Below are 219,087 nucleotides of genomic sequence, written 5' to 3'. Positions count from 1 at the left end.
ACAAGCTCAAGCAGTACCGACGGGTGGCTACTCGCTACGATAAGACAGCCAGCAGCTTTGCTGGATTTATTTACATAGCGTCAGCTTTGATTTTGTTAGCTTGAATGTCAACACGCCCTAAGCTGATTGTTAGTCCCTTACATCAATTGCCAGTGATTGATACGGCTATTGTGGTCAATCGACACGCCCGCTTTACAATTAACATCCCGGAACCATGCCCGGCCTACATTTGGATTGAGGGCAATAAAGATGATGTTAATTTTCTTCTCGACTCACCTCAGATTGATATCGCTTTTGACCCCTATGCCACAGTTCAAACCGTGATTTCAGGTTCTTTAAGTAGTGATTTGTGGCTACAGCAGCGTAGTGTGCTGAACCAACTCATTGAATCACAAACTGAATTGAGGGTAGAGTTTAGGGAAACTATTAACTTAACGGATTCGCTTTCTGTATATGAGCAGGCGGCCGATTCTTTACACATGGTTTATCAGAATACGGTAGTCAAACTGATTGACGAGAATCCGCTGTCGGCCTCCAGTTGGCACTTATTTGCGTCTAATTTCAGTAGCTTACCTTATGCAACAACGTTAACGCTATTCGACAAGCTGTCTTCATTCAGTTCGTACCCTTCCTATAAAAAAATCAGGGAGCACCTGTCCTATAAGCAGGTGGGAGGAAGCGCCATTGATTTTACGTTACCTACTCTATCAGAGAACCTTGTCACTTTATCGAAGCTCAAAAACAAGTATATTCTAATAGATTTTTCTAACACGTTTATGGCATCATGCCAGCGAAGACATCGTGCATTAAGAGAATTATATAAAACCTATCACCCGCTTGGGTTGGAAATAATTACCATTTCTCATGAGTTTGAGAAGCAATCCGGCAAAGCAGCATTGACGAAGGAAAATCTGCCGTGGGTAGTGGTCCTGGATGTGGCAGGAACTTCCAAAATAACCGAAGCCTACAAAGTTGACCGGGTACCAGATAATTTACTGATAGATGCTCATAAAACGGTTATTGGAAGGGATATGTCAATTGAAGAGCTTACGTCCAGACTACAGGACCGATTGAAGTAAAGAACGTCGCTCAGCCAGGTGTAAACGAGGGTAGAAAGCATCAGCCCTACCGTCACCGTACTTAAACTACCAGACCGCCTGGCTTACATTTGTCTTGTAGCTGGGTGGTCTGGTAGTTTTGTTCAATCAATTACATTTAAACTCCACAATGGCCCCTCTAAAGGCAAGATCACCACATTTGCAGGTAAATCGACCACCGGGGCACATCATCTTTTTTGTATCAAAGACAGGTGTAGGACCACTGTTGTCTATAATTTGGCAGGAACAGGTCACCTCTTTTGGCACATTAGGATCAAGATTATGATCAGCACATGCCCAGGGGAAAACGGCCAGTAGCAGCAGGCAAAGGGAACTGAGGGCTTTGCGGGTAAATAAAGTTTTCATGGTGATAAAGGGAGAAGTTAGTGCATGCAACATCTGAAGAGCGGAAGCCGAAAAATCGGCCAACAAGAAGAGCGACCTACTATCAGGAGTAGGTCGTAAATAACTATAAAAATACGATTACTATATAGTATTTATTTACTAAAAGGTCATTAGTTGGACTGGTCAATTTAGGGTTCAACAGCATAGAAAACAGGACCCAAAAACCAGTTCCAAAGCAACACCTTTATTCCTCTACGTAATCCAACTCTTTGGTAAACGTTTCTTCCAGAGCACTCAGGGCTGTTAACGCGACCGTTATCGTCAGAACGCCCACCGCCAGGGCGCTGTAAACTGTTCCTAATGAAGGTTTAAGCAGGATGAAAAGGGCACTTAGGGGAATGGTTGCCCCCCGAACAAAGTTTGGTACGGTGGTGGCAACGGTGGCGCGCAGGTTGGTGCCAAACAGTTCGGCGGCAATGGTCACAAACAGCGTCCAGTAGCCGTTGGCGAAACCAAGACAGATGCATACGGCATAAAAGAGGGTGGTGTCATGCACCGGGGCGAGTAAATAAACCAGCATGAACGACAGCGAAAGCAGCATGAACAGCCGGATAACTTTCTTGCGGCTTTGCATCGACTGGCTCAGAAACCCACTCACCAAATCGCCCAGCACCTGTCCCGAAAAGCTCAGCATCACCGCTTTTCCAGCCACAATCGGCTCGCTCAGGCCGAGGGCTTTGCCCAGTTCGGGGGAGAAGGTAATCAGGATACCCACCACAAACCAGATGGGCAGCCCAACCAGAATGCACTGGACATATTTGGCCAGCCGGGTTTTGTCGGAAACCAGCAATAGAACACTGCCGCGCGTCAGGGCGCGGCTCTTCGATTTGAGGAACATCCCGGATTCCAGTACATTGACCCGTAAAAGAAGCAGCAGCAACCCAAGCCCACCGCCAATGAAGTACGAAATGCGCCAATCGAACCGGTCGGCCATGAAGTACGCCAAAATAGCTCCCAGTACGCCCATGGTAGCTACGAGTGTGGTGCCGTATCCACGGATTTGTTTCGGCAGAATCTCCGCTACGAGGGTGATACCGGCCCCCAATTCACCCGCCAGCCCCAGCCCGGCCACAAACCGAAGCAGGACATACTGGTTCAGCGACGTAACAAACCCGTTGGCGATGTTTGCCAGTGAATAAAGCAGAATAGAGCCGAACAGGACCGAAAGCCGCCCTCGTTTGTCGCCCAAAATACCCCAGAATAGCCCGCCAATCAGCAAACCGGCCGTCTGCGCGTTGAGTAGCAGCAGACCGTCGCTGAGCATCCGGTCGCCATCGATACCGAGCGCTTTCAAACTCGGCATACGCACCACGCTGAACAGAAACAGGTCATACATATCGACTAAGTAGCCCAGAGCCGCCACCAGCACCGGCAGTTGCAGGAGTTGAACGATGACGGGGCGATTCGTGGACGAGGGTTCAGGCGTAATGATTGGTTTCATGAGGGAGAGAAAAAAATTAGTGCGGTTAAAACCTAAAAGGTCTAAAATAAAGACCTTTTAGGTTTAGAATTACACCTTTTCCGGCACCACAAACGGAGCGCGGTATTTGCGGGTAAGCATCTGATTCGCTTCCTTATCGCCTACAAATACTTCGTTCTTCGGGTCGAAATGCAACGTGCGGCCTAAGCGATAGGCGATGTTGCCCAGATGGGCGATCCCCGACGACAGGTGCGCCGTTTCGACCGGGCCGTTTTGCTTCGATTTGTCCCGCGACCGAACGGCTTCGATGAAATTGGCGTAGTGATCGCCCCCTTCATTGCGGGCCGGACCAGGGGCGCGCTCTTTTCCCAAAAAAGTTTTGTAATCGGAATAGCCGTTGATGACCATGTAGCCCTTGTCGCCGTAAAAGATGTTGCCAATCTCGACCCCGTCTTCTTTATTGGTCATCCAGGGGCGCACCTCAAACTGAATCACTTTTCCAGACGAGGGGTATTTATAGACAGACGTAAGTGTTTCGGGCGTTTCCTTGCAGTCTTTCCAGAGAAACTTGCCCCCTGCCGATGTAATTTCTTCGGGCAGGCCCACGTTTAAGCCCCACATGCAGAGGTCGGTTTCGTGAATGCCCTGGTTGCCAATGTCGCCGTTGCCATAGTCCCAGAACCAGTGCCAGTTGTAGTGGACGTAGTTTTTGCTGAACTCCCGCGTCTGCGCCGGGCCTTGCCACTGATTCCAGTTTAGCTCGGATGGAACGGGCGACGTGCCTTTGTTGCCGATGTCGGGCCGCCATTTATAAACTAATCCCCGCGCCATGTAGACATTACCAATGAGGCCATCGCGCAGGTGTTTGATGGCCTCCTGAATGGCCACCGAACTCCGCAACTGCACCCCATGCTGCACAATCCGGTTGTAGCGATGGGCCGCTTCCACCAGTTTCCGGCCTTCGTAGAGATTGTGGGCGCCGGGCTTTTCGACGTACACGTCCTTACCCGCCTGACACGCCCAGATAGCCGCCAGCGCGTGCCAGTGGTTGGGTGTGGCAATGCTTACGGCGTCGATGTTTTTGTCGTCGTACACTTGCCGCAGATCGGCGATGGTCTGGACTTTTTTGTTGTATTTCTTCTCGAACTCAGCGGCTCCGTTTTGCAGGACCGTGCTGTCGACATCGCAGAGCGTGGCCACCTCCACATCTTTCTGTTTTGAAAACCCCTGAATATGGTCTTTACCGCGGCCGTTGATACCGATAACGGCCACCCGAACGCGGTCGTTGGCGCCAAAAGCACGCGCGGGAATGTACGTCGGCAGACCAATGGCGGCCAGCGAACCGACGGCGCCTGCCTTCAGGACATCGCGCCGGGAAATGGGATTGGTGTTCATGGAATTGAGTTGGTTTAGAAAGAGTTTACAGTTTTCAGTTTACGGTTTACAGTTGGCTGACGCAAGAACTGCTGGCTCGTCAGCCAACTGTAAACCGTAAACTGAAAACTGTAAACTGTTAAAGTCTCGGCAGCGTCAGTCCCCCATCGACCAGGATTACCTGACCGGTCGAATACGGAAAATCACCTTTTGCCAGCGAAGCAACGGCCCGGCCCACATCGTTGGGGAAACCCCAGCGTTTCTGCACACAAAGCCCGGCTTCGATGAGGGCGTCGTATTTGGCAGTTACACCCGCCGTCATATCCGTTTTAATAACGCCCGGCCGCACTTCATAGACCGGAATGTCGTACTCACCAAGTCGGGCGGCAAACAGTTGCGTTGCCATACTTAACCCTGCTTTCGCTACGCAATATTCGCCCCGATTTACCGAGGCTACCGTCGCCGAAATCGAGGATACGTTTATGATACATCCCCAGAAACCGGCCTGTTCGGCGCGTTGGGCAATCATCCAGTTGGCTGTGGCCTGCGTCAGAAAATACGCCCCCTGCAGGTTCGTTGCCAGCACATACTGAAAACTTTCTTCCGTCGCTTCCAGAATATCCCGGCGCTCTTTCGGGGCCACGCCCGCATTGTTGACCAGCACGTTTAACCGCCCGAAATGTGCCCTGATGGTTTGCATCATGTTGGCGCGGGCGGTTGCCGAGGCAATGTCGCCGGGACAATAAATCACCTCACTTCCCCGGTTTCTCAACGCATCCAGCGCATCCTCAACGGCTCCTTCGGGCCGTATCCCATTGATGGCGAGGTCGAATCCGGCATCGGCTAACTGCCCGGCAATGCCATAGCCAATGCCCCGGCTCCCGCCCGTTATAAACGCTACTTTTTTCATCCGTCAGCGATTGGGGTTTTGCCAGAAATAATTATAAATCCGGCACATCAACCCAGCACCGTTTGGCCCAGCTTTCCAGGCCTTTTTCGGCCAATTGAACGCCCTTGGCTCCCTCGCGCAAATCCCACGGGAACGGCTCGTCGGCGACCACGTGTTTCAGGAATAACTCCCACTGTACTTTAAAGGCATTCTCGTACAGTTCCTGCTCCGGCACTTTGGCCCAGCCCTCAAAAAACGGAATCGTTTGCGGAATGTCGGGGTTCCAGACGGGCTTGGGCGTGTTGCCGTAATGCTGCGTGTAGCACTCGCGCAGCCCCGCCACCGCCGAACCTTTGGTGCCATCGACCTGCAGCGTCAGCAAATCGTCGCGCCGGACGCGCACCGCCCAGGAGGAATTAAAGTGAGCGACAACGCCGTTCGCTAACTCGAAGGTCGCGTAGGCGGCATCGTCGGCGGTGCATTTGTATGCACGGCCCTGCTCGTCAATTCGTTCGGGTATATGTGTAGCGCCCAGGCAGGAAACTGCTTTCACGTTGCCAAAAATGTTATCGAGCACATACCGCCAGTGGCAAAGCATATCCACAATGATACCCCCGTCGTCTTCCTTGCGGTAATTCCACGACGGGCGCTGCGCCGGAATCGTGTGCCCCTCAAACACCCAATAGCCAAACTCCCCGCGCACAGACAGGATTTCACCAAAGAAACCGTTCTGAATCAACCGCTTGAGTTTCAACAAACCAGGTAACCATAGCTTATCCTGCACGACCCCATTTTTCAATCCGGCATCCCGACAAAGCTGATACAGTTCCAGGGCAACCTCAGCGCTGACGGCGGTAGGTTTCTCGCAGTACACATGCTTACCGGCTTTCACAGCTTTGCGAACACCTTCGGCCCGTCGGCCCGTGGTTTGGGCATCAAAATAGATGCTGTTGTGCGGGTCGGCGAGGGCTTCGTCTACGTCGGTTGTCATTTTCTGAACACCGGAAAGCTGACAAAGTTTTTCTAATTTGTTCCGGTCGCGGCCCACCAGAATCGGGTCGGGCATGATGGTTTCGCCGGGACCGAGTTTTACCCCACCCTGTTTAATGATATCGACAATTGACCGCATCAGGTGCTGATTCGTACCCATCCGGCCCGTCACGCCGTTCATGATAATGCCAATTTTGTGTTCCGTCATAAAGAGCGAAAGAGTGAATGAGTGTCAAACCGAAAAGGTCTCTAAAACTTTTCGGTTTTTTGTTAGGCATGATGCAGATACCCCTGCTTGATTTTTTCCAGAAAAACTGTCTGATCTGCTGACCAGTAATTGGTTGAAAATATCTCGACTTCGTTGAAGCCGGTAAAACCCGCTCTCTCGACCCAGCCGCGAATTTGCCGAACGTTGATACAGCCTTCCCCCATGAGTCCCCGGTCATTGAGGAAATCGGTAGTCGGGGTTTTCCAGTCGCAGATGTGAAAAGCAGAAAGATGGCCGTTTTTACCGCACCGGGCAATCTCGGCTTCGAGTGTGGGGTCCCACCACAAATGATACACATCGACCGCTACGCCAACCCAGGGCGAATTCAGCGCTTCGGCCATGTCGTTGGCCTGACTTAATGTGCTGATGGCTGAGCGACTATCAGCATACATCGGGTGCAGTGGCTCAATTGCCAGTTTCACTCCGGCAGCCTGAGCGTGGGGCAGTACGGCGGCAATTCCATCCTGAATTTGCTTGCGGGATTCGGTGAGCGGCTGGCCCGGCACGGCCCCGCACACCAGCACAATCAGGGGCGCACCCAACGCAACCGCTTCATCGACGGCCCGTTTGTTATCATCGATGGCTATTTGTCGACCACCGGCTTCGGCATGAGGAAAGAACCCGCCCCGGCAAAGCGAAACCACATGCAGATCAAGGTCTCGCAGGAACTGACCCATTTTCTGAATATCCCGGCCAGCCAGCGCATCACGCCAGACGGTGATGCCACCGATACCGGCTTCGGCAAACCTACGGGCGGATTCTTCAATCGGCCAGGGCCTGGTCGTGATGGTATGAATACAACACTTCGTTAAGTCGCTTAATGGGTTCGCGCTCATGGCAGGTCCGGTCCGGCGATCCGGTTGAAAAAAGTGTAATAGCGCTCAGAACGAATGATTCGCTGTACATAAAGTGCCACTTCACGAATATGATAATCACCCCACATACTCGATTCGCCGTTGGCAATGGCACTACCCGCTGGCACATAATCCCACCCGTTGGGCTGGTGGTAAATGGAGTGCAACAGCAGGCCCTGATGCGCTGGATTCGTGCTCAGATACGGTTCCTCGAACAAGGTATTGAGCACAGTTAACCCTGCCTGCCAATACCGCTTCCCGGCCTCCTCATTGCCTTCGTCAGTCAGGTATTTCCCTAAGCGCAGCAGCCCCTGTGCACCAATGGCCGCAGCCGAACTATCAACCGGCTCATACGCATTGTAGGGGTCAGCGATTCGGTTGAGGTAGTCGCCTAAGCGGTGGAGCGTGGGCGCGCCTGTGTCCCAGTACGGAATGCCGTCTGTGGGCGTGTTGTCGATGTAAAAATCGCAGGTAGCGGTGGCCGCTTTCAGCATGAAGGCTTCGATGCTCGCCCTACCGCCAAAAGGTTCGAGTTCGGCCTCCTCACGTGTGGCAAGCCATTCGAGTTGTTCGGCAAAGCCACACATGGCCCAGGCCAGGCCGCGCGTCCAGGTCGTGAAGCCCGAATAGCCCTGCTGCGAATTGGGGCACCGAAAATTACCGTCTTTCACATTGAAAACGCTTTCGTGCGCCGTGCGGCCCCAGCGATCATACGCATCGCGGCCTTCGCCGTAAAACACCGAATAATTGGCAGTGGCTCTGATGTGTTGCAGGGCACGTTCCAGCAAATTGATTTTTACGTCGCCCTCCCCCTGAAACACATGCCCCAGTGCGTGGCTCAGCACCAACGCCCGGCATGAGCGAATGGTATCGACAAATAACGAATGCGGCCCGTTGAATGAACTGATGAACCCTCCAGTTTTGATGGTCGTCCAGCGGCTGGCCTGCACAGCGCCGGATATTTTCAGCGCGAGTTCGTAGAAATTCCGTTCCCACTCATTGTCGGGGATGCGGCCTTCGCGCATGAGCCGGAGCAGGTTGCCGTAGGTGCTGACGTTGTTAAAGCCATGATCATGCACGCCGACATGGCTGATGTGGGGCGCCATAACGGCCAGCGTTTTCTGGCGCCCCAGTTCCAGAAAGTCATTCTCATTGGTCGCATCGAACTGCAAAATGGCCGACCCGAACTGGAATCCCTGCGTCCACTCGGTCCAGCCGCGTGTCGAGTATTTTCCGGCAACGGTAAAAACAGGCGACCCGTTGGTTACGTCGTATTCGGTGTCGATGAGTCGGATTTTCTGGCCGGATAATTCCCAGAACCGGGCAAGTTTTGTGGTGAGGTCGGCGGGTTGTAGGGCGTTGTCAATCTGCATTGATAAGGAAAGGCTACGGGTTTAGTCGTCGGATAATACTCTACGGGAAAGTCATTCTGAAGGGGAAAGAAAGAGAAGACAGGACGTTACTGTATGAATTGACGAAAAGGTTTTTTTCTCGCCAACCTAACAGGCAGCAATGGAGGCTGATATCCACAGAAAAAAGAATCTGCGAAAATCAGCCTCCATTGCTGCCTGTTAGGTTGGCGAGAAGGAATGAACGTCGAAAAAAAAACAATCAGAACAAGCCCTGCCCGAGTAACTGTTCGAGCGCAATGGGATCGTTGTGAAGAATAAAGAAGTAGATTAGTCCCGCTAATACTAAATAGCTGAATGCCAGCCACTTGCGCTTATGAGCAAACTCGGCGGGATGATGGTAGTAATCATAAATCATGGAGGCTGAAAGCCCCAGGACCATCAAAAAGAACGAGAATACACCGAAATCTGTTCGATACATACGCACTGACTGCATAAACCGCGCGCCCGATAAAATGTACAGCAGCCAGGCGCCAAAGCCCGCCCGATATAAGTAAACACTCAACCGCCGGTCGTTTTTAAGATCGAAAAGATCGTCGGTGAATTTTTCGGACATGGTTATTTTTGTTAGCGCAGTTGGGTCGCGGTAGCGGTGAAAATACGAATTCTTTGATATAAACGCAAAAAAGACAATGCTTGATACACAACCAGTTGCCCCCATTCAGGAATTTAACACCATGCAGGTTGACCTTGTGCGCGTCGATAACGCCTTTCATTTTGAAGCCATAGGCAAGTCGGAGGTGGTGCAGCACATTGACGGAGCCGTTGACATTGGCGGACATAACGCCGGTGCCCGCCCAATGGAAATGTTGCTGATGGGCCTGGCGGGTTGTACGGCCATCGACATTATTCTTATTCTTCAAAAACAAAAGCAGGTGATTGACGATTTCCGGCTGAAAGTCGACGGTCTGCGCGAGAAAGGGGCCATGCCCGCGCCGTTCAAAAAAATTCACATTACCTATCTGCTCAAAGGTTCTTTAGACAGTAGTAAAGTGAAGCGGGCCATCGACCTCTCGATGGATAAATATTGCTCGGCTACTGCCCAGTTTCGTTCGTCGGCTGAGATTACCTACTCGTTTGACATTGAGGGGCAAACGCAGGGGGCGAGGAGCAGGGAGTAGGTTATCCATTTTACGCTGCGCTCCCTGCCCCTTGCTCCCTGCGTTTAAAACGACTGGCGCAGTTTTTGCATAAATTCGGGTGAAGCGCGTTAATGCGTTACGAACTCTAACAACTGCACGTACCATGAAAAAAGCCCTGCTCGGTCTGGCTCTGCTGACCACCCTCACAACGGTTACTTTTGCTGGCGAGGTTCGCACTGAAAAGAAGGCCAAAAAGGCTAAATCAGCCAAATGCGAAAAAGGCACCCATGCCTGCTGCATGAAGAAAGCCCAGGCCTAAGTGCCAGCATTAGGTAGCAATGGTGTACCCCCACAGGGACGGTCCGCCGTTGCGGTCAGTTATTTATAGCGAGATTAATTTTCTATAAACATCTGACCGCAACGGCGGACCGTCCCTGTGGGGTCATACTACGATAAGATAATCTACTTCACCACGTTCAGGTGCGGTCTATTTTTAAAGCAGCGTGTACCGCAAGCCAAAAAAGGCCCGAATTCCCTGGTTAGGTGCATACACGTAACTGGGGTCGAACGTTAGCCGGTTTGGGTTGTCGGGCGTAGCCAAAACCTGTCCGCCAGCATCGAATTTCACCTGTTTGTCGAACGGATCGAAGGGGCGGGTAATGGAGTTGGCCGGGGGGCGAAAGTTAAGGAGGTTTTTCACCCCACCATACACTTCCATGCCATTATGAAACTTCTTTGTCAGTTGAATATTCTGTAATGAATATGTTGACGAGTACTCAGCACGGGGGTCCGACTCGCCTAATATCGGCAGGCGCATTGGCCCATAGAAGTTGCCCGTATAATCGACCGATAAGCCAGCTTTGGCAAACTCATACGAGATTGTCCAGACAGCCATAAACCGTTCGGTGAGAACAGGCCGGATGCTAACGCCATTTTCGACCTGCCGGTTATCGGTGTAGGTAGCGCCGGTAATGATCTTCAGCGGCACCGAAAAGTTAAAGTCCAGGTTCAGGCTTGCTCCGCGCGAGAAGGCGTAGCCCGCCAGGTTGTCGTAGATAATCTTATTGGGGTCGGTGTCGTAGTCGGGAAGAATGCGGTTGGAGAAATACGTATAGAATAGTTGGGCATCGAATCCCACGAAGGAGTTGCCCGTTACGATTTTCTTAACCAGATTAAGATTGACATTCCAGCTTTGTTCGGGCTTTAGGGCTTCCCGAATAACTACTTCCCGCGCCCCGGTCAGGGCCGCGTGATCTTCGGTGAACAGATTGACGACTCGATATCCCCGCCCGATATTGATCCTGAACGCATCAGTCTGGTTCAGCGCCAGTTTGTAAGCCATGCGGGGCGTAAAGATGCTGCCGTGCCGGGAGTTGTAGTCATAGCGGATACCCAGCAGCAGTTTACTGGGGCCAACATTGATTTCATCCTGCACGAATACCCCCGGCAACGCCGTTCGGTCGGGTTTGTCCATCCCCTCGATAGTGGCCGTGGCGCTTGTGTTGTCGTTGTAGTAGGTATAGCGGAAGGGCGCACCAAACAGCAGACTGTGGTGCCCGGCCTGTTTGTCCCACAGCAATTGCGCGAAGGCGATGTTCTGGTCGGCCATGTAGGACGTAGTGCCATAATATGAGTCCTGGTTGTGGGTATTGATCGAGTATTGCAGGGTTATCTTTTCGGTTGTGGGTAACTGGTACGTTCCCAGCAACTCCAGTCGCTTGGTATAAATACTCTCGCCATACACCCGGTCGCGGCCGCGCTCGGCAGCCGTCCAGTTCGTTTGGCCACCCCAGCGATCTTCGTAGAAATAACGCGCCGAAATGGATGCCTGCCGGTTCTCGCGCCGGTTGAACGACCACTTGTTGAACAGGGAGATGCGGTGTTGTAAGGTCAAATCGGTGAACCCGTCGCCATTGCGGTCAATTGGGTTCTGGAAATTATAATAATTGATGCCTACCAGCGCATTGGCCTTATTCCCGGCCCGCACCCGAATACCCAGGTCAGCATTCACTTCGCCCCAGTCCGTAGCAAATACATCTGCCGAGAGCCGGGGGGCTTTGCTGGGGTTTTTGGTAATGATGTTGATGAGACCTCCCACCGCTTCGGAGCCGTAGAGCGTTGAAGCCGGGCCTTTCACAATCTCCACCCGCTCGATAAGGCTGTTGGGAATACCCGTCAGCCCATACACCGTCGACAGCCCGCTCACAATCGGCGTACCGTCGATGAGCACCATCGTATAGGGGCCTTCCAGCCCGTTAATGTGGATATCTCCGGTGTTGCAAACGTTGCAGTTAAGTTGGGGCCGAACGCCGTTAACGTAGGACAGCCCTTCGAAAATGCTGGGTACGGGGTTTTTATAGATGAATTTGGGCGTGATAATATCGACCGGAACGGCGCTTTCCAGTTTGGAAACTTCTTTCATGGTTCCCGTAACCACGACCTCCTCAAGGGAATTGGCGGTGGATGTCAGGGCCAGATCGAGCGAAAGCGACTGCCCATCGCGCAGGGTGACAATGCGTTTAGCAGGCGCATAACCGACCGACGAGGCCAGCAGTTCGTATCGCCCGGCCGGTATGCCCGTAAGGACAAAACGGCCAACAGAATCAGTTTGGGTGCCAAAGCGCGTTTTGGACAAGGCAACCGAAGCAAATTCATGGGGTTTGCCATCCGAGCGGACTATGCCCGAAATCGAACCGGTCTGGGCATGTACGTGAGCAAGGGTGGTCAGCACAGCGATCAATAGAAGGATATATAGTTTCATGTAGACAGAGACAGGTTGGTTGAGTAAACGAGGAATAGCCTACTGTCGTCATACGCCAAAACCGGTTTGCAACAGGTGCAACCGGCCACTAAACGCGTAGAACAGGCAGTGGTAAATTAGCCAATCGGGCTGGGGGCCCGCGCAGGAAGTGAAACATAAAGCGTTGCCCGCCTTCCATTTCGACGTAACTGTAGGCAAGCCGGGGCGCCAGCAAAACCGCAGCGGAAGGGCAGACAACATCGGGCAGTGGCGCATCAAAAGCAGGGTTGCCGATGCAGTCTAACCAGGTCAGTTCCGATAACGTGTGCTGATGATTTGGAAATGGGCACTTGCTGCCAAACTCGGTGTAAAAATGCGTATGGCTCACAATACGCCCGTTGGGCAGGCGGTGGGCGTGGCGAAACACGATGTTACTCAGGCAGATTAGCCCCCAAAACACCAGCAGAAAGCGGGCAATTTGTCGTCGTGTTGTCTTTGTGTGCATCAGGCAATGGCGCATGTAGACCGTAGCAGTACAGACATTCGTCGTTTCCTTTAGATAGAGTCTAAAGATAGAACTGTAGTTTAAGCAGCAATGTTCCGTAGTATCGGTAGAGGGCCAGTCAATAGTCGAATAATTGTTACTGCTGAGAATATCTAATGGATAGTCATTAACCCGATTTCTCCTAATTCACATTATCGTTAGATTTGCGTAATTAACTGACGTTACGGCTGCTAATTTCCTAACTATGGAATGGCTTATACTTTCTCAAAAAATTCTGGCCAGCATTTTTGTCAGTCTACTGTGTATTCTGTTGTTATTTTGGTGCCTTCCCGAAGGTTATTTCTTTCGCGAGGTTTTGCACCGGAAACTGGGGAAATATATCTGCTGGGCGGGTCTCGATAATTACTGGGCCTTGTTTGCGCCCCGTCCCGTGTCGAAGAATTTTTTGATCGGGTTTGAGATCGAGTTGGCAGACGGCACTTTCCTGGCCTGGAAACTGCCGGAATATACGATTCGAGACGACTATCAGGCCACCCCTCATTTCCGGTTTATTAAGATGCACAATCAGTTGTTATCGCAAAAAGATCCTATTCCTAAAGAAGCCATCTGCAAATACATTACCAGGGAATTTTATAAGCGTCATACGGCAGAAAGCGAGCCTATCAGGGTCCATATTATCCAGTATTACGAGCCAGCTCCTACGGGATCCTTCCTGCTGCTTCCCTGGCTCAGCCGTCATGTTTATACCTACGACGTGGTAGAACAGCCCCTTAAACCAGCCTTATGACTCTTTTATTCGTACCTATAGATGATTTGCTGACACGTTGGGATACGGCCTTATTCAGTGAACAGCCGACCTTAACGATTTGTGTCTTTCGTCTGCTGACGGGCATCCTGGTGCTGACAGAAACCCGAAACTGGCTGAGTATCTACAAAACACTTCTATCGCCCGATGGCTGGTTTGGGTACGAGGATTATACCAAAAATCTACGACCGCTGCGTTTCTCGCTCCTCAACTACATGCCCGCCACAAACCGGTCTGTCGAACGGATTTTCCTGATTCAGGCAATAGCAGGAGTTTGTCTTACCCTCGGCGTTCTGCCTCAGCTTGCTGCCCTCGTCTGTTTCATTACACTTGTTTCGATTCATAACCGCAATCTGTATGTGTTAAGCTCCGGTGACTCGATCTATCGCTATTTCTGCCTCTTTCTGATTTTTGCGCCTTCAGCCACACAGCTATCCCTTCCCGATTTTCCGTATCTACTCCATCCCGAAGCACTCGGTTACTCCTGGACGCTGCTGATGATTCGTCTGTTTATGGCGAACATCTACCTGAAAAACGTCTTTTTTAAGCTGCACGGCGACCGCTGGCTCGATGGAACGGCTACCCAACTGGTTCTGAATGTTCGGATATGGAATCGACGGGAGGTGCCTTCTGTGCTGAATCACCGGTGGTTTTACCGAGCCACCACCTATGGCACATTAGTTATTGAAACGACGCTCTTTACGCTGATCTGGATTGAGGAATTCAGGTTACCTGTTCTGGCACTGGGCATCCTGTTTCATCTGGGACTCTGGTACTTTCTACGGATAGGCTTTTTCCAGATAGCCATGATCGTTGGCCTGGGGGCCTTTCTTACGCCCCGGGAATATGCTGTCGTTTTCGACACAATCGAACGGTTGTGGACGTCATGTATCAGCCACCCCGCATAGGCTCGGTTTGGGCTTTGCTCTTGTCGCTAAGCTTGCGGATGGCGTTCTGAGTAATCTTTATGAATTCGTCAGACGGATATAACTTACCCGCCTGCAACCCATAGAAGTAGGGCGGGAGCGCAATAAAGTAATCGTTTTTCCGATCGGCGGCCCGCAGCCAGACGGCGGTAATCTTGAGGGCAAACAGCCGCAGGGACGCGTGCTCATACTCCTCATGCTGCAGTTCTTCCCGGTTCGTTAAGTTAGCAAATAAGTCCTTGTGCTCATCGACCATAGGGCCGGAGTGAGCCTCATGAAACAGGTACTTTCCGTGCTCATCGACTTTGGTTTCTACAGCCGTGCTGCCCTGCTTATCCGTATGCAGATGCCGCCACGCTACCACCCACGCATTAGCAAATCCCTGGCCGGAAACAATGTCGCTTAGTTTGACATGAAAGATTCTATGGGGTAAAAATCTTCTGTTAGTTAACAAGCGCGTATTGGGTTTGCGTTTGGCAAGCCAGCTTTTGAATTCGTTCACAGACTCCTGGGGAGCATCAACATGACGGATTGGCATGGGTCAGGATTTTTTAGCGGGGATTGAGAAAAAAGTATATTCCACTAAACTACGGGTTATCTTATGCCCGTCAACGGAATCGCCCTGGCATTTATAATTTGTTACAAACTCTTTATACGCCATTTCCGATTTCCCAAAATAGGAATCATAGATGATAACATTCTGCTCAGTATCCGTAGATTCATAACCGGCAATAACCATAAAATGAGAAAATTTAGTCATGTTCGCTATCTCCCCGTCAATATCCATTTCCAGCAAATAAGCCACCACGCGACCCTGATCCAGTTCATTCATTAATTGAGAAAACGGGATAAATCCTTTATGAAAATTATGGGCAATTTTAGCGGTCACAAACGAGCCTATATCTTCTTTATTTTGAAGATACCAGGTAATATCGCAGGGTGAGTTTTCAGGGTTAGCACAGCAATCACCCGGAGAAGGCGTAATGGATGCACTTGCCAGTTTACATTGCGTCCATCCACTGGTTGGGTCATAGAAAAGCGCACAACTCGCCCCTACCGCTGCCCAGCACATAGCGTGGCCCAACTGTGGTTCCATTGCAAAAGTAAGCGCCACTTTTTTTTTAGTAGTTGTAGCCATATATAATCCGTTAAGCGAGGCAACTATCAATTTTTAGCCAGGTGATTATCGTTGTCTTCTGTGTTGCGAACAAGATAATTACCCGGCCAAAAGTTAACAGTCGTCTCAGTGGTAGAAATGGTTAGAGTAGCAGCCGATCACCAGACTCCCCCGCCCATATGGTCGTCGGCGTCATTATTTTCAATACCTTCCATCTTTTCGTATGGAAAAATACTTTTTCCATCACGCATGCGTTGCTTGGCAAATTTTCGCAGCGATTGAACTGTGGCCAGACTGACAGTATGAGTCGCTTTGCTATTCATAAAATCGGTGATTTTGGCCTTAGTCATTGCCTGCGCTTCCGCAGATAATAAAGGAACATACTGAGCATCACCTACCCGGGTAAGCGCATCTTTCAATGTTTCTGATGATTTCATGGTTTGGCTAAAATTAAGTGGTTAATTCATTATGGAAAGCAAGACGTTTAAAACAGGCTGGAATAGCCTGACAATTTAGCTACTCGAAGAGACTGCCTGAAAATACCCCTAACCGACGGGTCGGTTAGGGGTATTTTCAGGGCATTTGAAAAATTATTTTAAGGTAGTTTATAAGGAAAAGGGAGTTCCATTTTCTCCGCGCAGAGACAGGTCAAAGCCATGAATCAACGTTAATCCTAAACCTGTTCTTTCCCTTAATTTTAGTCGGCCTACAGTGCGTTCAGGTAGTGAGAAACTACGACTCGTCCACGTTAGCTTCTATTGATTCTGTTGAGGCTATTGTAGCTGACAACCAGGGCAATAGAATGCAGAGAATCGACAGGAACCATAGCATCTATTTTGGTGAATCACCAGTAGTGATCGGATGCACGAAGTACCAATTTTTTGCCCTTGTCAATACCCGCCTATAGGCGTTGATAAGGGCAAAAAACGACAATCACCAGGTACCTCCGCCCATATGATCGTCGGCATCATTATGCTCAATACCTTCCATCTTTTCGTATGGAAAAATACTTTTTCCATCACGCATGCGCTGCTTGGCAAACTTTCGCAGCGATTTAACCGTATCCATGCTAACGGTATGAGTCGATTTACTATTCATAAAATCGGTGATTTTGGCCTTGGTCAGTTTCTGGGCCTCCGCAGATAATAAAGGAATGTATTCAGCATCACCTACCCGGGTAAGCGCATCTTTCAATGTTTCTGATGATTTCATGGTTTGGCTAAAATTAAGTGGTTAATTCATTATGGAAAGCAAGACGTTTAAAAACAGGTTACCCCTTCTTTATCCGTTGGTCACTATAAAGGGAAAGGTCTCTCCATTTTCTACTCGCGGAGGCAGTTCAACGTAATAAATGAACGTTGATGACCAAATATATTCTTTTTTCCTTACTTTAGTCATTGATAGTTCCTGCCTGTATTGGGAGAATCCTTGTAATTGAGCGAACGGTGGTTGAAGTCAGCATTATAGCTGTAAGCGGCCACACGGCACGTTAACGGTAACGTTACGTTTTAGGCAAACCCGGTATGCATACTGATGTCCTGTAGGAGGACAGTGCAACCACAGCGTAGTGCCTCACCCGTCATGCTGACAGGCCTATGGGTTCATCAATAACCTGCTCAGCAACGAATTAGCAACGGATGCTGCTTTAATTCAATTCCTATTTTATCACTATGCGCTATATCCACATCCTGCTATTTTCATTTACGGTTCTGCCTATTACTTTATACGCACAATCAATCATATTAAAAAGCGATCAGACACTAAATGTATCTTCTGGTTTTTTATTTCTGGAGGACAGCTCAAAAAAATTAAGCATTACAGAGGTTACCAAACCGGGTATCGACCGCCAGTTTCGCCTGGCTGACAGCACCACCTGGAATGATCATATACAAGTTTACTGGCTTAAATTTTCGGTTAAAAACAATCGGGAATTTGATACAGAATGGATAATTGATTTTGAAAACTGGGCTTTTGTCGACTTCTACGGCCAGGCCAATAATTACTCTATACCGAAGAAAACCGGTTATCTTTATCCTTACTCGAAAAGAGACTATCCTCACGCCAATAAATGCTACATTAAATTGGCCTTAAAGTCTGGCCAAACACAAGACTGTTTTGTTCGGCTGGAATCGCGTTTCGATGCTGAAAAGATTCCCAAAAACCTGAATTTTACGATAACTTCCAGAGCGGTAAGTGATGCAAATGATGCTTTTTCCGGGCAGATCATATTCACTTTCCTGGGAATTTTTCTGGTTATGTTTATTTATAACACATTTATTTTTATCTCGACACGTTTAAAAAGTTATTCGTATTACCTACTGGTTTTATTATTTGCCTTATTCTTTACGGCGGGCAATTCTGGATTTATTATTTCAATTTTCAGCTTTATTGACTCCCTGCCAGTTTGGTATTCGCTTTTCGACGTTGTTGCGTCAAACCTGTTAGGCATTGTTTATACATTATTCGTTCAAAATTTCCTGAACGTCAAAGAGCGATATCCCATCTGGAATAAAATTTTAAATGCCCAAATTATTGCCTATATCGTCTCAGGCATAGTAAACTATATTAATTTCGATATAGGTTTTGCCATCACTGAGTTATTGGGGTTAGCCACATTCCCGTGCGTTATCTACATAGGCATACGTAGCATCAGAGATCGCTATCCGTCGGCACTGTTTTTTTCGATTGGGTTTTCGTTCATGTTTTTAGGAATCCTTTGCATCATATTTTCGCTGATGGGTATTCTGCCCAAGAATGATTTTACCTTTAAATATGCCCTTCCCACCGGCTCAACAATAGAAGTCATTTTATTAGCCTTTGCACTGGCGAACATGATAAATGTGCTTCGCCGGGAAAACGAAGAAAAGCAGGCGCGCATTATTCGTCAGCTTGAGGAGCATCACCAGCTTCAGACAACCTTAAATCAGGAACTGGAGCAAAAAGTACAGGAGCGCACGCTTGAACTGAACCAATCGCTTAGCCAGCTCCGCGCTACCCAGGACCAGCTCATTATGCGCGAGAAAATGGCTTCGCTGGGCGAACTGACGGCGGGCGTTGCCCATGAGATTCAGAATCCACTGAACTTTGTCAATAATTTCTCCGAAGTCAGCACTGAGTTAATCGAAGAAATTCAGCACGAGCTGACGAAGGGGGATATCGCTGAAGCGGGGTTTATCCTGGAAGATTTGAAGGGAAATATGAAGCGGATTACGGCACACGGCTATCGGGCCGACGCCATCGTGAAGGGGATGCTGGAACATAGCCGCACGGGAACCGGCGAAAAGCGGCTTACCGACCTCAATGCATTGGCAGAGGAGTATTTAAACGTTGCCTATCAAGGCCAAAAGGCTAAAAATCACTTGTTTAACGCCGAACTAATCACCAAATTCACGCCAGAGCTAAATAAGATTGAGGTCGTACCGCAGGAGATCGGTCAGGTATTACTTAACTTGTATACCAACGCTTTCTACGCCGTCAACGAAAAAACGCAGCAACAGAAGAATGGCTATCAACCGCAGATATGGGTGAGTACACACCTGGACAACGGAACGGTTAAACTTCAGATAAAAGACAACGGAACGGGGATACCCGCTGACATTTTAAGTAAAATATACCAGCCTTTTTTCACCACTAAGCCTGCGGGCCAGGGCACGGGTCTTGGGCTGTTTTTAATCTACGATATTATTACAAAAGGGCATGGTGGCGAGGTAGCCGTGCGAACCGAAGCGGGTAGTTACGCTGAGTTTACCATTAGTCTCCCCTATTCGCGCTAAGTTGCTTTTGCGCTGTTCTCAATGGCTGTTTAGCAACCGATCAAAGTAGAGATACCCTTTGGCTACCAACGGCTTGCCTGGCTCGTATATGAATTTAACATAGTGAGCCATGCGCCTGATAACCACGCGTTGGAATGCGCGGGTAGTTGCCGGGAGCAGATGGTCGGGCCATGACCAAAGCATTGGGCTGGTTTCCGTTTCAAACCTGCCGTTCCAGGTCAGAAGCGCTGCTCGTTTTTGTGCCGAACACAGCCCATCTTCCACCAGGTAGTTCGTAAAATTCATTAATTTAGTTTGCGTGTCGGTTTCATTAAACCAACATTCGATGCCAATTTTTGGCTGTATGCCTGGGTTTAGGTCGATCAATAACGCATAAAAGTCGCAATGGCCAACCAGGTGGCTCATCTGCTGGTGTAGCTCGTTTACATCACCCGGCCATTGCTGGTCGGTTAAAACACGCAGCAAGTCGGCATAGGTTTTCGTTAGTAAATAAAGCCGAAGCAGCTTACCGCCCCGTCCTGTTGGCGTTCCTATAGCGCTGATTTGAACCGCCGGAGAAATGGTCTGAATAAAGACCCGAAAAGATTCCCGTTCCTCAGTGGAATAGTGACTGTCTAACAGCGTGAGCGTGTGAAGAAGAATATCCGGCCGCACCACCGCATCGCTCAGAAATACGTTCTCGCGGAAATGCGTGTATAGCCAGGGAACCGGAGTTGTGCCGATTGGGTCGGGAATATCATAGACCAGCCATACTATTCTGATTTGAGACTCAAGAAAGGAACGGCTATCGCTCCAGGCGCTGCAGATGGTTCGCAGCTTTTTCAAGACTGCCCTATGCTGCTCACCACCAGGCTCAGGGAGCCGCTCCAACCAGTGCAGGATTGTTTTCGGTTCGTTTAGCCTGCCCGTTATCCCAATGTTAAAATCGACGCGTGGTTCGCTGGAGGCCAGCCAGCACTCGAAACAGCCGAACGAGAGTGCGGGCAATTGCCGACCGATCAGCCGGATACGGTTAAGGTACGTTTCCGAAATTAAATCAGTTGGAATATAGGGAGTCAGCAGGTCGATGTAGGACGTCAGGTTTCGGTTCATCGGGTGGAAAGTATCGGGCTAACGTACAAAATTATCCGCTGAATTTTAGGAAATTTAGCGGTTGGGCCACCATCGTTCAGCCAACGCTTCTCGTTCAGGTGTGCTGCTTGATTAGGTTGTAACTCCCGTCGCTGTGAGGACACAGCGACGGGAGTTACAACCTAATCACTTAATACAGTTCAGCTACATGAGTCAATTTGATTTTCCGCGCATCAACTTTTCGGGTCAGGCCGTCATCAACCCCAGCACCGCCAATAATAATGTGCTGCTCCCATTAGTCACCTATGACCCAATTCAGGTAAGCGCATTGTTGCCGCCCAGACTTTATTTTTCGCAGGACCTGCTGATCCTTCACAAGCTGGGGGACTTGCCAATTCCCCAGGATCAGGTAATTTGGGAGGACGACGATCTGCGTTATATCGAAATTGACCCGGTTAATTCCCGCCAAACGTTCATCGACTGGGCAACAACTCCGCTGGGGAAAAGCCCTCTGGACGAAGCCTACCATGCCCTTTATGAATTGGTCACCGTTAAACGTACCGGAAAACCGCTAACAGGCCATTTGCCCGCCAACTGGAATTATTACGGTGGGATGGAATTCGGGTTTAAGGACGTGGTTGTGCAAAGCGTAGCCACCGCCGACAACCAGTTCATTACGCCCGAAACCCCAGCCTGCCCGCCCGATGTGGCCGACATGCTGGGGGCGACACTGTGCATGGAAAATGAAAAAGGACAAAACACGGCGGTCATGATCGACGTGTTGCCCAGTCTGGCCATGTTCAGTCAGGTATTTTGCGACCTGCTTCAGCTACAAAAGCACGAGTCGGTATTGATGAGCGGCAAGCCCGTGAAAGGCTCACTTCGGTTTTTGAACCTGAATCGGGTTGTGAATCAGGAAGGCGTTTTCAGCAGCTCCGGCACGTTCTTTTCGGCAATTCCGGTGGAGGAACTGGCGGGCGGACTGCACGCACCCGTGATGCGCCTGTTTCAGCGATACAGTCAAAAGAAAAAACCACTCAAGGGCATTTTCATTCGCTACAATCTATTCGAGGTGAACGAAAACCAGACCCCCGACTATTCGGTCATCGGCCCAGCAGCCAACCCGGCTACGGCAACCGTTGCGGGCAGCCTGACCCCCTGGTATGAAGGGGAAATGAGGTCTATTACGATGGGCAGACAGTTAACCCCCGAAGCGCCTTTCGCCAGGGATAACGTTTTTGCCCCCATTGTTTGCCAGGTGGATGTTAAGGAGGGAATGGTGCGTTTAGACGTTATAGGGAGCATTCCCGAAGAACGTACTGGCAATCAGGTCCCCGCTTATGAAACGTATCCGGTAGGGCCACTACGGCTGATGCTGTTAACGGAGGGAAAGCCGGAGGTCCCGATTGGCACGTTTCAGATAGATGCCACTCACTTTAGCCGCGACCGGTTGTTGAAAACGGGCGGCATCATTGATCTTCCTGTCGACGCCCGTACAGGATTAACTGAGGAGGCATTTGACGCTGGCAGGCTGGCCCTGTATAGCCAGTCAATACCAGCAGCCGATGGGGCAGGCGACATTCTGGTTATGCAGGAGAGTGAGTTTATGGTTGCTTCTGATCAGGCTGGTTTATACGCAAACCAGGGTCAGAAAGCCGACGACGGGTATCTGTGTTACACATCGGCAACAGAGCCTTGTCAGGTTAGGGTTTACCGAAAAGGCAGGCCCTGTACCGAACCGGTACCCATGACGATTATGGAGCTAACGATTACCAAATCAGGTGTTTCGGCTTCGGTGAATCAATTTCTCAGGACAACTACGTTTCGGGATGGGCAAACAATGACTTTTCCCACCAATCGGGCGGCTAATAGTATGTATGTATTTTATCCGGGACTGCCCGCCGTTATCTCCCAAAATTTAGTGGCTGATTTGATTAAAACCGGATTTTTTGTCAGCCTTCGCGTATTGCCCACCCCCGACTACGGAAAATACCTGGACCCGGACCACCCGGATTATCCAACCCCGGTATCGTTTGAGGTTGTTTATCAGGAACTGCTTCATGCCTATGATTTTGTGTTTCCAAAAGCGTCGCTCATCACGCCGTTTACCGAAGCCTATTTTCAGCGAGGCTGGCAATTCATCTGGCAGCGCATGGCGCCCACGAATTGGGGATCAGCCAGTTATATGCCGTCGAGCCGGGATATGCCAGCCGCGAAGTGGGCCTTGTTTTGCAAATGGGCAACAGACATGGCAACCAACACTGATGGCTAAAACCCCTAAATCCCCTGAAGGGGACTTTGCTCAAGAGCGGATAAAGTCCCCTTTAGGGGATTTAGGGGTTTCAGGCAGTTTCTTATTTCTGATAGGTAAATTTCATGATCGTTCCTTTCTTTCCGTCGCCTTCGCTGGCAATGAATAAATCACCGTTGGGCGCAAAACAGATGCCTTCGGGCTGGCGAAACTGCTTGGGGTCGAGGGGTTCCGAATAAAGAATTTTCGCCTGTCGGCTGGTGATGAGCAGGCGCTTCCCGGCGGAAGTCAGCACATACCACTCCCCCGTTATCGGATGCACGGCAATGCCCGATGGCTTGTAGGTTTTGGGGTCGATGCCCGCCCCCTGGAGTTGTTCGTCGTTCAGGCTCATGTCTTTAAACACCGCCCGGTTCAGCAAATCGAATGAGTACACCGCTTTATCGCTCGACGCACCCCCACTTTTGACCGCAATGAGCAGCCGTTTCACTTTCGGGTCGTAGCCCAATCCTTCCACTTCGGTCTTTTTGGGCAAGTCGGTTTTGGTGCGTCTGATTTTGCTGGCTACCTCGGTCTCCACGGCGTCTGTATTCGCAGGCGGTTCGAAGCGGAACAAATCGCCGTTGCTTTCCAGCACATATACCTCGTCGTTGACATACTCGATGCCCTCGAAGTCGCCGTAACCGCCGAAGCCAAAATCCTGCGTAACTTTTTCCTTTTTCGTATCGAACACGTACACCACCGCTTTTTCGTCCTGCACACACAGGAGTTTATCGTCTTTATAATACGTAAGCCCCGACACTTCTTTCAGTTCTTTGGGGAGGGTGTAGGTTTCGGCGGGGGTCTTGAGCTGATACGGCAGGATGAAGTCAGCCGTGCGGCTTCCGGCTTCCGGCTGGCGTTCTTTGTTTGACGATGAAGGCCCGCAACCGGCGAAGAGCAGCAGGATTCCGAAAAGAAAACGAGTCATACAGGAGTAAGAATTTGGGATAAAAGTAGGCGTTTCGCCTGGGCATCGTATGCCTGAATCGAAAAAAATCAGGACGTCATCTTCGTCACACTGCCGGCGTACACCGGAGCGCAGTGGCCATTCCGAGAGGAAAACGGCGTTGTAAAGCGTTCGGGTAAAAGGTGCTTAGATGCCTGAAAACCAGACTCATGGGCCAAAATTCGGCATTCAGCATTATTTCTTTTTGGACGCCCTGGTAAGGCTGCACCTTTGTTGTGTTCAAACGAAACTAAAAACACAGGAAGCCATGAAAAAAATCTTTATTCTGATGCTGGGGCTGGTAGCCGGAACCGCATCATTCGCTCAATCAACGGACAGCACAACCCCCGCAACGACCGTTACGATTACCAACGATCAGAAACTCAAACTCATCGTCGGCAAGGAAGAAGCCACCGCCACCATCACCCTGCGCGATGCTGCGGGGCATGTGCTGTATAGCAACACGCTTAGTCTGCGCGATGGCCTTCAGCAAAAATTCAACCTCACTCAACTGGACGAAGGCTCGTATCAACTGGCCGTAGTGGTTGGTAAAGAAACCGTTGTGAAGGCGTTTTCGATTGCCAATCAACCTGCTCAGAAATTGATTGCCTTCGGCTCGTAATCGAATTGGCGGCACTCCCGCTCCCGAAACCGGCATTCCGCCGGTTTCTTTTTTATTGAGTGGCCACCTTTATTAGCTTTGTATAGTGACGAACTCAATCATGACATACCGCCTGACGGCCCGGCAAAAATGGCAACTCGCCGTAAGCGTGTTTGTCATTTACTGGCCCTTACGGCTGTATGCCAATATACCGACCTTCAATGGGCCAATGATTGTCCGTAGCATTCCCTTCTGGACACTCGAAATACTCCTTAGTGTTTTGTTCTTTTATGCCTGGATCAGCGTTACTGAGTGGATTCAGCAACGACTTTCCCATCGGTATGGCGCGGGATTTCTGATCGAATTCAAAATACCGGCTCAGTTGGCTACTTTATTGGTTGCCAGCGCGTTGGCGGTCGTTTTTAACATCGGCTTTTACGCCATCTGGCATACTGTTGACGACGTTCTCGAACAGCGTTTTGGCATTTACCGCGAACAGGAGGCTCGCCCGCCGTTGGCTGACCAACAACGCCCCCCGAAGGAGGAACGCCACCGAAGCCGCGACCAGCGTCGGCGTGTTAACAACGCACTGACCGTGATGGCGATGCTGTCGGCCTTTTATTTAGCGGCCAATCGCCGGGCCTATCGTCGGCTGGAGGCTGTGCAGGTGCGGGCCGAACGGTCAGAAAAAGAAAACGTGCAGGCTCAGTTTGCAGCCCTCAAGAGCCAGGTCAACCCGCATTTTCTGTTCAATAGCCTGAGTATTTTGTCGTCACTGGTTCATACCGATGCCGATTTATCCGAAAAATTCATCGACCAGTTATCCCGTGCCTACCGCTACATTCTGGAGCAGAAAGACAATGAACGGGTACTGCTGAAAACCGAACTGGAGTTTATTCAAGCCTATCGATTCCTGCTGAATATCCGCTTTGAAAATAAATTTGACATTCTGATCAACGTTCCTGAAGCGGATCAAACCCGCTATAGTATTGCCCCGCTCACGCTGCAACTGCTGGTCGAAAACGCCGTGAAACACAACCGAATGTCGGCCAAAGAACCGCTGCAGGTGCATATTCGGCTTGATACCGATTGTTTGATTGTTGAAAACAATCTACAGTCACGGCCTCAATCAGAAGCCTCAACGGGTGTTGGGCTGCAAAACATCATTACCCGGTATACCCTCCTTACCAACCGTCCGGTGTGGGTTGGCGAAAGCGACGGACGTTTTGTTGTGAAAATTCCATTACTTAATGGCGAACGAGTGAATGGGTGAACGAGCGAAAAACCGCAGGCCGGCTTTCACCCGTTCACTCATTCACTCGTTCGCTCTTTAAACCATGAACGTAGTTATCATTGAAGACGAGAACCTAACGGCCAAACGGCTCGAAAGTTTGCTGCACAAATACGATCCGGACATTACCGTACTGGCCCGGATTCCGTCGGTAGCAGAAGCCGTTGCCTGGCTGGGGCAGCCTCACCCGGCCCTTGATTTGGTATTTATGGATATTCACCTCGAAGATGATCTGGGATTCCGCATCTTTGAGTTGACTCAACTCACCACGCCCGTTATTTTTACGACCGCCTACGATGAATACATGATTCAGGCATTTAAAGTCAACAGCATCGACTATTTGCTTAAGCCAATCAACTACAACGAGCTGGTAGCGGCAATTGAAAAATTTAAAGCGTTGAAAAATCAGTTTGGGCAAGCCATCCCGACCACGTCCGACCTGGAAACGCTGCTGAATCTGCTCGGCAAATCGAAACAAACCGACTTCAAAGAGCGGTTCATGATTACCGTCGGCACTAAAATCCGCAGCATCGAAACGAGCGACATTGCGTATTTTTACCTCGAAGAAAAAGTGGTCTTTCTGGTGACGAAAGAGGGGCTGACGCTGCCCGTCGACTATAGCCTGGATAAGTTAACTCAACTGCTCAATCCCCGCCAGTTTTTCCGCGTTAGCCGCCAGTTTTTGGTAGCCTTGCCCGCGATCCAGACCATTCATGCGTTTTCGGCGGGGAAACTCAAACTCGATATGTCGCCCAAATCCCGCCATGAGGTGTTCGTTAGTGGCGACCGAATGACCGAGTTTAAAGAATGGCTGGGCAAATGATTGTCAGTTGGTTAGCCATAGACCCGATCCGTTAAATCCGCGTTTCCCTTTCTTTTCTTCCCCCCATGAATCATCTTCTAACGTTCCTCCTTTCACTGGTGGCTATTCTGACCAAAGCTCAGGACACAACCCTATATCAAAAACGCGAGTTTGTCGGAACAAACGGCCTGCGGCTTCCCTATCGAATTCTGTACCCTGAAAATTATGACGCCACCCGCACCTATCCGCTGATTCTGTTTCTGCACGGGGCGGGCGAACGGGGCAGCGATAACACCAAACAACTCACGCATGGTGCGAAACTATTTATAACCCCTGAGAATCGACGCAACTTTCCGGGCATCGTGCTGATGCCGCAATGCCCGGCCAATGGCTATTGGGGTTCGGTGAAGGTGGGCCGGTCAACCTCGCCCCTTACGCTCGATTTCGACTACTCGCGGGAACCAACACCTGCCCTGTCGTCGGCGCTGGCGCTGTTCAGGCATGTGGCGCAGACGGAACACGTCGACCCGAAGCGTCTGTATATCATGGGGCTTTCAATGGGCGGCATGGGTACGTTCGAGGCTGTATATCGCAACCCGGACTTGTTTGCCGCAGCGATCCCAATTTGTGGCGGTGGCGATACGGTCCGCTACGACCGCCGGGTAAGGAAAATGCCTTTCCGGCTTTTTCACGGCGACAGCGACGACGTGGTGGGGGTTAATAACTCGCGGGCAATGGTTCGGCGGTTGAACCAGGTGAAGGCCCGCGTTGAGTACACCGAATACCCCGGCGTTAAGCACAATAGCTGGGACACTGCCTTTGCCGAGCCTGATTTGCTACCCTGGCTCTTCGACAAAAAACGGAAGCGGGCCGGGCAGTGAGTTCAGTTACGAAGCCCTACCTTTGCTGAATGGACAAACCCGATCAACCCCGCCGGCAGCGCGGACAGCGTACCGACCAGAAACTCACCGTTGCGGAACCTGCCGAATTGATGGCGTTTCTGGTGGCTCAGTTGCCGCACAAAAACCGGAATAACATCAAATCGTTACTCAGCAATAAACAAATCCTGATCGACGGCAAGGTCTATACCCAATTTAACCACCCGCTGTTGCCGGGGCAAACGGTCACCGTAGCGGGTACACGCGCACCCGAAACCACGCAGTATCGGGGCCTGACCATGCTTTATGAAGATACACACCTGATCGTCATCAACAAGCAGGCGGGGCTGCTTTCGATGGCCACCAACAAAGAGCGCGACCGCACGGCGTATGGCATTTTAAGCGATTTCGTGAAGAAAGCGGATCCCAAAAACAAAATATTCATCATCCACCGACTCGACCGCGAAACATCGGGCGTGATGATGTTTGCCAAAAGCGAGAAGGTGCAGCAACGGATGCAGGAATCCTGGAATGCCACCACAAAAGAACGAACCTATGTAGCCCTGGTTGAGGGCGTTCCCGAACCGCCAACGGGTACGGTTACGTCGTATCTGCATGAGAGCAAAGCCCTGATCGTGTATTCGAGCCAGAACCCCGATAGTGGCCAGTTCTCCATTACCAACTACAAGGTTCTGAAAGCGGCCAACGGCTATGCGCTGCTGGAACTGGAGTTGGAAACAGGCCGCAAAAATCAGATTCGGGTGCACATGCAGGACATTGGTCACCCCATTGCGGGCGATGCCAAATATGGCGCAGCCACCGACCCAATTGGGCGGCTGGGGCTGCACGCCGAGGTGCTGGCCTTCGAGCACCCCATCACGGGCGAACCCATGCGGTTCGACGCCCCCGTGCCGAAATTGTTTTTGAGTATGATGAAGGTCAGGGATGAGTAGTCAATAGTCATCAGCAGCCACTACCGGCTGACAACTATTAACTCATAATCCGGTACCGCAGCAAGACCCAAATGGCTTCGATGCCATCCAGCCAGGAAATCTTCTTACCCTCGGCAATGGAGCGTGGGTAATAGCTGATGGGCAGTTCTTTAATGCGAATGCCCCGTTTAGCCACTTTGGCCGTCACCTCCGGGCAAAACTCAAAGCGGGTGCATTCAAGCGGAATTGAGCGCAGGAACGCCGTGTCGAATACTTTATAGCAGGTAGGCTCGTCGGTTAGCCGTTGGTTGTAAAGAAGATTGGTTAGAAACGTAACGACCTGGCCCCCAATATAAAAGCTATAATACGAGTGGCGATTTTCGGGTTTCAAAAAGCGTGAACCGTAGACTACCTTCTCCTTCCCGTCGGCAATGGGTTGAACTAAGGCGATGTAATCCTGTGGTTCGTATTCCAGATCGGCGTCCTGAACAATGGCAATGTCACCGGTCATGTGATCAATAGCGGTACGAATAGCCGCGCCTTTCCCCTGATTGTGCTCATGAAAGACAACGGTAATGTTCGGAACCGACTTGTAGGTGGCTAACCGCTCGCGGGTGCCATCGGTTGAGCCATCATCGACAATAATGATCTCTTTGGGGAGGGGCACAGCCTGAACTTTGTCAAGCAGTGCATCAATTGATTTAATCTCGTTGTAGGCGGGAATCAGAACGGAAAGCAACATAAAACAAAGATAAGCAGAAACAGAGAGTTTATTTTCGCACCCAGTACGCTAACGGGAAACGAGGATTTTTGACCGGCACGAAGTGAGTTTGTAACCCAGTCCGCAACTGCCGGAGTGCATACACATTGGATGGTTTGGTGAGTGCGGTGCTGTCATCGACAAGGCTGGATCGGTTGCCAAAGACAACTAATTTCAGGCTTGTGTCGGCTAAGGCCTTTGCATATGCGTTGGGGTGCGATTCAAGGTAATGCGTTGTCTGCATTTCGGTGTTGATAAACGGAACGTTCGGCTCCCGATCCGAGAGATAATACAAACTCATGCCATTGTCGATCAGCAGCGCATGGCTCCGGGGGCCAACCTGCTCCCGAATAAACGCCCCCGCCTGCTCTTCACCGGCATAATCGGTTAAGGAGACAAAACGCCGAACGGCGTTGGGCCGGTATAACAACACGCTGATAAGCAACAAAATACCGATACCGCCACCCATTGATACCACGAATTTGGTGGGCAACTGCTGATGCCGTTTTTCATACAACCCGAGCCACTGATCGGCGATGAAGCCCAGATGCAGCACAAAAAAGACAGCCGCCTGAAAAAAGTAATGACTGGCCTGGGTTTTCAACAGGGCAATGCAGGAAAAAAAGGCGAGAAATAACGCCAGCCACAAGGCTGGTGTTTGCCCATACACGTCCCGATAAGGCCGTTGACCCACCAGCACGAACGAGAGCAGCAACAGCAGCAACAGCCAGCTTAGTTTCAGCAGAAATTTGGTCAGAAACAGCGTGTGCGACGGATACCCGCCAAACGGGTAAATGTACGTCCATTCAAGATGAACCGCCAGGCGATTGGTCGCGTGAAAATACCAGGCCGACAGCAGCAACGGTATGGCAAAGCCCAGCAACACCAGCAAGCCCCGAACGACCATTGGCCAGAATTTTAGCCTGCCCTTTAGCCATAACGTAAAAATAAACGCGCCAAATCCCGCTACGTAGAACGCTGCCACGCTTTTGAAGCACATTGCCACGCCCAGCAGCAGCCCCGCCCCGACCCAGCGCCAGGGGGCCGCCCGATTCAGGTTGGCTGCCAGCGCGAAGGCGTTGAGGCCAAGCAGGGCAATCCAGCTTTCAGGCTCCAGGAAATTCATTTCCATGAAAAAGCAACAGACCGCCGTCAGCCCTGTCGTTATCAGGGCCGCGCGTTGGCCAAACAGGCTTGCCGCCCGCCAGGCCGACACCAACACGCCCGCAGCCAGCAACGTAATCAACCCCGACACACTAACATGATTGTAGCCTCCCAGCAGGTTCAGCAATACGTTCGTAGAGGAGTAAAGCAGGTAGGATTTAGACGGAATGAAATCGTATAACCCATAGCCTTCATTGAGGGAACGGGCAATAACCAAGTACTCATAGGCATCGTAACCATAGCCGGAATTGTAGGCAAACAGATAGAAAACAGGACAGAATACGGCCAGAATTAAAAAAAATCGCGCCATCGAACTCCAATACAGCGTTTTATAAGTTAAGTGTAGTATTAAGTGGACAAATGTACTGGTTTACGAACAAGCTGTCACGCACGTCGAAGCCTTTTATTCACTGCCTGCGCCATTCGGGTGTAGCTAAGCAGGCTGGCAGGGTGAAAACAGACAGGAAGCAGTCCGTAGGTTCCCCCGTCTATTTCCCGCCTTCGACGCCTAAAAAACGGCATTCCGCCAGATTGTTTTTTCGGTTCGGTTATCTAACCGGACTTTTGAGTACTTAATTTAGATTGTTATGAAAGCGCTGCTACTCTCTCTACTCATCTTTGGCTCAACAAGGGCATTTGCTCAAGACCCGGCTGCGCCCGCTGCGCCTGCCAGTGGAACCGCAACGGGGCCTGCTACAACAACACCCGGCAGCGCTACCGCCCTGCCCACACCCGTTGCCGACCCGTTTGGCAAGGTTCCGGCCAGTACCGCTCCCAATACATTCACGGCGCCAGCGGGTTCCACACCCAGCACCATTGAAGTACCCACGGGCGTAGCGGCTCAACCGGGAGCCACGCCTTCAGAAGCTGAGCCAATTGTTCGTGGAAACGGCAAAATCACCGGCGTACTCATGGACTCGGCCAGCAACAAACCGGTTGAGTTTGCCACCATTGCCCTGCTGAACACCGCTACCAATAAGCCTATCGATGGCACAACCGCCGATGCGAAGGGAAACTTCACGCTGGCCCGGCTATCGCCCGGCAAATACCGGCTGCTGTACTCATTTATTGGCTATAAAGATAAACGAAGCAACCTGATCACGATAGATCGCGGGACGACGCTGAACCTCGGCACCGTTAAGTTATCGTCCGATGTTCGCACCCTGAGCGAAGTGAACGTGGTGGGGCAGGCAGCCATGATTGAAGAAAAAGTGGACCGGCTGGTCTATAACGCCGATAAGGACCTGACCGCCAAAGGGGGCGACGCAGGCGATATTCTGCGAAAAGTGCCGATGTTATCGGTCGATTTAGATGGCAACGTGAGTCTGCGGGGCAGCAGCAACGTGCGGGTCCTGATTAACAACAAACCCTCCACCATTGTGGCCAGCAGCGTGGCCGATGCCCTCAAACAGATTCCGGCCGACATGATTAAGACGGTTGAGGTGATCACCTCACCCTCGGCCAAGTATGATGCCGAAGGCTCGGCGGGCATCATCAACATCATCACCAAAAAAACAACCCTGCAGGGCGCTACCCTCGACGTAAACGGGGGCGCGGGCAACCGGGGAGCCAACCTGGGCCTGAATGGCAACTACCGCAGCGGCAAAATGGGTTTTTCGCTCGGCGGCTTCGGGCGGGCTGAGTACAACGTGCGGGGGGCCTTCCGAAACGACCAGACAACCCTTTCGTCAACGGGCAATAGCCGAACCATTCAAACGGCCAATACCCTGAGTCAGCGCTTGTTCGGTAATTATCAGTTAGGCTGGGATTACGACATCAATAAGAGCACGTCGCTCACGGCCAGCCTGCGCTACGGCGCCAGAAACGGCACGAATAGTCAGAATAACCTGCTGACCCAGACGACTTCACCAACGAGCTACTTCCCAATCATCAATAATCGGAACGTGGAAGTTAAAGACCTGTCGGGAACGGTCGATGCGAACCTGACCTACACCAAAATTTACAAACCCCAGCAGGAATTCAGCGTACTTGGTGTGTATAGCCGAAATAACCGGACCAATAATTTCGTGGCCGATATTCTTGGTGGTACTGATTTCCAAACCATTACGGCCCGCCAGAAAAACGATAACCTTAGCTACAATCAGGAATCGACACTCCAGATCGATTACCAGACACCGTTAAAAGCGAACCAACTCCTCGAATTTGGGGGAAAAGGCATTTTTCGGCAGGTCAATAGCCAGTACCAGTATTTCTTTGCGAACGGGTCTGAAGGCGGTTTCCAACTCGATGAGAGCCGTCCAGCCAACACCTTATTTTACGACCAGAACATCGCCGGAACGTATTTATCGTACACGGTATCGACCAAAAGCAAGTTTACCATTAAAGCCGGGGCACGGTATGAATACACGTACATCAATGCCCGGTTCAGTAACGAAACGGCGGGAGCCGCCACCTCGATTCCCGATTATGGCAATCTGGTACCGAGCATCAACGTCTCGAAAAGTATCAAAGGTGGAAAAATCATCAAACTGGCTTACAACCGCCGGATTCAGCGGCCCGGTATTCAGTTCCTGAATCCGAACGTGAATGCCGCCAACCCCACCAACATTACTATCGGAAACCCGTATCTGAAACCCGAACTAACCGACAATGTCGAGTTCAGTACCAGCGGAAATCTGAAAGGGTTGTACCTGAACGCGTCCATCTTTGCCCGGCGAACGAACAACGAAATCACCTCCGTTAAGGATGTATCGGAGCAGCCCTTTGGCGACCCAACCAACCCGGTTTTGCAACAGGTCATCCGCACCACTTATCAGAACGTGGGCCGCCAGGATGCCATTGGCCTGAATCTGTTCGGCAACGGAACCCTGTTCTCGAAACTACAACTCGGCGGGGGCATCGATTTGTACCACGTCAACCTGACCAACAACAATGCAAACCCGATTTATTCGGCGTCCAACTCAGGCTGGGTCATTGGAGGCCGGGTCATGAGCAGCCTGTCGCTCAGCAACGGCTGGGGTTTCCAGCTTTTCGGTGGCGCACGGGGTCGGCAGGTTCAGTTGCAGGGTAGTCAGAGCACCATGTACTTCTACAGCTTTGGCCTGCGGAAAGAATTTAGCAACAAAAAAGCCAGTTTAGGTATAGCAGGTGAAAATTTCCTGAACCACCCGTTTGTGCAACGGTCCGAGTTCAGTTCGCCCGTGCTGAATCAGAATTCGGAGACGAGTTTCTACAACGCCGGGGTTCGGCTGACATTCAGCTATAAACTTGGTAAGATGAGTTTCGACCAGCCACAAAAACGTCGCAAATCAATTAATAACGACGACGTGAAAGGCGATGACGGTGGTGGCGACAACGGCGGTCAGCAGCAACAGGCAGCACCAGCGGCTCCGGCGGGTGGTGGTAGCCGTAGTGGTGGTGGCCGCCCCCGGTCGTAGCCGCATCAATAACGCCAGACATTAATTAGAATAGGTTGACGACAATTCCTCCTGCTTTGCGGGAGGAATTTCTTTTTTGGATAGTTTCAGGCTCGTCCTTTCGGGTTCTATTCGGCGGCATCCTGAAACCCTGAACCGAATGAAACTAATAGGAACTCTTTGCCAATACCTCCTCCAACGTCAGGTTTTCCAGCGACGGGGCCACTAAATCGGCCTGGGTGAGTACGTCCGGCAATCCCAGCCCAACCACAAACATACCGGCCCGCTTACCTGCTTCAACACCCGCTACCGCATCCTCAAACACCACACATTGGTCGGGCCTGACATTCAGTTCAATTGCGCCTTTCATAAACACTTCCGGGTCGGGCTTGCCTTTGCTGATTTTGTTGCCGTCAATAAGGGCATCGAAAACATCAGTCATACCAATCCGCTCCAGAATCATAGGCGCATTTTTACTGACAGACCCCAACGCCGTTTGCAGACCGGCTTTGCGTACCTGCGCGAAGAAGGTAGCCACGCCGGGCAGAATTTCATCGGAGGTCATGCGGCTAACCAGGTCCAGATACCACTGGTTCTTCTGCGCTGCCAGTTCATTTTTTCTCTCGTCGGGCATCGCCAGGCCGCCATGGGCCAGAATCAGGTCTAAGGATTCCATACGGCTAACCCCTTTGAGCTGCTCATTAAATTCCGGCGACAGATCGAAGCCGAGTTCGTTGGCTAACCGTTTCCAGGCCTGGTAGTGATAAATAGCGGTGTCGACAATGACACCATCAAGATCGAAAAGGAAAGCTTTTATCTGTCTCATTTATGCTTAATTGGCTGAATAACGCACAAATGTAGCCAGATTTAGGCAGGTACGGCCACGGAAATGGGCGGCTGAAGCCGTAAAAACCTCACGCCGACAACCATCAGCCAGATTAACCAGAGCGTACTTCCCAATAAACCAGCCAGTTTCCAAACCGGGAAACCCGGAATCACCGTGGCAAATAAGTCCCCCTGCGCCAGCAGATAAATAGCTGAGGCTGCGTAGCCAAACCCACTCACCCATTTCGGAAACAGGCGCAGCTCAGCGAACGCCCGTGCGATCATAACCGTCCAGGCAATGGTTAGCAACTGGCCCAGATGTTCGCCCAGCACGACTCCACCATACTGGTGAATGGCCTGAAAAACGACTACGCTGGCCGCCCGAATAGCCGGGTCGCTGGTGGTTACGTAGTTATCCGCCAGAACCGGCACCACAAACGTCCAGCGCAGCAGGCCAATTATCTGCACCACTCCCGACACAATACCCAACGTGGTTGCCAGGCGCACAAAGTAGACCTGGCCTTCAAGCCGCTGGCCAATGAGTTTGTAGGCAATCACCAGAGGAAAGCCGGTGATGGCAAACGCCCACCAGACAAAAATCAGGGTTGAGCCGCCTGCCTGAAACTGAGTCAACACCAGGCCGGGGTCTTGCCGCAGCACGTCGGGATAGTTGAACAGGCTGGTCAGCAGGGTGTACGGAATAAACACGAACACCGCACCAAGAATCAGTAACAGGCCAATCAGTCGATTAGAAGCCATCAGCGTTGATTTCATTAACGTACATTTTTAGAGATCGATTGAGTTAATTACCAGGCGAAGGAATAGCTGATGCCCGGCGTCGGATTTAGTTTAAGTGTTTCGCCGGGAGCCGCCAGCACAGCCGCACCCAGCCGCAGATTCAACCCCTTCCAGACCATCCAGCGAAAGCCAGCCTCACCCATTACCCCGTTTTTGGCTTCATAGTCGCGATTCAGCCCCCGGACGTAGGAAAGGGAGGTATAAAATGAGGATGGATTTGGTTGTTGGCCGACGGGCAGAAACCAGTAGGTCAGCCCCGTTCTGATGAAAGAGGTGGTAACCCCCGATGTAAAGTTGGTCGGGTAATAGCCCGCGTGAAGGGAAATGTGGCTCCGGCGGTATTCCAGCCCAATGGAGGGATTACGAAAGCCATTGATGCTGATCTCGTGGCGCGAAAAGCGTTGGGCAATCAGGGGGCCTGACAACAGCAGTAGTCCAGCCAGAATGAATTGTTTCATATCGTCTTTTAGTTGTGATTGACGATACAAAGGTCATTGGCGGTTAGGCGAATCTTATGGACAAATGTCTAAATCGCTATAAGACAGAGTTCACATTGACAAAGTTTTGAACTTTGTCAATGTTATTCGCACCTATCGAATGTTGCCGCGAATACGACTCAGATGACGGGGCGTAACGCCCAGAATAGACGCTAAATGCTGAAGGGGCACTGCCTGCAATAAATGCGGTTCGTCGGTCATTAATTTCTGATACCGCTCTTCAGCGGTTAGGATTAGCAAATTAAACCGGCTGTCCTCAATGCAGTTGATCTGGTCTTCGAGCAGCCCAATATAGAAGGACTCGAAGGGCGGAAGGTCACGGCGAAGTTGTTCGAATGCAGGCTTATTGATAACCCAAATCACGCCGTCGGTCAGGGCGCGGATGGTTTCGCGGGCGGGCTTCTGTTTTAGAAAACTGCTTAAGGAAACCAGAAATCCGCCGGGTCCGGGGGTGTAAGTCGTCATTTCGTCGCCGTCGCGGGTGCAGAAGTACTGAAAAACCCCTTTTTCGACGAATCCCAACTGCTGACTGATCTGACCCTCCTGTAAATAGAGGTCTCCCTTACGAAGCGTCTGCCGACGAAACTGCTGCACAATGGCGTTTTGCTGAGTAGTATCAAAACCACTTTCCCCAAAAAATGCGCTTAATCCCTCCATTGTATTATCGGTTTATAAAGCGTTGCTATGGATGCTGTTGCGCGTGACTGGCTGTCAAAATAATTGCTTCTACAACCTCTAATTGGCTCGCGTAGTCAGGCTGCCTGACCCTGTCGGAGTCAAACAGCCTGATAAAAATAGATTAATGTGAATCCGCCTGGTTTAGAAGCTGTCTAAATTTCTTAAAATTACCTGCGGATTCCCCTTGCTGTGTCCTCACGGCGACCTGTGCCGGTCCGCCGGTGCGGTCAGCCATTGTTTGGCCTACCGGGGAGGTTGCTGCCTCCGTGGCGCGGTGAGGACACAGCAACGGGGAAAGTACACGATTCTAATTTTTAGACAGCCTCTTATAGTTACAGAAAAAATAGAATCCACGGCATTTAACAGGCCTTCACGAAGCAAAACGTGCTGTACATTAACAGTTCCTGAGCACCAACGCAAAAAAAGTTACGCTAAAAATTGCAAAGTCAGGTAATTATCATTTTACTTTGCATCACAAAGTACTTTTAATTTATCAAAAAAAATGGAACAATCGCCTTTGCCCGTTCAGTCCGATTCGTTAATCGACCGCATCAATCGCTGGCTTCGTACCTCTACGATGCTCAAATTAGTTGTTATTGGCATTTTAGTATTGGTGCTGCTGATTCCTACCAATATGCTGCAATCATTGATTCAGGAACGGGAATCCACCCGTAATCAGGCCATTGCGGAGGTCAGCGCCAAATGGGGTGGCGAACAAACGATTGGCGGTCCGGTGCTGTCGGTTCCATATGAAGTCGTCAGCAAAGACGCGAAAGGGCAGGTAGAAAGCCATACGGCCTATGCCCATTTCTTACCCGACGATTTATCGTTCGACGGCGCTATCCGCCCCGAACAGCGAAACCGGGGCATTTTTGTTGTTATGCTCTACAACACACGATTGACAATTCGGGGCAGTTTCAAAAAGCCATCGGTTACCTCGCTGGGCTTATCGCCCGACCTCATGCAGTGGAACAAGGCGTTTATCTCGCTGGGCGTCAGCGATATGAAAGGCATTCGCGACGCCATCACCTTTCGGGTCAACAACAAAATGCTGGCCGTTGAGCCGGGTATTCCGAGCAATGACCTTCTCCCGTCGGGCGTTAACGTTCCCATTGCGCTGGATGCCGAAACGTTCCAGTTTGAATCGGTTATCAACCTGAACGGGAGCACTCAGTTGAGTTTTCTGCCGTTTGGCAAAGAAACGCGGGTACGGCTCCAATCGCCCTGGCCAACGCCGAGTTTCACGGGGTCTTTTCTGCCTGATCAGCGCAGCCTGACACCGCAGGGTTTCCAGGCGTCGTGGAAAGTGCTGCAGGTCAACCGGAATTTCCCTCAGCAGGGCATCGGCAAATTTCTGAGCAATGCCGAAAACACAGCGGGCGGAATACCCGCCTTTGGGGTTAAGTTGCTTTTGCCCGTCGATGAATACCAGAAAACGATGCGCTCGGCCAAGTACGGCGTCATGTTTATTATGCTGACGTTTGTTGCCTTTTTCTTTGTCGAAATCCTTGACCGCCGACGCATCCATCCCATTCAGTATCTGCTGGTTGGCTTTGCCATCTGCCTGTTCTACCTATTGCTGCTGTCCATCTCCGAACACATATCGTTCGACTGGGCATACCTGATTGGGAGCGGGATTATCCTGACGCTGATTACGTTTTATGTCCGCTATGTTTTCCAGAATCTCCGCCTGACAATACTCTTCAGCACGGTGCTGGCTTTGCTCTACGGGTTCTTCTACTCGCTGCTTCAGTTGGAAGATTATTCGTTGCTGCTGGGCAGTTTCGGTCTGTTGCTGATATTGGGCATTATTATGTATCTGACCCGCCACATTGACTGGTACCGGGCCTATGAAGCGGAAGCAACGAGGGTTTGAACGCCTGTTTGAAGCACTACTCACTGTACCCCCACATCCCCTGAAAGGGACTTTGCTTAAAAGTGAACAAAATCTCTTTCAGGGGATGTGGGGGTATGTGAAACCGGAAGAATATAGAGCTACTCTGCCATCTACCGGATTACTTACTTCACCAACTCCAGTACCACCGCCGATTTAGCGGGCAATTTCACGAAGGCCAGGTCGGTGAGCGTTTCGTCGGTAACGACATTGCGGGCCGACTTTGTGCCCTTCATTCGCTCGGCGAACCGGGCTGTATCGAGCGAAATCTCTTTGTCGCCGGTGTTCGTCGCAACCATAACGGTTTTGGCGTTATCATACCGAAAATACACATACGTTCCCTCCTGGGGCACAAACTGCATGAGTTTGCCCGACTGCACAACCGGATTGTTACGCCGATACGTCGCTAATTTCCTGACATACTGAACTGCTTCATTCTCGCGGTTATTTCGCCCGGCCGTCTCAAACTTGTTGGCCCTATCACCCGGAAAACCGCCCGGAAAATCTTTCCGAACTTCGGCATCCGTTGGGTTTTTGGTGCCGTTCATCAGAATTTCGGTACCGTAGTACCAGTGCGGAATGCCGCGCATCGTCAGCAGCCAGGTAACGCCGATTTTGAATTTATCGAAATCATCGCCAATGACCGACAGGAAGCGGTCCGTATCGTGGTTTTCCAGGAACGTTACCAGCTTATTCGGATCGGCATATACATCGTCCTGAGCCAGTACCTGATGAATCCGGTTCACCCCCGAATCCCAGTTATACGGTTGATTCAGGGCATCGTTAAACGCATTATAGAGCACGAAATCCAGCGCTCCCGGCTGGTTGCTTTTGAAGGGAAAGCCAACCGTGTTCTTCACAAAAAAAGCCTGCCCAACCGGGTTGTTCACCACCGATTCGCCGAAGAGGTGAATTTTCGGGTACTCGTCCATCAGCGCCTGGTTACAGCGGTTCAGGAACGCAAGATCGTTGTATTTATAGGTATCAATCCGCCACGCATCGAGGTTGAACATCTCCGTCGACCAGATGGCGTGCTGAATCAGGAAGTTGGCAACGAACGGGTTGCGCTGGTTCAGATCGGGCAGAAAGGGCGTAAACCAGCCATCGAGCACACCTTTCCGGTCTGCAACCGACCCGTTCGGATCGTAGAGCGACTGTTCTTTATGGGTCGAGCCGGTATAGGAAGGCCACTGATTGAGCCAGTCTTTGGCAGGTTGATCTTTAAACAAAAAGTGGTCGTCGCTGATGTGGTTATAGACCGCGTCCTGCACTAATTTCATGCCCCGTTTGTGCAGAGCCGCTGCCAGTTCAATGTAGCCTTCGTTGCCGCCAAAGCGTTTGTCGATCTGGTAATGATCGGTAAAGTGATAGCCGTGATACCCCGCCTGATTGCGGTCGGGGCCTTCTTTTTTCAGCGTTTCGTCGTTATTGATGACCGGCGTCAGCCAGAGCGCCGTTACGCCGAGGTCCTGCAAATAATCGAGGTGGTTGATAATGCCTTTGAAGTCGCCCCCATGCCGCAGATACGGGCTTTTCGTGTCGGCCTGTGCATCGAGCATATCCGGGAATTTATCATTGGCCGGATCGCCGTTGGCAAAGCGGTCGGGCATGATGAGGTAGATAAAATCGGCGGCCGTAACCCCCTGCCCTTTCGGCGTTCTGGTGCGTGCTCTGAGTTCAAACGGCTGGCTGAGGGTCTGGTTGCCGCGCTTACCCACCACCCGCACCGTGCCGGGTTTTGTAGCGGGTGCAATGGTCAGGTCCAGAAGCGCATAGTTGGGACTTTCGACCGTATGTGTTTTCACTAATTTCACCCCGGCATAACTGATTGTATACGTCAGTTTGCCTGCATTAGGCCCATAGACAAGCAGTTGCAGCGTTGGATTTTTCATGCCTACCCACCAGTTTGTGGGATTAATACGCTGAATCTGCGCCTGTTGGGCGAAAGCTGGACAGCATAGCAATAGCAATGCCAGGAGAATACCCGGATAATTTCGTTTCATAGGTTTGATCATTGGAAATAGACGATATGTTCGTTTTGACTACGAATAATGCAACAAGAACGCAAAAATAACGCAGTATTTTCGCCGAAAAAGGCCATAGTTTTGCGGGTACCAATCCAATAGCTTCCGTAGCCTGAATTTTACCTGACCGCATGTACACGTCCTCTGTCGTCCCGGTGATGGATAAACTGATTATCTATCAGATTTTTACGCGTCTGTTTGGCAACCAGACAACCACCAACCGCATTAACGGCTCCCGCGACGAAAATGGCGTTGGTAAATTCAACGATATCAACCACGAGGCTCTTCAGGCTATCCGGCAATTCGGCGCGTCGCATATCTGGTACACGGGTGTTATTGAACACGCCACTCAAACCGACTACTCCGCCGAGGGCATTCGCCCCGACGATCCGGCGGTGGTGAAAGGCCGGGCCGGTTCGCCCTATGCCATCAAAGATTATTACGATGTTGACCCCGATCTGGCCGTGAGCGTGCCCGACCGGATGGCCGAGTTTGAGGCTCTGGTGCACCGAACGCACGCCTGTGGTCTAAAGGTTATCCTTGATTTTGTGCCGAACCATGTGGCCCGGCAGTATGCCTCCGATGCCAAACCAGCCGGGGTTGTCGACCTGGGGCAGAACGACGACACAACGGTTGGTTTCTCGCCCAGCAACAATTTTTATTACCTGCCGGGGCAAACGTTCATCCCCCCAACCCCCAATGGGGGAGACGTGAACGCCCCCGTTGGGGGTTGGGGGGATGAGTACCCGGCTAAAATCACCGGTAGTGGGTCGATTACCGCAATGCCCGACATCAACGACTGGTACGAAACGGTTAAGCTGAATTATGGACTCAACCTGTTCGATTGGAGTCAGCATTTCGACCCCATTCCGGCTACCTGGCAGCAAATGCTCGACATTCTGCTGTTCTGGGCCGGCAAAGGCATCGACGGCTTTCGGTGCGACATGGCCCATCTGGTGCCGGTCGAGTTTTGGCGGTGGGCCATCGGGCGCGTCAAACAACAGCATCCCCGCCTGATTTTTATTGCCGAGATTTACGATCCGGGCTTATACCGTTCCTTTATTTTTGAGGGCGGATTTGATTATCTGTACGATAAAGTCGGGCTTTACGATGCTGTCCGGCGATTGATGGAAGGGCATGGTTCCTGCTACGAACTCACCCGCGTATGGCAGCAGGAATCGGGCGATTTCGCCCAGCACATGCTTCGCTTCCTGGAAACGCACGATGAGCAGCGCATTGCCTCACGCTTCTTTACCAATGATCCCTGGGCGGCTGTGCCGGGCATGACCCTGGTGGCGACCATGCACACCGGACCAATGCTGCTGTATTTTGGCCAGGAAGCCGGCGTTCGGGCCGAGGGCGCAGAAGGGTTCAGTGGTGATGATGGCCGTACAACTATCTTCGATTACTGGGGGCTTCCCGACTGGCAGGGGTGGATAAATAAAGGCCGGTATGATGGCGCCGGGCTAACCGATAACCAGCGCAGTTTGCGGGCTTTCTACCAGAGTCTCAATCATTTGGTCAGCAATTCCGATGCGATTCAGAACGGATATTTCTACGATTTGCAATATGCCAACGATAACGGGCAAAGTGCAGGATACGACGCCCAGCAGCTATATAGTTACCTGCGCTTTACGGACCGACAGAAATTACTGATTATCTGCAATTTTTCGTCGCAGAACACCTATACTACGTCTATTCGAATTCCCAGTCACGCGTTTGGTTTGCTGGGACTGAAGGCTGACCAGACGCTCAGTTTCACGGATATTTTCCTGTCGAACACTAATGTCGAAGGCATTGGTCAGGCGGGTATTTTTTTGTTGCTGCCCCCGCGAAGTGTACGGGTACTGGAAATTAAACAGTAGCTTATGGTACTTTTCCGTTCCAGCTACGTCTACAGACTATCGTTGAACCTATCCAGCCGTCTATGATGAACCGATTTACGCTGTTTTTAGTAGTATTGACACCGCTGGCCGGACAAACTCAGGATGTATTGTTCACCAATCTGACGAATGCAGGTGGTAGAACACCCATTGAAACATCCGTTCAGTTGGGCAAGCGGTTTCTGGGTAAACCCTACGTTTCGCATACGCTCGACCAAAACCCAACGGAGCAACTGGTAGTGAATGTTGGGGCATTCGATTGCACAACGTATATAGAAACCGTGCTGGCTTTATCGCTGGCCTGGCATGGCGTATCGGACCGGCAGAATCAGAAACTTCTGGAGCAGTCATTTCGCAGCTACCTAACCAAACTTCGCTACCGGGATAGCCGGGTCGATGGTTATGGCAGTCGTCTGCACTATTTCTCAGACTGGCTCCGCACGAATGAACGCAAGGGGCTGCTGAGCGACGTGACCCATGAATTACCGGGTAACATCCTGGTGGCCAAGCCACTTTCGTACATGACCTCGGCCGTCTATAACTACCCGCAATTGCACGATTCGACCATTTTCAAACAGGTGGCCCTCACAGAAGCCTCGCTTAGCCAGCAATCCTTTTCGTTTATCCCCAAGAAAAACATCCGGCAGGCTGAAGCACAACTTCAGGAGGGCGACATTGTGATGCTGACGGCCGCCCGGCCCGGCCTGGATATGAAGCATGTTGGCCTGGCCGTGCGGCAACCCAACGGCCGGATTCACCTGATGCACGCATCCTCCGATCAGGGCGCAGTGGTCGTAACGAGGTATCCGCTGAGTAATTATGTGCTTTGGCATAAGCAACTATCGGGAATTCGGGTAGCCCGACTTCGGCCTGGAGGGGCCTTAACAACAATAGTTTTACAAGATAGGTAATAGACGTAAACGGAGCGATATGAGGATAGCCCGAGTGCGCGTAGGCGACCCCGCATGGGGTTTTTCATACCCCACTGATACCCCTTAAACGACGGGCTACAAATGGCTCGCTCCTTGTCGTTAATTAAGCGAACGGGTTTTGTGACTAATTACGGAGTTCAGCGTCTTAAGCCTGAATTTTGAGTAGACACTCTAGTCACATCGGGCTGCTCGCTATTCTGGTCTATTTGGTACACCTCCGTAATCCTTCGTATTGTGTCTACTCGTAAAAAATCCTTATTGCCCGGTCCCTGGACATTGATATTTCTCGTTGGTGGTTTGTTATTTATCCTCACAGTGCGGCTGATCTGGCAGGCACTTTTTTAGGTGGTCTTACTTCTGCGGCCAATATACGACACAGGGAGCCAAACAGGCTTTTTAGTTGGTTGACCGGCAAACGGTCTGCACCGTTTTGGTGAGTGTATAGGTTCCACCGAGCGGTTCGCTGGCTGAGAACTTCTGCTCCAGATTCGCTTTTTCAGCCTGATCACAGGTGGAGTGGTCGATACGATACGGGGCTGGGATCTTGTAGGTTGGCGAATTGGTCTTGTAGGTAACCGAAGAGGTGCAGGTGTAACAGGTCTGCGCGTCTGGCTTCTGACAGCTATAGCATGAACTCAGTAAGAGCAGGAGAAGAAAACATGTCTTCATAGCTATGTCCCATTATTGTTCTAAGAGAAGCGAACTGGCTACGGCTCCAATGAACTGCTAATTAAGGATCAGGCTCGTTGTAGAGCACCCGCAGTTTAGGAGCCAGTATGACCCAGTCAGGTCTACACGCTGCAATTAGTATGCCAATAATTGATCATTTACCCATAAATCATTATGGGAGCGCTCCCGATAAATTATCCGACTTAGTAGACCTGCGGCACCCAGACGGCATAGTTGCCAGGCTCGACCCTGAACGAACCGGTTCCGCTGTTATCCGTCCGGACAGTGCCCGTGCTGTTGCCGGTTTTGTCTACCAGCGTAGCATTCAGAAACGGCGTCCGAACGGCACGAGTGGCGGCAGTGCGGCCATCGTTGAGCAACATGAGCAGGCCGGCATGGGTACTATCGCCCGAGCGGGAGAAAACATACACATCGGCGTCGTTGATTGTGGTGTACTCATAGGCGGCACCGTAGGCGTTCTCACGCCGAATCTGCATCAGCTTCCTGATTTTGCTTCCCAAACCATACTCGTAGAAGTCGCGGTAAAAAACACACGGATACCCTTTGTGCCGGAGCAGGATATACGAGTAGGCCAGCATCTTCAGATTAACCACCGGCGAATACAGCGCCCCTGTTTTATCGTCGGTGTCATGATTATCGACAAAGGAGACGGCCTGGTCGCCATTGGATTCGATAAAACCGGCAAATTGGAGCCCCCGCATATCCCAGGCTCCGTTGCCGTCGCTCATCTTTTTGAAGAGGTAATGCAGCGGAACATCGAACAGACTCATCCGGTTGCCGGTGCGGGCAGCATAATCCTGTAAGTTCGCAATGTTGTTAAGCCAGGCCTCGCCCACCGCAAACCGCGACGGACCTTTAACCCGGTCGAGCCATTCGTTCACAAAGGGCGTATGGATGTGCTTGACGGCGTCGAGCCGGTAGCCATCCAGCCCAAGACTGGTGGTTAGCAGGTTGCCCCACTTCACCAGCTCTTCTACCTGAGTCCGGTCGGTATAACGGATTTCGCAACCCATCAGGTTGTCATACGCATCTCCGTTATAATAGGGTTGAAAATCCCAGTTGGGGCCGTTGAGCTTGTACCATTGGTTGTACTGCTGCACACCGTTGAAATTTGCCGCCGACCACTTAAAGGAGCTGTATTTATTGCCCCGCCCCGGAAACGTAAAGCCCGTCCAGAGCAGTTGACCGTTGATGTTCTCCTGATAGTCGGCAAACATCTGGTGGTTCATGACGATATCAGCATAGACGGCGACGCCCTTGGTTTTAAAGGCCGAAATTGTTGACACGAGTTGATTCAGCGTACCGTAGCGGGTGGGAACGGAGCCTTTCTGGTTAAACTCACCGAGGTCGTAGCGGTCATAGACATCATAGCCAACAGATGAGGCCCCACCGCCACCCTTGTGCAGGGGTGGTAGCCAGATAGCCGTGAAGCCAGCCTGTGCCAGCTCGGCCGATTTAACCTGTAGGTTTTGCCACCAGCTACCAGCCGGCGTTTGAGCTGGTACGTTCCAGTAGAAACCCTGAAGCATGACGCCAGCCGGGTTAACGGTAGTGGCTGCCAGCCGCCCGGCTTTCTGGGGCGCGTTCTGGTCGACGAGAGCAACGGGTTCGCAGGCCGAGATCGCGGCTAAAGTGTAAATGCAGAAACAGCAGTGGAAAATGCGGGACGTTTTCAAGAGTAGTACGGCAGAAAAATAAGGTTCAGAAAGAGGACTTCAGTCAAGTGTAAATCGCAATCATACTAAATAAAGCGCACAGTTGCAAAGCACACTCGGAATGCACGTCAAAAAGGCCGCTGCTGCGGTCGTAGCATCTGTAGCGAATAAAGGCTGTTACGACCAGGCTGCCGCCAGGCCGTTGGCCACCGATGATTTTATAGAACGACTCGCTTACGATTATTCCGTTTCTACGGGTTAAATTCAGGCACCGTTGAGTACATCCTGCATCCGTGGTGCTTCACCAAAATAGATACTGTGGATTCTGCGGATCGTATTACCCTGATTGTCAGACACAATAACATTAACAGAATCGATAGAAACTAATTTGGCCGAGTAGTAGTAATGTAAATGAGTATACTTTACTGGAAAAATCAAGGTAGCAGGAGGTTCGACCCTGGCTACCTACAGGAGATGTTTCTGTTGGCAAAACAGGGATACCGGGGCGAGCCGATATACCGGGCTTAACTTATCAAACCAGCTTTATGAGTGAACCACCTACTGGCTTATTAAGCAAAGTGCCAACCAACATTAAGCTTCCCGGCATTGGCAGGTCGATTGGTAATGTTCTAACTTTTCTGATTCTGATTTCTGTACTAACCGCAGGTTGTACCATCCTTTGGAAACCCTTAGGCTACCTGGTTCCATGGCTATTTGTTGGCCGGGTCTATCGACCTTTATTCAGCGAATATACCTATGGATGGAAGCTTCAGGGCGTCTACAAAAGGGATATCTGGGCTAAGTATGGGCAACGGTATCTTAAAAATCAACTTGTTGTCGACAAAGCCAATAAAATCTATTACACCCCTCAACAGCGGGCCATTGCCCGAATTGAAGGAACGATTAAGGCCGTTATTTTTGGGGTTGCCATTATGCTGGTTGCCATGAGCAAAGAAAAAGTAAAAACAGTACCAAAAGCCCCCTTAACCATTAAAAACCTAACTATTGGCTCGTCAGTAAGCACGCTTAAACAGCAGGAAAACGATAAACTTCAGGCCATCGGGGATTCCTGGTTTTATGTTGACAATACGGTGTATGCTCAGGAGCGGGGAAACCTGGATTATCATGTTGAGCAGGGCGTTATCGAGGCAATAAAGTTTACACCAGCCGATGCCACAGCCTACCCACGGCTGGCCACGTTGCTCTACGCTAAATACGGTGCGGCTCAGGACACATCAGGTCAGACCCTGACCTGGGCAACGGATTCAGTACGGCTGGAGTTGAGCAAACCGCCTTTCCTGAAGTTGCAGCTACATAAAGCTGGCCTGTTTCGTTAACTGACAAACGCACCTGAGTAGCCGATAATAGGTACGGCCAAGACACATTTGACTCTATTGAGCCATTTGCACCGCATCTGGATTAGACGAGGTTCAGTGCTACTACCAGACCGGTCATGAAGTAGGGGTGTATGTAGTCGACACCTGCAACTTCACCAACTCGCTCAGTGCCTGCGCTAACGGCGCTGGCTGGTCAGATTTATGAATCAGAACGTGCTGAATAACAATCTGTTTGAAGGGCGTTCCATCGGCGTTGAGGATAGGCATCGATAGCAGATGGGGTTCCTGCTGTAAATCGAGCGAAGCCGGGATGAACGCAATCCCTTTCCCCAGCCGAACCATACTTTTCAGCAGGTCGAAGGAGGGCACAATCTGCACGATATTGCTCTCGCGATTAACGTTAGCCTGACGACAAATCTCCTCGATTTGCCCGAAAAACAGCCCGGCTTCCCGTCCGTGGTCAATCCACTTTTCGTGTTGGAGTTGCTCCAGCCGGACCGCCTGTTGGGTAGCCAGCGGGTGGTCCCGATTCATTAGAATCATGTAATCAGCTTCGGCATAAGGCGTTGCCGTTAAGCCTTCGCAGACTAACGGCAGTACGGTCATGCCCAAATCAACCCGGTCGTTAGCCACCCATTCCTGCACCTGAACTGTATTGGGCAACTCAACAAGTTTGATGTCAACGGTCGGGAAGTGGGTCGAGAACAGTTCGAGCATCCCCATAATCCGTTCGGGTAGAATCAGTTTGAAAACGCCCAGCGTAACCACCTGCTGTTTAGCCCCGGCCTGGCGGACATTTCGGATGGCTTTCTCACTCAGTTGCAGAATTCGCTTAGCTTCGAGTAGAAAGATAGCCCCGGCATCGGTCAGTTCTACCTTATGCCATTGCGTGCGCTTGATGGCGTCGAACAGGTCCACCCCAAGTTCAGCTTCCAGCAACTTAATCTGCTGACTAAGGGCGGGTTGTGAAATGAATAGCCGCTGGGCGGCACGGCCAAAGTGCAGTTCTTCAGCTACGCTTATGAAGTACTTTAACTGCCGTAATTCCATAATGAAAAACAGGATGAAATGGGAAATGGGACGCGGATTAATAAGCTCTACTTATCACAAGGTAAGAAAGAACGATTAGACTTTACCGATATTATTTTGTCTTTTTGTTACGTCATACCCGAAGACAGTCGATGAAGAAAAAGGCGCTATTTTCCAATGGTCTGCTGGTTTGCCTGCTCGTTTTCCAATCGTCGGTTCAGAGTTGGGCACAGCAGCCGTCAGCACCTGTCAGTCCGCAGGCTCCTCAATTAGAATTCGTTTGTGAGTTGAAGGTCAAAATTGCCCCGGCCTTAACGGTTGGCGAAACCCCACACGGCACCCGGCGCATCATTCCCATAACGGGCGGTACGTTCAGCGGCCCCAATCTGAAAGGAACGATTATCAATGGTGGGGCCGACTGGCAGATTCTCCGCAAAGACGGAACCACCGAATTGAACGCCCTCTATACACTCCAAACCGACGATGGCACCCTTATTTACGTCAACAACAAAGGCATTCGGGTTGCCACGCCCGAAGTAGCTGCCCGCATTGCACGGGGCGAAAAAGTCAGTCCCGATGCCTATTATTTCCGGGCCGTCCCCAGCTTTGAAACCCCGCCCGGCAAATACGAATGGCTGATGCAAACGCTGTTTATCTCGAAAGGCATTCGCGACCCGGACGGGGTGATTATTCAGGTATGGAAAATTCTTTAAATTAATGGATAATGAATAATGAACAGTATGCAACAGCCATGCACCTGACAGCTAATGGGATTGCTGTGCATTATTCATTTCCCATTATCCATTCCCTTTTATGAACACTAACTCCTCTCTCCGTACTGCCTGGTATGCTGTCTTCATTCTGACGCTGGCCAATATTTCATCCTTCATCGACCGGCAAATTTTGAGCCTGCTGGTGAAGCCCATCAAGCGCGATTTACACCTGAGCGATACAGAGATGAGCCTGTTGATGGGACTTAGCTTTGCTATTTTTTATACGGTTTTTGGTGTGCTCATTGGTCGTTTGGCCGACCGCCACAGCCGCCGGAACATTATCATTGGCGGCATTGCGGTCTGGAGTCTGATGACCACCTTTTGCGGGGGTGTCCGTTCGTATGGGCAGTTTTTTCTGGCCCGGATGGGTGTCGGCGTCGGCGAGGCTACCTTGTCGCCCTCGGCCTATTCCATCATTGCCGACTACTTTCCCAAAAACCGGCTGGCTACGGCCCTAAGCGTTTTTTCGCTGGGGGTTTTTCTGGGGTCTGGCCTGGCTATGCTGATTGGCTCCGGCATTGTGGCCAAAATCCCCACCGAAGGCATGGTACAGGTGCCCATTCTGGGGTCTATTTTCCCGTGGCAGCTTATTTTTCTGTATATCGGTTTGCCAGGTTTATTCGTAGCGGGGCTGTTGTTCACCGTCCGGGAACCCACCCGCACCAATACCCTGCAAAAAGGCGGTGAACGGGTTACCTTATCGCTGGGCGAATCGATGTCCATTATTTTTCGGCACCGCACGGCCTACCTGCTCATCTGTTTTGCCACGGCCTTTGGCGCATTAGTCAATTACGGCTGCAACGCCTGGATTCCCACATTCGTGGCCCGCACTTACGGGTGGGAGATTTCCAAAGCGGGCGCTTATTATGGGCTGGTGCTGGTGGCTTCTTCCATATCAGGAGCTCTGTTTGGCGGCTGGTACGCCGATAAATTAGTGAAACGGGGCATATCCGATGGTCGTTTGCGGGTAGGGCTGCTGGGCGGCATTGGCTGTTTGCTGGCTGCTGGACTGCCGTTACTACCCCGCGCCGAATGGGCACTGCTGATGGTTTTCATCCCAAGCTTTGCCCTGGCGGCTCCGTTTGGGGCTGCAACGGCGGCTATTCAGGAAATCATGCCAAATCAGGTGCGGGCGCTGGCCTCCTCTATTTTCCTGTTTATTCTCAATCTCATCGGAATCGGCTTAGGGCCAACGTCAGTAGCGCTCTTTACCGATTATATTTTCCACAACGAACAGGATATCCGGTACTCATTAGTGCTGCTCTACCTGATTGGCGGAGTAATGATGCTGTCACTAACCTATTTAGCCTTGAAACCCTATCGGAAGGCGATTTTAAGCTCCCAACCCGTTATTCAACCGATAGCATGACCCCTTTTTTAACCACCAAAATCCAGGACAACATTCTGCTGGTCAAGCTCAACCGGCCCGAAAAGCGGAATGCGCTGAATGACGAACTAATTCTGGGTATCGAGCAACTATTTGCCAACATACCGGCTGGGGTCGGCTGTGCCATCCTCTACGGCGAAGGCCAGCATTTCAGTGCCGGTCTCGACCTGTCAGCCCTCACCGAACGCGATGCGGTGCAGGGGCTGCATCATTCCCGGATGTGGCACCGGGCCTTAGACCGCGTGCAATTTGGCACCGTCCCCGTGATTGCTGTGCTGCACGGGGCCTGCGTAGGGGGAGGACTGGAATTAGCCAGTGCCTGCCATATCCGGGTGGCCGAAACCTCCACGTTTTATGCCCTGCCCGAAGGACAGCGCGGCATTTTTGTGGGTGGGGGCGCTTCGGTTCGCGTGCCGAAATTAATTGGCCTGGCCCGCATGACCGACATGATGCTCACGGGTCGGGTCTATCCGGCTGAGGAAGGCATGGCGATTGGCTTGTCGCAGTACGTGGTTGAGGAAGGCAAGGGACTGGAACACGCGCTGGAGTTGGCCCGGAAAGTGGCTTCCAACGTCGGTATGACCAATTACGCGCTCATGCACATTTTGCCACGCATCGTTGATTCAGCGCAGGACCAGGGATTGATGATGGAATCACTAACAGCGGCTATTGCCCAGAATGCGCCCGAAGCGAAAGCGCGATTAAAGGAGTTTTTGGATGGTAAGGCTAAGAAAGTAGGCGAATCATAAATAGAACGCAGATTTTTATGATTCTTATGGTTTATCATGATCTTAAAAAACCATATCAATCATAAAAATCTGCGTTCCATCTCATCTGATGATGACTGGAACAGAAACTAAAACATTCGGCCCGACCGCTACTCGAAAAACGATTCGGGCTGATGGCTCTATGTTACTTCAATCAGAACAACCTTTAGCCGCATTCCCCCAAAAACTGACCGAAAAGCTACTTTACTGGGCCGCCCAAACGCCCGATAAACCGTTCCTTGCCCGCCGTAATTTAGCCGGACCGGTCCGGCGTTCCGGCTGGCAGAAACTGACGTATCATCAAACGTTACAAAAAGTAGAACGCATTGCCCAATACCTACTTAATCAGAAGTTTTCGAGCGGGCAAACCATTGCCATACTGTCCGAAAACAGCCTCGAACATGCGCTGCTGGCGTTGGCGGCCGTTCATGTTGGCATACCCTATTCCCCGATTTCGCCCCCATACTCACTGGTTTCCGACGACTTTGGGAAACTCAAACACACATTGCAGGCCCTCACGCCAAAATTAATTTTCGCCCAAAACGGAAGGGTGTACGGCAAGGCATTAGCGTTGGCAAAAGAACGTTTCCCCGATGCTATCATCGTATCGGTTGATGAAGCTACTGAAGTTTCGTTTGCCGAATTGACTGACACTCAGCCCACCCAGGCCGTTCAACTGGCCCACGAGCGTGTAACGGCCGATACCGTCGCCAAGATTCTGTTCACGTCTGGTTCAACGGGTTTGCCCAAGGGCGTTATCAATACGCAGCGGATGTGGTGCGCCAATCTACAGCAGATTACGCAGGCGTTTCCGTGTATGGCTACCGAACCGCCCGTTTTTGTGGACTGGCTACCCTGGAATCACACCTTTGGCGGAAACCATAATTTTGGCCTGACGCTCTACAACGGGGGAACCCTGTACATCGACGACGGGAAGCCGACCCCAAAAGGCATTGAAGCGACTGTCCAAAACCTGCGGGAGATTTCCCCAACGGCCTATTTCAACGTACCGAAGGGCTTCGAGATGCTGATTCCGTATCTGGAAAAAGAACCTGAACTGCGAAGGACGTTTTTTAAAAATCTCCAGTTCTTTTTCTACGCTGGTGCCAGCCTGGCCCAACCGGTTTGGAATCGGCTGGAACAATTCGCCCAGGAAACAACGGGGCAGGTTGTCCCCATCGTCACTGGCTTAGGCTGTACCGAGTCCGGCCCATCGGCGCTGTTTGCCAACTGGGCGGGGAGTTATTCGGGGCTGTTGGGCGTACCCATCGCAGGCATGACCGTGAAATTGGTGCCCGATGGCGACAAACTGGAAATTCGTTACCGAGGTCCCAACGTAACGCCCGGCTACTGGCGCAATCCCGAAGCCTCCGCTGCCGCGTTTGATGCCGAGGGTTTCTACAAAACGGGTGATGCCGTTCGGTTTGTGGATGAAAATGAGCCAGATAAGGGCTTACTGTTTGACGGGCGTATCGCCGAAGATTTCAAACTCTCGACGGGCACCTGGGTAAACGTGGGCAGTTTGAAGGCAAAAGTCCTCTCGGCGGGGTCGCCCGTGGTGCAGGATGTGGTCATTGCGGGGCTGGACAAAGAATATGTCAGTGCGATTTTGTTTCTGAATCCCCACGCGTGCCGGGAACTGGCCAATCTGTCGCCCGACTGTTCAGCGACGGAAGCTTTTTTGCACGAGCGCGTTCAGCAGTACATTGACCAGTTGCTGCTGACATTGGGTGAAACGGCTACCGGAAGCGCCAATCGAATTGCCAAAGCGGTGATTGCCCTTGAGCCTCCCTCGATTGACCGGGGCGAAATCACCGATAAAGGCTCGTTGAATCAACGAGCGGTTCTGAAACACCGGGCTAAATTGGTGGACGAATTATATACATAACTTATCAGAAAGCCGGGTCATACATTTTTCATTGTACATTTTTCATTAATCTTATGAAACCACCCTTTCGTGCCGACCATGTTGGCAGTTTATTACGAACCCCGGCTGTCAAAGAAAACCGCCTGAAATGGAAAAAAGGCGAGATTTCAGCCGATGAACTACGGGCCATCGAAGACGCGGCTATTGCCGAAACGGTCAGAAAAGTAGAATCGACGGGCATGAAATCCATCACCGATGGGGAGTTCCGCCGGGATTATTTCCACCTCGATTTCCTGAAAGAACTGGCGGGTGTCACCGTAACGGGTGGCATCGACGCGAATCCGGCTGCCAAAGCCGCTGAAGATGGCTTTACCCCGCCCAAACTGAGCGTAACGGGCAAACTGAAACATGTCCACGACATTCAGGTGGCTGATTTCAACTACCTGAAATCGGTGGTAAGCCAAACGCCCAAAGTGTCGATTCCGTCGCCGACGATGGTGCATTTTCGGGGCGGGCGCAAGTCTATCGACATCAATTCGTATCCGGACATGGACGAGTTTTTCCATGATTTAGCCGCAGCCTATCGGGAGGAAATTGACCATTTGTACCAGGCCGGACTGCGGTATCTGCAATTGGACGATACGAACCTGGCTTACCTGTGTGACCCCAACATGCGGGCGGCTGCCGCTGAGCGGGGTGAAGACCCCGACGAACTTCCCCGGACGTATGCGGCCCTGATAAATTCGGTAATCGATGGTCGGCCCGATGATTTAACGGTGGGCATTCACCTTTGCCGGGGTAACTACCGGAGCACCTGGTTTGCCGAAGGGGGGTATGAGCCGGTAGCCGAAATCCTGTTCAATTCTATCAATGTCGATGCGTATTTCCTGGAATATGACGACGAACGAAGTGGTGATTTTGCGCCGTTGCGATTTGTTCCCGATAACAAAATGGTGGTGCTGGGCATCGTTTCCTCAAAATTGAAGCAGTTGGAAAGCGTGGAGGAGATGGCCAAACGCATCGACGAAGCGGCTAAATACATGCCCCTCGACAATATGTGTGTCAGTCCGCAATGCGGCTTTTCCAGTACGCACCACGGCAACGACCTAACTGCTGACGACCAATGGCGAAAACTGGAATTGGTTGTTGATACGGCTATAAAGGTGTGGGGTGAATCTTAAGGATGGCACGCGGATTAGGCGGATGCTACGCAGCGCGGATTTCCGCTGATTTCTTTAAAAATCCGTGTTAATCCGCGCTGCGTAGCATCCGCCTAATCCGCGTGCTATTTAAATCTATAAACCATGAATAAACTGCTTTTAATTTTCGTCTTTCTCTCAACGGGTGTATTCGCCCAGAATGCCGTATCGAAAATAGATTCGGGCAGCATCAACGGCGCGAAATACCGGATTCTTTTCCCCGAAAACTGGAAAGGGAAATTCATCCTGTATGCCCACGGCTACGAGTTTATGGGTGCCAAACCAGCCCAAAGTCAGAATCCTGATTTTGCGGAACGAATGACGCCTTTTTTGGAGCGCGGCTATGCCGTAGCGGCTTCGGATTATCAGTATCAGGGCTTTGCGCTGGCTCAGGGTGTCGATGATACCGAAGCGCTCAGGGCTTATTTCGTCCAAAAATACGGCAAGCCCGACTCACTGTTTATGGTCGGCCATTCGATGGGGGGCGGGGTGACGCTGGCAACCCTCGAAAACTTTGGGGCTAATTACAACGGCGGTTTGCCCCTTTGTCCGCTGTCGAGTCGCCCCTATCTGCAATGCCGGAAAGAGTTCGATATGTATGCGACCTTCAATGGCTTATTTCCGGGCGTCGTTACATCGCTTGCCGACATCTTCGACGTCTCGAAACCGTATCAGGCGCAAAATTCGAGGAATATGGTTGCCAAAGCGAAGGAAATCCGAAAAGCCATTGTCGGGAAAGATTCGCTGCTGGCCCTGGCGTTTGCGAAGCGATTCGATTTAAAATTAGATGATTTACCGTTCTCATTGTTCTTCAACGAAAACGTGCTCCGGGATTTAGCGCAGAAGGCAAAGGGCAATCCCTTCGACAATACCAATACCGTCTATACTGGTTTCCCCGATGACTTAGCCGTAAACCAAAAAGCCGAACGACTGACGGCAACGGTCAGTCCCGACGGGCTTTTCGGCAAATACGACCGCACGGGTAGTATCAGCAAACCGGTGGTGTTGATGCACACGATTTACGACCAACTGATTCCGCCTGCCTATGGCGTCGTCAATTTTGAAAATATGGTGCACCAGAAAGGCAACGACCGTTATTTCAGTGTCCTGTACACCAACGGGCAGGCTCATTGCGCCTTTACGCCCCAGCAAACCGGAAAGGCATTCGATGCCCTGCGAGCCTGGGTGAAAACCGGCCAGAAAGCCAAACCGGGCTATATTAGGTGACAGGGCTTTTTCATAAAAAAATGGAACGCGGATTTCCGCTGATTTAAAAATCCGTTTTTATCCGCGCTGCGAAGCATCCGCCCAATCCGCGTCCCATTATTTTCACGATTCCCATATGATTGATATTGAAAAAATTGTCGCTATCGACGTACATACCCACGCGGAAGTGTCGTGCCGCCAACCGCACGACGACTATCGGCCGGAATTCGATGAGGCTTTTGCCCGATACTTTAAGTCTGGGCACCGGCCTACTATTCAGGAAACAGTCGCCTATTACCGGGAGCAGAATATGGCGTTTATCATGTTTACCATTGACTCGGAGCACGAGACCGGCAAACGACGGATTCCCAACGAGGAAGTCGCCGAAGCCGCGCTCGAACACCCCGACGTGATGATTGCCTTCGCCAGCATCGACCCTCACAAAGGGAGGATGGGTGCCCGCGAAGCCAAACGGCTCATTGAGGACTATGGCGTAAAAGGCTTTAAGTTTCACCCAACCGTGCAGGGGTTTTACCCCAACGACCGCATGGCCTATCACCTCTACGAAGTGATTGCAGCGGCCGGGTTGCCGATGCTGTTTCATTCGGGTCATTCGGGGTTTGGGTCGGGGGTGCGGGGTGGGGGCGGCTTGCGGCTCGAATACTCCAACCCCATTCACTTAGACGACGTGGCGATTGACTTCCCCGACGCACCCATCATCATCGCCCACCCGTCGTGGCCCTGGCAGGACGAAGCCCTGTCGGTGGCGATGCATAAACCCAATGTCTATATCGACCTGTCGGGCTGGTCGCCGAAATACTTTCCGCCCCAATTGGTGCAGTACGCCAACACGCAACTCAAACACCGGATGCTGTTCGGTACGGATTTTCCCCTGATTACGCCGGAACGCTGGCTAAAGGATTTCGAGGGGGCAGGGTTTAAAGAGGAAGTAAAGCCCCTGATTTTGAAGGAAAACGCGATAAAAATGCTGGGGTTGAAAACGTGAACCATTCTACGTTATGAACCGATTTTGACAACTTTTATAACCAATTAGCTTATGCGTACCCTATCGTACCAGTGGATGACCTGCATCGTCCTGGCGTGTTTACTGGCGGTTCCCTATTGGGCATTGGCCCAGCCCGGTCAGCCAACCAACACACCGAATGATACCCTAACCTCACCTAAGTTTTTAGCTGACGGGCGGGTACAACTTCGTATTTACGCCCCAAAAGCGTCCGACGTGACCGTTTCCGGCGATTTTCCCGGCGGCTTCCCGAACCAGAAATTGGTGAAAGAATCAACCGGTGTTTGGTCATTAACCCTCGGACCACTTACCCCCAATGTGTATACGTATGATTTAAGGGTCGATGGCGTCAAAACATTCGACCCGAAAAATCCTCAGTTCAAAGAATCACAAAACGGGGTATCGAACCTGTTCAGGCTGCCGGGTAGCGAAGTCGATTATTTAGCCATTAAAGACGTCCCCCATGGAACGGTAGAACTGGTGTGGTACCCATCTGCGTCGTTGGGTATTACGCGTCGGATGCATGTTTACACGCCACCGGGCTACGCGACCATGACGGATAAGTTGCCGGTTCTCTATTTGCTTCATGGTGGAGGTGATAACGACGCATCCTGGACGACGGTCGGGCAGGCGAACTTCATTTTAGATAACCTTTTGGCGGAAGGAAAGATGAAGCCGATGGTGGTGGTCATGCCCGCCGGTCATACTTCAAAGCCGGGCTTAGCGATGGGCGCTGGCCCCCAGCAGGACCCGTTTGCCCAGGACTTTTTAGGTGATATTATCCCCTACGTAGAAAAACACTTTCGCGTATCGACCGGGCGCAATGGACGGGCCATCGCGGGCTTGTCGATGGGTGGTATTCAGACGCTGAATATTGCCCTGTGGCACCCCGACTTATTCAACGATGTAGTGGCCCTGAGCACCGGCTATTTTCCGCCGGTTTTATCCGAATTGGAGACCAAGTATGCTTCGCTGCTGAAAAGTCCGCAAATTAACCAATGGAAGCATTTTTGGATTGCTCAGGGAGGTCCGACCGATATTGCTTACCAGAACAATAAGAATATGATGGCGCTCTTCGATAAAAACGGGATTAAGTACCAGTACACCGAAGTGCCGGGCGGCCACTCGTTTTTGGCCTGGCGAAACAACCTGCGTCAGTTCGTTCCCTTACTGTTTCAATAGTCGGCCAGGGCGCGCCTACCTAAATTCTGTCGCGCATCGCATTTCCCTTACGAAGACGAGTACACCGGTTTCTGTTCGTATCGCTGAGGTGGCGTAAGCTGTAGCATACGATCGGTCACGATTACCCACATCGGTCCCGCCGAGAAACCGACTGCGGTCGCAGTTGGATTAGTTGAGCGGTTTACGACTGTCTTAGCAGGCGTAGCACACCTCTGAAGTGATCATCAGGAAACACAGGCTGAATTACCTTTGGAAGTTTATGCACGGATATTGCCTGCTCAAAAAGGTATCTATGGTTTCGCATGACGCAGCTCCAGCCCTACAGACATGCGGGCTTTGAAGCCGGTCCATGGGCCAGCCGTGTCTGTTTCGGGCAGAGTCAAATAGCGCTCATAATCAAGTTTTTTGAGGTGAAGCCCCAAAAATGCCGTTACGAAGTGCTGGTTGATGTTATTGATCCGATGCTCATTCCAGGCTGGCTCGGCATAGTGCATATAGTCCTCAACTGATACACCGGGCAATAGTGACGCCAGTGGGGGTGGATTGGGGGCCACGTTGTGTCGGGCATTCACATACGTCAACAGATAGCGATCGGCGTTGACGGCCCCTTCATAAATGGCTTTTATGCCCTTTTCGTAGCCTGATACGTCATCTTTACTTCCTGCAACAAACAACGTCGGCAGGGTTAACCCCGCCAGTCCGGCGGCATCCCAAACTCCACGCTCCATACCCCAGGGCGCAAAGGCAACCACAGCCTTTATCCGGGGATCTAAGGATGCTTTGTATAGTGGTGAATCCATTGAGCGGGCTTCAAGGGCCGTACTGCCCCCGGTCATTTGTCCGAACAGTTTCGTAGCTTGTGAACTATAACCCGCCCCGGCCACGTTGAGTGCCCCATAGCCACCCATCGAGTAGCCAACCAACGCCGTATTGTCTGTATTGACTAACCCGGCCAGGAAACTCGTACTGGTTCCGGCACCCAGCCGAGCCAGTTCGTTCAGCACAAACAAATCATCCAGGGAGCGGTTCAACAACGTACTGGGAAAGCCAGCCAGATCGCTGTAGGTCGATTCCGTATGGTCGATGGCTACGACGACGTATCCTTTCGAAGCCAGATTTTCGGTCAGGTAGGTCAGTAACAGGCGTGAGCCGGGGTAGCCATGCGAAACGATAATGAGTGGATAGGGCCCCTCACGGGAGTCGGGTAAGGCATCGCGAACCGCCCGCCCCGGAAATGTAAACGGAATAAGGGGTCGTTTGGGGTCATTGAATCGGCCGAGTACGGATTCATAGGTTACCTTAGCCAGTTGGTTAGTCGAACTACGAGCCGGATACCAGACTTCAACGGTCAACGGACGGTCATAGAGCGGAGGCTTGCTCTCTTTGGTGTGTAGCACATCAAGTTGTGCGTGGTGAATCAGTTTCAGTGTACGCACCCCCACCCCATAGCTTCCCCGAGCCGCCAGATCGGGCGCATTGGGTAATAGATCCCCATTGACAAAGCCATCGCCAGCGGTTTGGGCCGTACCCTGTATGGCCGCTCCCAGCGTCAGCAGCAGACCTACCAGGTAACCAATCGAATTGATTTTCATAGAGTTGAAGGATGGAGTCGGGTGAATTGAGCCGCTCAGTGCCAGCGTACCAGATGGCTACCAGGTACGCTGGCACTGAGGTCAGTTAATTCTATATACATTTAAACGCATTGCACCTTACTTTGTACATAAACAAAAACAGCCACTCAGCATAGTTGCTAAGTGGCTGTTTTCACTGAGCCAGTGGAGGGATTCGAACCCCCGACGCGCTTGCGCATCCTGATTACAAATCAGGCGGAATCGACCGCTATCCGACACTGGCAAATAAATTAGTTTGTTTCCCAATGATACTGCAAAAGTAGCAATTCTAAGCCTTTAGTGCAAACCGACTCCGTAAAAAAGGCAAAAAGTGACCTAATTTTTAGGTCACTTTTTGCCTTTACATTCCTGTTAGGCTTGTGCTACCCGTAGCTGATGCCGTAGTTCTTCCAGTTGTTTTTCGGCATCAGCAATTTTCCGGTCGATCTCGGCACGGAGTTTATCTGCATTTTTCGAGCGAGCAAAAAACTCAATGTTATTCCGGTACGTAGCGATATCATTTTCGATAGCCGTAATCCGCCGGCGAATATCGCTTTCGCGCTTATTGCCACCGCCATCGCGATCACCCCGATTGAAATCCCGGTCCCGGCCACCGGTTCTTGGCCCATCCGTCCGGGGGCTCCCAGGCCGCGCATCTCCAGTCCGGGAGCCTCCAGTCCGGGTCGCTTCGGCTTCGCTTTGCAGCATGATACGCTCTTTATCCTTTGCCGGAATCTTCCCGGTTGCACCAACCAGCGCGTTTACAGCATTGATATAGCGTTTCTGGGTCGACTGCATGTCTTTCTTCGGAACAAACCCGATGCTGTTCCATTCCTGCTTGAATTCGTTAAGCTGCGAGAGGTCGGCGTTGGCCGTAGCGGCTGCTTCGATTCGCTCAATCAGCGTAATTTTCTTCGTCAGGTTGCCTTCAAACTCTCGCTCAGTCTCCTGATTCTTCGAGCGTTTTTTAGTAAAGAACGCGTCACAGGCCGCTTTAAACCGGTCGAAGATGGTATTCTTCTGCTTTTCCGGTACCTGACCAATGTTCTTCCACTGGCGTTGTAATTCTATAACTGTCTGCGTGATTTCGGGCGATTCCTCGCCAGCAGCCAAAATGGCTTCTACCTGTTCGCAGAGGTTGGTTTTAGCTCGCAGGTTCTCTTCCCGCTTGCTTTCCAACTGCTTGAAAAACTCCCCTTTGTTGTGAAAGAACGTCTTTAGGGCAGCCCAGAATTTTTTACTCAGTTCTTTCCCTTCCTCGCGGGGCATTGGCCCTTTAATGGCATTCCAGCGATCCTGTAGGGTCATTACCGCCTTCGTTTTGTCGTTCCAGTCGTTGATGCTGTTCGATGCGAACGAGGTAATCGGCACTAATTCTTCATAAATAGCCGACTTTTCTTCGTACAACTGTGCCGACTCTTTCCGCTGCTCGTTGGTTTGACCCCGGCGTTTGTCATAAAGTACGTCCAAAGCAGCTTTCATACGGCCCCATAGCACTTCCTGCTCGGCTTTAGGCGCCGGGCCAATGTGTTTGTATTCTTCAAACAGGGCGTTCGCTTCGTCGATGGTCTGGCGCGTAACGGGCGTCTCATCCGACCCTTTCGCCATCGCTTCAACTTTCTCGATCACCTCCGTTTTAAGGGTGGTATTGCGCTTACGGTCAAGTTCTTTTAACTCAAAATAAATATTCCGGTTGCTGTAGTATCGATCAACGAGCGCGTGATAGGTAGCCCAAAGCGTGGCGTTATGTGGCGAGTTGATATTTCCGGCACCTTTCCAGTCGTCCTGAATTTTCTTGAACTCATTCCAGCTAATTTTCGGATCACCCGCGTTGTTTTCGTCGGTTTCAACCAATTCGCGCAGGCGGGTCAGCAGCTCTGTTTTCGACGCGAAATTGGTATCTTTTGCTTTATCTAAATTCTGGAAGTACGTGTTCTTCTGGCTTTTAATCTGCTTATACAACTCATCGAACCGACTAACCGAATCGTCGTATTTGTATTCAAATCCTTCGTCGGCCCCGGTTTCGCCGATGTAGGCTTGCAGAGCAGCCTCCCGTTCGGCCCGTTTCATCTGGTCGAACAGGGGCTTTACCTCTTTTAGTAGCAGGTCGGCCTTTTTAAAATCGCCGGGCGTTACCGAAGCAACTCTGATGGCGGCCATTTGCGTTTCGAGCAGATTTACAAAATCCTGTTTCGAGAACTGGCTGTAATCAACGGCAGGTTGCGCGTGCGTTTCATCTTCCAGTTCATGCAGTTCATGCACATCAGCATATTGAGCCGTAATATCGTCACCAAGAGCAGGCTCGATGGCTTCTTCAGAAGCGTTGACTTCTGCCACTGGCTGTTCGGCTACGTCAGCAGTGGGTAGTTCCGAAACAGGCTCTGCAACGTCCTGAATTTGTTTTTCGGTAGCCGCTTCGCCAACAGGCTCGTCTGTGCCTGCAACTTCAGTAGTTCCTACCCCAGCCGATTCGTCCGTTTGTTGAGCAATCGGTTCGTCGTCGGTTGATACGTCAGCCATCGGCTCCTGAACTGCAACGGGAGCCTCCAATGGAACGTCTGTTGCTTCGGGCAATTCTGCAGCAGGAACATCCGGCGCTGCCGATGTGATGTGCTCAGACGTTTCTGACGTAGCGGCCGGCTCATCCATTGGCAGTTCAGGGAATGTGCCGGCGGTTGACATAGTCACGGATGTAGTGCTATCAGCCTCAGCGACTTCCGGCTGTAGTTCGGCAGTTGGTGCAGCCGATGCCTCCGCCGATTCGGGCGTGGTGGCGGTGTCCTCAGCCGTAGATTCAGAATTTACGTCCATAGCAGCGGGAGCCGCAACGGATGTTGTGGTATCTTCGGGCGTATTCACTGCCAGCGTGTCGGTTGCCTGATTGGTGGTTTCCGGCTGCTGGTTAATTTCCTGTTCTTGGTTTGCCATGTTGGGAACGTACCGATTACTTTTGCAAAAGTACAATAAAAAGCGGATTTTATTGCAGTACGGCCTCTGAAAAGCCGTTAAACAAACACATCAAATGCCTTCAGCTATTAGTGATTTACGCAATGAATATACGCTAAACGGATTAGACATAACCGATGTTCTGACCAACCCGTTTGCTCAGTTCCGGCAGTGGTTCGATGCGGTACTCGCTGCGGCTGTTCCCGAACCGAACGCCATGCACCTCAGCACCATTACGGCGGAAGGTCGCCCGGATAGCCGGATTGTGCTGCTGAAAGACGTGTCGGACGCGGGTTTTGTTTTCTATACAAACTATGAAAGCCGGAAGGGACGTGAACTCACCGAACGCCCCGTTGCCTGCCTTACGTTCTTCTACCCCGAACTTGAACGCCAGATTCGGGTGGAGGGACGGGTGGAAAAAGTAAGTGCAGACGAGTCGGATGCCTATTTCAGCAGTCGCCCGCGGGGCAGCCAGATTGGGGCCTGGGTATCGCACCAGAGTACCGTTATCGAGAGCCGTGCCGTGCTGGAAAGCCGTCAGCGCGAACTCGAAGCCCAATTTGCCGGTCAGCCCGTGCCGCGCCCGGCTTACTGGGGTGGGTTCCGGGTCGTGCCCGATGCGCTGGAATTCTGGCAGGGCCGCCCCAGCCGCCTGCACGACCGCATTCGATACCGAAAAGAAGGCGAAAACTGGCTGGTTGAGCGACTGTCGCCGTAATAAAGGCGAAACCGGGCCGCCGGAGCGGAGCGAACGAGCGAAAGAGCGAAAATCATCCAGTACATTCACTCGTTCACTCCGCTCCGGCGGCCCGGTTTCGCCTTTAGTAAGGTAAAAATGGCTCATTAACCGCTTTAGCTGACAAGACCCTCCCCTCCCCTTGATTTATGATCGGCAAGAAAGCCAACGCCCAACAGGCCGTTTCTAACCGCACACTCTTCAGCGTGATTTCGGCCTCGTCGGTCGGAACACTCATCGAGTGGTACGATTTTTATATTTTTGGTAGTTTAGCGGCCATTCTTTCGTCGCAGTTTTTCCCGAAAACTAACCCTACAGCCGCCCTGCTGTCAACCCTGGCGACCTTTGCCGCCGGGTTCGTCGTGCGTCCGTTCGGGGCATTGGTTTTTGGACGGTTAGGCGATCTGGTGGGTCGAAAATACACGTTTCTGGTAACGCTCGTGCTAATGGGCGGCTCAACCTTCGCCATCGGCCTGATTCCCGGCTATGCGACAATTGGCTTCTGGGCACCCTTGCTGGTCTTACTGCTCCGGTTAATTCAGGGTCTGGCCCTCGGGGGCGAGTACGGTGGAGCGGCTACCTATGTGGCTGAGTACGCGCCCGAAGGCCGACGCGGGTACTACACGAGTTTTATTCAGACCACCGCCACACTGGGCCTGTTCGTCTCGCTGGGCGTGATTCTGCTCACGCGCGAGTCGCTGGGCGTCGACAAATTTGCGGACTGGGGCTGGCGGGTACCGTTTCTGCTGTCGATTGTGCTGGTGGCTGTGTCTATTGTAATTCGGCTGCGTATGGCTGAGTCGCCGTTATTTTCCAAGTTAAAAACCGAAGGAACCCTCTCAAAGAATCCGCTGGCCGAGAGCTTTGGCAAAAAACAAAACCTGAAAATGGTGTTGCTCGCCTTATTCGGAGCGACGGCGGGGCAAGGGGTCATCTGGTACACAGGACAGTTTTACGCGCTCTCGTTTATCCAGAAAGCCTGCAACGTAGAGTTTGTGCAGTCGAACGTGATAGTGGCCATTGCCTTGTTAGCCGCCACGCCGTTCTTTATCGTTTTTGGCGGATTGTCGGACCGCATTGGCCGCAAGCACATCATGCTGGCCGGGATGCTGCTGGGCATTCTCACCTACCGCCCAATCTACGAGAAGATGTACAGCCTGAGCAATTTAACCACCAGACAGGAGATTACCGATGCCCGCACCATCGACCGGAAACAGGCAAAGCAACCCAACGGCGATGTGCTGACAACAACGACCACAACTCATTTTTTTACTGATGGTTTACTGGCAAAAGACATTGACAGAACCGTCACGTCTACGAATCCGGCAAGTAACCCCGCCAAACCCGAACGGACCAAAGCAGTTAGTTTACCGACGGGCAGTTTCTGGCTGATGATTTTGCTGGTGTTCGTGCAGGTGCTGTATGTCACGATGGTGTACGGCCCGATTGCCGCTTTTCTGGTCGAGTTGTTTCCTACCCGCATTCGCTACACGTCGATGTCGCTGCCCTATCACATTGGCAACGGCATTTTCGGCGGATTAACGCCGTTCATTGCAACAGCTTTAGTAGCAACGGCAACCAAAGCCAACGAAGCCGTGCCGGGTTCGGTGGCCAAGCCCTATCTCGAAGGACTCTGGTATCCGATTCTGGTCGCGGGCGTTTGCTTTGTAATTGGGTTGTTGTATTTGAACAACAAGAGAGTAATGAATAATGAATAATGCACAATGGATAATGTGCCCTGTAGCATAATCCATAATCCGTTCATTATCCTTTATTCATTGTACATTATTCATTACCTAAATGGAAACTCTCAAAAAATACCTCGGCTTCCTCTGGATATTACTTGGCATCTACGTCGGCTATGAACGCATTACCGACAGCCTGACAAAAATTGGCAGTCCCAACCTCGAAGACCGCGTGTTCGGCTGGGTGGTGCTGTGCGTGCTGGTACCCATTGTAGTTGGCGGGCTGATTCTGTTTGGGAAATATGCCCTGGAGGGGGAATATAAATCTAATGAGTGAATGATAGAATTTTGAATGAGTGAATAGTTTTGCAGAATCCATTTCACTTCTTCTTACTACCAACGCCCAATTCAATCATTCACTCATTCAAAATTCTATCATTGAAAATGCGTATCCGAACCTTTGACGACTATCAGACCGCTTACCAGAAAAGTGTTGACGACCCCGAAGCGTTCTGGGCCGAAGTGGCGCAGGAATTTCAGTGGCGCAAACCCTGGACCAAAACCCTGTACTGGAACTTCACCGAACCAAACGTGAAGTGGTTCGTTGGCGGCAAACTCAACATCACCGAAAATTGCCTCGACCGGCACCTCGCCACGCGGGCCGACCAACCGGCCATTATCTGGGAACCCAACGACCCCGATGAAGCGGGCGTGACGCTCACCTACCAGATGCTCCACGACCAGGTCTGTCGATTCGCCAACGTGCTGAAACGCAATGGCGTGGTGAAGGGTGATCGCGTCTGTATCTACATGCCGATGGTGCCCGAATTAGCCATTTCGGTGTTGGCCTGCGCCCGCATTGGGGCCGTGCATTCGGTGGTGTTCGGTGGGTTTTCGGCGCAGAGCATCGCCGACCGCATCAACGACGCGCAGTGCAAAGTTGTCGTTACGGCCGATGGCGCCTACCGGGGTAATAAGGAAATTCCTCTCAAAAGCACGGTCGATGACGCCCTGATTGGCTGTCCGAGTGTGCAAAAAGTGATTGTGCTCACCCGCACCCGAACGCCGGTGTCGATGCTGAAAGGCCGCGACATCTGGTGGGAACAGGAACTCAAGCAGGTCACCGCCGACTGCCCCGCCGAAGAGATGGACGCCGAAGATATGCTGTTCATTTTGTACACGTCCGGCAGCACAGGCAAGCCCAAAGGGGTGGTGCATACCTGTGGGGGCTACATGGTGTTCACGGCTTATACCTTCCAGAATGTGTTTCAATATGAGGAAGGCCAAACCTTCTTCTGCACGGCTGACATTGGCTGGATTACAGGCCACAGCTACATCGTGTATGGACCACTGGCCTGCGGAGCCACGTCGCTGATTTTTGAAGGCATCCCGACCTATCCCGATGCCGGGCGTTTCTGGGACATTACGGACAAGCATAAGGTCAATATTTTGTACACCGCCCCAACCGCCATCCGGTCGCTGATGGGCTTTGGTCTGGAGAAAGTCGAGCACCACGACCTGAGCAGTTTGCAGGTGCTGGGTTCCGTAGGCGAACCAATTAACGAGGAAGCCTGGCACTGGTACGACGAAAATATCGGCAAAAAACGCTGCCCGATTGTCGATACGTGGTGGCAAACCGAAACAGCGGGCATCCTGATTTCGCCCATCGCCGGGATTACCAAAACCAAACCGACCTATGCCACGCTCCCACTGCCGGGCATTCAGCCGGTGCTGGTGGACGAAGCGGGGAAAGAAATTGAAGGCAACGGCGTCAGCGGAAACCTCTGCATGAAATTCCCCTGGCCGGGTATCCTCCGCACAACCTATGGCGACCACGAACGCTGCCGCCAAACCTATTTCGCCACCTATCCGGGGCTGTACTTCACCGGCGACGGTTGCCTGCGCGACGAAGACGGCTACTACCGCATCACGGGCCGCGTCGACGACGTACTGAACGTATCGGGGCACCGCATCGGTACGGCGGAGGTCGAAAATGCGATCAACATGCACACGGGCGTGGTTGAAAGTGCGGTGGTGGGCTATCCGCACGACATCAAAGGGCAAGGCATTTACGCCTACGTCATCACCGACCAATTACCCGATGGCCACGACGCCGACCTGACCAAGCGCGACATTCTGGCGACCGTTAGCCGGGTGATTGGCCCCATTGCCAAGCCCGACAAAATTCAGTTCGTAACGGGCCTGCCCAAAACGCGCTCCGGCAAAATCATGCGCCGAATCCTCCGCAAAATCGCCGAAGGTGACACGGGTAATTTAGGGGATATAACGACATTGCTGGACCCGGCAGTGGTCGATGAGATTAGGGCGGGAGTGGTTTGAGGGTTACGGTTTTTGATGTATGGTTTTCGATTGCGCCGGATCGCTTAGGTCCGGCGTTTTTGCTATCTTTGGGTAAAACACACGCTATGGAAACGCAGACGATAGTGCATAGTGAGCGATACGGAATCCCCAGATACGCTGGCCACCGCCTGACAAAAACTGAATTTTTGCGCTGGGAGTCAGATGACAACTACGTGTATGAATTCAACAACGGTGTGCTCGAACCCACCACCAGTATGCGACAGGATGAAATTTTGTTATTCAAACGATTGACCCGGCGTTTCGCTCAGACCCAGGCTTATCAACAAGAGGGTGAACTATTGGCAGAAGTAGATGTATGGATCAGGGAGAAGCAGATGCGTCGTCCAGATGTTGCTTATTATACAGCCGATCAGGTAAGTCTGGTAGCTACTGGCAGGTTAGTTATTCCCGGCTTTGTGGTTGAATTTGCTTCCGAAAGTGATAACGAACGGGTTAGCCTTACCAAACGTCACGAGTATTTTGATGCGGGAGTACAGGTTATTTGGTGGGTGTACCCCGAGTTCAAAGAAGTCTACGTATACACCTCACCAAAAATCGTTACGATCTGTACGGACGATGATGTTTTGAGTGCGGCCCCGGTTTTGCCCGAATTACAGATGGCTGTGGCAGAGTTATTTAAAAAATGACAGCAACCAATTACCGAACCTTCACAATCTCCCCGAAGTAGTTCATAAACAGCGTGTAATCCGTAATTTTCCGGTTGCCCGGCTCCAGCAGCCGCATGCTGAGGGTAATGTATTTCTGACCGTTGAAGGTGGGTTTGTAGATCGTGTTTTGCAGGACAGACCGCTCCACAACGGCGTCACTCTTGATAAAATAGAGCAGGTCATCTTTGAGCAGCGTCCGCTTGAACAACGGACTCCCCGATTTTTTCGTGGCCAGCACCGTAACCGTATAATTATAATAACAGCCGCTGGCAATCTCAGTCGTACTGGTATCCTGATCTAATGTCAGGGCGACTTTTATGGGTTTCGCTGATTCCTGATAGACATTGGCTTTGCCCAGTTTGTCGGGCTCTACAATCGACTGGCAGTTCCGGGGCTTGGGCGATGTTGCTGTCACTGAATCGGTAGTAGTGGTGGATTGGGTCGTGTTGTCCTGCGTTTTTTCGGTACGGCCACAGGTGGTTAGCAGGCTGGCCGTCAGCAGGAGTAAATAGGCGATTTTCATGTTGTGCTTATCTTAACGCAAAGAGCGCAAAGGTATCGCAAAGAGCGCAAAGGAGTAATAGCTTGCGAACTTCGCGCTAATCTTTGCGGTCTTTGCGTTTAAACTTGACCCAAAACGACCTGTTCTTTGTTACAGTAAAAGAATCCGTTCGGCCCTTATCACGCCGGAGTAACAACAAGTATCCACTATTTTCCCTACCACCAACTCAGTTTATGAAGCTTCTTTACAGTTATTTACGGCGCTATTGGGGCTTGCTGGCCCTCGCGTTACTGCTGGCCGCCATCAACCAGATTTTCTCGCTGCTGGACCCGTACATTTTTCGAAAAATCATTGACCAGTACGTTGTCAAGCCGGGCGGCACGCTGCGGACAATCGACTTTTGGGACTTTCTGGGAAACGGGGCGGGCCTCCTGATTTTGCAGGCCCTCGGTGTGGCGATGGTGAGCCGCATTGCCAAGAATTTCCAGGATTATTATGTCAACGTGATTACCCAGCGGCTGGGGGCACGGCTCTATACCGACGGCCTGCGTCACTCGCTCGAACTGCCCTATCAGGTGTTTGAAGACCAGCGGTCGGGCGAAACGCTGGGCAAGTTGCAGAAAGTACGGTCGGATGTTGAAAAGCTGATTCAATCGTTTGTCAATGTGCTCTTTACGTCGGTGGTGGGCATTGTGTTTGTGATGTGGTATGCCGCCACCGTGTACTGGCCCATCGCGCCGGCCTATTTCCTGACCATTCCGCTGCTGGGGTTTGTGAGTTCGCTGCTGAGCAAAAAAATCAAGACCGTTCAGAAAACCATTGTGGCCGAAACCACCGCTTTAGCCGGTTCAACGACGGAGAGCCTCCGCAACATCGAGCTGGTGAAAAGCCTCGGCCTGGCGCAGCAGGAAACCGAACGGCTGAACACTACAACCGAAAAAATCCTGAAGCTCGAACTCAAAAAAGTGCGCTATATCCGGTCGCTGTCGTTTGTGCAGGGCACGTTTGTAAACCTGCTCCGCAACGCCATCATGCTGCTGATGCTGTTTCTGGTGGTGCGGGGCGAAATTACGGTGGGCGAGTTTTTCTCGCTGTTCATTTACTCGTTCGCCATTTTCGGCCCGTTGCAGGAGTTGGGCAACATCATCAACATCTACCGCGAAACCGAAGCCTCACTCGCTAATTTTCAGCAGATTCTGGATACGCCCCGCGACGTAAAACCAATTCATCCGCAACCGGTCGAAAGCCTCAAAACGCTGGCCTTCGAAAATGTCCGCTTCAAACACCTCACCGCCCCTAACCCCGCCCTCGATGGCATTTCGTTTGAGGCCGAAGTCGGTGAAACCATCGCGTTTGTCGGGCCCAGTGGTTCCGGCAAAACCACGCTCGTGAAATTGCTGGTCGGGTTGTATAAACCCCTAAGTGGTCAGATTTTGTACAATGATATTCCCGGCGACGAGGTGAACTTAGACGAACTTCGGGAGCAAATCGGCTTTGTAACGCAGGATACGCAGCTTTTTGCCGGAACTATCCGCGAAAATCTCCGCTTCGTAGCCCCTAACGCTACCGATGCCGAATGCCTGACGGCACTGCATCAGGCAGCCGCTAACTCGCTGCTGTCCCGTGCTCCGCAAGGTCTCGATACGGTGATTGGCGAAGGCGGGGTGAAAGTATCCGGGGGCGAAAAGCAACGGCTGAGTATTGCCCGCGCCCTGCTCCGCAAACCCGCGCTGTTAGTATTTGATGAGGCCACGTCGGCCCTGGATTCGCTGACCGAAGAAGAAATTGGCCGGACGGTACGCGAATTATCCGGTTCGCGCCGACACATCACCATCCTGATTGCCCACCGCCTGAGCACAATTCTCCACGCCGACCGGATTTTCGTGCTGGAGCAGGGCCATGTAGTCGAGCAGGGTCGCCATGAGGAGTTATTGGATCGCAAGGGCCTCTATTATGCCATGTGGCGGCAACAAATCGGGGAGCGCAAAGAGTTGGTCGCGGTTTGAGTTGTCATGCTGACCCAATCCTGTTCCGAATCCGTATGCCATATCTCCAAGATATGGCATACGGATTCGGAACAGGATTGGGTCAGCCTTTCTAACGATTAAACCCATCAGCGACGGGCCGTTACCGCTTCATTTTTTCCCACCATTTCCAAATGGGGGCAACCCAATCGGGAGCCTCCAGGTGGCTTGGGTGTTCGATACGTTCCAGCACCTGATGCGCTGTGAGTCGGTGTTCGGGTGCCACCATCAGCAGCCTGTCAATCAGCCGAATGCTGGCGCGGGACAAGGCCGGATTCAGCCGGGCGGGGGCCAGATAATCCGCTTTTTGAATCAGCCGGCCAATTTCCGACTCGGTGCTTCCCCCAAAGGGTGAATAGCCCGTTACCATCTCATAAAGCAAAACACCCAGCGCCCAGCAGTCGGACGCTGCACTGCTTTCGCCCGCAAACTGTTCTGGAGCCATCGACGAGGCCGTACCTACCAGATGCCCCTGGCGCGTGAGTCGGGGTGAATGGGCCAGCCGGGCCAGGCCGAAATCCAGCAGTTTGGCTTTGTCAGGTCGGGGTAGTTTAATATTACCCGCTTTCAAATCGCGGTGAACGATGCCCCGGTCGTTCAGGTAGGCGAGGGCAGCGGCAATCTGACCCAGCAGTTTCCAGGCAGTCGCTTCCGGAAGCGGGCCATTTTTGCGGATAGTCTGCTCGATAGTTGGCCCTTCGATGTATTCCATCACTAAGCAGGAAAGGCCATTTTCCACGAAAAACTCGTAGAGCAGCCCAATGTGCGGGTGCCGCAGCGATGCCTGCACAGCCGCTTCGTTGCGAAAGCGTTCGGCCTGCTCCACCTGACGGAGCAACTTGATGGCCACGGTGCGTTGCGTACCCGCCTGATGCGCCTGGTACACCTCACCCATACCGCCCGAACCCAGCCACTGAGTTAGCGTATAGCCTCGAATCGTCTGGTTCATGTTTTTAGTTTCAACGTTCAGGTTCCATGTTTCAGGTTCCATATTTCACAAGGCAAGGCCCTGCTTGAAACGTGAAACATGGAAGCTGAAGCAAACATTTACCCAAGCACCGTAGCCGCTAACCGGCTGATATTGAGCGTTCGGGCGTTGGAATCAATAATGTCGCGGTAAAGGCCACCCGACTGGTAAAGCGATTCGTGCGTACCCTGCCCGACCACTTCGCCATCCTGAAGTACGTAAATCTTGTCGGCATCCATTATCTGGCTGATGTTGTGCGAGATAATCAGCACCGTTCGGTCCTGCTTGATGGCGTCTAAACTGTCTTTGATTTGCTCGGCGGTGATGGCATCGAGGCTGGCCGTTGGTTCGTCGAGCAGCAGCACGGGTGGATTTTTCAGGAACAGCCGCGCAATGGCGATGCGCTGTTGCTGCCCGCCCGATAAGGCCCGTGCTTCGGTCTGGTAACCCTGCGGTAACTGCAGCACCTGTTCATGCAGGCTGGCCTTCCGGGCCGCTTCCACCACCTCCTCGTGGGTGGCTTCGAGCCGACCGTAGCGGATGTTTTCTTCGACGGTTCCGGCAAAAATGTGATTTTTCTGAAGCACCAACCCCACGTTTTCCCGCACAAATTCGCTGTCGTAGTCGGCTAAGGGTTGCCCGTCGAGTAGAACGCTGCCGTGCGTGGGGTTGTAAAAACCGGCCAGCAGGTTCAGCGCGGAGCTTTTACCGGCTCCCGACAAGCCAATCAAGGCCGTCACCTTTCCCGGTTCGAGGTCGAGCGTTACGTTGCGGAGGGCCTGCTTGCCGTTGGGATACACAAAATCAACGTTGCGGAGCGCGAAATGCCCCTTCCAGGTGGTTGTCGTGAGCGACCCGCGCTGGTGCAGGTAGGTATCATTCTCAATCATGTCGAAAAACCCTTCGGCATAGACCAACGCTTCGGTGTATTCGTCGTAGATGCGGTGCAGATGCCGAACCGGAGCCGACACGTTATTGAACAGCATGATGTGCAGCAGAATAGCTCCAACGCTCATCTGGCGGTTCAGCACGAAATAAATCGTTACCACAAACACCAGCACAATACCGATTTGCTCAGCCACACTTTTCAGCCCGTCGAACAGGTAGTTCGTGCGGTGATGCCGGATTTCGTTCTCGCTCAGGCTAACATTCAGCGCGTGCTGACGGCCCTGTTCATAGCCTTCCCGAACGAATGATTTTACGACGAAAATGGATTCCAGCAGGCCAAAAAGCGCGTTGGCTTTATTCTCCCGCACTTCCTGAATGTTTCGGCGGATTTGTTTCTGGCGGTTGGTCTGCTCCCGGCTGATGTAGGCATACAGCGGCAGCACCAGTGTCGCCACAACCCCAACGCCGATGTTCTTGTTGTAAATCAGCACCAACGCAAAGGCGGCATTGGCAATCATCGGCACAATGTCGACAAACAGATTCTTGACCGTTTTGGTCAGGCTCTCGATGCCCTTGTCGATGCGCTTTTCGAGCTTACCAATCTGGTTGTGGCTCTGGGCGAAAAACGACAGGTGGTACGAAACAATCCGGCGAATGGTGTAGTCGTAGAGGTCGGCGGCCATCCGAAACCGAATGCGGTCGCTTAGGAATTTCTGCCCCAACTGAACCAGCAGACTCAGCAATTCCTTCGTCAGCAGAATACCAACCAAACTACCAACCACCCAGGTCACTTCGGCCTTGTCGATGGGTCGTTTGAGCAACTGCTGCACGGTATTAACCGAGTACTCCATCACCAACGGCGTCACCTGCGCCAGCATCGCCCCAACCATCGTCAGGAAGAGTGCCAGCACTAAACTACCCCGGTAGCTACGCACAAAAGGCCAGAGTTTGCGGATCAGTAAGAGGGTAGACATAAGCGTAGGTATCTGTCTAAAAGCCGATTCCGGCGTGAATGGCAATCGTTAGTGAAGGCCCATTGCCCGTTCCCCACCGCAGCGGAGTGGCTACATCGACGTAGGTACTGGCGCCCTTGATTTTAAACCCTTTGGTCAGCGAAGGCGTAAACCCCCATACACCGGCCAGTTCAAAGGCAGCCCGCGTTGCCAGGGTATAGTTGTTTTTTAATCCCCACAACACACCCGGATGAATCAGTAAATTTTTGACACCCCGGCTGCCCCACACGAACGGAACCATTTCCAGATCGAAGGCGACCCGGTCACTCTTTTGCACGGAGATACCCGTCGGGAAACCAATAACATAGTTATCCAGAATGGACGTTGTTCCCTCACGCTGGAAGGTGGTCAGGGGATGCACAAACCCCAGATGCCCCCCAACCCGGTTTTGAGCCTGGGTGAATTCTATACGCATTCCAAAAACGATTATCCAGACAATCAGCAGCGTTTTCATGATTTCTCGGTGATATGACCCACAAATTCCTGGGTGTTGAGTTTGCCGTCGGTCTGGTAATCGTAGAACAGCTCGGTCATGGAGGCCACAATGTGCGGGTCTTCGGTGAGGAAGGCGGTCAGTTTAGTTGCCCGTCCGCTCGCACTCGATCCACTGCCGAGAATGCAGACGCACAAGCCCCGAAAAATACCGGGTTTGTTTTCGCGGGGCGCGCTGATGAACAGTTGCACGGGCAGGGTTTTGTTGACCTTCGAGACCCGGATGCCCAACTCCTGCATCTCCTGGATGGCCTGCGAATGATCTCGATATAACTGGTTCACCAACAGCGATTTTGGTTCAGCCGCATCATCAGCCGACGACGGCACCAGAAACCGGTTGTGGTGCGGGATGTCTTCGCGCTGGCTCAGGAGGGCGTTACTGCCAGGGCGGTAGGTTTCTACCGACACGTGTTCATTAACCACTTTGCCGAGGTATTTCAGAAAGGCGTGGGTGGCGCCTTCGTTCTGGTCGTTGAGTGTCACAAACTCAACGTGGGCGTCGCTGCCTATGTTCTGAAGGTAGAGGGCCGCACCCTTCAGCTTGTTTTCAACGTCCATCCGGTCGCGCTGGAGGGCTTCGGCTTTGCGGGCGTAATCGAACTGAGTGGCGTTGCGTAACTCGTGGGGTTTCAGGTCGGCATGTTTGGCAACGTACTCCATCCGAAAGGGAGCAATGCCTTCTACCCGCGCCGTATTCGACAGCACCAGCAGGTCGTTCCCCTGCGACTGCGCCGAATCGACAACCTTGCTGATACCATTCAGGAGTTCGTCGGCGCCTTCCATCAGCAGGACTTTCTCGTTGACCTTGCCGCTCACGTCCATCATCAGCGTATTGAGCGACTGCGTGGCCTGAACCAGCAGGTTGGTCTGGGTTTTGATGTGGTCCATCTCCTGCTGATTCACTTTTTCCTTCTGGCGGTTGGCCTTCTCGGTCGAGACGGTCACGAACAGCCCGATAAAAATCCCGACGATGCCGCCCAGCAACCCGGCAATATCGAGTTCGCGAATGTAGCGGTCGATGCCGGGGCTGAAAAAACGCTGCTGGTCGGACCAGGTGCCGGTTTTGGGGTCAATCTGGTAATTGGAAAGATAATGCGCGGAGTCATAAAAGACATAGAACCATTTCAGGCCCATCGAGATCAATAGAGCCACAAACGGAATCATAAACAGCACCGTGAATAAAACCGGGTGCCGCCGGATGATTTCATAAAGCACACCAAAGAACCCTTCATCCTGCGAAGTCGGGGCAGTGGTGTGAAGGGCGTCAGAAGCGGAGGTAGAGGAGTTAGCGATCATGGTTGTGTTTGATTAACAGGACGATACAAAGGTCTGCCGGAGGTAGTTGCGGTACCATCCACAAAGACCTACATTCGGGCTATAGGTTTACCTATAAATTGAGGAGAATCAGGGCTGGTTGGGGAAGAAAACCGATGGCCTCTATAGCTGCCGGATTAAGTACTCAGGCAGAATTAACCTGTGTTACTTAGCCTTGATTTGACCCCTGCGGGGTCAGATGTTTATAGCAAATGGGGCTTCTCTATAAACATCTGACCCCGCAGGGGTCACACAAACATAGTTCAGTTTAAATCTGCCGGATAACTTACCGTTGGAACAGCGAAGCGAGAGGACTATGAGAACCACCGTTTTGAACAGAGTACGTTGCTGGCCCTGCTTAAACGGAGCCGGGTTTCAGTATATAAAAAAAGAGGATGACTTCTATAAGAAAAGTAGAAGCAGTAACTTTCGTTTTCACTCGCCAACCTCACAACTATGCTCAGGATTACTATCGGCACGGCGTTCCTCACCGTGTTTTTATTAAGCAGCTTTTTCATCGAAACGAAGCCCAGTATGGACTCGCCCGTTGCCAATTCAGCGGTTCCCCGCCGGGACCGGGCCAAGACCGCCCGCGAAAATTACCAGACCTATTGCTCTTCCTGTCATGGCGAAAAAGTTGAAGCGTTCGTTGACCGCCAATGGAAGCACGGCAACACTAAACCCGATCTGACTAAAAGCATTTCAGAGGGCCACCCCGACCTGGGCATGCCGTCCTGGAAAGCCACGCTGAGTCCAGCCGAAATCGACCAGATGGCCGACCTGATTCTGGAAAGCCTCAAAAATGTAGACCAGTATAAATTCGCCGGCAAACCAACGTCGAACGTGTTTTCCTCGGAGGGACAAACGGTTAAGTTAGACACCGTTGTGGCTGGTCTTGGCTCACCCTGGGGCCTGGCATTCCTGCCCGAAGGCGACATGCTGATTACCGACCGCTCCGGCGACATCTACCGGGTCGGTAAAAATGGGCAAAAGACCAAACTTTCGGGTGGGCCAAGCGTCTTGGCCGAGGGGCAGGGCGGTTTGTTGGATGTGACATTACACCCGGACTTCGCGAAGAACCAACTCGTTTATTTCTCGTATTCGGCGTTTAAGACCGAGGGCGATCAGAAATTATCGACGACGGCCATCATGCGGGCCAAATTAGCGGGCAACGCCCTCACCGACCAGAAAATCATTTTTGAGGCCCTCCCCTACGCCAAAACCCGCCACCACTACGGTTCGCGCATTGTGTTCGACAAACAGGGGTATCTGTACGTGTCGGTGGGCGACCGGGGTAGCGAGAAAGAAAATCCGCAGTCGTTAGACAGAGATGCGGGTAAAATTCACCGCCTGCACGACGATGGCCGCATTCCCGCCGATAACCCATTTGTGAAGGACAAGAGCGCTCACCCATCGGTGTATTCCTACGGCCACCGGAATCCGCAGGGCATGGTCAGGCACCCGACTACGGGCGCTATCTGGGCACACGAACACGGCCCGCGCGGGGGCGATGAGCTGAACATGATTAAGAAAGGCAGCAATTACGGCTGGCCGGTCATTTGCTATGGCATCAATTACGACGGCAAACCCATTACCAACCTCACGGCCAAAGAGGGTATGGAGCAGCCGGTTACCTACTGGCTTCCATCCATTGGCCCATCGGGGATGGCCTTCATCGAGGGGGCTAAATACCCCGGCTGGAAAGACAATCTGCTGATTGGCTCGCTGCGGTTTCAGTACCTCAACCGGGTAGTCATGGACGGCAATAAAGTCGTGAAACAGGAGAACCTGCTGAAAAACATCGGGCGTGTTCGAAACGTGGAAATGGGGCCTGATGGCTACGTGTATGTATCGGTCGAAACGCCCGGTTACGTATTCCGGCTGATGCCGGTGAACCAGTAAACCAGCATGAGTTTTGAGAAAGCGCCGGGCCGGGAGGTTCGGCGCTTTTGTTTATCTTTGGTAAAAATAGCCGCACAAGCCGAACGATGATAGCCGAAGTACACAACGACCGTTATGGGGTTCCCAAATACGCTGGTCAGACGATGAGCAAGGCCGATTTTCTGCGTTGGGAATCGGACGACAACTACGTCTATGAGTTTAACGACGGCGTACTTGAACCCACCACTGGAATGAGACAGGATGAGAACTACCTTTTAACGAATCTCGAAAATCTGTTTGTTAAAACATCTGCTTTTCAAAACGGGTGGCGACTACGTCCAGAAATGGATTCGTGGGTAACGAACAGGCAACTGCGCCGACCGGACGTTTCATTCTTCGACAATGAACAACTCCGGCAAATGAACGCTGATGTTAAAGTGGTTCCCAGGTTCGTGGTGGAGTTTGCTTCCGAGAGCGACAGTGAGCACAAAGGCATTGTAAAACTTCATGAATACTTTGATGCCGGTGTGCAGGTTGTCTGGTGGGTGTACCCATTGTACAAGGAGGTTTACGTTTATACCTCCCCCAAAACCGTTACCATCTGCACCGACGACGATATGCTGAGTGCGGCCCCCGCCCTACCCGAATTGCAGATGACCGTGGAAGAATTGTTTCAGCGGTGATTGATTATCAGAATACCAAAGAAAGTTACTCCTCCAGTATCTCCGCCAGCACCGTCTCAATTTCAACCCTCACACATACCGCAGCCACCCAATTTCCGGGTGAGACGGTTTGTAGCGGCCATACCACTTGCAGGCTGGATACAGCAGCAACACCAGACCTGCCCAGACAACATATACCCAACCAAGCGAAACGCCCGCGCCATCGGGTCGGCCAAAATTCATAGGGCCCGACGGAACATCGGCCCAGGAATACCCTTGCCCAAACGCCATTACCAGCATTGACAGATGCACCAGATACCAGTGCAGGATGTAATAAAACATCGGCACTTTTCCGTACACCATCAGCCAGCGCGTGAGAGCGTTGTTGACCCCATCGGCCGCCGACAGAATTAGGAACATAATGCCCAACAGCAGCAGGGCATACTGCAGCGAGGGCGGGTACTTGGTGACGTTGATAAACGACAGGAAGGTAAACAATTCGGTTTTCTGAGTGGTCCAGGGGGCTGGGTCGCCGTATAGATTGACGAAGCGGAGCAGGACAAACAGACCCAGTGCGACCAGCCCAAACCGTAGCAGCCAGGGTTTTCGTTGCTCAATGGGGCGTTCCATAAGTTGCCCGCAGGCAAAGCCCACCAGCATAATTCCCAGCCAGGGAATCACAGGATAGTTTATTAACAGGGCAAACGCCGGACTAACCGGAAAAAAATCCGGTCGGAACAGCAAGGCCCACCCCAGCCGGGCTGCCGGATTGGTAAACGCAGGCACAAGTTGCAGGAGATTATGGCCAAACACAATTACCAACCCGATAATCATTAGCCATCTGACGGGCAATCGCGTCAGTAAGGAAAGCAGAACCAGGCCACCACCGATGGCATAAATGACCTGTAACATAATGGTTTGAATGCGAATGTCGAACCAGAAAGCAAAGTTGATAATCGTTAGTTCGAGCACAATTAACACCAGGCCCCGTTTCAGCATGAACTGCCGGGCCGATGCGTTGGACCCCGCAGTCGTATTTCGTTGTTTCAGCGATAGGTAGGCCGACGTTCCCGACAAGAAAACAAAGGTTGGCGCGCACAGGTGCGTAATCCACCGGGTCATGAACAGGGCGGGTGTTGTGGTATTGAAATCGGTGGGGTTCTGGGTTAAGGCCGGAATATGCAGCAGGTCGCGGACGTGGTCTAACGCCATGATGACCATGACTAAGCCGCGCGTTACGTCAATGGTAGTTACTCGCTTCATGCAGGAAGGACGTCTAAGGTGAGGAAAATCAAGCTGCCGGGTGGCTTATAGCACTAAAAACTGGCCCAGGTAGTTCCGGGCGGTCAGAATGGCAGATTTTACGTCGTCGGGGCTGCCTTCAAACGCCTTATCTTCCACCTCAATGCATACTGGCCCCCGATAGCCAACATCGGTCAGAGCCGCAAAGAAATCACGCCAGCGCACATCGCCCAAACCGGGCAATTTGGGCGAGTGATACTCCAGCGGATTCGCCATGATGCCCACCCGGTTAAGTTTGTCAGGATAGAGTTTAGCGTCTTTGAGGTGAATGTGGTGCAGCCGGTCGCGGTAATCATAAATGGGCCGGACTTCGTCCATCATCTGCCAGATCAGATGGCTGGGGTCGTAGTTGAGCCCCAGCGCCCGCGAGGGAATAATCTCAAACATGCGGTCCCAGATGGCGGGTGTGGTGGCGAGGTTTTTGCCACCCGGCCACTCGTCGCCGGTAAACCACATGGGGCAGTTTTCGATACCAATTTTCACGTTACACTCCTCGGCTACCTTCACAATGCCGGGCCAGTGTTCGGCATACAATTTCAGGTTATCGGCAATATTGAGCAACGGATTCCGGCCAATGAAGGTGTTGACGACCGGAACACTCAGTTTGGCAGCCGTCCGAATGACTTTTTTGAGGTGTTCGCGGTAAAATTCGGCCTGCTCCCGGTTCGGGTCGAGCGGGTTGGGGTAGTAGCCCAGCCCCGAAATCGACACGTGATGCAGTCGCGTTAAGGTGCGAATCTGCTCAGGGTGCAGATCGTCGACATCTACATGGGTCACGCCCGCATACCGGCGGGCGTCGGCATTGTTGGTGGGCCAGCACATCAGTTCAACGCACTTGAACTGGTACTCCGACGCGAATTTCAGAACGCCATTCAGGTCATAATCAGCGAGAATGGCCGAAACAAAGCCGAGGTTTAGCATAAGGCAGGGTTGTTGGAATGGGCAAAATAAGCAAAATTCCGGCGGACTGCCTGCTCCTGCGCTAATAAGCGCTATACAAGTTTTTTTCTGGACTAAAAAGGGTGTTTTTACGCTTGCATAGGCTAAACCGGTTTCTCAACTTTACTGACCACTCGCTTTAGATGCCACTTAGTTTAGTCAGTTTATCCTTAACTCTTTCCAGATGATGAACATCAATGTATTTACTCTGCTGGATGTAGCTATTGCGCTGATTTTTATTTTTTTCGTTTTCAGCATTTTTGTTTCGGGCATTGTCGAATTGATTAACACTGTTCTTGAACAGCGGGCAAAATTGCTTCGACTTGCTCTTGATAAATTACTGGGAACAACCATAGCCGGCGATTTCTTTAGCCACAAACTGACGAGTGTCAAAGAAGGCAAATTCTGGCGTGTTTCCAAGCCCATTACCTATCTTTCTGCCGACTCATTTTCAACGGTGCTGATTGATCTGTTAGTAAAAGCAGGAGGGCCTGCGTCGCGTAGATTAACCGCCACGCAGCAGACGATGAAATCCATTCAACTGGCGCTACTCAAGCCTAAATACCAACCTATCAATGAGTTAATCGAACCCATCCTTGCCAAATCCGACGATTTTCAAACCTTCAAAGCTGAGTTGGAAAAATGGTACAACGGCTACATGGAGCAAGTGTCGGGCTGGTTCAAGCAGAATGCGTTATGGGTTGTGCGGATTGTATCGGCTCTGGTAGCGTTGCTTCTAAATGTGGATACGATTCACCTGGCCAGCCGGATTTTCAATGATAATGGACTGCGTGAACGGCTGGTAGCTGAAGCTATTAACACGACTAAAACGGGTGGAGAATCATTTGGAAAAGACACTACATTTGGAAAATATCTTCACAGCTATGACAGTACATTAGTGAAGCCCGATTCCGCTACGTCAAAAACAGGAAATACTGATTCCCTATTTGTTATAAAATCTAACCTGACTGGTGCAGATAGTTTAGCCGTACAATCTTATTATATAAAGTTCGTACAAAGTCGTATAGCTGATCTCAAACTACCCATTGGCTGGGAGTGGCCAACTGATAAATCAAGCTCATTGACATGGCCGAAATTGCAGCCCGGACAAAGCGGTTTGCTTGCTTTGTTCGGCTGGCTGCTCACCGCTGCAGCCCTTTCGTTCGGTGCTCCGTTCTGGTTCGATTTATTGCTTAAACTGGTCAATATCCGCAATACGGCCCGTCGCCCGCCGGGTAATCCCGACCCGGCTAAGTAGAGGAAGGAACGCGTTTAAGCCCCTATTAACAGATGAGCTTAAACGCGTCCGCTCTCACAACACCACCACGCCCGTCCGCACTGCCCACAATGCCAGGCCGACCCGGCTCTTCACATTGACGCGGGTAAATAAGGCTTCCCGGTAGCCATCTATCGTGCGGGGGCTGACACACATGCGGTCGGCGATTTGGACGTAGGTCAATTCGGAGCAGGCAAACCGTAGAAATTCACGTTCACGAGGATTTAGCCGAACGGAGTTCAGGCTACAGGGCGTAGATAGGGTGTTCATAGTGGAAGGTTAGTGGATATTAACTACTTGTTAACTATTGGTTTAGCTAACTGCCTGAAAGTAAACAAATCCACACCCTTCCTCCAAATGAAGTGAGTTAACGGTAGTTGTTCACGAATCGACTAATTAAATCCCAGCTTTTCCCGAACGCGTGCAATGGTTTGTCCGGCAACGGCACGGGCTTTTTCTTCACCTGCCCGAAGTTCGGCTTCGAGGGCGTCGGGGTTTTCAATCGTATAATAATTAAAGCGTTCGCGCTCGGCAGCAAACTGTTCGATGATAAGTTCGTAAAACGCTTTTTTCGCTGTTCCGTAGCCGTAATTTCCGCCTTCATACAAGCTGCGTAGTTCGGCAACCTGCCCGTCGGAGGCCAGCAGCGAATACAACTGGAAGGTGATGTCAGTGTCGGGGTTTTTCGGTTCTTCGAGGGGTGTTGAATCCGATTTAATTTTCTTAATCACCTTCCATAACTCATTGGCGGGCAGAAAGATATCAATGTAGTTGTTGTAGGACTTGCTCATCTTGGCCCCGTCGATGCCGGGAATGGTCATCAGCCGCTCGTCGATGCGGGGTTCGGGCAGCACAAACACCTCGCTGTCATACTGCCGGTTGACCGCACTGGCAATGTCGCGGGTCATTTCGATATGCTGCCGCTGATCTTTGCCAACGGGAATGATTTCGGCATCATACAGCAGAATATCAGCCGCCTGCAACACCGGATAGACAAATAAACCGGTATTGACTGCCCCGGTAGCCCGGTCTGATTTTTCCTTGAATGAGGTTGCATTGTTGAGCATCGGCATGGGCGTGAAGCAGCTTAAATGCCAGGCCAGTTCGGTATGCTCCGCCACCCGCGACTGCCGCCAGAACGTGTTCTTGACCGTATCTAACCCAAAGGCCAGCCAGGTTGCGGCCACCGCCCGTGTGAACTCCCGGCGTGTCGGCCCATCCTTAATAGAGACTAAGGAATGAAGGTCGGCAATGAACAGAAACGACTCGTTATCAGGCTGTTTCGATAACTCAATAGCGGGCCTGATAGCCCCCAGAATATTGCCTAAGTGCGGTCGCCCGCTGGATTGGATACCGGTTAAGATGCGTGCCATATTAGAAATGAATAATGAATAATGTACAATGAATGCTGCGGCTGTGACTTGAGTCATTAGCCATTCTTCATTGTACATTATTCATTCATAATTATTTACCCTGTGCTTCGACCACGGCGATGGCCACCATGTTAACGATTTCGCGTTCAGATGACCCTAACTGCAACACGTAAACCGGCTTGCGAATGCCGAGTAAAATTGGGCCGATGGCGTCGAAACCAGCAGCTTCGCTCATCAGGTTGTACGCAATGTTAGCCGCCGACAGATTCGGGAAAATAAGCGTGTTGGCACCTTCGCCCGCCAACTTGCTGAACGGGTGATTCTGTTGCAGCAACTCTGTATTGAAGGCTAAGTGTGCCTGAATTTCGCCATCCACAACCATGTCGGGGTGTTTGTGTTGCAAAATCTCAACGGCGCGGTTCATTTTCTCGGCATCGTCGCCTTTGGCGCTGCCGAAGTTCGAGTAGGCCACTAAGGCAACGCGCGGCTTAATGTTGAACCGCTCTACGGTGCGGGCGGTTAGTTCAGTTATTTCAACAATTTCCTCGGCAGTCGGGTTGAAGTTTACCGTCGTGTCGGAGAAGAACAGCGGCCCGCGTTTGGTGAGCAGGATGTACATCCCGGCTACTTTTTTCACGCCCGGCTCTTTGCCAATTATCTGCAACGCAGGTCGGATGGTGTCGGGATAGGAGCGCGTTAATCCCGAAATCAGCGCATCAGCCTCGCCCGTTTCGACCATCATGGCACCGAAATAGTTGCGGTAATACATCATCTTCCGTGCTTCGACCGTGCTCACTCCTTTGCGTTTGCGCTTGTCGAAATACACGTCACTGAATCGATCAATCAGATGCTCCTGCTCCGGGGCACGCAGATCGACAATAGGAATAGTCCCTAAATCAAGGCTGTTTTCCTGAATAAGCTGTTCAATTTTGGCCCGTTCGCCCAGCAGAATTGGATGAGCAATGCCCTCATCCCGAACCTGTTGCGCGGCTTTCAGTACCTTCAGGTTTTCGGCATCGGCAAACACCACCCGCTTCGGGCTGGCTTTGGCTTTGGTCAGGATAACCCGCGAAATCTGGTTGTCCTGCCCCAGCCGCCGGGCCAGTTGCTGCTCATACGCATCCCAGTCCGTAATGGGCAATCGCGCCATGCCCGACTCGATAGCCGCTTTGGCCACCGCCGGGGCCACCGTCGACAGCAAACGTGGGTCAACGGGTTTGGGTAAAATGTACGTCCGCCCGAAAATCATGTTCGATTCGCCATAGGCCAGATTAACCAAATCCGGCACGGGTTTTTTCGCTAAGTCGGCCAGCGCGTAGGTAGCCGCTAATTTCATGGCTTCGTTGATCTCGGTCGCCCGAACGTCGAGCGCACCCCGGAAAATGTAGGGAAATCCGAGGACGTTATTGACCTGATTGGGGTAATCGGAGCGGCCCGTAGCCATGATGATGTCGGGCCGGGCAGCCATTGCATCGTCGTAGCTGATTTCGGGGTTCGGGTTGGCCATCGCAAACACAATGGCGTCGGTTGCCATCAGCCGAATCAGGTCCTGACTCACGATGTTTCCCTTCGATAAGCCCACAAACACATCGGCCCCGGCGAAAGCATCGGCCAGCGACTGAATGTTTCGGGTCGTCGCGAACGGGCGCATAATCTCACTCAGATCGGTGCGGTCGGTGCGGAGCGGGCCGTTCACGTCGAACATCACCATGTTTTCGTATTTAGCGCCCAGGGCCACATACTGGCGGGCGCACGAAATGGCGGCTGCTCCGGCGCCTAAGATCACAAACTGCGCGGTTTCGATGGGCTTATGCACCAGTTCGAGGGCGTTGAGCAGGGCCGCCCCGCTCACGATGGCCGTGCCGTGCTGGTCGTCGTGCATGACCGGAATGTTCATGTCGCGCTTGAGCCGTTCCTCAATCTCGAAACATTCCGGGGCTTTGATGTCCTCCAGGTTTACGCCACCAAACGTGGGTTCCATAATCGTTACCGTCCGAACAAATTCGTCGATGTTCGTGGTATTCAGTTCAATGTCGAATACGTCGATGTCGGCATAAATCTTGAACAGCAGCCCCTTACCTTCCATAACGGGTTTGCTGGCGGCAGGGCCAATGTTGCCTAAGCCAAGCACGGCAGTACCGTTGCTGATCACGGCTACGAGATTTCCTTTGGCCGTGTATTTATACGCATCGTCGGGGTTGATTTCGATGGCCAGACACGGCTCGGCCACACCCGGCGAGTAAGCTAAGGAAAGGTCGCGCTGGGTGCTGTATTCTTTGGAAGGAACGACTTCGAGTTTGCCTGGACGACCCTTGGCGTGGTAGTCGAGGGCATCTTCGCGCCGGATTTTTTGCTGCATACGGGTTATGCTGTTGAGGCTGGTTTTGTTGCGTAGTTTGGGAGGGCGAAGGTACGGAAAGGGGTTGACTATCGAAACTCGTGTAGACTGGCAAGGCTATGTTAGAACAGGAATACGAATGGACAGACCCTAAAAATGGCGATGCCGGATAACGTACTGACTTATTCCAAACGGTCTCTGTGGGCACATTTTGAAAAAAGCGAACCGGGAGGGTAGCCCTGCTACCCCCCAATTACAGCAATCGTCAAACGGCTTACACACACGAGTTTACCTTACCTATCGGTAATGCAAATGGCGTAGACATAAACTATTTAGTGATTATTGATGGACTCGTCAAGCATTCAGAATCTGACGAAACCCGCCTAAACTAACTACATTAACTTTGGGGAAGTCAATTTCTGCCAGTACGTCGAAATGCTTGTCTTCCGTCACTAAATAGTCAGCACCAGAGGCTATGGCGCAGTCAGAAAATTTGTTATCGTCAGGGTCAACGTTAATAAACCACCAGAAGAAAGACACATTTATCTTTTCTACAAACGGCGAATTGATCAAGGCTTCAAGCACATTGTCTGCTACGTCGCGTCGGCGAAATCCCCACTCAATAATCTCGTCGTATTCTTCTAATATATCAGTCGTTACGCAGAGCGTAAATCGTCCAGAAAAAATAGCTTCGTACAACCAGTGAGATGTAGATTTTGGCGAAATAGAACTAAGTAGTTGATTTGTATCAATCACGACTCTCATGATTGAGCATCGTCTTTTTGGCGAGCTTTATAGTCAGTACGTAAGTGTCTTTGCCGCCATTCGTTCATTTTTTCTTCCGTAAAGCCTTCTTGGTCCCAAACGTCATCAGCTAACTGTGCCGCTTTCTGAGCAAAGTAGTTGGATAATAACGCCTTAATTGCCTTTAAATCCTCATCAGGAACATTACGGGAGAAGACCTTTAGCAATTCTAACTGAAGATTGGAAAGGGGCTGGCTGGTTTGCATCACAGTATGATTAATAGGTAAACAAAGTTAACCAAATCGAAATGTATTCGGCAGGGTCTATACTTATTACATATCTTCCTAACTCCCAATTACAGCAATCGTCAGGCGGCTCACGCACACGAGTTTGCCCAGCTCGTCGGTGATGCGGATGTCCCAGACGTGGGTGGTGCGACCCGTATGAATGGGCGTGCAGCGGCCATATACCCAGCCCTGGCGTACCGAACGGATGTGGTTGGCGTTGATTTCCAGCCCCACCGCCCGCTGGGTGTTCGGGTCGTCTAACAGCATCCAGGAGGCCACACTGCCCAGCGTTTCGGCCAGCACCACCGATGCCCCCCCGTGCAAAATACCAAACGGCTGTTGGGTGCGCTTATCGACCGGCATCCGGGCAATCAGGTAGCCTTCGCCCGCTTCCACGAACTCGATGCCGAGGTGTTTGCCCATGGAATCAGTATCAATAAACGAAAGGGTAGTTAAGTCGAAGCCAGCTTTCATGCATAGTAGGGTTAAACTGTTTCATGTTCCAGGTTTCAGGTTTCATCCAGTAAACCTGAAACCTGGAACATGAAACAAATAAATGCGTAATTTTGAGGGTCAAATTTGGGGAAATTTGCCCATTGACGCTGCATTACGCTTGACACATAAAACAATTTATCTGATTCGCCACGGCGAAACCGACTACAACCGGCGGGGCGTGGTGCAGGGCAGCGGGGTCGATTCGGACCTGAACGAGATGGGAAGGGCACAGGCAATGGCCTTTTTTCTGGCCTACCAGCATGTGCCCTTCAACAAGATTTATATATCGGGTCTAAAACGTACCTATCAGACCGCCGAACCATTTATCGACCTCGGCCTGCCCTACGAGAAACTTACCGGCCTGAACGAAATTAGCTGGGGGGTAATGGAAGGGAAAGCGCCCGGCAATCTGGAGAACGAATATTACCGCAGCCTGATTGACGCCTGGGCGTCGGGCAATTCGGCCCAAACCACCGACGGGGGCGAAAGCCCCGACCAGGTCAGCGTTCGGCAAAAAGTGGCTATGGACATAATTCTTTCGCATCCCGACGAAGAAACCATCCTGATTACCATGCACGGGCGAGCCATGCGTATCTTACTGTGCTGGCTCACCAACCAGCCCCTGTCGATAATGGACCACTTTGAGCACAGTAATCTATGTCTCTACAAACTCCGGTACGACTACGATTCGGCAACGTTCACCATCGAACTGGCCAACGACACCGCTCACCTGCTCTCGCTGGCCATGGCCTGAAAAAGGAGGAAGGCAGAGAAGGGGCGGAACAGAATTGCTTCCGGTCTGTCTTCCTGCTTTTTTCCTTTCCTCCTCCTTTTTCTCCATTAGTGTATTATCTAATCCGTTTACTGGAGCATCCCGTATATTCGCTTATTGTCCGGTAGTGACGGTTAAATGACATCGGGATGTCGAAGCAGAGAATCTATTGGTTTTGTCAACTTTTTGGCTGGTCACTCCTGATTTTAGTGGAGTATCTGGCCTATGTACTGGAGGGCGGCTTTGATCCCGACTTTCTTTACTTAGCCATCGCCAATATTTTTCTGGGTATAACCCTTACTCACCTCTATCGGCTGATGATTCGGCGGTGGAACTGGGTGCGGCTGCCGTTCTTTCGGCTGGCTCCCCGGGTGCTCATGTCCGTGTTTATCATGTCCCTTATTATGACCATGCTGAACCTGCCCATTGATCGGATACTGGTTCCGCAGCGGATGGTCGACGAACCCTGGCTGGTCATTGGCTACATCATTAGCTGGGGCAAAACCATACTGGCGTGGGTACTCGGCTATACGGCCTACCACTACGTTGAGGAGAACCGGAATGCCGAAATCGAACGTATCCTTCTGAAAACCAGCATCCGCGAAACAGAAGCGAAAGTCCTGCGCTCGCAGTTAAATCCGCACTTTGTGTTCAACGCCCTCAACAGCATCCGGGCGTTAATCTACGAAAACCCCACCAAGGCTCAGCAGGGCATCACGCAGCTCTCCAATCTGCTCCGCAACTCGCTGCTCGCCGACCGGCGAAAAACGGTCGAACTGCGCGAAGAAATCAAAACGGTAGAGGATTATTTAGCCCTCGAAAAAATCCGCTACGAAGACCGGCTGACCTGCCGGATCGACCTCGACGGGCGAACGCTGTTCTGGCAGGTGCCCCCCATGATGCTCCAGACGCTGGTCGAGAACGCCATCAAGCATGGCGTTTCGACGGCCATTGGGGGTGGATTCGTTGAAATCAAATCCAGTATTCTAACCGATAAATTGCACATTACCATCCGAAATACGGGTGTTCTGGGCGACAAGGAAGCCTCCGGTGGGTTTGGCCTGGCGAACACCGCCCAGCGCCTTGAATTACTCTACGGCCCAGATGCCCAGTTTCATATTTTTCAAGAAGACACCAACTACACCGGATTGCCGGAACACGATGGGCCGACCGTTTGTGCTGATATAACCATTCCTGCCCAGTCGGAGGGCATTTTCCGACGAGAAAAAGTGAAGAATGAAGACCGGGCCGCCCGTGCGGTGAAAAGTGAAGAATAAACCCATCTTCTTCATTCCTTTTTATTCTTCACTCTCTCGCTCTTCATTTATGTATGAAAACACTCATTATTGACGACGAACGTTTAGCCCGCAATGAACTGCGCCGGCTGCTCGAAAACTTCCCAAAAATTCAAATCATCGGCGAAGCTGCCAACGCCGACGAGGCCCTGCCCATGATTGATGAACTGGAGCCGGAGCTTCTGTTTTTAGACATTCAGATGCCCGGCAAAAACGGTTTTGAGCTGTTGCAGGCCATTGAAGGCAAAACGCCGGAAGTTATTTTCACAACCGCGTTTGACGAGTATGCCATTAAAGCCTTTGAGTTCAACGCACTCGACTACCTGCTTAAACCCGTTGAACTGGCCCGACTCTCCGAAGCGATCCACCGGGTTGAAGAGGAGCAGCATATTCCCGAAAATAACGGCACCTCATTGGGTTCGTCCACGAAAATGCTGGGCGAAAACGACCAGGTATTTGTGAAGGATGGCGAAAAATGCTGGTTCGTCAAATTAGGTAAAGTGCGGCTGTTCGAGTCGATGGGCAATTATGTGCGGCTGTACTTCGACGACCAAAAGCCGCTGGTTCTCAAGTCATTAAATGCGCTCGAGGACCGACTCAATCCGGCCACATTTTTTCGGGCCAACCGAAAGCACATCATCAATCTGCAATGGATTGAGAAAATTGAACCCTGGTTTAGTGGGGGACTCCTGGTAACGCTGCGGGGGGGTGATAAAATCGAAATTAGCCGCCGACAGGCGATTCGGTTCAAAGATTTGCTAAGTTTGTAGAATAAGGCAGGCCAGCCGGTTCGGTGCCTGTTTGCCTTATCGACGACAGCATCCTCTTCATGAAGTCTTTACTCACGGCATTTCTTTTCAGTTCTATTGGGTTATTTTCAGCCTGTCAGTCAACGACTTCCGACCCGCCGGTGCTGGGGCGGCAGCACTATACCCTGACGGGGTCAACTCGGTGCGACACCACAATTAATCAGGGAGTTGACCTGTCGGTATCCTATTTCCTGCTGACGGACGATTCGGAAGGAGCGCGAAAAATCAATGATAGTTTAACCTTGTTGGCTATTGATACCGTGGTCGATTTGCTCGACAGTGCTACCGTTGCCGACCACCCTGATGCCCAGACCAATTTAGCCAAAGCCGCCAACCTGTTTGCCACCGACTATGAAACGGTGCGGAAAGACATGGGCAACTTAGGGGGCTGCTGGGAAATAAAAACCATCGCTGACACGGTTCATGCCGGGTCGAAAACGTTGACGGTCAAGTATGAGACCTTTGCTTATACGGGCGGGGCGCATCCTAATTCCAATCTATCGTTTTATACCTTCGACCGCGAAACGGGCCGTATGCTTACGCTGGCCGACATGGTATCTGATACGACAGCTTTACTTAATGTGGTTGAGAAAGCGTTTCGGAAACAACAGGCGTTGTCATCGCAGAATAACCTCGAAGAGCAGGGGTATTTTCTGCGCGATGGCCGGTTTTTTCTGCCGGGTAATGTCGGTATGAGTCACGAAGGGTTGGTTTTTTATTACAACCCCTACGAAATTGCGGCTTATGCTGTGGGGCCGATTGAAGTGACCGTGCCCTACGAACAACTCAACGGCATTCTCCGAACCGACTGGTTGTAAAGAGCAGAATAAATTTGACTTTTCTGACAGGATTACAGGATTAACAGGAATTCAGGCAGCTAAAACGCCTGTTAACCCCATGAGCCTGTCCATACCAAACCTTCCCCGCCCACTGCTCAAATCACGAATTGCCGTAAGTTTGCCCCGTTCAATGGGCCGTTCATCTGCTGACGCTGCTCGTTTCCTTACCGTATGAGATCAAAATGGATTGCCCCGGTTGCTGTCAGCAGCCTACTGTTACTCTTGTTTTTCTGGTTTAAAGTGCTTCGATTTCAGGCGTTGTATTATACCTACAACGACATGTATATCTTCCTTCAGGCGTCGTGTAGCTGGCTGAATGGCCGCCCGTTGCTCTACGAAAACATCTGGGGCTATGATGATCGGATTCACAACAACTACGCCATGCTCCTCTGGGGGCCGCTCATCTATGTTAGCGGAGCCTACGGAGCCTTTATCGTTCAACTCGGCCTGTCTTTACTAAGTTACGGGCTGTTGCTTCGCCACCTGAGCCGACAACTGGCTGGCTGGGCAGTCTGGCTTCTGGTGGCCGTATTGCTGCTGGGGCCGGTTTGGTTCTGGCTGAACGACCACCCCGGCATTGGCTGGCACCCCGAATTGACCTACTTTCCACTTTCGCTGCTGTTTTTGCTTTCGCTATTCACCTACCAAACCCGCTTGTTCGGGCTGGCAGCCGCACTGCTGGTGCTGGTGAAAGAAGATGGCGCCTTGCTGGCGGGGGCTCTTCACCTGGCTTTTTTGTGCATTCAGTACTTACTAAGCAATCGTCAGCGAACCATTTTCGGCATTCTGACCGAGCGCAGATTCTGGATTGTACTCGCTGGCTGGGCGGCTGTGTTTGTGGCGGGCATGGCGTTTTTATCATACAAAAACCATTCGGCCGAACCGGAACCCCGCTTGCAGCAGGCGCTTAACGCCATCGGGGCTGGTTTGCACAATAAAGTATTTATCCGTACAAATCTGCTGCTGCTGGCCCAGACGTTTTTACTGCTGCTCCCGTCCATCGGCCTGATGCTGTATGGATTAGCCCGCACAGGCTGGCGACAAACGGGCAGCGTTTTGCTGGTCTATGCGGTGGCGCAATTGGCTTTGCTGCTCTCCAACTGGGTGCAGGGCGCCACCTACTACGGCACCAACGCGCTTTTTGAACAGGTTTCCCTGACGTGGCCGCCCCGGTTCGTGCTGGTGTATGCGTTTTCGGTGGTGTATGTGCTGATGATTTGGGTATTGTTTGGGGCCGGGGAACGGGCAGCGCCCCGCTGGCAACCGGCGCTGATCGGCTTGTTACTGATGGCTATCCAACCGCCAATTGTTCAGTACGCCCGGCCCGATTTTCGGTTGGTTTCTGCGCTGCGCGATATAGTCCGACACCGGTTCGACCCGCAAAAAGAATCGATGTTGCCCGCGTCGGATGTGGCCATCATTGAGAAATTAGCCAGAACGATTCCGGTCCGGTCAAATGTGTTTGTGTTCGATTATCTGATTCCGTTTTTTCACAAACATTACAACATCTGGCCAACCGAAAACCAGTGGGAGGATGCCGATTTAGCCATTATTCCGAACAATGATTTTCAGAAACTGGGTAAACGACTGCCGCGCGTTATGAAGCACCCTTACCGCTCGGTGCGGTTGGCTACCTACACGATTTTTGTTACGCCCGCCTATGAACCGTATGTAAAAGCCTCATTCCCACCTAAAACGAGCCAATAATGACACTCGATCAATTTACCGCATCGCTCGCACAGCCACAGCCACCCACCGACCTGCATCCTGTTTTGCAGGGGCTTTGGTACGATGCCAACGCTAACTGGGAGCAAGCCCATACCATTGCCCAAAGCCGTGAGGGAATTCAGGCCTACGACCGACTTCATGCGTATCTGCATCGGAAAGAAGGTGACCGCTTCAATGCAAACTACTGGTATCGGCGGGCTAAAGCACCGTTTTTCGACGGAACGCTGGCAGAAGAATGGCAGGCGTTAGTTCAGCAGGAACTGGGTAGTTAAGGCAGGTAAGGCCCACCGGTTTCGCCCCAGCCCCAGGCAGGCATGGGTGCATCGTGGGCTTCAGGAACAGCATCCGCTTTTGAGTTGATGACCGCCAGGCGGGAACCCCATTCTAAATAGCCAACCAAAGCCGAACGGAACTCCGGGTCATCGGGCAGTCCCACAACATCAGCCGTGTCCAGAATTAACCCAATCCAGCGCTGGCGTTGCCCTTCGGTCAGGTGTTTACCCAAGTGCTTGTGAATCATCTCGTAATGGCTGCCTTCGGTACGGCTGTACGTAGTTGGTCCCCGAAATACTTCGGCAATAAAATGGGCCACATGCCGGGCGTGGTCGGGTGACATACCCCGAAAAACGGGTTCCAAAATCGAATCTTCCCGAACGCGCTGATAGAATAAATCGGTCCAGGCTTCAAATTTTCCCATACCACCGGCCCATTCATAGAGGGTAGGGATAGCTGCTTTGGGTTGTGATTCCATGGTCAATGACAGTGCGCCAGTAAGTTAACAAAATCGTCCCATAAAAAAGGCCGCACTCTTCCGAATGCGGCCACGTCTGTCGATGAATAGGTAATGTTTTATTGCGTTAATTCCTCTTCGGTCAGCACGGTGCTTACGTCGGTGAGGGGCAGGCCGAAGGCATCAGCAACGCCTTTGTAGACAACCTTACCATCTACGATGTTCAGGCCCAGTTTGAGGTCCATATTGTCGCGGCAAGCCTGTTGCCAGCCTTTGTTGGCCAGTTGCAGGGCATAGGGTAAGGTCGCGTTCGTTAATGCCAGGGTACTGGTGTAGGGCACGGCGCCGGGCATGTTGGCCACGCAGTAATGCACAATGCCATCAATAATGTAGGTCGGATTTTCGTGGGTCGTGGGCTGGCAGGTTTCAATGCAGCCACCCTGGTCAACGGCTACGTCGACCAGCACCGTACCGGCCCGCATTTCCTTGAGCATGGCCCGGGTGATCAGGTGTGGCGCTTTGGCACCCGGAATCAGGACCGCCCCAACTATCAGGTCGCAGACTTTAATCATCTCGCGAATGTTGTATTCGTTCGACATCATGGTTTGCACGTTAGGCGGCATAATGTCGGACAGGTAGCGCAGACGCGCCAGGCTAACATCCATGATGGTCACATGGGCGCCCAACCCGGCGGCCATTTTAGCGGCCTGCGTACCCACAATACCGCCCCCCAGAATCAGCACGTTGGCGGGTTTCACACCCGGCACGCCACCGAGCAGAATGCCCCGGCCTTTCAGGGGTTTTTCGAGGTATTTAGCTCCTTCCTGAATGGCCATCCGGCCCGCTACTTCCGACATGGGTACCAGCAAGGGCAGGCTGCGGTCGGGCCGCTCAACGGTTTCATAGGCCAAGCAAACGGCTCCTTTTGCCAGCATGGCCTGTGTCAGTTCTTCCGACGAGGCAAAGTGGAAATAGGTGAACAGCAATTGATCTTCTTTAATCAGGTCATATTCAGCCGCAATGGGCTCTTTAACCTTCATAATCATCTCGGCGATGGCATACACATCTTCGATGGTCGGCAGCATGATGGCGCCAGCCGCAATATATTCTTCATCTTCAAAACCGCTGCCTTCACCGGCATTGACCTGTATGTAGACCGTATGGCCATACTTACGCAGTTCGGTGACACCAGCGGGTGTCAGTGCCACGCGATTTTCGTTGTTTTTTATTTCTTTGGGAACACCAATAACCATAATGAATGAGTGCGTTGGGATGTTGCACAATGCTATGCGACAAAGGTAAATTTAGTCTACCTATTTTCTGATAGACGGCATTTTTTTAGGAAATATGACTAATACTTGGCCAGACAATCGAAAATAGTTCTGTTATTTATTAATTTGGCAATGAGAAGCCGTAAAAATGCCGCCATGGAGATTTTAGACAAAACTGACCGTAAAATTCTGAACCTGTTGCAACAAAACGCCCGACTTACCATTCAGGAAATCGGGCAGCAGATAAACCTGTCAAAAACACCGGTGCATGAACGCATCAAACGCCTTGAACGTGAGGGTGTTATCGACCGGTACGTTACGATTTTGAACAAGAAAAAACTCGGGAATCTATTGATGGTCTATTGCCAGGTCACCCTCGACCGGCAAACCCGCGATGCCTTCACGGCTTTTGATGAGGCCGTGCGCGACCTACCCGAAGTGATGGAGTGTAATCGGGTATCGGGCACGTTCGATTATGTCCTTAAAATTGTCAGCCGCGACATGGAGGCCTACAACCGATTCTATCAGGAACACCTGTCGGTCATTGCCGGAACACTGCACATCAGCAGTTTTTTCGTGATGGCCGACGTGAAAAATTCAACGGTTATACCGGTGTGAGTTAATCAGTTAATTAGTTGCTGGCGCGGGAACAACACCTGCGCCAGCAACTAATTAACTAATCAACTAATTAACTGATTAACTGATTAACCCCTCAATTCGGGGCGTGTTTTAGAATAGCGGCTTTTAATAAATCAGTTAGTCGGGTTTTAACCTGTTTACGGTTAACGGCCAGGCAGACTTCGCGGGTAGGTTCCGGTTCTTCGAAGTTTCGTATGTATTTCCGCCGATCTTCCGGGAGTTCGAGCACAGCCAGTTCAGGCAAAATGGTAATACCGCCGTTCCGGTCAACCATCCGCATCAATGTTTCGATGCTCCCGGAGCGATAATTAAAACTGGCGCCGACTGTACTGTTACGGCTCAACTCACAGAGTTTCTGAATCTGCGTCCGAAAACAATGCCCTTCCTCCAGTAACCAAAGTTCATTGGGGTCTATATCGCCTGGCAGAATATATTGTTTGTTATAAAGACTCGTTTTTTCGGATACATAGGCGTAAAAACACTCTTTGTAAAGCGGTATTTCCTGGATGGCCGGGTCGTCTGACAGGGATGCAACAATACCGACATCTAAGCTACCCGTTTTAAGCTCGGTAATGATTCGGTCGGTGATCATTTCCGAAATATGCAGCCGGATGTCGGGGTAATGCTCAATAAAAGTTGGCACAACGTGAGGCAGCAGATAAGGGGCAATGGTTGGAATGATGCCAATTCTCAATTCGCCCGATAAATTCCCGTTATACTGCCTGGCCATTTCGTTTAGCCGACCCACTTCCCGAAGAATTAGTTTGCCCTGATCAATGATTTGGCGTCCGATGGCTGTTGGAATAATTGGCTGTTTAGTCCGATCAAAAATCTTTATTCCTAATTCCTCTTCGAGTTTCTTAATCATCATGGATAGGGTAGGCTGCGTAACGTTGCAATGTTCAGCAGCCTGAGCAAAATGACGAAAATTATCGACGGCTGTAATGTATTCGAGTTGCTGAATATTCATGGGATCATTTGTATCAGATTACGACGTCGTGGTGTCAGGTTCTCAAACCTGACACAATTACTGCCGCTAAATGTCAGGTTTGAGAACCTGACACCACGACGAGAGCTTCCGTGCAAGGAAATTAAATACAAAAAAGGTAGCCTGTTGCCAAACCACCTTTTGTGCATAATCAGTTGGGAACCCTTTTATCAGACCAGGTCGAATCGGCCAAGATTCATCACCTTCGTCCAGGCGGCCACAAAGTCCCGCACGAATTTCTCCTGCGAATCTCCGCAACCGTAGACTTCGGCGATAGCCCGCAACTCTGAGTTCGAACCGAAGATCAGATCAACCCGGGTACCGGTCCACTCGATTTCACCCGTTACCCGGTCACTCCCCACGAATACGTTCTGAGCATCCGATGTGGCTCGCCAGGTCGTATTCATGTCCAGCAAATTAACAAAATAATCATTGGTAAGCGCGCCCGGACGATTCGTGAAAACGCCGTGTTTCGAGTGATCGAAGTTCGTATCAAGCACACGCATCCCACCGATCAGCACCGTCATTTGGGGTATGGTCAGCGTTAACAATTGGGATCTATCGATCAGCATATCCTCAGCCGCCGACTTATGTTTAGCGTTCAGATAGTTGCGGAACCCGTCGGCCCCTGGTTCCAGCGCAGCAAATGAGACTACATCCGTTTGCTTCTGCGACGCATCACCACGTCCCGGCGTGAAGGGCACCGTCACGGCATGACCGGCGTTTTTAGCCGCCTGTTCAACGCCTGCACACCCAGCTAACACGATCAGATCGGCCATCGAAATCATCGTTTCGCCGTGAGCGCCATTAAACGCCTGTTGAATGCCTTCAAGCGTCTTCAACACGTTGGCTAGCTGAGCCGGACTGTTCGCTTCCCAATCCTTCTGCGGTGCCAGACGAAGCCGCCCCCCATTGGTACCACCGCGCTTATCCGAGTTGCGGTAGGTGGTTGCCGAAGCCCAGGCGGTGGAAACTAATTGAGATACCGACAGGCCGGACGCCAGAATCTTTTCTTTCAAGGCTCCAATGGCTGATTCATCAACCAGTGTATGCGTCACAGCAGGGATAGGGTCCTGCCAGAGTAGCTCTTCGGTTGGTACTTCCGGGCCGAGATAGCGCTCAATTGGCCCCATGTCGCGGTGCGTCAGTTTGAACCAGGCCCGGGCAAACGCGTCAGCGAACTCATCGGGATTCTCGTGAAAGCGTCTGGAGATTTTTTCATACGCCGGGTCGGCCTTCATCGACAGGTCGGTCGTCAGCATAAACGGTGCGTGACGGATTGACGGGTCGTGTGCATCGGGTACTGTACCTGCGCCAGCCCCTTCTTTCGGTCGCCACTGATGCGCTCCGCCCGGTCCTTTGTGCAGTTCCCAGTCGAATCCGAACAGGTTTTCGAAATATTCGTGGCCCCATTGCGCGGGTGTCGTCGTCCACGCCCCCTCAAGCCCGCTGGTAATCGTATGGGCGCCATGCCCGGCACCAAACGAGTTTTTCCAGCCTAAGCTCTGCTCTTCAATGCCAGAACCGGCGGGTTCAGAGCCAACGTACTTGCCGGGATCGGCAGCCCCGTGGGTCTTGCCGAAGGTATGTCCGCCCGCAATCAGGGCAACGGTTTCTTCGTCGTTCATGGCCATGCGCCCGAAGGTCTCCCGAATATCGTGCGCGGCAGCAACGGGGTCAGGATTGCCACCCGGTCCTTCCGGGTTCACGTAGATGAGGCCCATATTGGCTGCGCCGAGTGGAGACTCCAGCACACGCTCTTCGTGGTCAGGATACCGAACATTGTCGCCTAACCACTTGGTTTCTGAACCCCAGTAGACATCTTCCTCTGGTTCCCAAACATCCTCGCGGCCCCCGCCAAAACCGAACGTCCTGAAGCCCATCGTCTCCAGGGCTACGTTGCCGGTAAGAATCATCAGGTCGGCCCACGAAAGTTTCCGGCCGTATTTCTGTTTAATCGGCCACAGCAGTAAGCGCGCCTTGTCGAGGTTCGTATTGTCGGGCCAACTGTTCAGCGGAGCAAAGCGCTGGTCGCCCGAGCTGGCGCCACCCCGGCCATCCCCGATGCGGTATGTCCCGGCGCTGTGCCAGGCCATCCGAATAAAGAACGGGCCATAATGGCCGTAATCGGCTGGCCACCAGGCCTGGGAAGTAGTCATCAGTTCGGCGATGTCCTGCTTCACGCCCGCCAGGTCAAGGGTGTTGAACTCGGTAGCGTAGTCAAAGTTCTCGTCCATCGGATCGGACAACGAGGAATGTTGACGCAGGATGTTCAATTTTAATTGATTAGGCCACCAGTCGCGATTTCTGGTACCTCCGCCCGCACTTTTATTTTGAGCGCCACCAGAAAAGGGACACTTTCCCACGGTGTTAACATGGCTTGGATCATTGACGTCCCATACGCTTGGGTCCTGGGTATCCTGGTTTCTGGTTGTTTCCATTTCGAATAATGGTTTATTACTTGTCGTGTCAAATTTAAAGCGTTTGGTTATATAATTATTATTTATTGTTTTTATGAAAACATAGATATTGTCTATGGAATTAATGTAGAGATGATAGATGTCAAATTAGTATCGGTCTCGGAATTATCAATCAATTCATTTCGATAGTTAGAAATAACTCTTCTTACAAGTCAGTAAAAGATACTATAGTTTTCTTTACATGATGTAGTTCAATAGTAAGACTAATTCCTAACCTACTCATGCACCGATATTTGTTCGCCTGCGCAACTCTACTTAGCAGTCTACCACTTCAGGCACAAACCTGGCAAGCCATTACGACACAAAACGCCTGCTCGCCACGCCATGAAAACGCGGCTACACTCATTGGCGACAGTCTGTATGCCGTTGGCGGACGCGGCATTAAACCCTTAGAAGCCCTGAATCTCAAAACGCTTGTTTGGCAAACACTGCCCACGCCACCCGTCGAAATGAATCATTTTCAGGCGATCACTTACGGGGGCGAATTATATGTTATGGGTGCATTTCAGGGGAAATACCCGCACGAAACACCCCTGCCAACCATCTATATTTACAGTCCGAAACAGGGCAAGTGGCGGACCGGACCGGAAATTCCGAACGATCGGCTGCGGGGTTCGGCGGGTGTTGTGGTCTATAACAACAAGATTTACATGGCCTGCGGCATCACTGATGGGCATTACGACGGTCATGTGGCCTGGTTAGACGAGTACGACCCGAAGACGAACACCTGGAAGAAATTGGCCGATGCACCCCGCACCCGCGACCACATCAGTGCCGCCGTTGTGGGGGATAAATTGTATCTGGCGGGTGGTCGCAACTCAACCGCCCGAATTAATAAAGTGCTGGAAACAACCATTGCTGAGGTTGATCTATATGACTTCAAAACGGGCCGATGGGAAACGCTGCCTGCGGCATCGAACCTGCCTACGCAACGGGCGGGCGCTACAGCCGTTACGCAGGGCGGCAAAGTCTGGATAATCGGGGGCGAAACCGTACAGCAGCTCTCCCATAACGAAGCCGAGAGCTTTGACCCGAAGACCAACCGCTGGATAACAGGCCCTACCCTGAAACAAGGTCGGCATGGGACGCAGGCTGTTGTTCATGAAGGCAAAATTTACATTGTGGCCGGGTCGGCCAATCATGGTGGCGGGCCGGAGTTGAACACGGTTGAAGTGATGAAATAACAGTTAACTGTTTCAGGTTTCAGCCGGGCCACCGGAGCAGTTGGCTAACGCAGAAATACGGACGCATAAACCAACTTGACACATAAAACCTGACACTCGAATGAACTATGAAAAAATTACTCTATACAATCGCCTGGTTGATACTAACCACCTCAACAACGTTTGCCCAAAAAACCGCCGACCGCCAGGACTGGGTGCTCCTTTTTAATGGCAGAGACCTCAAAGACTGGGACATCAAGATTGCCGGGCAGCCGCTCAACGATAACTACAAAAACACCTTCCGCGTCGAAAAGGGTATGCTGCGGATTGCCTACGATCAGTACAAAACGTTTGATGGTAAGTACGGCCACATGTATTACAAAAAGCCATTTTCGTATTACCGGGTGCGGTTTACGTATCGGTTTGTGGGCGAGCAAACACCCGGTGGCGATACGTGGAATGTTCGGAACAGTGGGGTTATGGTTCACTCACAGTCGGCGGCAAGTTTATCCATCGGGCAAACGTTCCCTGTCTCGCTGGAACTCCAGTTGCTGGGCGGTTTAGGGAAGGCCGGTATGGCGTCACAGGAACGTCACACGGGTAACCTCTGCACGCCCGGCACACAGGTGTACATGACGGGCAAACTGCGGCCCGAACACTGCACCGACTCCGATTCCAAAACCTACGACGGCGACCAATGGGTAACTGCCGAAGCCATCGTGCTGGGCGATTCCATCGTGCATCATGTCATTGAAGGCGACACAGTGCTGACCTACGAACGGCCGGAAGTGGGCGGGGGATTTGTGAATACCGGAAACGACTGGAAAGCGGCCCACATCGACAATGCCAGTTACTGGATTAGCCGCGCCAATACGCCCCTCGGCGAAGGCTATATTGCCCTACAGGCCGAAAGTCATGCAATTGATTTTAAGAACGTAGACGTGCTCGACCTGAAAGGCTGTACTGACCCCAGGGCCATAAATTACAAGTCCTATTTCGTAAAATCAGATAACACGCAGTGCCGCTATAAGAAGTGATAACACGAGCGGAAAGGGTGTTTTTTTGTTATTCAGGCAGTAGCAATTTTTCAGCCTAATGCAGGATATTTACCACAAAGTGGTACTGACCCGTGTTACAAACGCTTAATCAACTCGATACCGACCTGTTTTTGTGGCTCAACGGACGCTATACGCCCTGGCTCGATCCGATCATGATCTGGATAACGGAGCGCAATAGCTGGCTTCCCCTCTACGCGCTGCTCATTGGCTGGCTCATTTATCGGTATCGAAAACAAGCAGTAGGGTTCCTGCTGACGATTGTTGCCGCTGTGGCCCTTGGCGACCAAACGACCTCGTCCATACTCAAGCCCCTCACCCACCGGCTTCGCCCCTGCCACGAATTTGCGTTGCAAACCTTTATCCATCCGGTCATGGAATGTGGCGGGCAATATAGCTTTGCTTCCTCACACGCAGCCACCACCTTCGCACTGGCCGCGTCGCTCTGGTTTCTACTCGGCAAACAACATCGCTGGCTGCGCTGGAGCTTTTTGTGGGCGGCAGTTGTCTCCTACAGCCGGATCTACGTGGCCGCCCATTATCCGCTCGACGTGCTCACCGGTGCCGGTATTGGTATATTGGCCGCCAGGCTCTGCGTTTTTATTTTCCGAAAATGGCAGGGGCGATCCGGGTATAACAAAGCGCCTTTTGTTGACTAAAAACCTAAAAAAGGTTGCAAAAAATAGGACTACAGTTTAGCTTGCGACAGTTACATACCCACGCAACTACGCTTTATCCATGTTCAACCGGTTTCAGTCGCTTATTCGCGATTATTTCGGCTTTTCCCATAAAGAGTCGAGGGGATTTCTGGTCCTGCTTTTCCTGACGCTGCTCTGTCTGTTCATTCCATTCGCGTATCAACTCGTTGCCAGTCGAAAACCCGACGATACTTCTCCCGCCGACCAGCGCAAACTCGATAGCCTCGTCGCGCTCATGCAGGCCGAAGAAGCTAAACAGCCTCAGTTTGGCAACCGGACCGACAAAGACAAAACCACCGCCGAACGCTTCAGTGAGCCCAAACTCTTTACGTTCGACCCCAACACAGTCAGCGTGGCGGGCTGGCAGCAACTGGGCCTCCCCCGCTGGCTGGCCGAGCGCATCGACAAATACCGCAGCAAAGGCGGGCAGTTTCGCAAAAAAGAGGATTTGCTGCGTATCTACGATTTTCCGCCCGACCTCTACGACCAACTCGAACCGTATATAGCGCTTAAAGAAAAAGGAACAGGACCATCGGCCCGGTTCGGCAACGAGACGGGCGAAAAACCATTTACCAGCAATCGCTTCGCCACGAATAAGCCGTATGCCAACGACGCAAAAACGGGTGGCCGACCGGCGTTTTCGGAACGACCAGCCAAACCCGTTCTTCAACCCTTCGACATCAACACCGCCGATACCGCGCAGTTGATTGCCCTCAGAGGCATTGGCGCAACGCTGGCCGGGCGCATCGTTAAATTCCGTGACGCCCTGGGCGGCTTCGTCTCGACGGAGCAGTTTCGTGACATTTACGGACTGGATTCAATCGCCCTGGACGAGCTACAGAAATTCGGCAGGATTCAATCGACCGTTCGGAAGATTCCGGTCAATACGGCTACTGCCGACGAGTTGGACCGGCACCCATTTTTGTCGCGTCGGCAGGCGCAGATCATCGTCAGCTATCGCGAACAGCACGGTGCCTATACCTCCGCCGAGTCGCTGAAACCCATCCGAATTCTGGATACCAAAACCATCGAGAAGATAGCCCCGTATCTGGAGTTTTAGCCCACAAGCCCCAAAGGGGGTGTCAGGACGGGCCAGGTTGCCAGCCGCAGAGGCTGTGTCACTGACACCCCCTTTGGGGGCCTGGGGGCTACTTCTTCCTCAAAAGCACCACATTCTCCACATGATGCGTGTGCGGAAACATATCGACCGGCTGCACGTCGGCTACCGTGTAGCCTTCGTCTAAAATACCCAGATCGCGGGCCTGTGTGGCGGTATTGCAACTTACGTAGACAATCCGGTCGGGGGCAGCTTTGAGCAGTTGCCGCGCGACGGCCTCGTCCATTCCGGCGCGGGGCGGGTCGGTGATGACCACCTCGGGCCGACCGTGCTGGTCGAAAAAACCGTCGGTCAGGATGGCCTTCATATCGCCTGCCACGAAGATGGTGTTGGTAATCCCGTTCACCTCCGCATTGACACGGGCATCGGCTACCGATGCTTCGACGTACTCGACGCCGATCACCTGCCCCGCCCGGCGCGCCACAAACAGCGCGATGGTTCCCGTGCCGGTGTAGAGATCATATACACGCTCGCGACCAGTTAGTCCGGCCCAGTCGCGGGCAACTTTATAGAGCGTGTGAGCCTGCTGAGCGTTGGTCTGGTAGAACGATTTTGGCCCAATGCGGAACGTCAGGACGGGGCCGTCGGCATCGTCCATCTGCTCCTCAATGTACGGTTTGCCGCTCCAGTTAATCACCTCCTGGTCCTGATAGCTGTCGTTTTTCTTGGTGTTCAGGATGTAGTTCAGCGAGGTAATCTGCGGGAATTGGCTGTGCAGATGCGTTAATAGTCCGTTCAACAGGTCGGGGTTATCCTGCGCCACCTGCAACGTTACCATCACTTGCTGCGTAGTATCGGCAGTGCGGATAATGAGCGTCCGCAGAAAACCGGTATGCGCTTTCAGGTTATACAGGGTCAGATCGTGCCGAAAAACATAGTCATCGACGGCCTCCCGGATGGCATTGGACGGGTCGGGCTGGAGATAGCAATGGCGAATGGGCAGCACCTTATCGAAGCGGCCCGGCACGTGAAACCCCACCGCCCGCTGGTCCATTGGCCGGTCGGTACGAACTTCGGCAGGCGTCAGCCATCGGCCTTCGGCGCAGGTAAATTCGAGTTTATTGCGATAATACGTCGTTGGGTGAGCGGGCAGAATTGGCCGGATGGCAGGCAACGCCACCTTGCCAATGCGCGTCAGGTGATCGACCACCTGCTGGTGTTTAAAGCCCAGTTGCTCACCGTACTGAATGTGCTGCCATTTGCAGCCTCCACAGGTACCAAAATGCTCACAGAAGGGTTCCGTTCGCAGGGGCGACCGCGTATGAAGGTGTTCGGCAACGGCTTCGCGGTACTGTTTTTTACGGTTCGTAATACGCAGGTCCACCACGTCGCCCGGTGCCACGCCCGGCCCACCAGTGGGGTTTTCAACAAAAATAACGCCCTCTTCGGTCCGTACAAGGCACTTTCCCTCGGCGGCAACGGCATCAATCGTGACGCCTGCCAACCGTTCGGGCATTTTATGAATCTTCCTACGCATAAGTCCTAAAAAACTGCTAATTTAAGCATCCGTTTTCGGACGGACTCAATACCGAACCGTTTCTGTGTATGTCAAACCTGTACCGTGCTTTTTGGAAACCAATGTTTTTAACCAGTTTGCTGCTGGTTTTGAGCCAATTGGCGCAGGCAACTCACATTGTGGGGGGGGAGTTGGAACTCCGCTACCTCGGCACGCAGGGATTCTACACCCATCGAATCAATCTGAATCTGTATTTCGACGATGTTAACGGAGATCCCGGCGCCGACGATGGCTTAGTGACGGTGGGTATTTTTGCCAAACGCACCAACCAGTTTATTGGCTACGTCCCCTTAACCCGACTCAGTACGGAATATGTCCCCTACACACGCCCGGCCTGCGCGTCGGGCAATCTGCGTACCCGGCTGGTTCGGCACAGTGTCGATTTAACCCTGGATCCCAACGTGTTCAACGATCCGGGTGGCTACTACATGTCGTGGGAACGGTGCTGCCGCAATGGAATCATCGCCAACATTATCAATCCGGGAGCCGCCGGGTCCGCGTTTTATCTGGAGTTCCCAGCCCTGTCGACGGGTCAGGGCAGAGTCACGAATTCGTCGCCGGTTTTTACTATTCCCAAAGGCGACTATGCCTGTATCGGGCAACCGTTTACGCTGGATTTCAGCGCGAAAGACGCTGATGGCGATAGTTTGTCGTACAGCGTCGTGACACCCTACAACGGCTACAGCACATCGGCCGTGCCAAATCCGGGCGCGCTGAACCGACAGTCAGACCCGCTTTTCCCCCCCGGTCCCTACCCGCCCGTTCGCTGGAACAGCGGCATTTCGGTAGCGAACGAAATTCCGGGAACGGCTCCCCTGCGCGTAGATGCGCGGTCGGGCCTGCTCAGCGTGACGCCCGACCGGGTGGGGCTGTTTGTATTTTCGGTCGAGGTAATCGAATACCGGAATAAAAGACCAATCGGGCTTGTCCGGCGCGACTACCAGGTGCTGGTAGTAGACTGCCCCAAAAACAACGCCCCCCAACTCTTGTTCCGGCCCGAAGGCCAATCGACTTTTTACGAGCAGGGAACAGTGCTGACCATTGCCGAAAAAGACACCAACTGCCTGGCTCTGTTCGTAACGGATATTAACCCCAACCAGCGGATTACGATTACGAACATGAGCGGCTCACTGCCCGGCCTAACCCTCACCCCCGGCGAATTACTGACCCGTACCAGCCGCGACACGCTCCAGGCTAAATTCTGTTTCGGACGATGCGTAGGGGGCGATGGTAAGCCCATCACGCTGCTCATCCGGGCAAACGATGACGGGTGTCCGCAGGGGCTGAGCGATACCATTAGCGTTCGGCTGAACATCGTACCGTCGGCGAATAACAAACCCCTTGCCGGTACCGACCTGCCTAACAATAAAAGCCAGATAACCGTTGGTTCATCGCTGACTTTCAACGCCTTTGGTAGCGACATCGACAACGACAACGTGACCATTCAGGCCGTTGGCCGGGGCTTCACGCTGGCCCAGGCTGGTATGAGCTTCGGCTCGGCATCGGGCGTTGGTAAGGTATCGCAGCCGTTTTCGTGGAAACCGGCCTGCGCCCAGGCGACGAAGGCCGAATACATCGTCGATTTTATTGTGACCGACACGCGCTGCAACCGCAACCTGCGCGATACCGTCACGGTAAACCTCGCGGCAATAGGTATACCCAGCCAGCCGCCAACGGTTCGGACAACGCTTTCGCAGCAGGTGGTCGAACTGACCGTTAGCCCCGATGATTCGGCAGGGGTCGTTACGTTCGACGTGCTGGGCAACGACCCCGACCGCGATACCCTTCGGCTAACGGGTACTGGCCGGGACTTCGACATGAAAGCCGCCGGTATGTCATTTACGGACAAAACCGGCCTGCCTATGCTGCAATCGCCCTTTAGCTGGAAACCCACCTGCGAACTGATGGCCGGGAGAGCCGAGGCTACCTTCATGGTCGATTTTGTGGTCGATGACCGCTCCTGCCAGCCGAAGCACACCGATATAACGACGGTCACGTTTGTGGTGAAAAACCCATCAGCAAACGCCGAAATCAAGGTGCCGAATGTATTTACGCCCAATGGCGACGGGTTTAACGACTACTTCGCCATCAAGGATATGCCCGCCAACTCCTGCGAAGAACAGTTTAAATCAATCAACATCACGAATCGCTGGGGTCAGGTCGTCTTTACTTCCACCGACCCAAAGTTCCGCTGGTACGGTACCGATTCACCCGCCGGAACGTATTATTATCTCCTGCAAACCTCCAAACGAACCTTTAAAGGGCCATTGACGCTTATTCGTTAATTGGTTAACTGGTTGATTGATGGAGTAGTTTACTTCACCTACTCCACTAATCAACCAGTTAACCAATTACCTACCTTTGCCCCGTATGAAAGATAAAATCGTTCTGATTACCGGTGCCTCGTCGGGTATTGGCCGGGCACTGGCGTTTGCCTTCGGGCGTGAGGGAGCCAGCGTTGTGATTTGTGGCCGAAAAGCCGAAGCCCTCCAATCCGTTCAGAATGAACTGCGCCAGGCGGGCATCAATGTTCTTTCCCTAACCGCCGATGTCAGCATTGAGGCCGACGTGAAGCAACTCATCGACCAAACCATCGCTCATTTTGGCCGACTGGATATTCTCATCAACAACGCGGGCATTTCCATGCGCTCGATGCTGATTGATACTGATCCGGCAGTTATTCAGAAAGTGATGGACATTAATTTTATGGGAACGGTCTATGCAACCCGCTATGCCCTGCCTTACATTCTACAATCGAAAGGGTCCATTGTGGGCATTTCGTCGATTGCTGGCTATCGGGGGCTGCCCGTTCGATCGGGCTACTCAGCCTCAAAGTTCGCCATGAACGGGTTTCTGGAAGCAGTGCGAACCGAACTCCTGCACACGGGCGTTCACGTGCTGACAGCCTGCCCTGGTTTCACGGCATCGAACATTCGGGTGTCGGCTCTTGACGCTCACGGACAGGAAAAGGGCGAAACCATGCGCGATGAAAGCAGCATGATGAGTGCCGACGAATGCGCCGATCACATTTTGCGGGCAGTAAAAAACCGCAGGCGCGAACTCATTCTGACCACGCAGGGCAAACTCACCGTATTTATTAATAAGTGGCTCCCTGGCTTAGCCGACCGGCTGGTTTTCAATACATTAGCAAAAGAGAAAGACTCGCCACTGAGGCAATGATTGAATGCCTGAATGATTGAATAGTGTTTGCGGTGGCTATTCTATCATTAAATGATCCACACATTATCCCGGCGGATGAAATAGAGATTATTGTGCCAGAGTACCCGCAAATAGATGTCTTTGGCTCCCAGAATGTTCACTTTGTGGCCCCGGCCAATAACATCAACAACAGGTGCGGCTGCAGACGGATCGGTGCGGAGCAACACCCGGTCGTGGCTGGTTATGCCCGACTGTACCCCCTCGGGCAGGTTGGTGAAAATCAGCAACAACAGCAGGTAGACAAATACGACCCATCGTTGCCGCATGTGTGCTCTCTGGTTTCTGACTAATTTCAGCATAAGTACCGAAAAAACATAGATGGCCGGTATAAGCAGAAAGAGCAGAAAATAAACACCGTATTTACGGTAGAAGAGATAAAAATAATTCAGGTCATCGGTTTCGTAACCGCTCAGATTATTCGCACGGGCAATCTCGTTCATCCGTCGCAGAACGGCATCATCGGGCTTGCGTTCAAAGTAAACTTCCAGGTAATACAACAGGCGGGGTATGTCAGTTTGCTGCTCAGCGGCACTGGCCAGTTTCAGCAACATGGCATCGGTAGCGCGCTTCCCCTCGGCCAGCGCCGTTTCATAGATACGGGCGGCCATTGCCTGATCGCCGGCGGCAAATAGCGAATCCGCCCGTCGAAGAGAGTCGGCGGAAACCGTTTGCGCGGCTACTGCTTCAGCCAGTAAGCAAACCAGCAGACTTAGGCTAAGGCGAATGGCCTGTTGGGAAGGGAATAAAGCCATACAAAGGATTGTGCAGTACGTAAAATGCGTGCAGCAGGCTAGCCTGCTGCACGCATTTTACGTACTGCACACGCTACTTTCAGAACGGCAGATCGTTGCTTTCTTCCTCGAAGGCTGAATTGAACGACACAGCAGCGGGTTGGTTTTGCCCAGCCGGGCGTGCCTGTTGCTGCGCCGGAGCCGAACGGGGTGCGGGAGCCGTAGCCCCCTCTCCTTCAGCCAGTTCGATGCGGAACGCCCGCAATTCGGTGTACCAGCGTTCGTTGTATTCGCGCGACTCGGCACTGAAGGTAGCTTTGAGCGTATCGCCATCGGCAAACTGCTTCAGGTCCGCCACTTTATCGCCCCAGGCGGTCAGACACACTTTTTTGGGATACGAAGCGTCGAGCGTTTCAATAACAAATTCCTGCTTGCTCCAGGGGCCTTTTTGACTTTGTCCTGATACTTCAGGTAATACTTTTATGAGTTTTCCGACTAATTCCAGTGCCATAGAGATTGGACTTTTAAACGTGATTCAGACTTATAAAAGTACGAATTTTTACCCACTTTTTGGCCATGCTATGCTAAAAAAGCAAAAGTTTCCTGGCTCTGTTTGGCAAAAGATGACAGGACCGCTATATTTGCACCTCCATAAAAAAATGGCCACGTGGTGAAACTGGTAGACACGCCATCTTGAGGGGGTGGTGCTGCAAGGCATGGGAGTTCGAGTCTCCCCGTGGTCACACAAACAACTTAAAACCAAGCACTTGCAATCATTTGTAAGTGCTTTTTTGTTGTTCGGTTTACACGTTGGTTTGCACAAGTAAAATCTATTTAAGTCCTGTCGTACAGAAACTCCTTTATGAACCATCTAATGCGTATTTTTTTGAGACTGCTTCTGCTGGTTTCACTCGACCAAGGCAAACATCATCCTCACTCGTGACGACAGAATGCCTTTGGGTAATCCTAATGGAGCAAAACCCTCAGAATCCAGCCCGAACGCTTAGTTGATTCCCTGCCAACTTATTGTTCGTCCTCAAATGAAAGTGGAAAAATGGTAAGAATGAGATAATTCAGGAATCGCATCGGTGACCCGGTTATTTCATTCAAATCACCTAAGTATTGACCACTTTCACTTGACGAGTTACACTTGTCTGTTCGAGCTATTTTTGACCTGAAGGAAACTGAGTAATACTATAGGCTGACAGGGCTTTCTTATAAAACCAATTCCTGAGCCATGAATTCAAGTAAGGTGTGAATTTTATCAGTAAACTCATCCACTTGTGCGGCCATGTTCTTGGCTTTTGTCCGCTTTAGCAAGTTGATAGTCAATGTCCGTCAGCGGCTCATCAACCGACTCACAGCCGCATTGCTTGTCCTCAAAGCGTCTTCTGATAAGGTCATATCGCGCTGATAATGCATCACTTCAATACGCCAGTGTTGCCGAATGGCATCAAACAAGTCATCTGCCTGGGACTGGCTGGCAGGTCGGATATTACTCAGGAAGTAACTGACCTCGTCACTCAACGGGCTACCCGCTAAATCGTGCCGGATTCGTTTCACCTGGACTAAGGTGCTTATGCCAGCATCCTGCCAGCGGGTAGCCAACGATGAGCCACTAACGGTAAAACAAGCATACTCACGCTGGTCAATGCGTCCGTGACCCCGCTTAGGCGCATCCGGGCGTTTATAAGTGGCTTTGCTAGAAAGGCTCTTACAGCTACAATAGCGGTACAAGTGGGCCTGATTTGATTTTACGCCCACGACATAGACCCCCTTGGCCCCGTGAATGGCGTTGAGTGTCAGGGGGATTAGATGAAGGGCATCCAGACTTAGCTTTTGATTGTATAAGCCACTCTCATTCAGCAGGTGCGGACTGTTGGCCGCTCGCTCTCTTTGGTGCCATTGTAATACAATGGCCTCACCACCTGCTCCGACTCATGAGCCAGTGCCGACACGCAGGCTTCCCCTCGTGTATGACCGGCTTGAATACTACCTCTGAGTTCCTTGCCGTCAAGGGCAAACCAGCGTTTTTGGTCAGCATCCAATTTCAGACCAAACCACTTGAAGAGGAGTTGGGCCAAGAGCAGGCCGTTGACTTTGGCTAACAGGATGGGCAGTTGAGCGCGGGAAATAGGCCTTGTAAAAGGCCGTTGAGTGGCTTCACAAAGTACTTGATGATGGTTGACCATATGGCGATGCAGGCTGGAAAGTTTCCCGTCTCGACCACAACATAGGGCAAGTACTAAGCCGCTTATTACCAGAGCCATAGTATGTCGTTTGCCTCGATTGTCGCGTGTATCAAGCCCCCGTGTTTGGTCAATGAGTTGATAAAAAGTCGTAGTTTTAGCCAGGCAGGGAGCCGTAGTCATGGTTTTGTAGTGTCGTAACCACAAAAGTAGGGCTACAATTACTCCCTGCTATTTTTATAAGAAAGCCCTGTATAGGCTGATAACCACTTGTTTTAACATAGGAAAAGCATAAGTTATAATTAAATATTCAGGTAAGTCAGCTTTAGTATGTTGATAAATTCAATTGTCTGTTCCCCTTTGCCATGCGCTATTTATTCTTTTTTCTATTACAGCTATGGGTTCTTTCGGTAAAAGCTCAATCCTCAACAGCCCCTCAAAAAGTTGCGTCAGGGCATTTACCCGTTGTTGTTGCCGATGCCAATGGCTCAGTACATCTTGTCTATGGTCAGGATTCAACGATCTATTACGCTACGGCCAAAAACCAAACTATCTCCTTTTCCTCACCATATAAGGTAGCTACCCTGCCGAATTTAGTGGCCGGAGCTAAGCGAGGTCCTCAGGTAGCGATTACCAACCAGTATATTGTCATTACCGCCGTGAATCGTCAAGGGGATGTATTTGCTTATTCGCTTAACCGGGCCACCAATCAGTGGTCACCTGCCGTGCGGATCAATGATGTACCACAAATAGCGAAAGAGGGGTTTCAGGCCGTAGCCGGTACAGGCAGCGGCACCTTCCATGCGGCCTGGCTTGACCTGCGTGACAATAAGAAGAATAAAATTGTCGGAGCCTCCTCTCAGGATGGCGGGCGTACCTGGTCCGCCAATCAAGTTATTTACCACTCACCGGATGGCACCGTTTGCGAGTGCTGTAAAGTGTCGATTGCCGCTAAAGACAACGATGTCTATGTTCAGTTCCGCAACTGGCTTGATGGTTCCCGAAATTTATACCTGGCTCATTCCTCCGATGGTGGTAAGACCTACGCAACTGCTCAAAAATTGGGCATGGGTAACTGGAAACTAACCGCTTGCCCGATGGATGGAGGAGCGGTCGTACTGTCGGCAACCGGTCAGCCCCTAACAACCTGGCGACGCGAAAATACGCTGTACACCTGTTCGCCGGGTGAGCCGGAAAAACCCATTACGACGGGTCGTAACGTAACGCTCGCTTCGGGAACAGCCAGACCCGTCCTGGCTTGGGATGAAGGCGGCAGCGTTTGGATTAAGTCAGCCGAAAACTCGGCCATCTCAGTCGGAAAAGGTCAAATGCCCAGTGTGGCTGTAACAGGTAAAACGGCGTTGTGCGTCTGGGAAACAGATGGGCAGGTGATGATGAATTCGGTTACCCTGGACTGAGTACAAGTCCGTAAGCTGACGGCATAAATCCACTGAACCAATCAATCAACTGATTCAGGGGATTTATGTACTGGTGAATTTGTTAAGCCCTCATAGCATGAGCGCCCTGAGCCATTTTGCGACATTCCTCAGCGCATGTTCTGCACGCATCGGCGCACTGGCGGCAATGGTCCATATGGGCAGCATGTTTTTCGCACTCGGCGGCACAAGCTTCACAAAGGTGAGCGCAGAGCTGACAAACATCAGCCGCGTGGTGGCTACTGCTGGCCATGAATGACACAGCCATATAACAAATTTTAGCGCAATCGCGGTCGAGCTGAATGCAATTCACCATCATCTTAACATCCTGTTCACCGAGGCAGGCTTCGGTGCAGGCATCACAGGCAACGGCGCAGGCCTCACAGGCATCGATGCAAGTTTGGTAGGTTGAGGGAGTTAAAGAGGTTGTCATACGCAGTAGTCAGTTTAGTTGAGATTGATGGGATAACACCTTAAGTATAGATAGGTTAAGTAGGCTTTCCCATTTCCTCCTGTTATGGCCCACATCTATAAATATTGTAAAGACTATCCCTAATCCTGTAATAGCGTGCCTGAAAAAGCACGTAGTTTTGTAGTCGTTAAGGTGTATATATGAAAACGTCCCTCCCTATCCGATTCATCTGCTGCTGGCTGGCCCTCCTGGTCCTGGTTAGTAGCACGGGATTTGGTATAGTGGAACACTGGTGCCAGATGCGGGGACATACCAAATCACTACTTCTAACCAGGAAAGGATGCGCTACGCCCTGCAAGACAAATGAGCCTCCGGCTCCGATTTCGGGTCAACCGATTGTTAAAAAAATTCCCTGCTGCAAAACGACACTTTCGTATGAACACCTCGATGTTAGCCGTTTTCTAACTGACCAGCAAGGTTCTGCTGCCCCTGGGGCCATTGAATTTATTTCCAATCCCGCGTTTCAATTACTACTGGCGGCTTTGCTTCCTGTAGAGAGCGCTACTTCTGTACTCCCCCTTGCCGACGACCCCTTGCATCGAACGGGACGTTTCCGGCTGACTTCCCTCTGTACCTGGCTTATCTGAGCCAGTTTATTCCTGGCGCTAACTGATGGCTTTTTATAAAGCTAAGTAGGCAGGCTTTGGCCTTATTATCCTCTGAACGTCAGCAATAATTTGGGTATCTGCTTTGGCCATATCCTTTGCTACGCGTACAAGGGGACAACCAGCCAATACCCTTGATGCGGCTCCTGTTTAATAGACTTCGACTTTTTGATGGGTTTGATAGGACCACGACTAACACGCAGGGTTCATACCATATATGCTCTACGATGGGGGTTTTCGACAGATTACCCAGACCGGACAGGTCAACACACTCGTTGGTACACATACGTTGTACCATGCCCTCAAATCAGTTTAATCTAGTAATCTCGAATGCTATGAGACAAGTACAAATGTTTATTCTTGCTTCCGCTTTGTTGCTGATGCCCTTATTCGTTTTTAGCCAATCGGCTAATTACAAACAACCCATGACCATTAATGCCAGTGGTCAGATTAAAGACAGTAAAGGCACCGCTATGGGGCTGGTCACCAAAGACCAGATGATTAATGATGCGAAGGGCAACAAAATCGCCTTTGTCGATGGACAAGGCAACTTAGTTGATGCCAAAACCGGTAAAAAAATGGGTCATATGGGGAAGGATGGCAAAACGTATATGAATGCCAATGGCGATCTAATGTTCACCATTAAAGATAATCCTGATGAGACCTGCGACATTTTCGATACGAAGGGTAACAAAATCGGCAACGTTCATGACAGCTATAAAGGAACAGCCTGTGCGTTGCACTGCTTTCAGGCGGGCCGTAAACACATGAATTAAACACGTTAACTATCCCAGAAATGACAGTCCGACAATTCGGACGCTTAGTTGTGTAATGGGAATTTCTGCGTATGGCTGTACAGGAACTGTATATTAAAAACATGGTGTGTACCCGCTGCATCTGGGTCGTGCGAAATGAACTGGAACGGCTAGGCTACAGGGTCGCGCAGGTCGAGTTGGGGCGGGTTACCATCGAGGAGCCGGTTGACCTGGCACTCATCGGCCCAGTGCTGGAAGGTCATGGGTTTGCCCTGCTCACCGATAAAACCGCACGAGTCGTCAACCAGGTCAAGACGCTGATTATTGACCTGATTCAAAGTGGACGCATCGCCAATCTGAAAACCACCCTGTCTGACTATTTAGCCAGTCAGGTTGGGTTGGATTATGCCCACTTGAGTCACCTGTTTTCGACAACGGAGAACCTGACCATCGAAAAGTTTTGGATTATGCAGCGCATCGAACGGGCCAAAGAACTGTTAAGCTACGACGAAATACCCATCAACGAAATTGCCCGGCAATTGGGGTATAGTAGTGTGGCCTATCTCTCTAACCAGTTTAAGCAGATAACGGGTCTGACACCCGCTACCTACCGGGGGCAAACTGCCTCCGACCGCAATCCATTAGACTGGATATAAGTTACTTATAAATGAATACTAGCATGAAGAACAACCTTGCTTTTCTCGCCTTGTTCCTGTTGAGCCTGACGCCAGCGTTGGCTCAGCATCAACACGGATCGGCTGACCACAAACATGCCTCGTCACACGGCGGAATAGTCAAATCGGCGGGTAATTACCATCTGGAACTGGTACAAAAAAACGGCATGTTGACTGTATACCTACTTGATGCCAACCAGAAAACACTGCCAACAACCGGTGCATCTGCTACGGCTCTCTTACAAACGCCCGATGGCAGGGTGACAACGGCCAAATTAACGTCCAGCGGTAAAGAGCAGTTTACCGCAACGCTGGACAAAACCAAACCCTTTCACAAAGCGGTGATTAATGTCACTATCGGCGGGCAATCGGCTTCGGCGTCATTCGACCTGATGCCAATCAAGTCGAATGACGGCCATGCTGCGCAACATCACTAAGCCATATCAGATGATTGGCAGTAAAGCCGTTCGGCCGTCAACCCATCGTTTAACTTAATTTAGTATGAACCGACTGATTTGTTTGTTAGTATGTTGGGGATTTGCCTATAACACCCTCGCGCAGAAAACGCTTTCCGAAGCCGAGGTCGTGGCGTTGGTGCTGGCTAACAGCCCGGCTATCCGGGCCGCTGATTTAAGCATCCGCCAAAATCAGCAATTGCTCAAAGGGGCATATACCATTCCAAATCTGGACGTGTTTACCGATAGCCCAACCGGCTCATTTTATACCATTGGTGTCAATCAGTCCTTCCAGTTACCAACGGTATACAAACGGCAATACCAGCTTCAAAACCAGCAGATTGGCTTATCCCTAACGGAGAAACGAATTACCGAAAACGACATTCGCTTTCGGGTACGTACCCTGTATCTGACTCTCCAGTACGCCGAAGCCCTGACGCGGCAATACCAACTCCAGGACAGTGTCTATAATCAACTTCGATTGACCGCCGGTCGGCAGTTTACGGCTGGGCAAATTGATTATTTGAGCAAAACGTTTACCGAATCGCAGGCGAGTGAAATACGGAATCAACTCAGACAGGCCAGGGCCGACGGGCAAACCATAAACCGGCAATTGCAACGACTGTTTGGTCACCCGGAACCCATTCAGGCCGTTGCGTTAGGGCGAAAAGAGCCAACCATTGCGCTAACAGAGATTGACTCCGCATCACTGGGGCTAAATCCATCACTGGCGTTTTTCAGGCAAACGGAAGTGATTAGTCAGCAACAAATTGGACTGGAGCGTGCCCGGTCGCTGCCCGGCATTTTGGTTGGCTACTACAATCAGGGGCCAAAAGAAACGACCACCCAGCTCCGGTTTCGATTCGGACTGACGTTGCCGATTTGGTTTGGGCAGTACCGCAGCCGCACAGCAGCCGCTCAGACGGGCTTGCAACTGGCCCGACAGCGAACAATAGCCCAGGTACAAACGCTATCGGTGGACTTACAACAGGCACAGGGTGATTATACCAAGTATCGCGAATCGCTTGACTATTACGAAACGACCGGTCTCCGACAAGCCGACGACATCATCAACACCGCCCGGCGACTGTTTCAAAGTGGTCAGAATGACTACGTGAGCTTTTTAAGAACCATCAATGATGCCTACGCTATCCGACTACGCTATGTGGACGCGCTGCGGAATTACAACCAGTCGCTACTAACCATTCAGTATTTAACCGGAAATTTATGAACAAACGAACCCAACTCACGGCCCTGCTGGGGCTATTCTGCGGGCTGGTCAGTTACCAGTTCGCACTATCGCATGGGGGCGATGACCACGGCGCAAAGGCTCCTACCGGGAAGGCCATGACTTACTTTACCACGCAGGCCATATCGGACAAGTATGAACTAGTCCTGCATTATGAGCCGTTGGAAGCCGGTGAAGCGGGCAAACTACGTCTGTATATCAACGAGTTCAACTCCAATCGGCCCGTTGCCGGGGCTACGCTGCAAGTAGGGAGTCCCGGCGATGATAAACTGAAGTTTACCATCAAGCCAACCGGCAACGGCATCTATGAACTAACCGGGACGTTTCCGGCTAAAAAAGCTTATTCACTGACGGTTAGTCTGAACGCCGGACCGGGAGCCGACCTGTTGTTATTACCCGGCATCGAGGTTGGAAAAGAACTGCCCATTTCGACCCCTAACACCCCCGTACCAGCTCATTCGTACTGGTACGAGAATACGTTTGTCCTGCTGGGCGGTGGATTACTGCTGGGCATGGTGCTGATGTTTTTTCTGATGCGGGTACGGAACCGACGGGTCGCCACAGCGGTCGTTGTCACGTTTTGTCTGCTACCAACGGCCACCTGGCAACGGGCAACGGCGCATGGGGACGATGACCACGGGGCAGCAGCCGGGGGCGGAGCCACATCGGGTACTTTCGCCATTCCGAAGGAAACCCAGTTTTTGTTCGGTATTCTGACCCAGCGGCTTCAGGCCGGTGAGCAGTCCCAGACAACGACCGTTGCCGGTACGGTTATCCCTTCTTCAACGGGTCAGGCCGTCGTGCAGTCGCCACAGGTGGGCCGACTAACGTCTTTGCTGGTGCGGGTTGGGCAACGGGTAAGCAAAGGACAGACACTGGCGGTGGTGGAGCAAACCATTGATGCGGCTACCCAGATTAATCTGCAAGCTGAGCGTAACAACCTGACGGCAGAACTTCAGGCCGCCCGAAAAGAGTATGACCGACTGAAAACCATCGAAGATATTGCCGCCAAACGGGATATAACCGAAGCGGAATCTCGCCTGAACCGAGCGGAAGCCAATCTAAAGGTTTTTACCGGTATCACCCGAGGTGGGGGCGGCAATGCCCGAACCATCACCCTAAAAGCACCCGTGGGTGGTATCGTCGGGCCGTTTACAGCCGCCATCGGCTCAACGGTGAATGTGGGCGAGACCCTGTTTACCATCACCAATCTGGGTAAGGTCTATCTCGAAGCGCAGGTGTTCGATAAGGATGTAGCCGTTGTGCGCTCGGCCAAATCGTTCGGGGTCGAAGGGGTCAACGATGCGGGTAAGTCGGGGGTAGCCCGGCTGCTCTCCCAGGCCCAGACCATCAACGCATCCAATCAGTCGCAACGCCTGCTTTTCGAGATGGACAACACGGGCGGAGCGTTTAAAATCGGCGAGTTTGTCACCATTCGGGTGCAGTCTGCCAAAGCGACGCGGGGCCTATCGGTTCCCAACTCCGCGCTCAGTGAAATGAATGGCAAGCCTGTCGTTTTCATTAAAGATGCGCCCGAAGTGGTGAGTCTGGCTTACGTCACTACAGGAGCGGATAATGGTCAGTTTACACAAATCCTAACGGGTGTGGAAGCCGACGAACGGGTCGTGGTGAGCGGCACCTACCAGGCCAAAATGATTTATTTAAACCAATAAGTTTTTTCTAAAACCAATCAAGTTTATGCGTACCAAAATTCAACTCACTGCCATTACACTGGTATCACTCAGCACCAGCTTTTTCATCATCTCCTGCAACAATTCCGACAAAGTCGAATCGACAACTGAAACAACTGCCGTCAATACAACTGGCACTACCGACGCGGATGGCCATGAGCATGAACACAGTGGGGCGCATACCTATGCGTGTCCAATGCACCCCGAAGTAACAGGGAAAGAGGGGGACATTTGCTCTAAGTGCGGCATGAAACTCGAACATAACGATAACGCGGGCAAGAGTAACGGCAAAACCTATGTGATGAATTTCAAGGCTACGCCCGCTACGGTCGAAGCAGGTAAAGCGGCCCTGTTTTCGTTCACGCCGGGCGTAGAGGGGAAAGCCGGTGAATTAGTGCCGTTAGACCTGCACCACGAGCGGAAAATTCACCTCATCGTGGTCAGCAAAGACCTGTCTTATTTTGAGCACATTCACCCCGATTATCAGGCATCGGGGACCTACGATATTGCCGTATTGCCGGGCAATAAAGCCTATACGGCAGGGGCGAATAAAACCGAAACGCGTTTTGCCAAAGGTGGTGACTACCTGCTGTTCGCAGATTATTCACCCACGGGAGGCACCTCTCAGTTAGAAAAAATAAACCTCACGGTCGCCGGCACACCCTATACACCCGTAACCTATTCGGCTCAGAAACTTAGCTCAACGGTGGATGATTACAGGCTTGATTTGGTGCCGGAAGGTGGAAAATTCGAGGTGGGCAAACTGACCCACATTCAGGGAGTGCTGAAAAAGGGAGGTAAAGAAATCGATGCCAGCACGCTCGAAAATTATTTAGGGGCTAAGGCACATATGGTCGTTGTGGGCCTTGACGACAAAAATTACCTGCACGTTCACCCCGGCGTGGAGAATGGCAAATTCGATTTACACACCACTTTTGAAAAAGCGGGCGTGTATCGGGGCTGGGTTCAGTTTCAGTCCGATGGCAAAGTCCGCACAACCGATTACGTCATTATCGTTAAGTAAGGCAGCTAGTCTGGCTTGCCGGTCAAGAAACCAATTTCGACCGGCAAGCCAGATGAATTCATTCTGATTATGCTCAACCGGCTCATTCATTTCTCGCTCACGAACCGTCTGTTCGTCGTAGCGTTCGCGGCTTTAGTGCTGGTCTATGGGGTTTACACGGTCGTTCACCTACCCGTCGATGTGCTTCCTGACCTGAATCGGCCCCGCGTGACGGTTTTCCTGGAAGCCAACGGGCTGGCCCCCGAAGAAATCGAAACGCAGGTTATCCTACCCGTCGAAACGGCCCTGAATGGGTCGCCGGGCGTTGAAATTGTGCGGTCGGTGGCCTCGCCGGGGTTGGGACTGGTCTTTGTCGAGTTTGGCTGGAAGACGGACATTTACCGCGCCCGGCAACTGACGGCGGAAAAACTTCAAACGCTGCAACTGCCGGGCGGCATTACCCCTGTCATGGGACCTATTAGTTCGGTCATGGGGCAGATTATGCTGGTGGGGCTTACATCCGATACCACCAGTGCCGCCGACTTACGAACCTTAGCCGATTTCACCATTCGCAGGCGTCTGATGAGTATTGGGGGTGTGGCGCAGGTCATCCCCATCGGGGGCGAACGGCGGCAGTACCAGGTACTCATCAGTACGGCTAAACTTCGCCAATACGGACTGACGATTGACGATGTGGACAAGGCCGTTCAGGGAACAAATCAAAATACGACGGGTGGCTTTTTCGACCACTACGGCTCGGAGGTACTAATCCGAAACGTGGGCCGGGTCCAAACGCTGGCTGACTTGTCGGCTACCGTTGTCGCCAACCGAAACGGCTTACCCGTGCTCTTATCCCAGATTGCCCAGGTCAAATTCGGTGGAGCCATCAAGCGGGGTGACGCCAGCGTGAACGGCACACCTGCTGTCATCCTGACCGTTGAAAAACAACCCGGTACCAGCACCGTCGAACTGACCAAAAAGGTCGAAATAGCCTTAGCTGAACTCCAGAAAACCCTGCCGGGCGATGTCCACATCAACCCGAACCTTTTCCAGCAGCGTGACTTTATCGAAACCTCCCTCAAAAACGTAGAGGATGCGCTGCGCGACGGATTTATTCTGGTGGTCATTGTATTGTTTCTGTTCCTGTTGAATTTCCGCACCACAATTATTACCCTGACGGCGATTCCGCTGTCGCTGGTGGTCTCGGCCATTATTTTTAAAGCGTTCGATATTTCCATTAATACGCTTACGCTGGGCGGGCTGGCCATTGCTATTGGCGAGTTGGTAGACGATGCCATTGTGGACGTGGAAAACGTGTTTCGGCGACTGCGCGAGAATCGACAATTGTCCAGGCCCAAACCAACGCTTGAAGTCATCTACCGGGCCAGTGCCGAAGTCCGAAATTCGATTGTGTATGCCACCGTTATTGTGGTGCTGGTCTTTATCCCCCTGTTTTACATGCAGGGCATCGAGGGCCGTATTTTTGCCCCGCTTGGCATCGCCTACATCACCTCCATTGTGGCTTCGCTACTGGTATCACTCACCGTCACGCCCGCCTTGTGCAGTTATTTACTGGCTCGTCCAAATGGGCCAATACACTGGCAGTTCTGGAAAAAACGGCGGTCCGGCGGTCCGGTAGCCAAACCAACGGACGAGCACGAATCCGACAGTAGTCTGGTGATTTGGCTAAAACGAAACGATACCCGTTTGCTACATTGGGGATTACAGCGTCCCCGGCTGATAATGGGCGTGGCTATTGCGTTGATTGTAGCTGCCGCCGGTTTGGTGCCGTTTTTCGGGACAGAATTCCTGCCGCCTTTCAACGAAGGTTCGTTTACAATCAACTTTTCCACCCCAGCCGGTACATCCTTGGACGAATCGAATCAGATTGGCGTAGTGGGGGAAAAACTACTGATGCAGGTGCCGGAAGTGCGGTACGTGAGTCGACGAACGGGCCGGGCCGAATTAGATGAACACGCCGAACCGCCCGCCAATTCGGAAATCGAAGTAGACCTAAAACCCTCTGACCGCAGCCGGGAAGAAGTCCTGGCCGACATCCGTCAGAAGATGGACGAACTCAAGGGCGTAACGGTGAACATTGGCCAACCCATTTCGCATCGGCTCGACCATTTGCTGTCGGGCGTTCGGGCGCAGGTCGCTATCAAACTGTTCGGCAATGATTTGAACGAATTACGCACCAACGCCGACCGGATTCGGCAAACCATCAGCAGCGTGCCGGGCGTGGTCGATGTGCAGATCGAGAAACAGGTGATGGTGCCGCAGTTGATGGTTAAACTTAAACGCGATGCCCTGCAACGCTACGGCATTCAGGCGGGCCGCGTGGCCGAAAACTTAGAGGTGTTCTACAATGGTAAAGTCACCGGTCAGGTACTGGATGGTCCTAAAACGTTTGATATTCTGCTCCGGGTGCAGAACGACGAGCGCATCGATATTGAGAAGATTAAATCAGCCGAAATCAGTGACGCGCAGGGAAACGCCATTCCGCTGGGTCAGGTGGCTGATATTGCCTACACGACAGCCATTAATTCCATCGCCCACGAAAACACCCTACGCCGAATTGTGATTTCCTGCAACGTTCAGGGCCGGGATTTGGGCAGCACTGTAAAAGAGTTGCAGACCAAAATAGCGCAACAGGTAAAATTGCCAACGGGTTATTTTGTACAATACGGCGGGCAGTTCGAGAGTCAGCAGGAAGCCACGAATCTGATTGGACTGCTGAGTATCTTTTCGATTCTGGGTATTTTCTTAGTGCTCTACAGCCACTTCAAGTCATCACGGATTGTATTGCAGATTATGCTCAATGTTCCATTGGCACTCATAGGCAGCGTGGTGGCGGTGATGCTAACGGGTGGCACGTTTTCAGTAGCGACACTGGTGGGTTTTATTACCCTAACCGGCATTGCTTCCCGCAACGGTATCATGATGATTTCCCATTACATCCACCTCATCGAGCAGGAAGGCGAAACCTTTTCGGAGCACATGATTGTGCGGGGGTCACTCGAACGCTTAGTGCCCGTCCTGATGACCGCTTTAGTAGCTGCGCTGGCTCTGATTCCGCTGACGCTGGATGCGTCGGCGGCTGGTAAGGAAATTCTGTTCCCCGTCGCCACCGTTATTCTGGGTGGGTTACTATCGAGTACGCTTCTGGATATTATCGTTACACCCGTCGTATTTCATCAATTCGGGAAACGGGCGTTGGAGACGTATTTCAGGAATCGGAATCAGGGAAAATTCAACACTGATGAGGCACCGACGGATACGGCGCCATTTATTGAGCCTGAACTAACGGAGTCATAAGTAAAGGCCGTACCAAAAATATTGACAGTCCGAACGGGAATTGTGTAACGAATCGGAGCCGTTTACGAGTGACCTTTGTCTTACTAACGTAGTAAAACAAGAGGCCATGGAAACGACAGAACAAAAAGGCGTTCAATTTAAAACCAATATTAAGTGTGGGGGATGCATAGCCGCAGTAACCCCTTTTCTGAACCAGTCGGTGGGCGAAGGCAACTGGCAGGTCGATACGCAGAATCCCGATAAAGTACTGTCAGTATTGGCAGAAGGCGTAACAGCCGAAACCGTAAAACAGGCTGTTCAGCAGGCGGGTTATAAGGCTGAACTATTGCCATAATGGGCAATAACCCTGGCATTGGAAGCCGCCTGATAGTGGGCGGCTTTTTCTATTTCCCCAGAACAAGACGTAACTTGTTCGTCAATAGACCGGACAACTTGAACTATAATGAATACACTACTCGAATCGATTATCACTTGCCCTCAATGCGGTCATCAGAAAACGGAAATCATGCTGACGAATGCCTGTCAGTTTTTCTACGAATGCTCTCGTTGCCAAACTATTCTCCGACCCTTGACAAATGATTGTTGCGTATTCTGCTCGTATGGTTCCATGCCTCCCATATAGCAACAATTCTATTGCTGTGGTAGAACTAATATTTTGACATGCCATGAGAGGAAGGAAGCAATTCAATGGGGTGTATCTACAAAAGGTACGGCACAAGCCGCCCTGAAAAATCACGGTCCCGCGGCTGTACCGGCCGTTGCGCCGGGCCGCCGGAGCGGTCATGACTTGGCTGCGGTCCGTCGCTACGGTAGCTATACAGTTCCAACTCTGATTGCGTACTACCACTTGTAAGCTGCTCGCTCAATCGCACGAAAGGAGCGTTTTTGTAAGACAGTTGTATAGGCAACATTTTTGTACAATATGCCCAGCCTGCTTAGGGGCAAAAAATCCACAGCAGTCGGTAAAAGCAGCTTTTACGTTTCGTTAACCTTCTTTTACAGGTCTTTAACAGACGCCATGATAAAGCCTTTTAGCTTTGTTGAAATCCTTGAAAATAAAAAGAATGCCTTAAACGGATCTGATTTATCAGGATATAGATTTATTTTAATTAAACCTACAAAATATATGAAAAAAATCATTTATGCGCTGATCTTACCGCTGGTTGTGGTAAGCGGACTAGTATTTGCTAATCGTGAAATTAAAAATGAAGCTTCTAAAAAGTCAACCTCAAAGCCACTCGCTGCTGCTAAAAGGAAAGCTGCATTGAAAAAATGGGAGGCTACCCCTGATGGTATAAAGTACAAAAAATGGGAAGCGTCTCCCGAAGGTAAAAAAGTGTATGCCGGTGAAGCTAAAATAAGGAAGCATATAAGTGCTTTTACCAATATGGAGGCTGTTGTAACCTCTCTTTCTCTTCCGCCAGGCTCACGATTAGGTTTCGGAGTGATGGTCAGGATTAATGGTGACGATTATATTCTTAGTTTTGGGCCGGAAAAGTCTGACAAGAATTTTTTGAACTTTAACAATGAATTTCAGCAATTGCATAGCCTGAAAGTTAACGACAAAATAATTATAAGAAGCCATAGTGTATCGCACGCGCCTAAGTATTCATATCCAATAGTATCGGGCGACTATGTAGAACAAGATAGTAAAATAATTTATAAACGTGCCCCTCGCAAAGGCGGTTGCTAAGTAAATTATGAAATACATATATGCTTTATTCTTAACGGTTGTTTTTTTACCTCCTGTGGACAAAACCAAACAGGAGATAAAAAAAATAGTATCAAGTCCGAAACCAAAGACGTATCCACTTCCAGATGGATTGACACCAAATATGCGGTGTATCTACAAAAAGGTACCGCAACGGCGGACCGTAAAAATCGTCACGACTTCGCTGTAGCTCTACAGTTTCAACTCTGTTTGCCTACAGCCCATGGTAAGATGCTCGCTCAATCGCACGAAAGGAGCGTTTAATGCGACAGCAGAATTGTGCATTTATCTTCCTATTCCTTTATACCCAACCATTTCACTGCATTCGTATAATAGATTTTATCAATGACCGATTTAGGTAATTTGAGTCCGTTGAAGTTGCCGTCTACTTCATCCACTTCCATCACGTCATCACTCGTAAAATACTGCCAGTCGTCAACCCAGTGTCGGTGAAGCCTTGCTTTGGCCTCCTCAACTAAACCTGATAAACGAGTGGATTTAAATAAGGCAAGATCCCGCATGCCCAGATCTGTTCCGTACAGAATCCGATCCTGATACTTAATCATAAACTTACGTACTCGTTCTCTATTTCGTGTTGACTGGTATTGAAGGTGAGAAATCCGTTCCGCCATATCGACGGCCATATTAGGAAAGCGATCTAATCGTAAGGCAAGCGAATCCACGTCGTATTCCAGACTTCCCAGATGCGAGCCGATGAATCGCATAGTCGGATGCCTGGCCACAAACCGATCCCGGGCTTGAATCTGATCGGTATAGGATGGATACTCCGGATGCAAATACATGTGAAATTCCGGATTGTTTTTAAAGTACTCCCGGTCGTTGTTAACCGTCATTTCCGACAAGGGTAGCCAGCAATTCTTGGGTTCACCCAGGTGCCCCATGACGATCTTGTTTTGGGCAATGATAAACTGGATGACTGGATCAAATCGTGGATCATCAACCATGATAAAAGCCCCCGTTGAATCCTTTTCGGTCATACCGATATTTTTCCATAGTTTGACGCCAAGAGCTCCTTTATTAAACGATTCTTTAAGTTGACGGATCGTCTTTTCAGCCCATTGGTCAGAGTTCCAGCCATCTAGCGTGAATGCAGTGAGATAGTGTATTTGCTTCGGATGGGCATTGACCTGGTAGATACTAATACTTTCCTGTAAGTCAAGGAATGCTGGATTGACCCCAACATTCACGGTTACCATTTTAAAATAATCAGCTAAGGCTTGCTCCGAAACCGCCTGGCTGGTGGTTCGAATATGCATATGGGCGTCAATCTTTTTAGTTGCCCTAAAGTCTTTTTGGGTGTAAAATTTTGGCGAGCAGCCGCATGCAAAAATTAAAAGTATCGTGAATGTAATTAAGCGCTTAAAGGCTATTTCTCCGTTTTTGGTCGCTACATCGGCATAAAACCAAGGATTGCCCAAACTATCGACTACCCGACTATTGCGCATTAGGGTATCATAAGTTTGGGTACCTAAATGAAGGGTTGTAAGCCCGTAGCAAAGTAGGCAGAGAATTTCCATAGGGGTTTGATTTTGAGCCACTAATGTATTCAATTTACAAACTTCCCACTAACTTTTTTATGTACTAAGTTCTTCTTGAGATCCTATAACAATCTACCAATCGATGTTTCACTAAACGCCCGTTTTGAGCGACGGTTACCGGGTGATTTTCGCTACTATCAATTTGAGTTAACTGGTGTCTCAAATTGTCATCTCACAAATCTATGTCTCATTTACAAAATAGTAGCTGAGTATGTGAGACATAGATTTGACCCGCAAACGACGAAATTTGTACAGTCTGGCAGAAGTCCCAAGCGTATGATTCGTAGTGAACTCAGCCCAGGATAAGCCTTTCACAAGTGGCTGTACGCAATCAGATTTATAATTGTATAGCTACCGTAGCGACGGACCGCAGCCAAGTCATGACCGCTCCGGCGGCCCGGCGCAACGGCCAGTACAGCCGCTGGCCGCTTAGCGGAGCGGGACCGTGATTTTTCAGGGCGGCCTGTGCCGTACCTTTTTGTAGATACACCCCAATAGACTTATATGACCGTTTCAAATCTATTGAGTCTAAATTAAGGTGATAATCCCTCTTTAAAATGAACTGGCCGATCTTTACAAACTCTTCGCCCAACGAAGCCTATAATTTTACATCCAGGCCCGGTGATAAGCGGCCCATTCAGGTGTTGATTGTGATTGGCCTACTATTTATGGCCGCTTTTCTCTGGGTTTATTTTCAACCCCGGAATCAGGGGTATTCCTGGCTGTTTGGCCTGCTAACGGTTTCCGTCCTGTTTAAACTACTTCGGCTGTTGCATGAGTGGTATCACTACTGGAACGTCACTCCCTCATCTGCTCCACCCCTAACCAAGTCCTTTACCGTCGATGTCCTGACGACGTACTGTCCGGGCGAACCGAAGGCGATGGTGGTCAATACATTGCAGGCTATTCAACGGATAACCTACCCGCACACCACCTATCTCTGTGACGAAGCGGATGATCCGTATCTTCGGCAAATATGCGCCGAATTAGGCGTTCGGCACGTAACCCGTATCGACAAAACCGATGCGAAAGCGGGTAATATCAACAATACCCTCCGCCAGGCAACCGGCGAAATTTGCCTGATAATTGACCCTGACCATGTGCCAGTGCCTGATTTTATTGACCAGGTGCTCCCTTATTTTGAAAACCCCGCCATTGGGTTTGTGCAATGCGCGCAGGGGTATTATAATCGAAAAGAAAGTATCGTCGCCTTTGGAGCCTCGGAGCAGACCTATAGCTTTTACGGGCCGATGATGACCTGTATGAGCAACTACGGAACGACGCAGGCGATTGGTGCCAATTGTACGTTCCGCCGGTCGGCGCTGGACTCTATAGGGGGTCACGCCAACGGACTATCGGAGGATATGCACACAGCCATGTTGCTCCACGCGAATGGCTGGAAGTCGGTCTATGTACCGCTCCCTCTTTCTTACGGATTGGTTCCAGCGACGCTTTCAGCCTACTACAAACAGCAGCTAAAGTGGTCACGGGGAACGTTCGAACTGCTGGTGACAACCTTACCAAAGGTGTTTGGCAAGCTTACGTGGCGGCAGCGTCTGCATTATGCCAGCCTGCCTCTGTATTACCTCATCGGTATTATACAGCTTATCGACCTGGTAATTCCTATCGTGTCCTTGTTGACCATGCTGCTCCCATTGCAAGTGGATTTACTGCTGTTTGGAACCGTTTATATTCCCCTGCTCCTAACCGGTTTTCTGATTCGGCAATACGCCCAGCGATGGCTCATTGAACGTCACGAAGCTGGATTTCACCTGGTTGGAGGTATTGTAGCCAGTGGCACCTGGTGGGTGTATGTACTGGGGTTTCTCTACACGCTATGTCGGGTGAAAGTAGCCTACATCCCCACGCCGAAAGACGACCAGCCGCGCAACAATTGGCTACTTATTTTACCGAATTTACTTTTTGTAATAGCCACGCTTAGCGCCATTAGTTATAGCATCTATTGGTATGGCCGATTCGCCCTTTACAACATTTACTTCCAGATGATGTTAGGCTTTAGCGGGCTAAACATACTCATCCTGACGATGAATATCATTGCCGGGCAGGAGCGAACCCTTCAGCAAATAGGCGACTGGCTTACTAAACCCTCCAATCGGTCAGAAAAAATCTGGAGTCTACGCCGAATGGCCTGGATAATGCGTTATGGGCTGTACGGCTGGCTTCAGCGAAAGGCAATCCCGCTGTTTGAAGGAATGGTCCTTGCATCGGTCAGCATGTTTTTCTACACTTACCAAATCAAATCAACGACACTGCCGACCGAGTTACGGTATGCCAATACCCAACCGTTCTATGCAGGCTTAGCTATCCGATCAGCCCGCCAGCCCCCGGTCACGTCATCATTGACGCCAATCACGCCCTATCACCTCACCTGGTCGATTACCCCGAACTCGTCGATTCGTTTACCATATGATCAAGTTGCTGGTCGATTACCCCTGCTTTATATTGAGCCAGTTGGCTTAGCAGACACCTTAGAAGTGGATATACGGCGTTTTCTGAAAAGCATCCTGCGGGGTGAACGCGACGCAGCGCTGCAAGGGTTTGTGCGGGCAACCCGTCACCTGAACCGTCCAGTACTGGCCAGCTTTATGCCCGAGTTTGATAACACAAACCAGTCCTGGGGTTTGGAGCAGGAAGGCAGCCTTGAGGTCTATCGGCAGGCGTGGCAATATGTGGTGCGATACTGCCGACAACAGCAGGCCCGGAATATAACCTGGGTGTGGTGTCCGGTCCAGCCCTCCTCCGTCGTAACGTACTATCCCGGCGCTGACTATGTGGACTGGCTTGGCTTTGCCGTAGTCAACGACCCATCGGTTGCTGCGGACCACAAAACCCATTCGTTTGCCGCCTTATTTCAACTTACGCATACGTCGGTTCGTTCGCACGCTGCCTATAGTATTCGTCAAAAGCCGATTCTGATTACACGATTAGAATCGGTAACGGATCACTCTCCAAATCGCCAATGGACCATTGAGGCTCTGGAATTAATGCAGGAACGCTACCCAGGCATTCGGGGTGTCGTTTTCGCCAACGAAGCTGATTTACGAACAGTACCTGCGGATTGGCAGGCAATGCGGTCTGCGGCAGTGAAGTAACTAGTTTATACACCGGTTATGGGGTAGCTATCTTAAAGGAAAAGTTAGCTGTGGCAACGTGCTGATGGGTATCATACACGTTAACAAACAACCGGTAGGGTCCCGGTTTTTGCGGTAACTGAAAACGCACGGTTCGTGCATTCGTTCGATTAAGAAGCCCCTGGATAGCCCGTCGGGGAATACCTACGTAATCAGCGCCTGACTGAGCCCGCAGCTTGATTTCCCAGCCATACGTCAGTGAATCGTTCTCTGGATCATGAACCCGAATTTCGGCCTGATGGAGGGCCCTTGAAGGATCAAATGTGCCGTGGGGAATGGGTTTTCCATCGATGAGCAGTTCCTGAATGACCGGTGCCCTGTTAGCCGGTTTTTTACCTGACCAGAGTTCCTGCATCAGGCTAACGAGTGGCGTCTGACGCCCCTGCTCATCAAAGGCACTGAACCATGTATGAGACTCCTCCTGTTTAGTGCCCCAGTAAAATAGATAAGCGCCTAAACAGTTCGGTGGTCGAGAGGCAATATACGTTCGGTAAATTGATTGAACATAGTTTGTTTTCTGGCGACTGTTGGGTTCCAGGGGAGCACCCCAGGGCGTAGTTGGGGTTTCCCAGTACGCGGGTGCTCCATACTCAGAAATCAGATAGGGTTTGTTCCAGCCACCCTGTTCAAAAAAATCGGCTAAGTGTTCCGTCAGGGCATATGAATTTACGCCTAAAATATCAACGTCGGTACACCGCTTGCTAACCAACCAAATGGCCCGTTTGCTGTCGGGTGAGATGACGGTGCTGACAGGGTGGTTAGGGTCTACCTGGTGAACGAGTTTTGATAGCCGGTTAACTTCATCATATACTTTGAAGTTATGGGCCTCCAACGCCCACTCATTACCCACGCACCACATCAGCAAGGCCGGATGGTCACGGTATTTAAGAACCGTTTTGCGGATTCGCTTATACTGGCGCTCAACAGCAGTTTGGTCATCATAGTCGAAGCCCTCCAGTTCCCGCTCTACCCATAAACCAAACATGACCGTCAGGCCCAACCCGTGCGCTTCGTCTAAAATTCGCCCGGCATCAATGTCGTCCCACACACGAATGGAATTGCCCCCACAAGCTTTCAGTTCCTCGAAATGGCTCACCCCACCGACTCCCTTGATAAAGTAAGGCTTACCATACCGGAGAAGTTCATAGGATGTACCGTTGAAATGAATCGATGTTGGAGCCGTCAGGCTGGTCTTAGTTGAATGCGTAGATTCAGTTGATTGACAGCTAGTGAACAGGGTTAACAAACTACTGGCAATTCCCAAAATGAATAGCCGCTTTCGTTGTATTGGCACGCTCATCATACAATGATGACTACTAAACGGAGGAGAGTCACTATAAACAGATAATTTTACAATTGAGCGAAAGAATATTATAAATTCAGAATACATGTAGTTTCCCAGTATTGGATTCTTTGCTTTTTGTAGTCAAATTTACACGGTATTATCTTCTTTGATACTTAAATAGCGCAATCGCAACCTTATTGTTGGTAAATTTTTACTATGCTAGGATTAGTCAAGACCGCTAAAAAAGTGCTGGGCATTCATCCACAACAGGGCGTGGAGACGCTTACCGGTATAGAACATATTGGCTCCCAGTATAACGGTTATTACGTGCCTACCCATTTTCTGACTGATGCATCCATCTGTTACTGCATTGGAGCGGGCGAGGATGTTTCATTCGATACCGAAATAAAAGTCGTCTATGATGCCCAGGTCTATATTTTTGATCCAATGCCGGAAGGAATACTTCATTTTAAGAAGTTAAGCGAGTACACTCACAAAGGACAGCGGCTAACCATCCATAAAAATGATCCGTTTACCTACTGAATTACGGCAGAGCAGTTAGCGACTATCCAGTTTATGGAAGTCGGTGTCTGGACAGAAAAAACCAGACTAAAATTTTACGAGCCTACTCGGGAAAACTACCCATCCCATTCCGTTATCTTGTTTAAAGAATCGGGCAAGTATATCGAAGCACCGGTTGATCGGCTGGCTAACTTAATGGATATGTTGGGTCATACGGCCATCGATTTGGTTAAGATTGAGATAGAGGGGGCGGAATATGCCGTCATTGACACCATTCTTGACGATAAGCTCGATGTGAAGTTGATCTTAGTTGAGTTCGATGAGGTTCATAACGCAACGGACAAGCTTTTTCATTATCGCATCAAGAAGACCTGCGATAAACTACGAAAAGCGGGGTATGTGCTGATTCACTCAACCCAGTCCATGAAACGATCCTTTCTGCGAAGAGATATTTATGACGCCCTTCAAGCACTAAAGAAGTAATACTAGTGCATAGGTCATCCTGTTGAAACCCTAACACTACCGAACGTTAGGACAAGGATTTTCGCAGCAATTGTGCGTTCAGCGCGACAATCACCGTGCTGACACTCATGAGCACCGCTCCGATGGCCGGACTCAATACAAACTTGGGGTATAGCACACCAGCCGCCAGCGGAATGGCTATGATGTTGTAGCCCGTAGCCCAGAAAAGATTCTGGATCATTTTGCGGTAGGTGGCCTTACCGAAATCCACCAGGTTCGTGATGTCGGTTGGTTTACTATTGACTAAGATAATGTCGGCGGTTTCGGCAGCGACATCGGTACCTGAACCAACGGCAATCCCTACATTGGCTTGTGCCAGGGCGGGCGCATCATTCACTCCGTCGCCAGTCATGGCTACGAACTGGCCCTGTGCCTGTAATGCTTTTACCAGTTGAACTTTCTGGTCGGGCAACACTTCAGCATAAACGCCGTCTAAGCCAAGTTCATTAGATACCGCATCAGCCACTTTCTGATTGTCACCCGTTGCCATGTACACCTTGATACCCGATTCCTGCAACCGTCGAACAGCCTCTTTGGAATCAACCCGAATCCGGTCCGCTAAGGCGACATAGCCCGTTAACTGGTCATCCATCAAAACAAATACTACAGTCTCAGCCCCGCTGCTGTAGGCATCGGGTGGCAACTCAATACCTTTTTCTTTGAGATAACCCGGACTAACGACGAGTACCTGCCGACCGTCCACGGTCGCCGAAACGCCTTTACCCGTAATGGACTGAAAGTTCTGAATAGCGGGTAATGTCAATGAACGCTTTTTTGCTGCGCGGACAATACCCTGGGCAATTGGGTGTTGCGATTGTTGTTCCAAGGCGGCTACTGCTGCCAAAATTTTCGATTCATCCAGTTCACCCATAATGACCTTTATACGGGTTACGCCGAACTCCCCTTCTGTCAATGTACCCGTTTTATCGAACACCATCGCCGTAATCCTGCGGGCTTCCTCAAAGGCGGTACGGTTCCGAATTAGCAACCCTTTTTGGGCAGAAATGGCGGTTGAAATAGCGACGACGAGCGGAATGGCAACGCCTAAGGCGTGTGGGCAGGCCGTGACCATCACCGTCACCATTCGCTCGACAGCAAAGGCCACATCTTTACCCGCCCAGAGCCAGGCAACCAACGTGATGAGTCCGACCGATAAGGAGATTATCGTCAGCCATCCGGCAGCGCGGTCAGCCAGGGTTTGGGTTTGTGACTTGGCATTCTGGGCCTCCTCGACCATTTTAACCACTTTATTGAGGTAACTGTCTTCACCCTTATGCATCACCTTAATCTTGAGCGAACCTTCGCCGTTGACCGCCCCGGCGATGACCGAATCGCCCATCATTTTCTGAGCCGGTACACTTTCGCCGGTCAGCATACTTTCGTTGACGGCGCTGTCTCCATCGGCTACTTCTCCGTCAGTCGGGATGCGCTCACCAGGGCGTACCAGCACAACATCGCCGATGGCCAGTGTATTGACTTTTACGTCGTTGATTTTGTCCCCGTCTACTTTATGAGCATCGGAGGGCAGCATTTGCACGATTAATTCTAACGAGCGGGACGTCCCTGCCACCGATTTCATTTCCACATAGTGCCCCAGCAGCATGATATCAATCAGAGTGGCCAGTTCAAAAAAGAAGTCCATGCCCCGCAGCCAGCCGACTGACACGACTAGGCTATAGACATAGGCGGTCGTAATGGCCACAGCGACTAAGGTCATCATGCCCAGCCTGGATTGGCCTACTTGCCGTGTCCGCAGTTCACCCACCATCCCCGTTAGAAACGGCCAGCCCCCATAGACATAAATAACCGTGGACAGGACCAGGATTATCACATTTTGGAAAGGGAAGTTAAGGTGATAACCGACCAACTCCTGTGCCATCATCGACATGGCCACAACGGGAACGGATAAAGCCAGGCAGATCCAGAACCGGCGCAGAAAATCGGCAATCATAGCTCCGTGGTCGTGTCCACCTCCGTGCCCCATCTGACTGTGACGCATGTTGGAATGGTCCATCTGGCTATGATCCGTGCCAGCATGGTTCTTTGACTGATGGTTCATACCGGTATGGGCGTGTTGTTCCGTAGGGCTATCCGGGCCGCTATGTTCGTCGTGACCAATATGTTGGAGAGCCTGCTGTTCAGCGGGGGATATAGCTTCGCGGGTGGGTTCAGGAGCCGGTAAGGTGCTCATGGGGTGGTTACTTGACTGTTCATCAATGGGAATTGTCTCTTCTTTAAGCGAATGAGTAGGGCTATGGGAATCGTGTGAACCCGTTTGCCTATCCATGACGTGAAACGCACCAATCGACGAAACCACCCGTTGCACCTGGGCTACAGACGGCTGCTCATCTACCGTAAGCATCACTTCAGGTGGGTCAACCGTTACCTGAGCGTCAAGGGTGCCCGGCTGGGCCATTAAAACTTTTCGTATAGACTCAGCCTGTTCGAGGGTCGTTAGCCCGTGTAGGATAAAACGATGTTGATGCGTCATGGTGTTAAGTCATTGAAGATAGTAGAGCCATAGGGCGATTGAGCGCTTGATGCTGCTACTCTGTACAATGAGTAACACAGTTGAATTAAAAAGAGAGCATGCATTGGAAATTCTATAACCCTTTGCCCGAATTTTGCAAGTGAGTTAGCCAAAACGAACGGTAGCTTTGTTCGTTACCAGATCAGGTGTTTCCTGGTTAAGTAAATTCCAAACCAGATAAGTACAAATTCGAGGGGAAGATTATAAAGGCGAAGGCAGAACATGACAAGAGTAACAAAGGCGACCGACATCCTTCATTTACGAGTCCGGGGTATGGTTTGCGCCCGGTGCATCGACGTAGTACGAGCAGAAATAGAAGCACAGGGGTTGATAGTAACCGATGTGCGGCTGGGCGAAGTAAAGGTGCGCGGTCCGGTCTCGGCTGAACAACTGAAAAGCGTTCGGTCAGTTCTGGAGCATCAGGGTTTTTCGCTCCTGACGGATGTCAAGGCCGCTACCGTTCAACAGGTAAAAGAGGTAGTGGAGAAACTACTGTGTCAAAACGACTTGGGCGACCGAAAAATCCGGTTTTCTGAATTAATCACCCAACAAATACCAATGGATTATGACGCACTAAGTGCGTTGTTTTCGGCGCAGGAAGGGATTACCCTCGAAAAATACATTATTAATCGACGATTGGATAAAGTTCGTGAATTACTGGTTTACACCGATTTGCCACTTGCCGACATTGCCTATCAAACGGGTTTCAGCAGTGCGCCCCACCTGTCGAACCAATTCAAACGCCTGACGGGCCTGTCACCAGCTTATTTCCGCACCATCCGGCGCAAGAAGCTGACACTCCAGCAGACTACTCAATAATCTTACAAACCTGTTCGGGGATTATATAACGCCCGGCGCAGGTAGGTTGTCGACCTTTGCTGTACGATTACTTCGTTCAGTTATGGAAACCCAAGCCCACCTCACGAACCGTCCATCTGTTAAAGAGCGGCTCGTCTCTGTCGACAAAAAACAAACTTTTCCAGTGCTGGAAATGACCTGTGCGGCCTGCGCGGTCAGCGTTGAATCCATGCTCACCAATACGCCCGGCGTTCGAAGCGCGACTGTTAATTATGCCAATCAATCCGCTACGGTTGAATACGACCCAACGACCATCACGCCATCGAAGATGCAGCAAGTACTGCAATCAATTGGCTACGATTTAGTAGTGGATGTAGAAGACCCCCAGCAGGTTCAACAGGAAGTCCAGCGCCGGAATTATGAATCGCTTAAGAAGCGAACGATATGGGCCGCTATCCTGTCTGTACCGGTTGTCCTGATTGGTATGTTCTTTATGGAACGGTCCGTCGGTGCGGTGCCCTATAGCAACTATATCATGATGTTCCTGTCGGCTCCAGTCGTATTCTGGCTGGGTCGGTCTTATTTTATCAATGCCTGGAAGCAGGCACGCCACGGCAAAGCCAATATGGATACGCTGGTAGCTCTGAGTACGGGCATAGCCTTTTTATTTAGTACATTCAATACGCTCAACCCAAACTTTTGGCATAGCCGGGGAGTACACCCACACGTTTATTTTGAAGCAGCCGCCGTCGTCATTGCCTTTATATCCCTGGGGAAATTGCTCGAAGAACGGGCGAAATCGAACACCTCTTCAGCCCTAAAGAAATTACTGGGTCTGCAACCGAAAACCATTCGAATCATCAACAACGGAATGGAGCATGAACTCCCTGTGGCTCAGGTAAAGGTTGGAGACGTAATTGTCGTAAGGCCCGGCGAAAAGATTCCCGTGGATGGGCTGGTTGAATCGGGTTCTTCGTTCGTAGACGAAAGTATGATTTCGGGTGAGCCGGTGCCCATTGAAAAACGGAAAGGGGATACTGTATTTGCCGGAACCATTAATCAGAAAGGGTCTTTCCGCTTTACAGCGCAGAAAGTGGGGGGCGATACCATTCTGGCCCAAATTATCCGCATGGTGCAGGAAGCGCAGGGCAGTAAAGCCCCGGTGCAGAAACTGGTCGATAAGATCGCCGGCATTTTCGTCCCCGTTGTCATTGGTATTGCCCTACTGACGTTTGCGGTCTGGATGCTTTTGGGTGGTGAAAATGCGTTCACTCATGCCCTACTGACTTCAGTAACGGTGTTGGTTATTGCCTGCCCCTGTGCGTTGGGCTTAGCTACCCCAACGGCCATCATGGTCGGGGTGGGCAAAGGAGCCGATAACAATATTCTGATTAAAGATGCCGAAAGTCTGGAGTTGGGCTACAAGGTAAATGCGGTTGTACTAGATAAAACCGGCACCATTACCGAGGGCAAACCAACGGTTACTGATCTGACCTGGCAAGTACCCGAACCGGAAGTTTTCTTACTCCAGCCCCTGTTATATGCACTGGAAGCTCAATCTGAGCACCCGCTGGCCGATGCCGTAGTCGAGCGACTGAAAGTTCCTGGCAATAACGGAGAGTCCATCGTCGCGGTTGTATTGGATGGATTCGAGAGTTTGACAGGGCGTGGTGTTTCAGGCCAACTCGGGAGCAAAACTTATATTGTGGGAAACGCCAGGCTGTTAACAGAACGGGGAATTTCGATTAATCTTGCCCAACAGCGGCTGGTAACTACCTGGCAGCAGGAAGCAAAAACGGTCGTCTATTTTGCTGATAACGAACGGATTCTGGCGTTGATGGCCATTGCTGACCCAGTGAAACAAACCTCACGGGAAGCTATTCAGACCCTTAAAAAACGGGGTATCGCCGTGTATATGATGACGGGTGACAACCAACAGACCGCACGGGCCGTAGCGCAGGCAGTTGGGGTAAATGATTACCGGGCCGAGGCTTTACCCGCCGACAAAGCCGGATTTATTAAAGCACTCCAGGCAACGGGCAAGATTGTGGCCATGATTGGCGATGGCATCAATGACTCCCAGGCATTGGCCCAGGCCGACGTCAGTATCGCAATGGGGCGGGGTTCGGATATTGCGATGGACGTGGCCAAGATGACGCTCATTACCTCCGACCTAAACAGTGTGCCAAAGGCATTACAACTGTCCAAAAAGACCGTGCAGACCATCCGACAGAACCTGTTCTGGGCCTTTATCTACAACCTGATCGGTATTCCGATTGCCGCAGGACTGTTGTATCCCATCAATGGATATTTACTCAACCCGATGATTGCCGGAGCTGCGATGGCACTCAGTTCAGTATCTGTGGTGACCAATAGCCTGCGCCTGCGCTCGTTAAAACTTTGATTTATACTGATAGCCGTAGGTCAACTACTATAGTCGTCAGGTTGACCATGAGAAACCAATAAAACCGAACTTAACAGTTTTCGCCCAACACCCTTGATTAAGCTTCTAAACAACTTTAAATCATGATATTAACACCCCGATTCAGCAAAGTAGTGCTCACCTCGCACATCACGTTTTCAATCGGTTGGCTGGGTGCCATCGCCGTATTCTTAGCACTGGCGATTACTGGTCTAACGAATCAGGACATCCAAATGGCTCGTGCCGCTTACCTGGCAATGGAGTTGAGCGGTTGGTCCGTCATCGTTCCCTTTTGCCTGGCTTCCTTACTGACAGGTCTTATTCAGGCTCTGGGTACGAGATGGGGGTTAATCAAACATTATTGGATAGTCGTCAAACTCGTACTCACCCTTGCGGCCACCATCCTGTTATTACTTCACATGAAGCCAATTAGCTACATAGCCAGTGTTGCAGCCCAAACTCCGTTTTCAACAAACATGCTACCCAATTTACGGGTGCAACTTATCGCCGATGCAGGTGCCGCTTTCTTATTACTGCTGGTGATTACCACCGTATCCGTATATAAGCCGTGGGGTAGAATCCACTCTGGGCGATGGGATGACATCGGTCGAAAAAGGGAGGTGCCGGTCAGCGCAATTGACCCCAAAACATCTTTGAAATTTTACGTTCTGGTCGGTATTGTCTTTTTGGTCCTGTTCATTATCCTTAAACACCTGATAGGCGGGGGCATGGGTGGCCATTAGTTGTGTATCCTTCGCCACCTTCCCTTTCTATTAGCCCGCAGATAGTTGACTACAAATTAATCATCCTGTCTACCGTTTCGGAGTTGTCGGCTTCCCGAACTACGAAATTTAAACCATTCTATTCTGAACGCTGCAAATTATCCTTACAAACTGGCTTCGAGTTTTTTCAACTCCGTCATTTCTTTGTCTTGTCTGAAAAGCATTCGGACGTTTAAATGAACGGAGACTGAGTAGAACAGAAGCTGTTCAAAATGGCATTTTCGCGTTCAATTAAACCATTCAGTTTTACCTTTCACGATTTTTACACTCTAAATGTTTTTTCTGAACTGGTGGTATTGACAAAAGGATACTGATTTAAATCAACCTAAGTTGAGGAACAACTTTCCTGAACACTGAAGCGCAATTGTCAGTCTGGGGTGTTGAGAAATAAATCTTTATTTTCTACTAACCCTCCCACAAATATTTCTGCTATAATGCGTCCGCCTATGGCACCTCATTGAAGGCCCTTGTGAAATACTGCAGTTTCTTTCTTGATGTATAAACGGGAAGGATAGCCTGGAATAACCTAACCCCCATCCAGTCCTACTGATTTCTACAGCCGGTTTAAGCTAATATCCTTTCTAAACACTCACTGGCCAGTAACTTCATAAAACCATAAACTTCGTCCATGCACCAGTAGACATTCATTATAATAGATTCCTTACGGCTGCATCCTTCTACTAGCCGGGGAGGAGGGAAAAACGCCGTAACCGCGACACCAGACGGGCAGATAGTCTTTCAGAGCAAGGGCTATTGTAAACGGAGTAGGTTCCCTAATCCTGAGCAAAAAAGCAAACAGGCGGGAGAGGCAAAAAAAGACCGGGTTCACCCTTTTCTATAGTAAATTAGATATATATATAAGCCAAAAAACCATCCCCTTTCTAACCAACTAATTACTATATGCAAATCGCTATAGTACGGTGTTTATTGTAGAATGCCTATAACTATTGCTTGTTTTCAGACCGCAATGGGGGCATAGGACCAACAACCTTCCTGTAATCGTGGAATAATTTAACCAATGTATTGATTGTTTAAAATGCTTTATAAGAACGTAACTGTGGCTAAAAGGATTGTTAGAAGGGGGTAGAGTGGGGAGAAAACAGGGAACGGGAGTGTCTTTCTAATACATGCCGATAAACTAATTTTTACGAGGTTTATGCTACTTTTTACCGTATACTAATGGGGATAGCGGGTAGCTGCATGAGTAATTCATACACCAATGGCCAATATTTAGTTGATGGTTTAGGCAGGTTCTCGGCTGGCATCATCATTAAACGGAAGGGTTCCGTGTACCCCTTTCGGAGTTGCTGAAAGACCAGCAAATTGGTCCTCTCTGCTCCGGTTTGAAAGGCGTGGTAAACGCTGGGTAAGCCGGTTGGTCCCCATTCGGCCCACCATAGGCAACCGCGCTGGCCACTTCGGGCTTTGCTGGCTGTCATGACTTTGCCAAATGGGTCAGAGTGCAGAGGTGAGTGCAATAGAATCTGTTCGGGCAGCAACGGGGTGTCCTGCTGGCGAACGTGCCACTGATAAGCAGGGGCAAGGGTGTAATCTGCCCAACAAAATTCGGCTAATGGCGTCCCCTGTAAGATGAGTGTAGGGGCTTTAGGGTCCTTAATCATCGGTAGTCTATGTTTGTTTGGTGGATGGGTTCTTGTGGTGGCCAACTGTCTTCAACGTAGCCGTTAGGGATGACTGCCCAGTGAATGAATTGGTAAACTTTGTCAGCACACCAGGCCAGGGGCGGGGCAATAAACGAACTGCTCCAGGTCACGACAGGCCGCTGCTGAGTAATAGTGAGTCGGGGTATTACTGATTCATCTGAGCGGACATACGGTTGACGAACTTTGACGGGATCAGGTACGTGATGGGGCAGCTCGTATGGAGTCTCTTCGTAGATTGGCTGCTGTAGGCCGTAACGTAGACCGTCCCGAATCGTTTTCTGTGATTTGTTGAAGGTCGGCCATTCACTCGCTACGGTTTCCAGGGCATATAAAGCGGTCTGCTCATCCATCCGTCCCGCTGCTATCCATCCGCCCGCCAACTTTGCGGCTCTTAACAGGGTAACGTGTCGGCCCCCTTCCCCTGCGGTCTGCGCGAAGCGGACCAGGCGGGGCAATAACTGGCTGTCGTTCTCGCTACGAAAACGGTTGTAATAGACTGGTTCTATCTTGGGTGGGGGCGGAGTATAAACGCCTGACATTACAGAAGCATTTTCATTTAAAAATGGGGTGGGGTCGTAGGAAACAAACCGTAAATCGGTAGGGTTGCCACCTTTAGTATTGTCGAGTGGAATAAAAAATCGTTCAATAAACAATTTTTGCAAATACCGAAAGTGAGCCGCCAATGTTTTAGGTGTCTGGTGGTCGGGCAATCGAACCACAAACCAGAGTCCCCCCCGAACCGAATAGGCGCAAAGCAAGATATAGGGCAGGCTGGCGATATGTCTTTTGAGTTCGGCCATATCACGGTGGCGATTATCTTTCTTATCCACATCGCCCATTAGCATTGGCCACTGGTCTTTTATTTTATCCTCAAACGAGGTGTCTTTTTTGCGGTGGTTAAGCAAAGCAACCGGCGTAAAAGCAGGCAAAAGTTTCTTGAGCTCATCCTGTTTTGCTTTGTCCCGTTCAGTACGAATCTGCTCAACAGGTGCTTGGTAAAAACGGGTTGATACAATACGCCGTAAAGTAGTCTGCTGCGAAGGCACATTAGCGAACATATTGCGTTTACGGTCATACTCAAAAAAGCTGATTGACAGGTCAAAGTAATTCGGGCGATAAGACTGATTTTCCATTATCAATTGGTTTAAGTCAGCAAGTGGTTTAAACTGGTTTAAGACGTTCCGTTTAAATCAGTTTAACTGGTTTAACGCCCCTATATATATAGGGGCGTTAAACCAGTTAAACTAAACCAGCTTCCTCGGCAGCTAAATCGGGAGAATCGGCTGAGGGGAGATTAAGCGTGTAGGTTGTTCCATTAACCAACACCCATCCTGCATCTTTATAATAAGTCATGAACTCCTTTGCCTTGTTGTCTCCGAATTTATGGCCGAAATATTCGGCGGCTGCTTTAATCCGGTGACAGGTTACGCCGTATTTTCCTGGCATCACATCAGCAAACGCCCGCCGTAAAATAACCTCATGCGTAACGGCGGGTAACTGGCTGGGTGTGATGGTGCGTTGTTCTTTTGGCGGCTCATCAGCTTTTGTTTCCTTTCGGCTGGCGGTTCGTTGATCGGCTTGCCACTCCTCCACCAAGAACGGAATCCCTTGTTCATTAACGGAAAAGGCGAACGGCTCAAAGTCTTTATCCCGACAATATTCCGGGGCTACAATAGATATCTCTTTGTTATCTCGGTCTTTAGTGACGGTAATGACCGTTTCCGCCTTGTTGTTTAATTCTGATCCGATATGCCCCCGTGCGTTTCCATCAGTTTTATTTAGATGAAGGACGACCATTGCATGAATATTTAATTCAGTCGTCCATTTCAGCAGGCAGGTTATGATTTTATTACTTTGCTTTGCATCTAAAATCGGGTCGTCCTGCAAATCTCGGACTCCATCTATGACGGCCAGACCCACACCTGGTGTGTGATTCAACGCGTAATCAATCAGGGCCAGACGTTCGTCTGGAGAATAAGCGCGTAACGAATAGACGACCAAATTAGGCGGCTCTGCTACACCGGCAAGGGCACAAATCCTCTGGACAACTCTAAGTACATGGTATCGGCTCTGCTCGGTATCAAAAAGTAATACGGTTCGCTGTTTGGGGGGCAACCTACCTGTGATCCGATTCAAAATCAGTTTACAGGCTACCGCTGCCGCTACCGCGAAAGAAACCGCAAAGGTCTTTTTCGCTTTTGCCTTGCCCATCACGGCGGAGATATTGCCCAGCGTACCGACGATACTTTGCTGATCCTCCACGCCGATAGACAGACAAACCGGGGGCTGCGGTATATGATCTGTAGGCAGAACCATTGCTGCCGCTAACAGAGCACTATAGTCTATTCCGATGGCAGCCTTCGTTTTCTCTTCCGGCTGCTGTTGTCGTTCGGATTGATTTGGTTTCTCTTCTCTCTCTTCAAAAGTAGTGTGAGCACTATTCGCCTTTTCCTCATCGGTCATATCGAAAAGTGGCGGGGTAAACCCTTTTGCAGCGTCCGAATTAACAAATGCTCGAATTGCCTCTTCTGGGGTTTTATACCGCCGTAGCATTCCGTCGTCAGTTTTAGTTGCCTCGGCGTTTTTGTCAACGTACCAAATCCAGGGCTTTTTGTGTTGGGCTTTGGTATCAACCCAAACCCCCCCAAGGGGGTCAATGAATCGAGCCGGAATATTCGTATCTTTGTTCTGGGGATTACTCATATTGTCGGTGATTTAAGGGCGTTCGGGGGAACGCCTTTTTATTTGTTGAGGGTGTGCAGAAAATCGCGAAGTTCGCCAATGGTACAGGCAATGTGTAGCGGTGAGTTTCGCTCTTCTGGTACTTCGGCGGCAGACTTACCAGGCTTTGGTACGACGACTCGAACCGTCGATTTACCCACATCGGCACGAAACATAGTACCGTAAGCGGTGTAATCAATGAGCCAGATTTGACCAACTTCCCGAATGGCTAAAGCAACATCATGAAGTATCATGCCCGCTTTCCTCCATTCTCCTTTCGGAGTGTCGGGACAAACGGTAAATTGGCTTCGTCAATGGGTGTGCGATTACCTTCCGCTAACCAACCCAACAATTGTAAGCGATTGAAAGTAAGCCGATTACCACGCTTCGCGTGAGGTATAGCTCGCTTTGATACAAGCGTATAAATACGGGCGGCACTTAGACGGGTAACTTGCCGGGCCAACTCGATACCGCCTACCTGATCATGAATTTGTTGGCTGTTACCTTGTTGCCGTAGTTCCTGCAAGAGCTGTTCGATTGCAGTTAGTCGGCGGTCAATCAGCTCATAAGGATTTATGTAGGTCATTGCCGTTTAGCGTTTGATTTCGCTGGCAATGTTCGGGAGGGACATGTGGTGGAACTGGTTGCAACCGGTTAGCTATCTTAAATTATTGGCTATTGCGTCTTTTAACTCTTTCTCCGCCATTACTTTAGCTTCCCCTGCCAGTAAAGGCAAGACGGCTTTAATATCCTTGACGCGGTTTTTTCCTTTAGCCGTTCTAAGCAGTTTAGAAGTCAACTCTTTGTAAATTGTTTCCAATCGTTGGCCACTATTTTGTCCGTATTTTTGGGCTATCTCACCGGCATTATTTCGAGTAATCGGCTGCCCCGTATAATGGTATAAAATCGCTATTTGAGGATGTGACAACTTAAAAGGCTCATCGTTAGTCGCTAATGTTGAGGTAGGCAGGGTAGAAGTAGGCTGTAGTTTTTTGCTGCAATAATTTACGATTTCTAATCCAATGCTAAGCACCACACTCGCCCCCTCCACAGCGGCTATATAAAAGTTGGTTACGTGATCATCTTCATCAGACGCCTTGTATAATTCACTAACAGACTCATCATATTTCTCCTTAAGTGGCTGGTAACTATTAAAGAAACTGGATAATTCACTTAGATAAACGCTTATGCGTTGCGGATTGCTGTCAGAATCGAACACCCGTGTCCTAACCTCTTTTTCAAATCCGTCTAACATCCATTGATAAGCCTCTCGTACTGCATTCGGAGAATGTTTGGGATGATATTTTGCGTACCAACTTAGAGCCGCTTCATGTTTCGGCATGATTATTCCAGCATCCCCAGGATAATTTTCTATATAGACATTTTTACCCCTTATGACGGAATCTTCAATAATAGAGAAATAGCGAATGTTATCGGTTGGAATAGGCATATCAAAGTAGCGCATCAAATGCGGCATCTACAGTTTCGCTGGCGAATGAATCTAAATAAATGTTGGTAACAGCTTCGGTCTTGTGGCCCAAAGAAGCTGAAATTACGCCCATAGCGACGCCCGCCCGTCGTAAACTGGTAGCGAATGAGTGCCGGGCTACGTAGGTAGTTAGGGGCATATCTATCCCGGCCCGATTGCCAATCAATTTAAGATCAGCATTCACCTGTCCTAATATCTTTTTAAGCCGGTTGGTAATAGATTTCGGGGTAAGATGAATCTTGGTATTAAGTACAGGAAAAATGTAGCTATCAGGGCTGGTATGAGTGAAAGGCCGGTATTGCTCAATAATCCCAACAACCGGGGCCAATAACCGAACGGAGAACTTACCGCCTGTTTTTTGTCGAACGTAAGTAAGACGCTTATTACCGTCTGCATCCGTGCTAAGATTATGCCAACGAAGTTGTACCAGGTCAACAAAGTTTATACCGCCTAAGTAGAAACTGAATAGAAACACATTCTTTGCCAGTTGTAATCCTTCGATTTCGGCGGCGTTCTTTACGCCCGCCCATTGTCCGATGGCCGTGCCTACTGGCACGAACGTTTCAACTTTACGAACGTCGTCCCGGTTTATAGCTCTCTTTTGGGTTGTAGTGTTAAATTTGCTTACACTGAATTTATGTTTATCGCTTATTGTGCGGGCAAAGGGATAGGTCGTCAGGCTGGCGGCTCCTTCTGAAATAGCTTTGTTGAGTACCGCCCGCAACGTTCTGAACCGATTGTGTAACGTAGTATCAGCGTTACCCTTCTCTCTCATATAGACTTCAAAATCATTACAAAACTTTACGGTAACGGCAGAAAATGGCACGTCGTCTGTGTTACTGTATTCAGTTCTGATGAAGTCGGCAAGTTGATTTTTTAATGATTGATAAATCAGCATATTGCCTAACTGACTGGCTCTTTTCATACCCGCCGTTAGTTCATCAGTATAAGCAAGTAGTTTTGTGCGTCTGGCTTGCTTACGGCCCTCATTGGCTTCGTTGGCCACGGCCTTTGCGTCGTGTACCTCATCGGCAATGGCCAATTTTTCGGCTGAATCGCTAAACTTTCGTTCCCATCCTTCTAAAGATGTGATGAGGTTATTACGGTTAGGTTCGGGGTATGATTTCCGAATAGCTTCACGATAGCCAGTATATTTGTCATTCCAATATTTTGGAAATAGGCTTAATCCGGTGGCAATGTATTTGCGTACCCTGTCTTTGGTAATGCGAACCATAAATGGGTGGCTACCGTCTGCCAATGTCTTAGAAGTAAAATACACAACCTTAACGGTTGCTTTGCCTTCTTTGTAATCGGTTGTCTTTGCCATAGTGTAACCCGATGTTACGATGGTGTTGTCGGGGTAGGCATGAAAATGCTGGTCGGTTTACTCTTTGGTTTACACAAATATAACAAGTAAAGCTATAACAACAATAAACGACAATAATTTAAATTTTTATATCTTACTGATATATAGATTGTTAATAAACAATGACAAGGTAAAATCAATTAGGTAGTACTGTCTGCAAGGCATGGGAGTTCGAGTCTCCCCGTGGTCACATAAAAAACTCAAAATCAAGCGCTTACAATTAATTGTAAGCGCTTGATTTTTGCGGCACATCAGCTACCGATCATTTTTTCACAGTTGCTTCCCGGAGCAAGCCATCATAAACCTTCCGGGCAGCGTCGTAGGAAGCCTGGGCGGCTGGACGTTCGGCGGCTCTGATATTTTTCTCTTTCATGGCCCAGCATTGGTCAACCGCTTTGCGGCACCAGGCAATGCTCTTCGGCTCCCGAATAGGCTTGCCGCCGATTTCAACAAAAATGGGGTTGGTGTGCGCCCCCGGATACACCCGCAACGCTACCCAACCCGACCGGGTGATTGGATACCTGAACCGCACGTCCTGGAGTTTTCCATCGGCTACAATCACGGTCGTGTCAACCGGGTAGCCGTTAACAATCAGTTCAACGGCTACCCGCCGGGACTTTTCGATTCTGGCCCGCTCAATGTGCCAGTAGGGTTGCTGGATGGGATCGCGGTTGGCAATGGCTTCGCCAAATCCATCCTGGTGCTCCGGCAAATAAGCCGATACCGTCGCCGTTATGGTCAGCGGTTGTTTCTGGACGTAGGATAGCTGACTGTCCTTCGTACCAACGACCAGGCCGTTTACCGCGAAATGCATCAGGTGTGCGTGGCCTTCCGATACATACGCCCGGCCTTTTTTAATGGCTTCCACAAAGCCGTCGTAACTCAGTTCGCCATCAGGCTGGAAATAGCTGCGGGCCAGGCCAACGCGCTCATCGAAAATGCAGGGGAAATCGGTTTCGCCACTGAGCCGGGGCCGGAATCCACTGTTCAGGCTATGATACCACATGTTGAGTTCCCAGGACGGGGGCGTATCGCCCGCGCTGTAAAAATCGACCACGTTTTGGGTCACCGTCACGACAAACTCATTGGCCCCGATACCGTCCATTTTGGGCATCACATAAAAGGGCAGCGCGTTGGTCGGCACTACCGGCTCCAGTCCCCAACCCGAATGGGCATAACCCACCGCGCCCCCCTGCGCTTTAGCCCATTTCATAATGGGCAGGGTCCAACTGGGCCAGTCCTGTATTTTTTTCGTACCGGGATAATCGTCCTCTGTCAGTCGAAGCAAAACCAAATGACCGTTGTCGCTCGATGGGAAACCCGATATTTCGACATCATTACGAAGCCGGTTTTTAGGCGTTGAAAATGGCTCGTCTTTCCCTGTAAAGAACGTTTTCTGGTGATACCAGCTTGGTCCCCACGCCAGGGACGAGCCAATATTGAGGTCTTCGCCCAGAATCTGCCGCCACATGGCTTTGGGGTTTACGCCCTCCTGGGGCATCTCGTAATGGCTGCACCCTGCCGCATGAATATGGTGATCGGCACTGTGGAAGCCTAATTTGGCGAGGTGAATCCAGCGTTTCAGGTCAAACGAGACGGCGGTGGAGTCGATACCTTCGGGAATGATGATTTGTTTGGTTTGGGTCAGGTATTCCGGCCCCCGGCTGTAGGTAACGGTGTAGTGGCCGGGCGGCAAAAACACGTGTTCGCCATCGGCCCGATACACCTGCGGGTGGAAATAAAAATCGGGGTACTCATCCGTCTCAGCCACCCGGCGCGATGGCAGTGGATAGATACCCGTCAATGTTTTTTGTTCCAGATAAGCGTTGTCGATGTTGAACTCCCGTGAATAGCCTGTCAACCGGAAATCGGCTTTGCCGGAGGGGCTGGCCGAGGTGCGCTGAATACCGTCCGAAATCACAAACGAAGCCATGGCGGGCATACCGTCGTGGTCGTTTACCTTCAGGACAACCTTCACTGCTGGCGCTATCGAGAACAGGACCGGAACAACGTTTCGGAAGCCAATATCCTGACTGCCCTGGCCAATGTTGAAGCCAATTTCGGCCTCGCGCTGCCCTTTGTCTTTGCTGTATACCTGAACAACCGCATATTCGAGCAACAACCCCGACAGGTTGGCCAGCAACGGGCGATTTTTGTAGAGTTGTAGTTCAAGAAAACGATTGGCCACCTGCCCGGCTGAAATGGACTTTTCTTTCTGGTCTTTGGGATTCCACTCATAGCGTTGAAACGGAAACTGAGCGTTCGGGCTCTCGACCTGCAACTCCGCCGTGACGTTAGCTTCGTTCTGCACTTTCACTAAAAAACTTGTCCAGCCGCTCTGCATCAGGTTCGCCGGGGCCGGACCGCGTACTACCTTCACCCGTGCTTCGGGGTTGATCGTCACCATCGCCAGACAATACGGGTCGAGGATGGACTGAATCTGGGTTACTGTTTCTGTGTTCGGTGTTTTTTGCTGGAGTCCTTTCAGGCGTTTTATGTCGGCTTCGGACAATGAACTGCCCAGAAAAGACAGGGCCTCCTGCAACCGGATCGCCTGCGCCAGCAACGGCTGGGGTTCGATGTCGGTAACGATGGGCAGGGTTAATCCCCGGCCTGTGTGTGGCGTGGTGTGGTCGGCGTGGTGTTGAGCCGTCAGGCTAACAGGCAGAAGTAACCTAATGGTAACGAGGCAGAAAAATGGTAGAAATTTCATCAGAAAGAGGTTTGGAGCATTTAGTTAAATCATAGAACGCGGATTTTTATGATAATTATGATTTAACGGGTTATCAAACAAAATCTTAATTGATCATAAACACCATAGAAATCCGCGTTCTATTTTAACAGGACTTACGCAACAACCCCTAAATCCCCTAAAGGGGACTTAATTCGAGCACGAGCAAAGCCCCCATCAGGGGGTTGGGGGGTAATTTTGCGTAAGTCCTGTTTAAAAGAAACTCGACCGGCATAGCTAATCGCTTACGCCAGGATTGTTCGGAATGGCTTTCGCCGGAAAAAAAGCGGGTTTGCCCGAAACTACTCGTATATCCTTTCTGATTCATCAGCTTATCGATGGCAGTTTGGCAGGACTTATAAACCGAATCGCCTGTTTGGTTGCCGTAGTTGAAATAGAGTTTCCGGGTGGCAGGTGGGCATGAACCAGGTGGGTGAATAAGGCGAAACAGACAACGAGGATAGCTTTCATCTCGACAGGGGTAGGCTGGCTTACTCTATTTCAAAAATAAGAGCTGTTTTAGCGGGTATTGGGAGTTTATCGACCAGCCTGATAGCTTGCTTGGTCAGTATTGATTTCGCCACTGTTTTCCCGTTCAGCATCTCCGCAAACCGCTTCGTATCCACCGCCACATCGGTCGTTTTTTTGTTCATCACCACCATCACAGTCTTGTCGGTTGTGTACCGAAAATACACATAAACCCCGTCGAAGGGCGAAAAATGTTTGACGTTCCCGGTGGCAATCACCGGGTTATTTTTTCGCCAGTTCAGCAAGTGTTTGGTGTACGTCAGCATGACTTGCTGGTCGGGCGTTAGGCCCTGCCCCGTAAACGCATTGACGGTATCGCCTGGCCAGCCACCGGGAAAGTCGGATCGGATCAGCCCATCGACTTTATGGTGACCTGTGTTTTCCATCAGGGTTTCGGTGCCATAGTAAAGTTGCGGAATGCCCCGAATGGTCAGCAAATATGTTAAGGCCATTTTCGTTAGCGCAACATCGTTGTTGAGTTGGGTAAACAGCCGGTCCATGTCGTGATTATCACCCAACACCAGCATATTGTTGGGATCGGCATAGACAAAATCGTTGGCTAACGCTTCGTACAACTTTGGTAGTCCCTTACCCCAGACTTCCGGCTCAGTCAGGGCTTGTACTAAGGCTTCCTGAATCGGAAAATCCATGATGGTGGTCAGGCAGCTTTGGTAATCATCGCGGTTTTGTTTGCCTCGCTGCCAGTATGAGGTGATTAGCGGATTGACGCTCCATTCTTCGCCTACCAGACTGAAATTCGGGTACTCGTTCATAATCTGGCAACTCCACCGGGTCAGAAACGCCTTATCCGAATATCCATACGTATCCTGCCGAACGCCACCCAACTGGAGGGTTTCAATCCACCAGAGGGTATTCTGAATCAGGTAATTCGCCATGAACTCATTCCGGGCGTTCATGTCGGGCATCGTCCGGTCGAACCAGCCGTTGGCCATCAGGTTTTGGTCGTAAGCCGATGCGTAGGCATCGTGGTTCACGGTTCGGCGGTGGTTGGTCAGGGTCAGCGTGTCAGGGTAGTTCAGCCAGTTCTTAAACGGTAAATCATTCATCCACCAGTAGCCCACGCCAATGTGGTTCAGGACCTCATCGTAAATCAGTTTCAATCCTTTCTGCTTCGCTTTGGTAGCCAGTTCTTTATAGTCGTCGAGGGTGCCAAAACGCGGGTCAACCCGGTAGTGATTCGTAATTGAATAACCATGATAGGAATAGGCGGCCATGTTGTTTTCGAGCAGGGGCGTTGGCCAGATGGCCGTATAGCCCATGTCGGCAATGTAGTCGAGGTGGTCAATGATGCCGCGTAAATCACCGCCATGACGGCCACTGTCAACACTCCGGTTGGTGGTGGCCTCATTCATACCTGCCACCACATCGTTCGTTGGGTCGCCATTGGCAAAGCGGTCGGGTACGAGCAAATAAATGACATCAGCCGGGGTAAAGCCTTTAAACTGCGTGGCACTCTGTTGACGGGCGAGTAACGAATAGTTGGCGGTGAGAACAACGGCAGCCCCTTTCCTGAACTGAATGGGGAACGTGCCGGGCCGGGCCGATTTGGCAATGATCAAATCGACAAACAGGTAATTTTTGCTGTCGGCCTTCGTGATTTTTTTTATCGTTACGCCCGGATACGAGATATGCGGGGTTGTTTCGCCGATGGCCTCCGCGTTTATTAATAACTGGAGATTTGGGTTTTTCATGCCTACCCACCAGTTGAGCGGTTCTATCCGCTGAGCAAACAGAGGGACGAAGGCCGTCAGGCACAAGAGACTAAACAGGGCTATTGTTTTCATGGTCGAAGCCGTTAAATAGGGGCATGCACTCCGGTCAACAGGAGCATAAACGCTACGAGAAAATAGCGTTTATGCCCGGATAAGGTTCAAAACAGGTTTATACCGAATCGGGATTCAACCCCCGTAAAGGTTAATTTACGCTTGTAAAAGTATCCGTATCCATACGAATAGTCGTCCCACTTTATAGCAGCACTAACTTTTCAATAATTCCTTATAATACGCTGTTAATTAATTGATTACCCCTCGTGCAAAAGCGCATCCTGAGAAAGTGGGACGTATTTGTCCGCTACTCGGCGGGTTTCTGCACCAGTTTGAAATATTCGCGGGGGGTTTGGCTGGTAATTTTTTTGAATGAACGGTTAAATGCCGACTTCGAGTTGAAGCCCACTTCATAGGCAATGCCCAGCAGGGTAAAGTGTTTGTAGTGCGGGGCTTCAGCCCGTCGTTTAAACTCCTCGATGCGGTAGGTATTGATGAAGTCGAAGAAGTTTTTCCCAAATCCATCGTTAATCACCCGCGAGAGCATATGCGGGGTCATTTTGAGCCTGGTGGCCAGTTCGCTCAGGCTTAACTGCGGGTTGGTATAGGGCTTATGCTTTAGCAGGTAGTGCTCAATTTTTTCTTTCAATGGGGGTAGACTCTCATCCTGGTCGGGAGTTACGCGAAGGGGAGTCAGAAGAGCGGCCTGGGCGGGAACCTCCAGCACATCATCGAAAATGGAGAATGTCTGCGGAGCAACCTTAAACGTTTCGGGCTGATGAATGGCAAAATACCCGACAAAGTAGGTAATGAGTGAAAATACCAGCCAGATTCCGTCAATGATGCGCTCCACAATGGGAGCGACATCTACGTTAACGACTTGCCCCAGCCCCAGCAACACAAACATAAACAGCCACAAACTCAGGCAGGCTACCTGAATTAGCAGTACCGTATTCAGATACTGTAGGTTCTGTTCATACGAATAATGCGTTTTATACTGTTCGCGGTAAAACCGGATAGCCCGCCGAAATAGTAGCCAGTAGTAGACATTCCAGCCCCAGGCCAGCACTCCCACAACCAGAAAAACAGCTTGCAACAGCCAGTCCTGACCAATTATCTTATACTGAAACGCCTGCCCATTCATCAGAAAATAAGGCAGATAAACTAAAAACAAGGCAATGGTGGGCGTGAAGTGATACAGCCAGCGCGACGAAACGCTTTTGACATTGAACAGTAATTTCTGGAGGTAGAAATAAAATAATGGCGCATACAGAAACAGCATAAAATCGGGTAAGAGTAACAACTTGGTAAACGTTTGAGCCACTTCGCGGTAGTCGCTCAACACCTGAATCAATAACACCACCGACGCCAGGGCAATAGAGCCTACTAACCAGCGATTGGCTGGGCGATTATAGTTCTGAATAGTTGGGATGGCTACAATGAGCAACAGCCCCTGAAAAGCGGAGAAGAGGAGTAACAGATCATAAAGCAGGAAAAAATGAAATGTGCCGGTCAGGTCTTCCCACCCATCAATCTTTGTCTCAACACCTTTGGTATTTACGCCCGAATTGCGAAAAATAATTCGGTTGGGGCACGCCTTACCCGTTTCCCGGCTCTCCACTGATTGCCAGGCACCCCGCGTAAACTTGTATTCAATGCGGGACAGTTCGGTGTAAATCGTTACGCGCCAGGTGCCATCGGCCGAGCGCGTTAGCTTATGAAAAGGGTCGGCGGGGTTCCAGTTGTTGAAATTCCCGGCAATGTACAGCGTAGCATCCTGGGGGGTATTATCGGGTATTTGCCGGATGATGAACTCATACCGAATCCGCTTTTCCCATCCGGCAATTCGTACCTCAACTCGGTTAGGGTCAGCTTCTTTCCGGCGGTTATAGGTACGGTCGGCCAGATTGTTGCCGGCTGCGTCGCCTTCCACCAATGTCCAGTTTCCCTGGGTGATTTTATAGGCAAATCGGGTAGGTGCTTTAGGGAGAAATAAGGTATACACACCCGCTGTATCTGGTGAAAATTTGTAGGCTGGGTCGCCAGGATTCCAGTTGTTGAGCGTGCCCGCTAAGTACAGGGGCGCGTCGGGAATCAGTAAGGGCGGGTGTTTTACGATCACGATACGTACCTGCGCCGTAGCCGCCAACGCGACCAGCCAGCACCAGAAAGTAAGTTCGCACCGATTCATAGCCTGCCTGAATTATAAATCTGTGAAAATCAGAACACTAACTGGACACGTCGATCTCCCCGCAATTTAATTTACCACCCAAACAACTACTTCATAGGGGTTTAATTCAATGGCTTGCCCACTCCGTTTAGGTTTACCCAGCAAGTTTTGGTGGCGTTTGATTCTGGTTGAGACCGTTGCTTTTTGCACCTGATCAGACAGGTTTACGACGACCAGCACCTTCTCCGTGCCATTGACTCTACGGAAGCTATAGACGTTTTTATTGTCGTTTTCAGCATTCTCGTAGCGCCCGTTTGCGAGTGCCGGGCTACGCTGCTTTATCGCAATCAGTTTTTTGTAGTAATTGAACAGCGAATTGGGGTCATTTTTTTGCTCCTCTACCGAGATGCCGTCATTAGGCTTTCCGTTCGATTGGGTCCACCACTCGCCCGTATTTTTATACCAGACCGCCATTCCATTTCCTTTGCCGGAGCGATACCACTCGAAGGCTTCACGGCGCGGAATATCGTTACCATCGGTATTGCCAAACGCGCCAAGTTTACCTTTCATCCCCAGTTCCTGCCCGTAATAAATCGACGGAATACCCCCAATAAATAACTGTAGGGCAGCCGCTACTTTTTGTTTTTGGCTATTCGTTTCCAACGTTGCAAATCGGTCCAGATCGTGATTTTCGAGAAAAACAAGCTGGTCTTTTCCGGGTGGGCGCAACCGTAAAACAGTGTCTGCTTTATGAATCAATAGCTGTTTATCGAACGACAAAATGGCTTCCTGCAAGCCAAACCCAAACATGCGGTCAACGCCTGTTTTTTCAAAATAATCGAAACCATACTCCTTCCAGTTGGCCTGTTCGGCCACAATCGCCAGGGCCGGATTTACCTGTTTCAACCGGGTAAGCAGAGGCTTCCAGAACACCTCAAAAAGATTGGTCAGGGCTGGCTTTTCGTCTAAATTATCCATCGCATGATCCAGCCGAAACCCGTCAGCGCCATCATCGAATTTCCCATCTTTGTTGGGGTCAAGGAAATAAGAAAACAAGCCGACGTTGTAGTTCAGCACTTTCTGGTTTTTCAGATTGACCGTTGTTACCTTGATTACTGACCCATCGTAGCTCCGTAGTTCCCGCAAGTTGAACACCATCGTTGCCGGTACAGTATGGGCCGCGTCGTCAAACAAAATGTAGTCGCTATAGGCTGACTGAGGGTTGCCAACGGCATCTTTCCACCACAGATGTTTGGATGTAACATACTGGGTTTCCATGTCTAAGTAAATCTTCATCCCGCGCCGGTGAACATCTTTCACGAGCGCGATATAGTCTTCCATAGTCCCAAACTCAGCATCTATTTTGGCGAAATCGTTGGCAAAATAGTTGTGGTAACAATCGGCATCGTATAGGGGTAACAATAGAATGGACGTGATTCCCAGGTCCTGCAGGTAATCTAATTTTTGGCGTAATCCGTTTAAATCACCGTGCAAATCGCCGTTGCTATCGTAAAAACTCCGTTGCGAAACATGATAAATAACTTCGCCTTTTAGGAAGTTGGGCATCCTTTTTTGGCCCCAGGCAGTAAGACTTGCTATACTGAAAATAGCAAGGAAAACACATTTTTTCATTGTGAATTTTATCAGTAATAAAGACAATTATTTATTCGTAGCAAACTTAATGGCTCCTTCGTCCCATGCTTCGGCGTTATGAATAGCCGTTATAACCTCTTCCGGCTCGTCAACGAATGTCCACATTTGCCGATGTTTTTCATGCATAAACTTTTCCGTTATACACCTGTCGAGCATCTGTTTCAACGGATCATAAAACTCATTGGTATTCAGAATAATGATCGGCTTTGTAAACTGCCCCAGCCGCTTTAGAGTAATGGCTTCCAGTAATTCTTCGAGAGTGCCACTACCGCCCGGCAGCGTTACAAGTCCGTCTATATCGGCCAGAAAACGGGTTTTCCGCTCGTGCATAGTAGTGGTAAACTCAAAGTCCGTTACCCCTTTATGCGCCCACTCAACTTCATTCATGAATTGGGGCATAATCCCTTTTATTTTGCCGCCATTGTCAATAATCGTATCGGCAAGTTTGCCCATGAGGCCAATGCCACCACCGCCATACACAACGGCTACGCCGGCGGCTACAAATGCTTTTGCCAGTCTTTCGGTGGCATCGAAATAAACGGCATCGACCAGCGCACTCGACGCGCAATACACACAAATTTTCATGGTCTGGTTTTAGTAAAGTACCGGATTTAGTTCCGTGTCGATTACGTTGCCGACTGTCGCTCCCGGACACCAGGCGTGCCAGTCGTTTTCCTGGTTTTTGTTGGTGGGCTGTTGGAGTCTCATGTTTTTGTCCATGTAGATCACCGTCATCACCTTCCGCATCTGATCGGTTACATTGGCCCCGGCCCGGTGAAAAATCCAACCCGAATGAAAACTTACCTCGCCCAGGTCGAAGGGTTCGATCACGTGCTCAAAATCAGTGACCCGTAATTTTTCGGCGATGCGCTTTTCGCTGTCGTCGCCGATCTTGAGTTCCCGCCCATCCACAATCCGGTGACTACCCGCGCCAAATTCCAGCGGGCCGAGCGGCAGGGGCGTTGCCTGCAGCGGAATCCAGGCCGTAATGGTTTTGTCGTTGCTCAGGGGCCAATAATACTGGTCGGCGTGCCAGGGTGTGATGCCGCCACCACCTTCCTTAAACAGAGCCTGATCGTGGTACATCCGCACGCCATCAACCTGCATGAGGTCGGCGGCAATTTTGGCGAGCCGCTTGCTGAACACAAACGTTTTAATATTGTCGTTTTCGCGCCAGAGGTTAAACAGTTGGAGAAAGGCTTTGCCGTAGGTGTCGCGCTCTTCGAGTTTGGTCGTAACGGTAGTTAGTTTTTCCACCTGCCTGGTAATGTGGTCGTTGTAGTAAGCAATGGTCTCGGCATCGAACACGTTTTTGAGTTTGATGAACCGATTTTTCTGGTAAAACTCAACCTGCTCCAGGCTAAGTTGGTAGGGGATGTCTAACGGGTTCATGGCGAATGAATGGGTGAAAATGATTTGTTCGACGCTCCTGCAAAATTCAACAGAAAAAGCAGACCCGTGTTTTGCCTATTTATTCAGATATTATTCGTATTTTACCAATATGATCAACATTTACGCTTAATTAAGGTAATTTAGGCAATGAAACCAGAACTCGAACGGGGGATCAGCAACCTACCCGATGCGTCTTTCAAAGCATTCCGACTCCATCAGCCCGCCTTTCGGTCGCATTGGCACTACCATCCCGAACTTGAATTAGTGTTATTTACCAAGGGTCGGGGCATGCGGTTCATTGGCGACGACATCGCGCTCTACAACGAAGGGGACCTCTTTCTGATGGGCAAGAACCTGCCCCACACGTTTGTGTCCTATGAAACCGAAGCGGCACCGATGGTCGAGGCTCTGTGTATTCAGTTTACGGGCGACCTCTTCGATTCGTTTGCCGAGTGCGCCCCGTTGCGGATTCTGTTTGAGCAGGCCAATCGGGGAATTGCTTTTCCGAATCCGGATGAGGAGGTCGCCGAAAAACTCCGGGCAACCGTATTGGCAACGGGCATAAACGGCCTTGTTACGCTTCTGGAACTTCTCGACCTGATTCGGAAAACCCCCAAGCGGGAGCCTATTTTAACGCAATCCTACCAACGTCACGCGGTACTTTCCGATACGACCACGCGCATCAGAACGGCCATCGATCACATCAATGCCCAGTATGGGCGAACGATTCCGCTCCATGAGATGGCGGCTATCTGCCATTTTTCGCCCAATGCCTTTTGCCGCTGGTTCAAACAACACATTGGCCTGACGTTTGTCGATTACCTCAATAAGGTACGGCTCACGCACGTCTGTCAGCTACTTCTTTCGACTGATCATGCCATCGGGCAGATTGCGCTGCGAACGGGTTTTGAGAATAGCAGCACGCTTAACCGACTGTTTCAACAAAAACTTGGTACCTCACCCAGTACGTATCGGGAGCGGCACGGCATCCGGTAACAGTTGCAGCACCGGCAAGGCTGCTCTCAAAGGAAAAATTACATGGGGCGCCTTTAATGCAGCAAGTCCACTGTTGGCGTGTGGTAGACTGGGGTAGGTCAATCCTCCTCCGGTTGCTAAATAGAATTTAAAAAGTTAACCAGGGCGCTCCGTTTCTCGCGCAGCATGTAGGCAACCAATACGGCATTTTTTGAAAACTCAGTTTCTTGGGGTCGTCTTTATTATAGGTTTCACTGAACGCATCGTAGGCCCGAACCAATTCTCCGTAATGCGTAATCTGATGGGTTAACGTATGCCTCGCACAGTAAAGCCCATCGCCTGATGCAGAAGAGTGCTCTTTCAGCGTGAGATACGGTTTGCTGCCGAATGAAAAATGGGGTATTGTTCTTCGACAACACTGGCCTTTACGCTATAAGCCCAGATTTCCCCCTATTTGGGTTTTAACCAGCACCGGAGCCGGAAACTGCTCTTTCTCGAGTTTGCCACCAACAAACCACTGGCAGAGGAAATTGTCGATCTCATTAACATACTGAATAACGGTCATTACTGGCCCGCCTGATTTTAGCTGGACTGTATCGCCGGGTTGTAAGTCAAATTTTTTCATGGAGGTTGTATATGTAGTTGTTAAGTTGCCGCTCATCTGATCTGTTTATGACCAGACGTTTTAGTGCTCACCAGTAGGGCAACCACAGCAAGTTACCGATTCAGAGGAGAGCAAACAAGTGGATTGATTAAGCGGGTAAAACAATAAACCCCACCAGTTATGGTAGGGTCTTTATCCTTTCGGGCTAAACTGCCTTAGCGCAACACGCTGTTTTTTTTGGTTAACTCCTTACGGACCTTATCAGCCGCAGCCAGATCCATCAGGGTTATATTAAGTTTATGTCTAAGCGTGGGCGAAGCCGACAGAATTTCGCTGGCCATTTGGATCAGGGTAGCAGCCGTAGTGGCACCGTCTGGCTTACGACGGGTCGCTCTGGCGGGCCTGGAATGAGCAGTAGAAAGGGCTGATTGAGTTATGTTTATTGACTCCATTTTGTATGTAAAATGAGTTGATTGTAGTCTACTTATAGAACAAAAAAATGGCAACTTTCCGCACAAAAGTGCTTATTATTTAAACCACCAGCGCCCTTTGCTTACTACTGAATAAATGGCATTGGTGGCCGGTTTAGGCTTGATTTTCTGCCACAAAATGAGGCAGTTGAACCAGTTTAAACCAATGGTGGCAGAAGGCTTCCAAATCCTGAAAAGCATCCTGTTTCAGCATCAACGAATTGGCTCCCGCCTGGTAATAGCGTGTGACCTCACTCTCCGATATGGCTCCCGTCCAAATCACAATGGGTATATGCCGCCAGGCCTGGGAATTCATCAGCCAAACGACTAATTCGTATCCATTCATGATGGGCATCTGAGCATCGGCCATAATCAGGTTTGGCTGCAATCCATCCACCAGTTTCTGCGTCGCTTCTACGCCATTCAGCGCAAAAGTTAAGGAAACATGTTGGTGGCATTGCTTGATGTGATTGGCCAACAGGACCAAATCGTCGTCGTCATCGTCAACCACGAGTATAGTAAAGCTCATAAATCGTTGAATAATCCGTTTAGGCAACCCTTAAGCCCGTCAAGGTAAATGAGGACCCCGATTGATAGATAACCTACCTGGCCAACTATAGTTTAAGCTACCTATTAGCTGGTTACGCCACCAACAGAAACGTAAGGTCTTGTTTAACAAAAGATAAACATCTATTATTGCTTCATGTTCTTTAGGTCATTTTTGCAAGTTCACCCACCAGCTTAACCAGAATGTGTACATCTACCGTGTGGGTCGTTGACGACGACGAGGACGACCAGTTGCTCATCCGCTCTGCATTCGAGAATGGGAAACCTCCTGTCAGTGTGTTGACTCTCAACGATGGCGCCGAACTATTGCATAAACTGGCTGAATGTGCGGAGTTACCTCATTTGATTCTGTTAGACATCAACATGCCCATTAAAAATGGATTCGAGACGTTGAAAGAGTTGCGTAACATACCTGCCTATGCCCATGTACCGGTTGTTATGCTGACAACGTCATCCGCCGAAAATGAGCGTAAACGGGCTTTAGCGCTGGGGGCAAATCAGTTTTTAACCAAACCCCTGTCCTTCGACCATTTAGGTCAATTGGCGCAGAAATTAAGAGAGCAGTGGAAATTAGTCTGAGTATAGCCCATTCACACGGCTTGTCTGCGCCGTAAATCCGGGGCAAGCCATTAACCACTACACAAAGCGGTTAGAATCGTCCGGCTGAAGAGGTTCATTCCCGCTAATGGCACGCCCAATCCGCTCGTTCAGCAGTCGAACAACGGCATCAAAATCGGCTGGCAGATGGGCGTAATCCAGTCTGTTAACGTCCAGAATCAGCAGCGGGCCGAGGTCATACGAAGCGACAAATTCTTCGTAAAGCCGGTTCAGGCTGGTCAGGTATTCATCAGCGATGGATTGCTCAAAGGAGCGCCCCCGTTTTTGAATCTGTGTGCGGAGTTTGGGCAGGTCGGCGCGGAGGTAAATCATCAGGTCGGGTGGGCGAACCAAGCTCATCATGTTCCTGAACAACTCACGGTAGGTTTCGTAATCCCGCGCGGCCATGTTGCCACTTTCATACAGATTGCGGGCAAAAATAGCGGCATCTTCGTAGATGGTCCGGTCCTGCACCATCGTCCGCAGACGGCTGTGGGCTGCCGCTTCAGCCTGAGCCGCAATGATTTTCTTCATCTGTGCGAAGCGGCTGTTGAGAAAATAGATTTGCAGATTGAACGACCAGCGTGGCATATCCTCATAGAAATCAGCCAGATACGGATTTCCATCAACAGCTTCATATAAAACCTCCCAGCCATAGTGAGCGGCCAGCAACTCGGCCAGCGTTGTTTTGCCAGCCCCAATATTTCCTGTAATCGCGATGTGCATGAAAAAAGTGGTTAGTCAATAGTGGTTAGTCTTCTTAAAGGTCGTTACTAATTGCTCTATCGAACCGATACTATTGACTAACGACAATCGACTAATGACTGTTTTCGTTTAATTTTGTACTGGAGAATGAGCATTCAGGGAGCAAGGTTTATTGCACTGGAACGCCAGCCCAGTCTCTCGCTCTTTCGCTTTTTACTATGAAACCATACCGCGCTCTGCTATACTATATGTATGCGCCCATTGAAAACCCGGAGCAGTATCGGGAAACGCATCACTTGCTATGCCTGCGCTTAAACCTGCTGGGGCGCATTATTGTAGCTCCCGAGGGCCTGAACGGCACGGTGTCAGGCCTGACCGCCGACTGCGACGCCTACATGGATACTCTCCGGCAAGACCCACGTTTTGCCAGGATTGACTTTAAAGTAGACGAAGTCGACGGGCATACATTCCAGAAACTGCACGTGCGGGTGAAGGCCGAGATAGTTCATTCCGAACTTCCCGTCGATCCACTTCGGCAAACGGGTATCCACCTCGAACCCGACGACTTCCGCCAACTCAAAAATGACCCCGATGTGGTGCTGGTGGATATGCGCTCCAATTATGAACACACCGTTGGCAAGTTCAAAGGTGCCATTACGTTCGATATGGAAAATCTGCGCGAACTGCCCGACCATCTCCACGAAATCGAACACCTGCGCGACAAGAAAATCATTACGTATTGCACGGGCGGCATAAAATGCGAAAAAGCCTCCGCTTATTTACTATCGCAGGGGTTTTCGACCGTGTATCAGCTACATGGCGGCATTATCAGGTACGGCCTGGAAGCCGGGGGCGAAGATTTTGAGGGTGAGTGCTACGTATTCGATAATCGGGTAACGGTGCCGGTCAACCATGTCAATCCGGTCACAGTATCGGTTTGTTATCGGTGTGGAACACCCACCAGCCGCATGATTAACTGCGCCAGTCCGGTCTGTAACAACCACATCACGCTCTGCGAAACCTGTGGCCACGAACAGGGCGGCACCTGCACCGACGCCTGCAAACAGGACCCGAATCTGCGGCCTTACGACGGCACGGGCTATTACGGCAAACAAACCCAAAGCTATTCACCCATTCAGGGGTATAAGAGTCGGCAGGGGCAGCGGACGGAAGTGAGTTTGTAAAACTTACGGCAAGGTCACTTTTTTAAGCGCTAAATCTGGAGGTGGTGGCAGACGAGCGGTGTATGTCAGTTGCGTATTATTCATCCAGTCGAGCCGATTCGTATAGGCAAGTTGCTCCTGACTTCCGGTAATCTGCTGAAGTTTGCCGGTTTTAATATTCATTACCCAAATGGCCTGATAGCCAGAACGGTTGCTGATAAACGCTAAACGTTGACCATCCGGCGAGAAAGCGGGCTGTTCGTCTCGCCAATCGGATAGTAGCATGGGTTGCGGCTCTCCTCCTATAACTGGAATTTTCATCAGGTTAGAAACGGCCCCGTGTTCAGGGATGTACCCCCGTTCCTGGGCAGCCACGATAAACGTACCGTCTGGCGACCAATCTATCTGGCCATCAGTCAATTGATTGGGGCCAATAGCAGGCGTGTACAGTCGAACACGTTTGTTTTCAGTTATTGAGCGTGTCCAAACACTCTTATTTTGGCCTTGAGCGTAAGCGATATAGGCTAAAAACTGCCCGTCATTCGACCATTCAACCGAATAAATAGCCTGTTGCGTATCCAGTAGTCGTAGAGTGCCTGTGGCAACTGTTTCAACAAATAATTGAGTGCTGTAACTCGTATTTGTATTGATAGTGGCGGGGAACGCAACAGTTTGACCATCGGCAGAAAGCACAGGCCATCCTCCTTTTCCATTTAATTTATGCACACGGCCATCAGGCTGCACGATAGCTATACCCTCAAGACCGGAATATACTAAGCTCAAACCACCCCAGGCTCCATAAGTTGCATAGAGTGTGTTATCTGGGAACAGCATGTCTGAGGTTCCTAACCGGCCCGTATTTGTCGTAGCAATATTCGATGTACTGGTTGTTAGTTTGGGATGAACTGCTTTCACCCAAGCATAAATCGTCTTCCCTTCAGGCTGATTATGCAGGGCATACTCCTGTATATTTCCGTCGAGAACGGCTACTTTCCGTAGTTCTTTTTCACTGTTTTCCGATATGTAAATCTCATATTGAGCTGGTATAACCGATTTGTCCTCACCAAACATTCCTTCCTCAAAGTAAAAACGGGGAGTCCATTTCAGCGAAATGCCATCCGGCAGCGGCTCCACACTCAGCGACAACGCCCGTAGATACCTACCGGGAGGCAAATCATCGTGTTTACATCCATCCAGAACAAGAACCAGAAAACAGAGTAGTAGGGCAGGTCTCATAATTTTACGGGAATTAGCTTATCCAACCAGTATGAAGTAAGACCCAACTAAACAAAAATCGTTGTAATGGTTAACTAAAAATTGCACGATTTAGGTCACTTCAGCCGGGCCGCCGTAGATAGTCTGGCCAAAACTTTACTCCCAGGGATCCAATCCCAATAATTTTCTACCTAATGGCGAGAGTTCGGCGGTTTGGTAGCGGGTCTTCTCCCAGTTGCGCGGGTCGCCCGGAAAAGCGTACCCTTCGGGAGCCTGCCGCTCGCGCCAGGACGTAACGCGCCACTGCCGCAGGGCTTTGTTATCTTCTTCGGCAGGCATCATGGAAATGTATTGAGCAATACGCACGTTGTCTTTCGAACGGTTGGGGCGGATGCCGTGCGGCTGGGTGCTGTTGAAAATAAGCAAATCGCCCGCTTCCATTTTCACCTTCACCAACTCAAATCCGGTCGTGTCGGGTTTGAAGCGGTCGCGGTTGGCGGGTTGGGTTAGTTTCCAGGTATCGTAGGTTCGGTAGAGTTCGGGAATGCACTGAAAGCCACCCATGTTTTCGTCGGTCTGGTCGGCTAAGGCCAACACGCCCTGCACATTTTGCGGGCGGGTTTCGGGGTCATAATCCCAATGAATAAAGCCGTTGAACTCGTGGCCGGGCCGAACCGGAAAATTCAAATTAGCGCGGTCGATAGTCACCCAGAGTTTTTCGGTGCCCCAGATGTCCACAAAGGCATCATACACGCGCTGCGTTTGCCGGTTATCCCATTCGTACTGATGATTATACAGTTCGACCATGCCACTGTTGGTCAACTCTTTCATTTTCATTTCGGCGCGGGGTGGCGCATACCAGGTGGTGGGGTCGCGGGGGTCTTTCTCCTCAAATTCCCACAGGAAATCCTCCAGGCGTTGGGCCTGCTCTTTCGGCACGGCCTGTTTAACAACAATGTAACCGTTGTGTTTCCAGAATTGCCAGTCGTCTTCGGATAAGACTCGCAGTGGCTGCTCCGGCCCGCCGTCGTGGCCGGAGCGGTCGTTTAGCTTGATTTTGCTGCTGGTGGCCGTCGACGGATTTCCCGGAATGTCTTTATGTGCATTGTCGGGAATCATTGTGGCAGGCGTACCTGTAGGTGGCATCGTTTCCATAAATCCAGGCTTTTTTGGTAATTTTATTGAAACAAAGTTAGGCGATTGTTATGCCTCATTTCCACACCAATGCTGTCCGTTTTTTGCACTATATTGCTCCTGGTTCAATGGATAATCTTAACTTATAGTAAGTTTGATTGAAAAATTGTAACACAGAGAGGCAGGGAGGCATACAGAGATTCACAGAGAAAAGAAGTACGTCAACTCCTGTGTGAATCTCTGTATGCCTCCCTGCCTCTCTGTGTTTAACCCCTTTCCTATTCCCATGAAAATAGCGTTAGAGCAAATCATCCCCGATGCTGACAGTTCGTTTCATATTCTGGAGACGCCCCGGCTCAACGATGTTTTTTTGTGGCATTATCATCCCGAATACGAAATTGTCTACATCACCGGCACCAACGGCACCCGGCACGTGGGCGACCATATTTCGCGCTACGAAGGTGCTGATTTAGTCTTTATCGGCCCCAACATTCCGCACCTGAATTTTGATTACGGTGTTAAAACCGACCACCGCAAAGTGGTTGTGCAACTGAAGGAAACCTTCCTGGGCAATGTGTTTGGGCAAGCCCCGGAGTTTGCGGCCATTGCCCGGCTCTTCGAGATAGCGCGGGAGGGAGTTTCGTTTCACGGCGAAACCCGACGGGTGGTGGGCCAACAACTCGAACTGCTGCCCACACTCCCACCCTTTCAGCGACTGTTGAGTTTACTGACTATTTTTCAGCAGTTAGCCACGAGTCAGGACAGGACGCTTTTGCACGGCAAGCCCGTTACGAACGCCTATAAACTGAGTGAACAGCAGCGACTGAAGCAGTTACAGCAGTTCATCGACGAAAACTACCAGCGCAAAATCGACATTGCCGACGCAGCGGCCGTCACGAACCTGACCCTATCCGCCTTCTGCCGGTACGTCAAACGTATGACCCGCCTAACCTTCACGCAGTTTCTGAATCAATATCGCATCCATCAGGCGCAGAAATTGCTGCTTCTCGACCATACCGTGACCGAAGCCTGCTTTGCCGGTGGTTTCGAGAGTTTGTCGTATTTCAACAGGACTTTTCGGCGCGTCACGGGCGAAAACCCGTTGCAGTTCAAGAAACGGCATCGGGCCTGATGAACCTTTGCCACCTCTGACAAAGTTCTAGACTTTGTCAGAGGTTACTATCAGAGCCAAAACCTTCTCTCGTATTTGCGTAGTTTAGCGGCAATAAAAGCCATTGTCGGTAAAGACTCATAAATGACCGGCGTAACCAGCACTATCGACTAATGATCGCACGGGCGGCCCCGTATCGACTATTGACTTATTTTTATGCCTGACCACAAACCCCTTATTTTAGTAACGAACGACGATGGCATTACAGCCCACGGCATCCGGACACTCGTTGACCTGATGAAACAGTTGGGGTCGGTGGTGGTGGTGGCCCCCAACAGCCCGCAGTCGGGTATGGGCCATGCCATTACCATTGCCAATCCAATCCGGCTGTATCCATCGGATATGTACGGCGATGTGCCTGCTTACGAATGCTCCGGCACCCCCGCCGACTGCGTCAAATTAGCCAAGCATCACGTCCTGAAAGATCGCACGCCCGATTTAGTGGTTAGCGGCATTAATCACGGCAGCAATTCGTCCATCAGCATTCTGTATTCGGGTACCATGTCGGCGGCCATCGAAGCGGCCATCGAGGGCATTCCGGCCATTGGTTTTTCGCTGGGCGACTTCACCCGCCAACCAGATTTCTCGCATACCCACGAGCCGATTCTGACCATTGCCCGCAACGTGCTGGAGCGTGGGCTGAACCCCGGAACAGCCTTAAATGTTAACTTTCCTGCCCGCACTGCCGAACCGCTGAAGGGCATCCGAATTTGCCGGCAGGCCAATGCCAAGTGGCAGGAAGTGTTCGACGAACGGCGCGACCCACACGGACGTCGGTATTTTTGGCTGGCGGGCGATTTTGTCAACTTCGACACTCATGCCGAAGACACCGACGAATACGCACTGGCCAATAACTATACCTCCGTTGTGCCGTGCCAGTACGACCTGACTGCCTACCGCATGATGGATGAATTGACGAACTGGAAAATGTAATTATTAATGAATAATGTAAAATACTTAGAGTGCGCTACTTACATTACTCATTTTACATTATTCATTATTCATTGATCAACACCTATGGCCCTATTAGGCAGTATGCTCAAAAATGGCATTCGATTGACGAATGCCGTGCGGCTTCGGGGGTTTAATCCACTCCGGCAGCAGCGTAAAGCCTTCCGTAAACTGATTCGTAAAGCGCAGTTTACCGATTTTGGCACGACATATCAGTTCAACGAACTGCTCCGGGCCGTTGAGTTCGGCACCGAACGGGAGTTCTACGAAAAATACAAACAGGCGGTCCCCATCCACGACTACAACCGGATGTTTGACGGGTGGTGGCATCGGACGCTGGCCAACGAACGTAATGTAACCTGGCCCGGCCGGGTAAAGTATTTCGCGCTGAGTTCGGGCACATCGGAAGCGGCCACGAAGTACATACCCGTCACCAAAGCGATGTATAAAGCCATTCAGCGGACGGGTGTCCGGCAGATTCTGACACTGGGCAAGTACCAGAATCTGCCTCCAACACTCTACGAAAAAGGATGCCTGATGCTGGGTGGCAGCACCGACCTCAAATCACGCGAAGGCCACTTTGAAGGCGATTTGAGCGGCATTACAGCCAGCCGGATTCCCCTGTGGTTCGAGCGGTTTTACAAGCCGGGCCGCGACATCGCGCAGGAACGCGACTGGGCGCTGAAATTAGACGAAATTACGGAACAGGCCGCCGGCTGGGATATTGGCTACGTGGTGGGCGTTCCGGCCTGGATTCAGTTGCTGATGGAGAAAATTATTGCCCGCTACAACGTCAAAACCATTCACGACATCTGGCCGAACCTGATGGTTTTCTGCCATGGGGGCGTCTCGTTTGAACCGTATCGGCAGGGGTTTGAAAAGCTTCTCGCCCACCCCATCACCTACATCGAAACCTATCTGGCGTCGGAGGGCTTCATTGCCTACCAGACCCACCCGAACGCCGAGGGGATGCAGTTGGTGCTGAATAACGGCCTGTTTTTTGAATTTATCCCCTTCAATGAACAGAACTTTTCGCCCGACGGTGAGCTGACCGAGACGCCCAAAACGCTGATGATTGATGAGGTGGAGGAGGGTAAAGAATATGCCCTGCTGATTTCGACCTGCTCAGGTGCCTGGCGCTATCTGATTGGCGACACCATCCGGTTCGTCGATAAAAAACAGGCCGAAATCGTCATCACCGGTCGAACGAAGCACTTTTTAAGTTTGTGTGGCGAACACCTCTCCGTCGATAACATGAACAAAGCCATCGAAATGGTCTCCGACGAGTTGGACATTTCCATCCGGGAGTTCACCGTGGCGGGCGTAACACACGACACTTTATTTGCCCATAACTGGTACATCGGCACCGATGACCCGGTAGACGCTCAGGACCTACGCGACCGAATCGACGCCAAACTGAACCAGCTCAACGACGATTACGCCATTGAACGCCAACATGCCCTCAAAGACATCACCGTGAGGGTGCTCCCCACCAAAACGTTTTACGACTGGATGGAATCGAAAGGTAAGATGGGCGGTCAGCATAAATTCCCAAGAGTGCTGAAGAAGGGACTTATTGGGGAATGGGAACGGTTTTTGCTTAAATGATGGATGGATAATGCAAAATGAATAATGGGAGTGATACTCATGTGCATTATTCATTTTGCATTATCCATTAAAAACGTATTCCCTACAGTTGATTTTTGCAAATCAAGTAGGCTATGGAAGCGACTACACTGGAAGAATTTTACCGGGAAACGGCGGGGCTTATTCCTGAAGGCATCAACAGGGAAATCGGGCACTTCAATGTGTTTAAAGTAGCCGATATAGTCGCTAAATTCAGGAAGAAGCCGATTATGCCTTATAACCGGCGGGCGTATTATAAAATCAGCATCATCCGTGGTCGCAACCGGGCAGAATATGCCGACAAAGTCATCGACATCGAAAAAAACGCCCTCTTGTTTGCTACGCCCAAAATCCCGTATCACTGGCTGCCACAGGATGAGAATCAGTTTGGCTACTTCTGCATTTTTACCGCCGATTTTCTGATTCAGCAAAAAAGTGGGGTCGCTCTCAATGAGCTACCTATTTTCAGGCCGGGCGGTTATCCTATTTTCCAGCTTTCCGACGAAGAAGCCAATGACCTGACGTATATCTTTGAGAAGATGTACAACGAGTTATCGTCGGATTATGCCTATAAATACGACCTGCTGCGTAATTACGTCCTCGAACTGATTCACTACGGGCAAAAGCTACAGCCCGCTTCGGCTTTATACCCAACCCATACGGCTTCAGCACGGGTTTCTTCGTTGTTCATCGAGTTGCTGGAACGACAATTTCCGATTGAATCGCCCCATCAAAAGCTGGCCCTTCGCACGGCCAAAGAGTATGCCGACCGGCTCTCGGTACACGTCAATCACCTGAATAAAATTCTGAAAGAACATACCGGCAAAACCACAACGGCCCTGATTAGCCATCGTATTCTTCAGGAGGCCAAGATTCTGCTAAAACAAACGGATTGGAACATTTCCGAAATCGCTTACTCCCTCGGCTTTGAAGAAGTAGCGCACTTCTCCAACTTCTTCAAAAAACAAACGTCACTGGCACCCGTAGCCTTCCGCGCGTAGAGCCGTCTGGTTTGAATTTTGCAAACTTCGGATTGATGTTTGCAACCTGCCCGCCTGCTCACGACGCTACCTTTGTATCCTCAAATCGTACAGGGCAACAGTTTTTGCCCTACCCCTGCAAAAACAAATTAACCAGATGACAACCAACAGGAAAATCGCGGTAGTGACCGGCGGCAGCCGTGGACTGGGCAAAAACATGGCGCTTAGCTTAGCAAAAAAAGGAATCGATGTTATACTGACTTACAACAGTAAACGGGAAGAGGCTCAGGCCGTAGTGGCCGAAATTGAACAGGCAGGCCAGAAAGCCGCAGCCTTACAACTCAATACGGGTGATGTAAAACAGTTTGATGCGTTTGTTGCTCAGCTATCGACGGTCCTGAACGAACAGTTTACCACCGACAGGTTCGACTTTTTGATCAACAATGCGGGCATTGGCCTCTCTACGCCCATTGGCAATACGACTGAGGATGCTTTTGACCAGTTGATGAACATTAATTTCAAAGGCGTCTATTTTCTGACGCAGAAATTACTACTCATCCTCAGGGATGGCGGACGCATCGTTAATATTTCTACGGGTCTGTCCCGCTTTACCTCACCGGGAAGGGCCGTTTATGGGTCATTGAAAGGAGCTATTGAAATCCTGACCATGTACATGGCGAAAGAACTTGGCTCCCGCAGAATCGCGGTCAATGTTGTAGCGCCGGGTGCCATTGAAACAGACTTCGGCGGTGGTGTGGTGCGGGATAATGCTGAGGTCAATAAACATATAGCGGGCATTACGGCGTTAGGCCGGGTTGGCCTGCCCGACGATATTGGCGGTGTGGTTGCTTTTCTGTGCACAGAAGAAGCGCACTGGATCAATGCCCAGCGAATCGAGGTATCGGGTGGAATGAACCTTTGACGGTTATAATGTTGAATGACAGATTGATTGAATAGCTGACGCACAACCTATTCAATCATTCAATCAATCTGTCATTCAACATTAAATTCCTTACCAGTTGATTGCCCTTGAGAGCGGTTCCAGCAGGCGCGAGTAGGCAATGTTGGCCGCCCCGATGAGGAAGACGACGCCCGTTGTGCGGTTGAAAATCTTGACGACGCGGGGCGTAAAGAGTCGTTTGAGCCGGTTGGCATAATAGGCCAGCGCCGTTTCGGTCACGAATACACCCACCAATGCGGCTATCATGAACCCATATTGCTGAGCCAGGTCGTAATGCAGGTGCGACCGGATATAGGCCACAATGGCCACCCACGCCACAAAGTTGACTGGGTTGAGGGCATTCAGAAAAAAACCCGTGGTGAAGTAATACACGAAGTTGCCGAAACGGGTTTTGGGGTAGGCCAGCCGGGGCGTTCCTTTCAGAATATTGACTAAGCCCATGGCGATCAGGAACAGCACACCTACCACGGCCATCAGGTTCTCGAAGCCCTGCACTTTGGGAATGAACGCCGTACCGAGCAGGGCGGCCAGCACAAACAGAATATCGCCGACGATGACGCCAAAAATAATCTTCATACCAGAGCGGAATCCATTGTCCACACTGTTCTGAATCAGCGCAAAAAACACCGTTCCAAACGTCAGGCAAAGGCCAACACCGAGCAGAAAACCGAAAAGAATGGGTAAGAACACGGGCCTGTTTGTTAGTTAATGTTCCAGGTTCAATGGGTCAAGTTTCAGATTGCGTTAAACCTGGACTATTGAACTTGAACCGTTTAACCGTTAAAAAAGTTAGATTCCCCGCAGCCGGGCGACGATCAAAAGCCCGCTGACGCTGAGTGAATCGGTGATTCGGCTGGTCAGGGCCATCTCAACGGCTTCGGCTAACGGGAGTTTCCAGATACGCAGGTCTTCGGTTTCTTCGGGCGCGTGGTCGCCCTGCACCAATTCTTCGGCAATGTACAAAAACCCTTCTTCGTCGGTAGCCGAGTTGGAGGTATGGATGCGGGCAATTTTGGTCCATTTTTGGGCCTCCAGACCCGTTTCTTCTTTCAGTTCGCGCCGGGCCGATTCGAGGGGGTCTACACCGAGGGGCGAGCCGCCTTCGGGAATTTCCCACGAATATTCGTCGAGCGCATATCGATATTGCCCCACTAAATAGGTGTTTCCATCGGCATCGATTGGAATAACACCAACCGCTTTGTTTTTAAAACTAACCACACCATAAATGCCCGGCGTGCCGGCTGGCGTAATAACCTCTTCGTGCCGAATGGCCAGCCAGGGGTTTTCATATTTGACCGACGAATTGAGTGTCTGCCAGGGGTTTTCTGTCGAGTTCATGCGGGAAAGGTCGTGCTGCTAATCTTATTGAAATCTGTTGATAAGAATAACATGGTCATCATCGGCAGAAGGTCCATACGTTGCTGGAACTGGAATAGTCAACAGCCTTAAATACGTACCAAGCTGAGCACGGTGGTGGACTAAATGGTTCATGCAAAAAAGCCGGAGTACCTGTTTTTTAGGCAATGTAAAAAGAACATCTTCGCCGTGCGTCATAGACCAATCGCTCATAAGTTCTTCATCGGAAACCGTCAACAAAGCCGCTTTTGCGTCAGTCAGTAAATTGTCAAAATAAGACAGGAGATCGTCGTTTGATTGAATGTCCCTCGGCTCAAAGTCAATGAAATCTAATTTGTCATTGTCAATACATTCTTTCCACCAGGCAATAATTTCAGCAACGTGAATTGCTAACCGCCCCAGCGTCTCCGATTTTTCAGTTGGTTTAAAACCTGCTTTGTCAAAAGTTACCTTCTCTAAAAATCGTCTGGTTACGGCTGCTTCAAGGGTTAGCTCCTGTTCTAATTCTTTTCCTATCGTCATTGGCTGATGCTACTTGTTTGCCTTGCTGTACATTATCAACTGAGGGTGTGCCACAGGGTCGCGTACAGCGGGCAAAAGTACGAACAATCCGGCAACGAATCGTTAACTTTGCCGATTCTACTGGTTTCTGATTTGTAGCCCGGACGGCCACGTCCGGGTGTAAGAAACTCAATACATACACCCGGACGTGGCCGTCCGGGCTACAAATCAGAAACGCTTCATGAGTGCCAGTCAACAAACAAAATACCGTTGGATGAGCATCTCGCTCGGGCTGAGTATCGTGTTGTTGATACTTAAATTTACGGCTTACTTTCTGACCTACTCGACGGCCATTCTGAGCGACGCGGTCGAGTCGATTGTTAATGTTATTGCCAGCGGATTTGCGTTTTACAGCATCTACTTAGCCGGGCAGCCCGCCGACCAAAACCATCCCTACGGTCACGGAAAAATCGAATTTCTGTCATCGGGTTTCGAGGGAGCCATGATCCTCTCGGCGGGGTTAGTCATTATCTGGCAGGCTATTCTGAGTTTTTTCGAGCCTAAACCGTTAAGCAATCTTGGGTGGGGTTTCGCCCTGGTGGGCCTGACCGCGGTTGCCAACGCTTTTGTGGGCGGGATGCTCGTTCGGTCGGGTCGACAGACCGATTCAGCGGCTCTAACCGCCGACGGCAAACACCTCCTTACCGATACCTTTAGCAGTATTGTGGTTATGGCCGGGGTGGCCCTGGTAGGCATCACGGGTAAACACTGGATTGATAGCGCGCTGTCGGTCGTGCTCGCCCTGGTAGTCATTTACAACGGCTTTATGATCACCCGACAGTCTGTTGCCCGGCTCATGGACGAAACGGATATTCCTACCCTACACCGCGTGGTGGCCCTGTTGAACGTGCATAAAGACCGCAACTGGATAGACGTGCATAACCTGCGCGTTCAGAAATACGGCGCCGACCTGCACGTCGACTGCCACCTGACGCTGCCCTACTATTGGAAGTTGAATCAGGTCCATGCTGAGGTGCATCATTTTGAGGATACGCTCAAAGCCGGGTTTCAGGGCGAGGTCGAGATTTTCGTCCATACCGACCCCTGCGAGAAAGAATGCTGTCACTACTGCCGCGTGGCCAACTGTCCCGTGCGGGCGTTCGCCTTCGTGCGGGATGTGGAATGGACCGCTGAAAACCTGCCACTCAACCAGAAGCACTTTGTGCCGCTGGTGGTATAGCGGGAAGTTTCAACACACTTTTTGTCAAACTCATCGTTCTGAAAAAAAGCCTATTGTAGGTAATGGTCAATTCTATACATTCAGTATTCATAAAAATCGCTTTGCTCGTCGGTAGTTTAGCCGTTGGCCTGAGTGGTTGCGTCGATAAGTTCGACCCGTCGTTAAGCCCGAACACCGACCTGCTGGTTGTTGATGGTATCATAACCGATTTGCCCGAAACGCAGGCAATCCGGCTGAGCCGGTCGCGCTCCAATCGCGACAGCACGGCGAGCCAGCCACTCACCAAAGCGACGGTTGAGGTAGTCGTAAACGGAACAGCCCTAACGCTCCCCGAAAGCACTACAGAGCCAGGCAGTTATGAGTTTTCGCCCAACTTCAGGGGACGGGTTGGCGACCGCTTTCAACTCCGGTTTACCACTGCCGAAGGCACCCGATACGAAAGCAATACAGAACAGATGCTACCCGTAGCGCCCATTCTGAAGGTGTATGACCGATTCAACCCGACGGGTATCGAGAAGGTAACGAAAGATGGCGCTACGCCCTCGAACGATATTTACGTCGATTTTCAGGATCCCGCCGGTGAGCGCAATTTCTACCTGTGGCGGTGGACATTGTGGGAGCCGCAAGCCTGGTGTGCCTCCTGCCGGCAGGGACGCTACTTTCTGACCGACCTCGGCGACCGGCTGACGGGGGGGTGCGTACCCGACGATCGGCTGGGCACGTTTTCTTATTATGATTACAACTGCTTTCGCTATTGCTGGGACATTGTCTACAGCCAGCGCGTTAACATTTTTGCCGACCAGTATGCCAATGGCCGCCCACAGTCGGGACGGCTGGTGGCGCAGATTCCCTTAACCCAAACGAATGCCTGCCTGGTGGCCGTTCAGCAGTTGTCCCTGTCGGTGGATGCGTACCGCTACTACAAACTTTTTGAGGACCAAACCCAAAATACCGGAACCCTGGCCGACAGCCCACCCGCACCCACAACGGGCAACATTCGAAACGTAGCTAACAGCCGGGAGAACGTAGTGGGTTATTTTTCGGCGTCGTCCGTGTCCGAAAACCGTTACTACCTCGACCGCCGGAACACACAGGGCGGCTTGCCGGATGGCCTGTTTTTTTACCAGACCGGACGGATGCCCAACGTTGAACCGCCCCGTGTTACCGGCCCGATTCCGGTAACACTGTCCATCTACGGGCAGGGCGTACCCTCGGCAGTCTGTGTAAAAAGTCGCACCCGAACGCCCATCGTGCCCGCAGGCTGGCGATAATGAATTGTTTCTAAATTGGTTAGTCAACCGATAGGCCATAGGCTCTATGTCTAAACGGCAGCACCTATATCTGAAAAAGACTCAACGCTGATGACTAAACGTTCTGGCAATACCACCTTCAGATGTCGCCTGGCCAGACTGTGGCTCGCTCTGATCGGGCTAAGTTTGCCTGTCGGGCTGCTGACAGTCAGTTTATCGGGCTGTGAGCAACCGGCTCCGTCCACAGTCCCCACGGTTACGCAGCCTACAACGCTGACCGTTACCACGCCCGCCAACGTGACCGTTACAACACCGGTAGTATATGTGGCCAGCTTCGATAACAAGCTCTATGCTGTTGATACAACCACCGGTACGCAACGCTGGGTTTTCCGGGCCGACACGTCCATTCAGTCCGGTCCGGTCGTGGCCTACGGAATGGTGTATGTAGGCAGTAACGACTATAATCTGTATGCACTCGATGCGGCTACGGGCGCTAAACGCTGGTCGTTCCAGACCGGCGATCGCGTTTATTCCAGCCCAGCGGTGGCTAACGGCCTGATCTATGTTGGCAGTCAAAACGGCAAACTACACGCCCTCGATGCCACCACCGGCAATTTGCGCTGGGTGTTTGCGGTCGACTTTGGGCTGTATTCAAGCCCAGCCCTGGCCAATGGTCTGGTTTATATTGGCGGGCAGGATAACCTGTTATATGCGCTGGACGCCACCACCGGCAGGCAACGCTGGCGGTTTAGCACATCAGGGGCAATTCTTTCAAGCCCGGTAATCGCCAGCGGTCTGGTGTACGTGGGTAGCCGGGACCAGAAACTTTATGCCATCGACGCCATGACCGGAAAGCAACGCTGGGCGTTCAAAGCAAATGAAGCCGTGGATTCCAGCCCGGTCGTGGCAAATGGGATCATCTATTTTGGCAGCACCGACCAAAAACTTTACGCCCTCGACGCAACAACGGGCAGCCTGAAATGGTCGTTTACGACCAATGGCGTCATCTATGCCAGCCCAGTCGTCGCGAATGGTCTGGTGTACATCGGCAGTCGGGATAAAAACCTGTATGCACTCGACGCGGCCACGGGTCAGCAACGCTGGACGTTTACTACCGAGTATGACATTTATGCCACGCCGGTCGTCACGAACGGAACCGTGTACGTAGCCAGTACCGACACCCGCTTGTACGCCCTGAACGCCCGAACGGGTCAGCAACGGTGGGCCTTTAAAACAGACGGTGTTATTGTGGCCAGCCCGGTACTGGCACAAGCGAGTGTAACAACGGGGCGTTACCCAACGGTTAGCGGAGCAGGAAAATGATTCGCCGTTTTACCCCAGCGTCCTGAAGAAGGCTGGGGGCAAAAACGATGAATGAGTCCGATTATAGTTTAAACGAGTTGATTCTGATGAGACTATCTATTCTTCTCTTTGGTTTACTGGTGGCCCTTTTTATCGGCTGCGTCGATACCTTTAACCCTACGTTCAGACCGAATACGGACCTGATCGTTGTTAATGGTATTGTAACGGACCTGAACGAACGACAAACTATTAGTCTCAGCCGCACACGTTCCAGTCTGGATTCTAACATTAGTACCCCGCTGCAACGGGCAACGGTTATGGTCGTTGTGGATGGCGCCACTACCCTGCCACTGCTCGAAATTGAACCTGGCACCTACGGCTTTCCCACTGGTTTTCGGGGGAAAGTTGGCCAAACCTATCAACTGCGCTTTACAACCGAGCCGGGCGTTTCTTACCAATCATCGGTCGAGACAATGCTGCCGGTGCCGCCCATTCTGAAGGCGTATGATCAGTTTAATCTTCAGGGGGTTAAGCCCACAGCCGGTAGTGCCCCGATTCCAAGCAATGATATTTACATTGATTTTCAGGACCCGGCAGGGGAGCGAAACTTTTATTTCTGGCGGTGGCGACTCTACGAGTCACAGGTGTGGTGCGCCACCTGCGAACAGGGCCGCTATCAGATTCAGGACATTGGCCCCGTAGGCAGTGGGCCGCTCAATGTGCTGGGCTGCGTTCGGGATACGACCCTGGGCCTTTACAACCTGTTTGATTATCCCTGTCGCGGGCTTTGCTGGGATATTTTCTACAGCACCGATACCGATGTTTTCACGGATGTGTATAGCAATGGCGCCCTGCAGGTTGGGCATAAGGTCGCCAGTATTCCCATTTATCAGCGCGACCCGGCCCTGCTTGTTATTGAGCAGCTTTCGGTATCGGTCAATGCCTATCGATACTACAAACTCTTCACCGACCAGACCCAGAACACCGGCACCTTAGCCGACTCGCCCCCCGCGCCTACGTCGGGAAATGTTACCAATCCGGACAACCCGTCCGAGAGCGTAGTGGGGTATTTCTCAGCCGCGTCGGTAGCGGTGAAACGTTACCGAATTAACCGGAACAACGTAACGACGGGGCAGTTTCAGGGCTTATTTCAGGCCCAGCAACGTCGCCGACCGAATCTGGACAATGCGCGTGGCGGCTCGTCGGCCCTGTGTATTCCCAGCCGCACCCGCACCGATCTGTTACCCGAAGGGCTGTAACCGACTAAACACCCACATCGGCTTCTTTTTTAGACGTTCGTATTCAAAATCAACAACTGTATGCCCACACCGCTCCGTCTCCTTGTTTTGCTCCTGCTCACTGGCCAACTGGCCTACGCTCAGGTGGTTGTGACCCTCAGTGGAACCGTGCGCGACTCAGCCAGCAATCGGCCCATAGCCGGGGTTAGTGTGGTCATCGACTACCGCAAAGCCCTGACCGGCACCACAACGGATGCCAACGGAAAATACGCCATCCGGCTACCCACCGGCGAACACATTGTCGTGTTTCGCAGCGTTGGCTATGTGCCTTATCGGCAGGCCATCAACTTACAGGAAAACGAAACGACGGTGAACGCCCGGCTGACAACCGTGACGAGCCAGTTGGAGGAAGTCGTCGTGACCAGCAAAGGCTTCGACCGAACGGTGCGGCAGCCGCTGCTGGGCGTTAGTCAGATTAACCTGCTGACCCTGCGAAAGCTGCCGGCCGCCCTGGGCGAAGTCGACCTGCTGCGGGGTCTGCAAATGCTGCCCGGCGTTACGAGCGTGGGCGAAGCCGCCAACGGCCTTAATATCCGGGGCGGCAACACCGACCAGAATCTGATTCTGCTGGACGACACGCCCATTTTTAACCCCACGCACATGTTTGGCCTGTTTTCGGTCTTTCCACCCGATGCCACCAACGGCGTGGATTTATACAAAGGCAACGTTCCGGCCCGATTTGGGGGTCGGGCTGCGTCGGTGCTGGATATTTCGCTGCGTAATCCCGACCTCAACCAGTTCCGGCTGACGGGCGGGGTAAGCCTGGTATCAAATCGGTTGATGGCCGAAATACCCATTGTGAAAGGTAAGCTGGGGCTGCTGGTGGCGGGGCGGGGCGCTTTCAACGATTTTCTGCTTCCATTGGCCTCCAAGCGCCTGGAGGGCATCAAAGCCAAATTCGGCGATGGGGTCATAAAAGCACTCTGGCGCATCAATGACCGCAACACGCTGACGGCCATGGGCTATTTCAGCTATGATTTTTTTCAGACGCAGCTACTCGGCAGTCTGGCCAATATCAACAGCACATCGACCCAGTATGACCATCAGACCGTCAACGCGATGGTCCGCTGGCTGAGCGTGCTGACGCCCCGGCTAAACCTGCAAACGACGGTCGTGTATGCCCGTTATGTTCCCCGAATTCTGTTACCCGAACTCGATTCCGACAATAAAGTCACGCTGCAGTCGGGCCTGCTTCAGCGGCAGGTTAAATCGAACATCAATTACCAGCTTGAGAATCATAAAATTGAGGTGGGCGTCAATGCAACGCACTACCGGATTGAACCCGGCGCGTTGCTACCCGGTAGTAGTGCCAGCGTGAATCCCATCACAACACCCACCGAGAACGCGCTGGAACTGGCTATTCATGCCGACGACGAACTGGCCATTGGCTCCAATCTTGCCGTGTCGGCGGGACTACGGTATTCCCGTTTTCTGTCGCTGGGGCCATCTCTGGTACGACGCTATGCACCGGGCGAAGCGGTCGATGATTTTTCGGTGATCGACTCGACCCGCTATGGGGCGGGACAGGTTTCGCAGGCCTATGGTGGTTTTGAACCCCGACTCGGCATTCGCTACGCAACAGGGCCAAATTCGTCCATCAAAATAGGCTATAACCTCATGCAGCAGTATTTGCAGGTCGTTACCAACACCACCACCCCCCTGCCAACCGCCCGCTGGAAAACCTCCGATGCCAATGTTAAACCTCAAATCAGTCAGTTGGTTTCCATTGGGTATTTCAGTAATCTGAAAAAAAATACCTACGAGCTTTCGCTTGAAGCGTATTATCGGGCTACGGAAAACGTAATCGACTACAAACCCGGAGCCAATTTTCTGCTTCAGCCCTTCCCCGAAACGCAACTCCTGCAGGGTCGCAGTCAGGCATATGGCATCGAAACGATGCTGGCCAAGAAGAAGGGGGAACTAACCGGCTGGATTAACTACACCTACGCCCGCACGTTCAATCAGGTGAATGAAGGGGCGGGGGTTCGGGAACGCATCAACGGGGGCGACTGGTACCGGGCCAACTACGACCGCCCGCACAGCATCAATGCCTCTATCAACATCGGCGTCGACAAACACAATACATTCGGCTGGACGTTTGCTTACAGCACCGGACGACCCTATACGGCTCCCGAAGGCTACGTCATTAACCAGGGCCTGCCTTATCCCTACTATAACGACCGGAATCAGGCCCGCTTACCCGATTATCACCGGCTCGATTTTTCGTGGAACATTTATAACCCCAGTATGCGTGCCCGGCGGTGGGAAGGTCACTGGGTTTTCACGGTGTACAACATCTACGGTCGAAAAAATGCGTACTCAGCCTTCTTTCGAACTGAGAATGGCAAAACGCAGGGCTACAAACTACAAATTTTTGCGGCTCCCATCCTGACGCTGACCTACAACTTCGTTTTTAAGTGATTGATTGGAACGGATTTACGCTGATTTTCACTTGCTTTTAATCCGTACAAATCCGTCTACTCCGCAATCCTGTCAATCATTTTTATCGAAATAGTTGTATTAAATCTTTTTATTTACCAATTTTGGGTCATTCGTTGCTTAGGCAGCACCAAAATTGCTTTTTTCAATTCAGGTTGTATTCTAATAGGAAAGGCTGGTCGCGCTACGACCAGCCTTTTTTTATGGGAAGTAGCAGGGAGCGCGGGGCAGGGAGCAGACGTCTGCATTTGTACTCCCCGCTCCATGCACCGTACTCCTCGCTACTTCACCGCCCGCAAATGCCCTTATAATCACAATACTGGCACATTTCGAGTTGATCCGTTTTCTTAAACGGCTCGTTCGGATCAAGAATCTGTCGAATCAATTGCTGCAATAACTCCTCTGAGTCCTTAATGTACTGATCAGGATTGTCGTTGTCGTCAAAGCGAACGGGGTTGGTTTTGAAACCGCCATTCACATCCCGGAATGAGTAGAATCCGGCTTCGACGGGTATACCAGCCGCCGGAAAAATTGTCTGCCGGGCTTTGTCGCGGGGCAGCCCGCCCAACTCACTGATGTTCTTGAGAGCTAAGTAACGGTAAAGCCACAACTGCCGCATTTTGTCTTCTCTGCCGTCTTTTAAAAGTTTATCGGTTAGGTCTTTAGGCGTTTTATCCGACAAATTGACCTTGCCCGTTTTATAGTCCACAATTCGAATCTGGTCGCCAAATCGTTCGATGCGATCCACTTTTCCGGCAATCCGCACCCGAATGTCGCGCCCGTCGATGGGCACGGTCAGGTAAGTTTCGAGGGTTTGTTCGGTGCCAATAACCGTCAGTCCGGGCAGGGCATTCTGTTGCCGCTGAAAATCGAGCATGAGCTTTTGGGCGAGTTCGTACAGCAGCAGATTCATGCCCGATTCGATAACGCGCCCTTTCATCGACTTTGCAAACTCTTCTTCGAGCAGGTGTTTGATAATGGCTTCGTCGATGGGCAAGTCCTGCAGCCGGTAGTCGAGGTCTAAGCGTTCCATTACTTTGTGCAGCCAACTCCCAAACTCAGCCGCGCCCATTCGCTCTTCGATGTCTTCTTCCTCGCTGATGTTCACGATGCGGCTGAAATAGAACCGCATGGAGCAACTGACGAACTGGTTCAGGTACGATGGATACAGCCCCCGCGTTTCGAGCATCGTAATCAGTTTAGCCCGAATGTCCTCGGTTTTTGGCACCCGCAAATCGGTTAGGTCGGCAACGGTATCGGAGCCGGTTCGGCCAAATCGAACAGTGGGTTTGGTCAGGTTAATTCCCGGATTACCAAGTTTTTTAGCCTCTTCATGGTTACCTTCCTCTATTAATTTAGCTTTCTCTTCGGCCCTCTTTTCTGCCTTCTTCACTAATTCATGTTCAATCTGGCGGATAAATCGGCTCGGCTCGCCTTTGCTGTTGCCGTAGGCATCGGTCGAGGTGGTGTGCAACAGCACAATTTCACTGGCGCGCTGCAGCAATCGGTAAAAGTGATAGGCCATAACAGCCTCCTGCTCGCGATAGGTCGGCAGCTTTAGTTCAGTAGCAATATCGAACGGAATCAGGGAGTTAAGTCGACGCGACTGTGGCAAAATCCCCTCGTTGACCGATAAAATAATAACCCGTTCGAAGTCCAGCGCCCGCGTTTCGAGCATTCCCATAATCTGCAATTGGCTTTTGCCTTCGCTGGTGAAGGGGATACTCGTTTGCCGAATTAGCTCGTAGAGAAACTGCCGGAAACTCCGCACTGTAACCTGTCCGCTTTCTTCCGACTCCGTCTGCCGGTCCAGCGTGGCTTCGAGTTGTTTGAGCAGGGTGAAAAACAGGTAGAGGTACTCAATTTCGATGGCATCCTGACTGGTTCGATACACGTCGCGCAGGAGTTCAATGAGGTCGTAGAAAACCCGGATGGCCTTTGTTGGCTCTTCGTTTGGCCAGCGGGCAAACAGCACCCGCACCAGGGGGTCATTCTGTCCTAAATCCCGAAGTTCACGTTCGGTCAGATAGACCCGCTGGTTCTGTACAATATCTTTCGCAAGCCACTGAAACAGGGGTTCGGGCGGCAGGACCTCCCCTGTTTCCAGCACCTCACCCGGCCACATGAGTTTCCGAATCCGCTCGTACTGCTTCACAAACGGATGATTCAGTAGTTTGACAACGTGCCGGTGGTGAAACTTGGGCACCCGCAAATCCCGGCCGTCTTTCGTCCGAAACTCATGCACCGTGCGCTGCATCTCAAACAACGTATCGACCAGCGTAAACAACAGCGACGACCGCAGCGACAGGCCCATCGTCACGTTTAGATCGGTCACGTTTTCGTCCAGCGCATACAACACCGGAATGAGCAGGGTTTCATCGGCGAGTACGATGGCCGTTTTGGGGCGTAAGGCCGAGTGCCCGGTGTTCGGTAATTCGCCCGCGGTGTTCCCGGCCCCTCGCTCCCCGACCCCTGCCCCCTGCCACTCACCATAAATCTTCCCGGCCACCTTGGCCTGCATACTGGCATTGGGCACCCCCACAACCCGAATGTTTTTCTTGGTGCCGAGCAGGTTATTGGCAAGTTGGCTAAGGTCTTCGCGGTTTTGTTTCGAGAAGAACCAGCCATTATCGCGGTATCGGCGCAGAAATTCACCGGCCTCCTGCCGCCAATCGTTGATATAATATTGATCAGCATCCCAGACCAATTCAGCTTTCCGGGCATCGACCAGCACCCGAATAATGTGCTCTTCGGCCCGGCTCAGGGCATTGAAACCTACAAAATAGACGCGCTCGTAGGCCAGATTATCGCGAATCAGCGACTCAACGTTCTGAGCAAGCAGTCGATAGGCCATGCCCCGATAAGCCAGCCCCTGTTCGGTCAGGCGTTGGTGCAGGGCGTTGTAAGCCGTGTGCAGGTTCTCAAAAAGCTTGAAATAGCGCGTTGTACCGGGCGTTTCGACAATGGGGTTGGCATTTGGCGGCAGATCCAGATTCCATTGCTCAAGCCGTCTGGCGGCTGTGAGGTAGCTGAACAGTTCGTGGGGGCTAACGAGGTATTGGTCAATCCGGTCGAAGTCGGCCAGCAGCACCGACGCCCAGCCGATGAACTGCTCAAAGTCAACCTGCGGATCGATTATCTTGAAAACGTCGTAGAGTTCAAACAGTAAACTAACCGAGTCAATCAACTGAACACCAGACGCCTGCGTGATAAAATCATCGACAGCCAGCGCATGGGGAGCCAGAAACGGGCGATCAGAAAGAGCAGCTAATTCGTCCAGAAAGACCGATACGGCCCGGCGGGTGGGCAAAATCACCCAAACGTCGCGGAGGCTGGGGCCATGCGCGTCAAAAATTCGTTGAGCCGTCTGGCGAAGAAACGTCAAGTTGCAGGTAGTAAGTTATTCAGTAAAGATAACAGAACCCGCGCCCACTATTGGCCTGCCTGATGGATAAATAAACGTCAATTCAGGCAGCTGTTCTACAGCTACTCAGAAAGGAATATTGCTTATTGATCCGCTAAGTAAATTTAATCTCCCTTAAAATCAATAGTTTAGCAAACGTCTTAAGAAAATAGTCAACATCGAATCGAGACTTGGCTGTAACTATATTGGGGTGAAAGAAGAATGTATTCGCGCATAAAAATCAGCCGAATCAAGTAGGGCTGGAATAGTTTAACCGTGTAGAATTTAATTAGCTGATACAACTAATCTCTGCTTTTAAATGGATAAGCTAAAACCTGGCGACTTACTGATCGGTGTAATCGGTTTTCTCGGAATTCTGATTCCAGGAGCTGTTTTCTATTGGATGAATCTCAGTCTGTTCCAAAAATTTTCCAACGTATATGGTTCTCCTGTTGCTTATGACAATTTGGTTGCTCATTTCATTATCTCCTACATTCTTGGTCACTTCCTGCTTGGCTGTAGTGTACCCTTAAACAGGTTTGCGCTCACCAAAAAGTTTTTGTCAATGGAAATGAAGGCCTATTTCAACACTATTTGTAATGATATTACGCTGCCACCCAAAATTTGCCGAAGCTATACAAACGTCTTTTATTCAGTTTATTCTTATATCCGCATCCATTGTCCGAATATCCTGGCTGAACTTGACCTACAGGCGGCAGAATACAAATTATTTAGAAATCTTACGCTGGTTTTCCTGCTTGATGCCTTACCACTCTCGATAGTTAGGTTCTTTTTAGTGGACGAATTCTCATGGTCTAGAGTTATCTTTTCGCTATGCGTTGCTGGTTTATCGGCCTGGCGTTTCCAGTGGCTATATGACTGGACTTTCCACCTGGCTTATGATTTCTATTTTCAACTTCAAAAGCCTGTTTCCAAAAATAGCACCAGGCCGGATGATGAACCCAAACCGTTCCCTACTAATTAGTGCATCCGGTCGCCCCGAACGTCCAGATTGGTCATAATATCGGCTTCGACAACCAGAAACTCCTTCCACCGCTCCCAGACGCGCGCGGCAGGCAGGTAGGTTTCGGCGAGGTCAATGAAGCTGCGGTAATGACCTGCCTCCGAGACCATTAACTCTCGGTAAAATTTCTGTAACCCCTCGTCGGTGATGCGTTCGGAGAGGAGTTTGAAGCGTTCGCAGCTTCGGGCTTCAATCAGGGCGTTGATGAGCAGGTTGTCCATCAGTTGCTCGTTCCGGTCGCCGATGGACCGGCGCAGTCGGCTCCGTAACTGGTTCACGTACTCGTCTTTGCGTTGGCGGCCCAGTGGAATGTTGCGTTTGCGAAGTTCCGTCAACACCCGCTGAAAATGCCCCCATTCTTCGGCTACAATGGGCGTGAGCACTTCCACTAATTTTTCTTTGTCGGAGTATTGCACAATGAGCGAAATACACGACGAGGCCGCTTTCTGTTCGCAATACGCATGGTCGATCAGAATAGCACCGATGTTCATTTCGGCAATGTTGACCCAGCGTGGGTCGGTGGGGAGTTCGAGACCGAGGGTAGTCAACGGCATAAGTCGTCAGTCAATAGTGGTCAGTCAAACAAAGTTAATGCATAGCGGTACATTGCAGACGCATAACATCATACACAGGTTTTGTGTTGTTGATACGTAGCTGCTCTCTCATGAACCTGGTTGAACGTGCCCTTTTTCTGATACTTCTGGTTGGCCTCCTGTCAACCTGCAATCAGCAGCCAGCCGATAAGAAATCTACGGTCATCGACATCAATCCGGCGAAACTTCCTGAACTCCAGCCCGGTGAGGCTGTGGCTACGGTTGGGGGCGGTTGCTTCTGGGCCATTCAGGAGGAAATGAACTTACTGAAGGGCGTTCGGGCGGCCGTTTCGGGTTATGCCGGGGGCCACCTCGACTACCCAACCTATGAGCAGGTCGGCACCGACCAGACGGGTCATGCCGAAACCGTACAGATTTATTATAACCCGGCGGTTCTTTCGTATGATGCGCTGCTGGATGCTTTCTTTGCTGGTCATGACGCTACGCAGTTGAACCGGCAAGGCCCCGATGTTGGCAGGCATTATCGCTCGGTGGCATTTTACCGAACGCCCGGCGAAAAAGCCCGCATCGAAGCCGCCATCAAACGCGATCAGGCTAAACACGAAGTGCCGGTTGTTACGCAGATCGTGCCGTTCAGGGCATTCTTTCCGGCGGAGACTTATCATCAGGACTACTATCGTACCAACCTCTATAATATGTACATTCACCTTGTTTCAAAACCCAAAGTGGAAAAATTTAAGGAGCGGATGGCGGGCAGGTTGACGGAGGACGAATAATTGTTTCAAGTTTCAGCCGGGCCGCTGAAGCGGTTCCAGGTTGGCTGAACCTGAACCATTTATCCTGGAACCATTCCGGAGGTCCGGCTGAAACAATCAAACATTCGGCCCTGCTACGCGCACTCCGTCAAGTCCCGCAACCGTTCGGCTTAAACGAATTTTGCGCTTCTGGACCGAACCTCGTAACATTGCTCCGTCTTTTCTCTAACTGACTGACAACTATGCCAGAACCCGATAAATCGCTTGGTCGCAAAATCCTGGGTTTCTTCGTGAAAGAAGAAGATGCCTCAGCAACCGTCTCGACCGGAACGTCCCCAACGGCGTCTGCTTCTGCCCCCCGCCCGGCAGCAAATTCGGCTGGCCCAGCCACCCCGAACCCAGTTTCGGCAGCGCAGCCGGTGGCGTCGGCGGGTACCGTGGACTCCAAGTTTGCCGAACATTTGGCCAATGTGCTGGCGCAGAGCAATCCGCCCGGCCCTGATTATTTCGAGTTTCGCGAAACCCTGCGAAGCCTGAGTAACCTCGGCCTGCCCGAAGACAAGCAGTACCAGGCGGCCTGGGCGAGTTTTAAAGCGTTGGGTGGCGTTACGGATGCAACGGTACTCTCGAATACGGCAAATGGGTATATTGCGGCTTTGAACAAAGATCGCGACGCCTTTAGCAAAAGTGTCGAAGCGGCCCTGACTGAACGGGTAGGCGGTTTGCAGAACGAACAGAAACGTCTGCAAACCGAAAATCAAGCGTTGGCCAACCAACTGATTGAGATTCAAAAGAAGATCGACGCCAACTCGAATCGACTGACGGCCATCACGGGCGAAGTGTCGGAGCAAACGACGAAAATCACGCAGAATCGTCAGAGTTATGAGTCAACCTTCACCCATTTTACTGACCAGATTAAAGGCGATATTGCCAAAATGACCCAATACCTGAAATGAGTTTCAGGGTTCAGGGTCAAGGTTAACCTTAATCTGAACCCTGAAACGTTAAACCTGAAACGTTAAACTAAACAAATGGCAACACCTGATTTTTCTCAACTTGGCGGTGGAGAACCCGAAAAGCGTTCGTTCTGGAGCCGCCCCGAAGGTATTCTGGGCATGATTGTGCTGGCCGGTGTGGCTGGGCTGGGCTTAGTGTATTTCAACCGGATTCTCGAATTTCTGATTCGGGCCACCTCGAATATTCTCGAACTGGGCCTGCTGCTGGGTGCGCTGGGCGTGCTGATTTTCCTGTTTACGAGTAAAGACGTTCGCACGGCGGTGTTTTTCCTGTTCAAAACGTTTATGCGAAGCATTACCGGCACGGTGATTCAACTGAATCCGATTGCCATCCTGAAAATCTACGTCGATGACCTGAAGAAAAAACGGCAGGAGATGCAGGGACAGATCAACACGCTGGCCGGACAGTTGGTAAAACTAAACAAGAAAATTGGTGAGAATAATGATGCCATCAAGCAGAAATTCGCCGAAGCCAACAAAGCCAATTCAATGAGCGATAAGCCCGGTATGCGCGAGTCGGCGCAGTTGGCTACTATTGAAGGCGCGGGTTTGCAGGAAATGAACGAAAAGCTGCTGCCCCTCCAGCGGAATATGAAGCAGGTACTTGCTTTCATGGAAAAGGTGAACCAGAGCGCCGATTACATTATCAAAGAAACCGAAATTAAGGTTCGGCTTAAAGAAACTGAATACCAGATTGTTAAGGAAAGCTCAAACGCCCTTAAAACGGCGGTAAGCATTTTCAAAGGCGACCCCGACAAGAAGTTCTATTTCGACCAGTCGATGGAGTATATTCAGGACGATATGAGCATGAAACTCGGCGAAATGAAACGCGCCATGGACCTCTCGATGGACTTTATCAACGGCGTCGATATTCAGAACGGGATTTTGTCCGACAAAGGTCAAACTCTGCTCGAAGCCTACAACAAAGGGGAATTTAAGATGGTACAACTCGATGCCCCCGCGCAACCCGTCAACCTCGGCCCGAACCCGCAAAAGGACGCGGGGTATAAGAATCTGCTCGATTAATTGCGAATGAGTGAATGAGCGAATTAGCGAATAGCTGACGCCACTAACATTCACTCATTCGCTCATTCACTCAATCGCTAATTAACAAAACTATGCAACGTTTAACCATAGCCGGTCGGCTACTCATCACGGCCTTAGTGCTGGCCGCTATTTTCTTAGGGTTCCGCTATTTTGGCGGCAGCGATGCCCTGCGTAAACTCCAGCCCAAAGACAAAGAATATTCGGAGTCGGGAACGATGCCCCGCGCCGATGATAAAACGGCAGAAGCAGCCGTGGAAGAGTCAAGTGCTTCGTCGGCCGGTTCGTCGGATGACGCGGCCAGCAGTCCGTCGCGGTCGGCCTTCAGCTACACAGCCCCTGAACCGCAAAATGGTCAGCTTAAAGGCGTGGTCGAACTGGGTGCCAGCGGGTTCAACTCGTTCATCGTTCGCATCGACGATCAGAAACGCTGGAAACTCGAAAAAGCGGAGTTTGGCAACAGCTTGGTGATGGAAAACATGGCGACCGACGAAGATGTGCGGACAGGCCTGAAAAGTTATATTGGCAAGATGCTCGATTTTGGCGTTGGAGGGCGCAACATCCACTTTGTGGTTAGCTCAGGAGCCGTGAAGGCCGAAGGAACGCAGAAGATTACCCGCGCCTTAAAGTCATTGAACTACGTGGTCAACACGGTAACGCCGGAGCAGGAAGGAGCACTGGCCCTGCGGTCGGTGTTGCCCGCCGAATACGCCGACAACTCCTTCGTTACCGATATTGGTTCGGGCAACACCAAGATTTCGTGGAAAGAAGGCGGCTCCACGAAGGCACTGGAAACCTACGGCGCGAAGTATTTTCAGAACGGCACCAGCAACGAAACTGTTACCACCGAGGTGCAGGCTAAAGCGAAGCAGATACCAGCCAGCCACCGCAAAAGTTGCTTCATCATTGGCGGTGTGCCCTTTGAATTAGCCAAGGAGGTTCGAAAAGATAAAGAACGCTACACCGTTCTGAATGCGCCGTCGGCCTATAAAGTCGAAAACGCGAAATCGAAAGCAGGCCTGACTATCTATAAAGCCATTGCCGATGGTACCGGCTGTAACCAGTTTGTGTTCGACTGGGACGCCAATTTCACAATTGGGTATTTGTTGACGCTTAAATAGCAGGGTGCAGGGGGCGCGGAGGCACGGAGACCAGATGCCCTGCTCCGCGCTCTCCGCAGTTCGCTCCTACCCTATGACGCTCCGTGACGTATTTGAGGCTGTTTCGGGTCAGCCCGCTTTGTTATTTTTGCTCCTGTCGGCGGTGCCAACGGGAGCTTTTTTGATAAATCTGTGGTCGGGCGAAACGGCAGAGGAAATCTGGAAATGGCGGTATGCATATGCCGGACTGGTTTATTTAGCCTGTATTCCGGGCATTTTCGCCGTCACGCTGACTATTTATCTGTTTCTCTTTGAGCGGCAAAGTATCTGGGATATAAACCTCGTTGTGCAGGTGTGGCCCATCCTGACCATGGTGGGGACGTTGCTGCTTATCCGGCGCAAAATACCATTCAGTTACATTCCGGGCTTTGGCAAACTGTCGGGGTTTCTGACGCTTATTGCGGCTTTAATGGGCATTCTGTGGTTCGTTGACCGACTGCGAATTTACGCCGTAACCTACGTTCCCTTCTCCTATATCGTGATAGGATTTGTCGGCCTGCTGCTGCTTATCCGCTTCGCCTGGAGCCGGATTTTTTAATGAAATAAGATAGGAACGGGGATGGAACGGATTAAGTGGGTCTGTACGGGTAAAAAAAGAATGGAAAAAATCCGTACCAACCCACTTAATCCGTTCCATCCCCGTTCCTATCGTTTCTGTCTGATTCTTGTGATCGGCTCCATTCTGCTATCCGACTGCCAGTCGCCTGTATATGAACCGCTTCCAGCAGACTACGAATACGTTCCGCTCGAAACGGGTCGGTACGTTATTTACGATGTGCAGGAGCAACAATTCCACCCGAATAGCCCACCTGATCAACACAATTATCAAGTCAAAGAAGTCATTGGCAAAACCTATGTCGATGTGACGGGACAGATGGCGTACCGGTTGTTCCGTTACCGGCGCCCTACCGATAACCAACCCTGGCAGGCCGATTCGGCCTGGTCGGTCCGTATCCTCAATCAGGAAGCCATTCGCACTGAAAACAGCAGCGATTTTGTTACCTTAGTCGTTCCGGTCAGTGAAGCGTTAACCTGGAACGGCAACCGCTACAACGCATTGGAACCAGAGGCCTATACGATACGCAACGTTGGCCTGCCTTATCGCGTACAGGATAAACAGTTCGCTACTACCCTGACCGTTACGGGACAAACCGATTCGACACTTGTTTCAGAGAATAAACGTTTATCCGTATATGCCCGTCAGGTTGGGCTGATCTATAAAGAAGTAACGCATGTGCAGTATTGTACAAGTTCACCGGCCTGCGTGGGCCGTTACCAGATTGAGTATGGCAGCCGGCAAATCTACCGCATCCGAAGTTATGGCACGGAATAAACGGCTGTGGCTGTGGCTCATTCTGCTGCTTATTCAGGGCAATAGCTTCGGTCAAACTACCCGCAAATATTTGGTTTTACTCCGCGATAAAGCCAATACGCCCTACAGCGTCAGCCGCCCCGACCAGTTCCTGTCGCAACGGTCGATTTTGCGCCGACAGAAGCAGAATATCGCTGTTCTGGAGCGCGACCTGCCCGTTAATCCGGCCTACGTGACGCAACTCCGGCAAACGGGGGCCAACATCTGGTTTTCGTCGCGCTGGTTGAATGCAGTGCTGCTTGAAGCGACCGATGCAACGATAGCAACCGTGCAGGCACTGCCTTTCGTGAAGGGGCTGGAGTTTGGGCGTTCGCTGGCTAATGCGCGTCTAAGCGCCCACTATTCAGCCACGTCGGCCAACAAGTTTGATGCAATTGGCCAACTCGACAATGAACCCCTGAACTATGGAACATCGCAAACCCAGATTACCCAATTGGGGGCCGACAAAATGCACCAGCAGGGTTACCGTGGCGAGGGAATATTAATTGGTGTGCTGGACGCGGGCTTTCTGAATGCCGACAAAGTTGGTTTTCTGAAACCCCTCTTCGACGAAAAGCGTGTGCTGGCAACCTACGACTTTGTCAGGAAGGAAACGAGCGTTTATGAAGACGACTCACACGGGCTGTCGTGCCTGTCGGCCATTGCCGCTACGGCTGGTAATCAGCTTTATGGAACGGCATTCAAGGCATCCTTCATTCTGCTCCGCACCGAAGATGCCGTCGGCGAAAAGAAGGTCGAAGAAGCGAACTGGCTTTTCGGCGCTGAATATGCCGATAGCGCAGGGGTAGATGTTATCAGTTCGTCGCTGGGTTATACGCAGTTCGACGATGCCGCCACGAGCTACACCTACCAGAACCTGGATGGCAAAACGGCCCTCTCGACCCGTGCGGCTCAGATTGCCACCGAAACGGGCATGGTCGTCGTGGTAGCGGCTGGTAATGAAGGCAACAATAGCTGGCGGTATCTTTCGGCCCCGTCCGATGCGGCCTCCGTGCTGGCTATTGGCGCCGTTACGCAGACAGGTCAGCGGGCTTCGTTCAGTTCGTTCGGCCCCGCTGCCGACAAGCGTGTGAAGCCCGATTTGGCAGCCCGTGGCCAGGGAACCATTGTAGGCAGTCCCGGCGGGCAGATCGTATCGGGCAATGGCACTTCATTTGCAACACCGCTGGTAGCGGGTTTAGCCGCCGGTTACTGGCAGGCCCACCCCCTGCTGACAGCGGCTCAGGTAACCGAAGCCCTGCGCCGGTCGGGCAGTCAGTATGGTAGCCCCGACGATCAGTTGGGGTATGGCATTCCGAATTTCGAGCGGGCGTCGATTATTGCCGACTCATTCGGGCAACTGCTGGTGTACCCGAATCCATTCAGCGATGCCGCCTTGCTGGGGGTGCAGTGGGGTGAAATCCAGGCCAATGTCCCGATGGATATTTCGCTCACCAACGCAGCCGGGCGCATCATCTGGCAGAATCAATACACCTCGTCTGGGCTGGCCGCTTTTGTTTTGCCAAACCTAAATCTTTCGGCGGGCGTTTATTTTGTCACGCTCGTTGCGGGCGATAAAAAACGAACGCTGAAAGTAGTGAAACAGTAAGTGGTTTATGGTTCAAGGTTTCAGGTTTCAGGTTGGCTGACGCGAAAGCAATCTGTTCGCGTCAGCCAATCCGAAACCTGAAACCTGAAACTTGAAACCTTATCAACTACCATGATTCGGGTTATTCAGGGTGATATTACCAAACAAGCTGTCGATGCAATTGTTAACGCGGCCAACAGCAGCCTGCTGGGTGGCGGGGGCGTCGATGGCGCTATTCATCGGGCGGCTGGACCAGACCTCATAGTCGAGTGTCGTATGTTACACGGCTGCAAAACCGGCGATGCCAAACTGACAAAAGGGTATCGATTGCCTGCCCTGTATGTTATTCATACCGTTGGCCCGGTTTGGCGGGGAGGTTCTCAGGACGAGCCCAATCTGCTGGCGAGTTGTTACCGCCGTTCGCTGGAAATTGCTGCAGAAAACAAACTGACGAGCCTTGCCTTTCCGAACATCAGCACGGGCATTTACGGCTACCCAAAAGACAAAGCGGCTAGTGTCGCCCTCGCTGCGGTCAGGCAGTTTCTTAACGAGTCAACTTCCATCGAAGAAGTACTTTTCGTCTGCTTCAATACTGAGAATTACCAGATTTATGCAGAGGTAGTTTAGCTTAATAAGCCACTAAAAAAGCTCCTGCATTCTTAGTTTTAGCTAATTTTTCGCACCATCCGGATAATTGATTCTGAATGTACAGCATCAGGCAACCTTTTTATTGAAAACCACCGAATATCCCTAACTTCATCAGAACTGCCAACCGGTTCTAAAGGGTCTGCTTCGAGCAGAAATCGGATGTCATAGTGAAGGTGTTCGGGCACGTCGTTCCGGGCCGGAATCCGGTGAATGTCCACGTCGAAAATAGTCGATGAAATCAGTCTTAACGACAGTAGTACCGTTTCTTCCTGCGCTTCGCGGAGGGCAACGGCGGCTACGTCCGGGTCGCCGTCGGCATGGCCGCCCGGTTGCAGCCAACGGTCGAGTTTGCGGTGATGAATCAACAACGTTTGCTGTCGGTCGGGGCTAACGATCCAGGCGGAGCCGGTAATATGGCCCGGCCGGTACGCCGGGGCGGTGGAGGTGCCCGGCATGGAGGTGCCAATGCGTAGCGACCGTTCAAAACAAGTAGGGTGTTGTTCCACAAACGTGATGATATTCAGGGTCATAGCCGCTTCGGTTGGGTCGGCTGGCGTATGATCACATAAAAGCTGGAGCAGCGGTTGGCGATACATAGTTGGCTTTGTGCATAAAAAGACGCAATTTGTACCGATTTTTCAATACTCTATAGACTACCATGCGTAAAATATCACTAACGGCGGCTACCATTTGCTTAGTTGCTCAATTAGCTGCGGCACAGATCAAGTTGCCATCGCCCAGCCCCGCTGCCACCGTCATGCAGACGATTGGCACAACCGATTTAACAGTAACCTATTCGCGGCCAAGCCTGAAAGGCCGTGAGCCTTTTTCGGGCAGCTTTGTTCCCGCTGGCAAAGTATGGCGGACGGGGGCCAATTCGCCCACGATGTTTACCACCTCCACCGACCTGATGGTGAACGGTAAAACGCTGCCCGCCGGTAGCTATGCGATGTTATCCATTCCGAACGAGGGGGATTTCATGGTGATTTTCAGCAAAAACAAGACCAGTACCGAAGCAACCTACAAACAGGAAGAAGATGCCCTGCGCGTGAGCCTCACTCCCGCTGAGAACAGCGAAAAAGTCGAAACGTTTACCATTGGCTTCAGTGACCTGACCGACAGCACGGCTAAAATGAACTTCAGATGGGGCAACGGGAAGGCCGATGCCGACCTGAAAGTCGATGTCAATGCGAACGCGGCCGCGAACGTTGACAAAGCTGTAGCAGAGAAGCCCGAAGATGCCGCCGTCCTGCAGGCCGCAGCCAGCTACAACGTCTCGAAAGGCCGCAATCTTGAGCAGTCACTAAGTTGGATTGACAAGTCAATTGCGATGCAGGAAAATTTCCGTAATCTGTATGTAAAGTCACAGATTCTGGGCAAGATGGGTAAGTTTGCCGAAGCCGTACCACTGGCGCAGAAAGCCCTCTCCGTGGGTCAATCGTCGAACGATCAAGTATTTCCATTCTTCAAGGATGCCATCGAAAAAAGCATTACGGAGTACACCGCCAAAATGCCTGCCATGCCTGCTATGAAAGCTGGCAAGGGGAAAAAGAAAGCGTAGGCAGGTGAGTTGTTTGTGCCACCAAAAGCCAAGTTCAATTTTGGGAGCAGACAGACTTTTTCAATTTAACAATAGCTTCTTTCCTGAACTATTAACCTGCAAACGGAGACTCCAGTAGTCTCCGTTTGCAGGTTAATAGTTTTCTCAGGCAGGTTCGATAGCTATGAATATGTTAAGAAAAATAACCAAAAAGGCGGCTATACTATTAGACCCAACGCTTCCTTAGTTTCGTCTATCTAATAAAAGGATTCGCTTATATTCTAAAAGACCCTGCCGGTTAATTTACCCTTGTAAATGCTATTTACCGAGCGAATAATATACCCCACGGAATACTAAATGGCAAGATTATCAACCAAACTATGAAGAACATAGCCATACCCCTGGGATAAGGTTGGTTGTTCATTTGTGAGGGCAGAGCTACAAATAATACCCAAGTCAACTTGTAGATAAATTGAAACAATAAAACCAAGATCATCTGCTGGGGGAAAAACAACCCAAATACAGATAATACAAAGATAGCACCCCATAATGCGCCCACCAGCCGAATAGCTTCTGAATAGGCTATACTGTTACCGAAAACAGTGGTCTGTGCTATACGGGGTATGAACAGACTGGTAACGCTGATCCAGCCTGTTATCAAGATGTTGGCTGCATAAATTACGTTTATTAACACCAGATTATACATAGTCCATTTATTTAATGCTCCGCAATAGCTTTAATTTTCTCCATCACGCCCGGCAATATTTTTCGGTAGTTGCGACCCAAAGCGCGGCCAAAAATTCCTTTCGTCACCCCTGCAAACCAAACCTCATGGGTAAAGGTTGTTTCTCCACTTTGAGTAGTTAAATAGCGTTTAACATACAAAGCGCCAAGTGGTAGCTTAGTTTTGAAGGTATAGGTCTGATTGGGTATAACCTCAACCAGAACGAATTTAGATTTAGGACCTCTGTCAGGAATTAGCGTACCCGTGGTGAGAGCAGTAAAGGAACCATTAAGTTCAGCCGTTTTCAGTCCCTCGTCCCAATCTTTCCATGCTGGCACGTCTGTCCAAATGCGCCAGATGATCTCTGGAGCGGCAGAGGTTTTAACGGTGTAGCTAAAGTGCGTGTTTGATTGTTGAGCTACTGTTTGTGCAGACAACAACACCGCTAGTCCAAGCAGAGAGATTTGCATGATTTTGAGATTTCCTGCAAATTTCAATTGCCAACAGGTATCATTACTGCACCTATGTTAACTTTGATACAGTCAGCGGATATTTTTTCGGATTCTACTCAAGGATTGTGGGGCAATGCCAAGATATGAGGCAATATACTTGAGCGACACCCGCTGTATTAGTGAGGCTTGATTAACCAACATGGTTTGGTAACGGGTCTCGGCGGTTTGGGTCTGCAGGGCTTCTAAAATCTCTTCTGTATAATTCTGCACTTCCTGCAGTAGCTTCCGGATAAATGTGTTCCAGGAGTTAATTTCCAGCAACCGGTATGCGTCATCATAGGTCATACGCCACAAGATGCAGTCCTCCAAGGTGTTGATACTTTCCTGAGCGAATTGCTGGGCGGTGAAACTTTTCTGTGAAGTAAAGACATAAGGCGCATCCGTGAAGTATTTAGTAATCTCGTTGCCACTTCTCAGAACAAAGAAACGTAACAAGCCACTTTCCAAGAAATACAGATGTCGGCAAACTTGCCCTTCCGTTAAGATGAGTGTATCTTTAGGTACAACCTGCTTCTTTAAACATGGCTCGATCTGAGCCCAGTCTAAGTCGTTACACGGAACATAATTGGCAATAAATTGTCGGAGTGGATGCATTGAACAATTTCAACTTTAGCGTTAACTGATGTCTCCTCTCGTTGCATAATCTCCTGTTATGTCAATCGAAACAATGTTCGTTGCAACACCCAGGCAATGCCCACCACCAGCAGGCAGCCGATCATGTTCAACCACAAAAACGCCGTCAGATTCAGATACCAGCTCAGGACAACCAATACTTCGGAAACAATGGCGCCCCAGAATGTGGCCCGGCCACCGATGGATTTGACGTAAAACGCCACCACAAAAACGCCCAGAATGACTCCGTAAAACAGTGACCCCAGAATGTTGACGGCCTCAATCATGCTCCCCAACTGGTTAGCAAACTGGGCCACAACAATGCAGAATATTCCCCACCCGACCGTTGCCCACCGCGACACCTGCAGGTAATGGGTATCGCTGGAGTCAGCCTTTATCAACCGTTTATACACATCGACAACAGTGGTGGAGGCCAGCGAACTATAGGCCGAGGCAATGGACCCCATCGAGGCACTGAAAATGACCGCAATCAGCAGTCCAATCAGGCCGTGCGGCAGGTAGTCGAGCACAAACCGCAGAAAAACGTAGTTCACATCATTGGTGTCGGCGGCTGGATTGTTTTTTTCGATAAGTTTGGTAACGTCGGTTTTTACGGCTTTCAGGGCTTCGTCGGTTTGGCGCAGAAGGGTGCCCGCAGCATCCTGTCCGGCTTCATCATCGGTTTGCAGCGCCACCTGCATATCGGCCACAGCCCGCTGCCGCTGGGCATTCAGATTCTGGTGTTTGATTTCGGCAACCTGATAGGCTCCGGCATACTGGCTGGTTTTTAAGCGGTCGGTTTCCTGCTTGTTGAAAAAGGTGGGTGAGGGATTGTACTGGTAAAAGACAAAGACCAGCACGCCCACTAACAGAATCAGAAACTGCATCGGCACTTTCAGTAGTCCGTTCATCAGCAACCCCAGCCGACTCTGCCCCACAGACTGCCCCGTTAGATACCGCCCGACCTGCGACTGGTCGGTGCCGAAATAGGACAGTTGCAGAAAAAACCCGCCAATCAGCCCCGACCAGATATTATACCGGCTGTCGGGGTCGAACTTAAGGTCGATCAGGTTCATGCGTCCGGCCTTGCCCGCTACGTGCAGCGCATCGACGAAACCAACGCCTTCGGGCAGCATCTTAACGGTCAGGTAGCCCGCCAGGGCCATCGCAAACGTGACAACAGCCATTTGTTGCAGGTGCGTGTACGAGATGGCTTTGGTGCCGCCCGTGACGGTGTAAATCAGGACAATACCGCCCATGAGCAGGTTGGTCCAGTAAATATTCCAGCCCAGAATCGTGGACAGGATAATGGCCGGTGCATAGATTGACAAACCCGTCGACAGGCCGCGCTGAAGCAGAAAAAGCCCGGCAGTGAGGGTGCGGACACGAATGTCGAACCGGTTTTCGAGGAATTCGTAGGCCGTATATACTTTCAGCTTATGAAAAATTGGCACGAAGGTTACCGATAAAACGACCATCGCCAGCGGCAGCCCGAAGTAGAACTGCACAAACCGCATTCCGTCGGCAAAGCCTTGCCCCGGCGCTGACAAAAACGTGATGGCACTCGCCTGCGTCGCCATAACGGACAACCCAACGTGATACCAGGGCAGCGACTGCCCCGCCAGCAGGTAATCGTCCATGCTGCGGTTACCCCGACTCCGCACCACCCCATACACAATGATGCCCAGCAAAGTCAGCGTTAATACACTCCAGTCCAGTATGCTCATGATAGCCAGCGCATTAATGCGTAGAACAGGCCGATTTCGGCAACTAAACTACCCATCACGATGGCATAGAGTTGATTCCATGAACGGACAAAGGGTGGTAGATCGGAGGGGTTTTCGGGCATGAATGATGGTGGCTGGCTGACATCTACCGGCGAAATTAGCGGAAATTGGCGTATAGTATCCGATTATCACACGAACGGTTTATTTCCCAATACGGAGGTGATAGCTGCCAAAGGGAACGAACGTCAGGACGGTTCTGATGGTAGGGCCGATGAGTAAAGGCAAATAAGCCGCCAGATCGAATGCGTGCCGCCGGCGGTCGAAGCGGACACCGCCGGATAATAGCCCGGCAAACCCAACCGACCCCTGCCCAAACAGGATAATGTTCTCGCTGATGAAGGTTAGTTTAGGATTTAGTTTCCGCACCAGCCCAAAGGTGCCAACGACATTACTCGACAGTTCGCCGTTGGAAACGCTTGCCCCTAACCCAAAGGTTGTATTGTTGCTCCGGTCGCCGGTGGTGATCATACCCTGCACGTAGCCAATGCCCTCATGTGAACCGCCACCCCTGTTAAAAAGGAGTCCATCGGACTGAATAGCGGCATATTGCGCGTTGATACCCAGCCGAACGCGGTTACCCACCGGAAGTGATACTTTCGTATTCAGACTGAACAGGGCAGTTGGCAAAAATGAAAAGAACGTAGTACCCACACTCCAGTTATCGTTGATACCGTACTCAAACTGGCTGAAATACACACCATAATTGCGATAATAGAACCTGCCTTTTTCGGCGGAGAATGCGGTTGGAGAAACCCGCATCGTTTGCGGAAACAGGTTCGGAAAACCATCACCCTCGGCCTGAGCGCCCACCTGTTCCATTCGGACAATCTGCTCCGACGTCAACCGAACTTCACCTAAGTTACCGGTTCGGATAATAGCCTCCGAACTATCCTGCCGCACCAACTCGCCCCGAAGCTGCGTGCCATCTTTCAGCACGATCCGGTACAGGCGCTTTGTCGGCGTGGGTTGCCTGCCGGGTTGATAATAGTCATCCTGGGCTGCGGTCAGCAACGGCAGCAGGAGGAATAAAAGTAAGGAAATGTGTTTCATGGTGGATGGACGTTAGTTGCCGCCAATGAGCAAATTATACCCAATATAAGGGGAGAAATAAGCACGGGTGTCAGCCTGGCGGGGGGTGTAGTATACATAATAGGGCTGTACTAATGCCAGTGCACCCAAATCGAAGGCATGGCGCTGGCGGTCGAATCGCAGCGCAACGGACAATTCAGCACTGTTGCCACTCAATGATGGATTCAGGTAGAAGGTATTATCGCTCAGAAACGTCAGATTACGTGAAATTTTGTGCATCACCCCCGCCGAAATAAACGGCAGCCTATTCGTTGACGCGAAGTCCGGGTAAATTCGCAGGCCATAGCCCAGGGTGGCATTTCGCTGACTGTTGCCAAACGACATCAGTTGCTGCAACACAAGTTGCTGGGGAAGGGCAGAAAAATAGCCTTTTTGTTTAGGCTGATAACTAACATTAACCCCAATCCGAAACTGTTCGCCAATGGGGAAAGTCAGTTTACCGGAAAAGCGTACCGTTGCCCCAAATACCGTTTGCCGGGCATTATTGTCGGGCCGGATCGTTCCGAAAAATGGATTGACCTGTACACCCACACTCAGGTTACGTGCAAGCCCATACTGAAGTTCATTCACCAGCAAAAATATATTTCGGTAGTAAAATCGACCTTTTTCGGGGTTGTAGGCCGTTTGGCCCGTCAGAAGCCAGGGCGAAAACCGATTGGGAATCGTGTGGGCGGCTAAAGCGTCGGCCTGAGTCATGTCTGTCTGAGTCTGCACGGTATCGACCCTAACGAGTAGCTCCGGCTCAAAATACGTTAGTTGCCCGTTGCGTTTCCGAACGGTTATCATGGTACTGTCGCGCCGGATGTAGTTGCCCTCTACCCGCGAACCATCTTTCAGAACAAAAACGGTGCCGGGAGTTTCCGGTCCACCCTCAGCGGTGTTAACGGCTACATCGGGGCGAATCGGTGAGATGCTGACAATCTGATCCGTTTCAATAAACGACAAATCACCGCCCCGTTTTCTGACCGTAATCATCAAACTATCCTGCCCAAGAATACGCCCCTGCACTACGGACCCGTCGCGCATGAGCAGATACGATTGCCTGCGTTGGGCATCTTCGGGCGTGATTTTAATCGATTGCGCCCATAAAATAGCCGGGCTAAGCAGCAGGAAAAGAAGAACTGTTTTCATGGTTGAGGGTGTTAGAATGTACAGAAGTACTATTGATACCTACATCATGCCAACGGTAACAAACCGGCAATTATTTTTTGAGCATATAGCCCAGACCTCCGATTTCCCGTTAGGGTTGGAAATTGAACGGGCCGAAGGCATTTATCTTTTCGGGCGCGACGAGAATACGCGCTACATTGACCTGATTTCGGGCATTGGGGTGAGCAACGTTGGGCACCGGCACCCGCGCGTGCTCGACGCTATTCAGAATCAATTAGATAAATACCTGCACCTGATGGTGTATGGCGAATACGTGCAAACGCCCCAGACTGAGTTAGCCCATGCGCTGGTCAAAACCTTACCCGCTGGTTTAGATACCGTTTATTTTACCAACTCCGGCACCGAAGCGGTGGAGGGAGCGATGAAGTTAGCTAAACGCTACACGGGTCGTACCGAAATCGTCAGTTGTTTTAACGCCTACCACGGCTCCACGCAGGGCGCTCTGTCGCTATCCGGCGACGAGAATTTCAAGCGAAACTACCGCCCTCTCCTACCCGATATTCGGCACATCCGGCACGGAAATCAGGCTGATATTGACCAGATTAGCCATCGGACAGCCGCCGTGGTAATGGAGGTCATTGCGGGCGAAGCAGGCGTTCGCGTACCCGATGCGGGGTATTTGCAGGCCGTTCGTCAACGCTGCACCGACATGGGTGCGTTGCTGATTTTCGACGAAATCCAGACGGGTTTTGGCCGAACGGGCACGTTCTGGGCCTTCGAGGATTTTGGCACGATACCCGACGTGCTGCTGTGCGCCAAAGGCATGGGGGGCGGTATGCCCATCGGGGCGTTTATCAGTTCGGCGGAGGTGATGAGCGTGTTCCGACACAACCCAATTCTGGGCCATATCACGACCTTCGGCGGTCACCCGGTATCATGCGCGGCTTCGCTGGCGACGCTGCAGGTTATTCAGACCGAAAAATTACAGAAGCAGGCCGAAGCAAAAGGTCAGTTGTTCAGGCAGTTGCTACAACATCCGGCCATTCGGGAAGTGCGCGGTAAAGGATTGATGCTGGCCGTTGAATTTGCCTCGTTTGAGGTGCTGAAACCCATCATCGACCGGGCCATTGAAAAGGGTGTCATTACGGACTGGTTCCTGTTCTGCAACAACTCCATGCGGATTGCGCCACCCTTAATTATTACCGACGATCAGATTCGGGAAGCCTGTGCGGTGATTCTGGCCGCGATATAAGGTATGCCATATCTCTTAACTCTGCACCCCGCCCGGCTCACGGAAACAGCACCGACAGGATTCCAACCAGCAGGGGGCTGACAGCTATAAGTTAACTTGCTTTGGGTATGATGACTTACGAGCACCCCAGACAAGACTATGCCAGTCGAATCTACTTGAGTTGTACGTTCTTTGCAAAAGTAGTTACAGTTTAGGTAGCCACATACCCATCGTAGCCCCTGCAATCCCAATGCCCATAATGACGGTGGACAGGAAAATGAGAGCCGATATGAAGAGGCTGAACGCTTTATTCTGTTTTTGCTGAGCATACAAATACATCTCCAGCACAATCAGCGAAAGCGGAATTGCATAGGTGAATACAGAAAGAGCCGTGAGAAAAGGGCCCGTGAATGTTTTGGGATTAAAACCGACGGGGCCACCGTTGACCAGTAACCAGAACATTAGCCCCACTCTGAAAAACCAAACGCCATTGACCACCATGAACAGCCGCAGTGCCCAGGCCCTATGTTGGGCAAATTGACGGGCTTTGGCGTATCGAATGGCGAGCAAGGCAAACGAAATGATGTAAATAGCCTGGATACTGATGCTTATGTGCTGCGTGGCATCGCCTACGGTACCGCGTGTCCAGACCATGATCAGTCCAGCCGTACTAACAATAATAGCCGTGGTGACGTATGTTCTGCCGAGCCAGTGATGAAAACCAGGGAAGAGTCTGCGTACCTGTGGAATTAGTTGCAGGGGGCCACCAATAACCAGTATAGCTGCCAACAGTACGTGAATGCCCACAACGAGATTTCCTTTCCAGTCGCCTTCGACGTAGCCATGTGGCAAAACACTGTTCCATCGGTCAAAATCACCCGTAACAGTGGCTTTACCGTAGAACAAGAGGATATAGGCGCCAAATACCCATTGACCCACTGTTGCCACTACCAGCCATGCGGTTGCTGCAAACGTCAGGATTCTTGTTGCATAGGGAGTATTTACTTTCCCGGAAAGGAGGACATTTGCCGTTGTCGTCATGGTAGAAAGGGCGTTAAGTTCTGCTCAAACTTAAGACGGACCCTTTCTCCGCTGATTAGACAAATGTCCAATACGGATGAGCGGTTCTATTTCAGTGTGGACGTTATGGGGCAGGCTCTCTCCTGAGTCGGCTCAGGTGTCTTTGCGTGATACCCAGGTAAGATGCCACGTAACGCAACGGCACGTGCCTGATGATGGTTGGTTTCTCCCTGAGGAATTTTCGGTAACGATCTTCGGCCGTCAGATTGGTAAGGTCGTTGATCCGTCTTTTGTCTTCTTCAAGGTGTTTTTGCAGAATCTGAATCGTGTAATCTTTCTGCGTAAGACTGCGCTTAGCCCCTTCCTCTACGTCATCCCGGCTGATTCTAAGCAGTTCGCAATCCGTAATACAGTGCAGGTTTTCGTTGGAAACCGTGCGATTCATAAAATGGAAATAAGAGGTAAAAAACCGGGAACCATCGTTGAGGTCGGTCGTGATTTCAGTATTGTCTTTATCTAAGTGAAAGTTTCTCATGTACCCCGAAACAATAAAGTTATGGTATCGGGGGATTTGTCCGGCAGGTTCGATAATCGTGTCTTTTGGCACAAAAACCGGCTTGAATACGTGTCGAATTGATGTCTTGTCGGCTTCGGGTAAGATTAAAATCTCTGCGACATAACTGAACAATCTCATGTAGTAATGCTCCATGTAGACGGCTATTTACTAAGGACTACAACATTATGGCCTTTAAAATCTTCAGTTATTACTACGGAAACAACACCGACAGGGTGCCAACGAGCAGGGCTATTCCAAAAATAATGAATAAGCCAATAAGCACGGTTTTCAATAAACTGCCCGGTTTGTCAGGGGTTTGGTTTGGCATAAGAGGTAGGTTTATTGCCGACTATCAGCTACCCAAATTTAGTCCACAGTATATTATTTGACCCCGTTGGGACGGACCGTCCCAACGGGGTCAAATAACTTCGTTCTTCTCAATTATCTACTCATACGCAATGCGGCTCAGGATGCTTCGGCCAAGCGTAATTTCGTCGGCATATTCGAGGTCGCCCCCAATGGGAACGCCCCGCGCAATGGTCGAGATTTTAAGGCTGAACGGCCTGAGTTTCTTTTGCAGATAAAACGCCGTGGTGTCGCCTTCCATCGTGGGGCTAATGGCCAGAATAATCTCACGCACCTGTTCGCCTTCAGCTCCGCGCAGCCGGGTCATGAGCGAGTCGATCTGCAAATCGCTCGGCCCAATGCCCTCAACCGGCGAGATAATGCCCCCCAGCACATGATACAGCCCTTTGTATTGCGCTGTGTTTTCAATAGCCAGCACGTCGCGCGTATCCTCAACCACGCAAATCAGCGACTGATCGCGCTTGTGACTGGCGCAGATCGTACACAAATCATGGTCAGAAAGATTGTGGCATTTCTGGCAATACTTCACCCTGGTCCGCATAGCCGTAAGACTCTGGGCCAGCGTTTCGGTTTGTTCTTCGTCGCGTTTAAGCAGGTGAAGGACCAGCCGGAGGGCGGTTTTCTTACCGATTCCGGGCAGTTTCGACACCTCGTTCACCGCGTCTTCTATAAGTTTGGAGGGATATTCCAAGAGTTAGTTGTTTAATGCATAATGTACAATGAATAATGCAGAACGGCTGATCTCATCATACATTATTCATTATTCATTTAATTAAGGACTTCCGCTGAGATGCCGCGTCGGCAGATTTCGTTACGCATGGGCACCAGTTCCTCCCATGACCCATTTTTGACGGAGCATTTGCCTTTGTAGTGGATCAGCAGCGTACATTGTTCAGCCTGTTCGGGCGTATGCTGACAAACATCGATCAGGGTGTCGATGACGTGCTCGAACGTGTTCACGTCGTCGTTGAATACCACAAGGTTATGAACGTCGGTTTCAACGGTCTCGTCGAGCACATCGACATTAGTTGACCAATCGTTTTCTTCAAAAGGTTGCATGGGAGTGAAAAGCGTATTTACTTAGCAAATTTACGGTAAAATGACCACTTTTGAAATAGCATTATCCCGCTTTAGTAGAACCCCATTTCGGCCTGAAAAGTTGCCTTACCCTGCATGAACACCACCCTCGCGTTAGTGATTCTAATTGTCTATTTCGGGATGCTGATCACCGTTTCGTTCTACACAGCCCGGGGCGCCGACACCACCACGTTTTTCACGGCCAACCGGCAATCGCCCTGGTGGTTAGTGGCCTTTGGCATGATTGGCACGTCGTTGTCGGGGGTCACGTTTATTTCGGTGCCGGGTGCGGTGGGCAAAATCGGCTTTTCCTACTTTCAGGTCGTGCTGGGCTACATTGTCGGCTACTTCGTTATCGGCTCGGTGCTCATGCCGCTTTACTATCGGCTGAACCTGATTTCGATTTATGGCTACCTCGAAAAACGCTTCGGTTTCTGGTCCTACAAAACGGGAGCAGGTTTCTTTCTGCTGGCCCGAACCGTTGGCTCAGCCGTCCGGCTTTATGTGGCTGCCGGTGTGCTGCAACTGGCCCTGTTCAATGGGCTGGGCGTTCCGTTTGAGGTATCAGTGCTGATTACCATTGGCCTCATCTGGCTGTACACCTTCAAGGGGGGTGTTAAAACCATTATCCTGACCGATTCGCTCCAGACCATCTTTTTGATCACCGCTGTTGTGCTTACGATTGTGCTCATCTCCCAGAAATTGGGGCTGTCATTCAGTGGATTAGTGCAAACGGTGAACGACAGCTCGATGTCGCAGGTGTTTTTCTGGGATGGCAACGACCCGAAGAACTTTTTCAAGCAGTTTATTTCGGGGGCGTTTATCGCCATCGTGATGACCGGATTAGACCAGGATTTGATGCAGAAAAATCTGACCTGCAAAAACATTGGCGAAGCGCAGAAAAATATGTTCTGGTTCACGCTCACGCTTGTTTTCGTGAACTTCCTGTTTCTTTCGCTCGGTGTGTTGCTCTACGTTTACGCCCAGCGGGAAGGCATCGCCATACCGGCCCGCACCGACGATTTGTACCCCCTGCTGGCCCTGAATCACCTCGGGCTACTGGTGGGCATTACGTTTCTGCTGGGCATCACAGCCGCGACCTACGCCAGCGCCGACTCCGCCCTGACCGCCCTGACAACGTCGTTCTGTGTGGATTTTATGAACGTCGAAAAACGGCCCGAAGCCGAGCGGTCGCGGATCAAGCACATTGTCCATATTGGCTTTTCGCTGCTGTTCTACGTCGTCATTCTGATTTTTCGGCAGGTAAACAGTAAAGAAGTGATCACGGCGGTATTCGACATTGCGGGCTACACATATGGCCCCCTGCTGGGACTGTATGCCTTTGGCATGTTCAACAAACGCCCGGTGATGGATCGCTTCGTGCCGTTTATCTGCCTTGCTTCACCCGTGCTGACCTACATTGTCAACGAGAATTCAGCCGCCTGGTTTGGCGGATACCAGTTTGGTTTTGAGCGGCTGCTCCTCAACGGGTTATTCACGTTTTTGGGCTTGTGGGCGGTATCGAGACCGGTAACGAAAGCAGAACCGGCAATGGCGTAGCGTATACAAACCAGTATATTTGTAAAAACCGAACAAGTTATGTCAACGACACAAATCCGGGAACGATTTCACTCGCTTATCGACCACATTACCGATGCTGATCGGCTCAAAAATTTATATGATGCCCTGGCTGATGCTAACACAGTCCCTCAGGAGATTACCGAGGAGCTGACAATCAGACAACAGCAACAGTTAGAGATGGCATTGGAGCAGGTTCGGAACAGCGAGGTAATTTCTCATCAGCAAGTAAAACAAGAGATTGACGAATGGCTGTTGAAATAATCTGGAGCCGTCAGGCAAAAGAGGATTTTAAAGCTATCCTCACTCATCTTAAAACTAACTGGTCCGACGATATAGCCGATAACTTTAAAGAAACTGCGTACAGGAAAATTGAGTTACTGGAATCTATGCCAGAAATGGGTATTGCATCGGCTCTGTATCCAACGGTTCGCCGAATACTACTCTCGAATTATAACGCTCTATACTATCAGTACGCCCCGAATAGCAGCGTTGTTTTCCTGCTAAGTATATTTGACACAAGAGCGAACCCAACTGAAAACCCATATAATTAGCCTGTTGTGAAAACGCTCCTTTTCTTGCCCTTCCTGCTATTCGCCTTCCCCGCCACGGCTCAGTTCTGCTTTTCGCCGGAACGACCGCAGGTTGGACAAACCGTGTCGTTTACCTACACGCCCCAAACAACGCCGTTGGCCAAAGACACTACCCTTGAGGGCCGATCCGTGCGCTTTGGAGCGCCAGCCACCATGCAGCAGCTCAGTCGCCCGGCAACCCTGACGCTGGTGCGACAGGGCAACGACTACATCGGAGAGGTCTATATTCCCAAAAAAGACGTGACCGGCACGATGCTGTTTTTTCGGAATAGTAAACAGCCACAGCGCACCGACCTGAACAAAGGGCAGTGTTATGTTATTCCGGTCTGCGATGCCAATGGTCGAATTGTTCCCCATGCGACGGGTGGGCAGGCCTCGGTCTTTACGCGCAGCCATTTTCTGAACGAAACCGGCGCCCGCTTCGACCCCAACTGGGTCGTCACGCTCTACCAGCACGAACTGCTGCAAAACCCGGATTTGCGCCCGCTTTACTGGTCCGATTTACTGGCCGCACAGATTAAACAGAAAAAACCCGGTTACGGACCGAACGTAAAAGCAGGCATCGAATCGTATCTGGCTTCCCGCCCCGCGCCTTCGACTGCCGAACTGGCTGCTGCTATTCAGTTGTACGAAAACATGGGCGACTTTCCTAAAGCGACGGCCCTGCGCGAACGCCAGAAAACACTGGAACCCGCCGGTTCGCTGGTGCAGAAAGACCGGGCAATGGCCATTCGGAACGAACCCGACTGGCCGCGTAAAAAAGTCGCTTTCCAGTCATTTCTGACCGAGTTCCCAACCTCAACGCATTTACCGGCTCTTACCGTTCTACTGACCGACGGATACTTTAAGAACAACGACATCCGGGGCTTAGTGGCGTTTGTTGAGCAACAACCGGCGTCGTTCATCGACGTGCTGATGCTCAACACGATGGCATTTCAGTTAGCCGACGAACGGCGGTCATTACCCGAAGCCGAGCAGTTGATTAAACGGGCCATGACGGTGCTGAAAGCCGCTCCCAAACCCCGAAACGCACCGGGCAACTGGGACGCTGAAAAACCAGTCCGGCAGCGGCAGTTGATGAATACCTACGCCCATACACTGGAACAGCAGAACAAGTTTGCCGACGCCTACACGGCCTATCAGGAAGTGATTGTGTCCAACGACGTTGAGAACAGCGACCCGCGCACCAACGAACGCTATTTCCTGTGTGCGCTTCGCACCAATCATGCCGCCGATGCCCGCGCCTATACGGAGTCAGCAATTCAGGTCGAAAAAGCCACGACCAATTTAAAAACTGCCCTGCGCGACTGGTATGCCAAACAACCCGGCAATACTCCGGCGAAAGCGGATGCCTATTTAGCCGAACTCGAAGCGGATATAAAGGCCGACCAGCGCGACGAGCTTCAGCAAAAGCTCATCAACGAACCGGCCCCGGCCTTTGCCCTCACGGACCTGCTGGGGCGCACTATCTCGTCGTCGGCTTTTAAAGGCAAAGTGATTGTGCTGGATTTCTGGGCAACTTGGTGCGGGCCGTGTGTAGCTTCGTTTCCGGCGATGCAACAGGCGCAAACTCACTTCCAAAACGACCCGAATGTGCGGTTTTTGTTCGTCAACACCCGCGAGGGCGGCCCCTTGCAGCGGGTGCATTCGTTCATGGACAAACACCCGTATAACTTTGTCGTGCCCCTCGACAGCCAGCAGAAAGTTGCCAACGCCTACAAGGTCCTGGGCATTCCCACAAAAGTGGTGATTGGCCCGAACGGTCGGGTTCGCTACCGGCACGTTGGCTACTCCGGCGACCCCGAAACAACCGTGAACGAGTTGACGCTGGTGGTCGAAATGCTGAAAGAAGGCAAGTAATTCAACCTCTTTGCGCGAATTAGCACATTATAGATGTAAACAAATTTTTTTGACAGGATTACAGGATTTTTCAGATTCCTTAAATCCTGTAATCCTGTCAAAAAAAGAACTTCTCTCATACCAACCAGTCAACTTTTATGCACGCTGGACGAAATTATACGTTAACCGAGTTTCTGTTCTGGACCCGCCAGAATTTGTACTGGCTGCTGGGCATCAACATTGTCGTCACGTTTTTCTATGAAGTAGTGGGTTTAACCTGGTTAGGAATGCCCTGGGTGCCCATTGCGCTGCTGGGTACGGCAGCCGCGTTCATTGCCGGGTTTCGCAACAACGCTACCTACGCCCGCGCCTGGGAAGCCCGCCAGATTTGGGGCGGCATTGTCAATAGCAGCCGAAGTTTCGGCATCATGGCGCGTGATTTTATCCGTAGCCCGGCAACCTCTGCCGGTAGTTCTGCCGCCGTGCATCAGCAGTTGATTTATCGGCATGTGGCCTGGCTCACGGCGCTGCGGTTTCAGTTGCGCGAACCCCGCAAGTGGGAAAACACCATGAAAAGCTATAATGCGGAATATCGTCAGTTCTACAGCATTCCCGAACAGGAAAGCAACCTGACCGACGAACTCCGTAAGCTTTTATCGACCCAGGAGACCGATTATGTGCTGGGCAAAAAAAACCGGGCAACCCAGTTGCTGGCTCTCCAATCCAAACAACTCCGCGAGCTGGCCGACGATGGCTGGGTGGATACGTACCGATACATCGAACTGGAGCTGATGCTGAAAGAACTCTATGAGCATCAGGGGAAAAGCGAACGCATCAAAAACTTTCCCTATCCGCGTCAGTTTGCCACCATCAACGTGCTGTTTATCCGGCTGTTTGTGCTGCTGGTTCCCTTTGGGCTGCTCAAGGAATTCGACAAACTCGGCGATCACACCGTTTGGCTGACCATTCCGTTTGGGGTGCTGGTGTCGTGGGTATTCATGAGTTTAGAGCAGGTTGGCGAAAGCACTGAGAACCCCTTTGAGGGAGGAGCAAACGATACGCCCATTACCTCCATGAGCCGCACCATCGAAATCGACCTGCGCGAAATGCTCGACGAAACCGACATCCCGCCTGCTATTCAGCCAGTAAGGAATATTTTGATGTAGCCGCTAAACCTAAAAGGTCTTGGAGACCTTTTAGGTTTGGTTGTTTTCCCGCTAGGGCCCCAAAAACGCGAAGACCTTGCCCTGATAGCGGGGTAAGGCTAAACTCTTCCGAATAAGTACAAACGATTGATAGGCACTCGAAGCGGCCGCTACATGATCGAGCCAGGCCGGAATGTCTCCGCCGGGGTCGAACCGGCACGTATAGATGACCCGCATTTGCTGCTTTGTCACCTGCTGAACCTGCCAAACGGCTAACCAGTCGGCAATGCGTACCGTGCCAGAATTCGTGGCGACTGCGCCGGGCACGGGCACCCCAACGCCCCGTACCTGTAGGAGTTTAGAAGCCGGGTCATGGGCAAAGGTTAGCCGAACGGCCATATCGCGGTCGCTCACGGGCCAGGGCAAGGCGCTCACCACATAATAGAGCAGTTCGGTCTCACTGACGCGCCGGATCAACTGCGCTGATTTGGTTTTGTAGATGACGTTCCGATAATTCGGGATGTCTGACAACAAGGCCACTAACTGGCTCTGGGTGCCAGCCAGCGTACACTCTACCTTTAACTCGGTTGACTTACTGCCGGGTGCGCGCCGGGAATACACCAGAATCTGGTCTTTGTCTTTTTCTAAACGCCACCCCTCCTGCGCCCAAACCGTTGCTGTACTTAAACCAAAACCGCTAAAGACTACGCCCAGCCAGCAACTTAATCGAAACAAATTCATACTGTATTTACGCCTGTTCATCAACGCTCTCCCCTGATTATTCACAGAATAAACGCTGAGGTTGTTGGTTTTGTTGGCAGTTAACACTTACCGAAACACCATCGGTCGTCCTTCCTGTGGTATGATAAACCGCTCTTCGGCTACCTTTTTCTCCCGCAGCGCTTTCCGTACATCGTTGGCGGGTTCGGCCAGACCATCGTCGCCCTGCTGAAAGGTGCCGAAGTGAATACCGACGGCCTGCAACGCATTTAAATCGACAAATGCCTGCACAGCCCCGGCGGGCGACACATGCACCGGGGCCATAAACCACTCGGGCCGGTAGGAACCAATGGGTAGCAACGCCAGTTTGATGGGCGCACCGGCCTGTTCGGCAATGCGCCTGAAATGAGACCCGTAGCCGCTGTCTCCGCAAAAATACATCACACCAAAACTCGTATGGAGCAGATAGCCGCACCAGAGGGTTTCATCGCGGTCGCCCAGCCCCCGGTTGCTGAAGTGCTGCGCCTGCGTGCAGGTCAGCCGGAGTTTGTCATTGATTTGCAGGGTATCGTTCCAGTCGAGTTCGCGGCTCGTTCGCCCACCCACCGATTTGGGCAGATACGACACACCGAGGGGCGTTATGAACAGCGGGTTATGTGCTTTCACTAAGTTCTTTATCGTGGGCAGGTCGAGGTGGTCGTAGTGATTGTGGCTCAGTAGCACGACGTCGATGGGCGGCAGTTCCTCAAACCGCAGTCCGGGCGGACGCTTACGCTTGATACCTAACCACGATGTCGGCCCCACCCGCTTCGACCAGACGGGGTCGGTCAGGATATTCAACCCGTTCGTCTGAATCAGAAACGTGGAGTGATTCACAAATGTGAGCACCAGACTGTCGCCCTCGATGCGCGTGGCGGGCCGGGCGCCCACAAAGGCATCGGGTTGTTGGGGCCAGGGGCCTTTGTCGCGGTTGAGCAGCCACTTCAGCACCCCTCCGGCGGTTCGTTCGGGCATGCCCGGATTGAAAAATTTCTTACCGTTAAAATGGTCGGTGATGGGGCCTTTGTAGCGCGGGGCGCAGGCGGATATAGTCAGGAGCAGGCAGAACAGCAGCAATGCAGTGGGCATAAGCATCAGGCGGAATTTGTCAAAAGTAATAGATCCGCACCGGCAGATGATTAGGATGGTTATGATTTAATCAGCGTTAATCATAACCATCCTAATCATCCGCCTGTCCGCCGACGGTCGGCCGCTGCCGTGCGGTTCCATTTCAATCACTTTGGCCAGATCAGCATCGGTTGCCGTAAACCAATGATTGTCAATGATTAAAACCTATTGTATCTTTGACTTATCCTATTCCGTTGCTGACTTGTACTGCTTATGCCCTCTTCTATCCGTGTCTTGCTAACCGACGACCACGAAATTATTTTAGACAGTTTATCCTTACTACTGAGCCGTATCGACAGCGTGGAGGTTGTTGGCACGTTAAATGACAGCCGGCAGGTCGTTGACTTTTTACAGGAGCATGAGGTCGACGTGCTGTTAACCGACATGGACATGCCCAATCTCGACGGCATCAACCTGACGCTTCAGGTACGGCAGCATTTCCCGCAGCTTAAAATTCTGATGCTGACCGTTTCCGAAGACGCCGACAAAATCCGGGAGGCTTTCCGGGCGGGCATTTCGGGGTACGTCATGAAAAAAGCCGGTAAAGCCGAGTTGGAAAAAGCCCTGCGAACCATTGCACGGGGCGAAAAATACTTCTCCGAATCGGTTATGACACAGTTGATGGCACTCCCCATGACCACCATTCGTCAGACCGACGAAGCACCGGGGCCCCTAACGCCCCTCACCGACCGCGAAATCGAAGTCATCCACCTCGTAGCGCAGGAACTCTCCACCAACGCCATTGCCGATAAGCTATTCATCAGCCCCGGAACGGTCGAAACGCACCGACACAACATACTCCGCAAATTAGGCGTCAAAAACTCAATTGGCATTATTAAGTATGCGGTGAAGCACGGGTTATTATGACGGGCGGATTATGAATAGTGACAAGGCATTGGGGCTTTGATGGCTTTGCAAGACACAACCACAAAGTACCCTTAACTAACAATAACATCAATGATGCAAACAATCTTAGGAGCCGGTGGCGCAATAGGCACAGAGCTTGCCAAAGTCCTGCCCGCCTACACAGCTACCATTCGATTAGTCAGTCGCAACCCGAAAAAGGTAAATCCAACGGATACCCTGTTCCCAGCTGATCTATCCATAAAAGAACAGGTATTTAAGGCTGTTGAGGGAAGCGAAATCGTTTACTTAATGGTTGGATTTGACTATAATACAAAGACCTGGCAACAAATGTGGCCGCCACTCATCAAAAATGTAATTGACGCTTGCTTGCAGTATAACGCTAAGCTTGTTTTCTTCGACAACGTTTATGCTGTCGGTGGCGATAATGTCAGGCACATTACCGAAACGTCACCCATTAGCCCGACGAGTAAAAAAGGAGAAGTTCGGGCAGACGTTGACAAACTAATCGTAGACGGTATTGAGAAAAAGAAACTGAATGCAATAATCGCCCGCTCTGCCGATTTTTTTGGAGGAATAAAGGATAAAAGTATATTGATGAATACCGTTTACGATAACCTGGAGAAAGGTAAAAAAGCCCAGTGGTTCTGCAATGCAAAGGTCGTCCACAGTTGTAGTTATGCACCCGACCTCGCCACAGGAACGGCACTACTTGGGAATACGAAGGATGCGTATAATCAAATCTGGAATTTACCGACCGATCCGCAAAAAATAACGGGCGAGGGATGGATAAATTTATTTGCAGCGGAGATGAATACAAGCAATAGCTATCAGGTTTTACCCGGTTGGGGCATACGGGCAATTGGGCTTTTTGTGCCGATACTACGCGAAATGTACGAAATGCGTTACCAGTATGACCGTGACTATTTCTTCGACAGTGCCAAGTTTAACAAGCGGTTTGATTTCACAGCAACAACGAATGAACTGGCTGTGAAACAAATAGTTAATCAACTGATGAACAAAAAATAGGGGAGTAATTGCCCTACGCAGCAACCGGAATCTGAATCGTCACGCACGTCCCGCCCTGCGCTGGATTTGAAATCAGATACGTGCCGCCCAGCCGCTCCAACCGCGACTTAATGTTCTGAAGGCCAATCCCATCCTGACTTTTTCCCGGCTGCATACCCTGCCCATCGTCCTGAACAGTCAGGTCCAGAAACCCATTCTGACGCGACAACGCTATGTCGGCCTGCTTAGCTTTGGCGTGTTTGAGAATGTTATTGACCAATTCGAGGGTGATGGCGTAGAGTTCGTAAGCCGTTTTGCCCCGCACGTCCGCCCCCGACTTTTCCACTTCCAGCAGAAACCGGGTCCGGTTCTGAACTTTCAGCGTGTCGGTCAGTTTGATGAGCGCGGCCTGAAGCCCTTGTTTCTCAAGTATTTCGGGCATCAGGTTGTGCGAAATAGACCGGATATCGTCATACACCTCGCCCATTTGGTCCAGTAATCGGATGTGTTCGCTTTGCTGAGCCGTATCGAAGTGCGACGTATCGAACGCTTCGAACCGCCATTTCAACGCCGACACTTTAGAGGCTACGCTATCATGCAGTTCACTCGCCACCCGTTTGCGTTCGAGGGTTTGGCCCCGGTATAGAGCCGCTTCGATTTCGGCGTTCTTCCGGGATAATTCTTCATTTTTAATTTTGAGCCGGCGGTAGTTCCAGAACACGAAACTGAGGATTCCCGCGCTTAGTAACAGCAAGGTAATCAGCAGGTTACGGGTTTTCGCCAGGTTATCATTTTCCAGTCCCTGAATCCGGGTTTGCTGCTCGGCCTGCTTCAGCCGAACGCCCTGCTGTTTTTTCTCAAAATCATAGGTCATGCTGGCAACGGTGGCCTTCTGCATGGCCTCTGCGTTGAGCATGGTGTCGGCTTCAGCTTTGTAGCGTTTGAAATAAGCGAGGGCTTTGGCGGGTTGGCCCAGATGGTCGTAGGCTTCGGCTAACTGGCGCAGGTATTCGGTTCGTTCCGGGAGCATTTCCCGCACCCCTTCGGTCCACTCCAGACCCGTTCGGGCGGAGGCAGCCGCCCGGTCGTACTGTTTGCGGGCTAAATAGATTTTCCCGAAATTACTCTGGGAATTATGCTCCATGGCTTCCTCCGTTTTCTCGACGGTATTGCGGTAGGTCTGCTGCGCCAATCTGCTGTATTCCATCGCTTTATCGTAGTTTTTCAGGTGAATGTACATCCGGCCAACGGCGGCATAGGCCCTGGCCAGCGTGCTGGGCTGATACGGTTCCTGGTAGAATTTCACTTGCTGAAGGTACAACGGCAAGGCTTGAGCATACTGCTTCCTCTTCTCTAAGATTTCGCCTTTCCGGCCAATCAGAAACGTTTTTACGAGATTGTCGTGCAGACGGCCGGCTACTTTTTCGGCCTCGTTGAAACAGACCATCGCTTCGGCATACCGGTTGATTTTCAGGTACACGGCACCGAGGTTGGGCAGCGTGGCCCGCAGGCTTTTCCAGTCCTGAATGGATTCCTGAATACGCCGGGCGTTGAGCCACAAATTAATGGAGGCCACATAATTTCCCTCGCCCATCTTCATAATCGCCATTTCGTTGTAGACCTGCGCTTCCCATTTCCGGTCGCCCGCTTTCCGAACCGTTTGCAGTGCTTTTTCCAGCAACGCCCTTGCTTCAGGAAGCTTGTTCATGATGTTCTCGTACAACTGCGCCCGCCGGAGAAATACCTGCCCCTGCAACGACAAATCCTGAAGGGCAATAGCCATTTTCTGGGCAGTATCTAACTGAGCGTGAGCCGATTTAGCATCCGACAGGTAATCAGCCTCGATGCGGGCCAGCGCAATCCGGGCGCGAATCTCTCCCGTCGTGTAATGGGTCTGTTTCGCTACCTGCATGGTTTGTTTGAGGGTTTGGCGGGCCAGCGAGTCGTGGCCATTCCACCACAAATTGGTGGCCAGTTCGTGCAAGGTTTTCACCCGGTTGCTGTCCAGAGGTAGTTTGGTCAGTTGGTTCCGTAACGAATCAATGATTGGATTCTGGGCAACGACGACGGTGCAGGTCAGAAAGAAGAGGAAGAAGTAGCGCATGGGCATAAAGGGTGAATGAGCATTCCCGTGGCCTGTGAGGACAAAGGCCACACTACCGGATGGCGGCCGACGCTTCGGTTGGGGGTGGTTGGCCGTCAGCAAATAACCATTTAACTACCTCAATAGCAAGGGATAACACAAATCTATAGGAAAACCTATAGATGAAAAATATAGGTTCGCCAGGGCGCAAATCCGGGCATTCCCCGATTTCCCACCAACGGCCCATCGGCCAACTTTGTATCAGTCAAAACGACAACCCTTTTCGCTCTTTCACTCTTTATTATCATGGCAACTGTTATAAATCGTTTCGTTATCCGGCACCTGACCGGATCCAAAGCTAACCAGGTTGAAGAGTTCGATTACAAAAAATACAACGAACTCACCTTCGGCCGGGCCGCTACCAACGTGATTCGGTTTGATCCAGATCGCGACTCGGCGGTTTCCCGCGAACACGGCAAACTTGTACGTGAACCGGGCAACTCGCTGGCCTTCAGCGTGGTCGACAATAATTCCCGCAACGGCATCTTCGTCAATAAGAGCCGCATTGTCGATTCGGCCCCCATTCAGCCCGGCGACGAAATTCAACTTGGTCAGGGTGGGCCTGTTTTTCAGTTCGACCTGAACCCGCGCCCCGCCGAACTGATGATGAGCACCCGCGTTGTCGAGGTCCCGGCTTCCTTTAAACCAACAACGGAAGTAAGTTTGGCCGAAACCCATTCGCTATCGAAGGAAAATGATATGTCGATGCCAGCCAAAGTAGGGTTGGGCAAGCAAACCGTTGAACGGATGATGGTTACCGAGCGGACTAAAAACACGCGGTCGGTGCTGCTGAGTGCCGCCGTTGTGCTGGTGCTGCTGTCGGGTTTGGCCTACGCCTTCCGGGATAAATTTGGCGAACGCAAAACGATTGTTATCAACAATAAACCGGTGACGCAGGTCACCAAAGCCAACGACGGCCTGAATCCCGAACAAATTGCTTCGGCCAATACCAGCAAGGTCGTTTTCATCGAATTCGGCTATAAACTCATTTATACCCCAACCGGCGACGATATTTACCATGAATACCGGGAGATAAAACAGGCCGACGGCACCATTGTCAACACGCCCATGTATATCGAAACAGCGCCCGGCAAGATTGAACCGTTGCTGGGTCTGAAGCGAAACACCCCCAATGGCCGACCCATTGCGATGTCGGGGGCCAGCGGAACGGGTTTTGTGGTGTCGCCCCAGGGTCATATCCTGACCAACCGGCACGTGGCAGCCGCCTGGAATTCATACTACAGCTTTCCGCAGGATGCGTTTCCGGGTGCTTTGTTGGTGGAAGGCAGCGGCCCAACGGGTTGGGAAATTAGCCCGGTGCCGGTGCAGGAGTTCCGGTGGGTTCCCGCCGAAACCCAGTACTTCGGCAAGAAACCCATGTCAGGGAAGGTCATTGCGGGTGAAAACACCTACATCGACGTGACCTTCAACAAAAACGAACAGCGTTTCCCGGCGCAGGGCAAGCCCATCGTGTCAACGAAACACGACGTAGCGATGATCAAGATCGACCTGCCCGAAACCCTCACCCCCGTTAAACTGCGCGACGCCGACAAAGAGATTGCCCCCGGTCAGCCCATCACCGTCATGGGGTACCCCGGTATCTCGCCCGATGTGTTCGTCGGTGAATATTCATCCGATGCCGGCAACCGGAATCCGCAGATTATGAAGGTACCCGACGTGACGGTTACGCCCGGTAACGTCGGCAAGGTGCTGCGGGGTCAGTCGGTAGGCAAAGCAGCCGCCTATTACAGCGAAATGGGCGATTATTACCAACTTACGGTCAATGCAACCGGGTCGGGGAACAGTGGTGGGCCGGTGTTCGACAAAGACGGAAACGCCATCGGGATTTTCTCGGCCAGTACCAGCCGCATGGATGCCACCCGCATCACCTTTGCCGTCCCCATCAAATACGGCCTGGAGTTGATGGGCCGTCGGCAAGTAGTTGATTAAGTCTGTTTCAGGTTTTATGTTCCCAAACGTCTTCTATCCATGCCACTCACCCATCCCTTCCTCCACCGCATCGTTGCTGGCTATTGCCTGACCGAGTATGTCGGTGCAGGTGGGATGGGTGAGGTTTTTAGAGCCTCACAGGTCGAAACGGGTCGCCTGGCAGCGGTGAAAGTCTTATACCGACCCGAATTTGCGGCCCGGTTCCGCAACGAAGCCGCAGTTCAGGCTTCGCTTTCGCACCCCAATATTGCGGCCCTATACGAGGTTAGCCTCATCGACGACCGCCCTGCTTTAGTGCTCGAATGGATCGACGGGCAATCCTTAGACGAGTTGATTCGACGGAGCGAACGCATTAGTAATGAGAAAGTTACGCAAATCATCCGGCAAATCGCCAGCGCCGTGGCCTACCTGCACCAGATGGGAATCGTTCACCGCGATTTGAAACCGTCAAACGTCAGAATTCGCCCCGATGGGCAGGTTAAAGTACTTGATTTCGGCATCGCCAAAGGGCGGTCTACCCCCCAACTGACGCAGGTTGGTCACGCCGTTGGCACCACCGAGTTTATGGCCCCGGAGCAGTTTCGCGGTCAGGTTGACCAAAAATCGGATGTCTGGGCTTTGGGCGTTCTGCTTTATGAAATGACAACTGGTCAGTTGCCCTTCGATGAACGCAACCCGCTTGTACTGCGCCATCAAATCGAACGTGGCCACTACAGCCGCCCGCGCCTGCTGAACCCGGCCCTTTCGCCTGCACTGGCCACCCTGATTACCCACTGCCTGCAGGTAAACCCGGCGAAGCGGCCATCCGCAGCCGACATTGGGGCCGCTCTTGAAAAACCTGTTGAGCCGAATTTTATGGCTCAGGCTGTCGGCTCGCTCTCGAACCTGCCAACGGTCAACTGGCCCGTTCCCCTCCGCTACTGGCTATTGGCGGGTCTACTGATGGCAGCCGGTATTGGACTTTTCAACCGTACTGTAACAAAGCCGGCAAAACCCGAACAGGCTTTTGTTCAGCAACCCGGTCAGTACGAACAAATTCAGGTCGAGGTACTCAACGCCGACTATGACATTGAGCTTGTTATGCCCGATGGCACGGTGCAATCCAAAGAACCTTTCGTGGTGAGACGGACGCCCGGCCAGGCCATTCCCATTACCATTCGGCATCGTGGTGCCGAGCAGCAGTTTGTCATTGACCCCGATGTACAGGAATTATATCAGTGTTATTTCGACCGATAGGACCCCAAGCGCATGAAAAATTTATTTAACTGGCTATTCGGGCAAACCGATTCGGCAACGCTCCCCGAAACCGCCGAATCAATGGTTGAACAACCCACCGACGCTACCCCGGATGCTGGCTCGCTGGTGGGCGAAGTGAACGCTGTTGTCGTGTCTGACCTGGGGAATGTTCGGCAAAATAACGAAGATACGGGCCTGTTTGTCCGCTTAGCCGATGAAGGTATACGCCGGCTGAAAGGCTACCTGCTGCTGGTAGCCGACGGCATGGGCGGGCACCTGGCCGGGGAAGTAGCCAGTCAGATGGCTGCCGAGATTGTGAGCCGGGAGTATTTTCAGCATGCCGAAACCATTGAGAAAAGTTTGCTGCGGGCTTTCCAGATGGCTAATCGCCAAATCTTCGACGAAGCCCGCCAACACGATACGTTTCGGGGCATGGGCACCACCTGCACGGCCATTGTTGTTCACGACCAGCAGCTGTATTTTGCCCACGTCGGCGACAGCCGGGCGTATCTGTTCAAAGCGGGTCAACTCATTCAGTTAACCGACGATCACACCTACATTCAGGAACTGCTCCGAACGGGCCAAATTACCGCCGAAGCCGCAGCCAGCCACCCGGAACGCAATGTGCTGACCCAGGCGATGGGCACAAAAGCCGATGTTCGGGTGGACCTGGGGCGGTGCATTCTCCCCTTCGATACCGGCGACCGGCTGCTGCTCTGCTCCGATGGTTTGTATGAGTACTGCCTCGAAGTCGATTTCGTGCGGGTGCTGCAACAGCCCAATCTGCACGACGCTGCCGACGAACTGGTCAGGCTGGCCAAGAACCGGGGCGGGCATGATAACATTACGGTTGTGCTGGCCGAGCGCATCATTGCCGACCAGGGTACAACAGTCAAAGAAACCCGTGAGATCGACCTGCCCTTCACCCGTGATCTGGAACTTCCCCAATGACCACCACCATGCAACCAACCATGAAAGGCCGACTGATCCATCACTACCGCGTTGAATCGCTGCTGGGCGAAGGCGGGATGGGCACCGTGTATCAGGCCATCGATACACACCTCGAACGGCTCGTTGCCGTTAAGATGCTGCACACGCACCTGGTCAGTCAGACCTCGTTTATGGAGCGTTTCCGCAACGAAGCTCTGATTCTCGCCCGGCTCAACCACCCCAACATTGCCGTGGTGTATAATTTCCTGCAGGACGGTTCCGATTATTTCATGGCGATGGAATACGTCGAAGGCGACAGTCTGGAAACGCTGATCCGAAGGACGGGCCCACTGCCAGCCGCCGTGGCCGCCGAAATCACCCGGCAGGGTCTCGAAGGACTTGCCCACGCTCACCGGAAAGGCATTCTGCACCGCGACATCAAGCCCGCCAACCTGATGCTAACCCCGGAAGGAAGCATCAAACTAATGGATTTCGGGATTGCCCGCGTGGTAGGCAACCAACGCCTGACCCAGGTGAACCGGATTGTTGGCACACTCGAATACATGGCCCCCGAACTGGTGCAGGGCGAAGCGCCTTCGCCCGCATCGGACCTGTATGCCATGGGCATTCTGCTCTATGAATTGCTCTCCGGCAAACTGCCCTTCGCCAGCCGAACGGATTATGCCCTGATGCAGGCGATTATTCAGGAAAAGCCCATCGCCCTTCGGAAACTGAACGCCAGCGTGCCGAAAGAACTCGAAGCCATTGTTCACAGAGCATTGGAGAAAAACCCGGCTAAACGGTTTGCCGATGCCAAAGAGTTTCAACGGGCACTGCAACCGTTTTTTTCGCAGATACCCAACCTCGACCCAACCCAGTTTGTTGCTCCACCGCCCACCACCACCACCAATGTCCTGAACATTCAGCCCGTCCGTCAACCCATTCTGATTGAAACGAAAGAGGTTTCGCCGGGTCGTGACCCATCGCTGCAAAACCGATCAAAGCGTTGGTTGTCAGAAAATTGGCAAACGCTTTTGGCGGGAATACTCACCTTATTTGCCATTGGTTTTATCGGCTTGATTCTATTCGACAAAGCCGACGACACGCCACCCGAAAAACGCCTGCCAGCCTCCTCTGGCACTCGACCTGTAACTAAATCCGAGCAACCCAAATCATCGGTCGACCAGCCAGCGATTGCCGTTCCATTGGCTCAGGAAACACCGGCTACAATACCGGCTCCCGCGCCTAAAGGAGAGCAGCCCGCACCCGTCGAAAAGAAAGACAAGGTAGTTGGTAAGCAACCCAAATCAATGATTCTCCGCCCATATAGCAACGGCCCTGTCATTACCAAAAAGTCAGGCACTGGAACGGCTGAAGTACCTAAGCCCGGAACGCCGGACCCGTCAGAAACGCTGACCAGTCCTGTCAATCCAGCAACCCGGTCTGAACCGGTTTCTGACCCGGCACCGCCTAAAACAACGAGCCGAAAAGCAATTGCCATTCGGCGGCTGCGGGTCAGCCTGGCGCTGATTGACGGGCTTTCGTCCGATGCTTCGCAGGAAGGTCAGTCGATCCGGTTTCGGGTAACGGAGTCGGTCATGAGCGATGGGGAGGTGGTGATTCAGAGCGGAGCAACTGCCTACGGTGAAGTGAGCCGAATTAAACGGGCCGACGGAGACATGTTCCGAAAGAAAAATCTGCTCGAATTTCGGATCAATACCGTCGAGGCCGTGAACGGCAAACGGCTTTCGCTGCGGTCGGCCACGATCAGCGAAGAAGCCAAAGGCCAGCCGGTGCTATTCCGGCCAGGGCAAACGTTTGAAGTCCGTACCGGCGATGATGTCATTAATCTTTAACAATCTGCTTATCACCATTTCACCTCACTTAACATCACACTTGTCATGCGCTATTGTCAATTTACTTTCCTATTTCTACTTGCGGGTGTGCTGGCATCAGGCAGCCTGAGGGCGCAAACTATCCGCCAGCAATCCACGACAGAAGGCCTCAGCCTGGGCCTACAGGGGCATTATATGAGCTGGTCGTCGGATTATTTTCAATTTTTAGACGAGCGTTCGGGCAGTGGCCTCGGCATTAGTGGCCGGGTGGGGTACGGTTTCAACCAGCGATTCGACGTGTTTGCCCAATATGACTTTACCCCGCTGAAGGCAACGCCGGTAGCCGCCCAGTCGTTTCATTTTTCGCACGCGACAGCGGGCGTGCGGTTTAATTTTTCGACAACGACCCAGGCCCTTCGCCCGTTTGCCGAAGTGGGCTACGCGTATCAGACGGGCAAAGCCGATCAGGTACTTAACCAGAACGGCGGACGCGACAATCTTTTGTTCAAGGGTGGAGCCGTACACATCGGGGCGGGCCTTAGTTATTATGTCGCCCTACCTGTTGCCATAACCCTGAGTGGAAGCCTGCAGGCCGGGGCCAAATCGCCCGTTTCGGTAAACGGTTTCAACACCGGCGACAAGGCCGACGTTATGGCGTTCCGCATCTCTGCGGGCGTGGTGGTGTACTTGAGTGAGTTATTTTAAGTGATTGTGGTGTCGGGTTTGAGAACGCCAGCGGGCGACCGTCCGACACCACAAGCACATTTAAAACAACGCTAACTGACCCGACCGGGCGAAAGCGCCTTCATGTTCCAGCAGCCATTTTTTTCGCCACAATCCACCGGCATAGCCCGTCAGGGACCCATCAGAACCGATGATGCGATGACAAGGCACCACAATCCAGAGCGGATTCCGGCCATTGGCAGCCGCTACCGCCCGAATGGCTTTCTCATCGCCAATGCGCCGGGTCAGGGTCAGATAGGACAGCGTTGTACCAAAAGTCACATCGAGTAAGGCTCGCCAAACCGTTTGCTGGAAGGTTGTTCCCGATGGGTTCAGTGGAAAGTCAAAGATTTGCCGTTCGCCCGAAAAGTACTCCTGCAATTGCCCAACCGCTACCTGAACCGGCCCGGCAAGGTCATCGGGGTGTATGGTCAAAAATTCCTCGTAGGGCGGAATATCGGTGCAGGAGATGACTGAAACGCCCGCATTGTCGCCAGCAATACGAACGATGCCGAGCGGGGAGTCGAGGAAGGTGGTCGTAATCATTGAGGTTGCAGAATGTGCTCCCAAGATACAAAAAAGCCCGCTAACGAAGCAGCAGGCTTTTTTGTATCAATCCGACGAAAGGAGGAATCTTAAAGTTTCCCAATGTATGAGTCAGGAAACTTTAAGATTCCTCCTTTCGTCGGATTGATAAAATCGACAAAAATCAATTTCCCCCTGTCAATCGAAGAATTCGTCCCCCGCCATGATCGCAGAGGTACAGCTCGTTTTTCTGGTCTTCGCCAAAGGCCGAAATCGAACCGGCTCCGGCAACGACTTCCTGATTGCCCGCAGCTTTACTGCCGTTCATGGCTAAGGCCCACACCCGCCCACTGGCATAATCGGCATACACGTATTTGCCCCGCAAGGATGGGTTCGCCGGGCCACGATACACAATCCCGCCGGTGATGGATACGTCGCCCTTGTCGTGCGTGTACTGCCAGACAGGATCAATCAAATCCGCCGGATTAACATTGTTGTCTTTGGCGTTAAAATCGGCGTTAGCTTCCCTGACCCGCCAGCCATAATTACCCCCTTTGGTGAT

General features: G+C 51.3%; 197 protein-coding genes, 2 tRNA genes and 2 pseudogenes (1 of these 201 cut by a window edge). 105 read left to right on the top strand and 96 right to left on the bottom strand.

From position 1 onward, the window contains the following. Positions 1-104, top strand: a pseudogene (locus ACYVI1_RS14110) (IS5/IS1182 family transposase); the annotation flags it as partial. Next, a complete protein-coding gene (locus tag ACYVI1_RS14105; protein WP_460911180.1) occupies positions 105-1,079 on the top strand; it encodes a redoxin domain-containing protein in 975 nt (324 codons plus the stop codon). A 126-nt stretch (positions 1,080-1,205) separates the two neighbouring features. Here ACYVI1_RS14105 and ACYVI1_RS14100 read toward each other — a convergent pair whose 3' ends face one another. From ACYVI1_RS14100 to ACYVI1_RS14065, 8 genes are all read right to left on the bottom strand, one after another. After that, positions 1,206-1,463, bottom strand: coding sequence for a hypothetical protein (locus tag ACYVI1_RS14100; RefSeq protein ID WP_460911179.1), 258 nt, complete (start codon positions 1,461-1,463; stop codon positions 1,206-1,208). A gap of 223 nt (positions 1,464-1,686) precedes the next feature. Continuing rightward, positions 1,687-2,943, bottom strand: a complete 1,257-nt coding sequence (locus tag ACYVI1_RS14095; protein ID WP_460911177.1) for an MFS transporter — start codon at positions 2,941-2,943, stop codon at positions 1,687-1,689. A gap of 69 nt (positions 2,944-3,012) precedes the next feature. Continuing rightward, positions 3,013-4,317, bottom strand: a complete 1,305-nt coding sequence (locus ACYVI1_RS14090; RefSeq protein WP_460911175.1) for a Gfo/Idh/MocA family oxidoreductase — start codon at positions 4,315-4,317, stop codon at positions 3,013-3,015. A 118-nt stretch (positions 4,318-4,435) separates the two neighbouring features. Then, positions 4,436-5,206 (bottom strand): 3-ketoacyl-ACP reductase, encoded by a 771-nt coding sequence (locus ACYVI1_RS14085; RefSeq protein WP_460911173.1) that lies wholly within the window; start codon positions 5,204-5,206, stop codon positions 4,436-4,438. 31 nt (positions 5,207-5,237) lie between these two features. Further along, entirely contained in the window at positions 5,238-6,383 is a 1,146-nt protein-coding gene (locus ACYVI1_RS14080; RefSeq protein ID WP_460911171.1) for a Gfo/Idh/MocA family protein, read from the bottom strand. Positions 6,384-6,445: 62 nt separating this feature from the next. Next, complete coding sequence (locus ACYVI1_RS14075) at positions 6,446-7,279, bottom strand: sugar phosphate isomerase/epimerase family protein (protein ID WP_460911169.1); 834 nt, start codon at positions 7,277-7,279, stop codon at positions 6,446-6,448. Then, the gene (locus ACYVI1_RS14070; protein WP_460911167.1) at positions 7,276-8,670 is read right to left on the bottom strand and encodes a glycosyl hydrolase; all 1,395 of its coding nucleotides are present in this window, start codon (positions 8,668-8,670) and stop codon (positions 7,276-7,278) included. Before ACYVI1_RS14070 ends, ACYVI1_RS14075 begins: the two co-directional genes overlap by 4 nt. Positions 8,671-8,908: 238 nt before the next feature. Then, positions 8,909-9,262, bottom strand: a complete 354-nt coding sequence (locus ACYVI1_RS14065; protein ID WP_460911166.1) for a hypothetical protein — start codon at positions 9,260-9,262, stop codon at positions 8,909-8,911. 76 nt (positions 9,263-9,338) lie between these two features. Here ACYVI1_RS14065 and ACYVI1_RS14060 point away from each other — a divergent pair, with 76 nt between their 5' ends. Further along, complete coding sequence (locus ACYVI1_RS14060; protein ID WP_460911164.1) at positions 9,339-9,827, top strand: OsmC family protein; 489 nt, start codon at positions 9,339-9,341, stop codon at positions 9,825-9,827. 124 nt (positions 9,828-9,951) lie between these two features. Beyond that, positions 9,952-10,107, top strand: coding sequence for a hypothetical protein (locus tag ACYVI1_RS14055; RefSeq protein WP_460911162.1), 156 nt, complete (start codon positions 9,952-9,954; stop codon positions 10,105-10,107). Between the two features lie 174 nt (positions 10,108-10,281). On the opposite strand, the gene ACYVI1_RS14050 is transcribed toward ACYVI1_RS14055, so the two are convergent. Next, positions 10,282-12,549 (bottom strand): TonB-dependent receptor, encoded by a 2,268-nt coding sequence (locus ACYVI1_RS14050; RefSeq protein ID WP_460911160.1) that lies wholly within the window; start codon positions 12,547-12,549, stop codon positions 10,282-10,284. Between the two features lie 88 nt (positions 12,550-12,637). Then, positions 12,638-13,033, bottom strand: a complete 396-nt coding sequence (locus ACYVI1_RS14045) for a hypothetical protein (RefSeq protein WP_460911158.1) — start codon at positions 13,031-13,033, stop codon at positions 12,638-12,640. A 244-nt stretch (positions 13,034-13,277) separates the two neighbouring features. Between ACYVI1_RS14045 and ACYVI1_RS14040 the strand changes: the two genes are divergently transcribed. Together ACYVI1_RS14040 and ACYVI1_RS14035 are read left to right on the top strand one after the other, a co-directional pair. Continuing rightward, a complete protein-coding gene (locus tag ACYVI1_RS14040; RefSeq protein WP_460911156.1) occupies positions 13,278-13,820 on the top strand; it encodes a hypothetical protein in 543 nt (180 codons plus the stop codon). Beyond that, a complete protein-coding gene (locus tag ACYVI1_RS14035) occupies positions 13,817-14,746 on the top strand; it encodes an HTTM domain-containing protein (RefSeq protein ID WP_460911154.1) in 930 nt (309 codons plus the stop codon). The genes ACYVI1_RS14040 and ACYVI1_RS14035 overlap by 4 nt, the downstream gene beginning before the upstream one ends. Here ACYVI1_RS14035 and ACYVI1_RS14030 read toward each other — a convergent pair. The 4 genes from ACYVI1_RS14030 to ACYVI1_RS14015 all read right to left on the bottom strand — a co-directional run bounded on the left by ACYVI1_RS14030 (position 14,730) and on the right by ACYVI1_RS14015 (position 17,093). After that, entirely contained in the window at positions 14,730-15,302 is a 573-nt protein-coding gene (locus tag ACYVI1_RS14030; protein WP_460911152.1) for a hypothetical protein, read from the bottom strand. The genes ACYVI1_RS14035 and ACYVI1_RS14030 overlap by 17 nt on opposite strands. Positions 15,303-15,305: 3 nt before the next feature. Then, positions 15,306-15,902: a C39 family peptidase gene (locus ACYVI1_RS14025; RefSeq protein WP_460911150.1), complete on the bottom strand. Its 597-nt coding sequence runs from the start codon at positions 15,900-15,902 to the stop codon at positions 15,306-15,308. Positions 15,903-16,039: 137 nt separating this feature from the next. Next, positions 16,040-16,318 carry a hypothetical protein gene (locus ACYVI1_RS14020; protein WP_460911148.1) on the bottom strand — a complete coding sequence of 93 codons (279 nt, stop codon included), beginning with the start codon at positions 16,316-16,318 and terminating at the stop codon, positions 16,040-16,042. A 496-nt stretch (positions 16,319-16,814) separates the two neighbouring features. Next, complete coding sequence (locus ACYVI1_RS14015; protein ID WP_460911146.1) at positions 16,815-17,093, bottom strand: hypothetical protein; 279 nt, start codon at positions 17,091-17,093, stop codon at positions 16,815-16,817. 458 nt (positions 17,094-17,551) lie between these two features. On the opposite strand from ACYVI1_RS14015, the gene ACYVI1_RS14010 reads away from it, so the two are divergent. Then, positions 17,552-19,654 (top strand): sensor histidine kinase, encoded by a 2,103-nt coding sequence (locus tag ACYVI1_RS14010; RefSeq protein ID WP_460911144.1) that lies wholly within the window; start codon positions 17,552-17,554, stop codon positions 19,652-19,654. 18 nt (positions 19,655-19,672) lie between these two features. Here the strand turns inward: ACYVI1_RS14010 and ACYVI1_RS14005 are convergent, their stop codons facing one another. Continuing rightward, positions 19,673-20,746 (bottom strand): hypothetical protein, encoded by a 1,074-nt coding sequence (locus ACYVI1_RS14005; RefSeq protein WP_460911142.1) that lies wholly within the window; start codon positions 20,744-20,746, stop codon positions 19,673-19,675. Between the two features lie 187 nt (positions 20,747-20,933). Between ACYVI1_RS14005 and ACYVI1_RS14000 the strand changes: the two genes are divergently transcribed. Continuing rightward, positions 20,934-22,997 carry a hypothetical protein gene (locus ACYVI1_RS14000; RefSeq protein WP_460911140.1) on the top strand — a complete coding sequence of 688 codons (2,064 nt, stop codon included), beginning with the start codon at positions 20,934-20,936 and terminating at the stop codon, positions 22,995-22,997. 82 nt (positions 22,998-23,079) lie between these two features. Here the strand turns inward: ACYVI1_RS14000 and ACYVI1_RS13995 are convergent, their stop codons facing one another. Further along, on the bottom strand, positions 23,080-23,946 hold the full coding sequence (locus tag ACYVI1_RS13995) for an SdiA-regulated domain-containing protein (protein ID WP_460911138.1): 867 nt from the start codon (positions 23,944-23,946) through the stop codon (positions 23,080-23,082). A gap of 286 nt (positions 23,947-24,232) precedes the next feature. Here ACYVI1_RS13995 and ACYVI1_RS13990 point away from each other — a divergent pair, with 286 nt between their 5' ends. The 5 genes from ACYVI1_RS13990 (at position 24,233) to ACYVI1_RS13970 (ending at position 28,489) form a co-directional block, all read left to right on the top strand. After that, positions 24,233-24,586, top strand: coding sequence for a DUF3244 domain-containing protein (locus tag ACYVI1_RS13990; protein WP_460911136.1), 354 nt, complete (start codon positions 24,233-24,235; stop codon positions 24,584-24,586). 100 nt (positions 24,587-24,686) lie between these two features. Then, the gene (locus tag ACYVI1_RS13985; protein ID WP_460911134.1) at positions 24,687-25,838 is read left to right on the top strand and encodes a sensor histidine kinase; all 1,152 of its coding nucleotides are present in this window, start codon (positions 24,687-24,689) and stop codon (positions 25,836-25,838) included. Between the two features lie 64 nt (positions 25,839-25,902). After that, positions 25,903-26,679, top strand: coding sequence for a LytR/AlgR family response regulator transcription factor (locus ACYVI1_RS13980; protein ID WP_460911132.1), 777 nt, complete (start codon positions 25,903-25,905; stop codon positions 26,677-26,679). Positions 26,680-26,744: 65 nt separating this feature from the next. Further along, complete coding sequence (locus tag ACYVI1_RS13975; protein WP_460911130.1) at positions 26,745-27,539, top strand: carboxylesterase family protein; 795 nt, start codon at positions 26,745-26,747, stop codon at positions 27,537-27,539. A 29-nt stretch (positions 27,540-27,568) separates the two neighbouring features. Then, the gene (locus ACYVI1_RS13970) at positions 27,569-28,489 is read left to right on the top strand and encodes an RluA family pseudouridine synthase (RefSeq protein ID WP_460911128.1); all 921 of its coding nucleotides are present in this window, start codon (positions 27,569-27,571) and stop codon (positions 28,487-28,489) included. Positions 28,490-28,526: 37 nt separating this feature from the next. On the opposite strand, the gene ACYVI1_RS13965 is transcribed toward ACYVI1_RS13970, so the two are convergent. Both ACYVI1_RS13965 and ACYVI1_RS13960 read right to left on the bottom strand, forming a co-directional pair. Further along, the gene (locus ACYVI1_RS13965) at positions 28,527-29,210 is read right to left on the bottom strand and encodes a glycosyltransferase family 2 protein (RefSeq protein ID WP_460911126.1); all 684 of its coding nucleotides are present in this window, start codon (positions 29,208-29,210) and stop codon (positions 28,527-28,529) included. 28 nt (positions 29,211-29,238) lie between these two features. Next, on the bottom strand, positions 29,239-30,702 hold the full coding sequence (locus ACYVI1_RS13960; protein WP_460911124.1) for a hypothetical protein: 1,464 nt from the start codon (positions 30,700-30,702) through the stop codon (positions 29,239-29,241). Between the two features lie 277 nt (positions 30,703-30,979). Between ACYVI1_RS13960 and ACYVI1_RS13955 the strand changes: the two genes are divergently transcribed. Beyond that, positions 30,980-33,790 (top strand): TonB-dependent receptor, encoded by a 2,811-nt coding sequence (locus ACYVI1_RS13955; RefSeq protein ID WP_460911122.1) that lies wholly within the window; start codon positions 30,980-30,982, stop codon positions 33,788-33,790. Between the two features lie 145 nt (positions 33,791-33,935). Here the strand turns inward: ACYVI1_RS13955 and pgmB are convergent, their stop codons facing one another. From pgmB to ACYVI1_RS13935, 4 genes are all read right to left on the bottom strand, one after another. Beyond that, complete coding sequence (gene pgmB, locus ACYVI1_RS13950; protein WP_460911120.1) at positions 33,936-34,595, bottom strand: beta-phosphoglucomutase; 660 nt, start codon at positions 34,593-34,595, stop codon at positions 33,936-33,938. Between the two features lie 41 nt (positions 34,596-34,636). Further along, entirely contained in the window at positions 34,637-35,368 is a 732-nt protein-coding gene (locus ACYVI1_RS13945) for a DUF4386 domain-containing protein (RefSeq protein WP_460911118.1), read from the bottom strand. Positions 35,369-35,400: 32 nt separating this feature from the next. Beyond that, entirely contained in the window at positions 35,401-35,850 is a 450-nt protein-coding gene (locus ACYVI1_RS13940; RefSeq protein WP_460911116.1) for a hypothetical protein, read from the bottom strand. A 132-nt stretch (positions 35,851-35,982) separates the two neighbouring features. Continuing rightward, positions 35,983-36,546 carry a Crp/Fnr family transcriptional regulator gene (locus ACYVI1_RS13935; protein ID WP_460911114.1) on the bottom strand — a complete coding sequence of 188 codons (564 nt, stop codon included), beginning with the start codon at positions 36,544-36,546 and terminating at the stop codon, positions 35,983-35,985. A gap of 523 nt (positions 36,547-37,069) precedes the next feature. Here ACYVI1_RS13935 and creD point away from each other — a divergent pair. Further along, a complete protein-coding gene (gene creD, locus ACYVI1_RS13930; protein WP_460911112.1) occupies positions 37,070-38,443 on the top strand; it encodes a cell envelope integrity protein CreD in 1,374 nt (457 codons plus the stop codon). Positions 38,444-38,586: 143 nt separating this feature from the next. On the opposite strand, the gene ACYVI1_RS13925 is transcribed toward creD, so the two are convergent. Beyond that, positions 38,587-40,464 (bottom strand): glycoside hydrolase family 13 protein, encoded by a 1,878-nt coding sequence (locus ACYVI1_RS13925; RefSeq protein WP_460911110.1) that lies wholly within the window; start codon positions 40,462-40,464, stop codon positions 38,587-38,589. Between the two features lie 152 nt (positions 40,465-40,616). Here ACYVI1_RS13925 and ACYVI1_RS13920 point away from each other — a divergent pair, with 152 nt between their 5' ends. Together ACYVI1_RS13920 and ACYVI1_RS13915 are read left to right on the top strand one after the other, a co-directional pair. Next, positions 40,617-42,350 carry an alpha-amylase family glycosyl hydrolase gene (locus ACYVI1_RS13920; RefSeq protein WP_460911108.1) on the top strand — a complete coding sequence of 578 codons (1,734 nt, stop codon included), beginning with the start codon at positions 40,617-40,619 and terminating at the stop codon, positions 42,348-42,350. A 62-nt stretch (positions 42,351-42,412) separates the two neighbouring features. Then, complete coding sequence (locus ACYVI1_RS13915) at positions 42,413-43,279, top strand: N-acetylmuramoyl-L-alanine amidase-like domain-containing protein (RefSeq protein ID WP_460911106.1); 867 nt, start codon at positions 42,413-42,415, stop codon at positions 43,277-43,279. A 417-nt stretch (positions 43,280-43,696) separates the two neighbouring features. Here ACYVI1_RS13915 and ACYVI1_RS13910 read toward each other — a convergent pair whose 3' ends face one another. Both ACYVI1_RS13910 and ACYVI1_RS13905 read right to left on the bottom strand, forming a co-directional pair. Beyond that, the gene (locus ACYVI1_RS13910) at positions 43,697-43,969 is read right to left on the bottom strand and encodes a hypothetical protein (protein ID WP_460911104.1); all 273 of its coding nucleotides are present in this window, start codon (positions 43,967-43,969) and stop codon (positions 43,697-43,699) included. A 203-nt stretch (positions 43,970-44,172) separates the two neighbouring features. Next, the gene (locus ACYVI1_RS13905; protein ID WP_460911102.1) at positions 44,173-45,666 is read right to left on the bottom strand and encodes an alpha-amylase; all 1,494 of its coding nucleotides are present in this window, start codon (positions 45,664-45,666) and stop codon (positions 44,173-44,175) included. A 100-nt stretch (positions 45,667-45,766) separates the two neighbouring features. Between ACYVI1_RS13905 and ACYVI1_RS13900 the strand changes: the two genes are divergently transcribed. Both ACYVI1_RS13900 and ACYVI1_RS13895 read left to right on the top strand, forming a co-directional pair. Continuing rightward, the gene (locus tag ACYVI1_RS13900) at positions 45,767-45,907 is read left to right on the top strand and encodes a hypothetical protein (protein ID WP_460911100.1); all 141 of its coding nucleotides are present in this window, start codon (positions 45,767-45,769) and stop codon (positions 45,905-45,907) included. Positions 45,908-46,190: 283 nt separating this feature from the next. Then, complete coding sequence (locus tag ACYVI1_RS13895; RefSeq protein WP_460911098.1) at positions 46,191-46,982, top strand: hypothetical protein; 792 nt, start codon at positions 46,191-46,193, stop codon at positions 46,980-46,982. Between the two features lie 114 nt (positions 46,983-47,096). Here the strand turns inward: ACYVI1_RS13895 and ACYVI1_RS13890 are convergent, their stop codons facing one another. After that, positions 47,097-48,032, bottom strand: a complete 936-nt coding sequence (locus ACYVI1_RS13890) for a LysR family transcriptional regulator (RefSeq protein WP_460911096.1) — start codon at positions 48,030-48,032, stop codon at positions 47,097-47,099. Positions 48,033-48,163: 131 nt separating this feature from the next. Here ACYVI1_RS13890 and ACYVI1_RS13885 point away from each other — a divergent pair, with 131 nt between their 5' ends. The 8 genes from ACYVI1_RS13885 to ACYVI1_RS13850 all read left to right on the top strand — a co-directional run bounded on the left by ACYVI1_RS13885 (position 48,164) and on the right by ACYVI1_RS13850 (position 57,416). Then, positions 48,164-48,724 carry a DUF3237 domain-containing protein gene (locus tag ACYVI1_RS13885; RefSeq protein WP_460911094.1) on the top strand — a complete coding sequence of 187 codons (561 nt, stop codon included), beginning with the start codon at positions 48,164-48,166 and terminating at the stop codon, positions 48,722-48,724. A gap of 100 nt (positions 48,725-48,824) precedes the next feature. After that, positions 48,825-50,153, top strand: a complete 1,329-nt coding sequence (locus ACYVI1_RS13880) for a spinster family MFS transporter (protein WP_460911092.1) — start codon at positions 48,825-48,827, stop codon at positions 50,151-50,153. After that, positions 50,150-50,920 carry a crotonase/enoyl-CoA hydratase family protein gene (locus tag ACYVI1_RS13875; RefSeq protein WP_460911090.1) on the top strand — a complete coding sequence of 257 codons (771 nt, stop codon included), beginning with the start codon at positions 50,150-50,152 and terminating at the stop codon, positions 50,918-50,920. Before ACYVI1_RS13880 ends, ACYVI1_RS13875 begins: the two co-directional genes overlap by 4 nt. A gap of 88 nt (positions 50,921-51,008) precedes the next feature. Next, positions 51,009-52,826 (top strand): feruloyl-CoA synthase, encoded by a 1,818-nt coding sequence (locus ACYVI1_RS13870; protein ID WP_460911088.1) that lies wholly within the window; start codon positions 51,009-51,011, stop codon positions 52,824-52,826. A 53-nt stretch (positions 52,827-52,879) separates the two neighbouring features. Beyond that, complete coding sequence (locus ACYVI1_RS13865) at positions 52,880-53,986, top strand: 5-methyltetrahydropteroyltriglutamate--homocysteine S-methyltransferase (protein ID WP_460911087.1); 1,107 nt, start codon at positions 52,880-52,882, stop codon at positions 53,984-53,986. Between the two features lie 123 nt (positions 53,987-54,109). After that, positions 54,110-55,231 (top strand): alpha/beta hydrolase family protein, encoded by a 1,122-nt coding sequence (locus tag ACYVI1_RS13860; protein ID WP_460911085.1) that lies wholly within the window; start codon positions 54,110-54,112, stop codon positions 55,229-55,231. A 115-nt stretch (positions 55,232-55,346) separates the two neighbouring features. Next, positions 55,347-56,216: an amidohydrolase family protein gene (locus tag ACYVI1_RS13855; RefSeq protein ID WP_460911083.1), complete on the top strand. Its 870-nt coding sequence runs from the start codon at positions 55,347-55,349 to the stop codon at positions 56,214-56,216. A 51-nt stretch (positions 56,217-56,267) separates the two neighbouring features. Next, positions 56,268-57,416 carry an esterase gene (locus ACYVI1_RS13850; RefSeq protein WP_460911081.1) on the top strand — a complete coding sequence of 383 codons (1,149 nt, stop codon included), beginning with the start codon at positions 56,268-56,270 and terminating at the stop codon, positions 57,414-57,416. Between the two features lie 290 nt (positions 57,417-57,706). On the opposite strand, the gene ACYVI1_RS13845 is transcribed toward ACYVI1_RS13850, so the two are convergent. The 3 genes from ACYVI1_RS13845 to ACYVI1_RS13835 all read right to left on the bottom strand — a co-directional run bounded on the left by ACYVI1_RS13845 (position 57,707) and on the right by ACYVI1_RS13835 (position 61,954). After that, on the bottom strand, positions 57,707-59,008 hold the full coding sequence (locus ACYVI1_RS13845; RefSeq protein WP_460911079.1) for an alpha/beta hydrolase family protein: 1,302 nt from the start codon (positions 59,006-59,008) through the stop codon (positions 57,707-57,709). Positions 59,009-59,186: 178 nt separating this feature from the next. Further along, positions 59,187-59,270 (bottom strand) — tRNA-Thr (locus ACYVI1_RS13840). 128 nt (positions 59,271-59,398) lie between these two features. Then, the gene (locus ACYVI1_RS13835; protein ID WP_460911077.1) at positions 59,399-61,954 is read right to left on the bottom strand and encodes a DUF349 domain-containing protein; all 2,556 of its coding nucleotides are present in this window, start codon (positions 61,952-61,954) and stop codon (positions 59,399-59,401) included. 94 nt (positions 61,955-62,048) lie between these two features. Here ACYVI1_RS13835 and pdxH point away from each other — a divergent pair, with 94 nt between their 5' ends. The 5 genes from pdxH to ACYVI1_RS13810 all read left to right on the top strand — a co-directional run bounded on the left by pdxH (position 62,049) and on the right by ACYVI1_RS13810 (position 67,401). Then, complete coding sequence (pdxH, locus tag ACYVI1_RS13830; protein WP_460911075.1) at positions 62,049-62,690, top strand: pyridoxamine 5'-phosphate oxidase; 642 nt, start codon at positions 62,049-62,051, stop codon at positions 62,688-62,690. A 167-nt stretch (positions 62,691-62,857) separates the two neighbouring features. Next, positions 62,858-64,426, top strand: coding sequence for an MFS transporter (locus ACYVI1_RS13825; RefSeq protein ID WP_460911073.1), 1,569 nt, complete (start codon positions 62,858-62,860; stop codon positions 64,424-64,426). Positions 64,427-64,508: 82 nt separating this feature from the next. Continuing rightward, positions 64,509-64,730 carry a DUF6814 family protein gene (locus tag ACYVI1_RS13820; protein WP_460911071.1) on the top strand — a complete coding sequence of 74 codons (222 nt, stop codon included), beginning with the start codon at positions 64,509-64,511 and terminating at the stop codon, positions 64,728-64,730. Positions 64,731-64,837: 107 nt separating this feature from the next. Next, on the top strand, positions 64,838-66,733 hold the full coding sequence (gene acs / locus ACYVI1_RS13815; protein WP_460911069.1) for an acetate--CoA ligase: 1,896 nt from the start codon (positions 64,838-64,840) through the stop codon (positions 66,731-66,733). An 86-nt stretch (positions 66,734-66,819) separates the two neighbouring features. After that, positions 66,820-67,401: a Uma2 family endonuclease gene (locus ACYVI1_RS13810; protein ID WP_460911067.1), complete on the top strand. Its 582-nt coding sequence runs from the start codon at positions 66,820-66,822 to the stop codon at positions 67,399-67,401. Positions 67,402-67,411: 10 nt separating this feature from the next. Here the strand turns inward: ACYVI1_RS13810 and ACYVI1_RS13805 are convergent, their stop codons facing one another. Further along, entirely contained in the window at positions 67,412-67,945 is a 534-nt protein-coding gene (locus ACYVI1_RS13805; RefSeq protein WP_460911065.1) for a hypothetical protein, read from the bottom strand. A gap of 212 nt (positions 67,946-68,157) precedes the next feature. On the opposite strand from ACYVI1_RS13805, the gene ACYVI1_RS13800 reads away from it, so the two are divergent. Then, complete coding sequence (locus ACYVI1_RS13800; protein WP_460911063.1) at positions 68,158-69,930, top strand: ABC transporter ATP-binding protein; 1,773 nt, start codon at positions 68,158-68,160, stop codon at positions 69,928-69,930. A 121-nt stretch (positions 69,931-70,051) separates the two neighbouring features. On the opposite strand, the gene ACYVI1_RS13795 is transcribed toward ACYVI1_RS13800, so the two are convergent. Genes ACYVI1_RS13795 through ACYVI1_RS13780 form a run of 4 tightly spaced genes read right to left on the bottom strand, consistent with a single transcriptional unit; the run spans position 70,052 to position 74,604 of the window. Further along, on the bottom strand, positions 70,052-70,939 hold the full coding sequence (locus ACYVI1_RS13795; protein WP_460911061.1) for a serine/threonine-protein kinase: 888 nt from the start codon (positions 70,937-70,939) through the stop codon (positions 70,052-70,054). A 56-nt stretch (positions 70,940-70,995) separates the two neighbouring features. After that, entirely contained in the window at positions 70,996-72,777 is a 1,782-nt protein-coding gene (locus ACYVI1_RS13790) for an ABC transporter ATP-binding protein (protein WP_460911059.1), read from the bottom strand. A gap of 16 nt (positions 72,778-72,793) precedes the next feature. Then, complete coding sequence (locus ACYVI1_RS13785) at positions 72,794-73,270, bottom strand: hypothetical protein (RefSeq protein WP_460911057.1); 477 nt, start codon at positions 73,268-73,270, stop codon at positions 72,794-72,796. After that, positions 73,267-74,604: a hypothetical protein gene (locus ACYVI1_RS13780; protein WP_460911055.1), complete on the bottom strand. Its 1,338-nt coding sequence runs from the start codon at positions 74,602-74,604 to the stop codon at positions 73,267-73,269. The genes ACYVI1_RS13785 and ACYVI1_RS13780 overlap by 4 nt, the downstream gene beginning before the upstream one ends. Positions 74,605-75,078: 474 nt before the next feature. Here ACYVI1_RS13780 and ACYVI1_RS13775 point away from each other — a divergent pair, with 474 nt between their 5' ends. Then, entirely contained in the window at positions 75,079-76,524 is a 1,446-nt protein-coding gene (locus tag ACYVI1_RS13775) for a PQQ-dependent sugar dehydrogenase (RefSeq protein ID WP_460911053.1), read from the top strand. An 86-nt stretch (positions 76,525-76,610) separates the two neighbouring features. Next, complete coding sequence (locus ACYVI1_RS13770; RefSeq protein ID WP_460911051.1) at positions 76,611-77,186, top strand: Uma2 family endonuclease; 576 nt, start codon at positions 76,611-76,613, stop codon at positions 77,184-77,186. Positions 77,187-77,255: 69 nt separating this feature from the next. Here the strand turns inward: ACYVI1_RS13770 and ACYVI1_RS13765 are convergent, their stop codons facing one another. Both ACYVI1_RS13765 and ACYVI1_RS13760 read right to left on the bottom strand, forming a co-directional pair. Continuing rightward, complete coding sequence (locus ACYVI1_RS13765; protein ID WP_460911049.1) at positions 77,256-78,428, bottom strand: DUF1624 domain-containing protein; 1,173 nt, start codon at positions 78,426-78,428, stop codon at positions 77,256-77,258. A gap of 45 nt (positions 78,429-78,473) precedes the next feature. Further along, the gene (locus ACYVI1_RS13760; RefSeq protein ID WP_460911047.1) at positions 78,474-79,388 is read right to left on the bottom strand and encodes a sugar phosphate isomerase/epimerase family protein; all 915 of its coding nucleotides are present in this window, start codon (positions 79,386-79,388) and stop codon (positions 78,474-78,476) included. Between the two features lie 202 nt (positions 79,389-79,590). On the opposite strand from ACYVI1_RS13760, the gene ACYVI1_RS13755 reads away from it, so the two are divergent. Beyond that, entirely contained in the window at positions 79,591-80,664 is a 1,074-nt protein-coding gene (locus ACYVI1_RS13755) for a hypothetical protein (RefSeq protein WP_460911045.1), read from the top strand. A gap of 54 nt (positions 80,665-80,718) precedes the next feature. Here the strand turns inward: ACYVI1_RS13755 and ACYVI1_RS13750 are convergent, their stop codons facing one another. From ACYVI1_RS13750 to ACYVI1_RS13725, 6 genes are all read right to left on the bottom strand, one after another. Then, entirely contained in the window at positions 80,719-80,952 is a 234-nt protein-coding gene (locus ACYVI1_RS13750) for a response regulator transcription factor (RefSeq protein ID WP_460911043.1), read from the bottom strand. Between the two features lie 122 nt (positions 80,953-81,074). Continuing rightward, positions 81,075-82,055, bottom strand: a complete 981-nt coding sequence (trpS, locus tag ACYVI1_RS13745; RefSeq protein ID WP_460911041.1) for a tryptophan--tRNA ligase — start codon at positions 82,053-82,055, stop codon at positions 81,075-81,077. A 91-nt stretch (positions 82,056-82,146) separates the two neighbouring features. Then, the gene (locus ACYVI1_RS13740; RefSeq protein ID WP_460911040.1) at positions 82,147-84,414 is read right to left on the bottom strand and encodes an NADP-dependent malic enzyme; all 2,268 of its coding nucleotides are present in this window, start codon (positions 84,412-84,414) and stop codon (positions 82,147-82,149) included. A 333-nt stretch (positions 84,415-84,747) separates the two neighbouring features. Continuing rightward, complete coding sequence (locus ACYVI1_RS13735; RefSeq protein WP_460911038.1) at positions 84,748-85,158, bottom strand: putative toxin-antitoxin system toxin component, PIN family; 411 nt, start codon at positions 85,156-85,158, stop codon at positions 84,748-84,750. After that, the gene (locus tag ACYVI1_RS13730; RefSeq protein WP_460911036.1) at positions 85,155-85,403 is read right to left on the bottom strand and encodes a hypothetical protein; all 249 of its coding nucleotides are present in this window, start codon (positions 85,401-85,403) and stop codon (positions 85,155-85,157) included. The genes ACYVI1_RS13735 and ACYVI1_RS13730 overlap by 4 nt, the downstream gene beginning before the upstream one ends. 78 nt (positions 85,404-85,481) lie before the next feature. Further along, a complete protein-coding gene (locus tag ACYVI1_RS13725) occupies positions 85,482-85,898 on the bottom strand; it encodes a hotdog fold thioesterase (RefSeq protein ID WP_460911034.1) in 417 nt (138 codons plus the stop codon). A 139-nt stretch (positions 85,899-86,037) separates the two neighbouring features. On the opposite strand from ACYVI1_RS13725, the gene ACYVI1_RS13720 reads away from it, so the two are divergent. The 6 genes from ACYVI1_RS13720 to ACYVI1_RS13695 all read left to right on the top strand — a co-directional run bounded on the left by ACYVI1_RS13720 (position 86,038) and on the right by ACYVI1_RS13695 (position 91,634). After that, entirely contained in the window at positions 86,038-86,673 is a 636-nt protein-coding gene (locus ACYVI1_RS13720; protein WP_460911033.1) for a histidine phosphatase family protein, read from the top strand. Between the two features lie 167 nt (positions 86,674-86,840). Further along, complete coding sequence (locus ACYVI1_RS13715) at positions 86,841-87,968, top strand: sensor histidine kinase (RefSeq protein WP_460911031.1); 1,128 nt, start codon at positions 86,841-86,843, stop codon at positions 87,966-87,968. 53 nt (positions 87,969-88,021) lie between these two features. Beyond that, the gene (locus ACYVI1_RS13710; protein ID WP_460911029.1) at positions 88,022-88,756 is read left to right on the top strand and encodes a LytR/AlgR family response regulator transcription factor; all 735 of its coding nucleotides are present in this window, start codon (positions 88,022-88,024) and stop codon (positions 88,754-88,756) included. Between the two features lie 59 nt (positions 88,757-88,815). Continuing rightward, complete coding sequence (locus tag ACYVI1_RS13705; protein WP_460911027.1) at positions 88,816-89,613, top strand: RsiV family protein; 798 nt, start codon at positions 88,816-88,818, stop codon at positions 89,611-89,613. 192 nt (positions 89,614-89,805) lie between these two features. Then, entirely contained in the window at positions 89,806-91,341 is a 1,536-nt protein-coding gene (locus tag ACYVI1_RS13700; protein ID WP_460911025.1) for a hypothetical protein, read from the top strand. Then, positions 91,341-91,634, top strand: a complete 294-nt coding sequence (locus ACYVI1_RS13695; RefSeq protein ID WP_460911023.1) for a hypothetical protein — start codon at positions 91,341-91,343, stop codon at positions 91,632-91,634. The genes ACYVI1_RS13700 and ACYVI1_RS13695 overlap by 1 nt, the downstream gene beginning before the upstream one ends. On the opposite strand, the gene ACYVI1_RS13690 is transcribed toward ACYVI1_RS13695, so the two are convergent. Both ACYVI1_RS13690 and ald read right to left on the bottom strand, forming a co-directional pair. Beyond that, on the bottom strand, positions 91,631-92,113 hold the full coding sequence (locus ACYVI1_RS13690) for a group II truncated hemoglobin (RefSeq protein ID WP_460911021.1): 483 nt from the start codon (positions 92,111-92,113) through the stop codon (positions 91,631-91,633). The genes ACYVI1_RS13695 and ACYVI1_RS13690 overlap by 4 nt on opposite strands. 98 nt (positions 92,114-92,211) lie before the next feature. After that, on the bottom strand, positions 92,212-93,345 hold the full coding sequence (gene ald / locus ACYVI1_RS13685; protein WP_460911019.1) for an alanine dehydrogenase: 1,134 nt from the start codon (positions 93,343-93,345) through the stop codon (positions 92,212-92,214). Positions 93,346-93,519: 174 nt separating this feature from the next. On the opposite strand from ald, the gene ACYVI1_RS13680 reads away from it, so the two are divergent. Further along, positions 93,520-93,981: an Lrp/AsnC family transcriptional regulator gene (locus ACYVI1_RS13680; protein WP_460911198.1), complete on the top strand. Its 462-nt coding sequence runs from the start codon at positions 93,520-93,522 to the stop codon at positions 93,979-93,981. 94 nt (positions 93,982-94,075) lie between these two features. On the opposite strand, the gene ACYVI1_RS13675 is transcribed toward ACYVI1_RS13680, so the two are convergent. Next, positions 94,076-94,972: a LysR substrate-binding domain-containing protein gene (locus ACYVI1_RS13675; RefSeq protein ID WP_460911017.1), complete on the bottom strand. Its 897-nt coding sequence runs from the start codon at positions 94,970-94,972 to the stop codon at positions 94,076-94,078. 188 nt (positions 94,973-95,160) lie between these two features. Then, positions 95,161-97,431 (bottom strand): catalase/peroxidase HPI, encoded by a 2,271-nt coding sequence (gene katG / locus ACYVI1_RS13670; protein ID WP_460911015.1) that lies wholly within the window; start codon positions 97,429-97,431, stop codon positions 95,161-95,163. Positions 97,432-97,691: 260 nt separating this feature from the next. Between katG and ACYVI1_RS13665 the strand changes: the two genes are divergently transcribed. The 4 genes from ACYVI1_RS13665 to ACYVI1_RS13650 all read left to right on the top strand — a co-directional run bounded on the left by ACYVI1_RS13665 (position 97,692) and on the right by ACYVI1_RS13650 (position 101,446). Further along, a complete protein-coding gene (locus tag ACYVI1_RS13665) occupies positions 97,692-98,654 on the top strand; it encodes a Kelch repeat-containing protein (RefSeq protein WP_460911013.1) in 963 nt (320 codons plus the stop codon). A gap of 107 nt (positions 98,655-98,761) precedes the next feature. Further along, positions 98,762-99,670, top strand: a complete 909-nt coding sequence (locus ACYVI1_RS13660; protein WP_460911011.1) for a 3-keto-disaccharide hydrolase — start codon at positions 98,762-98,764, stop codon at positions 99,668-99,670. 92 nt (positions 99,671-99,762) lie between these two features. Then, complete coding sequence (locus tag ACYVI1_RS13655) at positions 99,763-100,347, top strand: phosphatase PAP2 family protein (RefSeq protein ID WP_460911009.1); 585 nt, start codon at positions 99,763-99,765, stop codon at positions 100,345-100,347. A gap of 79 nt (positions 100,348-100,426) precedes the next feature. Beyond that, a complete protein-coding gene (locus ACYVI1_RS13650) occupies positions 100,427-101,446 on the top strand; it encodes a helix-hairpin-helix domain-containing protein (RefSeq protein WP_460911007.1) in 1,020 nt (339 codons plus the stop codon). Between the two features lie 88 nt (positions 101,447-101,534). On the opposite strand, the gene rlmD is transcribed toward ACYVI1_RS13650, so the two are convergent. Next, a complete protein-coding gene (rlmD, locus tag ACYVI1_RS13645; protein ID WP_460911005.1) occupies positions 101,535-102,980 on the bottom strand; it encodes a 23S rRNA (uracil(1939)-C(5))-methyltransferase RlmD in 1,446 nt (481 codons plus the stop codon). Positions 102,981-103,081: 101 nt separating this feature from the next. On the opposite strand from rlmD, the gene ACYVI1_RS13640 reads away from it, so the two are divergent. Beyond that, the gene (locus ACYVI1_RS13640) at positions 103,082-105,304 is read left to right on the top strand and encodes a T9SS type B sorting domain-containing protein (RefSeq protein WP_460911003.1); all 2,223 of its coding nucleotides are present in this window, start codon (positions 103,082-103,084) and stop codon (positions 105,302-105,304) included. A gap of 85 nt (positions 105,305-105,389) precedes the next feature. Continuing rightward, positions 105,390-106,199: an SDR family oxidoreductase gene (locus ACYVI1_RS13635; protein WP_460911001.1), complete on the top strand. Its 810-nt coding sequence runs from the start codon at positions 105,390-105,392 to the stop codon at positions 106,197-106,199. A gap of 47 nt (positions 106,200-106,246) precedes the next feature. On the opposite strand, the gene ACYVI1_RS13630 is transcribed toward ACYVI1_RS13635, so the two are convergent. Both ACYVI1_RS13630 and ACYVI1_RS13625 read right to left on the bottom strand, forming a co-directional pair. After that, positions 106,247-106,990, bottom strand: coding sequence for a hypothetical protein (locus ACYVI1_RS13630; protein ID WP_460910999.1), 744 nt, complete (start codon positions 106,988-106,990; stop codon positions 106,247-106,249). Between the two features lie 79 nt (positions 106,991-107,069). Next, positions 107,070-107,480 (bottom strand): DUF3127 domain-containing protein, encoded by a 411-nt coding sequence (locus ACYVI1_RS13625; protein ID WP_460910997.1) that lies wholly within the window; start codon positions 107,478-107,480, stop codon positions 107,070-107,072. A gap of 150 nt (positions 107,481-107,630) precedes the next feature. Between ACYVI1_RS13625 and ACYVI1_RS13620 the strand changes: the two genes are divergently transcribed. Continuing rightward, positions 107,631-107,712 (top strand) — tRNA-Leu (locus ACYVI1_RS13620). A 595-nt stretch (positions 107,713-108,307) separates the two neighbouring features. Here the strand turns inward: ACYVI1_RS13620 and ACYVI1_RS13615 are convergent. Both ACYVI1_RS13615 and ACYVI1_RS13610 read right to left on the bottom strand, forming a co-directional pair. Further along, positions 108,308-108,799 (bottom strand): ISAs1 family transposase, encoded by a 492-nt coding sequence (locus ACYVI1_RS13615; RefSeq protein ID WP_460911196.1) that lies wholly within the window; start codon positions 108,797-108,799, stop codon positions 108,308-108,310. Between the two features lie 32 nt (positions 108,800-108,831). Next, positions 108,832-109,341, bottom strand: a complete 510-nt coding sequence (locus ACYVI1_RS13610; RefSeq protein WP_460910995.1) for a hypothetical protein — start codon at positions 109,339-109,341, stop codon at positions 108,832-108,834. Between the two features lie 182 nt (positions 109,342-109,523). On the opposite strand from ACYVI1_RS13610, the gene ACYVI1_RS13605 reads away from it, so the two are divergent. Then, positions 109,524-110,576: an exo-alpha-sialidase gene (locus tag ACYVI1_RS13605; RefSeq protein WP_460910993.1), complete on the top strand. Its 1,053-nt coding sequence runs from the start codon at positions 109,524-109,526 to the stop codon at positions 110,574-110,576. A gap of 82 nt (positions 110,577-110,658) precedes the next feature. Here ACYVI1_RS13605 and ACYVI1_RS13600 read toward each other — a convergent pair whose 3' ends face one another. Next, positions 110,659-110,913 (bottom strand): four-helix bundle copper-binding protein, encoded by a 255-nt coding sequence (locus ACYVI1_RS13600; RefSeq protein WP_460911194.1) that lies wholly within the window; start codon positions 110,911-110,913, stop codon positions 110,659-110,661. A 293-nt stretch (positions 110,914-111,206) separates the two neighbouring features. On the opposite strand from ACYVI1_RS13600, the gene ACYVI1_RS13595 reads away from it, so the two are divergent. From ACYVI1_RS13595 to ACYVI1_RS13545, 11 genes are all read left to right on the top strand, one after another. Further along, positions 111,207-111,653, top strand: coding sequence for a hypothetical protein (locus ACYVI1_RS13595; RefSeq protein WP_460910991.1), 447 nt, complete (start codon positions 111,207-111,209; stop codon positions 111,651-111,653). A gap of 353 nt (positions 111,654-112,006) precedes the next feature. After that, on the top strand, positions 112,007-112,447 hold the full coding sequence (locus tag ACYVI1_RS13590) for a 5-fold beta-flower protein (protein WP_460910989.1): 441 nt from the start codon (positions 112,007-112,009) through the stop codon (positions 112,445-112,447). Between the two features lie 71 nt (positions 112,448-112,518). Then, positions 112,519-113,082, top strand: coding sequence for a helix-turn-helix domain-containing protein (locus tag ACYVI1_RS13585; protein WP_460910987.1), 564 nt, complete (start codon positions 112,519-112,521; stop codon positions 113,080-113,082). A 23-nt stretch (positions 113,083-113,105) separates the two neighbouring features. Then, a complete protein-coding gene (locus ACYVI1_RS13580; RefSeq protein WP_460910985.1) occupies positions 113,106-113,537 on the top strand; it encodes a hypothetical protein in 432 nt (143 codons plus the stop codon). Between the two features lie 64 nt (positions 113,538-113,601). Beyond that, entirely contained in the window at positions 113,602-114,786 is a 1,185-nt protein-coding gene (locus tag ACYVI1_RS13575) for a TolC family protein (RefSeq protein ID WP_460910983.1), read from the top strand. Then, positions 114,783-116,477, top strand: a complete 1,695-nt coding sequence (locus ACYVI1_RS13570; RefSeq protein WP_460910981.1) for an efflux RND transporter periplasmic adaptor subunit — start codon at positions 114,783-114,785, stop codon at positions 116,475-116,477. The genes ACYVI1_RS13575 and ACYVI1_RS13570 overlap by 4 nt, the downstream gene beginning before the upstream one ends. Before the next feature lie 25 nt (positions 116,478-116,502). Next, positions 116,503-117,519, top strand: coding sequence for a heavy metal-binding domain-containing protein (locus ACYVI1_RS13565; protein WP_460910979.1), 1,017 nt, complete (start codon positions 116,503-116,505; stop codon positions 117,517-117,519). A gap of 15 nt (positions 117,520-117,534) precedes the next feature. Then, positions 117,535-120,816: an efflux RND transporter permease subunit gene (locus tag ACYVI1_RS13560; protein ID WP_460910977.1), complete on the top strand. Its 3,282-nt coding sequence runs from the start codon at positions 117,535-117,537 to the stop codon at positions 120,814-120,816. Positions 120,817-120,922: 106 nt separating this feature from the next. After that, positions 120,923-121,150 (top strand): heavy-metal-associated domain-containing protein, encoded by a 228-nt coding sequence (locus tag ACYVI1_RS13555; protein ID WP_460910975.1) that lies wholly within the window; start codon positions 120,923-120,925, stop codon positions 121,148-121,150. A gap of 108 nt (positions 121,151-121,258) precedes the next feature. After that, positions 121,259-121,438 carry a GDCCVxC domain-containing (seleno)protein gene (locus ACYVI1_RS13550; protein ID WP_460910973.1) on the top strand — a complete coding sequence of 60 codons (180 nt, stop codon included), beginning with the start codon at positions 121,259-121,261 and terminating at the stop codon, positions 121,436-121,438. A gap of 300 nt (positions 121,439-121,738) precedes the next feature. After that, complete coding sequence (locus ACYVI1_RS13545) at positions 121,739-122,509, top strand: hypothetical protein (RefSeq protein ID WP_460910971.1); 771 nt, start codon at positions 121,739-121,741, stop codon at positions 122,507-122,509. 311 nt (positions 122,510-122,820) lie between these two features. Here the strand turns inward: ACYVI1_RS13545 and ACYVI1_RS13540 are convergent, their stop codons facing one another. Beyond that, on the bottom strand, positions 122,821-124,065 hold the full coding sequence (locus tag ACYVI1_RS13540; RefSeq protein WP_460910969.1) for an amidohydrolase family protein: 1,245 nt from the start codon (positions 124,063-124,065) through the stop codon (positions 122,821-122,823). 358 nt (positions 124,066-124,423) lie between these two features. After that, positions 124,424-124,603 (bottom strand): hypothetical protein, encoded by a 180-nt coding sequence (locus tag ACYVI1_RS13535; RefSeq protein ID WP_460910967.1) that lies wholly within the window; start codon positions 124,601-124,603, stop codon positions 124,424-124,426. A gap of 40 nt (positions 124,604-124,643) precedes the next feature. On the opposite strand from ACYVI1_RS13535, the gene ACYVI1_RS13530 reads away from it, so the two are divergent. Further along, a complete protein-coding gene (locus ACYVI1_RS13530) occupies positions 124,644-127,199 on the top strand; it encodes a glycosyltransferase family 2 protein (protein WP_460910965.1) in 2,556 nt (851 codons plus the stop codon). 16 nt (positions 127,200-127,215) lie between these two features. On the opposite strand, the gene ACYVI1_RS13525 is transcribed toward ACYVI1_RS13530, so the two are convergent. After that, complete coding sequence (locus ACYVI1_RS13525) at positions 127,216-128,538, bottom strand: glycoside hydrolase family 2 TIM barrel-domain containing protein (RefSeq protein ID WP_460911192.1); 1,323 nt, start codon at positions 128,536-128,538, stop codon at positions 127,216-127,218. Positions 128,539-128,739: 201 nt separating this feature from the next. On the opposite strand from ACYVI1_RS13525, the gene ACYVI1_RS13520 reads away from it, so the two are divergent. Both ACYVI1_RS13520 and ACYVI1_RS13515 read left to right on the top strand, forming a co-directional pair. Then, positions 128,740-129,066, top strand: a complete 327-nt coding sequence (locus tag ACYVI1_RS13520; RefSeq protein ID WP_460910963.1) for a hypothetical protein — start codon at positions 128,740-128,742, stop codon at positions 129,064-129,066. Between the two features lie 33 nt (positions 129,067-129,099). Further along, positions 129,100-129,528, top strand: coding sequence for an FkbM family methyltransferase (locus tag ACYVI1_RS13515; protein ID WP_460910961.1), 429 nt, complete (start codon positions 129,100-129,102; stop codon positions 129,526-129,528). 46 nt (positions 129,529-129,574) lie between these two features. Here ACYVI1_RS13515 and ACYVI1_RS13510 read toward each other — a convergent pair whose 3' ends face one another. After that, positions 129,575-131,626 (bottom strand): heavy metal translocating P-type ATPase, encoded by a 2,052-nt coding sequence (locus ACYVI1_RS13510; protein ID WP_460911190.1) that lies wholly within the window; start codon positions 131,624-131,626, stop codon positions 129,575-129,577. Between the two features lie 693 nt (positions 131,627-132,319). Here ACYVI1_RS13510 and ACYVI1_RS13505 point away from each other — a divergent pair. The 3 genes from ACYVI1_RS13505 to ACYVI1_RS13495 all read left to right on the top strand — a co-directional run bounded on the left by ACYVI1_RS13505 (position 132,320) and on the right by ACYVI1_RS13495 (position 136,060). Next, on the top strand, positions 132,320-132,916 hold the full coding sequence (locus ACYVI1_RS13505; RefSeq protein ID WP_460910959.1) for a helix-turn-helix domain-containing protein: 597 nt from the start codon (positions 132,320-132,322) through the stop codon (positions 132,914-132,916). Between the two features lie 82 nt (positions 132,917-132,998). After that, complete coding sequence (locus ACYVI1_RS13500; protein WP_460910957.1) at positions 132,999-135,299, top strand: heavy metal translocating P-type ATPase; 2,301 nt, start codon at positions 132,999-133,001, stop codon at positions 135,297-135,299. Positions 135,300-135,421: 122 nt separating this feature from the next. Then, positions 135,422-136,060: a hypothetical protein gene (locus ACYVI1_RS13495; RefSeq protein WP_460910955.1), complete on the top strand. Its 639-nt coding sequence runs from the start codon at positions 135,422-135,424 to the stop codon at positions 136,058-136,060. Between the two features lie 1,205 nt (positions 136,061-137,265). Here ACYVI1_RS13495 and ACYVI1_RS13490 read toward each other — a convergent pair. From ACYVI1_RS13490 to ACYVI1_RS13430, 13 genes are all read right to left on the bottom strand, one after another. Continuing rightward, entirely contained in the window at positions 137,266-137,721 is a 456-nt protein-coding gene (locus ACYVI1_RS13490) for a hypothetical protein (RefSeq protein ID WP_460910953.1), read from the bottom strand. Then, a complete protein-coding gene (locus ACYVI1_RS13485) occupies positions 137,718-138,896 on the bottom strand; it encodes a hypothetical protein (protein ID WP_460910951.1) in 1,179 nt (392 codons plus the stop codon). Before ACYVI1_RS13485 ends, ACYVI1_RS13490 begins: the two co-directional genes overlap by 4 nt. Before the next feature lie 106 nt (positions 138,897-139,002). Further along, positions 139,003-140,466 carry an AAA family ATPase gene (locus tag ACYVI1_RS13480; protein WP_460910949.1) on the bottom strand — a complete coding sequence of 488 codons (1,464 nt, stop codon included), beginning with the start codon at positions 140,464-140,466 and terminating at the stop codon, positions 139,003-139,005. Positions 140,467-140,504: 38 nt separating this feature from the next. Next, positions 140,505-140,738, bottom strand: coding sequence for a hypothetical protein (locus tag ACYVI1_RS13475; RefSeq protein WP_460910947.1), 234 nt, complete (start codon positions 140,736-140,738; stop codon positions 140,505-140,507). Continuing rightward, entirely contained in the window at positions 140,735-141,070 is a 336-nt protein-coding gene (locus tag ACYVI1_RS13470; protein WP_460910945.1) for a hypothetical protein, read from the bottom strand. The genes ACYVI1_RS13475 and ACYVI1_RS13470 overlap by 4 nt, the downstream gene beginning before the upstream one ends. A 72-nt stretch (positions 141,071-141,142) precedes the next feature. Further along, on the bottom strand, positions 141,143-141,949 hold the full coding sequence (locus ACYVI1_RS13465) for a hypothetical protein (RefSeq protein ID WP_460910943.1): 807 nt from the start codon (positions 141,947-141,949) through the stop codon (positions 141,143-141,145). Continuing rightward, the gene (locus tag ACYVI1_RS13460) at positions 141,936-143,300 is read right to left on the bottom strand and encodes a phage integrase SAM-like domain-containing protein (protein WP_460910941.1); all 1,365 of its coding nucleotides are present in this window, start codon (positions 143,298-143,300) and stop codon (positions 141,936-141,938) included. The genes ACYVI1_RS13465 and ACYVI1_RS13460 overlap by 14 nt, the downstream gene beginning before the upstream one ends. Before the next feature lie 301 nt (positions 143,301-143,601). Beyond that, complete coding sequence (locus ACYVI1_RS13455; protein ID WP_460910939.1) at positions 143,602-146,052, bottom strand: CehA/McbA family metallohydrolase; 2,451 nt, start codon at positions 146,050-146,052, stop codon at positions 143,602-143,604. Positions 146,053-146,561: 509 nt separating this feature from the next. Continuing rightward, positions 146,562-148,403 (bottom strand): glycoside hydrolase family 13 protein, encoded by a 1,842-nt coding sequence (locus tag ACYVI1_RS13450; protein WP_460910937.1) that lies wholly within the window; start codon positions 148,401-148,403, stop codon positions 146,562-146,564. Positions 148,404-148,689: 286 nt separating this feature from the next. Further along, entirely contained in the window at positions 148,690-150,573 is a 1,884-nt protein-coding gene (locus ACYVI1_RS13445; RefSeq protein WP_460910935.1) for a helix-turn-helix domain-containing protein, read from the bottom strand. Between the two features lie 66 nt (positions 150,574-150,639). After that, positions 150,640-152,118 (bottom strand): alpha-amylase family glycosyl hydrolase, encoded by a 1,479-nt coding sequence (locus ACYVI1_RS13440; protein WP_460910933.1) that lies wholly within the window; start codon positions 152,116-152,118, stop codon positions 150,640-150,642. Between the two features lie 93 nt (positions 152,119-152,211). After that, the gene (locus ACYVI1_RS13435) at positions 152,212-152,790 is read right to left on the bottom strand and encodes an LOG family protein (protein ID WP_460910931.1); all 579 of its coding nucleotides are present in this window, start codon (positions 152,788-152,790) and stop codon (positions 152,212-152,214) included. A 9-nt stretch (positions 152,791-152,799) separates the two neighbouring features. Beyond that, positions 152,800-153,597 carry a phytanoyl-CoA dioxygenase family protein gene (locus ACYVI1_RS13430; RefSeq protein WP_460910929.1) on the bottom strand — a complete coding sequence of 266 codons (798 nt, stop codon included), beginning with the start codon at positions 153,595-153,597 and terminating at the stop codon, positions 152,800-152,802. Positions 153,598-153,744: 147 nt separating this feature from the next. On the opposite strand from ACYVI1_RS13430, the gene ACYVI1_RS13425 reads away from it, so the two are divergent. After that, positions 153,745-154,593: a helix-turn-helix domain-containing protein gene (locus tag ACYVI1_RS13425; RefSeq protein ID WP_460910927.1), complete on the top strand. Its 849-nt coding sequence runs from the start codon at positions 153,745-153,747 to the stop codon at positions 154,591-154,593. A gap of 409 nt (positions 154,594-155,002) precedes the next feature. On the opposite strand, the gene ACYVI1_RS13420 is transcribed toward ACYVI1_RS13425, so the two are convergent. The 3 genes from ACYVI1_RS13420 to ACYVI1_RS13410 all read right to left on the bottom strand — a co-directional run bounded on the left by ACYVI1_RS13420 (position 155,003) and on the right by ACYVI1_RS13410 (position 156,175). Beyond that, positions 155,003-155,197, bottom strand: coding sequence for a YodC family protein (locus ACYVI1_RS13420; RefSeq protein WP_460910925.1), 195 nt, complete (start codon positions 155,195-155,197; stop codon positions 155,003-155,005). A gap of 194 nt (positions 155,198-155,391) precedes the next feature. After that, positions 155,392-155,628, bottom strand: coding sequence for a hypothetical protein (locus ACYVI1_RS13415; RefSeq protein WP_460910923.1), 237 nt, complete (start codon positions 155,626-155,628; stop codon positions 155,392-155,394). 133 nt (positions 155,629-155,761) lie between these two features. Beyond that, complete coding sequence (locus ACYVI1_RS13410; RefSeq protein WP_460910921.1) at positions 155,762-156,175, bottom strand: response regulator; 414 nt, start codon at positions 156,173-156,175, stop codon at positions 155,762-155,764. A gap of 221 nt (positions 156,176-156,396) precedes the next feature. On the opposite strand from ACYVI1_RS13410, the gene ACYVI1_RS13405 reads away from it, so the two are divergent. Continuing rightward, positions 156,397-156,792 carry a response regulator gene (locus ACYVI1_RS13405; protein WP_460910919.1) on the top strand — a complete coding sequence of 132 codons (396 nt, stop codon included), beginning with the start codon at positions 156,397-156,399 and terminating at the stop codon, positions 156,790-156,792. A 57-nt stretch (positions 156,793-156,849) separates the two neighbouring features. Here the strand turns inward: ACYVI1_RS13405 and ACYVI1_RS13400 are convergent, their stop codons facing one another. Then, on the bottom strand, positions 156,850-157,536 hold the full coding sequence (locus ACYVI1_RS13400) for a deoxynucleoside kinase (RefSeq protein WP_460910917.1): 687 nt from the start codon (positions 157,534-157,536) through the stop codon (positions 156,850-156,852). A 197-nt stretch (positions 157,537-157,733) separates the two neighbouring features. Between ACYVI1_RS13400 and trhO the strand changes: the two genes are divergently transcribed. Next, positions 157,734-158,699 carry an oxygen-dependent tRNA uridine(34) hydroxylase TrhO gene (gene trhO, locus ACYVI1_RS13395; RefSeq protein ID WP_460910914.1) on the top strand — a complete coding sequence of 322 codons (966 nt, stop codon included), beginning with the start codon at positions 157,734-157,736 and terminating at the stop codon, positions 158,697-158,699. A gap of 3 nt (positions 158,700-158,702) precedes the next feature. Here the strand turns inward: trhO and ACYVI1_RS13390 are convergent, their stop codons facing one another. Together ACYVI1_RS13390 and ACYVI1_RS13385 are read right to left on the bottom strand one after the other, a co-directional pair. Beyond that, entirely contained in the window at positions 158,703-159,914 is a 1,212-nt protein-coding gene (locus tag ACYVI1_RS13390; protein WP_460910911.1) for a TolB family protein, read from the bottom strand. 135 nt (positions 159,915-160,049) lie between these two features. Beyond that, positions 160,050-161,048, bottom strand: coding sequence for a phytanoyl-CoA dioxygenase family protein (locus ACYVI1_RS13385; protein ID WP_460910907.1), 999 nt, complete (start codon positions 161,046-161,048; stop codon positions 160,050-160,052). 505 nt (positions 161,049-161,553) lie between these two features. Between ACYVI1_RS13385 and ACYVI1_RS13380 the strand changes: the two are divergent. The 6 genes and pseudogenes from ACYVI1_RS13380 to ACYVI1_RS13355 form a co-directional block, all read left to right on the top strand. Next, positions 161,554-161,661 (top strand): annotated as a pseudogene (locus ACYVI1_RS13380) (AraC family transcriptional regulator); the annotation flags it as partial. Between the two features lie 30 nt (positions 161,662-161,691). After that, positions 161,692-162,159, top strand: coding sequence for a helix-turn-helix domain-containing protein (locus ACYVI1_RS13375; RefSeq protein WP_460911188.1), 468 nt, complete (start codon positions 161,692-161,694; stop codon positions 162,157-162,159). A 195-nt stretch (positions 162,160-162,354) separates the two neighbouring features. Further along, positions 162,355-163,131 carry a 5'/3'-nucleotidase SurE gene (surE, locus tag ACYVI1_RS13370; protein ID WP_460910904.1) on the top strand — a complete coding sequence of 259 codons (777 nt, stop codon included), beginning with the start codon at positions 162,355-162,357 and terminating at the stop codon, positions 163,129-163,131. A gap of 84 nt (positions 163,132-163,215) precedes the next feature. Then, positions 163,216-164,757, top strand: coding sequence for a GH3 family acyl-acid amido synthetase (locus ACYVI1_RS13365; protein WP_460910901.1), 1,542 nt, complete (start codon positions 163,216-163,218; stop codon positions 164,755-164,757). Positions 164,758-164,870: 113 nt separating this feature from the next. After that, on the top strand, positions 164,871-165,776 hold the full coding sequence (locus tag ACYVI1_RS13360) for a helix-turn-helix domain-containing protein (RefSeq protein ID WP_460910899.1): 906 nt from the start codon (positions 164,871-164,873) through the stop codon (positions 165,774-165,776). A 136-nt stretch (positions 165,777-165,912) separates the two neighbouring features. Then, a complete protein-coding gene (locus tag ACYVI1_RS13355) occupies positions 165,913-166,677 on the top strand; it encodes an SDR family NAD(P)-dependent oxidoreductase (protein WP_460910896.1) in 765 nt (254 codons plus the stop codon). 90 nt (positions 166,678-166,767) lie between these two features. Here the strand turns inward: ACYVI1_RS13355 and ACYVI1_RS13350 are convergent, their stop codons facing one another. The 3 genes from ACYVI1_RS13350 to ACYVI1_RS13340 form a co-directional block, all read right to left on the bottom strand. After that, entirely contained in the window at positions 166,768-167,406 is a 639-nt protein-coding gene (locus ACYVI1_RS13350) for a LysE family translocator (RefSeq protein ID WP_460910893.1), read from the bottom strand. 99 nt (positions 167,407-167,505) lie between these two features. Next, positions 167,506-168,054, bottom strand: a complete 549-nt coding sequence (locus tag ACYVI1_RS13345) for an NUDIX domain-containing protein (RefSeq protein ID WP_460910890.1) — start codon at positions 168,052-168,054, stop codon at positions 167,506-167,508. A 24-nt stretch (positions 168,055-168,078) separates the two neighbouring features. Then, positions 168,079-168,594 carry a DinB family protein gene (locus tag ACYVI1_RS13340; RefSeq protein WP_460910887.1) on the bottom strand — a complete coding sequence of 172 codons (516 nt, stop codon included), beginning with the start codon at positions 168,592-168,594 and terminating at the stop codon, positions 168,079-168,081. Between the two features lie 220 nt (positions 168,595-168,814). Between ACYVI1_RS13340 and ACYVI1_RS13335 the strand changes: the two genes are divergently transcribed. From ACYVI1_RS13335 to ACYVI1_RS13315, 5 genes are all read left to right on the top strand, one after another. Then, entirely contained in the window at positions 168,815-169,813 is a 999-nt protein-coding gene (locus ACYVI1_RS13335; RefSeq protein ID WP_460910884.1) for a cation diffusion facilitator family transporter, read from the top strand. A 62-nt stretch (positions 169,814-169,875) separates the two neighbouring features. Next, positions 169,876-171,084 (top strand): DUF4249 domain-containing protein, encoded by a 1,209-nt coding sequence (locus ACYVI1_RS13330; RefSeq protein ID WP_460910882.1) that lies wholly within the window; start codon positions 169,876-169,878, stop codon positions 171,082-171,084. Between the two features lie 90 nt (positions 171,085-171,174). Beyond that, positions 171,175-172,386 (top strand): beta-alanine-activating enzyme beta-propeller domain-containing protein, encoded by a 1,212-nt coding sequence (locus tag ACYVI1_RS13325; RefSeq protein WP_460910879.1) that lies wholly within the window; start codon positions 171,175-171,177, stop codon positions 172,384-172,386. An 86-nt stretch (positions 172,387-172,472) separates the two neighbouring features. Next, complete coding sequence (locus ACYVI1_RS13320; RefSeq protein WP_460910876.1) at positions 172,473-173,624, top strand: DUF4249 domain-containing protein; 1,152 nt, start codon at positions 172,473-172,475, stop codon at positions 173,622-173,624. A 60-nt stretch (positions 173,625-173,684) separates the two neighbouring features. Continuing rightward, positions 173,685-176,084: a TonB-dependent receptor gene (locus ACYVI1_RS13315; protein WP_460910873.1), complete on the top strand. Its 2,400-nt coding sequence runs from the start codon at positions 173,685-173,687 to the stop codon at positions 176,082-176,084. A gap of 304 nt (positions 176,085-176,388) precedes the next feature. Here ACYVI1_RS13315 and ACYVI1_RS13310 read toward each other — a convergent pair whose 3' ends face one another. Then, complete coding sequence (locus tag ACYVI1_RS13310) at positions 176,389-179,487, bottom strand: PD-(D/E)XK nuclease family protein (RefSeq protein ID WP_460910870.1); 3,099 nt, start codon at positions 179,485-179,487, stop codon at positions 176,389-176,391. Positions 179,488-179,824: 337 nt separating this feature from the next. On the opposite strand from ACYVI1_RS13310, the gene ACYVI1_RS13305 reads away from it, so the two are divergent. After that, complete coding sequence (locus ACYVI1_RS13305) at positions 179,825-180,490, top strand: hypothetical protein (protein WP_460910867.1); 666 nt, start codon at positions 179,825-179,827, stop codon at positions 180,488-180,490. Here ACYVI1_RS13305 and ACYVI1_RS13300 read toward each other — a convergent pair. Further along, entirely contained in the window at positions 180,487-181,083 is a 597-nt protein-coding gene (locus ACYVI1_RS13300) for a MiaE family protein (protein ID WP_460910864.1), read from the bottom strand. The two genes, ACYVI1_RS13305 and ACYVI1_RS13300, sit on opposite strands and share 4 nt — an antisense overlap. Before the next feature lie 110 nt (positions 181,084-181,193). Between ACYVI1_RS13300 and msrA the strand changes: the two genes are divergently transcribed. The 8 genes from msrA (at position 181,194) to ACYVI1_RS13260 (ending at position 188,624) form a co-directional block, all read left to right on the top strand. Further along, positions 181,194-181,859, top strand: coding sequence for a peptide-methionine (S)-S-oxide reductase MsrA (gene msrA, locus ACYVI1_RS13295; RefSeq protein WP_460910861.1), 666 nt, complete (start codon positions 181,194-181,196; stop codon positions 181,857-181,859). A 221-nt stretch (positions 181,860-182,080) separates the two neighbouring features. Then, positions 182,081-182,794 (top strand): hypothetical protein, encoded by a 714-nt coding sequence (locus ACYVI1_RS13290; protein WP_460910858.1) that lies wholly within the window; start codon positions 182,081-182,083, stop codon positions 182,792-182,794. Between the two features lie 75 nt (positions 182,795-182,869). Continuing rightward, the gene (locus tag ACYVI1_RS13285; protein ID WP_460910855.1) at positions 182,870-183,880 is read left to right on the top strand and encodes a hypothetical protein; all 1,011 of its coding nucleotides are present in this window, start codon (positions 182,870-182,872) and stop codon (positions 183,878-183,880) included. Positions 183,881-183,972: 92 nt separating this feature from the next. Next, complete coding sequence (locus tag ACYVI1_RS13280; protein ID WP_460910852.1) at positions 183,973-185,019, top strand: hypothetical protein; 1,047 nt, start codon at positions 183,973-183,975, stop codon at positions 185,017-185,019. 73 nt (positions 185,020-185,092) lie between these two features. Continuing rightward, a complete protein-coding gene (locus ACYVI1_RS13275) occupies positions 185,093-185,596 on the top strand; it encodes a hypothetical protein (protein ID WP_460910849.1) in 504 nt (167 codons plus the stop codon). 60 nt (positions 185,597-185,656) lie between these two features. Beyond that, on the top strand, positions 185,657-186,391 hold the full coding sequence (locus tag ACYVI1_RS13270) for a hypothetical protein (protein ID WP_460910846.1): 735 nt from the start codon (positions 185,657-185,659) through the stop codon (positions 186,389-186,391). Beyond that, positions 186,378-188,018 (top strand): S8 family peptidase, encoded by a 1,641-nt coding sequence (locus ACYVI1_RS13265; RefSeq protein WP_460910843.1) that lies wholly within the window; start codon positions 186,378-186,380, stop codon positions 188,016-188,018. The genes ACYVI1_RS13270 and ACYVI1_RS13265 overlap by 14 nt, the downstream gene beginning before the upstream one ends. A gap of 111 nt (positions 188,019-188,129) precedes the next feature. Continuing rightward, the gene (locus tag ACYVI1_RS13260; RefSeq protein WP_460910840.1) at positions 188,130-188,624 is read left to right on the top strand and encodes an O-acetyl-ADP-ribose deacetylase; all 495 of its coding nucleotides are present in this window, start codon (positions 188,130-188,132) and stop codon (positions 188,622-188,624) included. Positions 188,625-188,662: 38 nt separating this feature from the next. On the opposite strand, the gene ACYVI1_RS13255 is transcribed toward ACYVI1_RS13260, so the two are convergent. Then, entirely contained in the window at positions 188,663-189,241 is a 579-nt protein-coding gene (locus ACYVI1_RS13255) for an NUDIX hydrolase (protein ID WP_460910838.1), read from the bottom strand. 62 nt (positions 189,242-189,303) lie between these two features. Here ACYVI1_RS13255 and ACYVI1_RS13250 point away from each other — a divergent pair, with 62 nt between their 5' ends. Beyond that, entirely contained in the window at positions 189,304-190,206 is a 903-nt protein-coding gene (locus tag ACYVI1_RS13250; protein WP_460910836.1) for a DUF2911 domain-containing protein, read from the top strand. A gap of 696 nt (positions 190,207-190,902) precedes the next feature. Here ACYVI1_RS13250 and ACYVI1_RS13245 read toward each other — a convergent pair. The 6 genes from ACYVI1_RS13245 to ACYVI1_RS13220 all read right to left on the bottom strand — a co-directional run bounded on the left by ACYVI1_RS13245 (position 190,903) and on the right by ACYVI1_RS13220 (position 196,040). Then, entirely contained in the window at positions 190,903-191,379 is a 477-nt protein-coding gene (locus ACYVI1_RS13245) for an SRPBCC family protein (protein WP_460910833.1), read from the bottom strand. 72 nt (positions 191,380-191,451) lie between these two features. Next, positions 191,452-192,015, bottom strand: coding sequence for a Crp/Fnr family transcriptional regulator (locus tag ACYVI1_RS13240; protein ID WP_460910830.1), 564 nt, complete (start codon positions 192,013-192,015; stop codon positions 191,452-191,454). A 56-nt stretch (positions 192,016-192,071) separates the two neighbouring features. Next, positions 192,072-193,760, bottom strand: a complete 1,689-nt coding sequence (locus ACYVI1_RS13235) for a sodium:solute symporter family protein (RefSeq protein WP_460910826.1) — start codon at positions 193,758-193,760, stop codon at positions 192,072-192,074. Beyond that, a complete protein-coding gene (locus ACYVI1_RS13230) occupies positions 193,757-193,882 on the bottom strand; it encodes a hypothetical protein (protein WP_460910823.1) in 126 nt (41 codons plus the stop codon). Before ACYVI1_RS13230 ends, ACYVI1_RS13235 begins: the two co-directional genes overlap by 4 nt. A gap of 79 nt (positions 193,883-193,961) precedes the next feature. Then, positions 193,962-194,870 carry a hypothetical protein gene (locus ACYVI1_RS13225; RefSeq protein WP_460910819.1) on the bottom strand — a complete coding sequence of 303 codons (909 nt, stop codon included), beginning with the start codon at positions 194,868-194,870 and terminating at the stop codon, positions 193,962-193,964. Positions 194,871-194,882: 12 nt separating this feature from the next. Next, entirely contained in the window at positions 194,883-196,040 is a 1,158-nt protein-coding gene (locus ACYVI1_RS13220) for a hypothetical protein (protein ID WP_460910816.1), read from the bottom strand. Positions 196,041-196,086: 46 nt separating this feature from the next. On the opposite strand from ACYVI1_RS13220, the gene ACYVI1_RS13215 reads away from it, so the two are divergent. After that, positions 196,087-197,271, top strand: coding sequence for an aspartate aminotransferase family protein (locus tag ACYVI1_RS13215; RefSeq protein ID WP_460910813.1), 1,185 nt, complete (start codon positions 196,087-196,089; stop codon positions 197,269-197,271). A 183-nt stretch (positions 197,272-197,454) separates the two neighbouring features. Here the strand turns inward: ACYVI1_RS13215 and ACYVI1_RS13210 are convergent, their stop codons facing one another. The 4 genes from ACYVI1_RS13210 to ACYVI1_RS13195 form a co-directional block, all read right to left on the bottom strand. Further along, on the bottom strand, positions 197,455-198,291 hold the full coding sequence (locus ACYVI1_RS13210; protein WP_460910810.1) for a DUF2306 domain-containing protein: 837 nt from the start codon (positions 198,289-198,291) through the stop codon (positions 197,455-197,457). Between the two features lie 103 nt (positions 198,292-198,394). After that, positions 198,395-198,979: a Crp/Fnr family transcriptional regulator gene (locus tag ACYVI1_RS13205; protein WP_460910807.1), complete on the bottom strand. Its 585-nt coding sequence runs from the start codon at positions 198,977-198,979 to the stop codon at positions 198,395-198,397. 292 nt (positions 198,980-199,271) lie between these two features. After that, the gene (recR, locus tag ACYVI1_RS13200) at positions 199,272-199,883 is read right to left on the bottom strand and encodes a recombination mediator RecR (protein ID WP_460910804.1); all 612 of its coding nucleotides are present in this window, start codon (positions 199,881-199,883) and stop codon (positions 199,272-199,274) included. 77 nt (positions 199,884-199,960) lie between these two features. Beyond that, complete coding sequence (locus ACYVI1_RS13195; RefSeq protein WP_460910801.1) at positions 199,961-200,251, bottom strand: ATP-dependent Clp protease adaptor ClpS; 291 nt, start codon at positions 200,249-200,251, stop codon at positions 199,961-199,963. 114 nt (positions 200,252-200,365) lie between these two features. Between ACYVI1_RS13195 and ACYVI1_RS13190 the strand changes: the two genes are divergently transcribed. From ACYVI1_RS13190 to ACYVI1_RS13170, 5 genes are all read left to right on the top strand, one after another. After that, positions 200,366-201,829, top strand: coding sequence for a sodium:solute symporter (locus tag ACYVI1_RS13190; protein WP_460910798.1), 1,464 nt, complete (start codon positions 200,366-200,368; stop codon positions 201,827-201,829). A 39-nt stretch (positions 201,830-201,868) separates the two neighbouring features. Next, complete coding sequence (locus ACYVI1_RS13185; protein ID WP_460910795.1) at positions 201,869-202,111, top strand: hypothetical protein; 243 nt, start codon at positions 201,869-201,871, stop codon at positions 202,109-202,111. After that, a complete protein-coding gene (locus ACYVI1_RS13180) occupies positions 202,096-202,401 on the top strand; it encodes a type II toxin-antitoxin system RelE/ParE family toxin (protein ID WP_460910792.1) in 306 nt (101 codons plus the stop codon). The genes ACYVI1_RS13185 and ACYVI1_RS13180 overlap by 16 nt, the downstream gene beginning before the upstream one ends. Positions 202,402-202,407: 6 nt before the next feature. After that, positions 202,408-204,300 carry a TlpA family protein disulfide reductase gene (locus ACYVI1_RS13175; RefSeq protein WP_460910789.1) on the top strand — a complete coding sequence of 631 codons (1,893 nt, stop codon included), beginning with the start codon at positions 202,408-202,410 and terminating at the stop codon, positions 204,298-204,300. 137 nt (positions 204,301-204,437) lie between these two features. Beyond that, positions 204,438-205,445: a bestrophin family protein gene (locus tag ACYVI1_RS13170; protein WP_460910786.1), complete on the top strand. Its 1,008-nt coding sequence runs from the start codon at positions 204,438-204,440 to the stop codon at positions 205,443-205,445. A gap of 51 nt (positions 205,446-205,496) precedes the next feature. Here the strand turns inward: ACYVI1_RS13170 and ACYVI1_RS13165 are convergent, their stop codons facing one another. Continuing rightward, entirely contained in the window at positions 205,497-206,165 is a 669-nt protein-coding gene (locus ACYVI1_RS13165) for an SRPBCC family protein (protein WP_460910783.1), read from the bottom strand. A gap of 87 nt (positions 206,166-206,252) precedes the next feature. Beyond that, positions 206,253-207,272, bottom strand: a complete 1,020-nt coding sequence (locus ACYVI1_RS13160) for an MBL fold metallo-hydrolase (protein WP_460910780.1) — start codon at positions 207,270-207,272, stop codon at positions 206,253-206,255. A 252-nt stretch (positions 207,273-207,524) separates the two neighbouring features. Between ACYVI1_RS13160 and ACYVI1_RS13155 the strand changes: the two genes are divergently transcribed. After that, on the top strand, positions 207,525-208,178 hold the full coding sequence (locus ACYVI1_RS13155; RefSeq protein WP_460910777.1) for a response regulator: 654 nt from the start codon (positions 207,525-207,527) through the stop codon (positions 208,176-208,178). 90 nt (positions 208,179-208,268) lie between these two features. After that, on the top strand, positions 208,269-209,204 hold the full coding sequence (locus ACYVI1_RS13150) for an NAD-dependent epimerase/dehydratase family protein (RefSeq protein WP_460910774.1): 936 nt from the start codon (positions 208,269-208,271) through the stop codon (positions 209,202-209,204). 13 nt (positions 209,205-209,217) lie between these two features. Here the strand turns inward: ACYVI1_RS13150 and ACYVI1_RS13145 are convergent, their stop codons facing one another. Next, on the bottom strand, positions 209,218-211,287 hold the full coding sequence (locus ACYVI1_RS13145) for a tetratricopeptide repeat-containing sensor histidine kinase (protein WP_460910772.1): 2,070 nt from the start codon (positions 211,285-211,287) through the stop codon (positions 209,218-209,220). 285 nt (positions 211,288-211,572) lie between these two features. Between ACYVI1_RS13145 and ACYVI1_RS13140 the strand changes: the two genes are divergently transcribed. The 5 genes from ACYVI1_RS13140 to ACYVI1_RS13120 are packed head-to-tail and all read left to right on the top strand — an operon-like array spanning position 211,573 to position 217,982. After that, positions 211,573-213,276, top strand: a complete 1,704-nt coding sequence (locus tag ACYVI1_RS13140; protein WP_460910769.1) for a trypsin-like peptidase domain-containing protein — start codon at positions 211,573-211,575, stop codon at positions 213,274-213,276. 39 nt (positions 213,277-213,315) lie between these two features. Next, positions 213,316-214,512 (top strand): serine/threonine-protein kinase, encoded by a 1,197-nt coding sequence (locus ACYVI1_RS13135; RefSeq protein WP_460910766.1) that lies wholly within the window; start codon positions 213,316-213,318, stop codon positions 214,510-214,512. A gap of 12 nt (positions 214,513-214,524) precedes the next feature. Continuing rightward, positions 214,525-215,463 (top strand): Stp1/IreP family PP2C-type Ser/Thr phosphatase, encoded by a 939-nt coding sequence (locus ACYVI1_RS13130; protein ID WP_460910763.1) that lies wholly within the window; start codon positions 214,525-214,527, stop codon positions 215,461-215,463. 8 nt (positions 215,464-215,471) lie between these two features. Then, a complete protein-coding gene (locus tag ACYVI1_RS13125; protein ID WP_460910760.1) occupies positions 215,472-217,298 on the top strand; it encodes a serine/threonine protein kinase in 1,827 nt (608 codons plus the stop codon). 45 nt (positions 217,299-217,343) lie between these two features. Further along, entirely contained in the window at positions 217,344-217,982 is a 639-nt protein-coding gene (locus tag ACYVI1_RS13120; protein ID WP_460910757.1) for an autotransporter outer membrane beta-barrel domain-containing protein, read from the top strand. A gap of 60 nt (positions 217,983-218,042) precedes the next feature. Here ACYVI1_RS13120 and ACYVI1_RS13115 read toward each other — a convergent pair whose 3' ends face one another. Then, positions 218,043-218,543 (bottom strand): methylated-DNA--[protein]-cysteine S-methyltransferase, encoded by a 501-nt coding sequence (locus ACYVI1_RS13115; protein ID WP_460911186.1) that lies wholly within the window; start codon positions 218,541-218,543, stop codon positions 218,043-218,045. A gap of 166 nt (positions 218,544-218,709) precedes the next feature. After that, positions 218,710-219,087 carry the 3' end of a PQQ-dependent sugar dehydrogenase gene (locus ACYVI1_RS13110; protein ID WP_460910755.1) on the bottom strand. 858 nt of this gene lie beyond the right edge of the window, so the window shows 378 of its 1,236 coding nt (coding positions 859-1,236); the start codon falls outside the window, past its right edge — the gene reads right to left on this strand; it ends in the stop codon at positions 218,710-218,712.

Source organism: Spirosoma areae (assembly GCF_054781775.1).
The sequence above is the reverse complement of the archived record's forward strand: the minus strand, read 5'-3'. Positions and strand labels throughout refer to the sequence as shown.

Bases quoted from the DNA above. Each gene is read 5' to 3' on its own strand.
- ACYVI1_RS14105 (WP_460911180.1), top strand. From the start codon at position 105: ATGTCAACACGCCCTAAGCTGATTGTTAGTCCCTTACATCAATTGCCA.
- ACYVI1_RS14100 (WP_460911179.1), bottom strand. From the start codon at position 1,463: ATGAAAACTTTATTTACCCGCAAAGCCCTCAGTTCCCTTTGCCTGCTG.
- ACYVI1_RS14095 (WP_460911177.1), bottom strand. From the start codon at position 2,943: ATGAAACCAATCATTACGCCTGAACCCTCGTCCACGAATCGCCCCGTC.
- ACYVI1_RS14090 (WP_460911175.1), bottom strand. From the start codon at position 4,317: ATGAACACCAATCCCATTTCCCGGCGCGATGTCCTGAAGGCAGGCGCC.
- ACYVI1_RS14085 (WP_460911173.1), bottom strand. From the start codon at position 5,206: ATGAAAAAAGTAGCGTTTATAACGGGCGGGAGCCGGGGCATTGGCTAT.
- ACYVI1_RS14080 (WP_460911171.1), bottom strand. From the start codon at position 6,383: ATGACGGAACACAAAATTGGCATTATCATGAACGGCGTGACGGGCCGG.
- ACYVI1_RS14075 (WP_460911169.1), bottom strand. From the start codon at position 7,279: ATGAGCGCGAACCCATTAAGCGACTTAACGAAGTGTTGTATTCATACC.
- ACYVI1_RS14070 (WP_460911167.1), bottom strand. From the start codon at position 8,670: ATGCAGATTGACAACGCCCTACAACCCGCCGACCTCACCACAAAACTT.
- ACYVI1_RS14065 (WP_460911166.1), bottom strand. From the start codon at position 9,262: ATGTCCGAAAAATTCACCGACGATCTTTTCGATCTTAAAAACGACCGG.
- ACYVI1_RS14060 (WP_460911164.1), top strand. From the start codon at position 9,339: ATGCTTGATACACAACCAGTTGCCCCCATTCAGGAATTTAACACCATG.
- ACYVI1_RS14055 (WP_460911162.1), top strand. From the start codon at position 9,952: ATGAAAAAAGCCCTGCTCGGTCTGGCTCTGCTGACCACCCTCACAACG.
- ACYVI1_RS14050 (WP_460911160.1), bottom strand. From the start codon at position 12,549: ATGAAACTATATATCCTTCTATTGATCGCTGTGCTGACCACCCTTGCT.
- ACYVI1_RS14045 (WP_460911158.1), bottom strand. From the start codon at position 13,033: ATGCACACAAAGACAACACGACGACAAATTGCCCGCTTTCTGCTGGTG.
- ACYVI1_RS14040 (WP_460911156.1), top strand. From the start codon at position 13,278: ATGGAATGGCTTATACTTTCTCAAAAAATTCTGGCCAGCATTTTTGTC.
- ACYVI1_RS14035 (WP_460911154.1), top strand. From the start codon at position 13,817: ATGACTCTTTTATTCGTACCTATAGATGATTTGCTGACACGTTGGGAT.
- ACYVI1_RS14030 (WP_460911152.1), bottom strand. From the start codon at position 15,302: ATGCCAATCCGTCATGTTGATGCTCCCCAGGAGTCTGTGAACGAATTC.
- ACYVI1_RS14025 (WP_460911150.1), bottom strand. From the start codon at position 15,902: ATGGCTACAACTACTAAAAAAAAAGTGGCGCTTACTTTTGCAATGGAA.
- ACYVI1_RS14020 (WP_460911148.1), bottom strand. From the start codon at position 16,318: ATGAAATCATCAGAAACATTGAAAGATGCGCTTACCCGGGTAGGTGAT.
- ACYVI1_RS14015 (WP_460911146.1), bottom strand. From the start codon at position 17,093: ATGAAATCATCAGAAACATTGAAAGATGCGCTTACCCGGGTAGGTGAT.
- ACYVI1_RS14010 (WP_460911144.1), top strand. From the start codon at position 17,552: ATGCGCTATATCCACATCCTGCTATTTTCATTTACGGTTCTGCCTATT.
- ACYVI1_RS14005 (WP_460911142.1), bottom strand. From the start codon at position 20,746: ATGAACCGAAACCTGACGTCCTACATCGACCTGCTGACTCCCTATATT.
- ACYVI1_RS14000 (WP_460911140.1), top strand. From the start codon at position 20,934: ATGAGTCAATTTGATTTTCCGCGCATCAACTTTTCGGGTCAGGCCGTC.
- ACYVI1_RS13995 (WP_460911138.1), bottom strand. From the start codon at position 23,946: ATGACTCGTTTTCTTTTCGGAATCCTGCTGCTCTTCGCCGGTTGCGGG.
- ACYVI1_RS13990 (WP_460911136.1), top strand. From the start codon at position 24,233: ATGAAAAAAATCTTTATTCTGATGCTGGGGCTGGTAGCCGGAACCGCA.
- ACYVI1_RS13985 (WP_460911134.1), top strand. From the start codon at position 24,687: ATGACATACCGCCTGACGGCCCGGCAAAAATGGCAACTCGCCGTAAGC.
- ACYVI1_RS13980 (WP_460911132.1), top strand. From the start codon at position 25,903: ATGAACGTAGTTATCATTGAAGACGAGAACCTAACGGCCAAACGGCTC.
- ACYVI1_RS13975 (WP_460911130.1), top strand. From the start codon at position 26,745: ATGAATCATCTTCTAACGTTCCTCCTTTCACTGGTGGCTATTCTGACC.
- ACYVI1_RS13970 (WP_460911128.1), top strand. From the start codon at position 27,569: ATGGACAAACCCGATCAACCCCGCCGGCAGCGCGGACAGCGTACCGAC.
- ACYVI1_RS13965 (WP_460911126.1), bottom strand. From the start codon at position 29,210: ATGTTGCTTTCCGTTCTGATTCCCGCCTACAACGAGATTAAATCAATT.
- ACYVI1_RS13960 (WP_460911124.1), bottom strand. From the start codon at position 30,702: ATGGCGCGATTTTTTTTAATTCTGGCCGTATTCTGTCCTGTTTTCTAT.
- ACYVI1_RS13955 (WP_460911122.1), top strand. From the start codon at position 30,980: ATGAAAGCGCTGCTACTCTCTCTACTCATCTTTGGCTCAACAAGGGCA.
- pgmB (WP_460911120.1), bottom strand. From the start codon at position 34,595: ATGAGACAGATAAAAGCTTTCCTTTTCGATCTTGATGGTGTCATTGTC.
- ACYVI1_RS13945 (WP_460911118.1), bottom strand. From the start codon at position 35,368: ATGAAATCAACGCTGATGGCTTCTAATCGACTGATTGGCCTGTTACTG.
- ACYVI1_RS13940 (WP_460911116.1), bottom strand. From the start codon at position 35,850: ATGAAACAATTCATTCTGGCTGGACTACTGCTGTTGTCAGGCCCCCTG.
- ACYVI1_RS13935 (WP_460911114.1), bottom strand. From the start codon at position 36,546: ATGGAGGGATTAAGCGCATTTTTTGGGGAAAGTGGTTTTGATACTACT.
- creD (WP_460911112.1), top strand. From the start codon at position 37,070: ATGGAACAATCGCCTTTGCCCGTTCAGTCCGATTCGTTAATCGACCGC.
- ACYVI1_RS13925 (WP_460911110.1), bottom strand. From the start codon at position 40,464: ATGAAACGAAATTATCCGGGTATTCTCCTGGCATTGCTATTGCTATGC.
- ACYVI1_RS13920 (WP_460911108.1), top strand. From the start codon at position 40,617: ATGTACACGTCCTCTGTCGTCCCGGTGATGGATAAACTGATTATCTAT.
- ACYVI1_RS13915 (WP_460911106.1), top strand. From the start codon at position 42,413: ATGATGAACCGATTTACGCTGTTTTTAGTAGTATTGACACCGCTGGCC.
- ACYVI1_RS13910 (WP_460911104.1), bottom strand. From the start codon at position 43,969: ATGAAGACATGTTTTCTTCTCCTGCTCTTACTGAGTTCATGCTATAGC.
- ACYVI1_RS13900 (WP_460911100.1), top strand. From the start codon at position 45,767: ATGCACGTCAAAAAGGCCGCTGCTGCGGTCGTAGCATCTGTAGCGAAT.
- ACYVI1_RS13895 (WP_460911098.1), top strand. From the start codon at position 46,191: ATGAGTGAACCACCTACTGGCTTATTAAGCAAAGTGCCAACCAACATT.
- ACYVI1_RS13890 (WP_460911096.1), bottom strand. From the start codon at position 48,032: ATGGAATTACGGCAGTTAAAGTACTTCATAAGCGTAGCTGAAGAACTG.
- ACYVI1_RS13885 (WP_460911094.1), top strand. From the start codon at position 48,164: ATGAAGAAAAAGGCGCTATTTTCCAATGGTCTGCTGGTTTGCCTGCTC.
- ACYVI1_RS13880 (WP_460911092.1), top strand. From the start codon at position 48,825: ATGAACACTAACTCCTCTCTCCGTACTGCCTGGTATGCTGTCTTCATT.
- ACYVI1_RS13875 (WP_460911090.1), top strand. From the start codon at position 50,150: ATGACCCCTTTTTTAACCACCAAAATCCAGGACAACATTCTGCTGGTC.
- ACYVI1_RS13870 (WP_460911088.1), top strand. From the start codon at position 51,009: ATGATGACTGGAACAGAAACTAAAACATTCGGCCCGACCGCTACTCGA.
- ACYVI1_RS13865 (WP_460911087.1), top strand. From the start codon at position 52,880: ATGAAACCACCCTTTCGTGCCGACCATGTTGGCAGTTTATTACGAACC.
- ACYVI1_RS13860 (WP_460911085.1), top strand. From the start codon at position 54,110: ATGAATAAACTGCTTTTAATTTTCGTCTTTCTCTCAACGGGTGTATTC.
- ACYVI1_RS13855 (WP_460911083.1), top strand. From the start codon at position 55,347: ATGATTGATATTGAAAAAATTGTCGCTATCGACGTACATACCCACGCG.
- ACYVI1_RS13850 (WP_460911081.1), top strand. From the start codon at position 56,268: ATGCGTACCCTATCGTACCAGTGGATGACCTGCATCGTCCTGGCGTGT.
- ACYVI1_RS13845 (WP_460911079.1), bottom strand. From the start codon at position 59,008: ATGAAAATCAATTCGATTGGTTACCTGGTAGGTCTGCTGCTGACGCTG.
- ACYVI1_RS13835 (WP_460911077.1), bottom strand. From the start codon at position 61,954: ATGGCAAACCAAGAACAGGAAATTAACCAGCAGCCGGAAACCACCAAT.
- pdxH (WP_460911075.1), top strand. From the start codon at position 62,049: ATGCCTTCAGCTATTAGTGATTTACGCAATGAATATACGCTAAACGGA.
- ACYVI1_RS13825 (WP_460911073.1), top strand. From the start codon at position 62,858: ATGATCGGCAAGAAAGCCAACGCCCAACAGGCCGTTTCTAACCGCACA.
- ACYVI1_RS13820 (WP_460911071.1), top strand. From the start codon at position 64,509: ATGGAAACTCTCAAAAAATACCTCGGCTTCCTCTGGATATTACTTGGC.
- acs (WP_460911069.1), top strand. From the start codon at position 64,838: ATGCGTATCCGAACCTTTGACGACTATCAGACCGCTTACCAGAAAAGT.
- ACYVI1_RS13810 (WP_460911067.1), top strand. From the start codon at position 66,820: ATGGAAACGCAGACGATAGTGCATAGTGAGCGATACGGAATCCCCAGA.
- ACYVI1_RS13805 (WP_460911065.1), bottom strand. From the start codon at position 67,945: ATGAAAATCGCCTATTTACTCCTGCTGACGGCCAGCCTGCTAACCACC.
- ACYVI1_RS13800 (WP_460911063.1), top strand. From the start codon at position 68,158: ATGAAGCTTCTTTACAGTTATTTACGGCGCTATTGGGGCTTGCTGGCC.
- ACYVI1_RS13795 (WP_460911061.1), bottom strand. From the start codon at position 70,939: ATGGAACCTGAAACATGGAACCTGAACGTTGAAACTAAAAACATGAAC.
- ACYVI1_RS13790 (WP_460911059.1), bottom strand. From the start codon at position 72,777: ATGTCTACCCTCTTACTGATCCGCAAACTCTGGCCTTTTGTGCGTAGC.
- ACYVI1_RS13785 (WP_460911057.1), bottom strand. From the start codon at position 73,270: ATGAAAACGCTGCTGATTGTCTGGATAATCGTTTTTGGAATGCGTATA.
- ACYVI1_RS13780 (WP_460911055.1), bottom strand. From the start codon at position 74,604: ATGATCGCTAACTCCTCTACCTCCGCTTCTGACGCCCTTCACACCACT.
- ACYVI1_RS13775 (WP_460911053.1), top strand. From the start codon at position 75,079: ATGCTCAGGATTACTATCGGCACGGCGTTCCTCACCGTGTTTTTATTA.
- ACYVI1_RS13770 (WP_460911051.1), top strand. From the start codon at position 76,611: ATGATAGCCGAAGTACACAACGACCGTTATGGGGTTCCCAAATACGCT.
- ACYVI1_RS13765 (WP_460911049.1), bottom strand. From the start codon at position 78,428: ATGAAGCGAGTAACTACCATTGACGTAACGCGCGGCTTAGTCATGGTC.
- ACYVI1_RS13760 (WP_460911047.1), bottom strand. From the start codon at position 79,388: ATGCTAAACCTCGGCTTTGTTTCGGCCATTCTCGCTGATTATGACCTG.
- ACYVI1_RS13755 (WP_460911045.1), top strand. From the start codon at position 79,591: ATGATGAACATCAATGTATTTACTCTGCTGGATGTAGCTATTGCGCTG.
- ACYVI1_RS13750 (WP_460911043.1), bottom strand. From the start codon at position 80,952: ATGAACACCCTATCTACGCCCTGTAGCCTGAACTCCGTTCGGCTAAAT.
- trpS (WP_460911041.1), bottom strand. From the start codon at position 82,055: ATGGCACGCATCTTAACCGGTATCCAATCCAGCGGGCGACCGCACTTA.
- ACYVI1_RS13740 (WP_460911040.1), bottom strand. From the start codon at position 84,414: ATGCAGCAAAAAATCCGGCGCGAAGATGCCCTCGACTACCACGCCAAG.
- ACYVI1_RS13735 (WP_460911038.1), bottom strand. From the start codon at position 85,158: ATGAGAGTCGTGATTGATACAAATCAACTACTTAGTTCTATTTCGCCA.
- ACYVI1_RS13730 (WP_460911036.1), bottom strand. From the start codon at position 85,403: ATGCAAACCAGCCAGCCCCTTTCCAATCTTCAGTTAGAATTGCTAAAG.
- ACYVI1_RS13725 (WP_460911034.1), bottom strand. From the start codon at position 85,898: ATGAAAGCTGGCTTCGACTTAACTACCCTTTCGTTTATTGATACTGAT.
- ACYVI1_RS13715 (WP_460911031.1), top strand. From the start codon at position 86,841: ATGTCGAAGCAGAGAATCTATTGGTTTTGTCAACTTTTTGGCTGGTCA.
- ACYVI1_RS13710 (WP_460911029.1), top strand. From the start codon at position 88,022: ATGAAAACACTCATTATTGACGACGAACGTTTAGCCCGCAATGAACTG.
- ACYVI1_RS13705 (WP_460911027.1), top strand. From the start codon at position 88,816: ATGAAGTCTTTACTCACGGCATTTCTTTTCAGTTCTATTGGGTTATTT.
- ACYVI1_RS13700 (WP_460911025.1), top strand. From the start codon at position 89,806: ATGAGATCAAAATGGATTGCCCCGGTTGCTGTCAGCAGCCTACTGTTA.
- ACYVI1_RS13695 (WP_460911023.1), top strand. From the start codon at position 91,341: ATGACACTCGATCAATTTACCGCATCGCTCGCACAGCCACAGCCACCC.
- ACYVI1_RS13690 (WP_460911021.1), bottom strand. From the start codon at position 92,113: ATGGAATCACAACCCAAAGCAGCTATCCCTACCCTCTATGAATGGGCC.
- ald (WP_460911019.1), bottom strand. From the start codon at position 93,345: ATGGTTATTGGTGTTCCCAAAGAAATAAAAAACAACGAAAATCGCGTG.
- ACYVI1_RS13680 (WP_460911198.1), top strand. From the start codon at position 93,520: ATGGAGATTTTAGACAAAACTGACCGTAAAATTCTGAACCTGTTGCAA.
- ACYVI1_RS13675 (WP_460911017.1), bottom strand. From the start codon at position 94,972: ATGAATATTCAGCAACTCGAATACATTACAGCCGTCGATAATTTTCGT.
- katG (WP_460911015.1), bottom strand. From the start codon at position 97,431: ATGGAAACAACCAGAAACCAGGATACCCAGGACCCAAGCGTATGGGAC.
- ACYVI1_RS13665 (WP_460911013.1), top strand. From the start codon at position 97,692: ATGCACCGATATTTGTTCGCCTGCGCAACTCTACTTAGCAGTCTACCA.
- ACYVI1_RS13660 (WP_460911011.1), top strand. From the start codon at position 98,762: ATGAAAAAATTACTCTATACAATCGCCTGGTTGATACTAACCACCTCA.
- ACYVI1_RS13650 (WP_460911007.1), top strand. From the start codon at position 100,427: ATGTTCAACCGGTTTCAGTCGCTTATTCGCGATTATTTCGGCTTTTCC.
- rlmD (WP_460911005.1), bottom strand. From the start codon at position 102,980: ATGCGTAGGAAGATTCATAAAATGCCCGAACGGTTGGCAGGCGTCACG.
- ACYVI1_RS13640 (WP_460911003.1), top strand. From the start codon at position 103,082: ATGTTTTTAACCAGTTTGCTGCTGGTTTTGAGCCAATTGGCGCAGGCA.
- ACYVI1_RS13635 (WP_460911001.1), top strand. From the start codon at position 105,390: ATGAAAGATAAAATCGTTCTGATTACCGGTGCCTCGTCGGGTATTGGC.
- ACYVI1_RS13630 (WP_460910999.1), bottom strand. From the start codon at position 106,990: ATGGCTTTATTCCCTTCCCAACAGGCCATTCGCCTTAGCCTAAGTCTG.
- ACYVI1_RS13625 (WP_460910997.1), bottom strand. From the start codon at position 107,480: ATGGCACTGGAATTAGTCGGAAAACTCATAAAAGTATTACCTGAAGTA.
- ACYVI1_RS13610 (WP_460910995.1), bottom strand. From the start codon at position 109,341: ATGACTACGGCTCCCTGCCTGGCTAAAACTACGACTTTTTATCAACTC.
- ACYVI1_RS13605 (WP_460910993.1), top strand. From the start codon at position 109,524: ATGCGCTATTTATTCTTTTTTCTATTACAGCTATGGGTTCTTTCGGTA.
- ACYVI1_RS13600 (WP_460911194.1), bottom strand. From the start codon at position 110,913: ATGATGGTGAATTGCATTCAGCTCGACCGCGATTGCGCTAAAATTTGT.
- ACYVI1_RS13595 (WP_460910991.1), top strand. From the start codon at position 111,207: ATGAAAACGTCCCTCCCTATCCGATTCATCTGCTGCTGGCTGGCCCTC.
- ACYVI1_RS13590 (WP_460910989.1), top strand. From the start codon at position 112,007: ATGAGACAAGTACAAATGTTTATTCTTGCTTCCGCTTTGTTGCTGATG.
- ACYVI1_RS13585 (WP_460910987.1), top strand. From the start codon at position 112,519: ATGGCTGTACAGGAACTGTATATTAAAAACATGGTGTGTACCCGCTGC.
- ACYVI1_RS13580 (WP_460910985.1), top strand. From the start codon at position 113,106: ATGAAGAACAACCTTGCTTTTCTCGCCTTGTTCCTGTTGAGCCTGACG.
- ACYVI1_RS13575 (WP_460910983.1), top strand. From the start codon at position 113,602: ATGAACCGACTGATTTGTTTGTTAGTATGTTGGGGATTTGCCTATAAC.
- ACYVI1_RS13570 (WP_460910981.1), top strand. From the start codon at position 114,783: ATGAACAAACGAACCCAACTCACGGCCCTGCTGGGGCTATTCTGCGGG.
- ACYVI1_RS13565 (WP_460910979.1), top strand. From the start codon at position 116,503: ATGCGTACCAAAATTCAACTCACTGCCATTACACTGGTATCACTCAGC.
- ACYVI1_RS13555 (WP_460910975.1), top strand. From the start codon at position 120,923: ATGGAAACGACAGAACAAAAAGGCGTTCAATTTAAAACCAATATTAAG.
- ACYVI1_RS13550 (WP_460910973.1), top strand. From the start codon at position 121,259: ATGAATACACTACTCGAATCGATTATCACTTGCCCTCAATGCGGTCAT.
- ACYVI1_RS13545 (WP_460910971.1), top strand. From the start codon at position 121,739: ATGCCCAGCCTGCTTAGGGGCAAAAAATCCACAGCAGTCGGTAAAAGC.
- ACYVI1_RS13540 (WP_460910969.1), bottom strand. From the start codon at position 124,065: ATGGAAATTCTCTGCCTACTTTGCTACGGGCTTACAACCCTTCATTTA.
- ACYVI1_RS13530 (WP_460910965.1), top strand. From the start codon at position 124,644: ATGAACTGGCCGATCTTTACAAACTCTTCGCCCAACGAAGCCTATAAT.
- ACYVI1_RS13525 (WP_460911192.1), bottom strand. From the start codon at position 128,538: ATGAGCGTGCCAATACAACGAAAGCGGCTATTCATTTTGGGAATTGCC.
- ACYVI1_RS13520 (WP_460910963.1), top strand. From the start codon at position 128,740: ATGCTAGGATTAGTCAAGACCGCTAAAAAAGTGCTGGGCATTCATCCA.
- ACYVI1_RS13515 (WP_460910961.1), top strand. From the start codon at position 129,100: ATGGAAGTCGGTGTCTGGACAGAAAAAACCAGACTAAAATTTTACGAG.
- ACYVI1_RS13510 (WP_460911190.1), bottom strand. From the start codon at position 131,626: ATGAACCATCAGTCAAAGAACCATGCTGGCACGGATCATAGCCAGATG.
- ACYVI1_RS13505 (WP_460910959.1), top strand. From the start codon at position 132,320: ATGACAAGAGTAACAAAGGCGACCGACATCCTTCATTTACGAGTCCGG.
- ACYVI1_RS13500 (WP_460910957.1), top strand. From the start codon at position 132,999: ATGGAAACCCAAGCCCACCTCACGAACCGTCCATCTGTTAAAGAGCGG.
- ACYVI1_RS13495 (WP_460910955.1), top strand. From the start codon at position 135,422: ATGATATTAACACCCCGATTCAGCAAAGTAGTGCTCACCTCGCACATC.
- ACYVI1_RS13490 (WP_460910953.1), bottom strand. From the start codon at position 137,721: ATGATTAAGGACCCTAAAGCCCCTACACTCATCTTACAGGGGACGCCA.
- ACYVI1_RS13485 (WP_460910951.1), bottom strand. From the start codon at position 138,896: ATGGAAAATCAGTCTTATCGCCCGAATTACTTTGACCTGTCAATCAGC.
- ACYVI1_RS13480 (WP_460910949.1), bottom strand. From the start codon at position 140,466: ATGAGTAATCCCCAGAACAAAGATACGAATATTCCGGCTCGATTCATT.
- ACYVI1_RS13475 (WP_460910947.1), bottom strand. From the start codon at position 140,738: ATGATACTTCATGATGTTGCTTTAGCCATTCGGGAAGTTGGTCAAATC.
- ACYVI1_RS13470 (WP_460910945.1), bottom strand. From the start codon at position 141,070: ATGACCTACATAAATCCTTATGAGCTGATTGACCGCCGACTAACTGCA.
- ACYVI1_RS13465 (WP_460910943.1), bottom strand. From the start codon at position 141,949: ATGCGCTACTTTGATATGCCTATTCCAACCGATAACATTCGCTATTTC.
- ACYVI1_RS13460 (WP_460910941.1), bottom strand. From the start codon at position 143,300: ATGGCAAAGACAACCGATTACAAAGAAGGCAAAGCAACCGTTAAGGTT.
- ACYVI1_RS13455 (WP_460910939.1), bottom strand. From the start codon at position 146,052: ATGAAATTTCTACCATTTTTCTGCCTCGTTACCATTAGGTTACTTCTG.
- ACYVI1_RS13450 (WP_460910937.1), bottom strand. From the start codon at position 148,403: ATGAAAACAATAGCCCTGTTTAGTCTCTTGTGCCTGACGGCCTTCGTC.
- ACYVI1_RS13445 (WP_460910935.1), bottom strand. From the start codon at position 150,573: ATGAATCGGTGCGAACTTACTTTCTGGTGCTGGCTGGTCGCGTTGGCG.
- ACYVI1_RS13440 (WP_460910933.1), bottom strand. From the start codon at position 152,118: ATGCCCAACTTCCTAAAAGGCGAAGTTATTTATCATGTTTCGCAACGG.
- ACYVI1_RS13435 (WP_460910931.1), bottom strand. From the start codon at position 152,790: ATGAAAATTTGTGTGTATTGCGCGTCGAGTGCGCTGGTCGATGCCGTT.
- ACYVI1_RS13430 (WP_460910929.1), bottom strand. From the start codon at position 153,597: ATGAACCCGTTAGACATCCCCTACCAACTTAGCCTGGAGCAGGTTGAG.
- ACYVI1_RS13425 (WP_460910927.1), top strand. From the start codon at position 153,745: ATGAAACCAGAACTCGAACGGGGGATCAGCAACCTACCCGATGCGTCT.
- ACYVI1_RS13420 (WP_460910925.1), bottom strand. From the start codon at position 155,197: ATGAAAAAATTTGACTTACAACCCGGCGATACAGTCCAGCTAAAATCA.
- ACYVI1_RS13415 (WP_460910923.1), bottom strand. From the start codon at position 155,628: ATGGAGTCAATAAACATAACTCAATCAGCCCTTTCTACTGCTCATTCC.
- ACYVI1_RS13410 (WP_460910921.1), bottom strand. From the start codon at position 156,175: ATGAGCTTTACTATACTCGTGGTTGACGATGACGACGACGATTTGGTC.
- ACYVI1_RS13405 (WP_460910919.1), top strand. From the start codon at position 156,397: ATGTGTACATCTACCGTGTGGGTCGTTGACGACGACGAGGACGACCAG.
- ACYVI1_RS13400 (WP_460910917.1), bottom strand. From the start codon at position 157,536: ATGCACATCGCGATTACAGGAAATATTGGGGCTGGCAAAACAACGCTG.
- trhO (WP_460910914.1), top strand. From the start codon at position 157,734: ATGAAACCATACCGCGCTCTGCTATACTATATGTATGCGCCCATTGAA.
- ACYVI1_RS13390 (WP_460910911.1), bottom strand. From the start codon at position 159,914: ATGAGACCTGCCCTACTACTCTGTTTTCTGGTTCTTGTTCTGGATGGA.
- ACYVI1_RS13385 (WP_460910907.1), bottom strand. From the start codon at position 161,048: ATGGAAACGATGCCACCTACAGGTACGCCTGCCACAATGATTCCCGAC.
- surE (WP_460910904.1), top strand. From the start codon at position 162,355: ATGCCTGACCACAAACCCCTTATTTTAGTAACGAACGACGATGGCATT.
- ACYVI1_RS13365 (WP_460910901.1), top strand. From the start codon at position 163,216: ATGGCCCTATTAGGCAGTATGCTCAAAAATGGCATTCGATTGACGAAT.
- ACYVI1_RS13360 (WP_460910899.1), top strand. From the start codon at position 164,871: ATGGAAGCGACTACACTGGAAGAATTTTACCGGGAAACGGCGGGGCTT.
- ACYVI1_RS13355 (WP_460910896.1), top strand. From the start codon at position 165,913: ATGACAACCAACAGGAAAATCGCGGTAGTGACCGGCGGCAGCCGTGGA.
- ACYVI1_RS13345 (WP_460910890.1), bottom strand. From the start codon at position 168,054: ATGAACTCGACAGAAAACCCCTGGCAGACACTCAATTCGTCGGTCAAA.
- ACYVI1_RS13340 (WP_460910887.1), bottom strand. From the start codon at position 168,594: ATGACGATAGGAAAAGAATTAGAACAGGAGCTAACCCTTGAAGCAGCC.
- ACYVI1_RS13335 (WP_460910884.1), top strand. From the start codon at position 168,815: ATGAGTGCCAGTCAACAAACAAAATACCGTTGGATGAGCATCTCGCTC.
- ACYVI1_RS13330 (WP_460910882.1), top strand. From the start codon at position 169,876: ATGGTCAATTCTATACATTCAGTATTCATAAAAATCGCTTTGCTCGTC.
- ACYVI1_RS13325 (WP_460910879.1), top strand. From the start codon at position 171,175: ATGACTAAACGTTCTGGCAATACCACCTTCAGATGTCGCCTGGCCAGA.
- ACYVI1_RS13320 (WP_460910876.1), top strand. From the start codon at position 172,473: ATGAGACTATCTATTCTTCTCTTTGGTTTACTGGTGGCCCTTTTTATC.
- ACYVI1_RS13315 (WP_460910873.1), top strand. From the start codon at position 173,685: ATGCCCACACCGCTCCGTCTCCTTGTTTTGCTCCTGCTCACTGGCCAA.
- ACYVI1_RS13305 (WP_460910867.1), top strand. From the start codon at position 179,825: ATGGATAAGCTAAAACCTGGCGACTTACTGATCGGTGTAATCGGTTTT.
- ACYVI1_RS13300 (WP_460910864.1), bottom strand. From the start codon at position 181,083: ATGCCGTTGACTACCCTCGGTCTCGAACTCCCCACCGACCCACGCTGG.
- msrA (WP_460910861.1), top strand. From the start codon at position 181,194: ATGAACCTGGTTGAACGTGCCCTTTTTCTGATACTTCTGGTTGGCCTC.
- ACYVI1_RS13290 (WP_460910858.1), top strand. From the start codon at position 182,081: ATGCCAGAACCCGATAAATCGCTTGGTCGCAAAATCCTGGGTTTCTTC.
- ACYVI1_RS13285 (WP_460910855.1), top strand. From the start codon at position 182,870: ATGGCAACACCTGATTTTTCTCAACTTGGCGGTGGAGAACCCGAAAAG.
- ACYVI1_RS13280 (WP_460910852.1), top strand. From the start codon at position 183,973: ATGCAACGTTTAACCATAGCCGGTCGGCTACTCATCACGGCCTTAGTG.
- ACYVI1_RS13275 (WP_460910849.1), top strand. From the start codon at position 185,093: ATGACGCTCCGTGACGTATTTGAGGCTGTTTCGGGTCAGCCCGCTTTG.
- ACYVI1_RS13270 (WP_460910846.1), top strand. From the start codon at position 185,657: ATGGAAAAAATCCGTACCAACCCACTTAATCCGTTCCATCCCCGTTCC.
- ACYVI1_RS13265 (WP_460910843.1), top strand. From the start codon at position 186,378: ATGGCACGGAATAAACGGCTGTGGCTGTGGCTCATTCTGCTGCTTATT.
- ACYVI1_RS13260 (WP_460910840.1), top strand. From the start codon at position 188,130: ATGATTCGGGTTATTCAGGGTGATATTACCAAACAAGCTGTCGATGCA.
- ACYVI1_RS13255 (WP_460910838.1), bottom strand. From the start codon at position 189,241: ATGTATCGCCAACCGCTGCTCCAGCTTTTATGTGATCATACGCCAGCC.
- ACYVI1_RS13250 (WP_460910836.1), top strand. From the start codon at position 189,304: ATGCGTAAAATATCACTAACGGCGGCTACCATTTGCTTAGTTGCTCAA.
- ACYVI1_RS13245 (WP_460910833.1), bottom strand. From the start codon at position 191,379: ATGCAAATCTCTCTGCTTGGACTAGCGGTGTTGTTGTCTGCACAAACA.
- ACYVI1_RS13240 (WP_460910830.1), bottom strand. From the start codon at position 192,015: ATGCATCCACTCCGACAATTTATTGCCAATTATGTTCCGTGTAACGAC.
- ACYVI1_RS13235 (WP_460910826.1), bottom strand. From the start codon at position 193,760: ATGAGCATACTGGACTGGAGTGTATTAACGCTGACTTTGCTGGGCATC.
- ACYVI1_RS13230 (WP_460910823.1), bottom strand. From the start codon at position 193,882: ATGCCCGAAAACCCCTCCGATCTACCACCCTTTGTCCGTTCATGGAAT.
- ACYVI1_RS13225 (WP_460910819.1), bottom strand. From the start codon at position 194,870: ATGAAACACATTTCCTTACTTTTATTCCTCCTGCTGCCGTTGCTGACC.
- ACYVI1_RS13220 (WP_460910816.1), bottom strand. From the start codon at position 196,040: ATGAAAACAGTTCTTCTTTTCCTGCTGCTTAGCCCGGCTATTTTATGG.
- ACYVI1_RS13215 (WP_460910813.1), top strand. From the start codon at position 196,087: ATGCCAACGGTAACAAACCGGCAATTATTTTTTGAGCATATAGCCCAG.
- ACYVI1_RS13210 (WP_460910810.1), bottom strand. From the start codon at position 198,291: ATGACGACAACGGCAAATGTCCTCCTTTCCGGGAAAGTAAATACTCCC.
- ACYVI1_RS13205 (WP_460910807.1), bottom strand. From the start codon at position 198,979: ATGGAGCATTACTACATGAGATTGTTCAGTTATGTCGCAGAGATTTTA.
- ACYVI1_RS13195 (WP_460910801.1), bottom strand. From the start codon at position 200,251: ATGCAACCTTTTGAAGAAAACGATTGGTCAACTAATGTCGATGTGCTC.
- ACYVI1_RS13190 (WP_460910798.1), top strand. From the start codon at position 200,366: ATGAACACCACCCTCGCGTTAGTGATTCTAATTGTCTATTTCGGGATG.
- ACYVI1_RS13185 (WP_460910795.1), top strand. From the start codon at position 201,869: ATGTCAACGACACAAATCCGGGAACGATTTCACTCGCTTATCGACCAC.
- ACYVI1_RS13180 (WP_460910792.1), top strand. From the start codon at position 202,096: ATGGCTGTTGAAATAATCTGGAGCCGTCAGGCAAAAGAGGATTTTAAA.
- ACYVI1_RS13170 (WP_460910786.1), top strand. From the start codon at position 204,438: ATGCACGCTGGACGAAATTATACGTTAACCGAGTTTCTGTTCTGGACC.
- ACYVI1_RS13165 (WP_460910783.1), bottom strand. From the start codon at position 206,165: ATGAATTTGTTTCGATTAAGTTGCTGGCTGGGCGTAGTCTTTAGCGGT.
- ACYVI1_RS13160 (WP_460910780.1), bottom strand. From the start codon at position 207,272: ATGCCCACTGCATTGCTGCTGTTCTGCCTGCTCCTGACTATATCCGCC.
- ACYVI1_RS13155 (WP_460910777.1), top strand. From the start codon at position 207,525: ATGCCCTCTTCTATCCGTGTCTTGCTAACCGACGACCACGAAATTATT.
- ACYVI1_RS13150 (WP_460910774.1), top strand. From the start codon at position 208,269: ATGATGCAAACAATCTTAGGAGCCGGTGGCGCAATAGGCACAGAGCTT.
- ACYVI1_RS13145 (WP_460910772.1), bottom strand. From the start codon at position 211,287: ATGCGCTACTTCTTCCTCTTCTTTCTGACCTGCACCGTCGTCGTTGCC.
- ACYVI1_RS13140 (WP_460910769.1), top strand. From the start codon at position 211,573: ATGGCAACTGTTATAAATCGTTTCGTTATCCGGCACCTGACCGGATCC.
- ACYVI1_RS13135 (WP_460910766.1), top strand. From the start codon at position 213,316: ATGCCACTCACCCATCCCTTCCTCCACCGCATCGTTGCTGGCTATTGC.
- ACYVI1_RS13130 (WP_460910763.1), top strand. From the start codon at position 214,525: ATGAAAAATTTATTTAACTGGCTATTCGGGCAAACCGATTCGGCAACG.
- ACYVI1_RS13125 (WP_460910760.1), top strand. From the start codon at position 215,472: ATGCAACCAACCATGAAAGGCCGACTGATCCATCACTACCGCGTTGAA.
- ACYVI1_RS13120 (WP_460910757.1), top strand. From the start codon at position 217,344: ATGCGCTATTGTCAATTTACTTTCCTATTTCTACTTGCGGGTGTGCTG.